This is a genomic window from Pseudomonas sp. A34-9 (genome assembly GCF_029543085.1).
In the GTDB taxonomy this organism is placed as follows: domain Bacteria; phylum Pseudomonadota; class Gammaproteobacteria; order Pseudomonadales; family Pseudomonadaceae; genus Aquipseudomonas.
The window spans coordinates 1,234,344-1,459,924 of record NZ_CP119967.1; the positions used below are offsets into that span (position 1 = coordinate 1,234,344).

Genomic DNA, 225,581 nt, shown 5'->3' on the forward strand with positions numbered 1-225,581 from the left:
AAGTACTGATACAACCAGGTCTCGCTCAACGTGCGGTCATTGGTGCGGATAAACAGCCGTAGCTCCACCGGCTCAACACTGTCACTGGTCGGGTACCAGTCAAACAGGATCCGGTACCCCTTGATGTCATCCAGCACCAGCACACTGAAATCCTGCACCTTGCCGTTCGAGCAGGTCACCACCGGTTCAATCCCGGTGCCCTGCGGCAGACGATCCAGACCGCCACCGGTGAAGTCCACCGCAAAGCGACGCGCCCAAACCGGCGGATAATGCTCGCCCGGTGCCCAGCCCTCAACGAAACCGCCCATGCCGGAACGAGTAGCTTGTACTCGGGCCAGCGGCGTGCTCACCGGCGGCAGTGCGCTCCAGTAGAGCTTGTAGCCGTAGTTCAGCGAGTCGCCAGCAGCCACCGGTTTTTTTGGGGTCCAGAACGCCACGATGTTATCGAGGGTTTCGCCAGTCGTAGGAATTTCCAGCAGATCAATTGAGCCCTCGCCCCACGCGGTAGTCGGTTCTACCCACAGGCTCGGGCGCTTGCTGTACCAGTCGACGGTGTCCTGATAATTGGCGAACTCATGGTCGGTCTGCACCAGACCAAAGCCCTTCGGATCGGTATCGGCAAACGCGTTGAACTGCAGGGTCGCCGGGTTGTTCAGCGGGCGGCAGATCCACTCGCCGTTGCCGCGCCACATCGCCAGGCGATCCGAATCGTGGATTTGCGGGTGAATGGTGTCGCACATACGGCGTTCGTGCGTGCCGCAGCTGAACATACTGGTCATCGGCGAGATGCCCAGTTGTTCGATGGCGGTGCGCGCATTGATGTGTGCGTCGACTTCCATCACCACGCGCTCGGCCTGGCAATCGATATCAAAGCGATACGCGCCGGTCGCACTCGGTGAGTCGAGCAAGGCGTATACCACAAAGCGCGTGGCGTTCTTGTCCGGTGTCTCGAACCAGAACTTGGTGAAGTCAGGGAATTCTTCGCGTTTCTTGGCGTAAGTGTCGATCGCCAGACCGCGCGCGGAGAGGCCATATTGGCCAGTCGCATCCACCGCACGGAAATAGCTGGCGCCGAGGAACGACAGCACGTCATGTCGATCCAGCTCCGGCGCCTTGAACAGCTTGAAGCCGGCAAAACCCAGGTCGCCTTTCAACTGTTGAGTGTCGACCGAGGTGTTTTCATAGTTGAACAACGCCGGGCGGAAATGCACCTCGCGGGCGGTACGGGTCTTGGCATCGACGCTATACATGCGCACCGGCTGACGGAAACCCATGCCTACGTGGAAGAACTGCACGTCCAGTTGGCCCTTGTTCTCCTTCCACAGCGAATGCTCGCCGTCGTAGCGGATCGCGTTGAAGTTTTGCGGGGTCATGGTCGCCAGTGTCGGCGGCAGTACCTGTTTGGTGTCCTGATACGCGCTGCCGGCCAATTGCTTGGCCTGACGCTTCAGCGCTTCGAAGTCGAAGGCCTGAGCCTCGCCATCAGCCGCGCCACCATTGGCAGCCCAGGCGCGGCTGGCGAGCAGGCCAGTGGCCGACAGACCGGTGTAAGCCGCAATGGCCATGGACGCTTTGAGCAAATTCCTGCGGTGCATAAATACAACCTGTCGTGTGCAATCCCGCGCCGTTCCTGGCACGTGCTGGATCAGAAATTACGGTTCGGACAAGCCTTCGGCCAAACGCAACGGACTATAAACAGATGCCGGCTAGCTTAAACGGTTCGATTGTCGAGCAGAAATGATTGATTACAAGGCTCGATCTGGCAATGAAACAAGACATGTCTGTATTTTTTCCGACAGGGCTTTCTGATTTACACGGCATATCTGCTTTTTTCGACTAATTACTCTAAATAACCCTTTTCAGCGCCGATTTAATTTCTATTCTATGGGCATGACCGGTCGTGAAACCTCTGACCGGCGGGGCACACGACGCTGCTGAAAGGGGCAGGGCGATGTGGTGGTTCAGCAGTTCTTTGACGTATTAGAGAAGGACATCGTCCATGGCAAAAATACAAGGCATCACCGACATGTTGGGCATCTTTCCTTGCCTGGGCAGCGGGCGCAGAAGGCGCCGGTTGAGCTCCGACGAGCTGAAACTGGTGGAACGTTATCGGGAGCTTTCGGAGAGTGATCGGATAGCCATGCGGTATCTGGTGGATGCGATGCGGAGTGTTTCGCGGTTTTGAGTGGAAATAAAAAGGGGCGGACTGAAAGGTCCGTCCCTTTTTTATTTGGATCAGCTACACGTTCCCAGTACTGGATACGGCCGCTGGCCGTGCATCAACTCCGGCACATCCCGCCATTTGACCCACGCCTGCTGTTGCCAGTGCAGCAACGGCACGGTAACGCCTGCCCAATGCATTGAGCTCAGGCTCGGGTGGTTTTCCACAGGGCTTGATTGGGTTTCGCGCAGCATCGGGATGACTTCATGGCTCAGCCATTGGCGCAGGTGCCGGTTTTCCGGGACGAAGTGATGGACGAGCAGGGCGAACAGGCCGGACTCGCTGACCATCGCGCAATCGACGATTTCGCCATCCCGACGCAGGAGGACATGGCGGCGCTGGTCAGGATCGAGTTTCAGGGTGAGGCGTTCGTTCAGCGGATAGCCCATCAGGCGACCGAGATCCTGTACGCAGAACCAGACTTCGTGGTCTTGCATGAACGCGTGGAGGAAGCGGTTGTGGCGGGTGAAGACGGTGGGGGTGAAGTGCGGGTGGGTTTCAGGTGGATTTGGCGTGTGCATTTCTGACTCCATGTTGAAATGAGAGTCGCCACGAATCCTTCGAAAGATCTGGGTGGCGAACCGTGCGGCGTTCGAAGTCGGAACATTCTCGATCAACATGTAAGCCGAGAGGCCCGCGCCACACGGCCCGCCATAAAGCGAAACTGACAGACAGAAATGCCTGGGTTTCAATGGGGGGCGCAGAGCGTCATGTTGATGATGTCCCGGCTTCGACCCCGGGTCGCTGAATGAACAGCGACGGGATAAAGCCTATCGGTCAGGCGCTTGCGGCGACAAGTCTACCCTTTCGCCGCACATCGTAGGAAATGGGGCTTTTTCAGGAAGGTTGTGTCTGTAGGAAATGACTGATTTTGCACTGAAGATGGTGAGCCCATCCCTGACCGGAATTTTTTCCGTTATTCATATGAATCTCGAGAAGTGCTGCAGATGATGTGAACTCAATGACAACTGTATTTATTGCCGGCTCTATCAACATCAAGAACCTTGATCCGAAGGTTAAAGAGCGCATCAATAATATCGTTGCGTCGGATTTTGAGGTGGTGGTGGGTGATGCTGGGGGCGCCGATACCTCTATTCAGGAGTACCTGTTGAGCCTCGAACGATCCAGAACCACTGTTTTTTGCAGTGGTTCAACGCCCCGGAATAACCTTGGGCAGTGGCCCGCCAGAACAGTCGACTCCAAGCATTCCAAAGGGTCGAGAGCCTTCTTCACTGAGAAAGACGTAGTCATGGCCGAAGCGGCTGACTACGGCTTGATGATCTGGGATGCAAAGAGCACCGGTACGCTCAGCAACGTCATAGAACTGTTATCGAGAAAGAAGAAGTCGCTTGTTTTCGTCAACAAGGAAAAGGAATTCAAAGTGGTCGGAGACGTCAGTCAGCTCGAAGAGTTGATTACTTTCATGTCCGATCACGCCAAGCAAAAAGCCAACGAAAAAATCAAACTGTTCGACCGTATTTCCTTGTTGAAGCACGATCAGGCAGAGCTTTCTTTTTGATGATGTTTCTCGGCTTTCCTGAACCCCGGCACCTTGTCGGTGCCGAGGTCAAAAACTCTTAGCGACTCACCTTCCAAGCATCCCCAGCCGGCGCCTTGCCATGGTCATACGGCTTGCCAATCCACATATAAACCAGGCCCAACCCAATCACGATCGCGGTGCTCAACACCATCGCATAGTTCACATACCAAGCCGCATCCGGCGTACGTGGCCAGGCCATGTTGATGATTGCGCCAACGCCATACACCAGCGCGCCGATATTCACTGGCCAGCCCCAGGCTCCGAGGGTGAATTTGCCGCTGGGTTTCCAGCCTTTCATCCGCGCATACAAAGCAGCCAGGACGATCATCTGGAACGCGAGGTAGATGCCGATCGCCGCGAAGCTGACGATGGTCGCCACGGCGTCTTGCAGGAAGAAGCCGAGGGCGATGATTAGCGCGGGCAGGACGCCGGACACGAACAGTGCGGCAACCGGAACCTGGGTGGTAGGAGAAATCTTTTTCAGCAGTCGGCTGCCGATGACCATTTCATCGCGAGCGTAGGAATACAGCAGACGACTTGCTGCGGCCTGTAGGCTGATGACGCAGGAGATGAAGGAAATCATTACCACGCCCATCACCACTTTCGAGCCGACCGGGCCGAAGGCGTTGTTGAGGATGGTGGTGACCGGGTCTTTGTCGGTGCCGTTGATCACCGCTTGCATTTCCGGCACGGCGAGGATCAGCGCCAGGCAGGCGAACATCGCCGCGATGCCACCGATGTAGATGGTCATGCGCATGGCCACTGGGATTTTCGCGCTCGGGTTCGGGGTTTCTTCGGCAACATCGCCGCAGGCCTCGAAGCCGTAGTAGAGGAACATCCCCGCCAGCGACGCGGTGAGGAACGCCGGCAGGTATGAGCCGTCGACGCTGATGTCGAAGGTGTTGAACAGCACGCTGAGCGGCTGGTGGCGTTCGAAGATCAGCAGGTAAACGCCGACGATGACCGCGCCGACCAGTTCGCAGAGGAAGCCGAACATGGCGATCCGTGCCAGCACTTTGGTACCGCTGAGGTTGACCAGTGTGGCGAACAGGGTCAGCACTAAAGCGATGACAATGTTGGTGTTGTTGCTTGGCTCAAAACCGAGCATCGCGGCCAGGTACGGTCCAGCACCGACGGCGACTGCAGCGATGGTGACGCAGAGGGCGATGGAGTAGATCCAGCCAACCATCCACGCCCATTTCTTGCCCACCAAACGACGCGCCCATGGGTACACGCCGCCGGAAATCGGGAACTGCGAAACCACTTCGCCGAAGATCAGGCACACCAGTAATTGGCCGCAACCGACCAGCAAATACGCCCAAAACATCGGTGGCCCGCCAGCGGCGAGGCACAGGCCGAAGAGGGTATAAACCCCTACAACCGGTGACAGATACGTGAAGCCTAAAGCGAAGTTTTCCCACAGGCTCATGCTGCGGTTGAAGTTCGAGGTGTAGCCCAGTTTGCGCAGTTGTTCGGCATCGCTGTCGGCAACGGCTGTGGCGAGATCGGGTGAGGAACTCATGTGTCTTTTGCTCCGTGAAATCGGCAGATTTCGGATGGCCGAGGCCGTGGCGGGGCTCAAGCGCGCCGCCCGATTCGGTGGTTATTGTTTTGGTTTTGGTGAAGCCTGGTGGTGAATCGCCGACATCATCCGTGTGTCGCGGAAAAGATCGCAGCCTTCGGCAGCTCCTACAGGGTAGCGGCGTCCATCCTGTAGGAGCTGCCGCAGGCTGCGATCTTTTCGCTGTTAATGCTTGAACATCACATGCCGAACGGTGGTGTAGTCCTCCAACCCATACATGGACATGTCTTTCCCGTAACCGGACAATTTCTGACCGCCATGGGGCATTTCACTGACGAGCATGAAGTGCGTGTTCACCCACGTGCAGCCGTACTGCAAACGCGCCGACATGCGATGTGCGCGTCCTACATCGGCGGTCCATACAGAGGACGCGAGGCCGTAGTCCGAATCGTTGGCCCACTCCAGCGCCTGCGCTTCATCGGTGAACTTTGTCACCGAAACCACCGGCCCGAACACTTCGCGGCGGACGATTTCGTCGTCCTGCTGCGCATCGGCCAGTACGGTCGGTTCAAAGAAGAACCCGTTGCCGTCGACAGCCTTGCCGCCAGTGATCAAGCGAATGTGTGGCTGTGCCACCGCTCGCTCGACAAACCCGGCAACACGGTCGCGATGTTGCGCAGTGATCAACGGCCCCAGTTCGGTCGACGGGTCATCCTGCAAGCCGTACTTGATTGTGCTCACCGCTGCGCCGAGCTTCTCGACAAACTTGTCGTAGATGCCCTGCTGCGCATAAATCCGGCACGCAGCGGTGCAGTCCTGCCCGGCGTTGTAGAAACCGAAGGTGCGAATGCCTTCAACCGCTGCGTCGATATCGGCGTCGTCGAAGATGATCACCGGTGCCTTGCCGCCCAGTTCCATGTGCATGCGTTTAACGCTGTCAGCGGTGCTGGAAATGATGTTGGCGCCCGTGGCGATAGAGCCAGTCAGCGAAACCATGCGCACTTTCGGGTGTGTAACCAACGGACTGCCGACGGTAGGACCACGGCCGAATACCAGATTGAGTACACCGGCCGGGAAGATGTCCGACGCCAGTTCGGCCAGACGCAACGCGGTCAGCGGGGTTTGTTCCGACGGCTTGAGCACCACGGTATTACCCGCGGCCAGCGCCGGGGCGATTTTCCAGGCGACCATCATCAGCGGGTAGTTCCACGGCGCGATGGAGGCGATCACGCCGACCGGGTCGCGGCGGATCATCGAGGTGTGGCCGGGCAGGTATTCACCGCCCGCCGAACCGCTCATGCAACGGCTGGCGCCGGCGAAGAAGCGGAACACGTCGGCAATCGCCGGGATCTCGTCGTTGAGCGCGGCGCTGTAGGGTTTGCCACAGTTGTCGGATTCGAGTTTGGCCAGTTCTTCACCGTGGGCTTCGATGGCGTCGGCGAGTTTGAGCAGCAGCAACGAGCGATCTTTCGGCGCGGTCTGCGACCAGTCGGCGAAGGCGTTGTCGGCGGCGCGCACGGCGGCGTCGACCTGGGCCTCGGTGGCTTCGTTGATCTCTACCAGTACTTCGCCCAGTGCCGGGTTCAGCACCGGTTGCGCGGGGCCTTCGCCATTGACCAGGTGGCCGTTGATCAAGAGTTTTGTTTGCATGGGTTTGTCCTCACTAACACTTTTATTGTTCTGCCGAAACCGAACTCTGGGTAGGAGCTGCCGAAGGCTGCGATCTTTTGATCTTGATCTTCAAAGCAACATCAAAGGATCGCAGCCTTCGGCAGCTCCTACAGGGGGTTCGGTTTCTTCAGTTATTCGGTTATTTCCCGCCGCTACCTGCCACGCTTTCGCCACCCCGGGTCAGGTAATACGCGCCCAGAATCGGCAACATGGTCACCATCATTACCAGCATCGCGACGACGTTGGTCACCGGCACATCCCGTGGCCGGCTCAACTGATTGAGCAGCCACAACGGCAACGTGCGTTCATGCCCGGCGGTAAACGTGGTGACGATGATTTCGTCGAACGACAGCGCAAACGCCAACATGCCGCCAGCCAACAACGCCGAGCCAAGGTTCGGCAGGATGATGTAGCGAAAGGTCTGCCAGCCGTCGGCGCCGAGGTCCATCGAGGCCTCGATCAAGCTGTGTGAAGTGCGGCGCAGGCGGGCGATGACGTTGTTGTAGACGATCACCACGCAGAAGGTCGCGTGGCCGACGATTATGGTGAACATCCCCGGTTCGATCCCCAGGGTCTTGAACGTCGCCAGCAACGCGATCCCGGTGATGATCCCCGGCAACGCAATCGGCAAGATCAGCATCAGCGAAATGCCCTGTTTGCCGAAGAAGTCGCGGCGATACAACGCGGCCGAAGCCAGCGTGCCGAGCACCATCGCAATCAACGTGGCAATGGCTGCGATCTGCAATGAAAGCTTGATCGCCTCCAGAACATCCGGCCGCGAAAACGCCACGCTGAACCAATGCAACGTGAAGCCCTTCGGCGGAAAGCTGAACGCCGCTTCCTCGGTGTTGAAGGCGTAAAGGAAGATGATCAGGATCGGGAAGTGCAGAAACACCAACCCGCCCCAGGCTGCAATGCGCAGACCCAGTGAAGCGCGCTCAGAGTGCATCGAAGGCCCCCAGACGTTTGACGATGGACAGGTAAACCGCGATCAACACAATCGGCACCAAGGTAAACGCTGCGGCCATTGGCATGTTGCCGATAGCGCCCTGCTGCGCATAAACCATGCTGCCGACGAAGTACCCCGGCGGCCCGACCAGTTGCGGCACGATGAAGTCGCCCAGGGTCAACGAAAACGTGAAGATCGAACCGGCCGCGATGCCCGGAATCGACAGCGGCAAAATCACCTGCATAAAGGTCTGACGCGGCTTGGCGCCAAGGTCAGCGGAGGCCTGCAACAGTGAGGGCGGCAGACGTTCCAGCGAGGCCTGAATCGGCAGGATCATGAACGGCAGCCAGATGTAGACAAACACCATGAACCGCCCCAGATGCGAGGTCGACAAGGTGCTGCCACCGACCCCGGGAATCCCCAAAATGAACTGCAACACCGGCTCCAGCCCCAAGTGCTGCACAAACCACTGCGCCACGCCGCCCTTGGCCAACAGCAACGTCCACGCATAGGCCTTGACGATGTAACTGGCCCACATCGGCATCATCACCGCGATGTAGAAAAATGCCTTGGTCTTGCCGGTGGTGTAGCGCGCCATGTAGTAGGCGATCGGGAACGCGACGATGGCGCTGGCGATCGACACGACGATGGCCATGCTAAGCGTGCGCAGGATGATGTCGAAGTTCGACGGCTGAAACAGCGCGGCAAAATTCGCCAGGGTCAGGTCAGGGGTGACCGCCATGGTGAAGTCGTCGAAGGTGTAGAAACCCTGCCACAACAGCACCAGCAGCGAGCCGAGGTAGATCGCGCCAAACCACAGCAGTGGCGGCACCAGCAGCATCGACAAATATAGATTCGGCTTGCGATAGAGCAGGTTGGAAAACCTGCGCAACGGCGGCGCTTGAGTCATCGCGAGCGTGCTCATGTCACACCCCGCTCGCTACGGTGTCGTGCAGCGGGATCATCGCTTCCCGCGCCCAACGCGCACTCAGGCGCTGGCCGGTGTGGTGCTGCGCGCTGCTGTCGATCCACTGATTGTTGGCGTGGCTGATGCTCAGGGTCTGGCCGTTTTCCAGTTTCAATTCATAGCGCGTGGCGCTGCCTTGGTACTGGATGTCGTGGAGCAATCCGCTGACTTCGATTTCGTGGCTGGCGAGTGGGCCTTCGGCAAAACGCACGTGTTCCGGGCGAATTGAAAACGGCTGCGGATGACCGCTGATTTGGCGGGCCAGATCGCCACGAATCACGTTCGAGGTGCCGACGAATTCAGCGACAAACGTGGTGGTCGGTTTCATGTACAGATTGCGCGGCGTGTCGACCTGTTCGATGCGGCCCTTGTTGAACACGGCGACGCGATCGGACATCGACAGCGCTTCGGTTTGATCGTGGGTGACGAAGATGAAAGTGATGCCGAGCTGGCGTTGCAGCTTCTTCAGTTCGCTTTGCATTTGTTCGCGCAGTTTCAGGTCGAGCGCGCCCAAAGGCTCATCGAGCAACAGCACGCGCGGACGATTGACCAAGGCGCGGGCGAGGGCGACACGCTGGCGCTGACCACCGGACAACTGCACCGGTTTGCGTGCGCCGTAACCGCCGAGGGCGACCATGTCCAAGGCTTCTTCGGCGCGTTTGTGCCGTTCGGTTTTGCCGACGCCTTTGACCTTCAAGCCGTAGGCGACGTTGTCGAGGACGTTCATGTGCGGGAACAGTGCGTAATCCTGAAACACCGTGTTGACGTCACGCTGGTACGGCGGCAGACCGGCCGCTTCGGCGCCATGAATGCGGATCGAGCCGGCGCTCGGTTGTTCGAAGCCGGCGATCAGGCGCAGGCAGGTGGTCTTGCCCGAGCCGGAAGGGCCGAGCATGGAAAAAAACTCACCGTCCTGAATATCGATGGAAACCCGGTCAACGGCCTTCACCTCGCCGAACTGCCGGGAAACGTTGGTGAACTGGACTGCAAGCGTCATGGTGCGGTGCTCCAAAAAGGCGTAGGCCGTCGCAGCGGCCCTGCCTGGACTTTTTTCGAGTGATCTTTCCTACGCTCTGCGTGGGAATGCAGCCTGTGACGTTCTGCGTCACCTCGTGCAAATGGACGCGGAGCGTCCGGTGATGCATTCCCACGCAGAGCGTGGGAACGATCGGCATCCAACGGTGAATGCGATCCGCTTTTAGCGCCCTCATTCGGCGGACGAGATGCGATCCGCTTTTAGCTCCCTCTCCCTCCGGGAGAGGGCGGGGGGTGAGGGTGGCTTTATTGGCCATTGCGCTGAAATCAAGAGCAAAGGCAAAAGCCACCCCCTCACCCCAGCCCTCTCCCCCAAGGGGGGCGAGGGGGAAAGGGAGCTGATCGAGTGAAGGCTAGCGGCCGCCCATGATCGCGATGTAGTCCTGGGTCCAGCGGCTATACGGCACAAACTTGCCACCCTCAGCCTGCGGGGTTTTCCAGAAGGCGATCTTGTCGAACTGATCGAAGCCGTTGGTTTTGCAGCCTTCGGCGCCAAGCAATTCGCTCTCCTTGCACGCCGCAGGAACGGCCGGCAACGAACCGAACCACGCCGCCACATCACCCTGGACTTTTGGTTTCAGCGACCAGTCCATCCACTTGTAAGCGCAATTGGGATGCTTGGCCTCGGCGTGCAACATGGTGGTATCCGCCCAACCCGTCGCGCCTTCTTTCGGAATGGTCGAAGCGATCGGCTGCTTCTCGTTCATCAAACCGTTGACCTGATACGGCCAGGCGCTCGACGCCACCACGCCTTCGTTTTTGAAGTCGCTCATCTGTACCGTGGTGTCGTGCCAGTAGCGATGGATCAGCGGCTGCTGCGCGCGCAGCAGATCGAGCACGGCTTTGTACTGGTCTTCGGTGAGTTGGTACGGATCCTTGATGCCCAGTTCAGGCTTGGTCGACTTCAGATACAGCGCCGCGTCGGCGATGTAGATCGGGCCGTCATAGGCCTGCACGCGGCCCTTGTTCGACTTGCCATCGGGCAGATCCTGCGCGGCGAACACCACGTTCCAGCTGGTCGGCGCGGTCTTGAATACGTTGGTGTTGTACATCAGCACGTTCGGGCCCCACTGATACGGGGTGCCGTAAGTCTGCTTGTTGACCACGTACCACGGCGCATCTTTCAGGCGCGGGTCGAGGGTGTTCCAGTTCGGGATCAACGCGGTGTTGATCGGTTGCACACGCTTGCCGACAATCAACCGCAGCGAGGCATCGCCCGACGCGGTGACCAGGTCGTAACCGCCCTTGGCCATCAGGCTGACCATTTCGTCCGAGGTCGCAGCCGTCTTCACATTGACCTTGCAGCCGGTTTCCTGCTCGAAACCGGTCACCCAGTCGTAGGCTTTATCGCTCTCGCCACGTTCGATGTAACCCGGCCACGCAACGATATCCAGCTGGCCTTCGCCAGCCCCGACCGCCTTCAACGGCTCGGCGGCTTGCAGGCTGGCGCTGGCTAACAGGGCCGTGGTGATTGCACTGAGCAGTGCGGTCTTGTGCACGAACATGGTTGAACCCTCTTCTTTAAATTATGGTCGGGGCAGTTGTGAACGCGGTGAAGCATGCCGTTGGCGGCTTGTTATTAGCGTAGTCAGAGATGCTGGCCGTGGCGGGCCATGATGTGCCGCACCACGCTGTAGTCCTGAAGCGAATCACTGGATAAGTCTTTGCCGTAACCGGAGCGTTTCAGCCCGCCATGGGGCATTTCGCTGACCAGCATGAAATGGCTGTTGATCCACGTGCAGCCATACTGCAAGCGCGCGGCGACCTGCATCGCCTTGTCCAGATTCTGCGTCCAGACCGACGAGGCGAGACCGTATTCGGAGTCGTTGGCCCAGTCGACCGCTTGTGTGAGTTCGTCGAAACGCGTCACCGTGACCACGGGGCCGAACACTTCGCGCTGGACGATTTCGTCACCCTGTTTGCAACCGGCGAGCAGGGTCGGTTGATAGAAGAAACCGGCGCCGGAGTGCACCGCCGCACCGGTCACGCGCTCAATGTGCGGCTGGCCGAGGGCGCGCTCGACGAAACTGGCGACGCGGTCGCGCTGGCGGGTGCTGATCAGCGGGCCGATCTCGTTGTCGGCGTCGCGTTTGCCGGCGAAGCGCAGGCTGCTGACGGCGGCGCCGAGTTCGGCGACCAGTTTGTCGTGAATCCCGGCCTGCGCGTAGATCCGGCACGCAGCGGTGCAGTCCTGCCCGGCGTTGTAGTAACCATAGGTGCGCACGCCTTCGACCACGGCCTGGATGTCGGCGTCGTTGCAGACGATCACCGGGGCTTTGCCACCGAGTTCGAGGTGCGTACGTTTCAGGGTTTTCGCGGCGGCCTGGAGGATTTTCTGCCCGGTGACGATATCGCCGGTCAGCGAGACCATGCGCACTTTGGCGTGGCCGACCAAATGGCTGCCGACGCCTTCGCCACCACCGCAGATGATGTTGATCACCCCGCGCGGGAGGATTTCGGCCAGCGCTGGCGCCAGGGCGAGGATCGACAGTGGTGTGTGCTCGGACGGTTTGAACACCAGCGTGTTGCCGGCGGCGAGGGCCGGGGCGATTTTCCACGCGGCCATCATGATCGGGTAATTCCACGGCGCGATCGAGGCGACCACGCCAATCGGATCACGACGGACCATGCTGGTGTAGCCCGGCAGGTATTCGCCGCTGAGCTGACCGGTCTGGCAACGCACGGCGCCCGCGAAGAAGCGGAACACATCAACGGTCGCGGTCAAATCGTCCTGACGCGCCAGGTGCAGCGGCTTGCCGCAGTTCTGCGATTCGAGGCGGGCGAGGTGATCGGCGTGTTTTTCGACGGCGTTGGCAATCTCGAGCAGCAGGTTCGAACGTTGCTGCGGCGTGGTGCGCGACCACTCGGCAAAGGCGCGGTGGGCGGCGAGGATCGCGGCTTCAACCTGCTCGGTGCTGGCCTCGGCGATGTGCGTGAGGATTTCACCGGAGGCCGGGTTGATAATCGGCTCGACAAAACCTTGCCCGGCGACCAGTTCGCCGTCGATCAACAACGCGGTACATATCGGGGTTTGCGCGCCAGCCATTTTCCGCGATCTCTTTTCTTGTGTGGCCATTGTTGCTCCCAGATACCGGGAGCCGACCGTCTTATAGATGCAGCAAGACTAGTGCGCGGCTCCGAGGTCGACAAATTCTAAATACTGAAGGCTGCGTTCGATTAAATAGATGGCTTGCGCCCGCCGTGGGGTTGCTCGCGGGCCACGGTCAGGAACGGATCGACCAGCGCTGGCCGCGCGGTGCCACGACGCCAGGCCAGCCCGACGTCGAGGGTCTGGTTGAGGTCGGCAATGGATCGCGCTTCGATGATGTCGCCCTCCAGGGACCATGGGCGATAGGTCATGTCTGGCTGGATCGACACACCCAAACCGGCGGCGACCAGGCTTCGCACGGCTTCGGTCGAGGCGGTTCTCAAGGTGATTTTTGGCTGCAACCCGGCGCCGCGCCACAATCGCTGGGCGTTGCGATCCATTTCATCGACGTTGAGTTGAATCAGCGGCTCGCGGGCGACGTCGGCGAGGTTGATGCTGTCGTGCTCCAGCAACGGATGCTGCGCCGGCAGCCACAAACGGTGCGGCGAGTGGGTCAGCACTTCGGTCTGCAAGGCGTGGCGGTCTTCGAGGTTGGACAGGATCAGTACGCCGACATCGATCTCGCCGCTGACCAGCAAATGCTCGATGTACGGGCGCTCGTCTTCCATTACCCGGATCTCGACATTGGGATAGGCACGCTGAAACCGGGTGAGCAGATCCGCCAGGTAATAACCGGCGACGAGGCTGGTAACGCCGACGATCAACTGCCCCGCGACCTGATCGGTGCTCTGTTGCAGGCTGCGCTTGGCGTTGTCCACGGTCGCCAGGATCAGGTGCGCCTGGCGCAGGAATTGATGACCTTGGTGGGTCAGCGTCATGCCCTTGGGGTGGCGGCTGAACAGGCTGACGCCGATTTCCTCTTCCAGTTGCTGGATTGCCAGAGTCAGGGTTGATTGGGAAATGAACGCGGTTTGCGCGGCAGCGGAGATCGAGCCGGTCTCGGCCACGGCGATGAAGTGACGGATCTGACGCAGGGTCATCATGACGGAATACCCGGAGGGCTGTTTTTGTCGATGAGCCCGAGTGTATATCGTTTTAATCGATGGGCAGATTGCAAAGAGGGCTCGCGAGAACAACCGTAGCCGTCCGTCGGGAAAGGCCGGCGACCTGTAATTTCTGACAGTTGTCAGGGTTGCCTTTTCGGCGCCCACTCTCCGGCAAGCGTTTCTGGCGTTCAATCCGCGAGCAGGAGATTCACATGGCCACAACCCCAACCGGACAGTCCAATAGTCCACAACCGGTCGCCCCCACCTGGCTCCCGGAAAACGAAGAGCCGATATCGGGTGTGATGGCGGCGGACAATACGGTGCTGACGCTGTATCCGCCTGATCTGCCCGAAGCGACCAGACTTGAGGCAGGTGCGCATTTTGGGGTTCCCTTGCGCATTTATGATTTCGCGCCTCAAGGCGCGGCAGTCAGGTTCGGTCCATATCTGGGCCAGCTTAAGGGCGATACGGTGCTTCTCGATCTTAACGGTCAACCCGGCATCGACAGTACGCAGACTCAAGCCGTAGACGATACGGTGACACTGCACATTCCCAAAAAGATGCTGCTTGCCGATGTTGTCAATCGGCTCACCTGTACCGTACGCCGGGGCAGTGGCAACATGGGCACCTCGGAGCCACCGCTGGAACTGTTGTACAACAAGATTCGTCCAGGCAAGGAAGACACCAGTCCGGGCGACGATGAACATTCCGAACTTGAGTTGCTGCTGTCCGATGCATTGCGCAACGGTGTAGGCGCGGACTTTCCTGCCGCCGGCGCACAGGTGTGCGTTTCCTACCCGTATTGCCGGGCATACGACCTCATCCGGTTGAACCTCAACGGCCATGATGTGTACCACCAGGTCACCGAGCAGGATGCGCCGGATCCTGGTTCCAGTGAGCCGGTCAAAGTCTGCTTCAACGTCACCCGGGCAGACTTTGAGAAAGCCAAGGATCATCCGAAATTCAACATCTCTTATACGGTCACCGATCAACTCGGTAACGGTGCCGATCCGGATTCACCCTGGTCTGCCGTGCAGACCATTGATGTGGATTTGGCGGGTGCGCGATTGCCGAAGGCGTTTTTGCGCGAAAGCCTCAGTGGTGCCGACGAATCGCCGGATATTGACCTGGAGAAACTCGGTGCCAATCCTTTGCTGGTCATCGTACTCACCAGCGATTCGCGCTTCCTCGTCGGGGATGACATTTATGTCACCTACACCGCCAAAGTCACAGGCAAGCCGGATGTGGTTGTAACAGCGTCGGGAAGTGTCACAAAGGACGAGTTTGATGAGAAACAGCGGTGTGTGCTGACGATCGCCAACGAGAAAGTCATTGCTGGCAGCGAGGTAACAGTGGTCTACACATTGCTCAGGGGTGGGGCCTCGGTCGGTAATTCGTTAGTGACCACTGCTGACGTATTAGGCGAGGGCTTGCCAAAACTGCAAGCGCCGCAACTGATCAAGTCGGCCAATCGCGTGCTCGACCCGCTGGACCCGGCCAATCTGCAAGGTGCCATTGGGCGGGTCGAGGTCTTGGGTTATCGCCAGGGCGACACGGTGCAACTGGTTGTCAGGGGGAAGCCGGGCGCGGGATCGCCAGAGTTCGAACCCAAAGCGCTGAATGCCAACAGCCGCGCCAACTTTGTTTTGAACAGCGCGTGCATCGCGGCCAATCTGGGTGAACCGGTAGACCTCCATTTCGTACAACTGCGCGGCGGCAAGCCGGTACAGACCTCACCGGACCTTGCTGCCTCGATAGGGAGGATCCCGGACTATCACGCGACATTGCCCACGCCAATCATTGGTGCTGAGAGCGGCGCTGATCTGGACGTCAACAAACAGGACGCCAAGACGCTGTTGAACGTCAGCGCCTGGCCTCACCAGGTGGCCGGTCAACGTATCTGGATCGACTACATTGGGGTTGACCGCGATGGCAACGAGACGGTTTTTGAGGATCTGAAAGGCGAGGCTCATTCCGCCACGCAAGGCTTGAGCCGGGTCATTCCGTTTGAATGGCTGTCTACGCGCAAGGACAGGAGTCTTGTGATCATACGCACCCGCGTGAACTACTACGGTGAGAATGATAAGAGCAAGGCGGTAAAGTTACCCGAGAGGACTTATACCGTTACGACAGTGTTGGTTGAGGATTTTGAAGATCAGCCTACGCAAAGAATTACCCGGGCTGGTGAGAGGCTTGTGACGCCGGCTCTCACCTTCGAGCTTTTGAGTACTGCAGTATCTCCGACGCATCCTACCGCTTATACCCAAGCAGCCATAGATACCAGTCCACCTGGCAAGCAGTTGCACTGGTATGTCGTGGCGCAAGAGAAAGCACAGATAACGTTCGTTCGTCCCTGTCAGAAGCTGAGTTTTTTGTCCACGGGCAACATGGCTGATCCTCATTTTGCTGACGTGCATTTTTACGGCACTGGCGGCTATCTGGGGCAAAAAAGGATCTCTCTGGCTAACCGTGGCAAGACCATTGAGTTTTCGGGACGGGACATCGTCAGGCTGGAGTTTTTAGCGAATGGCAACATTGCCTGGGTGTTTGACGATTTCGTGTTGACGCCTTAGTGACTAAAAAACCTGGAAGCACACGCCCGGCCTTCCCGGTGACACTGTTCAACTGATTGTAAAAGGCGCGCCCGGACCAGGTTCTCCGACCTTTGCCGCCAAAGCCCACAATGCCAATAGCTGGGCAAACTTCCCTCTGGACAGTGGGTGCATTGTCGCCAATTTCGGCAAACTCGTTGCGCTGTCCTATTGGCTGTTTCGCGATGGCAAGCCATTTCCTCTTTCTCCTGTGCTGAATGCAACGGTCGGCACTATTTCTGAGAGAGATTCGCGCCTGCCGACACCGTTGATTGACGCCCAGACAGGGCGAACCCTGGTGGGGAGATGACCGCACTGGCCAACTCGGGAATTCTGCTGGATGACTTCAGGTTGATATGAGCCGCATCGTTTGCGGTTTTGTGCGCACAAGCGTCGGCTGGGCGCAACATCCGGAAGCACTCTCTCGGACAGCGTGGCGGCACTTTCGGACTAGGCTGAGGGCCTTATTGATCCCGATAAGCTCAGTTTGGAGGTGGAACATGAACACCCGTGGATTGCTCGATCAACTGCTCAAGTCCGGTCAGGATCTATTGCAGAACAAGGCAGGTGGCTCGGGCAACAAACCGGCTGCCGGTGGTCTGGGCGGTCTGCTGGGCGGGTCGTCCGGCGCTGGTGGCCTCGGTGGTTTGCTGTCAGGCGCGGGCGGCGGCGCGTTGGCCGCCGGAGCCATGGGCCTTCTGCTGGGCAGCAAAAAGGCCCGCAAGGTCGGCGGCAAAGTCGCGATCTACGGCGGTCTGGCCGCGCTGGGTGTCCTGGCCTACAAGGCCTACGGCAACTACAACGCGCAAAAAGGCACCGCGCCACAAAGCGAGCCGCAAACTCTGGATCGCCTGCCACCCGCGCAAGCCGAGCAACACAGCCAGGCCATTCTCAAGGCGCTCATCGCCGCCGCAAAGGCTGACGGCCACATCGATGACCGCGAGCGCCAACTGATCGAAGGCGAGTTTACAAAGCTCGACAACGATCAGGAGCTGCAGCACTGGCTGCACGCCGAACTCAACAAACCCCTCGACCCCACCGACGTCGCCCGCGCCGCGAGTACGCCGGAGATGGCGGCAGAGATGTATATCGCCAGCGTGATGCTGGTGGATGAGGAAAGCTTCATGGAGAAGAGCTATCTGGATGAACTGGCGCGGCAGTTGAAGCTGGAGCCGGGGTTGAAGGTGGAGTTGGAAAAGCAAGTGCGACTGACTGCTTTATAGGCCGAGCCAGGCACCAGCGGTAGTTTGTTTTTTGTTGAACTTCGAACTACCGCTCGTCTGAAATCTGGCGGCACCTGTCAGATCTGACAGTAGTTCTTAAAATTTTTCTGAAGTTCAATGGATCTGTCAAAAACATTGGCAGGAGCCATGATCATGACCACTAATAAACCCTTATCTAAAAAAATCGCTGATTTGACCAACGCACTTCAGACTTCAACAATTCCGGTAAAGTCCAGACCCATATCTGTTGCATTCAGTAAGGATGAAAAACGGGCTTTTGTCTGCCACGACAATCGCGACAATAATGAGGGTTATGTTTCAGTAATCGATGTGGGATCTTCCGAGGTGGTGAAGATCATCACATTAGAAAGTCGTGTGAGAGCCATTGCCGTAAGTCCTGATGACAAGCGCATTGTGGTTTGTAATCAGGGTGAAGTATGGGTCATCGATGCTAAAACGTTAGAGCCTGCAAAAGTCGAGGAGGAGGACGTTGGTGCTGACGTGTCTGTGGCGTTTAGCCCTGATGGTAAATTCATCTACTTCGTCCGCTCGAGCGCACCGCAATTTATCGTCCTGAATGCGACGAGCCTGAGAAAAGTCCATTCGATATTCTCTGCAGGAAGCCCGAATGCTGTTGTGGTGAGTCCGGATAATTCGAAAGTTTACTTTTCGGCAGAAATGAACGCAGAAGTTAATGTTTTTGATGTTGCTGCTCAGGACGTTGTAAAAAGTATAAAGGTCGGGAAGACACCGAACGATCTTGCCATTACAGGTGATGGCCAGTTCCTTTGTGTGTGTAATTACGAAGATAATACTGTGTCATTTATTAATACCACGATAGAGACAGTGGTTAAGACAGTGTCTGTCGGCGAAGGGCCTGTTGCAGTCGCGTCTGGTTCTGATGGGCGTTACATGTATGTCGTCCGGAATTCGGACGAAAAAGTTTTAGTCATCGACGTGGGCACTTTTGCAGAAGTTCGTCAGTTCTCCGTCGGCTCTATGCCGTTCGACATTGCGGTCGCAGAATCTGTTATTTACACCGTAAACCTGAACTCGGCTTCGGTCACAGTAACCCGACTGGCTTAAGGCGGTGGGAGAGCGGAGCCTAACGTAGCCCTCTTCATATAATTGGCGCGGTCAGCAGACCGTGCTTGTGTTCTTTGCGAGCAGGCTCGTTCCCACGTTTTAGCCTGCTCGCAATGCTGTTTCCGCCGCGTCCCCCTCCGATGGCCGATCCATCGCCCCTTTTTGCCATTACCCCACTGGCACGTCAGCCCCGAATTGTCGGACAGTCCCACCCCAGAGCCTTCCCGCCAACCCCGCCGGACAGGCCTGAGGGTTAAAAAGCGTCTTATAAATGAAACACCGCCCTCGGCTATACTCCCCGCATTTCGACTGAGCCACGAGGAATCACTGTGAAGAACTGGACGTTGCGCCAACGCATTTTGGCGAGCTTTGCGGTGATTATCGCCATCATGTTGCTGATGGTCGTCGTTTCGTATTCACGGCTGTTGAAGATCGAGGCCAGTGAAAACAGCGTGCGCGATGACGCGATTCCCGGCGTCTATTACAGCTCGATGATTCGCGGCGCGTGGGTCGACAGTTACTTGCAGACCCAGGAACTGCTCGGCCTGAAAGAAGGGCAGGGCATCAGCAGCGAAGATGCGGCGGACTACAAGGCGTTTGAAAACCGCCTGCAAGAGCAGATGGCCAACTACCGCAGCACCATGGCCACTGAAGAGGACCGTACCGAGTTCGCGGCCTTCGAGAAGTTTCACGATGCCTACATGAAGATTCAGGATCAGGTGCTGGACCTGCACAAGCGCAATCTGGAAGCCGATGCGGTCAAGCTGTTCAATGAAAAGCTGACCCCGACCTGGTACAGCGGGCGGATGAAACTCAACGACATCATCGGCGAGAACAAGAAAGTCGCCGATCAGGCCATGGCCAACATCGACGACGCTGTCGCAGCGGCCAAAGTCAGCATGTTTATCTCGCTGCTGATCGCTGTTCTGGCGGCCGGTGCCTGCGGTCTGCTGCTGATGCGCGCAATCATGGCGCCGATGAACCGCATCGTGAAAATCCTCGAAATCATGCGCACCGGCGACCTCAGTTCGCGTCTGAACCTCGACCGCAAGGACGAGTTCGGTGCGGTGGAAACCGGCTTCAACGACATGATGACCGAGCTCACCGCGCTGGTGTCGCAAGCCCAGCGCTCCTCGGTGCAGGTGACCACGTCGGTGACCGAGATCGCCGCCACCTCCAAGCAACAGCAAGCCACCGCCACCGAAACCGCCGCCACCACTACTGAAATCGGCGCGACGTCGCGTGAGATCGCCGCCACCTCGCGCGATTTGGTGCGCACCATGACCGAAGTGTCCACGGCCGCCGATCAGGCCTCGGTGCTGGCCGGCTCCGGCCAGCAAGGTCTGGCGCGCATGGAAGACACCATGCACTCGGTGATGGGCGCGGCCGATCTGGTCAACGCCAAACTGGCGATCCTCAACGAGAAGGCCGGCAACATCAACCAGGTGGTGGTGACCATCGTCAAAGTCGCCGACCAGACCAACCTGTTGTCGCTCAACGCAGCGATTGAAGCCGAGAAGGCCGGTGAGTACGGTCGCGGTTTCGCCGTCGTCGCCACCGAAGTGCGGCGCCTGGCGGATCAGACCGCTGTCGCCACTTACGACATCGAACAAATGGTTCGCGAGATCCAGTCGGCGGTGTCCGCCGGGGTGATGGGCATGGACAAATTCTCCGAAGAAGTGCGTCGCGGCATGTCTGAAGTTCAGCAGGTCGGCGAACAACTGTCGCAGATCATCCACCAGGTTCAGGCGCTGGCGCCGCGGGTGTTGATGGTCAACGAGGGCATGCAGGCCCAGGCCACCGGCGCCGAGCAGATCAACCATGCGCTGGTGCAGTTGGGCGACGCCAGCAGCCAGACAGTCGAGTCGCTGCGTCAGGCCAGTTTCGCCATCGACGAACTGAGCCAGGTGGCCGTCGGGCTGCGCAGTGGCGTTTCGCGATTTAAAGTCTGATGAGCGAAATCATCGCCAAACGCAGCGCCGCGCAGGTGGCGAAGCCGGCGTTGTTCCTGCTGTTTCGCATCGGCAGCGAGCGTTACGCCTTGCGCGCCACCGAAGTCGCGGAAGTGTTGCCACGCCTGCCGTTGAAACCGATTGCCCGGGCGCCGCACTGGGTCGCCGGGGTGTTTGCCTATCGCGGTGCGGTGGTGCCGGTGATCGACCTGAGTGCGCTGACCTTTGGCCATCCCGCTGAGGCGCGCACCAGTACGCGCCTGGTGCTGGTTAATTACCAGCCGGATGAATCGCAGCCCGCGCAATGGCTGGGGCTGATTCTCGAACAGGCCACCGACACCCTGCGTTGCCATCCGCAGGAGTTTCAGCCTTATGGCCTCGACAATCGCGAGGCGCCTTACCTCGGCCCGGTGCGCGAAGATGCCCAAGGATTGGTGCAATGGGTGCGGGTCAAGGACTTGCTCGATGACGCCGTGCGCAGCTTGCTGTTCCCCGATCCGCCGCTGAGTCCGGCGCAGCTTGAGGCGCAGGCATGAGCAGCGATCAGCGTTTTTTCGACTTCCTCAAGGAGCGCATCGGTCTCGATGTGACGTCGGTGGGGCCGGCGATCATTGAGCGCGCCGTGCGTCAGCGCACCACGCTCTCGCAAGCGGCGCATGCCGATGAGTATTGGCTGTTGCTACAAGGCTCGCGGGATGAACAACAAGCGTTGATCGAAGCCGTGATCGTCCCGGAAACGTGGTTTTTCCGCTACCCGGAATCTTTCGCCACGCTGGGCAAACTCGCCCGCAAGCGCCTGGCCGAACTGAACAACATGCGCGCCTTGCGCATTCTCAGCCTGCCGTGTTCCACCGGCGAAGAACCGTATTCGATTGCCATGGCCTTGCTCGATGCCGGGCTTAAACCGCATCAGTTCAAGGTCGACGGCATGGACGTCAGCCCACTCTCGGTGGAGAAGGCGCGGCGTGCGCTGTACGGCAAGAATTCGTTTCGCGGCCAGGATCTGGACTTTCGCGAGCGGCACTTCACGTCTGAGCAGGACGGTCATCGGGTCAACGAAAACGTCCGTGAGCAAGTGCGTTTGCAGGTCGGTAACGTGCTTGATCCAGCATTGCTGGCCAGCGAGCCGGCGTTCGATTTCGTGTTCTGCCGTAACCTGTTGATCTATTTCGATCAGCCGACGCAGAAGCAGGTGTTCGAGGTGCTCAAACGCCTGACCCATTTTGATGGCGTGCTGTTTATCGGCCCGGCAGAAGGCAGTTTGCTCGGGCGTTTGGGCATGCGTTCGATCGGTATCCCGCAGTCCTTCGCGTTCAGCCGCCACAGCGATCCGCATCCCGAACCGCTACCGACGCCCAAGCCCATTGTGGTGCCAGTCAGCCAACCGCCACGCAGCACGCCGCCCGCGCCGGTGCGCAATCGACCGTTTGCCGCCGTGACGCCGCTACCAAACTCCAGCAAAAGTGCCAACCCGGACGCGGCGACCCTGCTGGCGAACATCGCTGCACTGGCCAACGAAGGCAAAAGTGCCGAGGCCCGCGCCGCCTGCGAACAGTATTTGCGCAGCCACGAACCGGTGGCTCAGGTGTTTTACTGGCTCGGGCTGCTCAGTGACGTCGCCGGCCTGAACCTCGAAGCCCAAGGCTTCTATCGCAAGGCGTTGTACCTCGAACCGCAACACCCCGAAGCGTTGATGCACCTGGCCGTGTTGTTGCAGGCCCAGGGCGATACGGCGGGTGCCAGACGATTGCAGGAGCGCGCCGCCCGCAGCGGCCGCACCGCCGACAGTGAGCGTAAACGATGATCCCGTCCGACACCTTGAACGTCACCCACGAAGACGCCCGGGCCATCGATGATTGCTGGAACCGCATCGGCATTCATGGCGACAAGTCCTGCCCGCTGCTGGAAGACCATATTCATTGCCGCAATTGCTCGGTGTATTCCGCCGCCGCCACCCGCCTGCTTGATCGTTATGCGCTGCAGCAGGATGAGCGCAGCCCGATGGCTACCACCGTTGAAACAGATGTCAAAACCCGTTCGCTGTTGATGTTCCGTCTCGGCGAAGAATGGCTGGGGCTGGCGACCCGCAGCCTCGTTGAAGTCGCACCCATGCAGGCGATTCACTCATTGCCACACCAGCGCTCGCGGGCCTTGCTCGGCGTGGCGAATGTGCGCGGTGCACTGGTGGCGTGCCTGTCGCTGGTCGAATTACTCGATCTGGATGGCAGCGCGGCGCCAGCTACTGGCGCGCGAATCATGCCGCGCATGCTGATCATCGCTGCGCACGGCGGACCGGTGGTGGTGCCGGTGGATGAGGTTGACGGTATTCATGCCATCGATGAGCGAATCCTAGAGGCAGCATCGCAATCCGGCGCGCAAGCCAGTGCCAAATACACCCGTGGTGTTCTGCAATATCGCGGTCGCAGCCTGCGTTGGCTGGATGAAGAACAGCTGTTGTCCGCCGTGACCCGGAGCCTCACATGACCCCCGAGCAAATGCGCGACGCTTCGCTGCTTGAGCTGTTCAGCCTCGAAGCCGAAGCCCAGACCCAGGTGCTCAGCGCCGGTCTGCTGGCGCTGGAGCGCAACCCGACCCAGACCGATCAACTGGAATCGTGCATGCGCGCGGCGCACTCGCTAAAAGGTGCGGCGCGGATTGTCGGCATCGACAGCGGCGTCAGTGTTGCGCATGTCATGGAGGATTGCCTGGTCAGCGCTCAGGAAGGGCGGTTGTTGCTGCGCCCGGAGCACATCGATGCGTTGTTGCAGGGCACCGACTTGCTGATGCGCATTGCGACGCCAGCGAATGCTCCACAACCGGCTGACATCGAAGCGTATGTGACGTTGATGGCGCAGTTGCTTGATCCGGCGTCCCCGCCTGCCGTCGCAGCGCCAGTCATGGCCGAATTGCAACTGCAAGCGCCGCGAGTCGAGCCGGCGCCGCCTGCGCCCGTCATCGACGTGGCGAGTGAGACGCCCGAGCCGGCGCCACGCAAAAACAAACGCAGCACCGAAGGTGGCGAACGCGTTTTGCGCGTTACCGCCGAGCGCCTGAACAGCCTGCTCGATCTGTCGAGCAAATCGCTCGTCGAAACCCAACGCCTGAAACCGCATCTGGCGACCATGCAACGCCTCAAGCGCATGCAGAACAACGGCCTGCGCGCGTTGGAAAACCTCAATGTGCACCTCAAGGAACACGCACTGAGCCTTGAGGCACTGGAAGCGTTGGAGGATGCGCGACGTCTGCTGGCCGAATCGCAGCAACTGCTGAGCGAAAAAAACGCCGAACTCGACGAATTCGCCTGGCAGGCCAGCCAGCGGGCACAAGTGCTCTACGACACCGCACTGGCCTGCCGCATGCGGCCCTTCGCCGATGTGCTGACCGGTCAGGTGCGCATGGTCCGTGATCTGGGCCGCAGCCTCGGCAAGCAGGTACGCCTGGAAATCGAAGGCGAGAAAACTCAGGTCGACCGTGACGTGCTGGAGAAGCTCGAAGCACCGCTGACCCATTTACTGCGCAACGCCGTCGATCACGGCATCGAAACCCCGGAACAGCGTCTGCGCAAGGGCAAGCCTGAAGAGGGCTTGATCCGCCTGCGCGCTTCGCATCAGGCCGGTCTGCTGGTGTTGGAACTGAGTGATGACGGCAACGGCGTTGATCTGGAAAAGGTCCGCCGCAGTATCGTCGAACGGCAGTTATCCCCAGCGGAAACGGCGGCGCAGTTGAGCGAGGAAGAACTGCTGACCTTCTTGTTCCTGCCCGGTTTCAGCCTGCGCGACACGGTCACCGAAGTGTCCGGGCGTGGCGTCGGTCTTGACGCGGTGCAGCACATGGTCCGGCAATTGCGCGGTGCGGTGGTGCTGGAGCAGACGGCGGGCGAGGGCAGTCGCTTCCATCTGGAAGTGCCGCTGACCTTGTCGGTGGTACGCAGTCTGGTGGTGGAGGTCGGTGAAGAAGCGTATGCCTTCCCGCTGGCGCACATCGAGCGCATGTGTGATCTGGCGCCGGAAGACATCGTGCAAGTCGAAGGTCGTCAGCATTTCTGGCACGAAGGCCAGCACGTCGGGCTGGTCGCGGCCAGCCAGTTGCTGAACCGTCCAGCCAGCCAGAACAGTGGCGAAACCCTTAAAGTCGTGGTGATCCGCGAGCGCGATGCGATTTATGGCGTTGCCGTGGAGCGCTTCATTGGCGAGCGCACATTGGTGGTCTTGCCACTCGATGAGCGTCTGGGCAAAGTGCAGGACATCTCTGCCGGCGCCTTGCTTGACGACGGTTCGGTGGTGCTGATCGTCGACGTTGAAGACATGCTGCGTTCGGTGGACAAATTGCTCAACACCGGTCGCCTCGAGCGCATCGCCCGTCACGGCAATCAAGCCGCCGAAGCGGCGCGCAAACGCGTGCTGGTGGTCGACGATTCGCTGACCGTGCGCGAGCTGCAACGCAAGCTGCTGCTCAACCGTGGCTACGACGTCGCGGTGGCGGTGGACGGCATGGACGGTTGGAACGCGCTGCGTTCGGAGGACTTCGATTTGCTGATCACCGACATCGACATGCCACGCATGGACGGCATCGAACTGGTCACGCTGTTGCGCCGCGACAACCGTCTGCAATCGCTGCCGGTGATGGTGGTGTCGTACAAGGATCGGGAAGAGGATCGCCGCCGTGGACTGGACGCCGGCGCCGACTATTATTTAGCCAAAGCCAGTTTTCATGACGACGCCCTGCTCGACGCAGTGGTCGAGCTCATCGGAGGAGCGCGGGCATGAAGATCGCAATCGTCAACGACATGCCCATGGCGGTGGAGGCTCTGCGCCGGGCGCTGGCCTTCGAGCCGGCGCATCAGGTGGTCTGGGTCGCCCGCAACGGCGCCGAGGCGGTGCAACTGTGCGCCGAAAACACCCCCGATCTGATCCTGATGGATCTGATCATGCCGGTGATGGACGGTGTCGAGGCCACCCGCCGAATCATGGCCGACACCCCGTGTGCCATTGTCATCGTCACCGTCGACCGCCAGCAGAACGTGCACCGGGTGTTTGAAGCCATGGGCCACGGCGCGCTGGATGTGGTCGATACTCCGGCACTCGGCGCCGGCGACGCGCGGGAAGCCGCCGCGCCGTTGCTGCGCAAGATCCTCAATATTGGCTGGCTGATCGGCGAGAAACCCACGCGTTCCCGGCCGGCGCCGCCGGCCCAGCGCAGTTCCGCTTCGTGCCAGCGGCTGGTGGCGATCGGCTCATCCGCAGGCGGGCCGGCGGCACTGGAAGTGCTGCTCAAAGGCTTGCCGAAGAATTTCTCGGCAGCCATTGTGCTGGTGCAGCATGTCGATCAGGTGTTTGCGGCTGGCATGGCCGAATGGCTGGCCAGCGCCAGCGGCCTCGATGTGCGTCTGGCCCGCGAAGGCGAACCGCCGCAGGCCGGCGCGGTGCTGCTGGCCGGCACCAATCACCATATTCGCTTGTTGAAAAACGGCACGCTGGCCTACACCGCCGAGCCGGTCAACGAGATCTACCGTCCTTCGATCGACGTGTTTTTCGAGAGTGTCGCAAGCTATTGGAATGGCGACGCCGTCGGGGTTTTATTGACCGGGATGGGACGCGACGGGGCGCAAGGGCTTAAGCTCATGCGCCAACAGGGTTATCTGACCATCGCGCAAGATCAGCAAAGCAGTGCGGTGTATGGCATGCCCAAGGCCGCTGCGGCCATTGATGCCGCCGTAGAAATCCGTCCACTGGAAAGAATAGCGCCACGATTGCAGGAGATTTTCCCCAAATGATCAGGTCAATCCGCAATCCTGGCCTCCGCAGTACTCAGGTGACCGCCCATGAATGACTTACAGATCGACGACATTAAAACCGACGAAAACGCCGCCATGGTGTTGTTGGTGGACGATCAGGCGATGATCGGCGAAGCCGTGCGCCGGGGGCTGTCGAACGAAGAGAACATCGACTTCCACTTCTGCTCCGACCCGCACCAGGCCATTGCGCAAGCGGTGCGGATCAAGCCGACGGTGATTTTGCAGGACCTGGTGATGCCCGGTCTCGATGGCCTGAGCCTGGTGCGCGAATACCGCAATCACCCGGCGACCAAGGACATTCCGATCATCGTCCTGTCGACCAAGGAAGACCCGCTGATCAAGAGCGCGGCGTTCTCGGCCGGGGCCAACGATTATCTGGTGAAACTGCCGGACACCATCGAGCTGGTGGCGCGCATCCGTTACCACTCGCGCTCGTACATGACGCTATTGCAGCGGGATGCGGCTTACCGCGCGCTGCGGGTCAGCCAGCAGCAATTGCTCGACACCAACCTGGTGCTGCAACGCCTGATGAACTCCGATGGCCTGACCGGGCTGTCTAATCGCCGGCACTTCGACGAATACCTGGAGCTGGAGTGGCGCCGTTCGCTGCGCGATCAGAGCCAGTTGTCGTTGCTGATGATCGATGTCGATTACTTCAAGTCCTACAACGACAGTTTTGGCCACGTAGAAGGCGACGAGGCGCTGCGCAAGGTCGCCACGGCGATCCGCGACGCCAGCGCACGACCTTCGGACTTGCCGGCACGTTATGGCGGTGAAGAGTTCGCGCTGGTGCTGCCGAACACCTCGCCGGGCGGTGCACGGCTGGTCGCGGAGAAACTGCGCCAGACCGTGGCTTCGCTGAAAATTCCGCACAACACCCCGGCGGACGGCGCGAGCCTGACGATCAGCATCGGTCTGGCGACCATGGTGCCGCAGGCGGGCAGTGATTGCCGGTTGCTGATTTCGGCGGCGGATCGCGGGTTGTATCTGGCCAAGAACAACGGGCGTAATCAGGTCGGAATCGAGTAACGCCCTTCCCCTCACCCCAGCCCTCTCCCAAGGGGAGAGGGGGCCGACCGAGGTGTCTGGCGCTGAACATCGACCTGATCGAACGAGTCGATTATGGATCTGCAAGCTTGGCAGGTCCGGATTCAGTAAAGCCGTTTCACGTCGGCGTATCTCTCAAATATCCCCCGATCGGTCCCCTCTCCCTCCGGGAGAGGGGGCCGACCGAGGTGTCTGGCGCTGTACATCGACCTGATCGACCAAGTCGATTATGGATCTGCAAGCTTGGCAATTATGGATTCGGCAAAGCCATTTCAGGTCGGCGTAGCGCTCAAATATCCCCCGATCGGTCCCCTCTCCCTCCGGGAGAGGGCTAGGGTGAGGGCTGGCAATCTCGACTCAGACGTTAACCTCCAGCCATTCACCCCCGGAGCCGCCAGACGGGCTGCCGTCACAGCCTGATTACGTTATACTCGCCGGCTTTCAAAAGTTCGCCAACGAGTGCTGCCCGTCATGGAAATCAACCCGATCCTGAACACCATCAAGGACCTGTCCGAGCGCTCCGAAACTATTCGGGGGTATCTTTGACTACGATCAAAAGCATGAGCGTCTGACTGAAGTCAATCGCGAGCTTGAAGATCCGAGTGTCTGGAACAAACCTGAATACGCCCAGGAGCTGGGCCGCGAGCGCTCGGCGCTGGCACAGATCGTCGATACCCTCGATGAACTGAACGCCGGCCTGGCCGATTGCCGCGATCTGCTGGACATGGCCGTCGAAGAAAACGACGAAGGCGCAGTGGGCGATGTCGTCGCCGAGCTGGCCCGTCTCGAGGAAAATCTGGCCAAGCTGGAATTCCGCCGCATGTTCAGCCATGAAATGGACCCGAACAACGCCTACCTGGACATCCAGGCCGGTTCCGGCGGCACCGAAGCCCAGGACTGGGCCAACATCCTCCTGCGCATGTACCTGCGCTGGGCGGATAAACGCGGTTTCGACGCGACCATCATGGAGTTGTCGGCCGGTGAAGTCGCCGGTATCAAAGGCGCGACCGTGCACATCAAGGGCGAATATGCCTTTGGCTGGCTGCGTACCGAGATCGGCGTGCACCGTCTGGTGCGCAAGAGCCCGTTCGACTCCGGCAACCGTCGTCACACCTCGTTCTCCGCGGTGTTCGTTTCGCCAGAGATCGACGACAAGGTCGAAATCGAAATCAACCCGGCAGACCTGCGGATCGACACCTATCGTTCCTCCGGTGCCGGTGGTCAGCACGTAAACACCACCGACTCGGCCGTACGTATCACTCACGTACCGACCAACACCGTGGTCAGCTGCCAGAACGAACGTTCCCAGCACGCCAACAAGGACACCGCCATGAAAATGCTGCGGGCCAAGTTGTACGAGCAGGAAATGCAGAAACGCAACGCCGCGTCGCAAGCGCTGGAAGACACCAAGTCCGACATCGGCTGGGGTCACCAGATTCGCTCGTACGTACTCGATGCGTCGCGGATCAAGGATCTGCGCACCAACATCGAACGCAGCGACTGCGACAAGGTACTCGACGGCGACATCGACGAATACTTGTATGCCAGCCTGAAATCGGGCCTGTAAAAGACGCAATACAGCATCGGCTGATTCAAGCCGATCCCTGTAGGAGCCAGCCCAGCTGGCGATCTCCGGGCCGCAAGGCCCGGGGGCAACGAACCTGATGGAATATCTAAAGACATGAGCGACCAACAACTCGACCCGCAAGCCCTGCAACAGGAAGAAAACTCCCTGATCGCCCTGCGCAAGGAAAAGCTGGCTGCCGAGCGCGCCAAGGGCAACGCCTTCCCGAACGACTTCCGCCGCGAAAACTACTGCGATGCTCTGCAGAAACAGTACGCGGACAAGACCAAGGAAGAGCTTGCAGAGGCTGCAATCCCGGTCAAGGTTGCCGGTCGCATCATGCTCAACCGTGGCTCGTTCATGGTGATCCAGGACATGACCGGTCGCATCCAGGTCTACGTCAACCGTAAAACCCTGTCGGAAGACACCCTGGCCGCGGTGAAAACCTGGGACATGGGCGACATCATTGCCGCCGAAGGCACCCTGGCGCGTTCCGGCAAGGGCGACCTGTACGTTGAAATGACCAGCGTGCGTCTGCTGACCAAATCGCTGCGCCCGCTGCCGGACAAGCACCACGGCCTGACCGACACCGAACAGCGCTACCGTCAGCGCTACGTTGACCTGATCGTCAACGAAGACGTGCGCCAGACCTTCCGCGTGCGTTCGCAAGTGATCGCGCACATCCGCAGCTTCCTGATGAAGCGCGACTTCCTCGAAGTCGAAACGCCGATGCTGCAGACCATTCCGGGCGGCGCTGCGGCCAAGCCGTTCGAAACCCACCACAACGCGCTGGACATGGAAATGTTCCTGCGTATCGCGCCAGAGCTGTACCTCAAGCGTCTGGTGGTCGGTGGTTTTGAAAAGGTTTTCGAGATCAACCGCAACTTCCGTAACGAAGGCGTTTCGACTCGTCACAACCCGGAATTCACCATGTTGGAGTTCTATCAGGCTTACGCCGACTACGAAGACAACATGGACCTGACCGAAGAACTGTTCCGCGAGCTGGCGCAGCTGGTGCTGGGCAGCACCGACGTGCCGTACGGCGACAAGGTGTTCCACTTCGGCGAGCCGTTCGTGCGCCTGTCGGTGTTCGACTCGATCCTCAAGTACAACCCTGAGCTGACTGCCGATGATCTGAACGACATCGACAAGGCGCGCGCCATCGCCAAGAAGGCCGGCGCCAAGGTGCTGGGCTTCGAAGGTCTGGGCAAGCTGCAAGTGATGATTTTCGAAGAGCTGGTCGAGCACAAACTCGAGCAGCCGCACTTCATTACCCAGTACCCGTTCGAAGTGTCGCCGCTGGCCCGTCGCAACGATGACAACCCGAACGTCACTGACCGTTTCGAGCTGTTCATCGGTGGTCGTGAAATCGCCAACGCCTACTCCGAGTTGAACGACGCTGAAGATCAGGCCGAACGCTTCATGGCGCAGGTGGCCGACAAGGACGCCGGTGACGACGAAGCCATGCACTACGACGCCGACTTCGTTCGCGCGCTGGAGTACGGCATGCCGCCAACGGCCGGTGAAGGCATCGGCATCGACCGTCTGGTGATGTTGCTGACCAACTCGCCGTCGATCCGCGATGTGATCCTGTTCCCGCACATGCGACCGCAAGCGTAAACGTTTCAGTTAAAAAGCCGCCTAAAACAGGCGGCTTTTTATTGCCTGTCTGGTACAAATGTATCAATTGGTTAATTTTGCAATAGCAGAGGAAGTTCTGTCGTGATGGGTGCAATAGCTCAAGAGGGTGCAGCGGGAATCGCCACTGCGGTCGCTGAAAGTGTTCAGTACCAGGGCCGCAAGGCCAGCCGACAGGGCAGTGAGCAGCGTCGCCAGGACATTCTCGACGCAGCGATGCGCATTGTCGTGCGTGACGGCGTGCGGGCGGTGCGCCACCGTGCCGTGGCTGCCGAGGCCGGTGTGCCGCTGTCGGCGACCACCTATTACTTCAAGGACATCGATGACCTGCTCACCGATACCTTCGCGCAATATGTCGAGCGCAGCGCGGCGTACATGGCCAAGTTGTGGGTCAACAATGAAGGTCTGCTGCGTGACATGGTCGTCAGTGGTGACGGTAGTCCCGAATCGCGCTCGCAACTGGCTGACGACATTGCGCGGCTGATGGCCGACTACGTGCATCGTCAGTTGGTTAACCGGCGTGAGCATTTGATGGCTGAGCAAGCGTTCCGCCAGGAAGCGCTGCTCAATCCGCGTCTGGCGATTCTGGTGCGCTCGCATCAGCAGATTCTGTTGCAGGGCACCTGCCAGTTGTTCCAGGTATTGGGCTCGCGTGAACCGCAGCAGGATGCCAAGGTGTTGACGGCGATTATCGGACGGATGGAATATCAGGGCCTGCTCAACGACGCCGAGCCTTTGGCCGAAGAGGACATGCTCGGCATTCTGACGCGCTACATGCATCTGGTCCTCGCGTCGGTGTAATCCGCTGTTGTTTCACCCTGTGGGAGCGAGCCTGCTCGCGAATGCGGTCTGACATTCAACATCTCTGTTGCCTGACACACCGCTTTCGCGAGCAGGCTCGCTCCCACAGGGTAATGTGGCAATGTTCAGGGCCGTGTGTTCATAGGGAGTTTTGAATGAAAGCCTGGCGTGGCGTGCTGATCGCCTTGTCGTTCCTGCTGCTCAGTGGCTGTCTGGTGACCTTCAAGGAGCCGCTGGCCGCCAGTGACCCGGCGCCCAAGGGCTTGCTCGGCAAATGGTCGAGCACCAATGCCTGGGGCGAGCCGATGAACCTTGAGCTGACACGCCTGGGCAATGACCGCTATCAGGCCGTCACGTACTTCAAGGCCAGGCCCCACGAGCGCGAAGCCTATCCGTTCACCGTCTCGCGCCACGGCAATCGCTGGTATCTGTCGGTGAAAGTCCCGGCACAGTACGGCGGCCACTACACCATCGCCGGTTTTGAACTCACCGATAAGCACGAACTGGTGGTTTACAACCTCGATCCTGAACAGATCAATCAAGCGATCAAACAGAAAGCCCTCGACGGTCAGGCCTTCCCGACCGACGATGGCGACGGCGTGTTGGTCGACAGCCGCCTCGACAAGGTCTTTGCTTACCTCGACGATCCGGCCAATTCCGATGTTTTCGTTGAAGCCGTGCGCTACCAGCGTCAGGCCCGCGTCCAATAATTAACACGTCAGGTTTTCTACAGGAGTTTCGGGTGGACGATTACCAGCAGACGATACGCATGTTGTCCGACCGCATTGTGCTGGCGCAGACGCCGATCCGTGTGCTCGACGCGGTCAAGTGGGACGAGAACATCCGCAAGGGTTTTCTCAAGGCCAAAGGCAAGGAAATGCCGGCGGTGGATCGCGACTATTACCTCAATCGGCCGCTGAGTTTCGATTCGAGCAAGGTCAAACTGGAGTTCCAGAACATCGAGCGCGACATCACCCGCCAGCTCGGTCAGTTCAACCCGGTCGGGCAGATCATGCGGCGCATGTGCAAGGAGTACCGCATGGTCGTGCGCATGCTCGAGGCGCGCGGCACCGAGGATTTCGGCCTGATCTCGCAGGAGCTGTATGGCGCCGCGTCCGATGCGTTCCACGCCGGTGACCCGACGCTGGCCGACCTCGGCCTGATGATGTCCGACTACCTGAACAACATTGATGGCCGTGGCGACCTCAAGGACGAGCCGAAAATCCTCACCGCCAAAGACGCGGTGCACTTGCTGCAGACCCGTCTGAACAAGGTGTTCGGCGAGGCCGAGGAAACCATTCGCGTGTTTGAGTCAGACGGCATTGTTGCTGATGCCGCAGCGGGCGCCGACTACATCAAGATCCGCACCGACGCGATGTTCAACGATCGCGATGTGCGCGCGCTGGAGGTCCACGAAGGGCTGGTGCATGTCGGCACCACGCTCAATGGACTGAACCAGCCGATCTGCACCTTCCTCTCCAAAGGCCCGCCGTCGTCGACGGTGACCCAGGAAGGCCTGGCGATCCTCATGGAAATCATCACCTTCGCCTCCTACCCGAGCCGTCTGCGCAAACTGACCAACCGCACCCGCGCCATTCACATGGTCGAGGAGGGCGCCGACTTCCTGCAGATCTTCGAGTTCTTCCGCGAGCAGGGTTTCGAAATGGCGGAAAGTTACGGCAACGCCAGTCGGGTTTTCCGTGGCTCGACGCCGACCGGTCTGCCATTCACCAAAGACTTGTCCTACCTCAAGGGCTTTATCATGGTTTACAACTACATTCAGTTGGCCGTGCGTAAGGGCAAGCTTGAGCAGATTCCGCTGTTGTTCTGCGGTAAGACCACGCTGGAAGACATGCGTACCCTGCGCCAGTTGGTGGATGAAGGGCTGGTGGTGCCACCGAAGTATTTGCCGGATCAGTTCCGCGATTTGAACGCGTTGTCGGCGTGGATGTGCTTCTCCAACTTCCTCAACCACTTGAGCCTGGACCGGATCGAAGCCGACTACTCCAATATCCTTTAATGCCACACCGATCGTTCCCATGCTCTGCGTGGGAATGCCGCCATGGACGCTCTGCGTCCACTGTGACGCAGAGCGTCACGGGATGCATTCCCACGCGGAGCGTGGGAACGATCTCACTGTATTCCAACCTGATTTCTGCGAGGTTTCACCGGATGAGAATCCTCGGCATCTTTTGCCTGCTCCTGACCCTCAGCGGTTGCAGTTCTTTGTTGTTCTACCCCGAGCCGGGTCAGATCTTCACCCCGGAAAAAGCCAAACTCCAATACCGTACCGTCACCCTGGTCACGGCTGATGGCCTGAAGCTCAACGCCTGGTGGTTACCGGCCAAACCCGGTGTCGAAGTCAAAGGCACCGTTCTCCATCTGCACGGCAACGGCGGCAATTTGCCGATGCATTTGGGTGGCAGTTGGTGGCTGCCGAAAAACGGCTATCAAGTGCTGCTGGTCGACTATCGCGGTTATGGCCTGTCCGAGGGCGAGCCGAGTTTGCCGGCGATCTATCAGGACATCGACGCCGCGTTTGCGTGGCTGGACAAGGCGCCGGAAGTCAAAGGCAAGCCGCTGATTCTGCTCGGTCAGAGCCTCGGTGGTTCGATGGCCGTGCATTGGCTGGTGCAGCATCCCGAGCGGCAGAAACAACTGAAAGCGCTGGTGCTCGACGGCGTACCCGCGAGCTATCGTAGCGTCGGCCAATACGCGCTCAGTACCTCGTGGCTGACCTGGCCATTTCAGGTGCCGCTGTCGTGGCTGGTACCGGATGGCGACAGCGCGATCAATTCGATGCCACACCTTAACGGCGTGCCGAAGCTGATTTTCCACAGCATCGATGATCCGCTGGTGCCGCTGTCCAACGGCATCCGTCTGTATCAGGCCGCACCGCCGCCGCGCGTGCTGCAGTTGACCCGTGGCGGCCATGTGCAAACGTTCGGCGACCCGGTCTGGCGTCAAGTGATGCTGCGCTACCTCGACGATCCCGAGCATTTCAACGGCCTGCGCCGCCTCGGCGAAATCCCCAATTATCCGCAACCCCCGAATTCTGAAGATGAGAGTCCGCAATGACTGAAGAACGCAACGCCATCCCGCTGATCATCACCGGTATCTGCAGCATCCTCGGCACCGTCGGGGCGCTGTGGTACTACGGCTACCTGCACTTCGCCAAACCCGAGGATGCGTTGCTGCTCAACGAATTCACCATGCTCAAGACGGTTGCGGGGGAGGATTACAAGGTCTCGCTGGACCCGGCACCGCAAGTGGCGCAATGCATCGATGGCGTGCTGGTGTTGTTCGATACCGAGCAGAAAGGTCTGACCGGTGTACTGATCAATGCGCAGAAAAAAGCCGTGCGTTGCATGGGTGAAGAGACCCCGAAGAAGCTGCAAGAGTGATTCTGCAGGTTCAGCCCTCACCCTAACCCTCTCCCAGAGGGAGAGGGGACTGACCGAGGTGTCTTTCGAGTTATGCCGACCTGAAAGATTGTGTCGATTATGGATTCGGCAAAGCACTTTCAGGTCGACGCAGCTATTGAGCATCCCCCAATCGGCTCCCTCTCCCTCGGGAGAGGGGACTGACCGAGGTGTCTTTCGAGTTACGCCGACCTGAAAGAGAGTTTCGACTATGGATTCGGCAAAGCACTTTCAGGTCGACACAGCTATTGAGCATCTCCCAATCGGCTCCCTCTCCCTCGGGAGAGGGCTGGGGTGAGGGGCCGCGGTTTCAGCAATCATGAAAAAGCCCCGCCTGACTGAGTCAGGCGGGGCTTTTGCGTTACAGCAGGGCGCTTAGTTCGAGCTGACTGCCGAACGTGGCATCACTGGCTGGTTGTCGTTGGAAATGGTCACTTCCACACGACGGTTCATCGCACGGCCCGAAGCGCTGCCATTCTCGGCAACCGGGTATTCCTTGCCGTAGCCTTGAGTGACGATACGCGCTGGATCAACACCCATTTTCACCAGTGCGGTGCGCACGGAGTTGGCGCGACGCTCAGACAGCGACTGGTTGTGGCTGGCGGTACCGGTGCTGTCGGTGTAGCCCTCGACGATCACTTTGCGATCCGGGTTTTCCTGGAGGAACTGCGCCAGTTTGTTGATGTTCACCAGACCGCTGGATTTCAGGTCGGCACGGTCGGTTGCGAACAGCACATCACCGAAGGTCACCAGCGTACCGCGATCGGTCTGCTTGGCGTTGAGGCTGTCCTGCAGCTGCTTGATCTGCTGATCGCGAGCATCCAGACGCGCCTGGGCACGTTGGGCGGCGGCGTTCTTCAGGTTGTTTTCAGCGGTGCGCAGAGCGATGGTCTGCTTGGCCACTTCTACGCGCTGGTTGGTCAGGTAGGCCAGTTGGTCAACCTTGGCTGCGTCTTGTTTGTCCAGGTAAGCCTTGTCGGCCTTATCCAGGTAATCACTGGCGTCTTTGGTTTCCAGTGCCGCGACTTTGCTCGCCTGCGGGTTGGCTTGCAGGCCCGAGTAGTTGGTGCGCGCCTGTTCCAGGTTCGGATTAGGCGGAGTCGAGCACGCAGCCAGAGCGACACTTGCGGCCAGAAGAGCTGGGATCATCAGTTGCTTGCGCATAATTTTTCGTCCTTTCTATCGATAAAGTTTCAGCGTTGCGATCGGGATGCGCGCTTACTGCTGCACTGGGCGCTGACTTTCCTGACGCAGTTCCTGAACACCTTTCTGGGAATCCTTTACAGCCAGTTCAGCCTTGGCTGCCTGAGCCTTGCGTTCGGCGACGCGAGCGTCCCACTCGGCCTGTTCGGACAGGCGACGGGCCTCGTCATACTTCTTGTCGTGCATGGCGATTTCGGCTTGTTTCAGTTTGTCCTGCGCTTGCTTCATCTCAACCGCGGCGAACTCTGTACCGCCAGCGCTGACCGCACTGTTCACGGCCGATTGGGTCACGGCGTACTGCTCGGTCGGTGGATTACCGGCGCAACCGGCCAGTACGAAGCTGGTGCCGATTGCCAGGGCGGCCAGTTTCAGACCGCGCAGGTGGGTAAACGTGGTTTGGTTTTTCATGGTCTTCAACTCCATTAGGCATCTCCTGAAAACATCTGAATCCATCCTGGTCGAGGAGCCGTAAGCGTCGTATGAAAGCGCGTTTTTGAAACGCTCGTTCCAGGCGTGGTTACTGGTTCCGACCGGTGGCATTTTTCAAAAGTTCAGAAAAGATGGCCTATCGCCAAAAAAACTTTGACCGAATGGACAAGGCTCTAAATCGGGAACTTTGGCGGGGGAGAGTGGTACGCGCGCGGTTTTAAGACGCCAAAAACACATCGATTTTCAGTTTGAAATACGATCCCTGTAGGAGTGAGCCTGCTCGCGATGGCGTCGTATCAGACAACAAAAATGTTGAATGAAAAACCGCTATCGCGAGCAGGCTCACTCCTACAGTTTGATCTAGGTTGTGTCAGTGTTTTTGCTTGCCTTCTGCGGCCGAGAGGTCATGTAAATGTCGGCGTGACAGCGCCAGAAACCGCGGCGTCGGCCCGACGTCTTCATACAGCGGATCGCCTTCCTCATCGGTCGCCACCACCGTCGAACCTTTCACATACGGCAGACTCGCTTCGAACTCTTCAAGCGCCGCGCCGATCAGTTCGCCGAGCAGTTCTTCGGCATGCCGTTTGGGGTACATCTCGGCAATCGCCGCCAAGCGCGCAGCGGCCTCGACGTCCAGATGAATCGTGTAGCCAGTGTCGGTCAGGCGACCTTTGGCGTTTTCTTCCCAATGCTGGGCGAGTTCACGAATTTTCATGATGACCTCATTTCGTGCCTGCTCATGGCAGGCCTGGGTGAGTGTCCGGCAGCGCCGGCGGCAAGCCGTTGTACGGCTTACTGTTGAGACTAGCTTTCGCCCGCAAGGTTTAAAGTCCCTTGGTCGGATGCTTGTAAGAAGCGTCGTAGAGCGGCACTCTCTAGGTCATGCACTCGTTTCTAAGCCGTCCGGATTACTGCTGGGGAATTGCTGATGACCGATATTGATGCACGCTTGCGCGAAGATGTTCACCTGCTCGGAGAGCTGTTGGGCAACACCATTCGAGACCAGTACGGCGAGGCTTTCCTCGACAAGATCGAGCAGATCCGCAAAGGCGCCAAGGCTGACCGGCGTGGCTCGATGGATGCTGAACTGAGTGCCAGCCTCAATCAATTGAGCGAAGACGAATTGCTCCCGGTAGCGCGGGCGTTCAACCAGTTTCTCAACCTGGCGAACATCGCCGAGCAGTATCAGTTGATCCATCGGCGCGAAGAGTCGCAGCCGGCACCGTTCGAATCCCGTGTGCTGCCGGAATTGCTCGCGCGTTTGCGCAGCGAAGGCCACAGCGCCGAATCGCTGGCCCGGCAACTGGCGCGGCTGGAAATTGAACTGGTGCTGACCGCGCACCCGACTGAAGTCGCGCGGCGCACGCTGATCCAGAAGTACGACGCGATCGCCGCGCAACTCGCCGCGCAGGACCATCGCGACCTGACCAGCGCCGAACGCGAACAGATTCAAAACACCCTGCAACGGCTGATCGCCGAAGCCTGGCATACCGAAGAAATCCGCCGCACGCGGCCGACGCCGGTTGATGAAGCCAAGTGGGGTTTCGCGGTGATCGAACACTCGCTGTGGCAAGCGATTCCCAACCATATGCGCAAGGCCGACAAGGCTTTGTATGACGCGACCGGCCTGCGTCTGCCACTGGAAGCGGCGCCGATCCGCTTCGCTTCTTGGATGGGCGGCGACCGAGACGGCAACCCCAACGTCACCGCCGCCGTGACCCGCGAAGTGCTACTGCTGGCGCGCTGGATGGCCGCCGATTTGTACCTGCGCGATGTCGACCATCTCGCGGCTGAACTGTCGATGCAGCAGGCCAGCGATGCCCTCAAAGCCAAGGCCGGCGACAGCGCCGAGCCGTATCGTGCGGTGCTCAAACAACTGCGCGAACGCCTGCGTGCAACGCGCAACTGGGCGCATGCCGCCCTGACCGCACCGACGCCTGCCCCCGCCGATGTGCTGCACAACAACCGCGATCTGCTCGATCCGCTGGAGCTGTGTTTCAACTCGCTGCACGAGTGCGGCATGGGCGTCATTGCTGACGGCCCGTTGCTCGATTGCTTGCGCCGGGCAGTGACCTTTGGCTTGTTCCTCGTGCGTCTGGATGTGCGCCAGGACTCGTCGCGGCACAGCTCGGCGATGACCGAAATCACCGACTACCTCGGTCTTGGTCGCTACGAAGATTGGGACGAAGAACAGCGCATCGCTTTCCTCACCCGCGAGCTGAGCAACCGTCGGCCACTGCTGCCGGCGCATTTCAAACCCTCGGCCGACACCGCCGAAGTGCTCAACACCTGCAAGGAAATCGCCGCCGCGCCGGGTGCGTCGCTCGGTTCCTACGTGATCTCCATGGCTGGTGCCGCTTCCGATGTGCTCGCCGTGCAACTGCTGCTCAAAGAGTCCGGCGTGTTGCGGCCGATGCGCGTCGTGCCGCTGTTCGAAACCCTCGCCGACCTCGACAACGCCGGGCCGGTGATGGAGCGGCTGTTGCTGCTGCCGGGCTATCGCGCACGGCTGCAAGGCCCACAGGAAGTCATGATCGGCTACTCCGACTCGGCCAAGGACGCCGGCACCACGGCGGCGGCCTGGGCGCAATATCGCGCACAGGAGCGGCTGGTGGAAATCTGCCGCGAACAGCAAGTCGAACTGCTGCTGTTCCACGGTCGTGGCGGTACCGTGGGCCGTGGCGGTGGCCCGGCGCACGCGGCAATTCTGTCGCAGCCACCGGGTTCGGTGGCGGGGCGGTTCCGCACCACCGAGCAGGGGGAAATGATTCGATTCAAATTCGGTCTGCCGGACATCGCCGAGCAAAATCTCAATCTGTATCTGGCGGCAGTGCTTGAAGCAACGTTGTTGCCGCCACCACCGCCGACGCCGGAATGGCGCCATCTGATGGATGAATTGGCGGCTGACGGTGTCAGTGCTTATCGCCAGGTGGTGCGGGAAAATCCGCAGTTCGTCGAGTACTTCCGTCAATCCACCCCAGAGCAGGAATTGGGGCGCTTGCCACTGGGCAGTCGTCCAGCCAAGCGTCGCGCAGGCGGTATCGAAAGTCTGCGGGCGATTCCGTGGATCTTTGGCTGGACGCAAACACGGCTGATGCTACCAGCGTGGCTCGGTTGGGAATCGGCGCTGAGCAAGGCGCTGGAACGCGGCGAAGGCGAGTTGCTCGGACAGATGCGCGAGCAATGGCCGTTCTTCCGCACCCGTATCGACATGCTGGAAATGGTCCTGGCCAAGGCTGACGCCGATATCGCGCGGTCCTACGACGAGCGTCTGGTCGAGCCGGATCTGCTGCCGTTGGGCGCGCAGTTACGCGACCTATTGTCGCAGGCGTGCGCGGTGGTGCTCGGCCTGACTGGCCAGTCGCAGTTGCTGGCACATAGCCCCGACACCCTCGAATTCATCCGTTTGCGCAACACCTACCTCGACCCGTTGCATCTATTGCAGGCCGAATTGCTGGCCCGTTCGCGACAGCAAGATGTCGAGCAGGGCAGCCCGGTGGAACAGGCGTTGCTGGTGTCTGTGGCGGGTATTGCCGCCGGTTTGCGAAATACCGGCTAACGTTTTTGTCGTGGCGCACGGCACTAGGCACCAATGCCGGGTGCCGCTTTGCCTGACGGATGAAAATGCCGCCAGGCGACAGTTATTGACGGGGTTGCGACTTGGGTTACCGCGTCGCAAGGTCGCGGGGGGCGTCGGTTTCTCCGACTTTTGGCGTCTTGTGTGGGCGCAGCCTGCTGTGTATCTTGATCAGCCTTTGGCCGTTTGTGCGGCCACGACCCGTATTTTCAGGATTCGTCCCAAGAGGCGAATCCTTTGTTTTGTAAAAGCTTTTTATAAAAAAATTGAGGAGCACATCTAATGCGCGTCATTCTGCTGGGAGCTCCCGGGGCCGGTAAAGGTACTCAGGCTAAGTTCATCACCGAAAAATTCGGCATTCCACAAATTTCCACTGGCGACATGCTGCGTGCAGCGGTCAAGGCCGGTACTCCGCTGGGCGTGCAAGCCAAGAGCATCATGGATGCCGGCGGCCTGGTGTCGGATGACCTGATCATCGCTCTGGTTCAGGATCGTATCGCTCAGCCAGACTGCGCCAATGGTTTCCTGTTCGACGGCTTCCCGCGCACCATTCCGCAGGCTGAAGCTCTGGTGACTGCCGGCGTTGAGCTGGATGCGGTCGTTGAAATCGCTGTTGAAGACGAAGAAATCGTGCAACGCATTGCCGGCCGTCGTGTTCACGAAGCCAGCGGTCGCGTTTACCACATCGTCTACAACCCGCCGAAAATCGCGGGTAAAGACGACATCACCGGCGAAGAGCTGGTACAGCGCAAGGACGACACCGAAGAAACCGTGCGTCATCGCCTGTCGGTCTATCACTCGCAGACCAAGCCGCTGGTGGATTTCTACCAGAAGCTGTCGGCTGCCAACGGCAAGCCGAAGTACAGCCACATCGAAGGTGTTGGTTCGGTTGATGCAATCACCACCAAGGTGCTGGCCGCGCTGAGCTGAAAAGTCTGATCGGCTGCATCATCCACGGCCCGCTTGCGGGCCGTAGTTGTTTATACTGACGCCCTTTTCCCCACCCCTGTTTTGGAAACATCGATGAGCACCTTGCTGGCCCTGGACACCGCGACTGAAGCTTGCTCCGTTGCCTTGCTGCATGACGGCAAGGTCACGAGCCATTACGAGGTGATTCCGCGCCTGCATGCACAGAAGCTGCTGCCGATGATCCAGCAACTGTTGGCCGACGCCGGCACCACGTTGCAGGCGGTCGATGCCATTGCCTTCGGTCGCGGCCCGGGTGCGTTTACCGGGGTGCGGATCGCCATTGGTGTGGTGCAAGGTTTGGCGTTCGCGCTGGATCGTCCGGTGTTGCCAGTGTCCAACCTGGCCGTGCTGGCGCAACGTGCGTTGCGTGAACATGGCGTGAGCCAGGTCGCGGCGGCCATCGATGCGCGGATGGATGAAGTGTATTGGGGCTGCTACCGCGAGACGGCGGGGGAGATGCGGCTTGTCGGTGCCGAAGCGGTGTTGCCGCCGGAAGTCGCCGCGCTGCCGGCCGATGCCAGTGGCGACTGGTTCGGTGCCGGCACCGGTTGGGGTTATGCCGAGCGCATCGCGGTCAACCTCACCGGTTCCGACGCCAGCATGCTGCCCCACGCCGAAGACTTGCTGACCCTGGCGCGTTTTGCCTGGGAGCGCGGCGAGTCGATCCCGGCGGATGACGCACAACCGGTTTATCTGCGCGATAAAGTCGCCACGCCCAAGGCTCGTTGAGCTTTTAAAAAGATCGCAGCCTGCGGCAGCTCCTGCAAGGATCGCCTTCCAACCGCAGGAGCTGCCGCAGGCTGCGATCTTTTGATCTTCCAAAGCCAATCGTCAGTTTCTAACCCCTCGCTTTAAACCTTTTGCGCGTTATGTGTTCTAGTTATCACTCGGCGGTTTGCTAAGTCGGTCAAGTGCCGCTAAATTGCCATCATCGATACCGAGCATGAAATTATGCGTATAGACGGCCTTTCCTCTCAGTCCTACCCCATCAAGCGCAAGCCTCGCAAAGGCCATGTGACTGTGGATGAGTCCGTCGACGATATCGACGGTGAGCTGGAATTCCCGACTGAAGAGCAACTGGCTGCCCGTGCTGCCGCCAAAGCTGCCGCGCAACGCCTGAGCAATCTGCCCGCCCGCCAACAAGACATGATCTACCACCGCGCCATGAGCAAAAGTGTAGCGATGGCCCTCGCCAGCTACCTGAGCACCGCCGGTTTTGTCGATTGGGACGCAGACGTGCTGGGCCTCGATCTGTACATCTGATGGATCTGCCTTACTACCTCGGTTGCCCGTCCTGGAGCGAGAATGCCTGGCGCGAGTATCTGTACCCGGTAGATGCAAAAACCGCCGATTTCCTCGGTCTCTATTCGCAAGTGTTCAACGCCGTTGAAGGCAACACGACCTTCTACGCCAGCCCGTCGCCTGCCACCGTGCAGCGTTGGGCTGAGGTTATGCCCGAACACTTTCGCTTCACCGCCAAATTCCCCGGCGACATCAGCCACAGCGGGGATCTGCGCGAGCAACTGACCGCCGCCGAAACCTTCCTGCAATTACTCAAGCCTCTCGGTCAGCGTGTGTCGCCGCTGTGGCTGCAACTGTCGAAAAGCTTCGCGCCGCATCGACTGCCGGAACTGGCGGGGTTCATCGATGCGCTGGATTGCCCGTTGGCGGTGGAAGTGCGCCATGAACAGTTCTTCGCCAAGGGTGAAAGCGAACGTCTGCTCAATCGCCTGCTGCTGGACCGTGGCGTGGAGCGCATTTGTCTCGATCCGCGTGCGCTGTTCAGTTGCCTGTCGACCGAGTCTTCGGTAATTCACGCGCAATCGAAAAAGCCGCGAGTGCCGACACGTCCGGCGGCGTTTACTCAGTTCCCGCAAGTGCGCTTCATTGGCCATCCCGAACTGGAAGCCAACGACAGCTTCCTCGTGCCGTGGGTGGCGAAAATCGCCGAGTGGATCGAAGAGGGCCGCACGCCGTACATGTTCCTGCACACCGCTGACAACCTGCTTGCGGCGAAACTGGCGCAACGTTTTCATGCACAACTGATGCAACGTTTGCCTGGCCTGCCATCGCTGCCTGAGCTATACAGAGAACCCGCCGCCGAGCAACTTGGCCTGCTCTGAGGCGTTTTTTTCCTGCTCAGGAGCCTGCCGATGGACGCCCAAACCCGTAAAGCGCACACCTTCAAAGCCCTGCATGAGCAACCGGGGATATTCGTCATTCCCAATCCGTGGGATGCCGGCTCGGCAAAAATGCTCGCCAGTCTCGGCTATCAGGCCTTGCCGACGACCAGCGCCGGTTATGCGTTTTCCCAAGGCAAGGCCGATGGTGCCTTGAGCCTGGATGAGACCTTGGCCAATGTCCGGGCAATCGTTGCCGCGACTGATTTACCCGTGGCGGTGGATCTGGAAAACGGTTTCGCCGACGATCCCGCTGAGAGCGCCAAGAGTTTGCTGCGCGCGGCTGACGCGGGCGCCGTCGGTGGTTCGATCGAAGACGCGACGGGCCGCGCGGATGCGCCGATCTATTGCTTCGAACATGCCGTGGCCCGAATCGAGGCGGCCGTCGCGGCGGTGCGCACGCTGCCATTTCCCTTCATCCTCACCGCGCGTGCGGAAAACTACCTGCACGGCAATCCCGACATCAACGACACCGTCCGCCGCTTGCAGGCCTTCGCCGAAGCGGGCGCCGACGTGTTGTACGCGCCGGGTTTGCGCAACGCCGAAGAGGTGCTGGCGGTGGTGCGCGCGGTAGCGCCGAAACCGGTCAATGTGTTGATGTCCGGCGGCTTGAAACTGACCGTGCAGCAATTGCAGGAAATGGGCGTGCGGCGGATCAGCACCGGTTCGGCCTTGGCGTTGGCGGCGTTCGGCGAGTTCTTGCGTGCGGCTGAAGAAATCCAGCAGTCCGGCACCTTCGGCTTCACCTCGCAGTCGATGCCGTACGCCAAGGCTAATCAATTCTTCAAAGGCTGAGCATGGGGCGATGGATTGCACTCACCGTGCTGCTGATCACCGGCGGCGCCTTGATCAGTGTCTGGCGCGGTTGGCTGGACGTGCCGGCGCAATGGAGTCCCTGGGCGCCGCTGGACGTGAAAGCCGCGCCCAACTGGCTGACCGGCTATAAGCTGATGCGCTTGCGCAGTGATCCTGAACTCTGCGCCCGGGCATTGAGCAGTTCCGATCTGCGCGTCACACGTCAATCCGACAGTCCTGATGCCAAGTGTCCGCTGATCGGTGCCCTTCGTGTGCAGGGCGGTGAGGTGGCGCTGAGCAGCAGTTTCCTCGCCAGTTGTCCGCTGGCGGTGGCCTACGCGATGTTTGAGCGCCACACCCTGCAACCCGCCGCGCAAGCCGTTTACGGGCAGAAGGTCGCGCGCGTCGATCACCTTGGCAGCTTCGCTTGTCGCAATGTTTACAACCGCGAGAGCGGGGCGCTCAGCCGCCATGCCAGCGCCGCTGCATTGGACATCGCCGGGTTTCGTCTGGCCGACGGCCGCAGCATCAGCGTACTCGAGGACTGGCCCAGGCAAAATCAGGACGCGCAGTTTCTGCGTCAGCTGCGCGACGGCGCCTGCGAGGCGTTCAGTGTGGTGTTGAGCCCGGATTACAACGCCGCCCATCGCAATCATTTTCATGTCGATGTCGGACGCTGGAGCGTGTGTCGCTGAGGCTTAAGCGGCGAGGCGCAGGTTCTGCAGAACGATCGGGCGCGCCCAGCCGTTATCGAAGTCCAGCGCCTTCTGCTGCTCGACGATCTCTTCTGGCGGGAACGGTGGATAAGGCTTTTGCAGCAAATCCAGATCGAATTCGGCAATCGGCAGGTACAGCGGTTTTTTCTGCGGTGCCGGGCCAGGCTCTGGAACGGGTTGACCATTGTTGATCACGACCGGGCGCACCCAACTGCTGTCGAAATCCTGCTGGGCCTGCTGAGCCTTGAGTTCTTCTGGCGGGAACGGCGGGAACGGCTTGTCCAGCAGTTCCATTTCGAACTCGGCGATCGGCAGGAACAGCGGCTCTGGCGGACGCACTTCGGTTTCCACCACATCGCATTCACGCTGGCTGACGATGTGCGCGTGCAGCTCGCTGCCGATGGTCGGTTCTTCCGGGCTGTTCAGGTCAACCGGCGGAAACGTGCCGCAGGCAGGCACCACTTCACTCGTCTGTTCGGCCATCGCCTGGGCAAAGAAATCCTGCCACAGGTGACTGACGCCGCTCAGTGCTTGAGTGTTGTGACGGCTAAAGTCGCCATGGGGCGAGATGTAGCCTATCGATGTGGGAAGAATGCCTGACATTTTTTTCGGTTGACGCTCAGCTCTGGCAAAATGCGCGTTGAATGAGTTATCGGCGGTTTTTGCCGATCCTTAAATTTTTGAGCGTGTTTTCCATGATTGAGCAACCCGCGGCCTGCCGCATCCATGTTCAGGCCCTCGGCCCGACGTTTGAAGCGCAAGCCGGGCAATGGGCCGAGCGCCTGGGCCTGCCGCTTGAAGTGGCGGACGGCGAGTTTGCCTTGCAGGTCGGCGAGCAGGGTTTGCAGCTGCAACAGCTCGGCCCGGATGCACCGGGACCGGTGCGCGTCGACTTCGTCGAGGGTGGCGCGGCACACCGTCGATTGTATGGCGGCGGCAGCGGGCAGATGATCGCCAAGGCTGTCGGCATTGCCCAAGGCGTGCGCCCGCGCGTGCTGGATGCCACGGCGGGGCTGGGCAAGGATGCGTTCGTGCTGGCCAGTCTTGGTTGCGAGATGAGCCTGATCGAGCGCCAGCCGTTGATTGGCGCCTTGCTGGAGGATGGTCTGGCGCGCGCTGCGGAAGATTTCGACGTGGCGCCGATCGTCGCGCGGATGACGTTGCTCAAGGGCAATTCCATCGAGGTCATGCAGCATTGGGAAGGCGAGCCGCCGCAGGTGATCTATCTCGACCCAATGTTTCCGCATCGCGAGAAAACCGCGCTGGTGAAGAAAGAAATGCGCCTGTTCCGGCCGTTGGTGGGCGATGACCCGGATGCGCCGGCGTTGCTCGAAGCCGCGTTGGCCTTGGCAACACACCGGGTGGTGGTCAAGCGTCCGCGCAAGGCTCCGTGCATTGCGGGGCCGAAGCCGAGTCATGCGCTGGATGGCAAATCTAGCCGGTATGACATTTACCCAAAGAAAGCGCTCAAACCTTAGACCGAGTTGTCCCTATTCGCGAGCAAGCTCGCTCCCACATTTGAATGCATTCCAATGTGGGAGCGAGCTTGCTCGCGAAGGCGTCCGCTCAGACACCTTAAAAGTCAGGGCCTGTACGCCCGCATAAACAACTCCACCACTTCCCGCACATGGCTCTCTGCAGCCTCTTCGCTCAACGGCTCCCCGCAGCCATACAACAAACGAAAATTCCCCGCGCCCTTGATCAGGCAGAAGAAATGCTCGGCGGCATTGCGCGGCAGATCGATGTTCAGCACGCCCGTCTCATGGATGCGCGTCAACAGCCGCTCCATCCCCAGCACCATGCGCTGCGGCCCTGCCTCGAAGAAGATCAGCGACAAGTTCGGATCCTGGCTGCCCAGCGCCATGATCAAACGGTGCAAATTCACCGACTCATCGCTGTTGATCAGCTGATGAAAGCCTCGCGCAATGTTCAGCAACACATTTTCCACGGCAATGCCTTCGGGCAATTCGAAGAACAGTGGCGGTAATTGCTCTTCGCATTTGGCCACTACGGCGGCGGAGAACAGCGTCTCCTTGTCGTTGAAGTGGCTATAGACCGTCAGCTTCGACACGCCAGCCTCGCTGGCGACCGCGTCCATGCTGGTGTTGGCATAACCATGACTCAGAAACAGAATTTTCGCCGCGTCGAGGATCGCCTGGCGCTTGGCCAGATCCTTGGGGCGGCCCGGACCGTTTGGAGCTGAAAGATTGTTCGACATTCTTCGCTTTTAATACTGGACTGGTGAGTTTGCTATTAATAACATACCCGCCAGTATAATTATTCCAGGCACCATTAGCGAAAGGTCCGTCACCATGTTCCGCCATGCTCTGCACCTCACCTGGCCACTTGCATTGCCAGTCAGTCTGGCGTTCCTTTTGTCCGCGTGTGGTCAGGAAGAGGCGACGCAAGTCACCGTGCGCCCGGCCATGGTGGTGCAGCCAGAGCCTTCGGCGCAGGCGATGGAAAGTTATCCGGGTGAGGTGCGCGCCCGCTACGAACCCGATCTGGCGTTCCGTATTGGCGGCAAAGTCAGCCGACGACTGGTCGATGAAGGCCAGCGTGTAAAGGCTGATCAACCGCTCGCCGAACTCGATCCGCAAGACGTGCGCCTGCAACTGGAAGCCACCCGCGCCCAAGTCAGCGCCGCCGAAGCCAATCTCAATCTGGTCCGCGCCGAGCGTGATCGCTACAAGACCCTGATGGATCGGCAGATGGTTAGCCGCTCGGCTTACGACAATGCCGAAAACCTTTACCGCTCCGGTGAGGCCCGCCTCAAACAAATCAAAGCTGAATTCAACGTTTCGACCAATCAGGCCAGTTACGCGGTGCTGCGTGCGCCGCAGGATGGCGTGGTGGCCAAGCGTTCGGTCGAGGTGGGGCAGGTCGTCGCCGCCGGGCAAACGGTGTTTACCCTCGCCACCGACGGCGAGCGCGAAGTGCTGATCAGCCTGCCGGAGCAGAGCTTCGGGCGCTTCAAGGTCGGTCAGCCAGTGACGGTCGAGCTGTGGACGCAACAGAATCAGCGCTTCGCCGGGCAGATCCGCGAATTGTCGCCCGCCGCCGATCCACGCTCGCGCACCTTTGCTGCACGCATTTCCTTCACCGGCGGCAAAGTCCCGGCCGAACTGGGCCAGAGCGCCCGGGTGTTTGTGCAATCGGCGGACAGCGTTTCCCTCTCGGTGCCGCTCTCGGCACTCACCGCTGAAAACGGCGCGACCTACGTCTGGGTCGTCAACGGCAACAACACCTTGAAGAAAACCCCGGTGCGCATCGGCCCGTTCGGCGAGAAAAGCGTGCCAGTGCTCGAAGGCTTGAACGCCAGTGACTGGGTGGTGGCCGCTGGCGTGCATGTGTTGCTCGAAGGGCAGCAGGTGCGTCCGGTAGATCGCTCCAATCGCGTGGTCAATCTGGCGAACAAGGAGTAAGCCCCGATGCGCTTCAACCTTTCCGAATGGGCGCTGCGTAATCGCCAGATCGTACTGTTCCTGATGCTTTTGCTGGCCATCGTTGGTGCGTTGTCCTACACCAAACTCGGCCAGAGTGAAGACCCGCCGTTTACCTTCAAGGCCATGGTGATTCAAACCCGTTGGCCGGGCGCGACCGCGCAGGAAGTCTCGCGGCAGGTGACCGAACGCATCGAAAAGAAACTGATGGAAACCGGTGAGTACGAACGCATCGTGTCGTTCTCGCGCCCCGGCGAATCGCAGGTCACCTTCATTGCCCGCGACTCGATGCATTCCAAGGAAATCCCCGATCTTTGGTATCAGGTGCGCAAGAAGGTCAGTGATATTCGCCAGACCTTGCCGCCGGATATTCAGGGGCCGTTTTTCAACGATGAATTCGGCACCACGTTCGGCAATATCTATGCGCTGACGGGGGATGGTTTCGATTACGCGGTGCTCAAGGATTACGCCGATCGCATCCAGATCCAGCTGCAACGGGTCAAGGATGTCGGCAAGGTCGACCTGCTTGGTTTGCAGGACGAGAAAATCTGGGTCGAACTGTCCAACGTCAAACTCGCGACCCTCGGCTTGCCGCTGGCGGCGGTGCAACAGGCGCTGCAAGAGCAGAACGCGGTCTCTACCGCCGGGTTTTTTGAAACCGCTAGCGAGCGATTGCAGCTACGGGTCTCGGGGAATTTTCAGACGGTCGAGGAGATAAAAAACTTTCCGATCCGCGTCGGCGATCGTACGTTCCGTATCTCCGATGTCGCCGATGTGCGTCGTGGTTTCAACGATCCACCGGCGCCGCGCATGCGTTTCATGGGCGAAGACGCAATCGGTCTGGCCGTGGCGATGAAGGATGGCGGCGACATTCTGGTGCTGGGTAAGGCGCTGGAAGTCGAGTTCTCGCGCATCCAGAAGAACCTTCCGGCCGGCATGCAATTGCGCAAGGTATCCGATCAGCCGGCGGCGGTGAAAACCGGGGTCGGCGAGTTCGTTCAGGTACTGGTCGAAGCGCTGGCGATTGTCTTGCTGGTGAGCTTCTTCTCCCTCGGCGTGCGCACCGGCATGGTCGTGGCGCTGACCATTCCGCTGGTGCTGGCGATGACTTTCGCCTGCATGTATTACCTGGGCATCGGCCTGCACAAGATTTCACTCGGCGCGCTGGTGTTGGCGTTGGGCTTGCTGGTAGACGACGCGATCATCGCCGTGGAAATGATGGCGATCAAAATGGAGCAGGGTTTCGACCGCATCCGCGCGGCGAGTTACGCCTGGACCAGCACCGCGTTCCCGATGCTCACCGGGACATTGATTACTGCCGCAGGTTTTCTGCCGATTGCCACGGCGCAGTCCGGCACCGGCGAATACACCCGTTCGATCTTTCAGGTGGTGACCATCGCGTTGCTTGCGTCCTGGGTCGCGGCGGTCATGTTCGTGCCGTACCTGGGGGAAAAACTCCTGCCGGATCTGGCGAAAATTCATGCGGCCAAACATGGCACTGGCGATGGCCAGCCTGATCCGTATGGCACGCCGTTTTATCAGCGGGTTCGGCGTTTGGTGGAGTGGTGCGTGGCGCACCGCAAGACCGTGATCGTGCTGACGGTGGGGTTGTTTATCGCCTCGGTGATGTTGTTCCGCTTCGTCCCGCAGCAGTTTTTTCCGGCTTCCAATCGACTGGAACTGATGGTCGATCTGAAGCTGGCGGAAGGCGCCTCGCTGGCCAATACCACCGGTGAGGTGAAACGGCTGGAGGCGATGCTCAAGGAGCATGCCGGCATTGATAATTACGTCGCCTATGTTGGTACGGGATCGCCGCGTTTCTATCTGCCGCTGGATCAGCAATTGCCGGCGGCGAGTTTCGCGCAGTTTGTGGTGTTGGCGAAAACCATCGAGGAGCGTGAAGCGCTGCGCACTTGGTTGATCGAGACGCTTAACGAGCAGTTCCCGGCATTGCGTTCGCGGGTCACTCGGCTGGAAAACGGTCCGCCGGTTGGCTATCCGGTGCAGTTCCGCGTCACCGGTGAACACATCGAAGAAGTTCGGGCGTTGGCGCGCAAGGTTGCAGCGAAGGTTCGCGAGAACCCGCATGTGGTCAATGTGCATCTGGATTGGGAAGAGCCGAGCAAGGCGGTGTACCTGAATATCGATCAGGAGCGCGCCCGGGCGCTGGGTGTGAGCACGGCCAATCTGGCGAAATTCCTGCAGAGTTCGTTGACCGGCTCGAGTGTCAGTCAGTATCGCGAAGACAATGAGTTGATCGAGATTCTGCTGCGCGGCACGGTGCATGAGCGTACTGAGTTGTCGTTGCTGTCGAGTCTGGCGGTGCCGACGGATAACGGCCGCAGTGTGGCGTTGTCGCAGATTGCCACGCTTGAATATGGGTTTGAGGAAGGGATTATCTGGCATCGTAATCGCCTGCCGAACGTGACTGTGCGGGCGGATATTTATGGCAAGGAGCAGCCGGCGACGCTGGTGAAGCAGATCATGCCGACGCTGGATTCGATTCGCGCCGAGCTGCCGGATGGCTATCTGTTGGATGTTGGCGGCACGGTGGAGGATTCCGAGCGTGGGCAGAAGTCGGTGAATGCCGGGGTACCGATGTTTATTGTCGTGGTGCTGACCCTGCTGATGGTGCAGTTGCGCAGTTTTTCGCGCACGGCGATGGTGTTTTTGACGGCACCGTTGGGCTTGATCGGGGTGACGTTGTTTTTGATGGTGTTCCGCCAGCCGTTCGGGTTTGTGGCGATGTTGGGGACGATCGCGCTGTCCGGGATGATCATGCGTAATTCGGTGATTCTGGTGGATCAGATCGAGCAGGATATCGCTTCGGGGCTTAAGCCTTGGCAGGCTATTATCGAGGCTACGGTTCGGCGTTTTCGGCCGATCGTTCTGACGGCGTTGGCGGCGGTTTTGGCGATGATTCCGTTGTCGAGGAGTGTGTTTTTTGGGCCGATGGCGGTGGCGATCATGGGTGGGTTGATTGTGGCTACGGCGCTGACGCTTTTGTTTTTGCCGGCGTTGTATGCGGCCTGGTTCCGGGTTCGTCGGGAGGTTTGATTCTTTTGTGACGTGGCGGCCTTCGGGCCGACCATGCTCTTGGGGTTTTGGGTGTATATCCGTTGCTTCGGGTGCTGCGGCTGGCGGTTTCGCCCTTACGGCGAGTCCCTTTGGCAAACGCCGGAGTGCCGGCCCAGCCCAAAGGAACCAAAGGTCTTTGCCCTGACGTTCGGCCCGCTCGCTGGGGCTCGGGGTTCCTTCGCTCCGGGATCGATCCGGGGGCATCGCCTACGGTTTGCTTCGCTGCACCTCCTCTCGATGTGTTCGACTTCGTCGAACGGTCGCTGCGCTCCCACCCCCGGATCAATCCCTCCACTCAGCCTGCCGACGGGCTCTAAGATCAAAAGCCGCAGCCGAGCTAACGCTCATCCTGTTGAGTGGTGAGGAGCAGAAGCGATCTGCTCTTGCTCTTTTGTGGTAGCGAGCCTGCTCGCGAAGGCGGCCTGACAGCCGACCTGTTGCTTGCAGATGTACGCAATCCAATTGTAGGAGTGAGCCTGCTCGCGAAGGCGGCCTGACAGTCGAGCTGTTGCTTGCAGATGTACGCAATCCAATTGTAGGAGCGAGCCTGCTCGCGAAGGCGGCCTGACAGCCGACCTGTTGCTTGCAGATGTACGCCATCCAATTGTAGGAGTGAGCCTGCTCGCGATGACGCCCTGACAGCCACCCAATCTCTGCTTGAATGCACGCGCCGAAACTGTGGGAGCTGGCTTGCCAGCGATGACGGCCTGACAGCCGACCAAGCCTTGAACTGAAAATGCTCGATTCAAATGTGGGAGCCAGCCTGCTGGCGAAGACGATCTGAAAGGCGAAGTTGTTTAACTGTGTTACGAAAATTCAGAACCTTCCCACATGTTTTTCAGGTTGTCCGTCGGACGTGCGATCTCTAGCCTTAGGTTGTCGCTGCAAAAATCAGCGACCGGGTTTCGCAGCCCGGTTAAACTTCAGACGCACAGCGTCCACTATCCGAAACGGGCGCTTTTTTATGCCTGTGTCATGGCGGTTGTGCGCGGGATACCTTCGGGTATGCCGGGTGCCTGAAGTCCCGGTCTGCGAACCTGCGTACAGCTGCCACCTAACATTCGTTTCGCAGCGAACGGTGGCGGCTCCATTACTTCAGGAGATTTCGCCATGTTCAAACCCACGCCAAACCCGCCCAAACCCGTCAATAATCCCAGCACAATCTTCACCGTCCTTCCCGAGGTCGATTCCGAAACATTACTCGCTCACGCCTGTGAAACGCTGGCCTCAGCCAACATCATGGCCACGGAACTGGCGTTCACCCTGAGTGGCCCGACGTGTAATCATCTTCTGGGGATTCAGCAGATGATCTCCCTCGCAGAGCTGTCGGTGAACCGCGTCCTTGATCAAGTCGATCCGCAAACCTGACGCCCAACAAAAAGCCCGCTGAACCCCAAGGGTTCAGCGGGCTTTTTGTCGTTCAGAATATTACAACGTCCCAAACACCTTCTTCGCCAGACTGGTCGCCGCAGCAGCCGGGTTCTGGCGGATGGTTTCTTCCTGTTTGCCGATCATTTCGAACAAGCCATTGAGCGCTTGCTCGGTCACGTAGTTTTCAACGTTGGCGCTCTTGGCATCAACGACGCCAAACGCTGCAGCCTGGCCGGCGAACGAGTTGTACTTCTGCGCTACGCCAACCTTGTCGGTCGCCTGTTTGACGATCGGCAGGAACTTGGCGCGGATCTGTTCGCGGCTGGATTTGTCGAGGTATTGCGTGGCCGAGTCCTTGCCGCCGCTGAGGATGCCTTTGGCGTCTGCCACGCTCATTTTCTTCACGGCGTCGACGAGGATTGGCTGGGCCTGAGTCACCGCGGATTCCGCTGCCTTGTTCATGGCGGTTTCCAGTTCTTCAACCTGAGCGCCCATGCCGAAGGCTTTCATCTTGCTCGCGGCTTTGCCGAGTTTGCCCGGCAGCTCGATCTTCACGTCCGGGTTGTTGCTGAAGCCGCCGGGGGTGCCCAGTTGCTTGACGGCGATTTGCGCGCCTTGGGTCAGGGCGTCCTTGAGGCCGCCGGTGGCGTCTTTTTGCGACAGGTCACTGAGCGACAGCGCCAGCGCGCTGGCGGAGATCATCAGGCCTGCGCACAGGCCGGCGAAGCGAAGGGTAGGGCGGAGCATGGCAGGTTCCTTGAAAGACAATTAGCGAACGGCGTCGACGCGGATTTTCAGCGGCTGCGGATCGTTGCCGTCGAGTTGCACGGCATGGTTTTCGGTGGTGATGAACATCAGCTCGCCGTTGACCTCGATGCGCGCGCTGACCGAGTAGCGATGGCCGGGTTTGACCTGGGCCGGATCGTAGCTAAAGTGGAACGGCAGCGGCACCTGGCCTTTGACCGGGCCTTTTTGCTCGTCGAGTACGACGGCTGGCGCATCGGCCAGCGAGACGTCTTGCAAGCTGACGCTGAGGGTCGCGCTCGGTGGCAGGGCGATGCGCTGCAGGTAGAACACTTCACCGTCGAGGCCGACCTTGCCGGCAGGTGTGGTCGATTGGCAGGCGCTGAGCAGTGTGGCGGCAGCGAGAATGGTCAGTTTTTTCATAGGTGGTTCTCCTTTCAGTGTGGGAGCGAGCCTGCTCGCGAAAGCGGTTTAGCATTCAACATTTCAGTTGTCTGACACTCCGTCTTCGCGAGCAGGCTCGCTCCTACCAGGTTTTCATCAGGCGTCGGGCTGTGTGGCGACCTGGTCGGCCGCATCTTCACTGCGATGCAGCGCCACCTGACGGATCGACAAACGAATCTCCGCCGGCAATACGCGTTTGGCCGCACCTTCGGCGAGTTCGCCGAGCAGCTCGTGGTAGCTCAGTTTGCCGGCCTCGTCGCGACGCAGCACGTCGAGGTCGAGCAGGGTCTGGATGAAGTGGCGGAACAGGCTCTTGTCGAAGAACTCCGGGGCGTTGAGGCCATGCAGGATCGACAGGCGCTGCGCCATGACCGTGCAGAGGTCTTCCAGCTCTTCGGCGCTGATGCTGTTCTGGCCGCTGTTGAGCAGCAAGGACACGGTCATGTAGAAACGCTGCAAGGTCTGGGCGATGCTCTTCGACAGCAGCGTCAGCAACACGAAATGCCGCGAACTCGGTGCCGGACGCAGGTAGACGTCCTTCTCGAAACGCAGCAAACCTTGCTCGACAAACGCCTCCAGCCACTGATCGACCACACCGTCCAGTTCGTCCAGCGTCCAGCGAATGAACAGCTCCGATTGCAGGTACGGGTACAGCGCGCGGGTGTAGCGCAGGATCTGTTCGCGGCTCATGCGTGAGGTGCTCTGGAAGAAACTCGCCAGCAGCGCAGGCAACGCGAAGATGTGCAGCACGTTGTTGCGGTAATAGGTCATCAGGACGGCGTTCTGCTCGTCCAGATAGAGGATCTTGCCCAGCGCATCGTTCTGCTCGGCGAGCAGGTCCATGTCCTTTACATGCTCGATCAACGCGCGGCCGTCGCCTTCCGGCAGCGTGGTGTGCGGTGAATAAGGGACTTTGCGCAGCAGCGCCAGGTACAGATCCAGCACCCGCGCCATCGCGCGATCGTCCAGTGCCAGACGGGTAGTCGACAGCAGCGCCAGTGCCACCAGATTGACCGGGTTGATCGCTGCGGCTTCGTTGAGATGCTGCGCGACTTTTTCGCCGAGGCGGTTGGTGGTCTCGTTGAGCCATGCCGGTTTGTACTGCGGACCGAGCTCCTGCTGGCGCCAGTCCGGTTGCTCGGCGTCGAGGAATTCCGCCAGTTTGATCGGCTCGCCGAAGTTCACCGCGACCTGACCGAAGCGCTGCTTGAGCGCGCCGATGACTTTGAAAATGTCGAAGATCGATTCTTTCTTCTTGCTCGCGCCGCGCAGTTCGCCGAGGTAGGTGCGACCCTCCAGCACACGCTCATAACCGATGTACACCGGCACAAACACGATGGGCATGCGCGACGAACGCAGGAAACTGCGCAGGGTGATCGCGAGCATCCCGGTTTTCGGTTGCAGCATGCGCCCGGTCCGCGACCGGCCGCCCTCGACGAAGTATTCGACCGGGAAGCCTTTGGTGAACAGGGTGTGCAGGTATTCGTTGAACACCGAGGTGTACAGCGGATTGCCCTTGAACGTGCGGCGCATGAAGAATGCCCCGCCGCGACGTAGCAGGCTGCCGATCACCGGCATGTTGAGGTTGATTCCGGCGGCGATGTGCGGCGGGGTCAGGCCGTTGCGGAACAGCAGATACGACAGCAGCAGGTAGTCGATGTGGCTGCGGTGGCACGGCACGTAGATCACTTCGTGACCCTGAGCGACTTTCTGCACGCCTTCGATGTGGTTGACCTTGATGCCGTCGTAGATCTTGTTCCAGAACCAGCTCAGCACCACTTCGAGGAAGCGGATCGCGGTGTAGGTGTAGTCCGAGGCGATTTCGTTGCCGTAACGCAGGGCTTGGGCCTTGGCTTTTTCCGCGGAGATGTTTTCGCGTTCGGCTTCGTCGAGGATTGCTTGTTTGACCAATGGCTGGTTGAGCAGGCCTTTGACCAGGTTTCGACGGTGGGAAATGTCCGGGCCGATGACCGCTGCTTTGAGGTTGCGGAAGTGTACGCGCAGGATCCGCTGGGCCATGCGCACGGTGCGTTCGTGACCCTTGTTGTGTTCGATCAATTCGCGCAGATGGATCGGCGCCGAGAATTGCACGCGGGTTTTACGCCCGAGGACGATGATGCTCAGCAAGCGACGCAGGCGCCCGGTGACGGCCCAACTGTCGGCAAACAGCAGTTTCCACGGACTGTTTTCGCTGTCCGGTGACTGGCCCCAGAACACGCTGACCGGGATGATCTGCGCGTCTTCAGCAGCATTCTGCGTGAGCGCGCTGACCAGGCGGGTCAGGGTCGGCGGCGCACCGCGTTTGTCTTGGCGCCCGAGCCAGTCGGGATCCGGCGTCAGGTAGAAAAACGCTGCCGGTTCGATCAGTGAACCCACAGATACCGGCAACACTGGACGCGGCAGGCCGGCCTTGGTGCACTCGGTGTCGAGCACCGCCAGATCGGTCAGCGAAGGGTTTTGCAGGACGTAGAACACCGGACGACTGCGGTCGAGGTTGAGGGTGAACGACGACTGGTTGATCGTCTCCGAGCGAACCCAGAGGTACAACAGTCGGCGCAAGGTGCCAAACACAAGACGGCGGAACGGGGAACGGGTCATACGGCTTCTGCGTGAGTGAATAAAACCGAGCGTTTGCTCGGGTGGGCGCTAGTGTGACGGATTCATCGAAAATCGGCAAAAAAGCGGCGAAGTAATCTCCTGTTGAGAGTTTTCGCGCCTGTCATATACTCGGCGGTCTGTCGCCGGGGCCCTTTTATGGACGTCGGACGCAGGCTGACGTTCCGCAAAGGCTTTCCTGCGAAAAGCCTGTTCAATAATAAAAAAGGAGTATGAACAGATGGCAACACGTGAAACCGGCAACGTGAAGTGGTTCAACGACGCCAAGGGCTACGGCTTTATACAGCGCGAAGACGGGGTGGACGTGTTCGTGCACTACCGCGCGATTCGCGGCGAAGGGCATCGGTCGCTGACCGAAGGCCAGCAGGTTGAATACGCATTGATTACTGGCGAGAAGGGTTTGCAGGCTGAGGATGTTGTAGGCTTGTAACAGCAGCTTCGAGCTGCAAGCCACAAGCTACAAGCAGTTCAGCTTGAGACTTGCAGCTTGCAGCTCATAACTTGCAGCTGCTTTTAGGCGGTTTTCCAGGTGATCTCTTCTTCACCGTCTTCGCTGATGCGAATCCAGCGATCCGCCGTCTCTTCACCTTCTTCCTCGACCCACGTCCCCGGCGCGCAACGCACTTCCACGTTCAGCGCAGCAAAGGCGGCGCGGGCGCAGGCGATGTCGTCGTCCCATGGGGTCTGGTCGCTTTCCAGGTACAGGCTGTTCCATTTGCCCACGGCTTTCGGCAGCCAGGTCACCGGCACATTGCCGGCCTTGCACTTGTAAGTCTGGCCTTTCTGTACCCACTCGCTGCACGGGCCCAACGCGGCGCCCAGCCAGGCAGAAATGGCCTTGTGGTCGACGTCGGCGTCTTTCAGGTAAATCTCGATATCCGGTTGGCGCATGGATGTCCTCACTGCGGGTCTGAAAAATCCATTCGCGGATTTAGCCGGCCCCGGGCGTTTGCCCGGAACCAAAAGTTATTGAAGAACGAAATAATCGTAGCGCATCGACACGGTGGTCTCGAACGGCTCGGCCTGTTCGATCACCGCCGCACGACGCTCGGCACTGGCGCGCCAGCCGTGGGGTGTCATCGCCAACAGGTTGGCGCGATCCTCGGGCTTGTCCAGCGTCAGCCTGAATTCCAGGGTTTCGCTGTGCGCCAGCGCCATGCCTTCAGGCACCAGGGCCAGATGCTTGTCGTCGGTGTACTCGCGAACTTCGTCGTACAGGCGTTCGCGCAGTTCCATCAGATGGCCGCTGGTCGGGCCGACTTTCATCAAACCGCCGCCAACACTGAGCAGGCGTTTGGCTTCTGCCCAGTCCAGAGGACTGAAAACACTGGCGAGAAACTGGCAACTGCCCGATGCCAACGGCACGCGGGCCATGCTGGCGATCAACCAGGTGATGGCCGGGTTGCGTTTGCAGGCGCGTTTGACCGCTTCACGGGAGATGTCCAGCGCGTAGCCATCCGCGTTCGGCAAGGCCTCGGCGATCTGCGCGGTGTAATAACCCTCGCCACAGCCGATGTCGACCCAGCGATCCGGCGCATAACTCGCCGCCAGTTCGGCCAGACGCTTGGCCACGGGTGCGTAATGCCCGGCGTTCAAGAAATCCCGGCGCGCCTCGACCATCGCCTGGTTGTCGCCAGGATCACGGCTGTTCTTGTGCTGCACCGGCAGCAGGTTCAGGTAACCCTGACGCGCACGGTCGAAGCGGTGGCCGGCGGGGCAAACCACGCCGTTATCCAGCGCATTCAGCGGTGCGCTGCAGATGGGGCAAGCAAGCATCAGGCGAGCAACTTTATCAGGGTCTGGTAGTAGATCTCGGTCAGCACGTCGAGATCGGCCGCCAATACGCGCTCATTGACCTGGTGGATAGTCGCGTTGACCGGGCCCAGTTCAACCACTTGCGTGCCCATGGTCGCGATGAAACGGCCATCGGAAGTGCCGCCGCTGGTGGAAGCCTTGGTCTCGCGGCCGGTGATGTCCTTGATGCTCGCCGACACCGCGTCGAGCAGCGCGCCCGGTTCGGTGAGGAACGGCAGGCCGGACAGCGCCCAGTCGATGTGCCAGTCCAGATCGTGCTTGTCGAGGATGTCGGCGACGCGTTTCTGCAGGCCTTCGACGGTCGATTCGGTGGAGAAGCGGAAGTTGAACACCGCCACCAGATCGCCCGGGATCACGTTGGTCGCGCCGGTGCCGGAGTTGACGTTGGAGATCTGGAAACTGGTCGGCGGGAAGAAATCGTTACCGTGATCCCAATGCTCGGCGGCCAGTTCGGCCAGCGCCGGGGCAGCAAGGTGGATCGGGTTCTTCGCCAGATGCGGGTAAGCAACGTGCCCCTGAATGCCACGAACGGTGAGCTTGGCGCCCAGCGAGCCGCGACGGCCGTTTTTCACCACGTCGCCGACCAGTGTGGTGCTCGACGGTTCGCCGACGATGCACCAGTCCAGACGTTCGTTACGTGCTGCCAGACGTTCGACCACAGCCTTGGTGCCATGGTGCGCCGGACCTTCTTCGTCGCTGGTGATAAGGAACGCGACCTTGCCTTTGTGGTTCGGGTAGTCAGCGACAAAGCGCTCGGCGGCAACGGTCATCGACGCCAGGCTGCCCTTCATGTCTGCCGCGCCACGGCCGCAGAGCATGCCGTGTTCATCGATCAGCGCGTTGAACGGGTCGATCTGCCACGCCGTCACCGGGCCGGTCGGCACCACGTCGGTGTGACCGGCGAAGCACAGCACCGGGCCGTCGTTGTTGCCGTGGGTCGCCCAGAAGTTATCCACATCTTCGATGCGCATCGGCTCGAGGGTGAAACCGGCATCGCCCAGGCGCTGCATCATCTGCTTCTGGCAATCGGCGTCGACCGGCGTCACGGACGGACGGCGGATCAGGTCGATGGCGAGTTGGAGGGTCGGCGAAAGGTCGGCGTGGGCCGTCATGTAATAACTCCGGATGCGCACGGTAAACTTGTAGGAGCTGCCGAAGGCTGCGATCTTTTGATTTTGTTTTTTAAAATCAACAGCAAGATCAAAAGATCGCAGCCTTCGGCAGCTCCTACCGAGTTTGTTGGCATTGAAAAAGGCATTCATTCTAAAGCAAAACGGCGGCCCGAAGGCCGCCGTTTGACGTTATCCGTTACCGATTATGCGGCAGCCGGCTCAGGCGCAGCCGCAGGTTTGGGCAGCGACGACAGGAACGCCATGATCAGCGCCGCCAGATACGGCAGCGACTGCACCAGCAACATCACCACCCAGAAACGCATGTCGTTGCTCGGCATGCCGTTGACCAGATAGATCCCCAGCGCCGCGCCCCACAACAGCAGCATGATGAACAGCTCTTCCCGAGCCTCGGAAATCGCCACCCAGAAGCCATGGTTGTCGGCGTTTTTCGGCGTGCGGAAGAACGGAATGCTGCTGGTGAAGAAGCCGTACAGCACCGCTTTGGCGATGGTGTGCGACAACGCCAGTCCGGCCAGCGCCGCGCAGAACGCATCTTTCAGGTTCACGCCGACGGCGCGACGGTAGAGGAAGATGATCTTGCCGACCTTGAACACGAACAATGCCAGCGGCGGGATTGCGAAGATCAGCAGTGGCGGATCAACCCGTTGCGGCACGATGATCATCGCCGCCGACCACAACAGCGCGCCGACGGTGAAGAAGATGTTCATGCCGTCCGCGACCCACGGCAGCCAGCCGGCAAGGAAGTGGTAACGCTGGCCGCGCGTCAGCTCGGTGTCCTTGCCGCGCAGCAGGCTGCCGGTGTGGCGCTTGATGATCTGGATCGCACCGTAGGCCCAGCGGAAACGCTGTTTCTTGAAGTCTATGAAGGTATCCGGCATCAGACCCTTGCCGTAGCTGTTGTGGTAATACGCCGCCGACAGGCCTTTCTCGAAAACACGCAGACCGAGTTCGGCGTCTTCACAGATGCACCAGTCGGCCCAGCCCAACTCTTCCAGCACCGAGCGCCGGGTCATGGTCATGGTGCCGTGCTGGATGATCGCGTCACGGTCGTTACGGGTGACCATGCCGATGTGGAAGAAGCCTTTGTATTCGGCGTAGCAAAGCTTCTTGAAGGTGCTTTCGTTCTGGTCGCGATAATCCTGCGGCGATTGCACCACAGCGATTTTCGGGTCGGCGAAGTGCGGCACCATGTGCTTGAGCCAGTTCGGGTGTACGCAGTAATCGGAGTCGATCACCGCGATCACTTCGGCATCCTTGGCGGTGTGCGGAATCAGGTAGTTCAGTGCGCCGCCCTTGAAACCGGCCAGGGGCGAGACGTGGAAGAACTTGAAGCGCGGGCCGAGGGTTTCGCAGTAGTCGCGCACCGGTTCCCACACCGCCGGATCCTTGGTGTTGTTGTCGATGATCAAGACTTCGTAGTCTGGATAATCGAGCGCCGCCAGTGCGTCGAGGGTCTGTTTGACCATCTCCGGCGGCTCGTTGTAGCACGGCACGTGGATCGAGACTTTCGGCCGGTAGCTGGAGTCGCCTTCGACGGGCAGGAATTCGCGCCGACGTTTGTGAATCCACACCGCCTCGGCCAATTCATGCGCTTCGGTGAGCAAAACGATAAACACCCCGAGCGCGCCGAGCGCCAAGAGGAATCCGACGGTCAAACTGAACCACGTGCTGTATTGCAGGCTGTAGTCGTAACCGATCCACACCAATACCGAACCGCAGAGAAACGCGATGAAGGTCAGGAAGATCCGCCCACGTTGACGCAGGGCCGAGCCGTCGATCATCAGCAGGGTCAGCGACAACAGCGCCAGCACCACCGAACCGATGGCCAGTACGCGCCACTGCGGGATCGCGACGACCGGGCCTTCGAAGTTGAATTTCTGCTGGCGCGCGGCGTTGAACACGCCCCAATACGCGCCGACCGAGCCTTCGTCGCTGGCCTTCCACGGCTGGTCAAACGCTTCGATCACGAAGTAGTTGAAGCCCTGGCGGTTAAGTTTGTTGACCAGGTTGCGCAGGTAGATCGCCTGATCCGCCGGCGACGCATCGGCGCCACCGCGCATGCGCCCGTTGCTCGGCCAGCCGACCTCGGAGAGCAGCAGCGGTTTTTTCGGGAACAGCTTTTTCAGGTCGCGAGCGCGGTCGAAAACAAATTGGCCAGCCTTGTCGACTGGAATGAACTCCCAGTACGGCAGAACGTGGGCGGCAATCAGGTCAACGTGTTTGGCCAGTTCCGGGTGTTCTTCCCAGACGTGCCATTGCTCGGACGTGGTCACCGGCACTTTCACCGCCGCGCGGACGCGATCGAGCAGCACGCTCAGTTCTTGGGCGGTGATTTCCTTACGGAAGATCGCTTCGTTACCGACCACCACGCGCACCACGCTGCGCGAAGTGTTGGCCAGTTCGATGGCGCGGGTGATTTCCCGCTCGTTGCGTTCCTGATCGGGGCTGATCCAGATCCCCAGCGTCACGCGCAGACCGAATTCCTCAGCCAGTTTCGGGATGTCTTGCAGTGAGCCGTCGACCGAGTAGATGCGGATGTTGTCCGTCAGCTTGCTCATGATCTCCAGGTCGCGGCGCATTTCGTCGTCAGTCGGATACTGATCCTTCTGCGGGAATTGTCCTTGCTGGAACGGCGAATAGGAGAAACCGGAGATCTGCTCCGGCCAGTTCGGCGCGGAAACCGGGCGGTTGATCAGCGCCCAGAAACCGGTGAACAGGGCGGCGATGGCCAGCACCACCACCAGGTTGAGTCCAAATTTACGCGATGACATAGCTATTTCGGGTTCCAAAGGCTGTGGAACGAAGGATCGGTCGGCTAGACGCCCGAGGGGCGCGCATCCTACACCGGCAGTTCGCAAGTCGTACATCAGACAGGGAAATGCCCGACATTGGGCAGCCGACTTTGACTTAAGTTCTTACACTTGTAGCTCGAAGCTTAAAACTTGTCGCTGTGTAGCCCTATAATGCGCGCCGGTTTTTGGGGTAATGGTCATGAGTACAGAAGATCCGCGGTTTGCAGGCATCGCCCGTTTGTATGGCATCGAAGGTCTGGCGCGTTTGCGCGCGGCCCATGTGGCGATCGTCGGCGTCGGTGGCGTCGGTTCCTGGGCGGCGGAAGCCATGGCCCGTTGTGGCGTCGGCGAGATTTCGCTGTTCGACCTCGATGACGTCTGCGTCAGCAACGCCAATCGGCAGTTGCACGCGCTGGACAGCACCGTCGGCAAACCCAAGGTCGAGGTCATGGCCGAGCGCCTGCGCGGGATCAACCCGGATTGCACCGTGCACGCGGTGGCGGACTTCGTCACCCGCGAGACCATGGCCGAATACATCACGCCGAACATCGACTGCGTGATCGACTGCATCGACGCGGTCAACGCCAAGGCTGCGCTGATCGCCTGGTGCAAGCGCCGCAAGATTCAGATCATCACCACCGGTGGTGCGGGCGGGCAGATCGATCCAACGCTGATTCAGGTGTGCGATCTCAACCGTACGTTCAACGACCCGTTGGCCTCGAAAGTGCGCTCGACGTTGCGTCGTGACTACGGCTTCTCGCGCACCGTGACCCGCCATTACAGCGTGCCCTGTGTGTTTTCCACGGAACAGCTGCGTTATCCGAAACCCGATGGCAGCATTTGTTTGCAGAAGAGTTTTGTCGGCGACGGCGTGAAGCTGGACTGCGCCGGCGGGTTTGGTGCGGTGATGATGGTCACGGCGACGTTCGGCATGGTCGCGGCGACTAAGGCTGTGGACAAGATTGTCGCGGGTGTTCGGCGCCCGGCGGATCGGGTCAAACCTCAGGCCTGACCAGTGACCGATCATTCCCGCGCTCCGCGTGGGAATGCAGCCCGGGACGCTCTGAGTTCCAAATCAAGAGCCGAACGCGGAGCGCCCGTTGAGGCATTCCCACGCAGAGCGTGGGAACGATCAGTCAGGGGCGAGTTCACGCATTCGCTGCAGCACGGCATTCAAGCCATTGCTGCGCGAGGGGGATAACTGGCGCGAAAGGCCGAGTTGATTGAACCAGTCCGGCAAATCCACTTGCTGCAATTCTTCCGCCGACAAGCCATTGACCCGCAACAGCAACAACGCCACCAACCCGCGAATCATCCGCGCATCGCTGCTCGCGTTGAATTGCCAGTGACCGTCACGCAACGCCCCAACCAGCCACACCTGGCTTTCACAGCCATGCACCCGGTTGGCTTCGCACTTGTCCGCGTCATCCAGCAGCGGCAGGCGATCGCCAATCTGCATCAGCAGCCGCGCCCGCTGTTCCCAGCCCGCTGCATTCTGAAAAGTCTGCAACGCTTCGGCTGCCTCGACCGGCAGGCTCATCGCAACAACTCCAGCGCCTGATCCAGCGCTTCAAAGAAACGCTCCAGATCCTCGGAGTCGTTGTACAGCGCCAGCGACACACGAATCGCTCCAGCCAGCTCAAGGCTTTTCAGCAGCGGCATCGCGCAATGATGCCCGGCGCGCACGGCGATCCCTTGTTCTGTCAGCAAGTGCGCCAAATCGGCGTTGTGCACGCCCTCGACGACAAAACTCGCCAGCGCCAGTTGCGGCTTGCCGAGCAGACGAATGCCGTTACGAGCGGCGAGGCCTCGCAGCAGATAGTCATGCAGCGCCGCTTCGTGGGCAGACACCGCGTCCTGATCCAGCCCGGCCAGATAATCGAGCGTCGCGCCAAGGCCGATCACACTGGCAATCGGCGGCGTACCCGCTTCAAAACCCAGTGGCGCAGGGCGGAAACGCGAGTCGTGATAGTTGGCTTCCAGGACCATTTCGCCGCCGAACTGCCAGGGCTTCAGCTGCTCAAGTGCTGCATTGCGCCCGAACAGCACGCCAAGGCCATCGGGGCCATAGAGCTTGTGGCTGGAAAACACATAAAAGTCGCAACCCAGCGCCTGCACGTCGTGGCGACCGTGCACCACACCTTGCGCGCCATCGACCACGGTCAGCGCGTTCTGCGCCTTGGCCATGCCCAGCAACGCTGGCAACGGTTGCCACGAACCGAGTACGTTGGAAAGCTGACTGACCGCCAGCAACCGCGTGCGCGGGCCGATCAAATGCACAGCGGCAGCGAGGTCGATCAAGCCGTCGGCGTCCAGCGGCAGGATCACCAGTTTGAGACTGCGCCGTTGCGCCAGTTGCTGCCACGGCAGCAGGTTGGCGTGATGCTCCAGGGCGCTGATGACAATCTCATCGCCCGGGTGGAAAAGATGTTCCAGGCCATAGGCCAGGAGGTTCAGCGCACTGGTGGCGCCGTGGGTGAAGATGATCCGCCCGCTGTCACCGGCATTCAGCCACTGCGCGACCTTGAGTCGACTGTCTTCGAACGCCTGCGTGGCATGGGCACCGGGCAGGTGTTGCGCACGATGCACATTGGCCGCGCCGTTGGCGTAGTAATGCGTCAGTGCGGCGAGCAGGGCTTGGGGTTTTTGCGTGGTGGCGGCGTTGTCCAGATAGGTCTGGTCTTGCCGTTGCAGCGCGGCGATGGCCGGGAAATCGGCGCGCCAGGGGGAGGGAATCATCATCTGTTCAGCCCTGTGAACTTGGGCGGGGTGTACACAAGACACTGTGGGAGCGAGCCTGCTCGCGAAGCTTTTTGCGTCCATATGGACGCCTTCGCGAGCAGGCTCGCTCCCACAAGTGCCTGCGGCACTTAGTTGTGAGCGTGCAGCGCTTCGTTCAGTTCGATCGCCGATTTGTGGGTTTTGCATTCCACAGCGCCGGTTTCCGAATTGCGACGGAACAGCAGGTCAGTCTGACCGGCCAGCTCACGCGCCTTCACAACCTTGACCAGGTTGTTGTTTTCGTCGAGCAGCGCGACCTTGGTGCCGGCGGTCACGTACAGGCCCGACTCAACGGTGTTGCGGTCGCCCAACGGAATACCGATACCGGCGTTGGCGCCGATCAAACAGCCTTCGCCGACCTTGATCACGATGTTGCCGCCGCCCGACAGGGTGCCCATGGTCGAGCAACCGCCGCCCAGGTCCGAACCCTTGCCGACGAATACGCCAGCGGATACACGGCCTTCGATCATGCCCGGGCCTTCGGTGCCGGCGTTGAAGTTGATGAAACCTTCGTGCATCACGGTGGTGCCTTCACCGACGTAAGCGCCCAGGCGCAGACGCGCGGCGTCAGCGATACGCACGCCGGCCGGAACCACGTAGTCGGTCATTTTCGGGAACTTGTCCACCGAGAACACTTCCAGCAGGTCGCCACGCAGGCGCGCTTCCAGTTGCATTTCGGCCAGTTCGCTCAGGTCGATGGCGCCCTGGCTGGTCCATGCGACGTTTGGCAGCAGCGGGAAGATCCCGGCCAGGCTCACGCCGTGTGGTTTGACCAGACGGTGCGACAGCAGGTGCAGCTTGAGGTAAGCCTCAGGTGTCGAAGTCAGCTGTGCGTCTTCGGCCAGCAGGGTGGCGACCAGCGGCTTGTGGCTCTCGGCCAGACGGGTCAGCAGCTTGCCTTGCACGGCATCGATGCCTTTCACGGCTTCAGCCAGCTGCGCTGCCTGGGCGGTGGTGAAAGTGATGGCCTGGTTGCCTTCGGTGTAACCGAGGATCGGCGCAACCGCGGCGACCAGTTCGGCCGAAGGATTGAGCAGTGGCTGTGCGTAGAACACTTCCAGCCACGCGCCTTGACGGTTCTGAGTGCCGACACCAAAGGCGATGCTGAACAGGGAATTGGACATGTAAATACACCTCTACAAAGAGTGACGGGCTGCTTACTTCAGAGCGGCCGCGTAGATATCTGGCTTGAAGCCAATCAGGGTTCGGTCACCGAGATCGAGCACCGGGCGCTTGATCATCGAGGGTTGAGCGAGCATCAGTTCGATGGCTTTCGACTGGTCGAGATCGGCTTTACGTTCGTCGTCGAGTTTGCGAAAGGTCGTGCCTGCACGGTTCAACACCGTTTGCCAGCCGTGTTCGTCACACCATTGGGTCAGGTGCTCACGGTCGATGCCGGCGGTTTTGTAATCATGAAAGTCGTAGCTGACAGCGTGTTCATCGAGCCAGGTGCGCGCCTTCTTCATGGTGTCGCAGGCTTTGATGCCGAAAAGGTGCAACGTTTTACTTGAAACGGTCAAGGAATCGCCCCCTTTACAGGTGCTGGAGAAAAATGGTGTCGGATTATGCCATGACCAAACGGTTTCGCGGCGCCTGAGGTCGATTTCCCACCGCAAAACCCTGTAGGAGTGAGCCTGCTCGCGATGGCGATTTACCTGCCACTACATTGTTGAATGTTAAACCGTTATCGCGAGCAGGCTCACTCCTACAAGGGGATTTGCGACAGGGCGTGCGACATAGGTGCAACGGTCAGACGCATCCTAAGCGGCTAATATGGCAGTTCAACGCTGTCGATTGTCTGAGATTTCCGCTTTATGCAAACTGCTTATACCGTCCTGATCCTGCTGATGCTGGTCAGCGTTTCGCGGTTGGTCGGACGGGTCATCCCGCTGCCACTGCCTCTGGTACAAATTGCCGCCGGTGCGTTGTTGGCCTGGCCGACCCTCGGCCTGCATGTGGCCCTTGATCCCGAACTGTTTCTGTTTCTGTTCCTGCCGCCGCTGTTGTTTTCCGACGGTTGGCGCATGCCCAAACGCGAGTTCTGGCGTCTGCGCGGGCCGATCCTGACGCTGGCCGTCGGGCTGGTGCTGTTCACGGTGGTCGGCGCTGGCTATTTCATTCATTGGTTGTTGCCGTCAATTCCGTTGCCGGTCGCCTTCGCCCTGGCGGCGGTGCTGTCGCCGACGGACGCCGTGGCGGTGTCGGCCATTTCGCAGAATCGCTTGCCCACGCCGCTGATGCATATGCTGCAGGGCGAAGCGCTGATGAACGATGCTTCGGGTCTGGTGACGTTTAAATTTGCCCTGGCGGCGGCAGTGACTGGCGTGTTTTCGCTGACCAATGCGAGTCTGACCTTCGTCGTGGTAGCGCTCGGCGGGCTGGCGGTCGGCGTGGCGCTGAGCTGGCTGGTCGGGCGCTTGCGGGCGTGGATGATCGCCCGTGGCTGGGATGATCCGGCAACTCACGTGGTGTTCATGTTGCTGCTGCCGTTCGCGGCTTACGTGTTGGCCGAACGTCTTGGCGTCTCGGGCATACTCTCGGCCGTCGCGGCGGGGATGATGCAGAGCTGGCTCGATCTGTTGCCACGGCAGACCAGCACCCGGCTGCTCAATCGCAGCGTCTGGTCGCTGCTGGAGTTCGCTTTCAACGGGCTGATTTTCCTTCTGCTCGGCCTGCAATTGCCGGACATCATCAAAGCCGTGGTCAGCCACGAGCCGACGTTGTGGCCGACCCTGTTATATCGCTGTCTGGATGTCGTGGCGATTTTCCTCGCCCTGGTATTGCTGCGGTTTATCTGGGTGCAGAGCATCTGGCGTTTGTCTGTGCTGCTGCGCCGTTTGCGTGGCAAGGGCGAGCTGACGCAGGTGCCGACCGCGCGCTCCTGCTGGCTGCTGACGGTCGGTGGTGTGCGCGGTGCGGTGACGCTGGCGGGTGTGATGTCGGTGCCGATGTTGATGGGGGCCGATGCTTTTCCCGAGCGTGACCTGTTGATCTTCATCGCTGCCGGGGTGATTTTGCTGTCGCTGGTGTCGGCGTGTATCGCACTGCCGCTGTTGCTGCGTGGCATAGAAAAGAGCCCCGATGACAAGCGTCGGCAGGAAGTGCGTGACGCCTGGCGCAAAACCGCAGAAGCGGCGATTCATGCGCTGGAGACACAGGAAACCACCCCGCAGGACGCTGCTCAGGCGGCTCTGTCAGCAGAACTGAAGGCGCGGATCATGTCCGAATATCGCCATCAGCTTGAGGTGTTCAATGACTCGGCAGAAGCTCAGGCGCTGGCGTTCCAGATGGATCTGCTGGAGCGCCGTTTGCGTCTGAAGGCGCTGCGAGCGCAACGCCTTGAACTCTATAACCTCAGTCGTCAACACCAGATCGGTGACGACGTATTGCGCGAGGTTTTGGGGGAGCTTGATTTGAGTGAGGCGAATCTGGGGCAGGTCAAGTAGGCAGTGCCCGGTAGTCGAGGGCAGGATAGATTGTTCTGGCGAAGTTTTTGTCGCCTTCGCTCAGCGTCCTGGTCTCTTCGATATTCAGTCTATTGAACGTCCAGGCGCCGGGTACCCCGTAATGCATGACTGAATGTTTATCGTAGGCACCGTAGACTGCGTGAGCCGGAAGGCGGTTGAAGTAGTTCTCATCGACATCTTCTTTATCCCAGCCTTCCTTTGCCATTACGGCATAGATGGTCGGTTTGTCCCATGGGATATTGGCGTCCGGGTGAAGGTGCGCATGATGAAATCCCAGTGCATGCCCGAATTCATGCAGCACTATCTTTTCGAATAGAGGAGAGTCAGTCTTTATTCCCAGAACCATGGTCGGCTCTTCCTGGGCAAGCAACAGCGCGTTTGTGCCGAGTTGTGAATGACTGGCTTCGCCTTCTACTGCAATTCGGATCTGGCCTTGGCCATCTTCCACGAGTTCAAGGGCCAGGCTGATATACGGTTCCCATTGCCGAATACAATACTCGATGCGTAGTCGCAGGTCGGCGGGGACATCTTCCTTGAAAGAAAAGGTGACAGTACTGGCATTTTCCCAGAGCCAATTCGGGTGTGTCACAGAACGTTTGTGGCGCACTGCTGTTGTGAGTTGGTTGGTAGAAGGGGATACCTTCAGCCCCGGTCGCATCATTTTTACAAAGTGATAGTTGTGCATATTCAATATCCTTATTGTTTATGGCGGAAGTGTCCTGTGTGGATGTTTGGTGATTCTCAGGCAGGAAGAAGATAATGCGTTTCACGCGTTTTGGTTGAGTGTTGTTGTAACGCAATGCTTAAAACGCCGCCTTGCACAATGCAAGATGGCAGGGGTATTTATTGGTGAGTTACAGTGCCTTGGTTCTTCTGTATTCAAGGGCGTTCGCAGGAGCCGCCGTCCGAGTGCTCAACCGGATATAAATGACTGACGATATGCTTGTCATGGTGGCTCAGTTCCGTGTTCATCGGTACTTCGAACCGGCCGTCGGTCAGCTCTTTCTCGACCGGATAGTGCATGATCGAGGTTTTGTCATAATCCGTAATGGTGCTTGCTTCACTGATCGGTGTGAACAGGTTCAGGTCTACAGCGTTTTTGTCCATGCCCCATTTTTTTGCGTACTCTTCATAGACCTTGGCCTTGTTCCAGGGAATATTGGCATCCGGATGCAGGTGTTCATGATGCAAACCCAGAGCATGGCCAAACTCATGCAAAACAACGGTTCTGAAATCAAAGTCCGTCGGCCGCGAAGAAATGAACAGGGTCGGTTCTTTTGCATCGATGGCGAGTGCATCGGTGCCAATCTGCGATGCATTCTGGTCCGTGGCGGTTTTGATCCTGATAATGCCTTGCTTTCCCTCAATAAAGACTAATGGCAGGCTGATATAGTCCGCCCATTCCCGGATCAATGCTTTAATGGCGTCTTTCAGGGCGGCGGGCGGATTGTCCATAAATGAAATGGTCAATGTTCGTGACGGGTTCCAGAACTTAGTATTGAGTGCGGTGGCGCGAGCCGATACTTTGCCTGTTTGTTTGTTGGCCATGTTTTTCGGGTTTTCGTTAATGGCAGAACGATAACTGGCTATTGGATCATTAACACCAAGTAGTAGGCAGGGTTTGAGTGTGTGCACCTTCAATTCCTTTTAAAGATCTTAAATTGCGTAAAGCGCCAAATCAGCTATTTGCTTGGTCGCACTTTTTAAATGTGTTGATGGGTCGGGTACGAAACTTTATGGATGTAAAGTCTCACTGCAATCAAGTTATAGCGCGGGAAAGGAAGGTTTAAAGCTTTTAGTTGTAAGGGGGTATTTTATATAGGAGTGGTCGCGCCAGTCTGCCTGGCGCGACCCATTAAGTTGTTACTTATGCCGACTGATAAAGTCGCGAATTCGTTCTGCGGCCTCCACGCATTCCGCCAATGGCGCAACCAGTGCCATGCGTACACGACCAGCGCCCGGGTTGACGCCTTCCACTTCCCTGGAGAGATAGGAGCCCGGCACTACGGTCACGTGTTCTTCAGCGAACAGGTCCCGGCAGAACGCCGCGTCATCACCTTGCACGTTCGGCCACAGATAAAAGCTGCCATCCGGGCGCTGTACGTCCATCACCGGGCTGAGGATCTCCAGCACCGCATCGAATTTCTCGCGATACAGCGCACGGTTGGCGCGCACATGAACTTCGTCATTCCACGCCGCCACGCTGGCCAGTTGCGTTTGTACCGGCATCGCGCAGCCGTGGTAGGTGCGATACAGCAGGAAGCCTTTGAGGATGTCGGCGTCACCGGCCACGAAACCGGAGCGCAGGCCCGGCAGGTTGGAACGCTTGGACAGGCTATGGAACACCACGCAACGCTTGAAGTCTTTGCGGCCCAGTTCGACGCAGGCCGTCAGCAGGCCCGGCGGTGGAGTCTGTTCGTCGAAGTACAGCTCGCTGTAGCACTCGTCGGCGGCGATCACGAAGTCGTATTCATCCGCCAGAGCGATGAGTTTTTTCAGGGTGTCGACCGGGATCAGTGCACCGGTGGGGTTGCCCGGCGAGCAGAGGAACAGGATCTGGCAGCGTTTCCAGATGTCCGGCGAAACCGCATCGAAATCCGGGTTGAAGCCGTTCTCGTCGAGGCACGGCAGGTAATGCGGCTTGGCGCCGGCGAGGAACGCCGCGCCTTCGTAGATCTGGTAGAACGGGTTCGGGCTGACCACCAGCGCGTCGTCGCCACGGTTGACCACGGTCTGGGTGAACGCGAACAACGCTTCACGGGTGCCGTTGACCGGCAGCACGTTGCGCGCCGGATCGATCCAGCCGCCAGGCACACCGAAACGCCGCTCGCACCAGCCGGCAATGGCTTCACGCAGCGCCGGGATACCGAGGGTCGTCGGATACACCGCCATCTGATCCAGACTGTTGGCCAGTGCTTCGGCGACAAAGCTTGGCGAACGGTGTTTCGGCTCGCCGATCGACAGGGCGATCGGGCGTTTATCCGGGTTCGGGGTCACGGTGCCGAGCAGGGCGCGGAGCTTTTCGAACGGGTACGGCTGGAGCTGGTTCAGAGCGTTGTTCATTGGGGCTGGGTCTCTCGCAAAGCCATTTGAATCCGGGGGCGCCATCAAATACTGAGGCGCGACAATTTGATATCGGGTTCCTGATTGACGCTCAGTTGCTCAACGATCGCATCCTGCAAGCGGCTACACAGCAACGGGTCGGACAGCGGCTGGTTGTGGGCGTCGGTGATAAAGAACACGTCTTCCACCCGCTCGCCGAGGGTCGCAATCTTGGCGTTCTGCAGCGACAGGTCGAACTCGAGGAAAATCCCGCCGATTCGCGCCAGCAGTCCCGGACGATCAGGCGCAGTCAATTCCAGCACCGTCACCGGACGCTGGGCATCGTTGTGAATCGTCACTTGTGGCGCAAAGGCGAAATGCTTGAGCTGGCGCGGCACGCGGCGCTGAATGATCGTCGGGTAGTCGTCCGGGTTGCGCAGGGCTTCGGTCAGGCCTTCGCGGATTTGCTTGACCCGCGCCGGGTTGTCGCCGATGGATTCGCCTTCGTTGTCGAGCACGATGTAGGTGTCGAGGGTGAACTGGCTGCTCGAAGTGATAACCCGGGCGTCATGAATGTTCAGATTGAGCTGATCCATGGCAGCCACGGTCACGGCGAAAAAGTCGTGCTGATCCGGTGCATAAATGAAGATCTGTGTGCCGCCCTCGAACTCGCGCTGGGTGGTTTCCTTGATCAGCACCAGCGGTCCGCCATCGACCGGTTGCTGCAGGATCGCGTCACTGTGCCAGGCCACGTCGCCGGCGGTGTGGCGCAGGAAGTAGTCATCGCCCAGTTGCGCCCACAACTGCTCGACATCATCCGGGTCAGTGCCGCCGCGCACCAGAATGTCCAGCGCGGCGCTCTGGGTCTGGCGGATCTGCTCTTCGCGATCCACGGGATTTTCCAGGCCGCGGCGCAAGGCGCGTTTGGTCTCGGTATAGAGCTGGCGCAACAGGCTGGCGCGCCATGAGTTCCACAGCGTCGGATTGGTCGCGTTGATGTCGGCGACGGTCAGCACATAGAGATAGTCGAGACGGGTTTCATCGCCGACGGCCAAGGCAAAGTCGTGGATCACCTGCGGGTCGGACAAGTCCTTGCGCTGCGCCGTGGTCGACATCACCAAATGGTTCTGCACCAGCCAGACGATCAGGCGGCTGTCCCACACCGGCAACTGGTGGCGCTGGCAGAACGCTTCGGCATCGACCGCACCGATCTCCGAGTGATCGCCATGCCGGCCCTTACCGATGTCGTGATACAGGCCCGCCATGTAGATGAGCTCTGGCTTGGGCAGTTTGGCCATGAGCTTGGCGGCCAGCGGAAACTTCTCCGAGACCTGGGTGTACTGCAATTTGCGCAGGTGCTTGATCAGGTTCAGCGTGTGGGCATCGACCGTATAAATATGGAACAGGTCATGCTGCATCTGGCCGACGATAAAACCGAACTCCGGCAGATAACGGCCAAGGATGCCGTAACGGTTCATCCGGCGCAGGTTGCGGTGGATGCCGATCTTGCACTTGAAGAGCTCGATGAACAGGCTGGTGTTGCGGATATCGTTGCGGAAGTTGTCGTCGATCAAGTGACGGTTCTCGCGCAGCAGACGAATGGTGTCGGCGCGCACGCCTTTGATTTCTGGCTGCTGGGCCATCAGCACGAAGATTTCGAGCATGGCGAACGGCGTGCGGCGGAACACGTTGTCGTTGCGTGCTTCGATGTAGCCGTCGTGGAGCTGGAAGCGCGAGTTGATCGGCTGCGGCGGCGCTTCGTCTTCCGGGGCGAGGATGACCTCTTCGAAGTGCTGGATGATCAGGTCGCTGAGCTGGGCGATGCTCATCACTACACGGAAATATTGCTGCATGAAGTTTTCGACGGCCTGTTTGGCGTCGTCGCCTTCAAAACCGAGTAGCCCGGCGATGGTCCTTTGATGGTCGAACAGCAAGCGGTCTTCAGAGCGACCGGCGAGCATGTGCAGGGCATAGCGCACTTTCCAGAGGAATTCCTGGGAAGAGGCGAGCAGGGCGTTTTCGCTTTCGACGAGGAAACCTTCGCCGGCGAGGGCGCGCAGGTTCAGGGTGCCGTATTGGCGACGCGCCACCCACAGAATCGTCTGAATATCCCGCAGTCCGCCGGGCGAGCCTTTGACGTTGGGTTCCAGGTTGTATTCGGTGTCGTTGTATTTGTGGTGGCGAGCCTTCTGTTCAGCACGCTTGGCGAGGAAAAACTCCTTGGCCGGCCACATGTGTGCGGTGCTGGTGACGTCGAGCATGCGCTGGCGCAGACGCTCGGGGCCGCAGATGGTGCGGCTCTCCATGAGGTTGGTGACCACCGTCAGGTCAGCGCGGGCTTCTTCGGCGCATTCATCGACCGAGCGTACGCTCTGACCGACTTCCAGGCCGATGTCCCACAGCAATGTCAGAAAACGCTCGATGGAGTCGCGGAAAACTTCGTGATCGGCGCTGTCCAGCAGGATCAGCAAATCAATGTCGGAATACGGGTGCAATTCACCGCGGCCGTAGCCGCCGACCGCGACCAGCGCGATATCGGCGTCTTCGCTCCAGTTGAACTGCTCCCAGGCCTTTTGCAGGATGTTGTCGACGAACCAGGCACGGTCTTCGATCAGGCGACGGATATCGCGGCCATTGCGAAAACGCGTGTCGAGTACTTCGCGAGCCTGGCGGATCGCCTTCTTGAACGCCGCGATAGGACTCGCTTTCAGGGCCAGTTCAGCCTGGAACTGGCCGCGGTCGAAGAGTTCGGGATCCACCTGCGGCATCGATTGGCTTTCCTTCTATAAGGCTGGGAGCGTTTGCTGGATCAGGCCGAGATGCGCGGGATGGTGTCGTCGGCGCGCAGGGTGAAGATCTCGTAGCCGGTGTCGGTGACCAGCAGGGTGTGTTCCCACTGAGCCGACAGCTTGCGGTCTTTGGTGATCGCGGTCCAACCGTCGCCCAATACTTTGGTGTCGGCCTTGCCCTGGTTGATCATCGGTTCGATGGTGAAGGTCATGCCGGCCTTCAGTTCCATGCCGGTGCCGGCACGGCCGTAGTGCAGAATCTGCGGCTCTTCGTGGAAGACCTTGCCAATACCGTGACCGCAGAACTCGCGAACCACCGAGAAACCGTTCTTCTCGGCGTGCTTCTGGATCACTTCGCCGATGTCGCCGAGGCGGCAGCCAGGTTTGACGATTTCGATCGCCTTGTACATGCATTCCTGAGTGATCTGCGACAGGCGCTCGGCCCACACCGGCACTTCGCCGACGTGGAACATGCGGCTGGTGTCGCCGTGGTAACCGTCTTTGATCACTGTGACGTCGATATTCAGGGTGTCACCGTTTTTCAGCGGCTTGTCGTTCGGTATGCCGTGGCAGACCACGTGGTTGATCGAGGTGCAGATCGACTTCGGGTAGCCCTTGTAGTTGAGCGGGGCAGGGATGGCTTGCTGCACATTGACGATGTAGTCGTGGCAGATCTGGTTCAGCTCATCGGTGGTGACGCCCGGTTTGACATGTTCGGCAATCATTTCCAGCACATCGGCGGCCAGTTTGCCGGCGACACGCATGCCAGCGATGTCCTCGGGGGTTTTGAGGTTGACGGTCATACAGGCTCTCTCTGCGCTCGGCGGCGCTTGCTGATACGAATAGGGTGGCAGGTGTGCGTTTTGCGACCCTGAAAAACGCGATTCTAACAGACGCACGGCGCAATTCAGCGCCCGCGTGCATCGCTTCTCTCTATACAATGGTGCGTTCGGGGCCGATTCCAAGGGGGCTGCGCCCATGTCCTTGGTGCGAATACAGATTCCGGGTTCCGTTTCTGCGCACCCTGTGGTATAAAATGCGCCGCTTTCCGGGGATACCCCGAAAAGCTTAAATCCACACACGTGTCGACACGATGACCTGGGTGCTTTTGGCTTTATGCCACTGGTTGGTCATTGGGATACGTGGAGGCCAAACCCGACTTATTAAGGAACTATCATGTCCCAAGTCAATATGCGCGATATGCTGAAGGCCGGTGTGCACTTCGGTCACCAAACCCGTTACTGGAATCCGAAAATGGGTAAGTACATTTTCGGCGCGCGTAACAAGATTCACATCATCAACCTTGAAAAAACCCTGCCAATGTTCAACGAAGCTCTGACTTTCGTAGAGCGTCTGGCCCAGGGCAAAAACAAGATTCTGTTCGTCGGCACCAAGCGTTCCGCTGGCAAGATCGTTGCTGAAGAAGCAGCACGTTGCGGTTCGCCGTACGTCGATCACCGCTGGTTGGGCGGCATGCTGACCAACTTCAAAACCATTCGTGCTTCCATCAAGCGTCTGCGTGACCTTGAAGTTCAAGCCGAAGACGGTACTTTCGCCAAGCTGACCAAGAAAGAAGCGCTGATGCGCTCCCGTGATCTTGAAAAGCTGGATCGTTCGCTGGGCGGTATCAAGGACATGGGCGGTCTGCCAGACGCACTGTTCGTGATCGACGTTGACCACGAGCGCATCGCGATCACCGAAGCCAACAAGCTGGGCATCCCGGTCATCGGCGTTGTCGACACCAACAGCAGCCCGGAAGGCGTTGACTACATCATCCCAGGCAACGATGACGCAATCCGCGCTATCCAGCTGTACATGGGTTCGATGGCTGACGCAGTAATCCGTGGTCGCAACAATGTTGCTGGCGGCACTGTAGAATTCGCAGCTGAAGAAACTCAGGCTGCAGCTGAGTAATTGACGCCCTGGCGTTGACTCAGTAAGCAAAAAGGGGGCTTGGCCCCCTTTTTGCCACCTCGAAAACCATTTGTCGGCAGCGCAGCTACAGCTTCTGTAACGTGCAGCAGCTACAACGTGGGGTTCGGGACGAATTGATCGCCCGTTCGATCGGGTGGAATGGTTGAAAACCTATCCAAGAGGAATTTGAAAATGGCAGCAATTACTGCAGCGTTGGTTAAAGAACTGCGCGAGCGTACCGGCGAAGGCATGATGGATTGCAAGAAAGCCCTGGAAAAGGCTGACGGCGACATCGAAAAAGCCATTGATGACATGCGTGCTTCGGGCGCAATCAAGGCTGCCAAAAAAGCTGGCAACGTTGCCGCTGAAGGCGCCATCGCTCTGAAAGAAGACGGCAAATCTGCTGTTCTGCTGGAAGTGAACTCGCAGACCGACTTCCTGGCTCTGCAGGACGACTTCAAGGCATTCGTTGCTGAAAGCATTGAAAAAGCCTTCGCTGACAAGCTGACTGATGTTGCTCCGCTGATCGAAGCTCAAGAAGCTGCTCGCCTGGTACTGGTCGGCAAGGTTGGCGAAAACGTCAACATCCGTCGTCTGGTTCGCGTAGAAGGCGACGTTGTTGGTGGCTACCTGCACGGCAATAAGATCGGTGTTGCAGTTGTTCTGAAAGGCGGCAACGTTGAACTGGCCAAAGACATCGCTATGCACGTAGCGGCCAGCAACCCTGAGTTCCTGCTGCCATCGGAAGTTTCGGCTGAAGCTATCGAACGCGAAAAAGCTGTGTTCCTGCAGTTGAACGAAGAAAAAATCAAAGGCAAGCCAGAAAACATTGTTGAAAATATGGTCAAGGGCCGTATCAGCAAGTTCCTGGCTGAAGCAAGCCTGGTTGAGCAGGCGTTCGTCAAGAACCCTGAAGTCAAGGTTGGCGAACTGGCCAAGAAGGCTGGCGCTGAAATCGTTTCCTTCACCTACTTCAAAGTAGGCGAAGGCATCGAGAAGCCGGTCGACAACTTCGCTGAAGAAGTTGCTGCCCAGCTGGCTGCCGCCAAGCAATAAGACGGTTTTTCAACTGTCGCCCGAAAGAGGCTGCCCGCTTACGCGCGCAGCCTCTTTTCAGATGGGGGAGCCAGTTTTTAATTGGTTTCCACTTGGAACTGACTTACAAAGCCATGTTCCGATGGCGCTGAAGCAGCGCCAAGCTAGAGTGAACGCCAGCTGTAAACAGCTCGCAAAGAATTTTAAATACGCCGCAGGAGAGATTCGCAATGGCTCAGCAGGGCAGTGGTTATCAGGCTCGCTATAAACGCATTCTACTCAAGCTTAGCGGCGAGGCCCTGATGGGCTCGGAAGAGTTCGGGATCGATCCAAAAGTATTGGATCGCATGGCGCTGGAGGTTGGCCAACTGGTCGGCATCGGCGTTCAGGTCGGTCTGGTGATCGGCGGCGGCAACCTGTTCCGTGGCGAAGCCCTGAGCAAAGCCGGTATGGACCGGGTGACAGGCGACCACATGGGCATGCTGGCCACTGTGATGAACGCCCTGGCCATGCGCGATGCGCTGGAACGTGCCAATATCTCGGCCATCGTCATGTCGGCCATTTCCATGGTTGGCGTGACGGATCACTACGATCGCCGCAAAGCCATGCGTCATCTGAACTCCAAAGACGTCGTGATTTTCGCAGCCGGTACCGGCAATCCGTTCTTCACCACGGATTCGGCAGCCTGCCTGCGTGCAATCGAAATCGATGCCGATGTCGTGCTCAAAGCGACCAAGGTCGATGGCGTTTACACCGCTGACCCGTTCAAAGACCCGCATGCCGAGAAGTTCGATCATCTGACTTATGATGAAGTGCTGGATCGCAAGCTGGGTGTAATGGATCTGACAGCTATCTGCCTGTGCCGCGACCACAAAATGCCGCTGCGCGTATTCAACATGAACAAACCTGGTGCCCTGCTGAACATCGTCCATGGCGGCGCTGAAGGCACCCTGATCGAGGAAGGTCAACAATGATCAACGAAATCAAAAAAGACGCTCAAGAGCGCATGCAAAAATCCCTGGACTCTCTGGGCCATGCATTCGGCCAGATTCGTACCGGCAAGGCTCACCCAAGCATCCTGGGCAGCGTGATGGTGCCGTACTACGGTGCAGACACCTCCATCACCCAAGTGGCCAACATCACTGTAAAAGACTCGCGCACCCTGCAAGTCGTAGCCTTCGAGCGCAACATGCTCGCAGCGGTCGACAAGGCAATCCAGAGCGCAGGCCTGAACCTCAATCCGACCAACCTGGGCGAGTTGTTGCTGATTTCCATGCCTGCCCTGACTGAAGAAACCCGCAAGGGCTTCACCAAGCAGGCGCGCAGTGCCGCCGAAGACGCGCGTGTTGCTGTGCGCAACATCCGTCGCGATGCCCTGGGCGAGCTGAAGAAGCTGGTCAAGGATAAAGAAATCAGCGAAGACGAAGAGCGTCGTGCAATCGCCGATATCGATAAGCTGACCAAGGATTCCGAAGCCCAGATCACCAAGGCTACGGAAGAGAAAGAAAAAGACCTGATGGCCGTATAAGGGTCGAGTTTTTAATGGACAAGACCAAGCAGACTGCGCCGTCCGCGGTGCCGCGCCATGTCGCGATCATCATGGATGGCAACAATCGCTGGGCTAAAAAACGCTTTATGCCGGGTGTTGCCGGGCATAAAGCGGGCGTGGATGCCGTGCGGGCCGTGATCGAGGTGTGTGCAGAGGCCAAGGTCGAAGTACTTACCCTGTTCGCGTTTTCCAGTGAGAACTGGCAGCGTCCGGCCGATGAAGTCAGTGCCTTGATGGATCTGTTCTTCAAGGCCTTGCGTCGTGAAGCCAAGCGCCTCAACGACAACAACATCAGCCTGCGCATCATCGGCGATCGTTCGCGCTTTCATCCGGAGCTTCAGGCAGCAATGCGTGAAGCCGAAGCGATGACGGCGGGTGCCAACCGGTTCATCCTGCAGATCGCTGCCAATTACGGCGGTCAGTGGGATATTGCTCAGGCTGCTCAGCGTCTGGCGCGTGAAGTCCAGGCCGGGCACCTGCGCCCGGAGGACATCACCCCGGATCTGCTGCAAACCTGTCTGGCGACCGGCGATCTGCCATTGCCGGACCTGTGCATCCGTACCGGTGGCGAACACCGCATCAGCAACTTCCTGCTGTGGCAACTGGCTTACGCCGAGTTGTACTTCTCCGACCTGTTCTGGCCGGACTTCAAACACGATGCCATGCGCAATGCGCTGGCCGATTTCGCTTCACGCCAGCGTCGTTTCGGTAAAACGAGCGAGCAGGTCGAAGCTGGAGCCCGGGTTTAATGCTTAAACAACGAATCATCACTGCACTGATCCTGCTGCCGATTGCCTTGTGCGGGTTTTTCCTGCTGGAAGGCTCCGGTTTTGCCTTGTTCATCGGTCTGGTCGTGACTCTGGGGGCGTGGGAATGGGCGCGTCTGGCAGGCTTCACCGGGCAAGCGTTCCGCGTGGGTTTTGCCGCCGTGGTCGCGTTCATGCTGTTTATCATGTACATCCTGCCCGGGCTTGCCCCCTGGGTGTTGGGGGCTTCTGTGCTGTGGTGGGCGGTGGCAACCTGGCTGGTGCTGACCTATCCACAATCCAGCGCGCATTGGTCTAGCGCCGCTACCAAGCTGGTCATCGGTCTGTTGATTCTGTTACCGGCCTGGCAAGGCCTGGTCCAGATCAAGCAGTACCCGCTGGGTAACTGGCTGATCATGGCGGTGATGGTGCTGGTCTGGGGGGCTGATATCGGGGCTTATTTCTCCGGTCGCAAATTCGGCAAGCGCAAGCTGGCCCCGCACGTCAGCCCAGGCAAAAGCTGGGAAGGCGTCTATGGTGGTCTTGCGCTGAGTCTGGTGATTACTGCCATTGTCGCGTTTGCCCGCGACTGGACCGTCGCCGAGTTGCTTAAAGGCTTGATTGGCGCTGCGCTGATCGTCTTCATCTCCGTGGTGGGCGACCTGACCGAAAGCATGTTCAAGCGTCAGTCCGGCATCAAGGACAGCAGTAACCTGCTGCCTGGCCATGGCGGCGTACTTGATCGTATCGACAGCCTGACAGCGGCCATCCCGGTGTTTGCCGTGCTGCTGTGGATGGCTGCACCGTGAGTCGCCCTCAACAGATCACCGTTCTGGGCGCGACCGGCTCGATCGGTCTGAGTACGCTGGATGTCATTGCCCGCCATCCTGAGCGTTATCAGGTGTTCGCGCTGAGTGGTTTCACGCGCCTGAGTGAGCTTTTCGCCTTGTGCGTGCGTCACGTGCCGCAATTTGCCGTGGTGCCGGAAGCTACCGTTGCGCGGGGTTTGCAGGATGATTTGCGTGCTGCCGGTTTACCGACCCGCGTGCTGGTGGGGGAGGAGGGCCTGTGCCAGGTCGCTGCTGCTCCGGAAGTCGATGCAGTGATGGCGGCGATCGTTGGTGCGGCAGGGCTGCGTCCTACCCTGGCGGCTGTCGAAGCGGGCAAGAAGATTCTTCTGGCCAATAAAGAGGCGCTGGTAATGTCCGGCGCCTTGTTCATGCAAGCGGTGCGCAAGAGCGGTTCGGTACTGCTGCCGATCGACAGCGAACACAACGCGATTTTCCAGTGCATGCCACAGGATTTTGCCCGTGGATTGGGCTCGGTCGGTGTCCGTCGGATTTTACTCACAGCCTCTGGTGGTCCGTTCCGACAGACGCCGATGAGCGAGCTGGCGCATGTTTCACCTGAGCAGGCGTGTGCTCACCCGAACTGGTCTATGGGGCGCAAGATTTCGGTCGATTCGGCCAGCATGATGAATAAAGGTCTCGAACTGATCGAGGCCTGTTGGTTGTTTGATGCAAAGCCGTCGCAAGTCGAGGTGGTGATTCACCCGCAGAGCGTCATTCACTCGCTGGTCGATTATGTCGATGGTTCGGTGCTGGCGCAGTTGGGTAATCCCGACATGCGCACGCCGATCGCCAATGCCCTGGCCTGGCCGGAGCGCATTGATTCCGGCGTGGCACCGCTGGATTTGTTTGCTGTGGCGCGCCTGGACTTCGAAGCGCCGGATGAACAGCGCTTCCCTTGCCTGCGTTTGGCACGGCAGGCGGCCGAGGCTGGCGACAGCGCTCCGGCGATGCTCAACGCGGCGAACGAAGTGGCGGTGGCAGCGTTTCTCGACGGACGGGTTCGTTACCTGGAAATCGCGAGTATCATCGAGGAAGTCTTGAGCCTCGAACCGGTCGTAGCGCTGGCAGATCTCGATGCCGTATTTACGGCAGACGCCAAGGCGCGAGTTCTGGCCGAGCAGTGGTTGAAGCGCCACGATCGATAGAATTTGCTACACAATGGCTACACGCGGCACTGAACAGGACTGCGGAGAAAATAGATGAGCGCGCTCTATATGATTGCCGGCACCCTGATCGCTTTGGGTGTGCTGGTCACCTTTCACGAATTCGGCCACTTCTGGGTCGCGCGTCGCTGTGGCGTCAAGGTTCTGCGTTTCTCCGTAGGCTTTGGCATGCCGTTGTTGCGCTGGCACGACAAGCAAGGCACCGAGTTTGTGGTTGCCGCGATTCCGCTGGGCGGCTACGTCAAAATGCTCGACGAACGTGAGGGTGAAGTCCCGGTCGATCAGCTTGATCAATCGTTCAACCGCAAATCCGTACGTCAGCGTATCGCCATTGTTGCGGCCGGCCCCATTGCCAATTTTCTCTTGGCGCTGGTGTTCTTCTGGGTGTTGGCGATGCTCGGCAGCGAGCAGGTGCGTCCGGTCATCGGTGCGGTTGAATCCGGCAGTATCGCCGCCAGTGCCGGTTTGAGCGCAGGTGAGGAAATCGTCGCTATCGATGGAGAGCCGACGACCGGTTGGGCGGCCGTCAATCTGCAGTTGGTGCGGCGCCTGGGCGAAAGCGGTTCTCTGCAGTTGCTGGTGCGTGAGCAGGGTTCGACAGCGGATTCGCCGCGTGAGCTGAAGCTGGATAACTGGCTTAAAGGTGCTGATGAGCCAGACCCGATCCGTTCTTTGGGTATTCGTCCGTGGCGCCCGGCGTTGCCACCGGTACTTGCCGAACTTGATCCGAAAGGCCCGGCTCAGGCTGCCGGTCTGAAAACAGGTGATCGCCTGTTGGCACTCGACGGCCAGGCGCTGAATGACTGGCAGCAGGTGGTCGATACGGTTCGTACGCGTCCTGATACCAAAATCATGCTGCGCATCGAGCGCGACAGTGCTCAAATCGACGTCCCTGTCACGCTGGCGGCGCGCGGTGAAAGCAAATCGCCAAGCGGATATCTGGGTGCAGGTGTAAAAGCTGTCGACTGGCCGCCGGAGATGATTCGCGAGGTCAGTTACGGGCCGCTGGCTGCTATTGGCGAGGGTGCCCGTCGCACTTGGACCATGAGCATCCTGACGCTCGATTCGCTAAAGAAAATGCTGTTCGGCGAGCTCTCGGTAAAAAACTTGAGTGGACCGATAACCATTGCTAAAGTGGCGGGCGCTTCTGCCCAGTCGGGTGTCGCTGATTTCCTGAATTTCCTTGCTTATCTGAGTATTAGCCTGGGCGTTCTGAATTTGCTGCCCATTCCTGTACTGGATGGGGGGCATTTGTTGTTTTATCTGATCGAGTGGGCGCGTGGTCGTCCCTTGTCGGATCGGGTGCAAGGTTGGGGGATACAGATCGGTATCAGTTTGGTGGTCGGGGTGATGTTGCTTGCTCTGGTCAACGATCTGGGTCGACTGTAACGCTTCGCTGAATTGCGAATCTGCCGCATTTTGCGGCAGTTTGTTTATTGCCAGTTGGAATAAGAAAGGACTTCATGAAACGTCTGCTGCTAACTGCGGTTCTCACCGTATTGATGATCGCCGAAGTTCACGCCGAGTCCTTCACTATCTCTGATATTCGCGTCAATGGCCTCCAGCGGGTCTCCGCGGGTAGCGTCTTTGGTGCCTTGCCGTTGAACGTCGGTGAGCAGGCGGATGATCGTCGCCTGGTGGAATCCACTCGTGCGTTGTTCAAAACCGGTTTCTTTCAAGATATCCAGCTGGGCCGCGAAGGCAACGTTCTGGTAATCACGGTCGTTGAACGCCCGTCGGTCGCCAGTATCGAGATCGAAGGCAACAAGGCGATCTCCACTGAAGACTTGATGAAAGGTCTCAAACAGTCCGGTCTGGCCGAAGGCGAGATCTTCCAGCGCGCCACCCTTGAGGGTGTGCGTAACGAGCTGCAACGCCAGTACGTCGCGCAAGGCCGCTACTCGGCTACCGTTGATACCGAAGTGGTGTCGCAGCCGCGCAACCGCGTTGGTCTGAAAGTGAAGATCAACGAAGGCACCGTTGCGGCCATTCAGCACATCAACGTGGTGGGTAACACGGTTTTCCCTGAAGAAGACCTGACCGATCTGTTCGAGCTGAAAACCACCAACTGGCTGTCGTTCTTCAAGAACGATGACAAGTACGCCCGTGAAAAGCTTTCCGGTGACCTGGAGCGTCTGCGCTCCTACTACCTGGACCGTGGCTATATCAACATGGATATCGCTTCGACCCAGGTATCCATCACCCCGGACAAGAAGCACGTCTACATCACTGTCAACGTCAACGAAGGCGAGAAGTACACCGTTCGTGACGTCAAGCTCAGCGGTGATCTGAAAGTCCCTGAGGATCAAGTCAAATCCCTGCTGCTGGTGCAGAAGGGGCAGGTGTTCTCGCGCAAGCTGATGACCACCACGTCCGAACTGATCACCCGTCGACTGGGTAACGAGGGTTACACCTTTGCCAACGTCAACGGCGTACCTCAGCCGCACGATGAAGATCACACTGTAGACATCCTGTTCGCCGTTGATCCGGGCAAGCGTGCCTACGTCAACCGCATCAACTTCCGTGGCAACACCAAGTCCGAGGACGAAGTGCTGCGTCGTGAAATGCGTCAGATGGAAGGCGGTTGGGCTTCGACTTACTTGATCGACCAATCCAAAACCCGTCTTGAGCGTCTGGGCTTCTTTAAGGAAGTCAACGTTGAAACCCCGGCCGTGCCAGGTGTCGACGACCAGGTTGACGTGAACTACGCCGTTGAAGAACAGGCTTCCGGTTCGATTACCGCCAGTGTCGGTTTCGCCCAGAGTGCCGGTCTGATCCTTGGTGGTTCGATCACCCAGAACAACTTCCTCGGTACCGGTAACCGCGTCAGCGTTGGCCTGACCCGCAGCGAATACCAGAGCCGCTACAACTTCGGCTACGTTGACCCGTACTGGACCGCCGATGGCGTGAGCCTGGGTTACAACGCGTTCTATCGCACCACCGACTACAAAGACCTCGACGTCGACGTAGCCAGCTATGCGGTAGACAGCCTGGGTGCCGGTGTGAACGTTGGTTACCCGATCAGCGAGACTTCGCGTCTGACCTTCGGCCTGTCCGCTCAACAAGACACGATCAAGACCGGTACCTACACCGTTGACGAGATTTTCGACTTCGTTAACAAAGAAGGCGACAAGTACCTGAACTTCAAGGCTTCGGCCGGCTGGTCTGAATCGACCCTGAACAAAGGCGTACTGCCGACCCGTGGCCGTTCCCAGAGCCTGACTCTGGAAACCACCATTCCAGGCAGCGACCTGTCGTTCTACAAACTGGATTACCGCGGTCAGCTGTTCCAGCCGATCAGCGAGAACTACACCCTGCGCCTGCATACCGAATTGGGTTATGGCGACGGTTATGGTTCGACCGACGGCTTGCCGTTCTATGAAAACTACTATGCTGGTGGTTTCAACTCGGTTCGTGGTTTCAAGGACAGTACTCTCGGCCCACGTAGTACGCCGAGTAAAGGTACCAACCCGGGCACGCTGGCTGACCCGGACCAGGATCCACTGCCGTTCGGTGGTAACGTCCTGATCCAGGGTGGTGTCGAGGTTCTGTTCCCGCTGCCGTTCGTGAAAGATCAACGCTCCCTGCGTACCTCGGTATTCTGGGATGTCGGTAACGTGTTTGACTCCAAGTGCTCGGACACTACAAACGCCAACGGCTCGAAGTCGAACACCCAGTGTAACGACATCAGCCTGAGCAACATGGCCAGTTCCGTCGGTGTGGGTGTGACCTGGGTCACCGCACTGGGTCCTCTGAGCTTTGCGTTGGCCATGCCGATCAAGAAACCGGATGACGCTGAAACTCAAGTGTTCCAATTCTCCCTCGGCCAGACGTTCTAAGCGTCTGACCCAAGATAACGACAATGGATTTTGTAGGAGTGCATCGTGCGTAAGTTGACTCAATTGGTTCTCCTGGCCTCCTTGATGGTGGCAGGCCCGGCATTTGCCGACATGAAAATCGCTGTTCTGAACTATCAGATGGCTCTGCTGGAATCCGATGCGGCCAAGAAGTACGCCGTGGACGCCGAGAAGAAGTTCGGTCCACAACTGACCAAACTGAAAACCCTGGAAAGCAGTGCCAAGGGTATCCAGGATCGTCTGATGGCCGGTGGCGACAAAATGCAGCAGGGTGAGCGTGAGCGTCTGGAGCTGGAATTCAAGCAAAAGGCCCGTGACTTCCAGTTCCAGTCCAAGGAACTGAACGAAGCCAAAGCCGTTGCTGACCGCGAAATGCTCAAGCAACTGAAGCCGAAGCTGGATAGCGCAGTGGAAGAAGTCATCAAGAAAGGTGGTTTTGATCTGGTGTTCGAGCGTGGTGCAGTGATCGATGTCAAACCTCAGTACGACATCACGCGCCAGGTTATCGAGCGCATGAATCAGCTGAAGTAACCCATGACCGTGAATATCAAGCTCGGCCAATTGGCCGAGTTCCTCGGCGCCACCCTGCGTGGCGACCCTGAGACGAAAATTACTGGGCTAGCCACTTTGCAAGAGGCTGGCCCAGCTCAGTTGAGCTTTCTGGCAAACCCTCAATATCGCAAATACCTCGCCGGCTCGCAGGCAGCAGCACTGTTGCTCAAAGAAGCCGATGCCGAAGGTTTTGCCGGTAATGCGTTGGTGGTGCCGGATCCTTACCTGGCTTACGCGCGAATCTCGCATCTGTTCGATCCCAAGCCAAAAGCCTCTGCGGGTATCCATCCGTCGGCGGTCATTGCGCCTGACGCAGTGGTTGATCCAACCGCCAGCATCGGTCCGTTCGTGGTGATCGAGGCCGGTGCGCGGATCGCGGCAAACGTGACACTGGGCGCGCATTGCTTCATCGGCGCGCGCAGTGAAATCGGCGAAGGCGGCTGGCTAGCGCCCCGCGTAACGCTGTATCACGACGTGCGCATCGGCAAGCGTGTGGTTATCCAGTCCGGTGCCGTGCTCGGCGGCGAAGGTTTCGGTTTCGCCAACGAAAAAGGCATCTGGCAGAAAATCGCCCAGATTGGTGGCGTGACCATCGGCGACGATGTCGAGATTGGCGTGAACACCGCTATCGACCGCGGTGCGTTGGCCGATACCGTGATCGGCAATGGCGTGAAGCTCGACAACCAGATTCAGATCGCCCACAACGTTCAGGTCGGTGATCACACCGCCATGGCGGCGTGTGTCGGCATTTCCGGCAGCACCAAGATCGGCAAGCACTGCATGCTCGCCGGCGGTGTTGGCCTGGTGGGCCACATTGATATTTGCGACAACGTTTTCCTCACCGGGATGACCATGGTGACTCACTCGATTACCGAGCCGGGTGCCTATTCTTCCGGTACAGCCATGCAACCGGCGGCCGAATGGCGCAAAAGCGCGGCCCGCATCCGTCAGCTCGATGACATCGCGCGACGTTTGAAACAGCTGGAAAAGCGCGTAGGGGAAGTGACCCCTGACGGCAATGCTTCATCAGATGGCTGATACCATTTCCATATCAAGTGTGCACAGCCTCTAGACTGCCTCCTTGATTTGCTAGAGGAGTGCGCGTCAGTCGCGCTCCCAATCTTTACATAGGCTTCCCCCCGAAATGATGGACATCAACGAGATTCGCGAATACCTGCCTCACCGTTACCCGTTCCTGCTGGTGGACCGGGTGGTGGAACTGGACACTGAAGGCAAGCGCATTCGCGCCTACAAGAATGTCAGCATCAATGAACCGTTCTTCAATGGTCACTTCCCTGCGCATCCAATCATGCCGGGCGTGCTGATCATCGAAGCGATGGCTCAGGCTGCCGGGATCCTCGGTTTCAAAATGCTTGACGTCAAACCGGCCGACGGCACTCTTTATTACTTCGTTGGCTCCGACAAGCTGCGTTTCCGTCAGCCGGTGCTGCCGGGCGATCAGTTGATCCTCGAAGCCAGGTTCATCAGCTGCAAGCGTCAGATCTGGAAGTTCGAGTGCCAGGCTTCGGTCGATGGCAAGCCAGTCTGCTCGGCTGAAATCATCTGTGCGGAACGCAAGCTATGAGTTTGATTGACCCTCGCGCAATCATCGATCCGTCGGCCGTTCTGGCTGATGGCGTCGAGGTCGGCCCGTGGTCGATCATCGGCGCAGGTGTGGAAATCGGCGAGGGTACCGTGATCGGGCCGCATGTAATCCTCAAAGGCCCGACCCGCATCGGTAAGCACAATCGCATCTACCAGTTTTCCTCGGTAGGCGAAGATACGCCCGATCTGAAGTACAAGGGTGAAGAAACCCGTCTGGTGATCGGTGACCACAACGTCATCCGCGAAGGCGTGACTATCCACCGTGGCACCGTTCAAGACCGTTCGGAAACCACGCTGGGCGATCACAACCTGATCATGGCCTATGCCCACATCGGTCACGACAGTGTCATCGGTAACCACTGCATTCTGGTCAACAACACTGCGTTGGCCGGCCATGTGCATGTGGATGACTGGGCGATTCTCTCCGGCTTCACCCTTGTTCACCAGTATTGCCACATTGGCGCGCACAGCTTTTCCGGCATGGGCACCGCCATCGGCAAGGACGTTCCCGCGTTCGTCACCGTGTTCGGCAACCCGGCAGAAGCGCGCAGCATGAACTTCGAAGGCATGCGCCGTCGCGGTTTCAGCGAGGACGCGATCCACACCCTGCGTCGCGCTTACAAAACCGTCTATCGTCAGGGCCTCACAGTCGAACAGGCGCTGGCTGAATTGGCCGAACCTGCGGCGCAGTTCCCGGAAGTCGCGATATTCCGCGACTCCATCCAGTCGTCGACTCGCGGCATCACTCGCTGATCATGGCCAATCTGCGTATTGCGCTGGTGGCGGGTGAAGCCTCCGGTGACATTCTGGGCGCCGGTCTCATGCGTGCGCTCAAGACACAGCACCCAGCGGTCGAGTTCATCGGCGTCGGTGGCCCGTTGATGCAGGCCGAAGGCCTGACGTCCTACTTTCCCATGGAGCGTTTGTCGGTCATGGGTCTGGTGGAAGTCCTTGGTCGGTTGCGCGAGTTGCTCAAGCGTCGCAAGGATCTGATCGCTACGTTGATCGCCGAGAAGCCGGACGTGTTCATCGGCATCGATGCACCGGACTTCAACCTCAATATCGAACTCAAGCTGCGTCAGGCCGGGATCAAGACCGTGCATTACGTCAGCCCGTCGGTGTGGGCATGGCGCCAGAAACGCGTGTTGAAGATCCGCGAAGGCTGCGATCTGATGCTGACGCTGCTGCCGTTCGAAGCCAGATTTTACGAAGAGAAAGGCGTACCGGTACGGTTCGTCGGCCACACCCTGGCCGATACCATTCCGCTGGAAGCTGATCGCGCTGCGGCGCGCGCCGAACTGGGCCTGCCCGACGGCCCGCTGGTGGCGTTGATGCCCGGCAGCCGAGGCGGTGAAGTTTCCCGCCTGGGTGCGCTTTTCCTCGATACCGCCGAGCGCCTGCGCGCCCTGCGCCCGGGCTTGCGCTTCGTCATTCCGTGCGCCAACCCTGAACGCCGAGCGCAGCTTGAAGAGCTGCTCGCGGGTCGCGATCTGCCGGTGACCCTGCTCGACGGCAAGTCGCACCTGGCCCTGGCCGCGTGCAACGCCGTGCTGATCGCCTCCGGCACCGCGACCCTCGAAGCGCTGCTGTACAAGCGGCCGATGGTGGTGGCCTACCGTTTGGCCCCGCTGACGTTCTGGATCCTAAAACGCATGGTCAAGAGCCCGTACGTGTCCTTGCCAAATCTGCTGGCCCAGCGTTTGCTGGTGCCAGAATTGTTGCAGGATGATGCGACGGTCGAAGCGTTGGCGCAGACCCTGTCGCCGCTGATCGAAGGTGGCGAAGAACAGACCCGCGGGTTCGACGAGATCCACCGCACACTGCGGCTGGATGCCTCTAATCAGGCGGCGGACGCCGTCCTCAACCTGATCGGTCAGACACGATGAGCAAGGCAAGCATGCAGATGGGCCTGGATTTCACCCTGGTCGCCGAAGTCGAAGAACTGGTGGCCGGTGTCGATGAAGTCGGGCGTGGCCCGTTGTGCGGCGCCGTGGTCACGGCGGCAGTGATCCTCGATCCGAATCGGCCGATTCTCGGTCTCAACGACTCGAAGAAGCTCACCGAAGCCAAGCGCGAAAAGCTCTACGACGAAATCATCGAGAAATCCCTGAGCTGGTGCATTGCCCGCGCCGAAGTCGAAGAAATCGACGAGCTGAATATTTTGCACGCGACCATGCTGGCCATGCAGCGCGCAGTCGCCGGCCTGCACATTCAGCCGAAATTGGCGATGATCGATGGCAACCGCTGCCCGCAGCTGCCGATGCGCGCCGAAGCGGTAGTGCAGGGCGACGGCAAGGTGCCGGCCATTGCGGCTGCGTCGATTCTGGCCAAGGTCAGCCGCGACCGCGAAATGGCTGCATTCGAATTGATCTATCCGGGTTACGGCATCGGTGGCCACAAAGGCTACCCGACGCCCGTTCATCTGGAAGCGTTGGTGCGTCTTGGCCCGACGCCGATTCACCGGCGCTCGTTCGCCCCGGTGCGTCAGGCTTATGAAGCGCTGGAAGGTCTGACGCAGGTTTAGTCGCAAGGCTGATGTTTTATTCGAGGCCCGGTACAATCCGGGCCTTGTTGTCTCTATGTAACTGGACAGGATCACTATGCCGGCTTCATTCGTTCATCTACGCCTGCACACTGAATACTCCCTGGTCGACGGGCTGGTGCGGATCAAGCCACTGGTTAAGGCGCTGACGGCCATGAACATGCCGGCGGTCGCGGTCACCGACCAGAACAACATGTGTTCTCTGGTCAAATTCTATAAAAACACCATGGGCGCCGGCATCAAGCCGATTTGCGGCGCCGACCTGTGGCTGTCGAACAAGGATCCGGACGCACCGCTGAGCCGGATCAGTCTGTTGGTGATGAATGCCAAGGGCTATCGCAACCTCACTGAATTGATCTCGCGCGGCTTCATCGAAGGCCAGCGCAACGGCATGATCATTGTCGAGCGCGAGTGGGTGGCCGAGGCCAACGAAGGTCTGATCATGCTGTCCGCCGCCAAAGAAGGCGAGATCGGCATGGCGATGATTGGCGGCAACCCGGGCGAAGCCGAAGCCCTGACGCGCGAATGGATGGCGGTGTTCCCGGATCGTTTCTATCTGGAAATCCAGCGCACCAATCGTCCTAACGATGAAGAGCAACTGCACGGGGCCGTAGCGCTTGCCGATAAACTGGGCGCGCCGCTGGTGGCGACCAACGATGTGCGCTTCATCAAGCAGGAAGACTTCGCCGCCCACGAAACCCGCGTGTGCATCGGTGAGGGCCGTGCCCTCGACGATCCGCGGCGTTCGAAGAATTACAGCGACCAGCAATACCTGAAAAGCGCCGAGGAAATGATCGAGCTGTTCAGTGACATTCCCGATGCCATCGAAAACACCGTCGAGATTGCCAAGCGCTGCAACATCGAAGTGAAGCTGGGCACGCACTTTTTGCCCAACTTCCCGATCCCCGATGGCATGACCATCGATGAGTATTTCCGCAAAGTGTCCTTCGACGGCCTCGAAGAACGCCTGGCGGTGCTGCTGCCCAAAGACACCACCGAAGATTACGAAGCCAAGCGCCAGGTCTACGTCGACCGCTTGAATTTCGAGCTGGATATCATCATCCAGATGGGCTTCCCCGGTTACTTCCTGATCGTTATGGACTTTATCCAGTGGGCCAAGAACAACGGCGTACCGGTAGGTCCGGGCCGTGGATCGGGTGCCGGGTCGCTGGTGGCTTATGTACAGAAGATCACCGATCTCGATCCGCTGGAATACGACCTGCTGTTCGAACGTTTCCTTAACCCGGAACGGGTCTCGATGCCCGACTTCGACGTCGACTTCTGCATGGACGGCCGTGACCGGGTGATCGACTACGTGGCCGAGAAATACGGCCGTAACGCGGTCAGCCAGATCATCACCTTCGGCTCCATGGCCGCCAAGGCTGTGGTGCGCGACGTGGCGCGGGTGCAGGGCAAGTCTTACGGTCTGGCGGATCGTCTGTCGAAGATGATCCCGTTCGAAGTCGGCATGACCCTGGAAAAAGCCTACGAGCAGGAAGAGATCCTGCGTGACTTCATCAAGGTCGATGAAGAAGCGGCAGAGATCTGGGAGATGGCGCGCAAGCTTGAAGGTGTTGTGCGTAACGTCGGTAAGCACGCCGGTGGTGTGGTTATTGCTCCGACCAAACTGACTGACTTCTCGCCGATCTATTGCGACGAGGCCGGTGACGGTCTGGTAACCCAGTTCGACAAGGACGACGTTGAAGCGGCCGGTCTGGTGAAGTTCGACTTCCTCGGTCTGCGGACCCTGACGATCATCGACTGGGCGCTGAAAACCATCAACCGCGACCGCGCCAAGGTCAACGAGCCGCCGCTGGATATCGCGTTTATCCCGCTGGACGACAAACCGACTTACACGCTGTTGCAAAAAGCTGAAACCACCGCGGTGTTCCAGCTCGAATCGCGCGGCATGAAAGAGCTGATCAAAAAGCTCAAGCCCGACTGCCTCGAAGACTTGATCGCACTGGTGGCCCTGTTCCGTCCGGGCCCGCTGCAGTCCGGCATGGTGGACGACTTCATTAACCGTAAGCACGGTCGCGCCGAACTGGCGTACCCGCACTCGGATTACCAGTACGAAGGTTTGAAGCCGGTTCTGGCGCCGACCTACGGCATCATCCTGTATCAGGAACAGGTGATGCAGATTGCCCAGGTCATGGCCGGTTACACCCTCGGCGGTGCGGACATGCTCCGTCGCGCGATGGGTAAGAAAAAACCCGAAGAAATGGCCAAGCAGCGCGGCGGTTTCATCGAAGGTTGCGCGACCAATAATATCGACGCCGACCTTGCCGGTAACATTTTCGACCTGGTAGAAAAATTCGCCGGTTACGGCTTCAACAAATCCCACTCCGCTGCCTACGGACTGGTCTCGTACCAAACTGCGTGGCTGAAAGCTCACTACCCGGCGCCGTTCATGGCCGCGGTACTGTCGGCGGATATGCACAACACCGACAAGGTCGTGACCTTGATCGAAGAAATTCGCACCATGAAGCTGCGTCTCGACGCGCCGGATGTGAATACTTCGGAGTTCAAGTTCACGGTGAACGACGACGGCCGCATCGTCTATGGCCTCGGCGCGATCAAAGGCGTCGGCGAAGGCCCGGTTGAGGCGATCACCGAGGCGCGTCAGGCAGGTCCGTTCAAGGATCTGTTCGACTTCTGCGCCCGTGTCGACCTCAAACGTATCAACAAACGTACCCTCGACGGCTTGATCCGCAGCGGTGCGCTGGATCGTCTGGGACCGTACTTTCACGACGAGCAAAAGGCTTACCAGGCCAATATCGACCGTAACCGTGCCGTGCTGCTGGCGGCGATGGAAGAGGCGATCAAGGCGGCCGAACAAACCGCGCGCACCCACGACAGCGGTCACGCCGATCTCTTTGGCGGGCTGTTTGTCGAGGAAGACGCCGACGTTTATGCGTCCCATCGCAAGGCCAAGGAGCTGACCCTCAAGGAACGCCTCAAAGGTGAGAAAGACACCCTCGGCCTGTACCTGACCGGTCACCCGATCGACGAATACGAAGGCGAGATTCGCCGTTTCGCCCGCCAGCGCATCATCGACCTGAAACCGGCGCGCGACACGCAGACCGTGGCAGGGATGATCATTGCCCTGCGGGTGATGAAGAACAAGAAGGGCGACAAGATGGGCTTCATCACCCTCGACGACCGCTCGGGGCGGATCGAGGCATCTTTGTTTGCCGATGCGTTCCATTCTGCGCAATCGTTGTTGCAGACCGACGCAATGGTGGTGGTCGAAGGCGAAGTCAGCAACGACGACTTCTCCGGCGGCCTGCGCCTGCGGGTCAAGCGGGTGATGAGCATGGAAGATGCCCGCACCAACCTCGCCGAGAGCTTGCGCCTGAAGCTGCAAACCCAGGATCTGAAAGGCGATCAGCTACGCTGGTTGGGGGATTTGCTCAAGCGCCATCGTGGCGCGTGCCCGATCACCATGGAGTACACCAGCCCGGATGCCAAGACCTTGCTGCAGTTTGGCGAGACGTGGCGGATCGACCCGGCGGATGCCTTGATTCAGGCTCTGCGTGACCAGTTCGGGCGAGACAACGTCTTCCTCCAATACCGTTGACCGGCAAGTGCCATCACTGCGCTTGCCCGCAACCTGAATTTTTAATCTCGACCTCAGCGCGCCTCTCCCTTAAGGTAGGGCGCGAATAGACAACCGGCCGGCCCAAGCTCATTTGGGACACGACCCAAGACGGACGCCTATGAACCCGAATTTTCTAGATTTCGAACAGCCGATCGCCGACCTGCAAGCCAAGATCGAAGAGTTGCGCTTGGTCGGTAATGACAATTCGCTGAATATCGGCGATGAGATCTCCCGCCTGCAGGACAAGAGCAAAACGCTGACCGAAGACATCTTCGGCAAGCTGACCAGCTGGCAGATCGCACGCCTGGCGCGTCACCCGAAACGCCCGTACACCCTCGACTACATCGAGCACATCTTCACCGAGTTCGACGAACTGCACGGCGACCGTCACTTCTCTGACGACGCAGCAATCGTTGGCGGCATCGCCCGTCTGGAAGACCAGCCGGTGATGATCATCGGTCACCAGAAAGGCCGTGAAGTGCGCGAGAAGGTCCGCCGTAACTTCGGCATGCCGCGTCCGGAAGGCTACCGCAAGGCTTGCCGTCTGATGGAGATGGCCGAGCGTTTCAAAATGCCGATCCTGACCTTCATCGACACCCCGGGTGCCTACCCAGGCATCGACGCTGAAGAGCGCAACCAGAGCGAAGCCATTGCCTGGAACCTGCGTGTGATGGCGCGCCTGAAAACGCCGATCATCGCTACCGTTATCGGTGAGGGCGGTTCCGGTGGTGCACTGGCGATCGGCGTCTGCGATCAGCTGAACATGCTGCAATACTCGACCTACGCGGTGATCTCGCCGGAAGGTTGCGCTTCGATTCTGTGGAAAACCGCAGAAAAGGCGCCGGATGCTGCTGAAGCGATGGGCATTACTGCCGAGCGCCTGAAAGGCCTGGGCATTGTCGACAAGGTGATCAGCGAGCCTCTGGGCGGTGCGCACCGTGATCCGGCCGCTGCGGCTGCGTCGATCCGTGCCGAGCTGAGCTCGCAACTGGCGATGCTGAAGAAGTTCGATAACGAAGCGCTGCTCAAGCGCCGTTATGATCGACTGATGAGCTACGGTCTCTAAGTCGAACGCAATACCCATGTAGGAGTGAGCCTGCTCGCGATGAGGGCGTAACATTCAACCAATGTGTTGGCTGTCACACCGCTATCGCGAGCAGGCTCACTCCTACATTCGTTTGGGGCAAAGAGTTAAATATGGGTCAGTCCATGATTGATTTGCCTTCCCGGCTTTTGCGCAACCTTGAGCCTTGGCGCAACGCCGCTCATTGGCGCATCGCGTTTTCCGGTGGTCTTGATTCCACTGTCCTGCTGCATCTGCTCGCCCATCTCGCAAAATCCGAATCCGTTCCTCCACTAAGCGCTATCCATGTCCATCACGGCCTTCAGGCTGCGGCTGACGCGTGGCCACAACATTGCCAGTCCGTCTGCGATGCGCTGGGTGTGCCGTTGCAAGTGGAGCGCGTGACGGTGCAACCGGGTGCAAGCCTGGAACGCGCGGCGCGGGATGCGCGTTACGCGGTGTTCAGTTCGCTGACGTCAGCCAATGACCTTTTGCTCACTGGCCAGCATCGCGATGATCAAGCGGAAACGCTGCTGTTCCGGTTGTTACGTGGCGCCGGTGTGCGCGGATTGTCCGGGATGCCGGCGCAGCGGCCAGTGGGGCAGGGCACGCTGGTTCGTCCGTTGCTGGGGATCTCTCGGGCCGAACTGCAAGCGTATGCGCAAGCTCATCAATTGCGTTGGATCGAAGATCCGTCCAATCAGGATCGGCAATTCTCGCGCAACTATCTGCGCCATCAGATCATGCCGTTGCTGACCGGTCGCTGGCCGCAAGCGCAGGCGAGCATGGCCCGCAGCGCCGCGCATCTGCGTGAGGCGCAGGGGCTGCTCGACGAACTGGCGCAGATCGACCTGGCGCAAGCCGCGACTGCTCATGATTTCGCATGGCTGGGTTTGCCGTCGCTGGAACTGGCTCCACTCGCCGCACTGTCCGCCGCCCGCCAACGAAACGCGATCAGCCATTGGCTCGAGCCCTTCACACAACTGCCCGATAGCGACCATTGGTCGGGATGGACGGATCTGTGCGAGGCCGCTCACGACGCTTCGCCCGTCTGGCGGCTGGCTGAGGGCGAGCTGCACCGTAGCGCCGGTCGTGTGTGGTGGCTGAGCGGCATCTGGTTGCGCACGCCAGTGATCGGTGCCGACTGGCAAGCGCCGTCGTCAGCGCTACGCTTGGCCGATAATGGCCGTGTCATGTTCAGCGGGCAGGCGCCTTCCGGGCCGTTGCGCATTGCCTGTCGGCAGGGCGGCGAAGTCATGCACCTGGCGGATCGCGGTCACCGCGATCTCAAGCGCCTGCTCAATGAGCGCGCGGTGCCGGGCTTCGTCCGTGGCAGATTGCCGCTGCTGTTTCGCGGCGAAGAATTGCTCGCGGTGGCGAACCTGCCGGGACTTGATGGGCCTGTGCAGGACGGCTGGAAATTGCATTGGCTGCCAACAGACGAAGATCAAGGTTTGAGCTGAAAGGAGCATTCCGGTAGACTACGCTCCCTTCTTGATACAACTTCTGTGGATTCGCCTGAATTGCAGGAGTTGCCGATTACCAAGCAGTCTTTGCTGGGCGATTCCAAAAAATGTGTAGCGAGCAACGTACCGGTGTTTCACCTGCCGGTCTGTCCCAACGCGGCGGTTTTTTTGAAAGGTGCACTGTGATTAATGCAGGTGATCGGGGGCTTCGGCCTTCCTTCGCTTTCCCCGGCGGCTCGTACCGCTTTAACGCAGACTTCTAGGGTTTTTCATGACGCGCTACATATTCGTCACGGGCGGTGTTGTTTCTTCATTGGGGAAAGGCATTGCATCGGCTTCATTGGCAGCCATCCTGGAGGCGCGGGGACTTAAGGTCACCATGCTGAAGCTGGATCCGTACATCAACGTCGACCCGGGCACCATGAGCCCGTTCCAGCACGGTGAAGTGTTCGTCACCCACGACGGCGCCGAGACCGACCTGGACCTGGGCCACTACGAGCGGTTCATCCGCACGACCATGACCCAGAACAACAACTTCACCACTGGCCGTGTCTACGAGCACGTGCTGCGCAAAGAGCGCCGTGGTGACTACCTGGGTGCAACCATCCAGGTAATCCCGCACATCACCGACGAAATCAAGCGCCGCATCATCAAGGGTGCTGGCGACGCTGACGTGGCAATGGTTGAAATCGGTGGCACCGTCGGTGACATCGAGTCGCAACCGTTCCTCGAAGCGATCCGCCAACTGCGTTTCGAAGTCGGCGCCAAGCGCGCGATGCTGATGCACCTGACGCTGGTGCCGTACATCGCCACTGCCGGCGAAACCAAAACCAAGCCAACCCAGCACTCGGTAAAAGAGCTGCGTTCGATCGGCCTGCAGCCAGACGTGCTGGTGTGCCGTTCCGATCACCCGATCGACATCTCGTCGCGTCGCAAGATCGCTCAGTTCACCAACGTTGAAGAACGTGCGGTGATCGCGCTGGAAGACGCCGACACCATCTACAAGATCCCGGGCATCCTGCACTCGCAGGGTCTGGACGATTTCGTTGTCGAGCGTTTCGGCCTGCAATGCGGCAGCGCTGATCTGTCCGAGTGGGACGCTGTGGTTGACGCCAAGCTGAACCCGGAACATGAAGTGACCATCGCCATGGTCGGCAAGTACATGGAACTGCTGGACGCTTACAAGTCGCTGATCGAAGCGATGAGTCATGCCGGTATCAGCAACCGCACCAAGGTCAACCTGCGTTACATCGACTCTGAAGACATCGAAAACCAGGGCACTGCGCTGCTCGAAGGTGTTGATGCGATCCTCGTACCGGGCGGCTTCGGTCTGCGCGGCGTGGAAGGCAAGATCACCGCCGTTCAGTACGCTCGCGAAAACAAGGTTCCGTACCTGGGTATCTGCCTGGGCATGCAAGTGGCGGTCATCGAATTCGCCCGTAACGTGATGGGCTGGAAAGACGCCAACTCCACTGAGTTCGATCGCGCCAGCGGCCATCCGGTGGTCGGCCTGATCACCGAGTGGGAAGACGCTACCGGTGCCGTTGAAGTGCGTACCGAGTCGTCCGACCTGGGCGGCACCATGCGTCTCGGCGCTCAGGACTGCCTGCTCGAAGCCGGCTCCAAGGTGCACGACTGCTACGGCAAGGACGTGATCGTCGAGCGTCACCGTCACCGTTACGAAGTGAACAACAACCTGCTGCCACAACTGATCGAAGCCGGCCTGAAAATCTCCGGCCGCTCCGCTGACGCGGCGCTGGTTGAAGTGGTTGAAGCGGCCGATCACCCATGGTTCGTCGCTTGCCAGTTCCACCCTGAGTTCACCTCGACACCTCGCGATGGCCACCCGCTGTTCAGCGGTTTTGTCAAAGCAGCGTTGGCTCAACACCAGAAGAAGGCGTAATCCCGATGGCACAGAAGATCATCCGCGTCGGCGACATCGAAATTGCCAACGACAAACCCATGGTGCTGTTCGGCGGCATGAACGTGCTGGAAAGCCGTGACATGGCCATGCAGGTTTGCGAAGAGTACGTGAAAGTCACCGAGAAACTCGGTATCCCTTACGTGTTCAAGGCCAGTTTCGACAAGGCCAACCGTTCTTCTGTGACCTCCTATCGCGGTCCCGGCCTGGAAGAGGGCATGCGCATCTTCCAGGACATCAAACAAGCCTTCGGCGTGCCGATCATCACCGACGTCCACGAGCCTGAGCAGGCCGCGGTCGTCGCTGAGGTCTGCGACATCATTCAACTGCCGGCCTTCCTGTCGCGCCAGACCGATCTGGTCGTCGCGATGGCCAAGACCAATGCAGTGATCAACATCAAGAAAGCCCAGTTCCTCGCGCCTCAGGAAATGAAACACATCCTGAACAAGTGCGTGGAAGCGGGTAACGATCAATTGATCCTCTGCGAGCGTGGTTCGAGCTTCGGCTACAACAACCTCGTGGTCGACATGCTCGGCTTCGGCATCATGAAGCAGTTCGAGTACCCGGTATTCTTCGACGTGACCCACGCGCTGCAAATGCCGGGTGGTCGTGCCGACTCCGCGGGCGGGCGCCGTGCACAGGTTCTGGATCTGGCCAAGGCCGGTATGAGCCAGTCGCTGGCAGGTCTGTTCCTCGAAGCGCATCCGGATCCGGACAACGCCAAATGCGACGGCCCTTGCGCCTTGCGTCTGGACAAACTGGAGCCATTCCTGGCCCAGCTCAAGGCTTTGGACGAACTGGTTAAGAGTTTTCCGACGGTAGAAACCGCGTAAACCTCAATTCTCCGGTAAAGTACCGCACGATTTGTCGCTCATGCCCTCGGGCATGAGCGTTATCGTCTGCAAGTCTGCCCGCTGCACACCCCTTGCCGACGGTAAAAAGATTTCCTCTAGCTGCGTCGTTTTCGTCAACTTTGGAGTGTTTACAACAATGGCAAAAATCGTCGACATCAAAGGTCGTGAAGTTCTCGACTCCCGTGGCAATCCCACCGTGGAAGCGGACGTGCTTCTCGACAACGGCATCATCGGCAGCGCTTGCGCGCCGTCCGGTGCATCCACTGGCTCGCGTGAAGCGCTCGAGCTGCGTGATGGCGACAAGAGCCGTTACCTGGGCAAGGGCGTGCTCAAAGCGGTAGCCAACATCAACGGTCCGATCCGCGATCTGCTGCTGGGCACTGACCCAAGCGACCAGAAAGCTCTGGATCACGCGATGATCAAGCTCGACGGTACCGAAAACAAGGCAACTCTTGGCGCCAACGCCATCCTCGCAGTGTCCCTGGCTGCGGCCAAGGCGGCTGCTCAGGATCAGGATCTGCCGCTGTACGCACACATCGCCAACCTCAACGGCACGCCGGGTGTTTACTCGATGCCGGTGCCGATGATGAACATCATCAACGGTGGCGAGCACGCCGATAACAACGTCGACATCCAGGAATTCATGGTGCAGCCGGTTGGCGCCAAGTCGTTCTCGGAAGGTCTGCGCATGGGCACCGAGATTTTCCATCACTTGAAAGCTGTGCTGAAGGCTCGTGGCCTGAGCACTGCCGTTGGCGACGAAGGCGGTTTCGCACCGAACCTGGCGTCCAACGAAGACGCGCTGAAAGTGATCTCCGAAGCTGTTGCCAACGCCGGTTACAAACTGGGCACTGACGTGACCCTGGCCCTGGACTGCGCGGCCAGCGAATTCTACGAAGACGGCAAGTACAACCTGTCCGGCGAAGGCCAGGTGTTCACTGCTGAAGGTTTCGCTGACTACCTGAAAGGCCTGACCGAACGTTACCCGATCATCTCGATCGAAGACGGTCTGGACGAGTCCGACTGGGCTGGCTGGAAAATCCTCACCGACAAGATCGGCGAGAAGACTCAACTGGTGGGCGACGACCTGTTCGTGACCAACACCAAGATCCTGAAAGAAGGCATCGACAAAAAGATCGCCAACTCGATCCTGATCAAGTTCAACCAGATCGGCACCCTGACCGAAACCCTGGAAGCCATCCAGATGGCCAAGGCTGCCGGTTACACAGCAGTGATCTCGCACCGTTCGGGCGAAACCGAAGATTCGACCATTGCCGACCTGGCTGTGGGTACTTCGGCTGGCCAGATCAAGACCGGTTCGCTGTGCCGTTCCGACCGCGTTTCCAAGTACAACCAACTGCTGCGTATCGAAGAGCAGTTGAATGGCAAGGCCAAGTACAACGGTCGCAGCGAGTTCCGCGGCTAAGTACAAATCGATGGAAGGACACCGGATTGTGTCGAAAAAGTCGTGACAGCGATGGATTTGCCACTAATCTGATGCCTTAACAGCACAAGCCTGGGTCTTCCAGGCTTCGTGCTATCAGATGCTCCAAAGTTTTGGCGTGGCTGTCTTTTTTCACTGGATACCTGATATTCGATGCGCAGTCCTTACTGGTTGTTTCTCGTTTTGCTCTTGCTACTGGCTGGTCTGCAGTACCGCCTGTGGGTGGGCAATGGCAGTCTGGCGCAAGTCGCCGAGCTGAATCAGCAGATTGCTGATCAACACGCCGAGAACGAAGGTTTGCTGGAGCGCAACCGGGTGATGGACGCTGAAGTCAGCGAGTTGAAAAAGGGCATGGAGACCGTTGAAGAGCGGGCTCGTCACGAGCTGGGCATGGTCAAGGACGGCGAAACCCTTTACCAGTTGGCCCAATGATCAATTCCCTGCCGGCCTTCTGGGCCGTGATTCCTGCCGCGGGCGTCGGTGCCCGAATGGCCGCGGACCGTCCCAAGCAATACTTGCAACTGGGCGGGCGCACAATTCTCGAACACAGCCTCGGCTGTTTCCTCGATCACCCAAGCCTCAAAGGGTTGGTGGTCAGTCTTGCGGTTGACGATCCTTACTGGCCGAACCTGGTCTGCGCCAACAATCCACGAATTCATCGGGTTGAGGGTGGGGCCGAGCGTTCTGGCTCGGTACTCAATGCCTTGCTGCACCTGCATGCGCAAGGTGCCGATGATGAGGATTGGGTACTCGTGCACGATGCGGCACGACCGAATCTGAGTCGCGAAGATCTCGACAAATTACTGGATGAACTGGCGGATGATCCGGTGGGCGGTTTGCTGGCGGTGCCTGCACGCGACACGTTGAAGCGGGTCGACAGGCACGGTCGGGTGGTTGAGACCGTGGATCGCAGCGTGATCTGGCAGGCGTATACGCCGCAGATGTTTCGCCTCGGGGCTTTGCATCGGGCATTGGCCGATAGTCTGGTGGCGGATGCCGTGATTACTGATGAAGCTTCGGCGATGGAGTGGGCAGGCCTGGCGCCGCGTCTGATTGAAGGGCGGGCGGATAACCTCAAGGTGACCCGACCGGAAGATCTCGAATGGTTGCGTCAGCGTTGGGCGAATCGCCGCTGATTGCTGTGGCGCTTTTCAGATTGCCTTCGCGAGCAGGCTCGCTCCCACCTTTGAATTACGCCGAACACGAATCTTGTATCCACTGAAGATCCCTGTGGGAGCGAGCCTGCTCGCGAAAGCGGTAGTTCAGGCAACCCATCATTCAGCTTCGATACTCCGGCCGTTCAGCCATCCCAACCTTCAAAAAGTCCACCAACTTGCGCACCTTCGGCGACAAATGCCGCTGCTGCGGATACAGCGCCCACACCGCCGTATTTGGCGGTTGATGCGCCTCCAGCAACGAAATCAACGCGCCACTGTGCAGGTGCTCCAGCACGTAATAATCCGGCAACTGACACAGCCCAACCCCCTGCAACGCCGCATCCAGCACCGCCTGCCCACTGTTGCAGCGCCAGTTTCCCTGCACGCGTTGAGAAAACTCCCGCCCGTTTTGCTCAAGCTGCCAAATGTCCGAGCTGCCGATCAGGCAGTTATGCCGGCTCAGTTCCGACAAACTGTGTGGGCGACCGTACCGCTCAATGTAGGACGGTGACGCGCAGAGATACATTCGCCTTGGCGCCAGGCGGGTCGCGACCAACCGCGAGTCCTGCAACCGACCGAGACGAATCGCCAGGTCCAGTCCTTCGTGCACCAGGTCGAGTTGGCGATTGCTCAGTTCGATATCGATGCGCAACTGCGGATACAGCCCCATGAACCGCGTTACCAACGGCACGATAAAGCGTTCGCCGTAAGCCACGGCACAGGTCATGCGCAGCATGCCTTTCGGCTCGCTGGTCAGGTCGCCAACCGCACGCAAGGCTTCTTCGCGACCATCCTGCAAGCGTTGGCAATGTTGCAGAAAGGTCTGCCCGGCCTCGGTCAGTGTCACGCGCCGGGTACTGCGATAGAGCAGGCGCGTCTGAAGCCGCTCTTCCAGTCGTACGATTTGTCGACTGATGTGGGAGGAAGAAACCCCAAGACGTTCGGCAGCGGCAGTGAACTGACTGCATTCAGCAACGGCGACGAACTCGTCGATGCCTTCCCAGCGGTTTTCGGACATCGGGATTATCCCTGTATGGCAATAATGTTTTGCTTTTGCCTCGATTATTCATCGTAAGGCCATGTATTACACTCCTTGTCTGGTTTTTTATTCATTGGATTCACTGGAGAGTCAGCATGATCAAGTCGCGCGCCGCCGTTGCCTTCGAGGCCAAGAAGCCGCTGGAAATCGTAGAAGTCGACGTCGCCATGCCCAAGGCTGGTGAAGTCCTGCTGCGCGTAGTCGCTTCCGGTGTCTGCCACACCGACGCCTACACCCTGTCCGGTGCTGATCCGGAAGGTATCTTCCCGTCGATCCTCGGCCACGAAGGTGGCGCGATCGTTGAAGCCATCGGCGAGGGTGTGACCTCGGTTGCCGTTGGCGATCATGTCATCCCGCTGTACACCCCGGAATGTGGCCAGTGCAAATTCTGTAAGTCGGGCAAGACCAACCTGTGTCAGGCGATTCGCGCCACTCAGGGTAAAGGTTTGATGCCGGACGGCACTTCGCGCTTTTCCTACAAGGGCGAAACGATTTTCCACTACATGGGCACTTCGACGTTCTCGGAATACACCGTGTTGCCGGAAATCTCCGTGGCCAAAATCTCCAAAGACGCGCCACTGGAAAAGGTTTGCCTGCTCGGTTGTGGCGTCACCACCGGTATCGGCGCAGTGCTCAACACCGCTAAGGTCAAACCGGGTGACACCGTGGCCATCTTCGGTCTGGGCGGCATCGGTCTGTCAGCGGTGATCGGCGCGGTGAAAGCCAAGGCTGCGCGCATCATCGCCATCGACATCAATCCGGCCAAGTTCGAGATCGCCAAACAACTGGGTGCAACCGACTGCGTGAACCCGAAAGACTTCGATCGTCCGATCCAGGAAGTGATCGTCGACATGACCGATGGCGGCGTCGACTTCTCCTTCGAATGCATCGGCAACGTGCAACTGATGCGCGCCGCCCTTGAGTGCTGCCACAAAGGTTGGGGTGAGTCGGTAATCATCGGTGTGGCCGGTGCCGGCCAGGAAATCGCGACCCGCCCGTTCCAGTTGGTGACCGGTCGCGTCTGGCGCGGTTCGGCGTTCGGCGGCGTGCGTGGTCGTACCGAGTTGCCAAGCTACGTCGACATGGCCCAGAGCGGCGAAATCCCGCTGGATACGTTCATCACCCATACCATGGGTCTGGAAGACATCAACAAGGCCTTCGACCTGATGCACGAAGGCAAGAGCATCCGTACCGTCATTCATTTTTGAAGCAGCCCCAAGCTTCAAACTTCAAGCTGCAAGTAAGTGCGTTCCTGCCTTTACTTGAAGCTCGAAGCTTGCCGCTTGCAGCTGGGAGAATCCCTATGAGTCTGGAAAATATCTCCTGTCAGAAGAGTTTCGGCGGCTGGCACAAACGCTATCGCCATCGCTCCGATGTGCTCGGTTGTGACATGGTGTTCGCCGTCTACCTGCCACCGCAGGCGGAGCAGGGCGGCAAGCTGCCGGTGCTGTATTGGTTGTCGGGCCTGACCTGCACCGATGAGAACTTCATGCAGAAGGCCGGCGCGATGCGCATGGCTGCCGAACTGGGGTTGATCATTGTTGCGCCGGACACCAGCCCGCGCGGCCCCGATGTCCCGGGTGATCCGGACAACGCTTGGGATTTCGGCCTTGGCGCCGGGTTCTATCTGAATGCCACCCAGGAACCCTGGTCGCGCCACTATCGGACGCATGACTATGTCGTGCAGGAATTGCCTTCGCTGGTTGAAGCGCATTTCCCGGCGTCGGACAAACGCAGCATCAGCGGCCACTCCATGGGCGGCCACGGTGCGTTGGTCTGCGCGTTGCGAAACCCGGGTCGCTATCAATCTGTGTCGGCGTTCTCGCCGATCAACAACCCGATGGATTGCCCATGGGGGCAAAAGGCATTCTCCCGTTACCTGGGCGAAGACCGTTCGAAGTGGAAAGAGTGGGATGCCTGTGCGCTGATCGCCGAAGCGGACGAAAAACTGCCGCTGCTGGTCGATCAGGGGGATCGCGATGACTTTCTCGCCACTCAGCTCAAACCCGAAGCCTTGCAACAAGCGGCAAAACAAGCGGGCCATCCGCTGACATTGCGCCTGCAACCGGGCTACGACCACAGCTATTTCTTCATCTCAAGCTTCATTGACGACCACTTGCAGCATCACGCACGCGCCCTTCGGGATTAATGCAGGTAGAATCACGCCCTGACAAAAATCGGGGCGTTTTTTTATGCGTATTGGCCACGGCTATGATGTGCACCGTTTCGCTGAAGGCGATTTCATTACTCTGGGCGGCGTGCGTATCGCACACAGCTTCGGGCTGCTCGCTCATTCCGACGGTGACGTTTTGCTGCACGCCTTGAGCGATGCCTTGCTCGGCGCTGCGGCGCTGGGTGATATCGGCAAACACTTCCCGGACACCGACCCGCAATTCAAGGGCGCCGACAGCCGCGCGCTGCTGCGTCATGTGGTCGCGCTGATCCATGCTAAAGGCTGGAAAGTCGGCAACGTCGACAACACCATCGTTGCCCAGGCACCAAAAATGGCCCCGCATATCGAATCGATGCGCGCGCTGATCGCGGCGGATCTTCAAGTTGAGTTGGATCAAGTGAACGTGAAAGCTACCACCACCGAAAAGCTTGGCTTTGTCGGTCGCGAAGAAGGCATCGCCGTGCACTCCGTTGCCTTGTTGCTGCGCGCATGAATGAACTGCAATTGCTCGGCCCGCGCGCCTATGGCGAAACCCTCGGCAGCGCGGTACTGAAAGCCATCGCTGAAGACTTTCAGGTCGATGAAGTGCTCGATATCCCGTTCAGCGGCGATGGCGAACACCTGTGGATCTGGGTCGAAAAGCGTGGCCTGAACACTGAAGAAGCGGCGCGGCGTATCGCCAAGGCTGCCGGCGTGCCATTGCGCACCGTCAGCTATGCCGGTCTCAAGGACCGTCAGGCACTGACCCGCCAATGGTTCAGCGTGCAGCTGCCGGGCAAAGCCGATCCGGATCTGTCTGCGGCGCAAAACGACACGCTGAAGATCCTCAAGACCACCCGGCACAAGCGCAAGCTGCAACGCGGCGCGCATTCGGCCAACGGGTTCACCTTGCGGTTGACTCAGTTCGAGGGTGACAAAGCGGCGATTGAACAGCGCTTGCAACGGATCACCCAACAAGGCATTCCCAATTATTTCGGCGCCCAGCGCTTCGGCCATGACGGCGGCAACGTCGTTGATGCGCGTGCATGGGCGGCGCGCAAGGCCTTGCCGGAGCAACGCAATGTGCGTTCGCGCCTGCTCTCGACCGCGCGCAGTTTTCTGTTCAACAAGGTGCTTGCCGCACGAGTAGCCGACGGCACCTGGCAAAAGGCACAAGTCGGCGATCTACTGGCCTTCACTGACAGCCGCAGTTTTTTTCCGGCCGGTGAGGCCGAGTGCAGTGATCCACGCCTGGCGATTCTTGACCTGCATCCGACCGGTCCACAGTGGGGCGAAGGTGACTCGCCGACTGCAGGCGCTGTCCATGATCTGGAGCAGGGGATTGCCGCCGATGAAGCAGAGCTGCGCGATTGGTTGGTTCATGCCGGCATGAGCCATGAACGTCGCATCCTGCGGCTGCCCATTGGCGGGTTGACGTGGCATTATCCCCAGCCTGACATTCTGCAACTGGAATTCGTCCTCCCGGCCGGATGCTTCGCCACCGTATTGGTGCGTGAACTCGTTGATCTGGTGCCGGTGGGGCAGACGGACAGCCCATGCGTATTCTGATTTCTAACGACGATGGGGTAACCGCACCCGGTCTCGCCGCGCTTTATGCCGCGCTGGCGGATTACACCGAATGCGTGGTTATCGCCCCGGAGCAGGACAAAAGCGGCGCCAGCAGTTCGCTGACGCTCGACCGTCCGCTGCACCCGCAATATCTGGCCAACGGTTTTATCAGCCTTAACGGCACACCGACCGATTGCGTGCACCTGGGCCTGAACGGCCTGCTGGAGCGTGAGGCGGACATGGTGGTTTCCGGCATCAACCTCGGCGCCAACCTTGGCGATGACGTGCTGTATTCCGGAACCGTGGCGGCCGCCCTTGAGGGACGTTTCCTCGAGCGCCCGTCGTTTGCTTTTTCGCTAGTCTCGCGCCAGGTGGATAATCTGCCGACGGCAGCGTACTTTGCGCGCAAACTGGTGGAAGCCCATGCCGGGCTCGATCTGCCGCCGCGCACGGTGCTCAACGTGAACATTCCCAATTTGCCCATCGATCACATTCGCGGCATCCAGCTGACCCGACTCGGCCATCGCGCCCGGGCGGCGGCACCGATGAAAGTGGTCGATCCGCGTGGCAAGGCCGGCTACTGGATTGCAGCAGCGGGCGATGCCGAAGATGGCGGCCCGGGTACCGACTTTCATGCGGTGATGCAGGGCTATGTATCCATCACGCCGTTGCAGCTCGATCGCACCTTCAATGATGCCTTCAGAAGTCTCGATGGCTGGCTGGAGGGACTGCGCTGATGGCCCGTGAGCACGAAGACCGGCTGCGCAGCGGTATCGGCATGACCTCGCAGCGCACCCGTGAGCGTCTGATTCAGCGCCTGTACGAAGAGGGTGTTTCCAACGCCAAGGTGCTGGAAGTGATTCGGCGCACGCCGCGTCACCTGTTCGTCGACGAAGCGCTGGCCCATCGCGCCTACGAAGACACGGCGCTGCCGATCGGCAATAACCAGACGATTTCCCAGCCTTATATGGTGGCGCGCATGAGCGAGCTGCTGTTGGAGGCGGGCCCACTGGATAAGGTGCTCGAGATCGGTACCGGTTCCGGTTACCAGACCGCGGTGTTGTCGCAACTGGTTGAGCGAGTGTTCTCGGTTGAGCGCATCAAAGTGCTGCAGGACCGCGCCAAGGAACGCCTGGTTGAACTGAACCTGCGCAACGTGGTGTTCCGCTGGGGCGATGGCTGGGAAGGCTGGCCGGCGCTGGCACCCTACAACGGCATTATTGTCACCGCGGTGGCCACCGATGTACCGCAAGCCCTGCTCGATCAACTGGCGCCTGGCGGGCGCATGGTGATTCCCGTGGGTTCAGGAGAAGTGCAGCAATTGTTGCTGATCGTGCGTGAGGAAAACGGCTTTTCCCGGCATGTTCTGGGGGCTGTTCGTTTCGTGCCGTTGCTCAATGGGCCGCTGGCCTGAGCATTTGTTCGCGTCTGCTGAATTCCTTTCGTTCGCCTGTGTCTTACTCCGGCAGCGATGGTTTAAACGCAGCAGATTGTCAGCTTGCAAACGTGTGCGCGAAGCGATTTCGCTTCATTAAAGGTAAAGCCGATACGGCCCGTTATACTTGCGACACCTCATGCCGACATCCGGCATTTCACATTTTTCAGCCACCACAAAGGGAGCGGCGGGTGAGTCTCACAGTCATTGCGCAGCGTATGGGTAACACGAGCTTTCAGCGCCTGGTGACTGGCCTTGTCTTGAGCACCTTGCTGGTCGGTTGCTCCAGCACCAAATCAAGCAATGTGCGGGTGGTTGATCGCAACAATGCGGTGGCCCAGCGTCCTACCGTGACGACCGGACAGTATGTAGTCCGTCCGGGCGATACGATGTTTTCGATCGCGTTTCGCTACGGCTGGGACTACAAAGCCCTCGCGGCCCGGAACAATATTCCTACGCCGTATACGATCCATCCGGGTCAGACGATTCGCTTCGATGGCCGCTCCGGTTCAACACCGACGGCGGCGGTGAGCAGCAGTTCTTCGCCTTCATCGTCGAGTAAAACCACGGTAATCCGGCGTCAGGCAAATGGCACGACGACCACCACAACCACCGGTTCTGCTGGCGGTTCTGCGGGCGTTGCACCGTCCGTCGCCAACAAGCAAGCGCCCGCTCCATTGCCTCCGGCAGGCCCGGCCCCGACCGGCTGGGGATGGCCATCTAATGGCATTCTGATTGGAAAATTCTCTTCAAACGGTAGTTTGAATAAAGGAATTGATATCGCCGGAGATTTGGGACAGCCTGTTTTAGCTGCGTCTGATGGGACGGTGGTATACGCCGGGAGTGGCTTAAGGGGCTACGGCGAATTAGTCATCATCAAACACAGCGAAACCTACGTCAGTGCCTACGGCCATAACCGCAGGCTGTTGGTTCGGGAGGGACAGCAGGTCAAGGTCGGACAGACAATTGCCGAAATGGGGTCAACGGGTACAGACCGGGTGAAACTGCATTTTGAGATTCGCCGCCAAGGTAAACCTGTGGATCCGTTGCAGTTCCTGCCAAGACGTTGATTTGTAAGCCAGCCTGTTCCGTCACGTAGAGGGGACAGGCTCCAGCGCTGCCAAGGATAAAGGCGTCGCTTGAGCTTGGGGTCGAACTCACCAAAGGACTATAACAATGGCTCTCAGTAAAGAAGTGCCGGAGTTTGACATCGACGATGAGGTTCTCCTTATGGAGACCGGCATCGATTCGGATTCGATGTCGAATGATGAAGGGGCTGCTCCACCTTCCGTTCGTTCCAAATCCAAACACTCCGCTTCACTTAAACAACATAAGTACATCGACTACACGCGTGCACTTGATGCCACGCAGTTGTATCTCAACGAAATCGGCTTTTCCCCATTGCTCTCTCCGGAAGAAGAAGTTCACTTTGCGCGCTTGTCGCAAAGTGGCGATCCGGCCGGGCGCAAGCGCATGATTGAAAGTAACCTGCGGCTGGTGGTCAAAATCGCCCGGCGTTACGTCAATCGGGGGCTGTCGCTGCTGGATCTGATCGAAGAGGGCAACCTTGGGCTGATCCGCGCGGTGGAAAAGTTCGATCCAGAGCGCGGCTTCCGCTTCTCGACCTATGCAACCTGGTGGATTCGTCAGACCATCGAGCGCGCGATCATGAATCAGACCCGGACCATCCGGTTGCCGATCCATGTGGTCAAGGAGCTCAACGTGTACCTGCGGGCTGCACGGGAGCTGACGCAAAAGCTCGATCACGAACCTTCACCCGAAGAAATCGCCAATCTGCTGGAAAAACCAGTAGGCGAGGTCAAGCGCATGCTGGGCCTGAACGAGCGGGTTTCTTCGGTCGACGTCTCGCTGGGTCCGGATTCGGATAAAACCCTGCTGGACACCCTCACCGATGATCGTCCGACCGATCCGTGCGAATTGCTGCAGGATGACGACCTGTCGCAGAGCATCGATCAATGGCTGTCGGAGCTGACCGACAAGCAGCGCGAGGTGGTTGTACGCCGCTTCGGCCTGCGCGGTCACGAAAGCAGCACGCTGGAAGACGTAGGCCTGGAGATCGGTCTGACCCGCGAACGGGTGCGGCAGATCCAGGTAGAAGGCCTCAAGCGCCTTCGTGAAATCCTTGAGAAGAATGGCCTGTCGAGCGAGTCGCTGTTTCAGTAAGCACCTCTCACGTCCGCCCGCAGAAAGCCCCGACTGGTTCGGGGTTTTTTGTTGGTCTGGATTTGTTGGCTATCCCTTACCTCTCTGTGCATTGCCGGACGTACGGTTGGCAATTCCATCATTTGTAGTCTCGCGGTGTAAGCCTTGGCTTACTCTTTCGTAAGTGTTCACTATTTTTACAAGACGGCAGACGTCGATTATCCTCGGTATGACTATTTAACTTATTGATTTATATATTTATTTTTTAATGTGAAGTGCTTATTACAGCCCTCCTGCGGTCTCAGGGCCGATTGCTCTCGCCGGGGAATTCTCTAGTATCTGGGTTGTGTCGACGGACAGACACGCCCTTCAAGGAAGAGGGGAATGGACATCGCAGGACGCGATTCATCAGGACGATGAAAAGGAATACAGGGAATAGGGAAAAAATGTGGGCGGGTCATACCGCCCCTTTTTTTGCCCGCAGAAAAGCAAAACCCAGAAAAGCAAAAAGGCCCGCGAGGGGCCTTTTCATTCGAGCGCGCGACAGATCAGCGTTCGAGATCTTTGATCTTGCCTTTGACGCCATCCCACTCTTCGGCGTCCGGCAGCGATTCTTTCTTCTCGGTGATGTTCGGCCAGATTTCGGCCAGTTCAACGTTCAGTTGAATGAACTCCTGCATCTCTTCCGGAACTTCGTCCTCGGAGAAGATTGCTACAGCCGGGCATTCCGGTTCGCACAGGGCGCAGTCGATGCACTCATCCGGGTGAATCACCAGGAAGTTCGGGCCTTCGTAAAAGCAGTCCACCGGACACACTTCTACGCAGTCGGTGTACTTGCACTTGATGCAGTTGTCGGTGACGACGAAGGTCATTTCTAATTCTCTCCTCAGGCGGCGGCAGCGTTGCCCCTTCACGGTTGGGGTCGCCAGGTTCGGGAGCGATACCTGCTGGCCAGGCTATTAGCCAGCAGCATCCCAAACCGCGCGAGATTCTAACAGCTTGAAGCGGTTTGCGTTATATCCGCTTCTTCAGTGCTTATATCCGGTTCTTCAGTGCATAGAGCATTTCGAGCGCACGACGCGGGGTCAAGTCATCCAGATCCAGTTTAGCCAGCTCATCCAGCACCGGATGCGGCAGACTGGCGAACATGTCGCTTTGTTGTGGCGTCGCGGGTTTGCCCTTGGCGGCCGGTTTCGGCGTTTCGTGGGGCAATGCAGTGTCTTCCAGTCGGCTCAAGTGCTCGCGGGCGCGCACGATCACTTCACTCGGCACACCGGCCAACTGCGCCACTGCCAAGCCATAACTCTGGCTGGCGGGGCCCGGCAGCACGTGGTGCAGGAACACGATGCGTTCGTTGTGCTCGGTGGCGTTGAGGTGGACGTTGGCCACCAATGGCTCGGCTTCCGGCAACACGGTCAGTTCGAAGTAGTGCGTAGCGAACAGTGTATAGGCGCGCAAATGAGCCAGGCGCTCGGCGGCGGCCCACGCCAGCGACAGACCATCGAAAGTGCTGGTGCCGCGACCGACTTCGTCCATCAGCACCAGACTGCGTTCGGTGGCATTGTGCAGGATGTTGGCGGTTTCGCTCATCTCGACCATGAAGGTCGAACGCCCTCCGGCCAGGTCATCGCTGGAGCCGATGCGGGTGAAGATGCGGTCGACCAGCGACAGTTCGCAACTGGCTGCCGGCACGAAGCTGCCGATATGCGCCAGCAACACGATCAATGCGGTTTGGCGCATGTAGGTGGATTTACCGCCCATGTTCGGGCCGGTGATCACCAGCATGCGCGTGTTGTCGTCCAGACTGAGGTCGTTGGCCACGAACGGCGTTGTCAGCACTTGCTCGACCACCGGGTGACGCCCCTGGGTGATACGCATGCACGGCTCGCTGACGAAACGCGGGCAGTTCAGGTCGAGGTTCAGCGCACGTTCGGCGAGGTTGCTCAACACGTCGAGTTCGGCCAGTGCGCCGGCGGTGTCCTGCAACGGTGGCAATTGGCTGATCAGGTCTTCCAGCAGTGCTTCGTAAAGCATCTTCTCGCGGGCGAGGGCGCGGCTCTTGGCCGACAGCGCCTTGTCTTCGAATTCTTTCAGCTCAGGCGTGATGAAGCGTTCGGCACCTTTCAGCGTCTGGCGACGGATGTAATCCGCGGGGGCGGATTCGGCCTGCTTGCTTGGCAATTCGATGAAGTAGCCGTGAATGCGGTTATAGCCAACTTTCAGGTGGCTAAGACCGGTGCGCGCTTTCTCGCGGGCTTCCAGATCGATGAGGAACTGGCCGGCGTTTTCGCTCAGCGATTGCAATTCATCGAGTTCGCTGTCGTAACCGGTTTTCAACACGCCGCCGTCACGGATGACCGCAGGCGGGTTGTCGATGATGGCTTTTTCCAGCAACGCCGCCAGTTCCGGGTAAGTGCTGGTGGTGGTCGCCAGACCTTGCAGGTGCGGCGCTTCCAGATCGGTCATTGCCACTTGCAGTTCAGGCAGTGCGCCAAGGGCGTCGCGCAGCCGTGCGAGGTCACGAGGGCGGGCATTACGCAGGCCGATCCGCGCGAGAATCCGCTCGATGTCGCCGATTTCCTTGAGCTGCGGTTGCAGCTTTTCAAAGCGGTAACCGTCGAGCAGGCAAGTGATCGAGGTCTGGCGCGCCAGCAGCACGGTCAGATCGCGCAGCGGACGATTCAGCCAACGGGTCAGCAAACGGCTGCCCATGGCGGTCTGGCAGCGATCGACCACCGATTGCAGGGTGTTGTCGCGGCCGCCGGCCAGGTTGGTGTCGAGTTCAAGGTTGCGGCGGCTCGCACCGTCCAGCACCACGGTGTCGTCGAGGCGTTCGTGGCGCAGGCTGCGCAGATGGGGCAGGGCGGTGCGCTGGGTTTCCTTGGCGTATGCCAACAGGCAACCGGCAGCGCCGATGGCCAGGGTCAGGTTCTCGCAACCAAAGCCCTTCAGGTCTTGGGTGGAGAACTGCTGGCAAAGGCTTTTCAGCGCCGAATCACGCTCGAAATCCCACGGTGCACGACGACTGACGCCACGGCGTTTTTCCGCCGGCAGGTCCCTTGGCCAGTCATCCGGGATTAGCAACTCAACCGGATTGATCCGCTCCAGTTCCGCGAGCAGGTTCTCCCAGCCTTTGATCTCCGACACGCTGAAACTGCCGCTGGTGATGTCCAGCACGGCCAGACCGAACAGGCGCTCGTCACCCAGCAGTGCAGCGATCAGGTTGTCGCGGCGCTCGTCGAGCAGCGCCTCGTCACTGACTGTCCCCGGCGTGAGGATGCGCACCACCTGACGCTCAACCGGGCCTTTGCTGGTCGCCGGGTCGCCGACCTGCTCGCAGATCACCACAGACTCGCCAAGCTTGACCAGTTTCGCCAGATAGCCTTCCGCCGCGTGATACGGAATCCCGCACATCGGAATAGCCTGCCCGGCCGACTGCCCGCGCGCGGTCAGGGTGATGTCGAGCAACTTGGCCGCCTTCTTCGCGTCTTCGTAGAAGATCTCGTAAAAGTCGCCCATGCGGTAGAACATCAGCTGATCCGGGTGCTGATTCTTCAGGCGCCAGTACTGCTGCATCATCGGGGTGTGGGAGGATAAATCTGAAAATTGCTTATTCATCAGTGGGTTAGGGTGTTACGTCAAAAAAAATGGGGCATATTTGGGGCATTTGTACCGACGCAAATCGTCGAGGCTACCCAAAAGGCGCGAGTCTGTTTTAAGGGTATCACGTAGACAGTTCGCTGCGCCTGTACCGCCGCCGGTCTGGTGTCACACAGCGCTGCATGATATTAATGTGCCATTGAAAGTATTTTTGGAGTTAGGCATGAAGGATGTTTTTTCCAGTCATTTTGCTGATGATGCTGAACGGCGCGAAAATTTATGGAAGAACTGTTTTTTTGTGTTTGATACCAACGTTCTTACATCCGTATATAAAAGATCCGATGACGCCCGCGATGCGCTTTATAAGGTGATCGGGTCACTTGGGGATCGCTTATGGATTCCCTATCAGGTAGTTCACGAGTTACTGGATAATCGAGCCTCAATTGCTCATGCTCAAGCGAAACTGTACTCGACCGCTATTGAAGATTTAACAGCTGTGCTTGAAGGGTTTGATAGCACCACTAAACATCCATTCTTGCCTGAGGCACTTCACAGAGAGTTTGTGGGGGTGTCAAGAAAGGTAATTGATGAGCTTGAGTCCAAGCGTGACTTTCATGATTCGCGCTTAACTAATGATGATGTGAAAACTGCACTCGCTGAAATGCTTAAAGGGAAAATTGGTGCGCGTTATCCTGATGATAAATTAAAAAGCATTATCGTTGAGGGGGAGAAGCGATACGCTAACAAAATTCCCCCTGGGTTTGAGGATATAAATAAGCATAAAGGCTCGACAGTTTTTAGCGAGGTTTGCAAACGATACGGCGATTTAATAATTTGGAAGCAGGTCATCGAAAGAGCGAAAGAAAAAGGTAAGCCAGTTATTTTGGTTACTGGTGAGCAGAAGGATGACTGGTGGGATAGGCATGGGGGTAAGACCATTGGCCCCTTGCCTAGGTTGATCGAAGAATTTGCGGAGGAGGTCGGTCAGGATTTTTTCCTTTATAGTCATCACCAGTTCTTGGATCTAGCGAACACCTATCTTGAGCAAAATACTTCGTCGGAAGTAATTGAAGAGGTGAGAGAGGCTGCTTTAAGTGAGGCGTTTTCTTTTAAATTCTACAATGATGATGATGGCTCACTAAGTCACATTTGGTCGCCTGAGAGTAATGAAGCTTTAGGTTATGATGAGACCCATGTTGATCCGAGTTTAGATGTTAGTGGTGCTTCGCTGTCGTCTACAGATGTACGGAGTCTAACAAGGCGCTTAATTGAGATTCAGCAATCGTTACACACAACAATGTCTGGTAGAAGTCCAAATGATCCGAGGGAAGTGCGCAGGAGGAAGCGTATGGCGGAAATGTTGGCGAAAGACGCTGACCTTCTTGCGGAGCAAAATCGTTTGCGAGGTTTGAACCCTCGCAATATTAAGGATGGTGAGCGCTAGCTATTATTAATTTGATGGTGCTTGATATTTTTCCAGATGAGATCTAGCTCGCGTGGTGATTCGTCATCCATCCATTTTGCATAGACTTCGACAAGCATGGTGAAATCCTTGTGGCCCATTTGTTTGGCGATGAACGCGAGGTTACCGCGAGCGGTCAGGCACCAGCAGGCGTAGGTATGGCGAGTCTGGTATGGCCGGCGTGCGCGAATGCCTGAGCGCTTTTGTATGGCTGCCCACTTTGTGTTCCAAGCTGTCGGGACAAACCAGTGGTTAATGACTTTCTTGCGTGCCTGTGTGGTTGGTGACAGCAGCGGAGTGACTGACTCAATGCGGCTTTCATGGCGATTCATATAGATCTCGATGGTCCGAGGCTCATGGTTGGCAACAAGACCAATAAGAGCTTTACACGCGTCGAGAGCTGGGGGCATCAGAAACAGTGTCCGGGGCTTTCCAGTCTTGGGCACTTTGAATGTTCCATCCGCAGTGATCGCTCTGGTTATGTGTATCTCCCCAGACATCAGGTCGACATCCTCCACTGCAAGCCCGCATAACTCCCCGGGCCTAAGTCCTGTGTAAACGGCGAGTGTGATCGCGGCTGAGTCTTGGACGTGTAAGCAGCCTTTATTTATCAGATGGTCGAACTCTGCTCTCGTCAGGGGATCTGGCTCACGTCCGATCATTGCGAAACGGACGCAAGCCGCCGCCAACCCCTCACGGCAATATTGGTTGCTTTCACACCACGCCAAGAAGCCGGCGAAAGTAGCCAGGTAATGGTTAGCCGTCGACGGCGCCCTGGTGGCGATCAGTTGAGTTCTCAGTCGCTGGATATCTTCGGGTAGCAGGATTCCCGCCAAGCGATCCGAGCCTAGCAGTTCGGCGCAGATGTCCAATGCGTAGCCGTATTTTTCTTCGGTCATCGGAGTTATGTCGACAGCCTTCAGCGGTTTGTAACGTTCCATCAATGCCCCGATCCGCTCGTCTTTTACTGCCGTGTAATTGGTCGCATTTTTTGAGTTTGGGAAGTGACGACCGTATTCAAAATGTCCCGTCTTGATCTCGTGAAGAATTGCCGCCCTGAGCAGGGCGGCGTGCTTGATGTTGGCCTTGGTTACAGGCAGGCCAAGGGTCTCGCGGCAGCGAATTCGCCGCCACATGAACACGACGCGAATACTTCCGCCGTGTATTTCAATCCCTTTGTGTTTAGCCAGCTCTGCTTCTAGGCCGCTTGCTGCGGTGCGCTCTCGGCCCACTTGTCATACTCCGTCATGTTGATTGCGATGCGGCCGTCAGGGGTCTTTCGCCAGACTCGGCCTTGTGCCCACGTACCGTTTTTCACCTTGTGGCGAATTGCGTCTTCGCTATATCCAGTGAGTTCGGATGCCCGGTTGATCATTACCCAGCGAGGCAGGCTCATGACTGCATCTCCTGCTGAGCCACGCTCAGAGCAATTGCCACCGGCTGCACCCAGATCGGTACGTTGCTGAGCATGAATGTCTCTCCAGCTTCGGAGAGCAGCAGAGTCATGCCGAACACGTCGGCCATGGCTTTTGCTGCAGCTCGAGGCACGGCGTTGCCGATCCTCTCGCGGTGGCTGCCATCGTTGATTCCGTCCAGCTGGAAGAACCTCGCATGTTCAAGCTTGCGAGCATGTTGCATCACTCGAATGTCACGGGCGGTCTGCGCATCTGTTGACCAGTGATCTTCTGGATCAAACAGCGACTGCAGCGCGGCCAGCTCCAGTGTGGTGAACGGGCGGTGCCAGGTGCCGTCGAGGCTGGTGATCATGCAGGTCAGCCGGTCGTTGGGTGCCGGCATACGCTGATCGGCGACCGACCACCGGCCGTTGTCGTGGCAGGCACTGGCGGACACGGCACCTGCCGGCGTGTTGTAGTCGACGACTCCGTAATGCCCGCCTGTAAGGTAGGCGTCGCCCTTGCTGCGAGACATTCCCGGGCGCGGATCTGCGATCGATAAAGCCCCACTGGCGACCTGTTGAGAGCCGGTCACGGTTTTGGCGCTCCCGCACCAGTGCGTGATCCGCAGCTTTTGCGTGCTGGCGTTCGGGTGCCAGTTTTTATAGGCCGGATCTGCCACAGCGAAAGCGCCTTGCCCGGTGGTGCTGCCGGCGATCACGGTGCCGGCCGGCTTGCTGTAGTCGGTGACCAGGTACTTGCCGAAGCCCGTTGACGGTTGTCGAGGGTCAGCCACGGCCTGCCCGCCGGAGCTGGGGCCGTGCCCTGCCTTGGCAGTGCCGGTGGCTTGGTCGTTGCGCACTACCCGGAAGACGTTGTTGCGCCGTTCGCCGCTCATGCGCGGGTCTGCAACACTGAACGTCCCTTGCCCTGGGCTGCGTTGGCCGGTGACTACGCCGCAATGACGGTTATAGGGCAGCACGCCGTATTGGGTGTATTCGAATTTGCTGGCCGGACGCGGATCCGCGACGGAAAATTTGCCGTTCATAGGCCGGCTCGCACCTGCAACCACACCGGCTGTATCGTCCCAATCGACAACACCGAGTACGCCGTTGTGATATTCCGGCACGATCACAAAGTCACGCAGGTGACCGTCCTCGATCGCAAACCGGCTCAGGCTGCGCCAATCCTTCCCAGCTTCAACTAATGCCAGGCGAACCCACGTTTTCCACTGCAGCGCAGGTACTCGGTGCATCGGGCCTGCCTGTTCGATGTCACCTGCCAGCGGCATGCGGCTCAGCACGTCGCCAACGGCGCGCAGGCTGCGTTTCTCGGGTTCGTAGAGAAACGCCGGCACTTTCTCGACATGTCTGGCCACCAACAGGAAACGCTTGCGGCTCTGTGCCAAGCCGCCGATCTCACCACAGTCGTGGGTGGTCTCGGCGACGGCATATCCATAGAAACTGAGCAGCTTGTTGATCTGGTCGAGCAGGTGACGGCCGCGAGTGGCCAAGCGTGGCACGTTCTCGAAGATGATCAGCGAGACGGGGTTGTGTTTCCATGCCTCGCACATCAGCCAGACACAGCGCAGCGTCAATTCGTTAAGGGCTTGGTACTTCGGTGTTTGACTCATCGTCTCGGACAGCAATCCCGAGGCACCTTTGCACGGACTGCTGATGAATACGGCGTCCGGATCTTCATTACAGGCGGCGCGGCGTAGATCTTCAGCGGTGGCTTCTTTCCAGCCTGCAGGCGGTTCCTTTCCATGGAATGCGGTGAACTGCTCGCGGGTGAATAGATCCATCAGCGTGCCTGGTACGCCGGTCATCATTTGAAAGTCGCGTAGCCCTGCGGGGTCAACGTCAACACCACCCAGGCATTGCCATTCGGCTTGCACCGAACCCAAGGCGGGCTTGGAATCACTAAAGCCTGCGGCACCGCTGCCCAGCCCGCAGCACATGTGGAAGTGTTTGAAAGTACGCTTGATCACAGGCGAACTCCTTTGGCTTGCTGGCCAACGAGTGCTGCGTGCTTCCACGCTCTGCGCTTCCATGCGGCGAAGCCGGCCCGGTACGCGTAATGCTCACGGGCGAACGAGTCGGATGTCTTCGCACCAGGTGCGGTGATGTACGTGCCTCGCTGGGCGCAGTACTGCAGGCCTTCGGGGACTGGGAACTCTTTCTCGTACTCGGCGCGCTCATCGATCTGGGTCTCGTCGACGGCCTCTTGTGACGGGTTTTCAGAGTTGCTGTCAGGGTGCATATACCCCACAGCAGGCTGCGCGGGCGGGCGATTTTGAGCGATTAGCGTTGCATTGGGTGTGGCTGCCTCGCGCAGCTTTTCGTGGGGTATAAGCTCCTCGGTAGTGCTGCTTGAAGAGGCAATAATGCCTGCTGCTTCGCAGCAGAGGCTGTTTGTTTCTAGCGTGTCGACGCTCACTTCTTCGCAGAGCAAAGCGGTCGCGGATTGGGTGTTGTGCTGATCCATTTGCATGCCGCTTTCCTCAGTGGTTCGATTGCGCGTTGGTTCGTCTGCCGCTGGTGAGGCGTATGCCGTGTCGCGGTGGGTGTTGGAGTGGGTAAGGATCTCGCTCATGCGGCGTCTCCCACATCAAAGGGAGCCAGTTGCTCTGCCATGTCGAGAGCTCGGTCGCGCAGTGCGCGAGTGTCGCGCTCCAGTTTTTTGCCTGTGCGGAATGCACTGAATGTCTCGGCGGCAATGCGAAGTTTCTCGGCGATTTCCAGCAGTGCCAATCGCTCGGGGCCTCCGAATGCCATCGCGATCTGCAGACGTTTGCAGTGATGTGACAAGCGGGTGTGGTCGGCCTTGATGAAGTCGAGAGATGCCCTTAATTCGCGAACCGTCTTGGCACTTTCGGCGTGCTGGATCTCGTCGCTTTCCTTCATGCCGGCGGATATGCCGTCGGTGTGTCCCATGAAGTAACCTGCCCAGACGAGTAGTCCGGCGAATACGATTAGGGCGATGAGCGCGCAGATCTGAATTGCGGTCATGTGGTGTGCTCCTGGTGTTGTCATTGGCTGGTGGTGGCAGCCGTTCGGTTTTGTTGGGGTTACTCGCTGGTGTCGTCCTGCTGACGCTGCATGTCTTCGTCGGCCTTGTAGGCGCGGATGTCGATCAGGGAAGCGACGTGGCGGATGTGTGCGTACTTCGGTGCCTTGCGGCTGGTGTCCAGCGTGGTGATTGGGAGCTGGATGCGGCCGCTGCTGATCTCGGCCACGAACGATTGCTCGTTGAGGTTGCGGAAGTACTGCTCGCGCACTTTGTCGAGCGGGATCAGGACGTCGCCGAAGATGCGGTAAAGCAGTTCGACGGTGGCTGACTCCGGTGCCGGGTGTAAGCGGAGCGGGTTTTGTGCTGTGTTACTCATGGCTTTGTTGGGCCTCCTTGCGTTGTTTTCTGGCTGGGTGGTTCCAAGCGTTCAAGCAGTGCGTTTTGGTCAGCTCGCGCAGATGTTCGGGCACTTCGAGGAGCGCGGCGTTGCGCTCCTCTCGTGTCCGCATGGCGATGATCTGGCGGGCGTATTCCCTAGGCCACGTCACGGCTGTCTGCCGGAATGGCGGGTAGGTCGATTCCCAACTGTTCAGCCAGCCAACGGATACCGGGCTGTTTGATCCGGGTCGATTGGCTGTACTGCATGCCGAGCTTGTCGTGGTACCACTGGCCGTCCTTTATTCGCAGATAGTCGCGATCACGGTTGGGATAGGCCGGTAGGTTGCGGTCGTTGAGGAGACCTTTTTCACGCATGCGTGCGATGAGCTTCGGACGAGTCAGGCCGAGGTGGGTTGCGGCTTGGGCGAGGGTGCGTTCCATGGTGTGCCCCTCATGCCGCGTGCGCAGCTGGAGTTGCCGCTGCAGCAAGGTGGTTGATGGACTCGCTGACCTTGCCGTAGATCTCGACATCGCTGCCGTACACGGTGAAGCAACGGGTGTGCGGGCTTTTGTTGCCGATGCTCAGGATGGTGGTGACACCTGATCGAGATTGAGTGCGGTGGAGCGCGATGATTAGTGGGTAGTCGAAGCCCATGTCGAGGTTCAGCACGCCGCCGGTGCGCACCAGTTCAAACACTCGTTGCTTATCCGATACCTCAAAGCGGCCGTATTCGCGGCTGGCGTGGGGGCGATGCAGCAGGTCGCTGGTATTGCTCTCGTCGAACGGGCCGTTGGCTATCTCTTCGATGAAGTCGGCTAGCTTGAGATGCATCTTCTTTTCGTTCGGCAGGGTCAGCGTGTGGCGTTCGCGTCCCAGCTCCACGACGAAGGTGCTTTCCGAGATGCCACGTTCAACCTTGAGGCGAAAAGCCAGACACTCACGCTTGGGAGCAGTCCGTAGGACGTGGTTGAAAGTCTCGGTCAGATTGACCTGAGCATTGAGCAACTGCAGGGTGCGGTTGTCGATTTTATACTTGATCATGCTGCATGCCCTCCGCCGTTTGGATTGACTGGGGCAGGAGTGCTGCGAGCTATCTGCTTCGGTTTGCTGATAGCGAACGCGCAGCCGTACTCGCGGGCTAGGCGCCGGATCTCAAAGATTTGGAAAGGGTTTGCAGCGGCCGGGTGGACATGCAGGGTTGCTGTGGTGTGCATGATGTTGCCTCGCTCTGTGGTGGAAGAGTGAGGCAAATATCACGCAATGTGCTTATTCCTGTCAACACGAAATGTGATTATCTGATCACTATTCGTGTAGAAAGCGAGATGATTTAAGAATTCCACCAACTAGGTGGATCTCTTTGACTTCAGACGCGGCGATATGAATGGGAGAGTGCTCAGCGTTCACGCTGTCGAAACGATACATGCCATCGCGAAGATAGATGAACTCCTTAATCATCGTTCTCCCAGATTCTGTTCGCACCACTACTTCATCTCCGCTGCAGTAGCTTTTGTTCGGCTCAATCAGAACGTATTCACCATTTTTGATTCGGGGAAGCATGCTGTCCCCAGTTACCTTAAGACCGTAGGCATCCGGATCATCGCTGTAGATGTTCAGATATCCGTCTCCATGACCTGGAGGGAAATCGAGTGCTTCAAAATATCCTTCATTACCAAGTTGCGCGGTTCCTACCACTGGGACGCTGCCGGCTTTTGGCATACCCGCCGAAAGTAGCCCTTGCGCCCGTTGAGACTTCAAAGACGGGGGGGTACTGATGTCGTAGATGTTTCCCGCCGCGTCGGTGTAAACAGTTGGGGTCGGACCCTCAACACCCTTAACCAATTCGGCAAGCGGAAGGCCTAACGATGCAGCGATCTTTCCCAGATCTTGCAGGTTGGGTTGGCGTGTTCCCTTTTCGTAGTTGCCGATTCGAGATTGTGATTCCCAGCCACAGGTGAGCGCCAGATCCTTCTGGCTCAGACCCTTGGCCTTCCTGAGTGTTTTGATGCGCGAGCCTAGTGTGTTCATTTGGCATTTTTACCACGCATTGAAATGTTTTTTTCGCACTTTACGTGTTGCAAAAATCACGTTTCGTGTTTATTGTTGCCTCCAGTTTAAGGAGGTGTTTCATGAATAGGATCGCTAGTTTTCGAGAGGGAGCAGGTATCAAGCAGCGAGACCTGGTTTCAGCGCTCGGATGGACACAAACTCGGGTGAGCAATTATGAGTCAGGACGGCGGGTCGCCGGTCTTGCTGAATCGCGGGCCATCACTGCCGCTCTCAACCAGCTTGGTGTCAAATGCTCGCTTGATGATGTTTTCCCACCAGAGATGAACATTAAAAAAGCAGCTTAGAAAAAAGGCGACCTAAAGGCCGCCCAGTTCCTCCCGGCACGCACCACCACAGCGCTGTCGGGTCGCGATAAAGATAGGCGGGCACACCACATGCAACCACCACTCTTTATCGCGCTTTTCCAAGGCTCGGAAGCCTTGGTGTTGCTGCCTTTTCCACCACAGATTGGGCAGCTGTTGCGCCAGGGGTGAGCAACGGATTGCTCGCCCCGGCACGGTGCCGGTATCGATCCCGAAGATCTAGCCGGCGTTTGGGCCCTTTCAAGCCACGCGGCAAATGTATCACCACTGCATGTCGCGCGGCACTGGCAACTTACAAGGATTAATGCCATGAGCCGTATCGCTCTGAGTTCTGTTGAGCGGGCGCAGCGGGAAGTTTTGCCGCTCGATCTCGCGCTTTACCATGCCGCACGGGACTATCCCGGCGGCGCCGCAGCCATCGCCGCCACCACCGGCCGGAATGCGACCACGTTGCAGCACAAGCTTTCCCCAACCCACCCCAGCCATACGGTGAACATTCAAGAGTTCGGCGAGATTCTGGAGCTGACCAAGGATCGCCGCATTCTGGATGCGGTGCATGCGTTGGTCGGTGACACCACTTGGCAGGAGCTGGCTGAGGCGTACACCAACGATATGCCCGAGACGCTGACCACCGGAATTGCCGAGTACTTCCGGCAAGTCGCGGATCTGGCGGATACCTGGGCCAAGAGCATTGGCGACGGGGTTGTTTCCGATGAGGAACTGGCTGCGATCCGCCTGCAGGTGTTTCGTGGGATTCAGGGGCTGTTGGGGTTGTTCAACCGCGCCACGTATGTCAACCAGACGACGCGGGGTGTTGATCGTGGCTGACATCGCTGACTTTGCAAATGATCTGGTGCAGGAGCGCGTTGATCAAGCGCTGGCTGCACGTCTTCTCGCCGCCAAGCCTGCTTTGGCGGCGCATTCGTTTCTCTTCTGCGAAACGTGCGATGAACCGATCCCGGAAGCTCGCCGTTTGGCGCAGCCCGGCTGCACGCAATGCGTGGGATGCCTTGCCATTGAGGAAATGATGGAGGCTCGTCATGCTCGATGAGGTGCTGGGGCAATTCGCTGATTACGGCCTTGAGCCTGCGCAGCCTTTGGTGTTTGGCAAGCTAACCCGCTGCAAGACGACGCAAGACAAGGGCAAGGAAAAGAATGGCTGGTATGTCGTTCATGAGCAGCGCACCGAGAAAGGCGAGACGCTGATCTTCGGTGCGTTCGGTGACTGGCGTTCGGGCGAGTCTCAGAAGATCAAGGTCAAGGCCGGGCGGATGTCGCCTGAAGAGCGTGAGGTTATGCGCGCTCGACAGGAAGAGGCAAAGCGCCGGGCGGCTGAGATCTCTGCAAACGCGGCACGCCGTGCGGCCAAGCGAGCGGCCGGTATGTTCAAGCGCATGCCGGAGAAGGGCCGTAGCGATTATCTGGATCGCAAGCAGATTGTTGGGTTCGGCGTTCGGTATGCGCCGCGCTCCGGTGCGTTTCTGGTGCCGATGAGCAATGTGCGTGACGAGATTGTCGGACTGCAGGTGGTGTTCCCGACCAAGCAAGAGGACACCGGTCGGGACAAGTCCTATTGGCCTTACGGCATGTCGAAGGAGGGCGCTTTCCATCTGATCGGGCCGCACCCGGATCCGGGCGAGCCGGTTCTGGTGTGTGAGGGCTACGCGACCGGCGCAAGTCTGCATATGGCCACGTCATTGACCGTGGCCGTTGCGTTTGATGCGGGTAATTTGCTGGTGGTTTGCAAGGCCATGCGCGAGCGTTTCGCCGGTTGTCCGCTGATCATCTGCCGAGACGATGACTGGATGACCACCAAGCCGAATGGTGATGCTTGGAACCCCGGTGAAGAGAAAGCAAACAACGCGGCGCTGATTGTCGGTGGCCAGGTGGTCGCGCCGATCTTTTCCGGTGAGCGTGAAGCCAAGTGGACCGACTTCAACGATCTGCATGTTGCGGAAGGTTTGGAGGCGGTGCGCCGTCAGGTATTGGCAGTGGTCAAGCCGCCGGCTGCTGGAGGTTGGAAAGATCTGCTGGCACGCAGCGAAAGCGGCGCGCTGATTGCGCACATGCAGAATGTCGAGTTGATCCTAGCCAACGATGAGCGTTGGGCCGGGGTGATCAGCTACAGCGCTTTCAGTTCGAAGATCGTGAAGCTGCGTGCGGCGCCTTATGGCGGCGGCACGGGCGATTGGGCGGACATTGATGATGTGCGGGTGATGAAGTGGCTCGCGCAGCAGTACAACTTGCGGGTCAAGGCCTCGCATGTGATCGAGGCGGTGAGTGTGGTTGCGCATGACCATGCGTTTCATCCAGTGCGCCAGTACCTGCGCAAGCTGCAGTGGGATCAGGTGCCTCGGCTTGAAAGTTGGCTTACCGATGTCATGGGTGTAAAGGCAACAGATTATTCGGCAAAGGTCGGCAAGCGCTGGATGTTATCGGCGGTGGCGCGGGTGATGAAGCCCGGCTGCAAGGCTGATTCGGTGATGATTCTCGAAGGTGCGCAGGGCGCTGGTAAGTCGACCGCGATGAGCATTCTTGGCGGCGAGTGGTTCATGGACACGCCGTTTGCGCTGGGCGACAAAGACGGGTTTCAGGCGATCCGGGGCAAGTGGATCGTTGAGCTTGGGGAACTGGATAGCTTCAACAAGGCTGAGAGCACGAAAGCCAAGCAATTCTTTTCGGCGTCCACCGACACCTATCGGGAGAGCTACGGCCGCAGAACGATGGACGTGCCACGCCAGTGTGTTTTTGTGGGTACCACTAACCAAGACGAGTATCTGAAGGATGCCACGGGCAACCGGCGTTATTGGCCAGTGGCGTGTACCAAGGTGGATCTGGAGTTGTTGCGCTCAATGCGCGATCAGCTCTGGGCCGAGGCTGTGTTCTGTTACGACGCGGGTGATCTCTGGTGGGTGACGTTGGATGAAGCTGCCATGTTCGGCGAGGAGCAGGACGAGCGGTTTGTGGTGGATGAGTGGGAAGGGCCGATTCTGACCTGGCTGGAAGAGTCGCAGATCGGTGAGACCGCCACCGGCAGTGATGTGCTGCTCAGTGCGCTGAAGTTGGACCTCGGGCATTGGGGTAAGCCGGAGCAGATGCGCGTCGGGGCGATTATGCATCGGTTGGGCTGGCGACGTGTGCGGTTGCCAGCGCTGGCGAAGAGCGGGCAACGGCCTTGGGCATACAAGAAACCGGCAGGGTGGGGCGGTGCTTCGGCGTTGCAGCGGGAAGCGTTCGAGGAGCCTTGTTTCGATGATTAAGGAGATCGATTCGTTGCTTAGGTTGTGGGCGCAGGAGCTGCACTCAGAGCATTCGAAAGGGGGGCTGGCTGGGGGGAATATGGTTGCCATGATGATGGAGAGTAATGGGCAACTGATCCGTGGGCGGCGGGCCTTTCGTGCGCCGCTGGAGAGTTCTCTCGATATCGAGCTGATCGTGACCAAGCATCTGGCGCCCGAGCTGGTGACGGTTGTGCGGGAGCATTACTGCACGCTCGACGTTGATATGCGCTTGCGTTACGCGCATTGCGGTTGTGGCCGTGACACCTACTATCAGCGTTTGCATGAGGCGCATCTGCAGATCTACTGGGTGCTGATGGGGGCGGCTGCGTGACCCCAGGCATCGCTCCGGTTGTGGTTGTCCCACTGGCCCGTCTTGTCCCGCTGCGTTTTGATGCAGTGGGACAGGTGCGGGCCTTGTCGTTGTTGGGTTGTCCCACCGTCCCTCCTAGTAGTGCCTCCCGCCCGTGTGAGCGTAGCGGGCGAGCACTACGCGCTTACGCGCGAACGCGTGTTCTTTAAAATTCTTCCTTTACACGAGAAAGAAGAAAGATAGGTAGGACAGTGGGGCGAAGCCCCGAATTTGGGCGCTCTCAGGCGTCCCACTACGATTCAAGGAAGTGGGACGAATGGGACACCGTTGAGACAGCAGAATGCCGTGGTGGTGTATTCACCGACATTCACTAGGCGTTCACCCTGCGTTACCCACTTATTCACCGGGTGGCATTAAAACAGGGTTGCTGCCACCGGAATCGACCTGTAAAAAGTAGTCATCTTCGATAGGTGCGACCGCAGAGAGCGGCACAACGAACCGGCCAAACGGCCGGTTTTTTCATTTGTCGCTCGTGGGAATTCGAAAGGCCGCCAGCTTTTCCTTCGTACCCTTGGGGCTAGACCAGTACGCAGCAAGGGCAACGCCAATCGCTAGATAAAATATTGTGTTCCACAGGTTAGCCAGGAGCCACAAGATATCCATGCGCGTCAAAGGCGCATCACTCCTACCGAACTTGATTGTTTCCCATATCCCGCTGCCCACCACCAACAGAACACTGGTAATCGTTGCGAGCTTGATTGCCCAAGTGCGCAGCTCTAATCGCTTCTGATCTGTTAGTTGAACCCATCCAATCATTAGCGAGCCAACCACACCCACTGTGGTTACGACATCGATCAATACACTCATTGCTCTGCTCCGATCCGTTGGATTACGTCGGATAGAGCTTCTTACATTCTGGTGTGACAGCCAAGTAACTTGGACGTGTTCCGAATCTATAAACCATGGGGAGCAGACATGACGAATGAGCAACAAGCACTGGCAGAAATGCCGATCTGGTTAGTAATCGTCCTGGCTCTGGTCGGTGGCGTATCGGGGGAAATGTGGCGGGCGGACAAGGATGGGGCGCGGGGCTGGGCGTTGTTGCGCAGGCTCGCGCTTCGGTCTGGTGCCTGCATTGTTTGCGGGGTGACGGCGATGATGTTGATGATCGCCGCCGGGATGTCGCTGTGGACGGCGGGCGCCTTGGGATGCCTGACAGCGATGGCGGGCGCGGATGTTGCCATCGGGTTGTACGAACGATGGGCCGCGAAACGGCTGGGCGTCTGCGAAGTGCCGCCAACCGGGGGCGAACAGGGGTGATGCACCGATCTGGTGCGCCGAAAACCGCCGGGGACCCTAGGGGTATCTGAAGGACACGGGGTCGGAAACCCGCGGGAAAGTGTTAGCGGGAGCGCCCCCAGCTTACTGAAATTCAATCCATTGAAATTGAAAGGTCTGCATTGAAAAGCCGTTGAAAGGAGGGCTTATGACAGAACCAACTTACCTGTCGAAAAGCGCCTTCGCGGCGCGGATCGGCCGGGCACCGAGCTACATCACCTGGTTGAAAAAAAACAACCGACTGGTGCTGTCGCCGGACGGAAAACTGGTGGACGTTCAGGCCAGCGAAGTGTTGATTCGCGACACCGCCGACCCGAGCAAAGCCGCCGTCGCTGATCGGCACCAACAAGACCGGATTCAGCGTGACGTTTACAGCCAACTGTCGACCCAGACCGAGCCGACTACCACGGCTGCGCCGCCGCAGGTGCTTACCGGCGACGGCAAGCTTCCCGACTTCCAGAAGGCCCGCGCTCTGCGTGAGCACAACATGGCCAAGCTGGCGGAGATCGAACTGGGCAAAGCCCAAGGCTCGCTGGTCTCTAAGGAGGCGGTCGAAACCGGTGCCTACAACGCCGGCCGATTGCTGCGCGATCAACTATTCGGGCCGTTGCCGCAACTGTCCCATGATCTTGCGGCCATGACCGATCCCTGGCTGATCGAAAAACACCTGACAGCCACCTTCCGTCGAACGCTGGAAGAAGCCGAGCGGCTCTCTTCGGCAGATCTTGAACACGCAATGACAACGGACTGAACCCATGCACACGGAATTTCCTGACGGTGCAGAGGTGTACCGTGAGGCTTATTTCCGTGGACTGCGCCCCGATCCAGACCTTTGGATCGACGAATGGGCCGATGAGTACATGCGAATCCCGCGTGACACTGGTGCCCCTGAACCCGGCCAGTACCGCACCTCACGGACACCTTATGCCCGCGAGCCAATGCGCTGCCTGTCGCCGGCTCACCCTTGCAGACGCGTGGTCACCATGGTGGCCTCGCAGTTGATGAAAACACAGATTGCCTTGAACTGGATGGGCGGCCTGATTCACATGGCGCCGTCGAACATCCTGGCGCTGCTTCCCAGCCTTGGCCTGTCCAAGCGGGTGTCGGGGCGGATCAGCAAGACCATCAAGGCCACCCCCGTTCTGCGCGAGCGGGTCGCGGCCACCCGCTCGCGGGACGCACGCAACACGATGGACACCAAGGAATTCGAGGGTGGCTCGCTGTATGTCACCACCGCCGGTTCTGCGGCCAACCTGTCGGAGCTTTCGGCCCGCTACATCTACGGCGACGAAGTCGACCGCTGGGAGAACGATGTCGGCCAGGAGGGTGACCCCATCAAGCTGGCAGAGACGCGGGCGACCAACTTCGGTCGCAACGCCAAGATTTACTTCTCCAGCTCGCCGACGATCAAAGGCGCCTCGCGGATCGCCGATCTGTTCGAATCTAGCGACCAGCGCTACTACTACGTGCCATGCCCTACCTGCGGTCATATGCAAGTGCTGGAATGGGAACGGCTGCACTACAGCAAGGACTTCAGCACTGTGCATTACGAGTGTGCAGCACCTGAGTGCGACGTGCTGATCGAGGAGCACCACAAGAGCGACATGCTTGCCCGAGGCGAGTGGCGTGCTCATGCCGGTGGCGACGGCAAAACCGTTGGTTTTCACCTCAATGCACTGTACTCGCCGACCGGCTGGATGGATTGGGCCGGCCTAGCCGTGGAGTTTGAAGACGCCAAAAAAGCTCAGGCCCAAGGCGACACGAGCCTGATGCAGGTGTTCTACAACACCCGTCTGGCCAAGGTCTGGGACAGCGCACTCGAACAGACCAAGGCGGAAGTGCTCATCGCCCGGGCGCGGATGGAGACCTACACCCTCGGCGCGATGCCGGCCGGCGTGCTGATGCTGACCGGCGCCGTCGACGTTCAGGCCAATCGCCTGGAGCTGATGGTGATGGGCTTTGGCGTCGGCATGGAACGCTGGGTGGTCGATCACCAGGTCATTTGGGGCGATCCAGCAGACGACCGCACCTGGGCTGTGCTGGACGAGAAACTCAAGGCGCGTTACCGGCATCCTTGCGGTGTCGGGCTGGCGATTCTCGCCGTCGGCGTCGACTCCGGCGGTCACCACACCGATGAGGTCTACCAGTACTGTCGCGTGCGCCGCTGGCGCAACATCTTCGCTATCAAGGGCGCAAGCAAGCCGGGCCGACCGGTGATTGCACAGCGCCCGTCCATGGTTGACGTGACGTGGAAGGGGCAGACCGAACGCAACGGCGCCGAGCTGTGGTTCGTCGGTACCGACACCGCCAAGGACTGGATCTACAACCGCTACCCGTTCCCGGACGGGCCGGGTTCGCTGCACTTTGCCAACGACCTGCCGGATGAATTCTTCGCTCAGTGCGTCGCCGAACGCAAAGTCGTGCGGTACGTGCGCGGTCACAAACGCATCGAATGGGTGAAGGGCAAGGCAGAGCGCAACGAAGCGCTCGACCTGATGGTGTATTGCCTCGCGATGGCGCATTACCTCGGCATCAACCGCTACCAGGAACACGATTGGGATCGGGTGCGTCAGGCGCTGGCCCAGTCCGGTCTGTTCGACGATGCCCTGGGCATCAAGCCGGTTCAGGGGGAGCGCGTCGATGAAGGCGAAACACCTGCGCCTGCGGCTGTGCGACAGGCTCAAGCCGCAACACCACCTGCTGCACCAGTCGCTCCAGCGCGACCCCCTGCTGCACCACATCAACGCCGCAGTTCCACCAGCGGTTACCTGAAGAGACGCTGATATGTCCTTTACTCAAAAACACCTCGACGCCATCGAGCGCGCCATTGCGCGTGGCGAAAAGACCGTGCGCTACAGCGACCGAACGGTGGAATACCGCGACGTCGACGAACTGCTCCGCGCCCGTGAAGAAATCCGTAGTTCGCTCACCAGCGCTACCGGCCCCCGCTCGCGGGTTGTCCGGCTCAGTCATGGAGGCAAGGGAATCTGATGGCTCGACAATTCCCGGCGCTCTCACGTAGCGGATTCTTGCTGCCATCGAACATCAAGGCCAGCTACGAAGGCGCCGGGGAGGGTCGCCGATCTGCCAGCTGGGACGCCACCGACGATGGCATCAACAGCATCAACACCCCGGCGCTGCGCAACCTGCGTGCCCGCTCACGGGCGGCGGTGCGCAATGACCCGTATGCGGCCAACGCCATCAACAAGCGGGTCAGCAACCTGATCGGCACCGGCATCACGCCACGCCCAAAGGTCAAAGACGAAGCACTGCGCAACCTGCTGCAGGAACTATGGGACGACTGGGCTGACGAGTCGGATGCCGACGGTCTGTGCGACTTCTACGGCCAGCAGGCGCTGGTGGCTCGCACCGTGGAAACGGCGGGCGAGTGTTTTGTCCGCTTGCGTCCGCGCAGTCTGGACGAAGGCTTGGTAGTGCCGCTGCAGTTGCAGACCCTGGCGCCGGAATTCGTACCGCACGACAAGTTCGAGATGACCAAGACCGGCAACATCATCCGTGCCGGAATCGAGTTCAACCCGGCCGGCAAGCGCGTGGCTTACTGGATGTACCGCTCGCACCCGCGTGATGCGTCGTCGCTCAACAGCGGCTACAACCAACTGGTGCGCGTACCGGCCAGCCAAGTACTGCACATCTTCGAACCGCTGGAACCGGGGCAGTTGCGCGGCGTGCCGCGCATGTCGCCGGTACTCAAGCGCCTGCGCAGTCTCGACAACTACGACGATGCGGTGCTGTTCCGGCAGGAAGTTTCCAACCTGTTCGCCGGCTTCATCAAGCGCCCGTCGCCTGACATGGGACAGGCGCCGCGTGATCCCGTCACTGGTCAACTGATTACTGCTGATCGCGACGGCTTCACACCGATGGTGGCACTCGAACCCGGCACGATGCAGGAGCTGGGCGCAGGTGAGGAGGTCGAGTTCTCCAAACCACCGGATGCCGGCAACAACTACCCGGACTTCATGCGGCAGCAACTGATGGCAGCTGCAGCGGGTTCCGACACGCCCTACGAGATCCTCACGGGCGACATGAAAGGGATCAACGACCGTGCGCTGCGCGTCGTGCTCAACGAGTTCCGGCGCCGCCTCGAACAACTGCAATTCAACGTCTACATCCACCAGATTTGCCGGCCGGTCCGCGCTGCTTGGCTGGACATGGCGGTATTGAGCGGCGTGATCGAGTTGCCGGACTACGCCAAGCGTCGTCGCGAATTTCTGCGCACCCGCTGGGTGCCTCAAGGCTGGGCCTACATCCAGCCGGTGCAGGACGTGCAGGCGCGAATGCTTGAGGTCAATGCCGGGTTCGGTTCGCGCAGTGAGATGTGTCTGCGAACCGGTTACGACTCCGAAACGGTCGACGCGGAAAACGCCGCCGACGCTCAACGTGCCCGCGACTTGCGCCTCAATTACCGAACGCTCGTCGAGATTGATACTGAACACGACGACCAGGAGAAACCATGAAACCGCCGTTCCATCTACGAATCTTCAACAAACTGGATGGGCAACTGCCCGTGCAAGACAAACACTGGTACAGCCTCCGGGCCAGCGGTGAAGCCGAACAGCGCACTATCGAGGTGTACGTCTACGGCGAGATCGGCACCTGGGGTATTACGGCCAATCAGTTCGTGCGTGACCTGGCCGCGCTGGATGACGGTACTTCACCGATTGTAGTTGCGTTCAACAGCATCGGCGGCGACCTGTTCGACGGCCTGGCCATTCATAACGCCCTGTCGCGTCTGGGAGAACGCTGCACCGGTCGTGTGGATGCCCTGGCTGCCAGTGCCGCGAGCGTTGCAGTCTGCGGCGCTCATCGAGTGGTAATCGCTGAAAACGCCGCACTGATGATCCACAACCCGTGGACTTATGCCTCGGGTGATGCCGAGGATATGCGCAAGGTAGCGACCGCGTTGGATCAAGCGCTGGAACTCATCATCACGGCCTACAAGGCCAAGGCGCCGGATATCGACGAGGTAGAGTTGCGGCGCCTGGTCAATGCAGAAACCTGGCTGACGGCTCGCGAAGCGGTGGCCCTTGGATTGGCCGATGAAGTCGGCGACGGAGTGCAAATCAAGGCGTGTCTGGGGCAGGGCACGGTCATGCAGAAATACCAGCGCACGCCCCAGGCGCTGCTGGATCTGCTCAACGAACTCACGAAACCGACCGAGCCGGTGGTCGACAAGCCTGAGCCATCGGCAACTGGTGCGAATGCAGCGGCGCTGGCTCTGCTGATCACCCAGTCATGCACTCAGGCCGGTATCAGTAACTTGATCGAACCGCTGATTGCAGCGACCAAGCTGGTTGACGAAGCGACTGTGCAGGCCGCGATCACCCAGGCCAAGTCGATCCGCGATCTTTGCGTTGCTGCCCGGCTGCCAGAGTTTGCGGTGGAGTTTGTACAGGCCGGACTGGACACCGGTGCCGTGCGTGCGCGGCTCTTCGATAAGGTCGTAGGGAAAGGCGGGGGCTTCGAGATCGACAACAGTCTGCCGCAGAACGAAGACCCGGCTCCCAAAATTCAAGCCAAGCAACCCGATCCGCCATCCATTTGGGCGGCGCGTCAGGCCGCTCAATCTCAAGCCTTTAAAGGAGTAAGACCATGACCATCAAACGCGAACCGATGCATGCAGGTGAGTTCCTGCTGTCCGAGGGCGCCGGGACCATCTCGCGAGAAGCAATCAACGTTGCCGCCGGTCACGCACTGGAGCCGGGTCAGATCCTCGGCCTGGTGACCGCGAGCAGTGAGTTCGCCCCGTACAACCCGACCGCCGAAGACGGCACGGAAAACGCCATCGCCATTCTCTACGGCCCGCTCGGTGAGTCGGATGTCGTTCGTCGCGGGCGCGCCGTGGTGCGTTTGGCCGAAGTCAGCGAAGCACACCTGACCGGTCTGGATCTGGCCGCCGAGAAAGCACTCGCCACTCATTTCGTGATCGTCCGCTAAGTCGATCCTTCTTTTATATGCATCCCGCCGCGTGCGGGATTTTTCGTTTCTGGAGAGTACCTATGGCCGATATCGCCATTTTTGACGACGAAGCATTCAGCGTCGATTCGCTGACCGCTGCACTCAACGATCAGCCTTACTTGCCCGGACGCATCAGCGCGTTGGGGCTGTTTCGCGAGGAAGGCATCACCACCCTGACTGTTCAGATTGAAAAGGACGGCGACACCCTGGCCCTGGTGCCGGCTGGTGAGCGTGGCACGTCCGGCTTGGTGGTTGCAGGCAGCAAGCGCACCCTGATCCCTTTCAACACCGTGCACCTGCCGGAGCGCTTCACGATCAAGGCCGACGAGATCCAAGGCATCCGTGCATTCGGTACTCGTACTGAGTTGCAGGCAGTGCAGGACGTGGTCAATGCACGTCTGGCCAAGGCGCGGCGCCAGTTGGACGCCACGCACGAATTCCAGCGCATGGGTGCATTGAATGGCCAGATCCTTGATGCCGATGGGAAGACCGTACTGCTGGACCTTTATGACCGCTTCGGTGTGGATCGCCAGAAACTGTCCATGGGGTTGGCAGATTCGAGCACTGAACTGCGGGTTAAGTGCGGTGAAGCCCTGGACATGCAGGAAGACGCGCTCGGCAGTGTGACCAGCACCGGATCTCGCGCCTTCTGCGGCAAGAACTTCTGGAACAAGCTGATCGTTCACAAGTCGGTCAAAGAGACCTACCTCAACAGCCAGCAGGCAGCAGCCCTGCGTGGTGATGCTCGTGAGAGCTTCGAGTTCGGCGGCATCATCTGGGAGCGCTACCGTGGCAAGGTAGCCGGTGTGTCGTTCGTGCACGACGACAAGGCGTTGCTGATTCCCGAAGGCGTGCCGGATCTGTACATCTCGGTGTTTGCACCTGCTGACTACATGGAAACGGTCAACACCCAGGGTATTCCTTACTACAGCATGATCGAACCATTGCCGTTCAAGAAAGGCATGGCCGGAGAAGCTCAGTCCAACCCGCTGCACCTGTGCACGCGACCTCGTGCGCAGATCCTGCTGGAACTCTGACCATGTCCTTTCGCGAATTGCTGGAAGACGTCGACGACACGGTGTTCGAAACCCTCGGCGACACGGCTCGGATTGAGGGCTACGACGAGCCGGTGCTGGGCATGTTCGCCGCACCGTGGTTGCAACCCAAGATGGGCAATACCAGGACGGCGTTGCGTGAACCAAAGTTCGAGATCCGCGTCCGCGATTCGCATGGCCTGAGAAAAGGGCTGCTTGTCAGTGTGGATCTGCCGGAGCTGGACGGTGGCGGTGACTATGACCTGCTGCAGCTGGAGCCGGGCGGTGATGGACTCGTCGCCTTGATACTGAGGAAACGACCATGAGTGTTGGCAGTCACTTCAAACCCTCGGCCGGCGGCGGGATGATCTCGTTGCAGACATCGGCGGCAGACCTGAAAGCCTTTCAGGACTTTGCCGCCGTAGTGCCAAAAGCAGCGGCCAACGCCCAGCGCCGAGCCATCAACAAAACCCTGCGCTGGCTTGCCACACAAATTGCCCGCGCCGTCGGCCGGCAGGAACGCATTGCTGTCGCTGCTGTGCGTCAGCGACTGCGTGCCTACCCGGTCAGCGGTGGATCGAACAGCGGCAAATTGTGGTTTGGCCTCAACGCCATGGAGGCCAGCCGCATCGGCCGGCCTCGGCAGAGTCGCTCCGGTGTCTCGGTGGCAGGCCGGCGCTTTCAGGGTGCATTCTTCAAGAAGGTCTACGGCAACAGCGCAGACGTCTGGATTCGTACCGGCAGCAAGCACTTCAGGGCGAGCGATTATCCCGACAGCGATGTCAGCGGTGCGGTCGGCGCGAGTTCGGGCTGGATCGCCGAGCACGACAATCGCTTCCCGCTGGCCAAGGCCAAGGTTTCGTTGGAGCAGGCCCGCCCGCACTTCGAGAGCTGGGTACGCAAGGCTGACGAACACCTGGTGCATGTCCTGCAGCAGGAACTCAATTTCGAAGTGCAGAAGCACTTGAAGGGGAAATGACGTGACGGATCAGGTCGACGAGCCGTTCAGTCTTGAACAGTTTTATCAAGTCATTGAGCGGCGCATTAAGGATCACTTTCCGGGCCTGCAGACGGTGTCCATGTGGCCGGATGATTTGGATCGCTTACCGCTGCCAGCGGTACTGATCGAACTGGCCGAGATGGAGCCGGGTCTCGATCCGGGAACCGGTGAAACCGGCTTGGCCTGCAAGTTCGAGGCGCGAGTGATCACCGATCCGATTCAGCCGGATCATCATCAACAGGCGGTGTTCCTAGCGGGCCACCTCGCCGCGTTGCTCCGCATGCAGTGCTGGGGTGTTGAGGTCGAACCGGCCGAGTTCGTGCAGGCCATGCAGGACTGGACCAAACCCGAACTGGACGGCTACACCGTCTGGATCGTGGAATGGACGCAGCAGATCTACCTGGGTGATGCCGAATGGCCTTGGCCGGATCAGCCGCCGGGCACCTTGGTGTTGAATATTGAGCCAGGCGACGGCCCGTTCCGTGCGGAGGACGTGCAATGAGTTCAGGTTACGTCGCGGCCCAGCACGACCGCATGCTCGCCGGCCTGGTCAAGGATTGCTACGTGGTGGCGGTGGATCTCGCTGCGTCACCCCCAATGTGCAGAGTCTCGGACGGTGAGTGGGTCAGCGGCTGGGTGCGCTGGCACAGCGTTGCAGCTGGCAAGGCGCGGCACTGGCGGGCGCCGAGTCTCGACGAGCAGGGCACCCTGATCAGTGCCAGCGGCGACGTGGCGCAAGGCACGTTCATTCCTGGTCTTTACGGCAATGGTGGCCCTCCACCAGACAACCGCGACCACGTCGAGGTCTGGCGTTTCGATGATGGAGGCTCACTGGTCTACGACTGGCAGGCCAATAGTTACACCATCACCTTGCCGAGCGGTACGGTCACGATCAAGGTCGGATCGACCCAGGCCGAATTCACCGACAACGCTGTCAGCGTGAAGTCCGGAACGATCAATCTGGAGGGCGCCGTGAACATCAAAGGGCCGGTCAACATCGACGGCCCTCTGCACGCGACACAGAGCATCACCAGTGATGCCGACATTCTGGCCACCGGCCAAAGTGACAACCACCACAAGCACTAACTCATCACTCATTCAGCCCGCCGCGTGCGGGCTTTTTCATGCCTGGAGAAATCATGGCCAAACATCAAGATGATTCGAATGCGCCTGAGTCCGTACCGATCAGCACCGTGCAGGCGAACTCGACCGTGACCTTTCGCGACACGCTCTACACATCGCGCACGGTCGTCCTGCCTGACGGCCGCACCCTGGCTATAGCGAAAGCCCAGGTATCGGTTGATGGCACCGACGATGTGGCGCTGAAGTGTCTCAAAGCCAACGCCGAGTTCGAGCAACTCAAGGAGTAAACCCGATGATCGGAATGGATCGCCACACCGGGCAACCCATCTCCGGCATCGAGCATTTACGCCAGTCCGTTGCGGACATTCTCGGCACGCCGTTGCTGAGCCGCCGCGAGCGTCCGGAGTACGGCAGCAAACTGCGGCGCATGGTCGACCTGCCCATCAACGAAGGCTGGAAGAGCGCCGCTCAAGCGGAAGCTGTCCGGGCATTGCGTCAATGGGAGCCGCGATTGAAGGTTGAGCGCATCGTAGTCACCTCGGTGCTAGGTGGGAAAATCAATTTCAGAATCAGCGGCGAGTATCTCGGTGAGCGCGGCACGTTGGAGGTGTGGGTATGAGTACGCTGGTGGATCTGACCGAACTGCCCCCACCGGATGTGCTAGAGCCTCTGGACTTCGAAGAAGTGTACGGCGAAGCGGTGAACGTGTTTCGCAGTTACATGGGCGACAACTGGACGGCGGCACTGGAGAGCGATCCGGTGACCAAGCTGCTGGAGGTCGGCAGTTACATCAAGGTCGGCAACCGAGCGCGGGTCAACGATGCGGCGAAGGCTCAATTTCTGGCCTATGCCATCGGGGCCGACCTTGATCAACTGGCCGCCAACGTTAATCTGAAGCGCCTGGTCATTCAGGCAGCGGATCCCTTGGCCGTTCCGCCGGTCGCGGCGGTGATGGAGTCGCACGATGCTTTGCGCGAGCGGGTGCAGATGGCGTACGAGGGATTGACCACAGCAGGGCCACGCAACAGCTACATCCTGCATGCCCGTAACGCCTCGGCACTGGTCGCCGATGCAACGGCTGAAAGCCCGGCGCCGGCCTGTGTCGACGTGACGGTGCTGGGCCTGGAAGGGGACGGCGCGGTTGGGTCGGAGCTGCTGGCCTTGGTCGCTATGGCTGTGAATGACGACGATGTGCGCCCGGTCGGTGACCGGGTCACGGTACGCGGCGCCGAGATCCTGCCGTACCGGATTGATGCGGTGCTGCACATGAAAGGCACCGGCCCAGAAAACGATGCCGCGCTGGCCGAAGCCATCAAGCGATTGGCGGCGTGGATCAACCCTCGCCGCCGTTTGGGCGTCGAAGTTGCGCGCTCCGGTGTCGACGCGCAGCTGCACGTAGCGGGTGTCGCGCGCGTCGAACTCAAAGACTGGAAAGATCTGAAACCGACCAAGGCGCAGGCGGCGTACTGCACCGATTGCACCGTCGTGTTGGGAGGTTGATATGCGCAGTCTTTTGCCGCTCAACAGCACCCCCTTGGAGCGAGCTATCGAGGCGACGTTTGCCGAGACCACGCTGATTCCGTTGCGCACGCTATACAACCCCGACACCTGTCCTGTGCACCTGCTGCCACATCTGGCCTGGGCCTGGTCAGTTGATCGCTGGGATCCTGCGTGGTCGGAAGCGGTCAAGCGTGCCGCGATCAAGGCCTCGTTCTACATCCACAAGCACAAGGGCACTATCGGCGCATTACGCCGAGTAGTCGAACCGCTGGGTTACCTGATCGAGGTGCTGGAGTGGTGGCAAGGCGTACCGGAAGGCGTGCCGGGTACCTTCGCGCTGAAGGTCGGTGTACTCGACACCGGCATCACCGAGGAGATGTACCTCGAACTGGAACGCCTGATTGATGACGCCAAACCGGTCAGCCGGCAACTGACCGGCCTCGCCATCAGCCTCGAAACCCAGGGCAACTTGAACATCAGTGTCGCTCTGTACGAGGGCGACGTAATCGACGTTTACCCGCCAGTGATGCGTGACATCGAAGTCACCGGCAGCTTTGGCGTGGTCGGGCGCGAACACTCCGTAGACACTCTGGACGTTTACCAATGATTGATGCGAACTCGCAGTTTTTCGCCATCCTGACCAAGGTCGGAGAGGCGAAGCAAGCGAATGCCGATGCACTCGGTGTTCCCTGGCTGATCAGCCAAATGGGCGTAGGTGATGCTAACGGCGCTGATCCCATTCCTGATCGGTTGCAAACCAAACTGATCAACGAATGGCGGCGCCGGCCGTTGAATCAACTCAAGGTCGACCCGAACAATCCGGCGATCATAATCGCCGAACAGGTCATCCCGGCAGACGAGGGTGGCAAGTGGATTCGTGAGATCGGTCTTTACGACGCGGACGGTGATCTAGTGGCGGTGGCCAACTGCGCGCCAAGCTTCAAGCCACTGCTGTCGCAAGGTTCAGGCCGCACGCAAATTGTGCGCATGAACTTCATCGTCACCAGCACTGGCAATATTCAGCTCAAGATCGATCCGGCAGTGGTGCTGGCTACACGCGAATATGTCGACGCGAAGATTCTGGAAGAGCTGTACAAGCTCGACAACAAGCAGTCGGTGCGGGTCGCGACGACGGCAAACATCGTGCTGTCCGGGCTTCAGTCCATCGACGGCGTGGCACTGGTTGTCGGTGATCGGGTACTGGTGAAAAACCAGACTGCCGCCAAGGACAACGGAATATGGGTCGCGGCAGCGGCGGGTTGGTCGCGTGCGGTGGACGCTGACTCGAATGCCGAGGTCACCTCGGCGTTGCTGGTATCGGTCGAGCAGGGCGCAATGTTGGCCGATACCCGCTGGCAGTTGATTACCGATGGCGTGATTGTCCTGGGCACCACGGCGCTGACGTTCCAGAACGTCACACAAGGTTTTGCGCCAATCAACGCTCCTGCGCTGATCAATCCAACAGCAAACACTCCCCCTCAATTTGATGTCAGCCAGAAGCTCGCTACGACTGAGTTTGTACAGCGCTCGGCTGGTAGTTTTGCCGGGTACGTCGCCTATGCGGCAAATACGGTTTTGACGGCGGCCGATGTCGGCAAGTACGTATATACAAGCGGGGCGACTGTCACTCTCACGCTGCCTGATGTCACGCTGTTGCCCCTTGGAAGTCGTATTTACATTCAGGCGGGAGCAATGACCGTCTGTACCGTAAGGTCAATTAACGGCGTAATTGCTGGGCCAAATGGCAATCAGGTGGGTTCGAACAGTGTGGTGCTGGGTAACGGCGTTGCGTCAGAATTTATCGCAACGGGTGTGAACTGGCTCGCGGTGGGCGGATCTGGAATCGCCGGGCTTTTTGCCAATGGCTATCAACGGTATCCGTCAGGTTTGATCGAGCAGTGGGGAACCGTAACGATCAATGACAACACTGAGTCGTACATTACACTGCCCATCGCATTCTCTGCTGCAATTCTCGGGGCGATGGCGTCAGTGTCCAACTCATTGGCGATCTCTGGTGGTGAGTTCGCGATTGCCGGTGCGAGAAAGAACGGTGCCAGCCTGAGCACCATTGCTATCAACGCAAACACGGGGCCTCAGACCTCGGTAAGTCAACTCGTAACCTGGCGCGCGTGGGGGTATTGATCATGATTTTTTTTAGTGCATCTGAGCGTGGCTTTTACGACGACGCCATTAACGGCAACATGCCAGATGATGGCGTTGAGGTTTCCGATCAGCGCCGTCGCGAAATTCTGGCTGGTCAATCTGCCGGGATGGTCGTCGCTGCTGACGAGTTCGGCGGCCCCATCCTTGTCGATCGGCCGCCGCCTAGCGCTGAGGCACTGGCCGCCGCTGAGCGTGTTTGGCGTGATCGGCAATTGGCGGCTACTGACCCTCTGGTTTCACGCCATCGCGACGAGGTCGAGGAAGGCAGGGCGACTTCGATCATGCCTGAGCAATACATCGAGCTTCAGGCTTACCGCCGGCAGTTGCGCGACTGGCCGCAAGGCGGCGGATTTCCGCTGTCGGATCACCGTCCTGTCGCGCCTCTTTGGCTGGCTGAGCAAGAGCAATAAACGCCCCGCACTGACGGGGCGTTTTCTTTTCCGTTACGCGTAACACGAACACTCTCACAGCCTCGCTTATGCGGGGCTTTTTCGTTTCTGGAGAACGAGCCTTATGAGTTTCTTTCACGGCGTCACGACCACCGCGGTCGATACTGGCGCACGCACTATCTCGCTTCCGTCCTCGTCGATCATCGGCCTGTGCGACACCTTCAGCCCCGGCTTGGTGGGTGGCGGTACGGCCAAGGCCGGCGAGCTGAAGCTGATCACCACCGAGCGTGAAGCCATTGCAGCGTTCGGCGCCGATTCAGCGATCACTAAGGCCTGCCAGGCGATTTATGCCAAGGCCAAGGCGGTGATCGTCGCCATCGGTGTGCCGAAGATGGACGACCCGGCGCTGCAGACCTCGGCCATTATCGGCGGTGTTTTGGAGTCTGGTCAGCGTACCGGCCTGCAGGCGCTGCTCGATGGCAAGAGCCTGTTCAATGCCCAGCCGCGATTGCTGATCGCCCCCGGCCATTCCGCAACCAAAGCGGTGGCCACGGCCATGGACGGCCTGGCCCAGAAGCTTCGCGCCATTGGCATCATCGACGGGCCATGCACCACCGACGAGGCCGCCATGGCGTACGCGAAAAACTTCGGAAGTCGCAACCTGTTCATGGTCGATCCTGGTGTGCAGTTCTGGGACACCGGCGAAAGCAAGACGGTGGACGCGCCTGGTTCTGCGTGGACGGCCGGCCTGTTTGCCTGGACGGATGCCACCTACGGTTTCTGGGCCTCGCCTTCGAACAAGGAACTCACCGGCATCACCGGGACCACCCGTGCCGTCGAGTATCTGGACGGCGATGAAACCTGTCGGGCCAACCTGCTGAACAACGCGAACATCACCACGATCATTCGCGACGATGGATACCGCCTCTGGGGTAACCGCACGCTATCCAGCGATCCGAAGTGGGCATTCGTCACCCGCGTGCGCACGCTGTTCATTCTGATGGACGCGGTGCAGGCCGGGCACAAATGGGCGGTCGACCGCTCGATCACCAAGACCTACGTCAAGGACGTCACCGACGGCTTGGAAGCATTCATGCGCGACCTGAAAAATCAGGGTGCGGTGATCAACTTCGAGGTGTACGCCGATCAGGAGCTGAACACGGCCAGCCAGATCGAGCAGGGCAAGGTGTATTGGCGGATCCGCTTCACCGACGTGCCGCCGGCCGAGAACCCGAATTTCCTTTTCGAAGTCACCAACGAGTGGATGACCGAAGTGCTTGAAGCCGCCTAAGGAGGCCACCTGATGATTCCTGAAGTTCTGTCCAACTGCGCCGGGTTTATCGACGGCGTGAGTTTTGCCGGCGAGATGCCGAGCCTGACCCTGCCCAAGGTCGTGCTGAAAACCGAAACCTACCGGGGCGGCGGCATGGCCGGCGAGATCGAGATCCCGACCGGTGTCGAGAAACTCGAAGCCGGATTCACCACTAATGGTGTGCGCCGCGAGGCGCTGAAATGGTTCGGCCTGTCCGACCGCACCGCGTGTACGGCGGTGTTTCGAGCCACGTTCAAAGGCCTCAAGGGCAAGGTCACTCCGGTCATCGTGACCATGCGCGGCGGCCTCAAAGAGGTCGACATGGGCGACTGGAAGGCCGGTGAAAAAGCCGAAAGCAAACACAACATGGCGTTGACCTACTACAAGCTCGAAGTCGGTGGCCGGTTGATCTACGAGATCGACATGGTCGGCATGGTGCTGGTGGTCGACGGCGTTGATCAACTGGCAGAAGAACGTTCGGCCCTGGGCCTTTAAGGACATACGCAATGACTCAAGCAGTTCAAGTTACACCCGAACCGTCGCTCCCTAAGTGGATGGAACTGACCGAGGAAGGGTTTCGTATAAGCCTCAAATATCCGACTGAACTCAATGGTGTGCAGGTCGACCGCCTGACTATGCGTGCACCTTGCGTGCGGGATGTGCGGGCCGCGCAAGCGGCCTCCAACGGTGATGCCGAGCAGCGGGAACTGTCGCTGTTTTCCTCGCTGACCCAAACCTCCGAGGCGGATCTGGTGGGGCTCAAGATGGTGGATTACATGCGCTTGCAGGCCGGCTACTTTCGTCTGGTCACGGACGACTAAGTGCGACGGTTCTACGTTGAAGATCCTGGCCAAGCGTATGGCCAAAGAAACCGGGTTCTCGGCAGCCGAGATCCTGGCCATGTCCTTCAACGAACTGGTGTGGTGGCTCTCCGATTGAGCCACCGCTTAACCAACCTTGCGCATAAGGTCCGCACATGGCGAAGAACCTCGCACTCGGCTTTGTCATTGGCGGCGCCGTCGATCCGACGGTAGGCAAAGCGTTCAAGGACGTCGAAAGCAAGATCAAACATTTGGACACCGTGGGCAGCAAGGCCCGCGTGTTGCAGAACACCATCGGCGACACCATGCGTCTGCGCGATGAATGGCGCAAGGCGCACACCACCGGCGCCGCCGGCGCGGACAAACTGCTGAGCAAGTACGAAAAGAACCTCGAACTGCTGAAGAAACAAGGCGTTGAGGTGGGCAGGTTGAGCAAGGCTTACGCCACGATGGGACGCGTGGCTGCCGGTGCCGAATTGAAGGCACTCGGTCATCGACAGATCGAGGAGGGCAGAGCAGGACTGAAAGGCACCCTTGGTCAAGCAGGGGCGCTGACCGCAGCAGCTGCCATCCCGACCAAGGTCAGTGCGGACTATGGCGCGATCATCCGGGACATTGCGATCAAGGCCAACATTGCCAACACGCCGGAAGAGGCGCAACTGTCCAAGACTGTGATCGACACGTCACGCGATACAGGCATGGCGCGTAATCAGGTGGCCGAAGTCGTCAACGCCCTGGTCGGCGCCGGTATGGAGTTGGACAAGGCGCTGTCCTATGCACCGACCGCAGCGAAATTTGCGGTGGGCCAAGGATCGGAAGGCACTGAAACGGCGAAGATGATCAACGCCTTGGGTCAGAACGCCAAGATCACTGACCCCAAAGTGATGCAGCAGGCGCTGGAGGCCATCGCCTACCAGGGCCAGGCGGGCAGTTTTGAAGCGGTCGACATGGCCAAGTGGTTTCCTGAGTTGCTGGCCGGCATGGGCAAACTGGGTATCACCGGCATGGATTCGGTGACGCAGCTGGGCGCGATGTTGCAGGTGCAAATGAAAACGGCCGGTGGTTCGGACGAAGCGGCCAACAACCTCAAAAACTGGATGGAGAAAATCGGCTCCGGAGAAACGGTCAAGGCCTACCAGAAGGCCGGGATCGACTATAAGGGGTCGATGCAGACCGGTTTGCAGAATGGCAAATCCACACTGGAATCCAGTTTTGCCCTGGCCCAGAAGTACATCGAAGCGACTGATCCGAAGCGTGCCGCCGAGATGGCCAAGGCCACAGCCGCGATCAGCAAAGAGGCTGATCCCGAGAAAGCCAAAGCCATGATGAAGTCTCTGGAAGAGGCTTTGCGTACCGGTGACCTGTTCGCTGATATGCAGGTCAAGGCAGCCTTGACCGCGTACATGCAGAACAAGGATCTGTACAACCAGCTGAAAAAGGATTCCGCCGGGGCGACCGGGATCCTCGACAAGAACCTGGCCGAGCGCCGGCAAACCTCGGCGCAAAAATGGTCCGAGATGGCCCAGTCAATGGACGATGCCATGCGCAGCATCGGCGATGCGATCCGGCCGGTCACCGATTCCGTAGCCGACGGCATCAACAACGTCAGTCGCAAACTGGCGGGCCTCTCCGACGAATTTCCCCGTGTGGTGGTCGGCATCGGAACGGCCGTGGCAGCGCTGGTCGCATTGGGTGGTGTGGTTCATACCTACAAGATCGGCAAGGGGCTGATGAATCTCGGGCGCGGCACCTTGATGGGTAACCCGAACATCCCGCAAAAAGTGATCGTCACCAATCTGCCAGGTACTGGCGGTGGGCTGAGTGGGGGTGATCTTGATGCCAGCGGCGAGGGCAAGAAAGGCAAAGGCGGTAAAGGCGGCGGGAGAGGAGGTGGTGGTCGTGGTGCCAAGATTGTTGGCGGCATGAAAGGTCCAGCGCTGCTGGCGGTGGTCGATGCTGGTTTTAAAGCCTACGACACCTATGAAAATGCCGAGACCCAGGATGAAAAGGCGGAAGGCTACGGACAAGCGGCCGGCGGTTTGGCAGGTACCCTGGCCGGCGCGGCTGCGGGAGCCGCCATCGGCTCGGCAGTGCCCATTATTGGCAACATCGTCGGCGGCCTGATTGGCGGCTATCTCGGTTACATGGGCGGCGATGCGCTCGGTGGAGTCATGGGTAAAAAGCTGTTCGGCGCTGATGAATCGCTGAAAAAAGTACCGGATGCCGGGCCGTTGATGATGGCCGATGCCGGGAAAAACCTGTCGCCAGTGATGGGCGACATTGCTCGGTCATTCGGACCGAAGCCTGCCTCTGGCCCTCTGGCACCTGCAGCAATGGGCGATGTGGCCAGGTCGTTGGCCGCACCTGCCAGTGCACCAGTTCCACCGGCTCTTCTGGCTGCACCCGTCCCGGTGGCAAAAGCCGAGTCGCCGAAAATCGAGCAGCAGGTCCAAATCTCGGCGCCACTGCACATCACCGTGCAGGGCGATGCCAAGGATCCGGCGCAAATGGCGCGTGAGCTGCAGCCCTTCATCGCTCAGCAGATGCAGCAGGCCACGCAGCAGTTGCAGAACCGCAAGCTGTATGACGAACCGCACGTGTAAGGAGGGCCAATGGCCTACATGGAACAGCTGCAGTCGGGTCTGAAAAATCTGGCTGCAGCGGGGGAGACTGGACGACGTAGCCTCGACGGCATGATGGGACCGGTCAACGGTGCCATCAGCGAGATCAGCGGCGCGGCCTCGGAGCTGGAAGGTATTCCAATCGTGGGGCCGGCGGTCGGGGCAAAGCTGCAGCGTGTCATGCGCAGCGTCAACGCCGCGCAGGTCAAGGTCGGCCAGGTGGTGGCCACCTACAACAAGGCCACCCGCGCCGTGTCGCAGATCGATGAGCGGATGGGCGAACTCAAGGAACAGGCAGCGCGGGCGTCCACCGCGATCAACAAGATCGCCGGCAAGGTCAGTCCATCACTAGGGAACATTCTGCCGACCGGATCACTGGCGGGTGACGCGACACCGATGCCGGAAGCGGTGAAGCCGTTTCCGCACCTGTTAATCGTACAGCCGCTGGATCCCAAGGCGGTCCCGTATTACTTCAACCTGGACACCGCCGCCTTCGACGAGCTGCGACGCTCGACGGAATACCGCTGGGCATCGCAGGAGCGCCTGACTCGCCGACCGGCGCAACAAGCGGTGGGCATCGGTGAGGAAAAAATCACCCTCAAGGGCGCGATTTTTCCAGGCTTCAAGGGTGGGATCAAACAGCTGGACACCCTGCGCAGTCTCGGTGCCCAGCTCCTGCCTCTGACCCTGACCACCGGCTATGGCGATGTGCTCGGCACCTGGTGCTTGAAGAACGTCGAAGAAGAACAGACCGCGCTGCTGCAGGGCGGCATCCCGCGCAAGCAGGCATTTACTTTGGAGTTCACTCGTTATGGCGATGACATGCAGAACGTCTGACGGGGATTTGCTGGATACCCTGTGCTATCACGCCTATGGGCATCTGGACGGCACCGTCGAGGCGGTACTGGATGCCAATCAGGGGCTGGCCGACGAGCCGCAACCTTACCGCGCCGGCATCGTGATCGAGCTGCCGGATCTGGCTGCACCGAGTAACGGCGACGTGATGCTGTGGGGCTGAAGCCTTCATAGGCGCAGTGATGTCAGTTTGCCGTAGATTCTGAGCGTCGATAGACTCGCCCTTTTTTGGAAGGTATGAGAGACCCCTTATGGAAAGATCGACAGAGTTAAGGAAAGTAAAGCGGAGCCTTTGGGGGGAACTCAATTACCGATTGAACTGGATAATATTCGGCACCATTGGCGCAATCCTCTTGTGTTTTATTCCGGTTCTAGGCTGGCTCTTGGCTTTGGGAGCGGTAGTCGCGATCCTTTGGAAAACCTTCGGGTTTCGGGAGACCTTTTTGGAGGGTAACTGCCCCGCCTGCACCAAAACGCTTCCGGTTGACCCGAAGATAGATGTGTTTGCCTGCCCGGTGTGCGGTAGCTGCATGGCCGTGAGGGGCGAGAATCTCGTCCTAATCAAAATCGACTGATCTGCAACGCTCTTTTGCTTGCAGAACATGCAATCAACTCAGCCCGCCTTGTGCGGGCTTTTTTATGGACAGCACAAATGACCCCAGCCTTTCGCGTATTGGCCGACGGCGCCGACATCACAGCGCTGATCAACGACCGGCTGTTGCAGCTGAAGACCACCGACAAGCCCGGCATGGAATCTGACGAGTTCGAATTGCGCATTGACGACCGTGACGGAGCGGTGCTGCTGCCCTCGCGTGGGGCCAGCATCGAGATCTTTCTCGGTTACATCGAAACGTCGCTGACCCGTATTGGCCGTTATGTCGTCGACGAGATCGAGCTGTCCGGTCCACCGGATACGTTGGTGATCACCGGTAAGGCCAGCGACATGCGCGGCAGCGGCAAAACCACCCGCAGCGGCAGTTGGGAGAACGTGCCACTGTCACGGATCGTCACCGATGTTGCCGCACGCAATGGCTGGCAGGCGGTCTGCCCGGTGCAGACCAAGGTGCCGCGTGCCGATCAACTCAACGAGTCGGACTTCAATTTCATCACGCGCTTAGCCAAGCAATACGACTGCACGGCCAAGGTGGCTGACGGCAAGCTGCTGGTGATGCCGCGCCAGGGTGGGGAAAGTGCTTCGGGCAAGTCTCTCGGTGTTGTGCTGATCCAACGGCGTGGCGTGAGTCGCTTCCAGTTTAGGCTCGGTGATCGCAACACGCACAAGGCGGTATCGACCAAGCACCAGGACAAGAAGACCGGAAAGCTCGCAGTGGTCACCCTGGATAACGACGAATCACCCGACGGATTGCCGCCAGTGCATACCGACCGCCACATCTACCCGAACAAGTCCGCCGCCGAAGCGGCAGCCCAGGCACGTCTCACTGCGTTCAACCGCTCCACTGCCGGCGTCCGGCTGGAAATGACAGGACGTACCGATCTGTTTGCCGAACGATCGATCAACGCTCAAGGCTTCAAGGTCGGCCTCGATGGCGAGTACCTGGTCGACTCTGTGGAGCAGGTGTTTACCCAGTCCGGCTGGAGCACAACGGTCGAGTGCAACGGCGGTAAGAAGGGTAAGGCGAAAGCCAAAGGCAAGAAGAAAAAAGCGCCGAAGGATCTGAAGGTCGTTCAGCTCAACTAATAGCGTCGCATCCCCACACATCAAGGAGCCATCGATGTCACTGACAGAACAGCAACTGCAACGCATCATGCCCAACGCCCGCCGCCAAGCGGGCGTTTTTGTATCTGCACTCAATGCTGCCATGGCGCACCGACAGATCAACACGCCGAAACGCCAAGCTGCGTTTCTGGCCCAAATCGGACACGAGTCCGGTCAGCTGCAGTACGTTCGGGAGCTGGGCGGCGATCAATACCTGAGCAAATACGACACCGGTGCCCTGGCCGCAAAACTGGGCAACACCCCGGCAGCGGACGGCGATGGCCAGCGTTATCGCGGTCGCGGGCTGATTCAAGTGACTGGCCACGACAACTATCTGCGCTGCAGCCTGGCACTGTTCGGTGACGAGCGCTTGCTGCGGACTCCTGAGCTGCTGGAATTGCCGCAATGGGCTGCTGAATCGGCGGCATGGTTCTGGTCGGTGAATGGGTTGAACGCGCTCGCGGATCAAAACGAATTCAATGCGATCACCCGCCGGATCAACGGTGGTCTCAATGGCCTGCAGGATCGTCTGGAGCTGTGGGGACGGGCGAAGGAGGTTTTATGCGTCTCGGCGACCTGATACCTGCGCCTTATCGGCTGCTTGGCAAGATGGCGCTGCTGGTTGCCTTGGTCGGCATATCCGCCGCTATTACCTGGCAGGTGCAGGACTGGCGCTACGGTAGTCGCCTCAGCGAGCAGTCCCGGCAGCACACCGAAACCCTCAATCAGTTGGCACAGGCCACGGCCGCGCAACAGCGTGCTGAGCAGGACAAGCGCCTAGCGCTCGAGCAGCGTCTGGCAGCCAGCGAACAAACCCATTACCGAGCCTTGAGCGATGTCCAACGTGATCAAGGTCGCCTTCGCGACCGCCTTGCCACTGCTGATCTGCGCCTGTCAGTCCTACTCGACGCCACCAGCGGCGCCGGCAACGGATCGGTGTCAGTCTCCACCGCCACCGGCGGCGTGGTTCATGGTCCCACAAGAGCCGAACTTGACCCAGCGCATGCTCAACGAATTATCGGCGTCACCGATGACGGCGACCGGGGGCTGATTGCCCTCGCGGCCTGTCAGGCATACGCCAAAGAAGTCTCAACACCGAAGTGAAAAAGAGCGGCCGGTCCGGATGCGTCAACATCCGGATCAGCCGCCGTCCCTGCAGATGGTCCCTGCAAGTCCAGCCAAGGCTCTTGCTCCGTGCACGAAGCGCGGCGAGCCTAGCATCTGTTTATCCATACAGTAAAGGTCTTGCTCTCAATGTCTACACCCATCATCCCTTGGATGGGCGGCAAACGCCGCCTTGCCGACCGCCTGATTCCGCTTTTTCCGCCACACGAATGCTACGTTGAAGTCTTTGCCGGCGGTGCCGCGCTTTACTTCATGAAGCCCCAGCCATCGCCCGTCGAAGTCCTCAACGACATCAACGGCGACCTGGTCACGCTTTACCGCGTCGTGCAGAACCACCTCGAAGAGTTCGTGCGCCAATTCAAATGGGCGCTCAGCTCACGGCAGGTGTTCGAATGGCAGAAAATGACCCGCCCCGAAACCCTCACCGACATCCAGCGCGCCGCCCGATTCTTCTACTTGCAGCACCACGCCTTCGCCGGCAAGGTCTCGGGCCAGACGTTCGGTACGGCGACGACTGCCCCGGCCATCAACCTGCTGCGCATCGAGGAAAACCTTTCAGCTGCGTGGCAGCGCCTGTCCGGCACCTACGTCGAAAACCTCCCCTGGCTTGAATGCGCTGAACGCTACGACCGCGCCCATACCTTCCATTACATGGATCCCCCTTACTGGCAGACCGCCGGGTATGGCGTGGACTTTCCGTTCGAGAACTACGAGCGGATGGCCGACTTCATGCGCCGCTGCAAAGGCAAAGTAATGGTCAGCATCAACGACCACCCGGACATCCGCCGTGTGTTCGAGGGCTTCCACTTTGAGACACTGGACATTCGCTACAGCAACACCAACCAGCGGCAAGGCAAGGCCGAGGTGAGTGGCGAGTTGGTGATCGTGAACTGGGAACCGTCCTCTTTTGGAGGGCTCTTTTAATTACTAACGCCGTCCACCCCACAGCCCGGTCAACCTTGAACCACTCGAACGCTTCGGTCGGCTCTCCCTAATGCAGTACTATTTGTTCGGCGCGTTCCTTTTGAATGGAAGCTACTTCACTGGAACGCACCTCAAGGTCTCCCCATGCACCTGACAGGGGGCACCCATGTAGGGATGCAGAGAGACCTTGCGCAAGATGCCAAAGCTACAGACGGCATTTGCAAGGATTGGGCAACCATTCGTCTGTGGTTGGGCGATTGCAACAGTGAGCTGATGGCAGATCACCTTGAGAAGATTGGCAAGGCATGGCGTGCGTATCTGGCCATCGGGCTTGCACCGTCAGTATGAGACCATACTCAGGTTCGTGGTCGGTTTCTACCAAGACGCTCATGCGCGTTGGCAAATTCGTCCGCTGCAAGGGCTGAAAGTGTTGACAGCTCCAAGGCTAGGCAGAAACCGGCGATGACTTCGGCAAAGGCCGCCGACTTTCCTGGACCTGCACACCCCATCAACTGTAGGCATTCATGTTGCTGCGGCAATCCAGTCCCCCCCCCAACGGTGCCTATGAGCAGGCTGGGCAGGATCAGCGCGGCATAGATAGAGTCATCTTCATTCAGTTCGACAAATAACTGACCTATAGATGATTCGTGAACACTGGCGATATCTTGACCGGTTGCCGTGAAGATCGCGGCCACCGCATTTGCCACGTTTATGTTCATACCCACCATTCCTGCCGATAAAGCGCCGGAAGCGAGGTGTCGATATCCACGGGCCAGCTGAGGTGACGTGACTTTGAGGAACCGGCGCACCATCGATGAAGGTAGCAGGCAGTCTGCAACTACACGACTACCACGACCTTGAATGTAAGACTGATAAGTTACCTTCTTGTCACTCGAAAAATTGGCTTCAATCACATACGCGGTTGGATGGATATCGTGTTTTTCGGCAATTTTTTTTTGTAACCATTGCACGGCGTTCCAGGTGCAAGTGGTAGTCATGTTCTGGCCGGCGGCATCGCCTGTTTCGTAGACAAACTGTACGTGTACAGTTCTCCCACTCACCTGTGGCTCAATGCTGCACAACACGGCATGTCGCGAAGAACTTTCCGCCAACGATTTCAACTCAACGAAACTCTCTTTGACGATGCGCGTGAACAGCAGCGCCTCTGTCATCGTCTTGAATTCGAACAGAGGTGCTCGAATCATTCGTTTTCCAAGGAAGGCCGCGTTGACACCACCGGCCATGGAGATAACCTTCGCACCTCTGGCAATCGAGGCGATCAGCGCGCCTTCGGACGTCGCCAGTGGTGCATAGTAAAGACCGCGTGCATTCTGGCCGTTAACTATCAACGGACCGGCCACGCCAAGTGGAATTTCGACCGATCCCACCAAAGACTCACAATTGTTACGGACCTGATCGGCACTGAACCCCATTCGCGCCACTTCAGTCAGTGTGATTCCTGTTCTCTCGAATAAATAGTCGATTCGCCGCTGCCTGGCTTCCTCCGTATAGAGACCGCCGCCGGGTACTCTCTCTGTAACTTTGATTATCGACTTGTTGGGTCTGGATTCCTCGAAGTACTCTTCCTCTGACATAATCAATCTCCATTGCTAACTAAACCCATATCAGAACACCAAATCGTTCAGCAATGCTCTAGCTCGGATTGCCAAGCAGGAGAGTCGATCTGAAGGCGTACTAAAGTATTGTTCAATCATTCAGAAAAAGAAGGATAGCTTCTGAAAATCGGTGAGCCAGGTTGGCCGTTGGGCTTTTTAGATTAATAAGCAATAAGCATTGTCTTGAATCGACGCTTAAGGGATGCCTCACTTCTTATTATTATTATTCGCGGAGGGAGTACTGGTTCGGGCGCGGTAGTAATTGACAGGCTATGCACCTCTTTGGATAGCGACGAAGGGTTGGGTGGACTTATGGCCGGCTGTAATCGGTCAGGAATGACCGTTCCGGGGTACACGAAAAATATCAAACAACAGCTTGCCCATGAGCGAAACTCCTTCTTAACTGCAAGCAGGCCCAGGCCGTTGTCTGAGATGCACGAAATCATGGCGGCGCCTGGACGTTGAGAAAAGCTTTCAGTATGGTGATCGAGAAAACCGTGCGGGAATTGGAGGGGGCGCATGACAACCACGGTCGTCGATGCTCTTGTCCGCGTGCTCAGTCCTAGCTTCAGTTCTCGCTTTTCTTCATCGTATCTATTTTTGGGCAGCACCACAGAAAATTGAAAATAAAGCACGTTAAGACAACTCGCTCACTCGCTATGAAAATTCAACAGTCGATGGGACTACATTGAACGTTTGGCAACAATTCATGAGCGAGTGAAAATAGTTTCCACGTCATTTCAAAATGAGAATGTGACATCGCTAATGTTCAAACAGGATATTCACATGAATCTTAAGTCTCTGATCGTACCGATGGCCGCATTGTGGATGGCAACAGCACAAGCCGCCGATTTCAAAGTCGTTAGCAAAAGCCAGGTTAATGGCAGTTTTCCATTGGCGCAGTATGCGAACGCGATGGGTTGCACTGGGGATAATCTGTCCCCTCATGTCGCTTGGCAAGATGCGCCAGAAGGTACGAAGAGCTTCGTCGTGACGATGTATGACCCTGACGCACTATGGTGGCACTGGGTAGTGGCCAATATTCCAGCCCGCGTCACGGAACTAAAAGAAGGTGCGGGTAGCGAGGGCGGAATAATGCCTCAAGGCGCTTTGGCAGTGCGTGGTGACAACGGTATGCCTGGCTATGCTGGCCTCTGTCCGCCAGCGGGTCAAACGCACAACTACGTTATCACCGTGCATGCCCTGAAGGTGGAGAAGCTCGATCTGCCCCCGCACGTTACGCCCGCCATGCTTGGCTTCATGACTTTGGATACTGGTCTGGGCAAGGCAACCCTCACTATCAAAGGCGGCCCCCAACCGACGGCCGGTTTAACCAAGCAGCAAGCGACTGGTGCGATGCTCAGTACCGAGAGAAAACAAGTTCCCGGCAGTACGCGCCAATATACCCAAGTGGAGATCGACAACTCCTACGCCGCGCCTGACTGGTTTCCCGATGAACATCCATCGATGCCAAAACTGGTGAGCCACGGTGATGGTGGCAAGGTTCAGGCTTGCGCCTCTTGCCATTTGACTTCGGGCTTGGGGCACCCCGAATCGGGCAATCTGGCCGGCTTGCCACAGAGTTATCTGGTGCGGCAATTGGCTGAGTACAAGAGCCGTACCCGCTTCGAGCCCAGTCCTATGCACGTGATGGCCTCCGCCATGAGCGAGCAGCACATGCAGGAAGTGAGCGCCTATTTTTCATCGCTCAAGCCCGTGCGTTCCTCCCGCGTGGAAGAAGCTGACACGGTGCCGAAAACGGCCATCCATCCGAGCCTTCGTATGCGCCAGGTAGTACCTAACGGAGGGGTGGAACCGATCAACGGTAGGTTGATTGAAGTACCTGAATTTCCAGAGCGGGTCGAGATGCGCGACCCCAATGCAGGTTTTGTAGCTTATGTGCCGCGTGGCAGCATCGCCTTGGGGAAGACGCTGGTGAGCGAAGGCAGTGGGCGCACTATTCCCTGCATGGCATGTCATGGCGCGCAACTCAATGGCACTGCTGAGGTGCCAAGGCTGGCTGGTCTTTCACCAGACTATGTATTGCGGCAGTTGCAGGCATACAAGAGTGGCGACCGGCACGGTGCACAAGCACCGCAAATGAAGCCTGCGGTCGAAAATCTCACCGACGCCGACATGATCGGCATCTCGGCCTATCTTGGCACGTTGGACCCTAACCTCAAGTAATTGGAAGAATCGTCAATGGAGCCACGCATCGCCATTCGCCAAGGCGTGGGCATCACTGCCCGAATCGTCCAGCAGCAAGAATTGGAGTTCAAACGGCTGTTCGTCGAGCAACCCGTGTTGATCGTAGTTGAGCAGGGCATTAAGGCACTACGTTGGTCGAGCGGAGAATGCCTTATCCGCTCTGGCGAGGCGATTGCCATCGCTGGTGGTCAGTCTGTCGATATCAGCAACCGGCTGCCCGAAGATGGAAGCTACTGCGCCCGCTGGCTTGTCTGGGACAGTACGTTGATCGCTGCGTATTCTCAAATGCATCCGCAGCAAACCGTGATCCGCCATGCGATGCCGATAACATACAGTTCGGCAGAGTTTTCGACGGCGTACCAGCGGGCGTTGCAGGCGGTCGAGGACGCCACCATTCCACTGGACATCGCTCGCCACCGAATTTGCGAGTTGCTGCTGTGGATTGGCATGAGCGGTGGGCGGTTCGAGCAAACTCGAACACTGACTCTCTCCGTCAAGATCCGGCGTCTTGTCGGCCAGGACTTGGCACGCGAGTGGAGCGCGCCAGATATCGCATCGGAGTTTGCAATGAGCGAAGCCACACTGCGCCGGAAACTGGCCGATGAAGGCACAACTTTGACCGAAATTCTGGTCGATGCGCGCATGTCGTTCGCTTTGAAGCTATTGCAATCAACTGCTCTGCCAGTGAGTCAAGTTGCGCTAGATGTAGGCTATCAGACGCCTTCTCAGTTTGCCGTGCGCTTTCGGCACCGCTTCGGTTTCACGCCCACCGCTGTTCGGCGAAGGGTCTTGAATGCTTCTAGTTGAGCTCAACCCTTGTTTCACGCCAACACCGAGTTGACTCACGTGTCAGCGTAAAACTGACCCACCTCTAATTCAACACAAACGGCCATAAGCGGATGCAGTGAAACGTCAGCTTCGGCCGTTGTCAGATCCAACAGCGGGAGCAGAGTGTTCACAATGATATTTAGGGCAAATTTAGGGCAGTTCTAGAGCCGCAATAGACCGCAGGACGTCGAGAGGTCGAGCGGAAGGGCTTATTTTTGATGGCCTTAAGCGGCCTATAGCGACGACAGAAGGGTTCGAATCCCTATACAAACAAGCAGTAGCGGCAATTGCTCCAATAGGCAGGTCTTGGCGGGCCATCCTTGAAGGGATCTCCGTTGACGCATTTAAGGCCCAAGACCAGGTCAATACGCCCGACGCGATTGAACGTAATCGGCGTCCTATCTATCGAGGCGCACTAAACTGCCTAAGTCGCATGATCGCGTCACTGATCGCTTGCGCATTTCGATCAAGCGTTTCCAAGGCCGCAACGGCGTTATCGGCAACAGTGTCTGCGCCAGTCCCTGAGATCCAATGGGTGATTTCTTCGATTGCCGCACCGAGAGCATGCTGGTTATGCAGGAGCAACGTCAGAGCATCTGCTGTGACGATATTGAAATCCGAGAGATCTGGCATGGTGTTCGTCCTTGAAGTCGATGCGTGGCTGAATCTGCCCATCATTCTGCATGATCCTAATCCAAGGCGAGCGACACCGGTTCGCACATTGCACATTTGCCACTTCGAAAGGTCCGGCCATAGGCCTTTTGGGATGGGGCAAAAATGGGGCAAACCGTACGCCATTTCATGCCATTCAATGCCAAGCATGCGTTTGCGCATGTAATGGTGAAATGCGCTAATCCTTAACAAACACTCGGGGTTGGGGCATAACGACCAAAGTACTCCAGCACAATCGGGGTGTGGGAGGACAGGTCGGAGACGGCTTTATTCATCGGATTGTCAGGCAACTCGTTAAAAGATGTAGGGCAAAAGCGGGGCATCAGCCGGGCTTTTCCGCGATGGGCGCAAGGTTACCATGGGCAGTCTGCCGGACGCAGGCATCGCAGCCGGGTGACGGGTTTCTTCATCGAAAAGTGTGTTTATGCATGATTTATGCAAATCAGCATTTGTCTTCGCGAATAACTTCAAGCACTATGCGCGTTATGCAAAAACGCAACGTAGCCTCCGTCTTAAGAGCACTGCTCGACCAGCACGGGATCTCCCCCACGGAGCTCCACCGTCGCACCGGCGTGCCTCAATCCACTCTCTCGCGGATTCTCAGCGGGAAGATCGTCGATCCTTCGGATAAACACATCTCGAAGATCGCCGAGTACTTCGCCGTGAGCACCGATCAATTGCGCGGGCGCGCGGATGTCGCACCGTCGGCCGGTGCCGTGCGTGATGATGTACACGCGGAACTCAAGGACATAATGCTGTGGGACGACGATACGCCTGTCGATGATGACGAAGTGTCGGTGCCGTTCCTTCGCGAGGTTGAATTGGCAGCAGGATCAGGAAGATTCGTCATCGAAGAGAGCGAACGCTCTAGCCTGCGCTTCGGCAAGCGTAGCCTGCGCCATAACGGTGTGCAGTTCGACCAGGCCAAATGTGTCACTGTACGTGGCAACAGCATGTTGCCGGTGCTGCGTGATGGCGCCACCGTCGGCGTCAACGCCGGCAAGTGTGGTATCGGCGACATCATTGATGGCGACCTGTACGCGATCAATCACAATGGCCAATTGCGCGTGAAGCAGCTCTATCGCTTGCCTACCGGCATTCGTCTACGCAGCTTCAATCGCGATGAGCATCCGGACGAGGACTACAGCTTCCAGGAAATCCAGGAAGAACAGATTGTCATCCTCGGTCATGTCTTCTGGTGGGGCATGTACGCCCGCTAATCCGACCCTCTTCAGAAAAACCCGTCCATTGGCGGGTTTTTTTTCGCCTTGATGAAACCGCCAAACCCTTGAACTGCGGGCCTTCCATGCATTCGCGCATTTCTCGCGCATAAATAAATGCATTTACGCATTGACTGGATATGCATACATGCATATTCTTGCCACCAAGCCGCTCGACAAAGCGGCTGGCAAGAAAGCTCTTTAGTTCCACAAGAACAGGCAGCGATGAACCGGCCTCAACGGTTCAGAGGGTTGGCAACTGACCCGGGTGTGCAGCGTAAAGCACCAGAAGCAGTTATCCGGCGGGCAGGGACCGCGGTCGGAAAAACAATTTGAATGGACTCGTACCGCGCCAGTAGCGCCGAACAGTCAGCTTCCTTCTTGAACACAGGATTTGAAGGAAGGCGAAGGAGCGCATTACTGAAAAGCCCGGGGTGCAAGCGCCGGGCTTTTTGGAATGCCTGCCTTGTTCGCAATAAGCCCTGAGGCATTACCCATCAATCCTTTCACGGAAGAGAAACCCGAATATGTTTAAGAAATATCTTGCTCCGTTCCTGGCCAGCGCAATGTTGCTCGGTGCAGGCACGAATGTGCTGGCGGCCAACCTGTTGGTCAACGGCAGTTTTGAACAGTCGACCTGCGGTGGTGGCTGCATTCTGGACACCCCCGCCAAAACCAATGCAATCACCGGTTGGACGACCTTTCTGTCCGGTGCCGAGTACTTCAACATGCCAAATGCAATTGGTGGCTCCGTCGCAGCCGACGGCGTGATGATCGTGGATCTGGCCAATTATGTTTATGGCAATGGCGGCGGGATTCAACAGAACTTCGCCACGACCATCGGTGCGAAGTACCGACTTACCTTCAGCGCAGGCAATTCGCGGTTTGCCAGCCGCTCCGGTGACGGTGTCATCCAGGTCAAAGTGGCCGGGCAAACGTCGACGTTCAATACGCCGACGGCTAAAGGTGTTGCCGTGGAGTGGAGCACGATCACTTACGAATTCACCGCAATCACAGCGCAGACAACGCTCGCGTTTCTCAACGAGCAAAACCCGAACGCCAACTTTGCCTTTATCGATAACGTCATTGTTGAACGCCTGTAGCGCCCAAAACCGGGGAGCTGCGTTGGTTGGCTTCTCACACTTCTTTTATTCATCCGCACTCCCAGGAGGCGTGACATGACAAGCGAGCAACAAGCGTTGGCGGACATGCCGATCTGGCTGGTCATCCTCCTCGCCGTAGTGGGCGGGGTGTCCGGCGAAATGTGGCGCGCCGACAAGGAGGGCGCACGCGGCTGGTCATTGCTGCGACGCCTGGCCCTGCGCTCCGGCGCCTGCATGATCTGCGGCGTGTCGGCAATCATGCTGCTGTATGCCGCAGGACTTTCGATCTGGGCGGCCGGCGCATTCGGTTGCCTGACAGCGATGGCAGGTGCTGACGTAGCTATCGGCCTCTATGAACGTTGGGCTGCCAAGCGCATTGGTGTCTGCGAAGTACCGTCGCGCGATTCCCCCACCGATAAATGATCCTCTCGAAGAGAACTATTGACGATGAATGACGAAGATCTGGCCGCAATCAACAGGCTGGTCGCGGCGCTGCAAGTTCAGACTGACGGCCAGGCAGCGCTGAATGCTTCTATCCGATTATTGGCGCAGAGCAATCAGGCTCTGGTGGATCTGATCAAGAGTCGGGAGCCAGATCCGAATGCGCCTCCCTACCTTGATGGTACGCCTGCGCCCTGATCCACCTCGTGTCTTTCAGGTCGTCCCCAAACCAAGCAACACAACCCACCCCGCCTTTGCGGGTTTTTTATGTTCATTGGAGAACGTTATATGTCGATCCTCACCCAAGGTACGCAAATTTTCGCCTTGGTGCCGCCAACTACCGGTACCGGTCCTCACACTGTTCTGGAAATTGAACACGCCACGTCTTTTGATCCGGGTGGTGCTCCAGCGGAACAGATTGAGGACACCAGTCTCGATGCTGAGGCGCGCACCTATAAAAAAGGTCTGCGTACCCCTGGTACCGCCAGTCTGGGCCTCAACGCCGATCCTACCAATGCCAGTCACATTCGCCTGCATAAACTCTCCGAAACCGATGGCGACACCGGTATCAAATGGGTGGTGGGTTGGTCTGATGGCAAGGGTGTAGTGCCCACCGTGAATACTCAAGGCAATGACTTTGAGCTACCAACGACCCGTACCTGGTTTTCGTTCGACGGTTATGTGTCGGACTTCCCATTCAATTTCGCGCTGAATGCTGTGGTCACGACCACTGTCACGATTCAACGCACCGGCGGTTCCGCCTGGATCAAGAAAGCCTGAGAGACGTCATGAACCTCAAACAACTTAAAGCCAAGGGCGGCATCGTCGATGCTCAGCTCGTCCGCAAAGATGTGAGCTGGACGCATCTGGACAGCAAATCGGGCAAGGAAGTAACGGATACCTTCACTTTGCATATTCGCCGACAGTCGTTTGGCGTCATCGAGCGGCTGTTTGCTCAAGGCGAAAACGAGCAGAGCCGAAATGCGAGCTACATCGCCGCTTCGGTGTCTTTGGGGGCCGAGGGCACGGAAGCGCTCTCCTACGACGATGCCTACAGTCTTGAGCCCGCCCTGGGCTTTCTGATGCTAAATGCAGTCAATGAGGTGAATGGCACGGGTGGTCACGCAGCAAAAAACTGACTGCCGCCGATGAGTTCTGGCACGAGTTGGTGCTTAACGGAATCGGCGGCCGGACGATTGTCGAAGCCAAGGAGCGCATGACCTACCATGAAGCCCTGGCGTGGGGTCGCTATATCGATCGATATGGTTCGCTTCATACCGGTAGGCGGCTGGAGGCGGGTAGTGCGATGGTCGCGCTACAGACTCACCGGCTGGGCGGTGGCCTCGCAGAACTGCTGGACTTCATGCCCCATGAGCAGCGTCGGGGGCTCTCCCTTGAACGCGCGATTGAGCAATGGCGATAGGCAGACAACTACATGACCCGTTTCGGCGGGTTTTTTTATAGCCCGGAGAAATGCACATGGCAGTTACTTCCTCAGCGGGTTTGACGCCGAACCTGGACGGCCTTGAACAAGCCTGGACTCAGGCGTCACGTATCACTGAACAAAAGCTGCGCCAGATGCAAAAGCAGATCGAGGACGCAGCAAAGAAAATCGGCGTGACGTTGCATACGTCAGCCAGCTCGATTGCCCAAGCCAATATCGCTACTTATGTCGATGTTCAGGAGCAAGCCAGTAAGCAAGTCAACTATTCAAACGACTTCGACAAGTTGCGGCGCGATGGCTCATTGGCTGCCGCACTCGTTGGAATGGGCTCACGGGAAGGTGAGCGTGCGAAAGCGTTGAGTGAAATCGACCAGAAATATGCAGTCTCGCGAAAAGCGCTGGATACTCCTGTGTCTGGAGGTGTTGCGCCTCAAGACAGTGCCGACTACGGCACTCGACTGGCGGCGTTGAAGTCCGATCACGACTCAATGACTCTTCAGGTTCAAAGCAACTATGAGTCGATGACCGAAGCTCAGGGCAATTGGATCAATGGGGCCACTTCGGCCTGGGATGATTACCTGACCAGCTCCAACAATGTTGCAGCCAAATCCAAGGCAGTGTTTACCAACGCGTTCAACACCATGGGCGATGCGGTGTCGACATTTGCGCTGACAGGCAAGTTTTCGTTTTCCGATTTTGCCAAATCGGTGCTTGGAGACATGGCCAAGCTGGCCGCTCAAACAGCGATGTCCAAAGGTCTGAGTTCGTTGTTCGGTCTGGTCGGAACGGCGGCGACGTCGCTGTTTGGTGGTGGTAGCGCACCTGGGGTGACGACCGCCAGAGTAGGGGCGGACACCACCATCTTCAACCCGGCTTTATCGCTTGGTTCGGATTTCAGATACACCGGATTCGCCAAGGGGGGGGCCTTTACAAACGGCGTTGCCACGGGGCCGATCCTGGCGCCGATGGCCATGTTCGGCGAAGCCGGAGCAGAAGCAATCATGCCGCTCAGTCGAGGTTCCGATGGCTCCCTCGGCGTGCAGGTGCAGGGTGGCGCATTGGGCGGTCACAGCAACCATCAGGTAGTCATCCAGCAAACAATCAATGTGGGTGACAGTACGGGGGGGAGCGTAGCAGGCGACATGAACTCGCAAACCGTCGCCAAGGCCTACGCTGGTGCCGCCAAACTGGGTGCCGCCGAACAGATTGCTCGTGACCTTAAACCGGGTGGGCAGATCTGGTCCGCCATCAACGGCCGCTGAAGATCAGCGGCTGCAACCACTCACGCCCGGAGAAAACATGAGCACGGAAACGTTCAGCTGGCTTCCAAAAGTAGAGCCTGTAGGCAATGTCGAGTTTCGCCTCAAGTCGGCGAAGTTTGGCGATGGCTACCAACAAGTGGCCGAAGACGGCATCAACAACAAAACACAATCCTGGCCGCTGACCTTCGTCGGTGACGAGGTGCGGATCAAATCCATTGTGCAGTTTCTTGATCGTCACGCCGGAGCCGCGCCTTTTTACTGGACGGCACCGTTGAGCGAGCCGGCCCTCTATCGCTGCAAAGGTTATCAACCGACTCCGATGGGAGCAGGTCTCTATACCTTGGTAGCCACCTTCGAGCAGGCATTTCACCCGTAAATCGGGATACGCCTGACGCCAAAAAACCACCCTGCCTTGCGCGGGGTTTTCTTTGCCCGGAGATTTAAATGTCCATTACTGCAGATATCCAGGCGCTGGAACCGGGTGCCTGGGTCGAGCTGTTTGAGCTCGATGCCACCAGCCTCGGAGCCGAGTTATATCGCTTCCACGGCTATCCACAGCAAGCCTCGATTTTCTGGCAAGGCCTCGAGTATTCACCCTGGCCCATTCAGGCCGAAGGCTTTGAAATGACCGGGCAGGGCACACAACCGACTCCATCGCTTTCGGTTGGTAACGTCGGTGGTTTCATCACTGCTCTGATGTTGTATTTCGATGATCTGGTCGGGGCGCGGTTGATCCGTCATCGCACGTTGGGCAAGTACCTCGATGGTCAGCCTGAAGCCGATCCCGAAGAAGAACTGCCGCCAGATGTCTGGTACATCGAACGCAAAGTCAGTGAAGACAACGAAGTGGTGAAGTTCGAACTCGCCAGTGCACTGGACTTCAACGGCGTACAACTGCCGCGTCGGCAAATCGTTGCCAATGTCTGCTGGTGGCTCAGTTGTGGCGGATATCGCGGTCCGTACTGCGGCTACAACGGCGGCCCTGTGGCGGATGCCAATGATGTGATCGTCAGCGACGCGGCCAAGGACAAGTGCGGTGGACGCCTGAGCAGCTGCAAGCTGCGTTTTGGCGAAAACAATCCACTGCCATACGGCTCGTTTCCGGCGGCGGGTCTGATTCGGAGCTGATCATGAACAAGACCACGCTGGCGGCCATCGAGCGTCATGCCATCGCGCAGTATCCCGACGAATGCTGCGGTTTGCTGATTCGCGAGGGGCGCAGACAACGTTATGTGCCCTGCCGCAATACTGCGACGACGCCCAGTGAACACTTTCGTCTGGCACCACAAGACTTCGCCGCGGCCGAGGAGTGCGGCGAGATCATCGCCGTCGTTCACAGCCATCCGGATTATCCGGCGACGGCCAGTGAGGCAGACCGGGTCTCTTGTGAAGCCTCTGGGTTACCGTGGCACATTCTCGAAGTACGCAAGGATGATGAAGGGCAAGTTCACAAGGGTGAACTGGTCACCATCACACCCAGTGGATATCTGGCGCCCTTGATTGGGCGCGCATTCGTCCACGGTGTACATGATTGCCTGAGCATCATTCTTGACTATTACCGAAGGGAAATGGGTATCGAACTCGGTGACTATGACCGCGAGGACGGCTGGTGGGACAAGGGCGAAAATCTTTATCTGGAGAACCTGCCCGCCGCTGGTTTTGAACAGGTCAGCCAATTGCAGCAGGGCGACATCGTGCTGATGCAGATTCGTTCGCCGGTGCCCAATCATGCCGCCATTTATCTTGAAGATGGCGTACTCAAGACTGATCCCGATCGCTTCCCCGCGCCCGGTTCAATCTTGCATCACCTTTATGGCCGAGACAGCCGGCGCGATACCTATGGCGGATACTGGACAGAAGTGACGGTGAGCTGTTGGCGGCATCAATCGAAAATTTCTCATCACCAGCCCCCTGACTCACTGACTGAAACCTGACTGGAGGTCTTCTCCTGGAGCTGTGAAATGCATCAGCAAAAACTTAGGACTATTCGCCTTTATGGCACCTTGGGTGCCAGCTTTGGTCGCGTGCACCGGCTGGCTGTGAACAACGCCGCGGAAGCCATTCATGCCTTGTGCATTCTCGTTCCGGGATTTGAGCGCTTTCTGATGGAGTCCAGGGACCGCGGGCTTACGTACTCTGTTTTCCTGGGGCGCGACAACATCGGTCATGACCGGCTCAAAGCGCCAAGTGGCACGATGGATATTCGTATTGCGCCAGTGGTTATTGGCAGCAAGCGAGCGGGCTCATTGCAGACGGTTGTCGGAGTCGTATTGATCGCTGCAGCAACATTTTTCACCAGTGGTTTTGCAGGCATTGCCGCTGGCGGTACCTGGGGTGCAGTGGGGTCTGTAGGGATATCCATGGTGATTGGTGGCGTCATGCAAATGCTTTCTCCACAAGCCAAAGGGCTGGGGGCCCAGGACGGCCCTGCCAATCGAGCCAGCTACAGTTTCAATGGCCCCGCCAATACCAGTGCTCAAGGTAACCCTGTAGGTCTGCTTTACGGCCAGGCCATTGTCGGCAGCGCAGTGATCAGTGCCGGGATCTACGCGCAGGATCAACTGTAGCGAGCGGATTTTTTACTGCCGGAGAAATCTATGGCAATGCAACCAGATCAACAAAAAATTCAGACCGTCCTGCTATCCGGATCTCTGGCGCGATTGTTTGGGCGTGAGCATCGCGTGACGACTTCCGGCGGGTTTCGGGATGTCATGGGCTACTTCAAGCAGTTCCAGGGTTTCGAAAGGTACATGAACGAAAGCGCTGGCAAAGGGCTTCGGTTTGCACTGTTCAATGGTCGAGAAAATATTTCGCAAGATGAACTGGCTAAGCCGACCGGCAAAGAGGTGCTGCGAATTGTGCCCGTCATCGCAGGATCCAAGCGCGCGGGATCACTTCAAACCATTGTTGGCAGTGTGATGATTGCTGCCGCATTCGTGCTGTCGTTTACGCCGTTCGCCGGTGCATCGCCATTTCTGTACCAGATGGGAACCGCAATGGTGATCGGTGGCGTTTTACAAATGCTGTCCCCCCAAGCCAAGGGGCTGGGGGCTCAGGACAGCCCCGCCAATCGGGCCAGTTACAGCTTCAACGGCCCGGTCAACACCAGCGCACAAGGTAATCCGGTAGGTCTGCTGTATGGCCAGTTGGTCGTCGGCAGTTCCGTGATCAGCGCTGGTATTTACGCGCAGGATCAACTCTAGCGTTCGATCTTTTATTGACGTCCACCCAACCCGCCCTGTGCGGGTTTTATTTCGCCTGAAGGAAAGCCATGACTGACCTCACTCTCGCTGGCAGCAAAGGTGGCGGCGCCAAGCCGCGCCCCTCCGTGGAGGCGCCAGACAGCCTGCAAAGCACTGCTTACGCTCGTATCCTCGATCTCGTCAGCGAGGGCGAGATTGTCGGTCTGAAAAATGATGCCCGCTCGGTGTTTCTGGACGAAACACCGCTGGCCAACGACGACGGTAGCCTGAACTTCAACGGCGTCACGCTGGATGTTCGTACCGGTAGCCAGGATCAGGGACATATCCCCGGTTTTCCCGCAGTGGAAAACGAGACGGTGGCAGCGGTCGAGTTGCGTAGTGATCAACCGTGGACCAAGGCCTTTTCCAACCTGCAACTGTCAGCTGTGCGGATTCGTCTGGCGGTGGCGCGACTGGCGCAGACCAATACCAGCAACGGCGACACTAACGGTTATACAGTCAAATACGCGATCGATCTGGCCACCGATGGCGGTGCCTTCGTCGAGGTACTGGCGTCTGCGTTCAGTGGCAAAACCACCACCAAGTACGAGCGATCGCACCGCATCGATCTGCCTTCGGCCAAAAGCGGTTGGACGGTGCGAGTACGCCGTTTGACCCCTAACTCCACCAGCGGCGCCATTGCCGACACCACCAGTGTCGAATCGAGTACGGAGGTGATCGACGCCAAGCTGCGCTATCCCGGCTCGGCGATCATCGGTTTGCAATTTGATGCCTCGCAGTTCCAGTCGATTCCGTCGCGTTCGTTCGAATTGCTGGGGCGGATCATTCGAGTGCCGAGCAACTACGACCCGCTGAGCCGTACGTACAGCGGTATTTGGGACGGCACGTTCAAATCGGCCTGGACCGACAACCCGGCGTGGATTTACTACGATCTGCTGCTGCATCCGCGTTATGGCCTGGGCCATTTGCTCAATGCCGGTCAGGTCGATAAATGGGAGCTGTACCGCATCGGTCAGTATTGCGACCAGCCTGTCTCCGACGGCAAGGGCGGGACTGAACCGCGCTTCACCTGCAACCTGTATTTGTCGGTGCGCGCGGATGCACTGAAGGTTTTGCAGGATCTGGCTACCACTTTTCGTGGCATGTCTTATTGGGGGGCGGGCTCGGTCATGGCGGTGGCCGACATGCCGGAAGATCCGGTGTACACCTACTCCAACGGCAACGTCATTGACGGCAAGTTCGTGTATGGCGGGTCGGCGAAAAAGACCCGTTTTACCGTGGCACTGGTCAGTTGGAATGATCCGACGGACTTCTACCGGCAGAAGGTTCAGTACGTCGATGATGCTGACGGTATCGCCCGCTATGGTGTACAGCAGACGGAGATCACTGCTACCGGTTGCACGTCTCATGCCCAGGCCCAGCGCATTGGTAAATGGGCACTGCTGACCAATCGCCTGGAAACTGAAAGTGTCACTTTCTCGGTCGGTCTGGACGGGACGCTCGCGCGTCCTGGACAAATTATCCGCGTGGCTGACAACGACCGCGCCGGGCGACGGATTGGTGGTCGCCTGCGTGGTGCAACACTCGATACGCTGACCCTGGATGCACACGTGACCGCCGAAGCAGGCGATACGCTCACCCTGGTGATGCCGACCGGCAAAGCCGTTTCACGCGTGATCAAGTCAGTGAGCATCAGCGACGAGGCTCAGCGAGTGATCCTGGCTCAGCCATTGAGCGAGTTGCCGCCGGCGCAGTCGATGTGGGCCATTGATTCCGCTTCCCTAGCCGCACAGCAATTTCGAGTGTTGTCGATTGCCGAAGACTTCACCGACACTGAAATCAAGTACAGCATCAGCGCAGTCAAACATGTGCCGAGCAAGTACGGCGCGATCGACAACGGCTCCCGTATCGAGCGCCCCCCTGTCACGGTCATACCGCCAGGCGTTCAGACGCCGCCGACTTCAGTCACGATCAGTAATAACCACTTCGTCGATCAAGGCAGTGCAGTCGGTGTGATGACCATCGAGTGGGCGCGTCCGGCCAACGCTATCGCTTATGAGGTGTACTGGCGCAAGAACGACAGCGAATGGGTGTTCGCAGGCCGTACCGGCGGAGCGTCGATGGAGGTGCGTGGTATTTATGCTGGCCGTTACGTGGCCAAGGTTCGGGCGATCAACGCGCTGGACATCGGCTCGGTCTATGCGACTTCAATTGAAACGCAACTTTCCGGGAAAACCACGCCACCGCCTTCAGTGACTTTCCTCAAGGCTGACAGCCTGCTGTTCGGTATCGGCCTGAAGTGGGAGTTTCCCGCGGGCGCTGAAGACACGCAGCGAACCGAAATCTGGTACGGGCCAACGGCAAATCTTGAAGCCGCTACCAAGCTGGCCGACCTGGCGTATCCGCAAAGTGATTACACGATGCAGAGCCTGTTGGCCGGTTCGTCGTTCTTCTTCTGGGCGAGGCTGGTTGACCGCACGGGCAATATCGGACCGTGGTATCCGACCGGTAATGGCGTGCTGGGGCAGGCCAGTTCCGAAGCCGGGCCGATTCTTGACCTGCTCGCTGGAAAAGTTTCGCAGACGGAATTGGGCAAAGACCTGCTTACCGAGATCGAGAAAATTCCGGGATTGCAGAATCAGATTGATTCGCTGGATGAAGCTTACGACTCGGCCAAGACCTATGCGAAATACGCAATTGTTCGTCTTGGCGATCGTCTGTATCAGGCCAAAGGGCCAGTGCCGATCGACCTGCCGCCACCGAATGCCACTTACTGGGTGGATGTCGGGCAATCGGTCGAGACCGTCAATGGACTTATTCAACAGGTCGGAACAAACACCGCCGATATAAGCAAGATCGACGGCGAAGTAACGGCTCAAGCCGCGGCATTCCAGGCGTTACGAGCATCCTCCCGGGACGACAGTGGTGAAGGTGAACTGGCAGATGCCCTCAAAGGGTGGACCAGTACGGCAGCCATCGCTACGGAAAGCAGTGTCCGGGCTTCCCAGAACGAAGCCACTGCCCAACGCGTTTCTACACTGGAAACAAGCATTGTAGATAACGCGGCAAGTATCCAGTCGCTCGAGAAAGTTGTAACAACCAATAGCTCGGCCACGGCGACGAAGCTTGAACAGTTGAATGTGTCCGTGGGACAAAACACTGCCGCCGTTCAGCAAGCCTCAAGTGCCATTGCCGATACCGATGGCAAGTTATCGACGATTTGGTCGGTGAAGATGGATACGACGGCGGGTGGCCAAAAATATGCTGCGTCGTTTGGTTTGGGGCTGCAGGTCGATCCTTCTGGCGTTTCGTCACAATTCGTCGTGCGCGCCGATACGTTTATGTTATTGAATCTGGCCAACGGAAATCCGGTATCGCCTTTTACCGTGACCGGCGGTCAAACCTTTATTAATGATGCCTTTATCAAAAATGGCTCGATTAATATGTTGAAAATTGGCGATAGCTTGCAGTCGGATAATTATTATCCGGGGACATCTGGATGGAGGCTGACCAAATCCGGTGGCTTTGAAATAAACAGCAGCGTAGCCGGGCAGGGACGAGTCATCATGACTAACAGGTCGCTACGGGTGTTTGATGCCAATAATGTCAAGCGCGTACAACTTGGAGATCTGAGTGAATGAGCTTCGGGATGACGGTATTTGATGCCAATGGTGTACAAACGTTGGGTATGGAAGATTTTACGATTGAAAAACTGGCGCAGATGAACTTGCCCGCCGCGCGCAAGATGGGAAATGGCATCAGGTCTGATTATATTGTGATGGACGTTCCAGGGTATAACCCGGCTACTTGTTTTGTTGTGATTACACCGCGGGTTTATGCTGGGTATAGTCAACCAGGCTATCCGGATTTGTGGGGATACGTACCTACCTATAAGGACCTTGGTGGGACACAGATCGGTATTTTTACATACGTGAACAGGCGGCGACCTACCGGCTATCACAATAACTACGTTGACGAATGGACCGAGCATACAGTCGAGTGCGTAGTCGAAGTCGTGAGGGTATTGTAATGGCGGATTACGGACTTTCAGTGACGAATACGTATGGGGCTGTGGTTATCTCCAGCACCTATAAAGTGATGGTGTTTTCCGAGCGCGGCAGTTTCAGAATACAGTCCAGGTATACCGATCGCGAAGGCAGCGGCGCTGTTACGTTCGTGAGACCGATCCTGACACAGGAAGCTCCACAAGTTTTTTTCAGACATGTAAATGGGTTCCATACATCTCTGGGTGTTTACATCACCATGTTGGGAGGACCTGGGAACTGGACGGGTTTTCTGGTGACATCAGCAGTGCGTAATGGGAGTGATTTACAGAACTATTTGATGGAATATGTCATCTGTAAATTTTCCGATCAGCCCAGTCCACAACGGTATGGCATGAATATCTTTGACGCCCAAGGCCGCATCGTATTTTCTTCCGAAGACAGAGTTGTTCGCTATCACAAATTTGCCAAGTCATGGTCGCTAGTAGTAGGTGACTATGTAGATACATACAAAAGCAACCTTGTCATCGAAGCGGATGATTTCGTGTGTGTTTCGAGTATTGATCGTGGTGTCACGTGGTTTGCTGATGGTTTTGGTTTTGTAGGTATGAGCTTGCTGGATAACAATGTTCCTGTACTGAATATTACTGCACAAAGGGCGGGCGGCGGATACTGGTATTACCAAGGCACAAATGGAACTTGTTTCGGAATCCCGGTGTGTAAGTTTCCATCGTCTAGATATTACAACTAGCTAACTTGAGGAGATCGGTATGCCATGGAGCAAGACCGGAACAGTAAGCGTCACAAATAATTCCAATTCAGTCATCGGCGTCGGGACATCCTTTATCGTTAATGGACGTGTAGGGGATGCGTTCAGAGGCCCTGATGGCAGTTGGTATGAAGTCACCAACATTGCCAGCGATACGGCCATGTCGATTTCGCCGAACTATCAGGGCGTGACTGACGGAGCAGGCGGTTATGCATTGGCGCCGCTGCAAGGCTACGTAAAAGAGTCAGCTGATACGTTGCGGGCTTTGGTCAACACCTACGGTACCAAGCTTGCGGCATTGGGGGCCACCGCTAACTTCGACGTGCTGCCTGTCTCGAAAGGCGGGACTGGCGGCGTGTCACCGGCCGCAGCTCGCGCTGCTCTGGAGCTGGGCAGTGCCGCTTCAGCCACCCTTCAAACCACTTACAGCGACGCCACGGCAGGCCGCGTGATGCAAGTCGGAGCATTTGGGATCGGCGGTGACGCCCCGGTCTACAACGGCAACATCGACGACACCGCAACTGTTCCGGCGGGGCGCTGTTTTGTCATTAACACCGCCACGGGCGTGAAACCGACGGGATCGTCCTACGGTTTGATGGACACCATCAAATACGTCGGTCAGCCGGTTCATCAGGCCTGGCACGAGGTCAACGGCATTGCCGGCGGTGGCACTCTACGGACCTGGGAGCGAGATCAGTACGGTACGGGCGTTTTCGGCCCATGGCGCATGGTTTACCGACAGAACAACATTATCGGCGTCGTTTCGGGTGCCGGTGCACCTACCGGAGCCATTATCGAGCGGGGGGCCAACGCCAACGGTGAGTACACCAAATTCGCCGATGGCACGCTTGTCTGCTGGAAGGTGATTGCTACCAACTCGACGGGTACCTACGCAGTGGGCGCATTGTTCGGTAGTGATGCGTATTCGCCGGGTGCCTATCCTTCAGCATTCGCGTCGATACCTACCGTGACATCGGCAGCGATTGGCAAGGTCTACGCCGACTGTGTAATGGCCAGTGCCTGGATTCCCCCATCGATCGCCAACTGGGGCGCCTGGCGCGCTATGGCAACAACGAACGCAGCCTCGGCTGCGCAAATCAATTTGATCGCAATAGGCAGGTGGTATTGATGAACATTGTTCTGTCTCCGCAACGCAGAGAGGATGCTCTGACGCTGCACAAGTCGGGTGCGCTGATCACGGTAAACGGCGAAACGTTCGATTTTTCGCGGTTGTCCGACGGCGACACGCTACCGCGAACCGCGATCGATTCCGAATGGTTCACGGGTGACGTTTTCCACGAGAACGGCCATTTGACCCTTCACCTGTTGCTGCCGATTCCGGCCGATTACAGTCAGGCTCAAGCGTTTCCTGCCGACCTGATCGATATTCCTGACGGTGACGTGGCATTGCCACAGCCTTTGCCGGAAAAGGAGGTTGAAGTATGAACATCGACTGGTCGCAATTGATCACCAAAGCCATGAAAGATGCGGTGGCTGCCGCAGCACGATTGACCGAAGCTCAAGCACTGCTCAAGAGCAAAAACGAGGGGGCTGCAGCACAGGTCGCTCGCATTCAGGATCGGATCGACACCCTCGGTTACGGCATCGATCTGGGGGAGGCGACGACTGAAGATGAGGCGGAACAGCAAGCACTGCTTGGCAACCTGAAACAGTGGAAAGCCTACAAGTTCAGCTTGGGCAAAGTGAGCACACAAGCTGCCTGGCCCGTGACGCCAGAGTGGCCTGTCCAGCCCGAGGTTCCGGTGATAGTGGTTGACCCGGTCTTGCCGCCGGGCTGACTGGCTTTCTTACAGCTACCTGATCGAGATCGTATTAACCCCCCATACCGCCGATTGCGGTTTTTTTTCGCTTAAAAAAGGACTGCACCATGCCATGGCTTAGAACAGGTACGGTCAATGTCACCAACAATTCGCCCGCGGTCATTGGCCTCAACGTTGATTTCGTGACTAACGTCCGGGTGGGCGACGCCTTCGTCGGACCTGATGGACGACAGTATGAAGTGAGCAATATCGCCAGTCCGGCGATGTTGTCGATCACCCCGGTTTACCAGGGAACGACGGCCAACGCTGCGGCCTATTCGATCATGCCCGTGCAGGGCTATCCCAAGGCACTGGCCGATGCATTCAACAACCTTAACGTTCAGTACGGCCCGAAGCTGGCAGCACTGGGTGACGCGAGTGGTTTCGATGTCCTACCGGTGCGAAATGGCGGCACCGGAGGAGCGGATCTTGTTTCTGCTCGCCAGGGCCTTGGCCTGGGTGCAGTCGCAACCGACACTATTGTGCCCATCGTACGTGGCGGAACCGGCGCGACGGATGCCGCCTCGGCGCGCCAGGCGCTTGGACTCGGTGCTGTGGCCACGGACGCTGTTGTACCGGTGTCACGAGGTGGCACGGGTGGCAACTCCCCGGCCACCGCTCGGTCGGTCCTCGGACTAGGCAGTGCTGCCGTTGCCGCGTTGGTCGGAACGGTCAGCCAGGACAAAGGCGTTCCAACCGGAGCCGTCATTGAGCGCGGCGCCAATGCCAACGGTGAATACGTCAAGTTTGCCGACGGCATGTTGATTTGCACCCTCTACAACAAGGGCGGCGTAGTGTTTAACAACCCGTCCAACATGGGCTTCAACTGGTCTTATCCGATGCCCTTCGTGACGCTGGGATTTGTCATTGGGAATCTGGTTGGAGTATTGGGTGTGACTAGGCCGGTGAGCAGCGTCAGCGCCTACAGCAGAGGGCTCGGTTTTGCCAGCATCTGCGCTTTCAGCCTTGGTCAGTTCGTGCAAGGAGACGAGCTAATAGTCTCCTTTGACTGCTTCGCCATCGGCCGGTGGTTCTAAGCAAAACCCAGACTGATAACTATGGGCTGGGGCACCTCGTTAATCCGGGTTGTGTACAGGCGCTGACCTGCGACCGCCCCCACTCGGTACTTCTCATGAAAATGACCCCTCTGGTCACGCAATTGCGTGCTCAGTGCCCAACGCTGGGCAATCGAATCACCGTGGGCAGTGACGTCGCTGCATTGCAAGCCGATGCGGCGCTGCAAACCCCGTGCGCCAGCATCACGCCCCTAGCCGATCTGGCCAGCAACAGCACCGCACAAAACCTCACCACCCAAGCAATCCGCGACCGCTTCGAAATCGTCCTCGTGCTTGACGCCACCGACGCCACAAAAGCGCTGGATCTGTTGCACGACCTGCGCGCCGAACTGTGGCGCGCACTGGTGGGGTTCAAACCCGATTCCGACTACAGCGCCATCGCCTATGACGGTGGTGAGCTGGTGTCGATCAACAGCAGCCGCGCCTTCTACCGGCTGCGCTTTTTTGCCGAGTTCCAGCTCGGCCGCAATCTGCCGAGTCAGCCTGCGGAGAGTTGGCACGAACGCGAACTGGACGGTTTGTCGTCCTTTACCGGGGCCACCGTGCGGGTCGATGCGATCGACCCGGCCGACCCCAACCTGAAACGCCCGGGCCCCGATGGGCGCGTGGAAATGACTTTCTCTGGAGACGTAACCCCATGAGCAATCGCATCACCGTACTGCCGGCCGCCGGCCGCGTCGTACCTGACCCGGAGGCGGGCGATCTGCTGCCGCTGGAAGGCCGTGAAGTGCTGGACAGCGCCTGGTGGCGCCGACGTCTGGCCGACGGCGATATCACCCTCAAAACCGCACCAGCCAAACAAAAGGGAGCCAAATAATGGCGATCGGATTCAGCAACATCCCCGCGGACATTCGTGTACCGCTGTTCTATGCCGAAATGGACAACTCGGCGGCCAATAGCGCGAGCTCGACCCTGCGTCGTTTGATCGTCGCTCAGGTCAACGACAACATCGCGCCTACTGAAGTCGGCAAACTGGTGTTGGTCTCCAGCGTAGCGCTGGCCAAAAGTATTGGCGGCCAAGGCTCGATGCTTGCCTCGATGTACGAGACCTTCCGCAAGGCCGACCCGATCGGCGAGATCTGGTGCCTGCCGCTGCACAACACCGAAGGCGCCATCGCCAAAGGCGTGCTGACCTTGACTGGCACCGCCACTCAGGCCGGCGTGCTCAATCTGTATGTCGGCGGCGTACGTGTGCAAGCCACCGTGGTCAACGGCGCTACCGCCGCACAAGCAGCCACCGCACTGGCACAGAAAATCAACGCCACTTCCGATCTGCCGGTCAGCGCTGCGGCGGCTGAAGGTGTGGTCACCCTGAACGCCAAATGGACGGGCGACAGCGGTAACGACATCAGCCTGCAATTCAATCGCCTGGGCAAGAGCAATGGCGAAGACACTCCGGCCGGCCTGACCACTGCGGTCACCGCCATGACCGGCGGCGCCGGTGTGCCGGACCAAGTGGCGGCGATTGCCGCACTGGGTGACGAGCCGTTCGAATTCATCGCATTGCCATGGTCCGATCTTTCGACCCTCAACACCTGGCAAGCGGTCATGGATGACAGCACCGGTCGCTGGTCCTGGGCCAAGCAACTGTTCGGTCACGTCTACAGCGCCAAACGCGGCACGGTCGGTACGCTGGTCGCTGCAGGCCAGGCGCGTAACGATCAGCACATGACCATTCAGGCGCTGGAGCCGGGCGTTCCGCAACCGTTCTGGGTACAAGCGGCGGCACTGGCTGCGCGCACCGCGGTGTTCATCTCCGCCGACGCCAGCCGTCCAACGCAAAGCGGCAGCCTGCCGGGTGTCGATCCGGCGCCGGCCAGCGAGCGTTTCACCCTGACCGAGCGTCAGTCGCTGCTCAACTACGGCATCGCCACCGCGTACTACGAAGGCGGTTACGTGCGCATCCAGCGTTCGATCACCACCTATCAGAAGAACGCCTACGGCCAAGCCGACAACTCCTACCTGGACAGCGAAACCATGCACCAGTCGGCGTTCATCGTGCGCCGTCTGCAAAGCGTGATCACCAGCAAGTACGGTCGGCACAAACTGGTCTCCGACGGCACCCGTTTCGGCGCCGGCCAGCCAATCGTGACGCCAGCGACCATCCGCGGCGAGCTGATTGCGCAATACGCCAAGCTCGAACTGGAAGGGCACGTCGAGAACGCCGAGCTGTTCGCCGAGCACCTGATCGTCGAGCGCGACGTGCAGGACCCGAGCCGCGTGAACGTGCTGTTCCCGCCGGATTACATCAACGGTCTGCGCGTGTTCGCACTGCTCAACCAATTCCGTCTGCAGTACGACGACGCGGCTTGATCAGCGCGTTTGACGGCAAGTTTTCAGCCCACCTCGCGTGGGCTTTTTTATTCAAGGGAGTAACACCATGGGTCAACTGATTGCAGGCACCTGCTACGTCAAGGTCGACGGCGCACAACTGACCATCAATGGCGGCTGCGAAGCCCCGCTGATGGCGGTCAAACGCGAAACCGTCGTGCCCGGTTTCTACAAGGAAACCGACATCGCGCCGTCGTTCAAAGTGACCGCGCTGCACACCGCCGACTTCCCGCTGAAGAAGCTGATCGAAGGCACCGACATCACCGTCACCTGCGAATTCAGCAACGGCAAAGTCTACGTGCTGGCCGGTGCGTACCTGGTCGAAGAGCCAGTCTCCAAAGGCGATGACGCCACCATCGAACTGAAATTCGAAGGCATCAAGGGGACCTGGCAATGAGCGGCGCCGTGAAGCTTCAAGTTGCGATCGAAGCTCACGGCGAGCCCCTGACCGAACTCGTCCTGCGCCGTCCGACGGTGCAGGAGGTGCGAGCGATCAAGGCGCTGCCGTACAAGATCGACAAGAGCGAAGAAGTCAGCCTCGACATGGACGTGGCGGCCAAATACATCGCCGTGTGCGCCGGCATTCCGCCGTCGTCGGTCAACCAGTTGGATCTGGCCGACCTCAATGCGCTGAGCTGGGCCGTTGCGAGTTTTTTCATGAGTGCGGCGTCGGCGCCATCACCGACCTGATCGCCGTCGCCTATGACCTGGCCTGGTTCTGGAGGGTTGACCCCGAACAGATGATGGCCAGGCCACTGGATGTGCTCCGCGAATCGCTGGAGCACGCGCAACGGATCAATGCGATGCAGCAGGTGCAGTGATGGCAGACGAAGAGAAAAAAGTGAAAACGCCGGTGCTGATCACGGGCATCGATGAACTGTCGCCCAAACTCGGCGCCCTTCAAGCCAGGGTCGAGGGTTTCAAGAAAAATCTCGAACAGGCTGGCCTCGGCAAACTGGACATCAGCGGTCTGTTCAAGGGCGGCAGCGTGGTCACGCCGTTTGTGGAAGGGATCAAATCGGCGGCGGCGTTTCAGGGCAAATTGACCGAAGTCAGCGACACGGCAAAAGCCGTCGACCTGCCCGCTGCACCGAACGCCGCCGCGCAAAACATGAACGTGTTCAGTGCGTCGATGGAAAAGGTGTCGGCCGCCGTCGATGCCGCACTGGTGCCGGCGGTCGGCGCACTCGTGGTCGGACTGGAACCGATGCTGACCCAGTTCGGCAGCCTGCTCGCCGATAACCCGAAACTGGTCGAAGGCCTGGCGGCGGGGGCAATTGCTTTCTCCGCCATGCAAACCGCCGTCACCGGCATGACCCAAGTGATGGACGTGATGAGCATGGTGCTCAAGACCAATCCGATCATGCTGATCGCGATGGGCATCGCGGTGGCGGCCGGTTTGATTTATGCCAACTGGACGCCGATCAGCGCTTTCTTCAAGGGGCTGTGGGAGGGCGTGAAAAACATGGGGGCGAGTGCGATGGCGACGTTGCGCTCGATCCTCGATTGGCGCCCGCTGGATGCACTGGCGGCCCTGTGGTCACCGATCGCGGGATTTTTCTCCGGGATCTGGGACAAGGTCAAAGCGGTTACCGCTCCGGTGATCGACTTTTTCAAAACGGTTTTCTCATGGACGCCTTACGGCATGATCCTGGAAAACTGGGGGCCGCTGACGGGACTGTTTTCGGCGATCTGGGAATTGCTCAAGGCCTTGAGTGTGCCGGTGATGGCGTTTCTCAGAAACCTGTTTGATTTCTCGCCGATGCAGATGATCAGCAGTGCGTGGGGCGGTGTTGTCACGTACTTCGAACCGATGTTCGCCGGCCTGCGAAAAGTGGCGCAGTCGACTAAAGAGTTCTTCGTTTCGTTGTTCGACTTCTCGCCGATGCAGATGATCACCAGCGCTTGGGGCAGTGTCGTTGCGTACTTCCAGCCGTTGTGGGCGGCACTGCAATCGGCTGTGCAAAGCACCCGAGAGGCTTTGCGGACGTTGTTCGATTTTTTCCCGATGGAAATGATCACCAGCGCCTGGGGCGGTGTCGTTGGATTTTTCGAACCGATCTGGATGGCACTGCAAACGTCAGTGCAACAGGTCAAAGGCTTTTTCACCAGCCTGTTCGAGTGGTCGCCGCTGGAGCAGATTGCGCAGTACTGGCAGCCGATCGGTGAAGTATTTTCGGCGCTGTGGGATGTACTGCTGGCGTTGTCCGCGCCGGTCGTGGATTTTCTGCACACCCTGTTCGAATGGAAACCGCTGGATCAGATCATCGAGAGCTGGGGGCCGATCACCGAGTGGTTCGGCGAGTTGTGGCAAAAACTGCAAACCGTCATCGCGCCGATCAAGGAACTGTTCGACGGTGGTTTCGCCGGACTGATCGCCAAGGTCACCGGCAAGGTCGAAACCCTGACCGAAGCGCAGCGCCAGACCAATGCCGAAGGCAAAGGTGAGTTGGCGCCTGCGTTTTTTGGCGCGACCCCTCAAACGTCGTCCACCGGGGCGTTGCAGGGCGGCTCCTTGCCGCAATCCTCTAGCGCGCTGATCCAGCAAAGCGCCGCCAACAACCGGACACAACTCGAAGGCGGCCTGACGGTGCGCTTCGAAAACGCGCCGGCCGGACTGCGCACCGATCAACCGCAAAGCAATCAACCAGGGCTGGCGCTGTCGTCGCGCATCGGCTATCGCTCGCTATCGGCAGGAGGTTCCAATGAACTGGCGTGACCGTTTGTTGCCGGCATCCTTTCGCGGTGTCGGCTTCTGGATCGATCAGGCGAAAACCCCGGTCGGTCGCAAAGGCCAGTTGCACGAGTATCCGCAACGTGACCTGCCGTACTTCGAAGACCTCGGCCAACAGGCCAGGATTCACGATGTCACGGCATTCATCATCGGTGCCGATTGCCTGGAGCAGCGCGACAAGCTGCTCAAAGCACTTGAAGCAGGCAGCGGTGAACTGGTGCATCCATGGCTCGGACGCCTGCAAGTCAAGGTCGGCGAATGCGACATGACCCACACCCGCCAGGACGGCGGGTTGGTGACCTTTGCGCTGAAGTTCTATCCCGATAAGCCGTTGCCGTTTCCGACCGCCACTGTCAGCACCCAGAAAGTCTTGCTGGCCAAGGCCGACACGTTGCTGGGTTCGGCGGTGGCGCGCTTCGAGCAGGCGATGACGCTGATCAAGGCTGCGCGGATCGGCATTGCCAATCTGCGCAACAGCCTCACCGGGGTTTACGAGGTGATCAAGGAACAGCTCAAACCGTTGATCGAGCAGTACCGGCAGATCACCGAGCTGGTCAAAGCGGTCAAGGAGTTGCCCAAGGAAGTGGCGGCGGAATTCAAGGGTTTGCTCGGCGATATCAAGGAGCTCAAGGAATTCGCGAAGGAGGGCTACCGTGGCGTGATTGCCGACGTCTCCCAACAACTCGAAGCCATCCGCAAGGCTGATGCGCCGAAGATCACCACCGGCAAGGACACCAACGCAGCAGCGCAGGCGATGGCCGATCTGGTGCAGGACACGATGCTGGTCAAAGTGGCGCAGTGGGTTGCGTCGATGCCGGTGGCGAGCCCTGCGGTGAAACTGTCGTCGACCCCTTCGGTGGCTCATCAGGCGGATCAACCGGTGACCCGTCAGGAAGTGCCGGTGACTGATGAGATGAAAGCTCTGCAGAAAGCTGTCGGGGTGGCAATTGATCCGATGCTGGACAAGGCCGACCCCAAGCACCACCAGGCAATCAACGATGTGAAGGAAGCGCTGATTGCGCACCTCAAGGCCGTGGCGTCATCCGGTGTGCGACAGGTCAGTAAATCGTTCCAGGAAAGCCTGCCGGCGCTGGTCGTGGCTTACAAGCAATTTGCCGATGCCACACGGGTGACTGAAGTGACTCAGAGCAACGCGATGAACCATCCGGGCTTTTCACCCAACGACGTGAAAGTGTCCAGGGAGTAGACCATGAGCGAGATGGATAACCGCGTCACGCTGACGGTCAACAACCTGGAATACGGCGGCTGGAAAAGTGTGGAAATCACTGCTGATCTGGAGCGTCAGTTTCGTACCTTCAAACTCGACATCACCTGGCAGTGGCCGGGACAGACTGTCGATCAGCGAATCAAACCCGGCGATCCGTGCGAAGTGAAGATCGGCAACGATCTGGTCCTCACCGGTTACGTGTTCAAGGCGCCGATTCGTTACGACGGCCGGCAGATCAGCCTGAGTATCGAGGGCAGTTCCAGGACTCAGGATCTGGTCGATTGCGCCGCCACCAACCGGCCCAATCAGTGGCAGGAACAACCGTTGCTGAGCATCGTTCAGGCATTGGCGATGGAGTATTCGCTGATGGTGGTCAACCAGATTCCCGAGACCGCGCGACTGGCCAAGCACACGATCGTGCCGGGTGAAACGGTGTTCCAGTCGATCGACCGCTTGCTCTCGCTGTTTCGGGTGTTTTCCACCGATGACGAGCAGGGCCGGCTGGTGCTGGCCAAGCCTGGCAGCGGTGGCCGCGCGAGCGATGCGCTGGAGCTGGGCAAGAACATCTTGTCGGCCAACGCACCGATGGATCAAAGCCAGGTGTTCTCCGAATATCGGGTGATCGGCCAGCAGAAAGGCTCGGACAAGAAGAGCGGGGCGGCGGTCAGTGAGGTTGAATCAACGGCCGCCGATCTGTCTTTCAAACGTCGGCGTACCACGATTATCAACGAGGGCACGGCGCTGACCTTTGAGTTGGCCCAACAACGTGCGCAGTGGGAAAGCGCGACCCGCATGGGCCGGGCGCAGACCACCACCTATCAGGTGCAGGGCTGGCGCCAGTCCAACGGTGACTTGTGGCGCCACAACACGCTGGTGAAGGTCACGGATCCGGTACTCGGATTTGATGGCGACATGCTGATTTCCAAAGTGACGTATTCGCTGTCGGCGCAAGGTTCGGTGACCACGCTGCAAGTGGCGCCGCCGCACACTTTCGATCCCGATCCCACTCCACCGAAAAAAACCTCTTAGGCCCTGAAAAGATCGCAGCCTTCGGCAGCTCCTACAGGTGTACGCCGATCTTATGTAGGAGCTGCCGAAGGCTGCGATCTTTTGACGTCGGCCCGTTTCTTACAGGAACCAAGCATGAGCCTACTGACACGCCTGCTGGCGCGCGGCACTGTCGTGCTCGCCAATTCGGCATCCAAGCTGCAATCGCTACAGATGCGCCTCACCGCCGGCGAAGTGAACGACGACATGGAGCACTTCGAACCTTACGGTTTCACCAGCCACCCGCTGGCCGGCGCCGAAGGTGTCGTCACGTTCATCGGCGGCGACCGTTCCCACGCCATCGCCCTGGTCATTGCCGACCGCCGCTATCGCCTGCAATCGCTCGCTTCAGGTGAAGTGGCGATCTACACCGACGAGGGCGACAGGATTCACTTCAAGCGCGGGCGGATCATCGACATTGAAACCGCCACGCTGAACATTCGCGCCAGCAGTGCGGTGAACTTCGATACACCGGTGATTAACCAGACCGGAAAAATCGTCTCCACCGGCGACCAGATCGCCGGCGGTATCAGCCAGATCAAACACGTGCATGTCGGCGTACAGGCCGGCAACGGCCAGACAGGCGCGCCGGCAGGAGGCCAGTGATGCTGATCAGCCCCAACCTCCATACCGCGCTGACCCGCGCCGTACTCATCAGCCTGTTCACCTGGCGCCGCGCCGCCGATGACGACGCCCTCGACGACGACGAACGCTACGGCTGGTGGGGCGACAGCTTTCCCACCGTCGCCGACGACCGCATCGGCTCGCGGCTGTGGCTGCTGCGCCGGGTCAAGCTGACCCGACAAACGCAGATGGACGCCGAGTTCTATGCCCGCGAAGCCTTGCAGTGGCTGATCGACGACGGCCACTGCAGCGCCATCGACATCATCAGCGAACGCCTCGACGCTCAGCGCCTGAACCTGCGCACGGTCCTGACCCTGGCCGACGGCGAACGTCTGGACATCAACCCCGATAACAGTTGGCAGGTGATCTATGCCGTTTGAAACCCCTTCGCTGCCGGTGCTGATCAAGCGCACCCAAAGCGACCTGGCCGGCGATTCGCTGCGCCAGTCCGATGCGCAAGTGCTGGCCCGTACCCTCGGTGGCGCCGCTTATGGTCTGTACGGTTATCTCGACTGGATTGCCGAGCAGATCCTGCCTGACAAGGCCGATGAATCGACCCTGGAGCGCATCGCCGCACTGCGTTTGAATCAACCGCGCAAACCCGCGCAAGTGGCCAGCGGCAGCGTCGGTTTTACCGCGACCGCCGGTGCGGTGCTGGACGTCGACACGTTGCTGCAATCGAGCGACGGTCGCACCTACAAAGTCACTGCCGCGCGCACCACGGTCAACGGCAGCAACAGCACCACCATTGCGGCGCTTGATGCCGGCAACCTGGGCAATGCCGACGCCGGGCTGGCGCTGACACTGGTGCAGCCGATTGCCGGCGTGATCGGCAACAGTTTTGTCGTGCTGGCGCCGGGGCTCAGCGGCGGCGTGGCGCGGGAAAGTCTGGAGTCACTGCGCTCGCGGGTGATTCGTTCCTACCGCGTCATTCCCCATGGCGGCTCGGCCAGCGACTACGAGACGTGGGCGCTGGAGGTCCCGGGCGTGACCCGCGCGTGGTGCCGTGGCGGCTTGCTCGGTCCGGGCACCGTCGGCGTGTACATCATGCGTGACGACGACCCGCAACCGGTGCCGAACGACGAGCAGTTAGCCGAAGTGCAGGCCTACATCGAGCCATTGCGGCCGGTGACGGCTGAAGTGCATGTGCGTGCGCCGATTCAGGTACCCGTTACCTATCGCCTGAAGTTGACACCCGACACTAGCGCCGTGCGCGCTGCGGTCGAAACCCAACTGCGCGACTTGCACAACCGCGAAGCCGACCTCGGCGAGGATCTGCTGATCAGCCATATTCGCGAAGCCATCAGCAGCGCCGCCGGTGAAACCGACCACGTGCTGACAGCCCCCGTGGCCAACGTCACGGCCAACGACAGCGAACTGTTGACCTTCGGAGGTTGCGTATGGGGGGCATAAGAACCGCCGCGCAATATCAGGCGCAACTGCGTGCCTTGCTGCCCGCGGGTCCCGCTTGGGATCCGGAGCGCGTGCCGGAACTGGAAGAAGTGCTGCAAGGCGTTGCCGTCGAACTGGCACGCCTCGATGCCCGCGCTGCCGACCTGCTCAACGAGATGGATCCGGCCGGCGTCAGCGAACTGGTGCCGGACTGGGAACGGGTGATGAACCTGCCCGACCCGTGCCTGGGGGCCACGCCGCTGTTCGACGACCGCCGCCTCGCCGTACGTCGGCGTTTGCTCGCGGTCGGCAGCCAGGCCGTCGGCTACTACCTCGACATCGCCAAAAGCCAGGGCTACCCCAACGCCAGCATCACCGAACTCGAAGCCCCACGCATGGGCCGCTCGCGTTTCGGCTCGGCGCATTGGGGCACCTGGGAAGCGCAGTTCATGTGGACGCTCAACACCGGCGGCCGCCTGTTGCTCGGCCGGCGTTACGGCGCGAGCTACTGGGGCGAGCGTTTCGGCGTCAATCCGGGCTCGGCGTTGGAGTGCCTGATCCACCGCAGTGCGCCGGCGCATACCAAGGTGCACATCAATTATGACTAGGGGGGAATGACGGGATGGATTATCCGAAAAGTGTGCCCAGTTCCGGGTTGGTGAATGGCAAGTTTGTTGATGAGAACCCGTTGACTGGCACGCCGGGATCGCTGATTCCGGCGACTTGGGGCAATGCCGTAACCGAAGAGTTGCTGAATGTGATTCGCGCGGCAGGGCTGGTGCCCTCTGAGAGTCAGTCCGATCAGTTGCTCAAGGCGCTCAAGAACGTGATGTCTCAGGATGCCTTGCCTTTGGCGGCACTGGCATTCCCGACGGTGGCCACAGCAGACGGACGTATACCGGTGACTGCGGCAACCGGAGCGACGGGTGGAACTGTGTCGGTGCCTGGCGGTGTGCTGGTCAGCCTGTGTGAAGAAGTGTCTGCTGGCATGACCGCCCGCCCGCGTGCGCTGTTCACACCGGTATGGGCATCGTCGGCACTGGATATCAACAGCACGTATTTCCTGCGCATGCAGGTTCGTGATGGAGTGCTGTTTTGCTATACGCAAAAAGGCGTCGATACCGACATTATTCCAGCCGCGATGAAGGGCGGTACCGGGAGCAGCGGCGGTGGTTTTGACTCCACCTGTATCGACATGCTGGTGGCCAAAATCCTCACCACTGGTGCGGGTACGCTGCCCAAACTGACGTTGTTGGCAAACAAGGCGCGGCTTGAGGCTGTCGGGGTCTGGTCGGGTGCCAATGGAAACTACTCGGTGACCTTGAACTGGGCTCGCAAGCCTCGTGCCTACATTGCCGGGATTTTTGACTTTGATGACAACGTCAAAACAGATTACGGCGTGATCAGTGAGGATACCGGTGTCAATTTCGTAGGCACGCAGTTCATGCCGGCGGGTGGGTTTACTGATCGATACACGGGGCGCGTGGCTATTGCGGCGTGGGCACAGAACCTGACGACTTCGGGCCTGATGAACGCACGAGTGCGATGGGAGGTTTGACGATGAAAGCAGTGATTGAAAATGGATTGGTGACCGCGCTTGTGACGGGTGATGTCGATTGCGGCGTTGTGGTACCGGCTGGCACGCCGGTGTCCGCCGGCTGGGTCTACAAGGACGACACCTTCAGTGCGCCAGCCGAGCCTCCAGTGACGCAAGACACTGCAATCCGTTCGGAGCGTCTGTGGCGGACTGCGAGACTGAGTGAATCGGACTGGTTGGTGAGCCGCCACCGCGATGAACTGGATGCTGGATCTGACACCTCTCTGAGCAGCAAGCAATTTTCCAGATTGTTGGCCTACCGCCAGTCACTGCGTGATTGGCCAGGAGCCAACGAAACCGCTGACACAGAGTCTCGCCCGCAACCGCCAAAATGGCTGGCGCGGATATCACTACGGCCACTTTGACGCTTTTTTTGTCGAAGATTCGCAGTCTCCCTTATGTAGCACCCAAGCCCACGTCACCGTGGGCTTTTTATTTTCAGAAACAGACCGCCGCAGGCTCGCACCAGCGATCGCTCCGACGCGGTTCATTTGTTATTTCAGAGGAACAAACGATCTATGGATTATCCCAAAAGCGTCCCCAGCGTCGGCCTGGTCGATGGCCGCTTCGTCGATGAAAACCCGGTGGCGGGTACGCCGGGATCGTTGATTCCAGCGGTGTGGGGCAACAGTGTGACTCAGGAGATTCTGAGTGTGATTACTGGTGGTGGGTTGGTGGCTTCCGAGGCGGATACCAGCCAATTGTTCAAAGCCATTCAATCGATTATTGGCAAATCCAGCCCCATGCGCTCGCAAATCACCCGTATTTCGGCTTCCAAACTACTTGCGGCGCAGGAGCTGGGCTTGATTCTGGTTGATGGCAGCCCGGGCGCGATGACCCTCACGCTTCCCGCTGCGGATGCCAGTCTTGGTGTGTGCGACGTTATTGTTCGCCGTGTGGATAACACGGTTAACCGGTTGGTAGTCCAGGCATCCGGCGGCGACCGGATTAGGTTTCATACACATCTGTCAGCGAACGGCTATCCGTTTCTGGTGCTGATGGGCGGTGGTGACTGGTGGCAGTTGCGCAGTGACGGCGCCGGCAGTTGGTGGCCGGTTGGACGCTTCGACAATACCCCGTTGGGCAGGCCGTCGTTTGAAACCACAATGGCGCTCAATCCCGGCGGTTATGGCCTGCTCAACGGTAACTTTTTCAAGCGTGCGGAATGGCCTTGGCTGTGGGACTTCGCCCAGGCTTCGGGAATCTTGACGACAGAAGCGGCACGATTTACCCGAGAAGGTGCCTGGACCACTGGCGACGGTGCGTCGACCTTTCGAATTCCCGAGGTTCGCGGTGAGTTTCTGCGAGTCCTCGATGAAGCCCGAGGCATAGATATCGGGCGAGTCCCCGGTACCCTGCAGAACCATTCGCTGCAAAGCCATAACCACTTTCTCCCGACCGGAACCGGTTCGTCCTTCCGTCCGGCACCGGCTATTCCTGACACTGTCTGGAGCGTGGGCACTGACGTCAACTTTTCACCGACCAACACGACGGTGGCGACGACCTATCCCAACCCGGCATTCGACTCCGACTCGTACATCGGCAACATCGGCATCTTTTCCGCCGAAACCCGTCCGCGAAACATCGCCCTTCCTGCGCGAATCAAACTGATCTGAGGTGCCCATGTTCAATTATCTGATAGATGACAGCGGTGCCTTGGTCGGCCCTGTCGAGTTCCCGCTCGTGCCGGGAATCGGTCTGCAACTGCCCAGCAATGCGGTGACCCTGAGCATCGAACTCTCGCCGGCGCCCGAGGGGTTTGCCTGGGCCTATGACAACGGCTCGCTGCAACAGCAGATCGATTGCCGCGGCGATGTCTATCGAACTGACACAGGCATCCGGGAAACCTGGAACGCGCTGGGCAAGTTGCCGGAAGGCTTCACCCGGTTGCCCTGGCCGGGTGGCTTTCACGTCTGGCTGGATAACGCCTGGCGGGTTGATGAAGTTGCGCAACTGGCGGATTGCAAACGCATCGTTCTTGCTAAACGTGATGCCTTACTGCGCGACGCCGTCCTGCGCATCGCGCCCCTGCAATACGCCGAAGACATTGGCGATGCCAGCCATGACGAACAACTGCTGCTGATCGAATGGAAGCTCTACAGCGTCGAGCTGAACCGCATTGAAAAGCAGAGCGGTTTTCCTGATGAAGTCACCTGGCCGGTCGTTCCCGGTGCTGTCGTGACCGACTGATAACTGCACAAGGAGAGGTGTTGTGGACTATCCAAAAACGATCCCCGGTGTGGGCCTGGTCAACGGCGGTTTCGTCCATGTCCCCCCCCGATAGCGCCGCAATGGTTTTTAACCAATGCGGGCTGATGCCCGCTCGCATGTATTTTCAAATAAGGAGATGAGTCTCATGGATTATCCAAAGAGTGTTCCCAGCGCCGGGTTGGTGGATGGCAAGTTCGTTGATGAAGATTTATTGACGGGCAAGCCGGGGTCGCTGATTCCGGCCAGTTGGGGTAATGGTGTTACCCAAGAGTTGTTGACGGTCATCCAAGCCGCGGGGCTAACCCCGACGGAGGCCTCCAATAATCAGCTGCTCAGTGCGCTGCGCAGTAACAATCTGTTTGTGACTGCGCCGCAGTTTGATAAAAGCAGAACGGCCGCTACTACCGAGTTCGTGGCCCGCACGGGGTTGCAGTTTTCCGGATTCATTTCTTACGCGACGAGCACTGCCCTGACCATGGCCAATGTAGGGGGCGTGGCGAGTTTTGCCAGTGCAACGCCGATCACTGCAACGCTGCCCTCCATTAATGGAATAACCCATGCCAGCACACTTCACGTGATCAATGCGGGCAACGGTGTGCTAACCATCAATCCCGCCGCAAACGAACAAATTGAAACCTGCAACGGTACGATTGGTTCGTTGAAGCTCGGTCTCGGTGATTCCGCGTGTCTGATCAAACTGGCCAACCAATGGCGCCTGTACGGAGGGTCGGTCAGCGATCGGTACGCCACCGCGCATTCCGGCATTAACGGCAACGTCGGCTATCAACGGTTTGCCAGCGGCAACATCGACCAATGGGGCGTCGGCACAACGGATGCCAAGGGCGAAGTCGACATCACATTTCCAATTTCCTTCCCTACAGCGTTTTCTTCACTAGTGGCCACTCACGCGGGCGGCGACGGGGCAATGGTCATCCTGATCGCAGGCTCTGGAAAGCAACAAGGCTGCAAGCTCAAGGTGCGTGATTTCGGCGGTAGCGTTGCTGCGGGCTGGGGCATCAACTATTTCGCGAAGGGCTATTGAATGAATCTGCATAACGTTTTGTTCAGCGCCAGCACCCGGGGCGTTTATGTACCGGGTATCAACTCCACCGACATTCCCGCTGACGTCATCGAGATTCCTCAGACTTATTGGATTTCGCTGCTGCAGCAACTGGCCGTCACTGCAAAAGTGATTGGAGTGCGTGCGGATAACGGCTATCCGATTCTGGTCGATCCTGCGCCTCTTTCGGCCGATGAGGCAGCCGACGCCGAGCGCCGTTGGCGCACCGCGCAACTGGCCGTCACCGACGGGTTGGTGGCGCGCGATCGCGATGAGCTGGAAGACGGCGGCGGCACGACGTTGACCACCGAGCAATATGCCCAATTGCAGACTTATCGCCGCGAATTGCGCGACTGGCCGCAGGGTTCTTTTTTCCCGTTTAGCGAGCATCGGCCACTGGCGCCGAACTGGTTGGCGGCTGCGCTCTGAATCTTATGAGAGATTGAAATGGATTACCCAAAAAGCGTTCCCAGCGTCGGGCTGGTGAATGGCAAATTCGTCAATGAGGACGTCGTCGCAGGATTGCCCGGATCGTTGATCCCGGCGACCTGGGGCAACAGCGTCACCGATGAATTGTTGAATGTCGTCAAATCTGCAGGTCTTGAACCAAACGAAACCGACGCGACGCAGCTGTTGCAGGCGCTGAAAAAAATCAGTCAGGCCGGTGAAGACAAGCATGCGACTGATATCGGCGCCGCCAATCTGTACATGGCCAACTATGTGCCGGCGATCACTACGTTGGAGGACGGTTTGACGCTGCGCTTTACCGCTGGGAATGCCAACACTGGAGCCAGCACGTTCGCACCGAATGGCTTGCTGCCCAAGCCGTTATTGAGCCTTGGGCTGAGTGCATTACGGCCAGCGGAGATTGTCGGCAGCAGCGTGTGTTCGGTGGTGTACAGCGCGGCGCTGGACAGTTGGGTGCTGGTTTATGCCAGTGGGGGCAATGCCTCAAGTGGTCGGTTGTTGGGGGTAAAGACCTTCACCTCGTCTGGTACCTATGTGCCGACGCTGGGGATGAAGAATGTGCTGGTCAAGGTCGTCGGTGGCGGCGGCGGGAGTGCGGGAATTGCCGCAACCAACGGCAGTGAGATCGGAGTATCGGGAGGTGGTGCTTCCGGCAGTTATGCCGAAGCCTGGATTCCGTCTTCAAGCATTGGTAGCAGCCAGATTGTGACAGTGGGTGCCGCAGGCCTCGCGGGTGCTATCGGGGGGAGTGCCGGCCCCGGGGGAACCAGTTCAATTGGATCTCTTGTCTCTGCGCCTGGCGGTGGCGGCGCGACGAACGTCGGGGTAGTTGGAGTTTCACAGTTTGGCTTGTTTGTCGGTGGCGCGCCTGGCATTGCTGCCACTGGCGCAAACATTGTCAGTAGCGCAGGGGCAGCCGGCAGTCCTGGAATTTGCGTCAACGGTTCGATTCTTCCTGGACATGGTGCGTCTTCAATCTTGGGGGCGGGGGGCGCTGGTACCAGTGTCGGCGGAGCTATAGCTGCACCCGGCTCGGGTTATGGTTCCGGCGCGGGCGGCATCGCCAATGCAATGAATCAACCGGGCAGACCCGGCGCCGCGGGTGCCCGTGGTGTCGTGATCATCTACGAGTACGCCTGATGAAAATCTACGCACGCGTCACCCAGAACACTGTGGTCGAACTCTTCTCCACCGACGGCAATATGGCCGAGATGTTTCATCCGGATCTGCTGTGGATCGACATCACCGAAATCGCTCCGGCACCGCAAATCGACTGGACCGCCAACTTCGGCACCCTCGGTTGGGTATTCGACGTGCCCCAAGAACTTGCACCGGACAGCACCCTGAAAACTCTGGCAAAAAAATGGCTGACGGGCATTGGCCGTCAATCATGATTCAATCGGCGGCAATATCCAGGGAGGATCAAGCATTATGCAAATAACTGAAAACAACCTTATCGACATCATGCCCAACGCCCGCTCCCAAGCGGGCGTTTTTGTTTCGCCGCTCAATAGTGCCATGGCGCGCCGCCATATCGACTCGCCCAAACGCGTCGCGGCGTTCCTCGCGCAAGTCGGACACGAGTCGGGGCAATTGCGTTATGTGCGCGAGCTAGGCAACAACCAATACCTGAGCAAGTACGACACCGGCACGTTGGCCTTGCGTCTGGGCAACACGCCTGAGGCCGACGGCGACGGGCAAAAATACCGAGGGCGCGGGTTGATCCAGATTACCGGCCGTTCGAATTACCGCCAGTGCAGTGTTGGTCTGTTCGGCGATGAGCGACTGCTGTCTTTGCCCGAGTTGCTGGAACAGCCGCAATGGGCCGCCGAGTCCGCGGCATGGTTCTGGGAGCAGAAAGGTTTGAACGCACTGGCCGACCGCGATGAGTTCAACACCATTACCCGGCGCATCAACGGCGGGTTGAACGGCTTGCAGGATCGCCTGGAAATCTGGGCGCGGGCGAGGGCGGTGCTATGCCAATCCCCTGGCGAATGATCGGCATCCTGTTGCTGGCCGCTGGCGCGTTTGCAGCGGCCTGGCAGGTTCAGGAGTGGCGTTACGGTCGGCAACTGGCCGAGCAGGCCCGGTTAAATGCCGAAGTCCTCAATCAACAGAATTCTGCCGCCGCCACCGCACAACAGGCCGAGCAGGATAAACGTCTGGCGCTGGAGCAGCGGCTCGCGACCAGTGAACAAACCCACTACCGAGTGCTGAGCGATGCCCAACGTGATCAGGATCGCCTGCGCGATCGTCTTGCCACTGCTGATGTGCGCCTGTCAGTCCTTCTCGACGCCAGCGACGCTGCCACAGGCTGCAACGTGCCAGCCACCGCCGGCGCCAGCGGCGTGGATCATGCAACCGTACGCGCCCGACTTGACCCGGCGCATGCTCAACGAATTATCGCCATCACCGATACCGGCGACCGCAGACTGATTGCCTTGCAGGCATGTCAGGCCTATGTCAGAGCGCTGGCGCCTGCACATTTTGAATGAGTCTGTGTATTGAAAGCGCAACCGGCTCGTGTACGGTGGAGGCATTCCACACGATCCGGAGCACGCCGTGAAAGAGATCACTCAACTGGCCGCCGACCTTGGCCGACGCCTGCAACTGCTCAATGCCCATGTGACCACCGCCGAGTCGTGTACCGGTGGCGGGATAGCCGAAGCTATCACACGGATTCCCGGCAGTTCGGCGTGGTTCGAGGCGGGCTACGTCACGTATTCCAATCGACAGAAAACCCAGCAATTGAATGTCCCGGCCGAGTTGTTCGAATCGGTGGGCGCGGTCAGTCGTGAAGTTGTAGAAGCCATGGTGCGTGGCGCGCAGGACAAAAGCCTGGCACGGTTTGCCGTCGCGGTCAGTGGTGTCGCAGGGCCGGACGGTGGTTCACCGAACAAACCGGTGGGCACCGTCTGGCTCGCTTGGGGTGTCGGTGAGGTGGTGACCAGCGAGGTTCAGCACTTCCCCGGCAATCGCGATGACGTCCGCCGACAAACGGTGAAGGCCGCGCTAGAGGGGCTCCTGCGACTAGCGGCACGAGAAATCGAAAATCAGGGGTAGGCGATCCGCGAGCGCTGTGGAATAATACTGGCTACTTATACAGGTGTTGGCCGTCAGGCCTTATTGATTACGTGAGGACTTTAATGGACGACAACAAGAAGAAAGCCTTGGCTGCGGCCCTGGGTCAGATCGAACGTCAATTCGGCAAGGGTGCCGTGATGCGTATGGGCGATCAGGACCGTCAGGCGATCCCGGCTATCTCCACTGGCTCTCTGGGTCTGGACATCGCACTCGGCATTGGCGGTCTGCCAAAAGGCCGTATCGTTGAAATCTACGGTCCGGAATCCTCCGGTAAAACCACACTGACCTTGTCCGTGATCGCCCAGGCTCAAAAAGCCGGCGCGACCTGCGCATTCGTCGACGCCGAACACGCCCTCGACCCTGAGTACGCCGGCAAGCTGGGCGTCAACGTCGACGACCTGCTGGTGTCCCAGCCGGACACCGGCGAACAGGCCCTGGAAATCACCGACATGCTGGTGCGTTCCAACGCGGTTGACGTCATCATCGTCGACTCCGTGGCTGCACTGGTACCGAAAGCTGAAATCGAAGGCGAAATGGGTGACATGCATGTGGGCCTGCAAGCCCGTCTGATGTCCCAGGCGCTGCGTAAAATCACCGGTAACATCAAGAACGCGAACTGCCTGGTGATCTTCATCAACCAGATCCGTATGAAGATCGGCGTGATGTTCGGTAGCCCGGAAACCACCACCGGTGGTAACGCGCTGAAGTTCTACGCCTCGGTTCGTCTCGACATCCGCCGTACCGGCGCGGTGAAAGAAGGCGACGAAGTGGTCGGTAGCGAAACCCGCGTCAAGGTTGTGAAGAACAAGGTCGCTTCGCCGTTCCGTCAGGCCGAGTTCCAGATTCTTTACGGCAAAGGCATCTACCTCAACGGCGAGATGATCGACCTCGGCGTGCTGCACGGTTTCGTTGAAAAATCCGGCGCCTGGTATGCCTACGAAGGCACCAAGATCGGTCAGGGCAAGGCCAACTCGGCCAAGTTCCTGGCAGACAACCCGGAAATCGCCGCGAAGCTTGAGAAGCAACTGCGTGACAAGTTGCTCACTCCAGCAGTGATCGACTCCAAGGCCTCTGCAGTCAAAGAGACTGAAGACGACCTGGCCGACGCTGATATCTGATTGCAGCGATGACCACCGCCGTACTCGATACCCTCGTCGCGGTGCGGCGAACCGCCATGGACCTGCTCGCACGCCGCGAGCACGGTCGAGTCGAGCTGACGCGTAAACTGCGTCAGCGCGGCGCTGAAGCGGAGATGATCGAAACAGCCCTCGACCGTTTGACGGAAGAGGGGCTGCTTTCCGAAGCCCGCTACCTTGAAAGCTTTGTTTCCTACCGTGCCCGTTCCGGCTATGGCCCTCTGCGGATTCGCGAAGAGCTGAGCCAGCGCGGCTTGCAACGTGCCGATATCGAACTCGCCCTGCGCGAAAGCGGTATCAGTTGGCAGGAGCAACTGCAGGAAACGTGGCAACGCAAGTTCTCCGGGCATCTACCGATTGATGCGAAAGAGCGGGCCAAGCAAGGCCGTTTCCTGGCGTATCGAGGCTTTTCGATGGAGATGATCAACCGCTTGTTCAGCGGTCGAGGGATGGACGATTAAACCGATTCAATAAAAACGGCCCGCTATGAAAATAGCGGGCCGTTTTTTTTTGCCTTCAAATTACCTTTGACGGTTCGCGCGAGCGTTCCACTGTTTGCGGCCGTGAATCGGCCCAGTTTTCCGGCAGGTTGATGTAGTCAATCAACTCCCTCAGGCGCCCGTGAGTGCGCGCATTGAAGGCGAAGGCCAGTCGGGCCAAATGACTGAATTGCGCTTCATCGTGTTCCTCGCCGGCGTAGGCGTGTTGATGAAACTGGTCACTCAGGCACAAATCGGCAAAAGCTTCCTGCATGTGCTCCAGCGCCTGATCGCTGAGCTGGTGATGCATGCGGATCACAAATTGCCGCTTGAGCCAGCGACTGGAGTGGAAGTTGCTGTAGAACTGATTTATCTGCTCCACCGCTTCTTCAACGCTGTAAACCAGTCGCATCAGCTTCATGTCGGTCGGCAGGATGTAGCGGTTAGCCTCCAGTTGTTGGCGGATAAAGTCCATCGCGCCTTGCCAGAAGGTGCCGCCCGGTGCATCCAGCAACACCACCGGCACCAAGGGACTTTTACCGGTCTGGATCAGCGTGAGCACTTCCAGCGCTTCATCCAGCGTGCCGAACCCGCCGGGGCATAAAACCAGTGCGTCAGCCTCCTTGACGAAGAACAGTTTGCGCGTGAAGAAGAAGTGGAACGGCAACAGATTGCCGGTGCCGTCGACGGTCGGGTTGGCATGCTGTTCGAAGGGCAGGGTAATGTTGAACCCGAGGCTGTGATCGCGGCCGGCGCCCTCATGCGCAGCGGCCATGATGCCGCCCCCGGCGCCAGTGATGACCATCATGTTCGAACGCGTCAGTGCCGCGCCGAGTTCACGGGCCATGGCATACAGCGGGTGCTCGACCGGCGTGCGCGCCGAGCCGAACACTGTGACTTTGCGTCGGCCCTTGAACTGCTCCAGCACGCGGAATGCCTGCTCCAGTTCGCGCAGGGCTTGCAGGGTGATCTTGGCGTTCCAGCGATTGTGGTCTTCCTGGGCCATGCGCAGCACGGTCAGGATCATGTCGCGGTAGATGGGAATATTCGGGCTGTTGGGGGAAACACGGTTGAGTTGTGCTTCGACCTGGCTGATGAGGTCGGGACCGCTTTCCTGAAAATGACGGCTCAAGAGGTCATTCGGTTGGTAAGGCATTCAACGTCTCCTTCTGCACAGAGCGGTTGGCCCTGACGAGCGGCGTCAGTGCCGCGCTGCAAAAAACACACGATCGGCAGTTCCTTTCCTGCCGTTGAAAAGTGATCGGGAATACTCTGAATCTAGACCCTTGCGCGCATTTGCGCTGACTTGATCATTGCGCCGCAAGGTTTTGGCTGGCAACCGTTTATTGTTTTTTACCAATGCCGTCACCGCTCGTCCGAACGTGCGGCGGGCGGCAATCCCTCTGATTAACTAACTTACAGGCGCCGTACGACAGCTTTGCGTCAACGACCGTACGCCAGGCGCACGCTATTCAAGGATTTGCGGGTAGCAAGGAGGCGGGACATATGGCCAGAGTGATTCTGGAAATCGATACGCAGCTGTATCGAATGTTGCAGGCATCAGCCGAGACCAATCAACTCAGTCTCGAAGAGGAGTGCTGCCGGCGGTTGGCGGGCGGCGAGCGCCGCTCACACTATCTACAGGCCTTGTTGGCCGAACTGCGCGCCGAGGATGAACAGCGGCGCGCCAATTCGCGATGATTACTTCTTCTTCGCCGGGCCGGCTTTCGGGCAATCCGATTCCTGGTAACTGGCGGAGCCGATCGCTTTGTTGGTTTTCACTTCCGTGAAGTCGTAACGCATGATCGCGCCCTTGGCCATCAGCTTGCGAAACGACGGGTTGTTGCACACTGAAGCGCCCAACTGGAAATACACGGCTTTAGGGTCAGCGCGCATCTTGTCGGCGTGGCTCTTTTGCACGCTCAGGTGGTTGATCAACTGCGTGCCTTCAACGGTGTAGCCCTGATCAAGAATGTCTTCATTGATGGCGCGTGGCGTGCCGACGCTGCTTTGGGCGGCGACGTTGCGCAGCTCTCGGTTCAGATTCTGCTCACTCAGGGAGGCAGCCTGAGCGGTGAAGGACGACGCCAGCAGAATGGCAGCGGTGGGAACGATAAGGCGCAGCATGAAACTCTCCTGGTTCAGTGACTGGTGGTTCGACCAGCCACGTGACTGTGCGTTCAGTGGCGGCGAATTATAGGGGAGCCGGTCGGGAGGGTACAGGCTTGTGCCCGTCGCTCTGGTAAACTGCCGGCCTTTATTGCCCTGCCGAGTGTTGTTCGTGTCGAGTTTCCCTGTCTGCCGGCGCTGCCCGCGATGAATCATGCCCCCAACGCCGTCGCCCGTTTGCGTGATCAACGCGAAGATGAAGGCATCAAGCCGATTCAGGCCCGTGGCTTTCGCTCCGAACGTTGCCGCGACTGCCGGGTGATCATCAGCCATTGCCTGTGCGCCTGGCGGCCGAGTGTCGACACCCGTTCGGGCGTGTGCCTGATCATGACCGGCAAGGAAGTGTTCAAACCGAGCAATACCGGATGGCTGATCGCCGATGTGGTGCGCGATAACCATGCGTTCATCTGGTCACGCACCGAGCCCGATCCGCAGATGCTCGAACTGCTCAACGACCCGCAATGGCAGCCGTATCTGGTGTTTCCCGGCGAATACGTTGAACGGTCGCGTGTAACCAACACCGTTGCGATCGATAGCAGCAAGCGCCCGCTGTTCATTCTGCTCGACGCCACCTGGACCGAGGCGCGGAAAATCTTCCGCAAGAGTCCGTATTTCGATCGTTTGCCGATATTGAGCCTGTTGCCCGATAAACTCTCGCGCTACCGCTTGCGCCGCTCGACCCGCAGTGAGCACTTGTGCACCGCCGAAGTCGCGGCACTGTGCCTGGAACTGGCCGGTGACAGTGACGCCGCCTCTGCGCTGGACGCCTATTTCGATGTGTTCAGCCAGCATTACCTTGGCGCCAAGCAGCAGTTGGACATGAATGAATCGACGCCGGCCCACGCTGAGTTGTTGCCCTATATACGAAAGCCGCAGCCGGAGTTGGCCCAATAGTGGCCCATACTATACACACCGGCGGCCGTGCTGCTTGACCACCCCGTCTTCGCTGGGCATGCTTGGCGCCGATTGGGGGGCGGCCAAGGTTTGAAACGCCGTGTTTGCTGTTGATTGGCGTTGAACGTGCCCCTGTGGATATCGCTTCAGAAGCGGCATCTTGAGTTGCTTTGGCCAGACCGGAATGCACCGGGTCTGCCATCAAAAACAGGATCATTTGAAAAATGGCCACATACGACATCCTGATTGCCGATGATCACCCTCTGTTTCGTAGCGCCCTGCATCAAGCGGTGACGCTGGGCCTTGGTCCGGATGTCCGGCTGGTAGAAGTGGCGAGCATCGCCGAGCTGGAAACGCGCCTGACCGAAAAGGCTGACTGGGATCTGGTCCTGCTGGACCTGAACATGCCCGGCGCTTTCGGGTTTTCCGGATTGGTCATGCTACGCGGACAGTACCCGCAGATTCCGGTGGTGATGGTTTCGGCGCAGGAAGAAGCTTCGGTGATGGTCAAATCCCGTGAGTTCGGTGCCAGTGGTTTCATTCCCAAGTCCAGCGACCTCAGCGTGATTCAGGAGGCCGTGCGCAAAGTACTCGATGGCGATGTGTTCTGGCCGCCGCAGGCATTCGAGGCAGTCGCCGTTTCCGACGAAGCCAAAGCCGCCAGCGATGGCCTCGCCAGCCTGACGCCGCAGCAGTTCCGTGTGTTGACCATGGTCTGCGAAGGTCTGCTGAACAAGCAGATTGCCTATGAGCTGAGTGTCTCGGAAGCGACGATCAAAGCCCACGTCACGGCGATCTTTCGCAAGCTGAATGTGCGCACTCGCACGCAAGCGGCTTTACTGCTGCAACAACTTGAGTCAATTCCGAGCCAATAAAGGCTGGCGTCTTCACGCTTTTTTGACTTTTGTTGCTCTAGCTTTCCCACTCCTTTTTGGTTGGTTTCTACTTTATGTCACCTTTCAAGGGCCAGACCGGCCTGAAACGTATTCTCAACGCCTCCGGTTATTCGCTGGACGGCTTGCGTGCAGCCTTCACCGGTGAAGCAGCTTTCCGCCAATTGGTATTGCTCAATGTGGTGCTGATTCCGCTGACGTTCTTCCTCAATGTCAGCCGCGTTGAGCAGGCACTGTTGATTGCCGTGTGCCTGCTGGCGCTGATCGTCGAGTTGTTGAACTCGGCAGTCGAAGCGGCCATCGACCGCATTTCGCTGGAACTGCACCCGCTGTCGAAGAACGCCAAGGACATGGGCAGCGCCGCGCAATTCGTGGCACTGAGCATGATCGCGCTGGTGTGGGCGGTGATTCTGCTTTAAGCGATTGTCGGCAAGACGATCTCGTCGCTGCGCTGCACCCCGGCGGTGAAAGCGCGGCACAGATCGAGAAACTCGCGCATGGCGGAGGTCTGGTACTTCTGCTTGTGCCAGATGAAGTAGAACTGCCGCGCCAGATCCAAGTCCGGCGTCTCCACCGGCACCAGACTGCCGCGCCGGAACGCATCACGCAGCGCCAGGCGTGAGATGCAGCCAATCCCCAGCCCCGATTCCACCGCGCGTTTGATCGCTTCGGTGTGTTCCAGCTCCAGACGGATATTCAGCGCACTGCGATGGTGACGCATGGCCTGATCGAAGGTCAGCCGTGTGCCGGAACCCTGTTCGCGAAGAATCCATGCCTCGTGCGTCAGCTCCTCCATGGTCGCCGTGCCGCGTTTGGCCAGTGGATGCTGCGGCGCGCAGAACACCACCAGCTCATCCTCGACCCAACTCTGCACTTCGATGTCCGGGTGGCTGCAATCGCCTTCGATCAGACCCAGATCAATTTCGTAATGGGCGACTTGCTGCACGATATTGGCAGTGTTCTGCACGTGCAGTTTCACCTGGCTTTCCGGGTGGCGCTGCATGAAGCTACCGATCAGCAGGGTCGCCAGGTAATTGCCGATGGTCAGCGTCGCGCCGACCGACAGGGAGCCGAAACCGGATTTGCCGTTGAGCAGGTCTTCGATTTCCTTGGCCTGATCGAGCAGGGCCACCGCCTGTGGCAACAGCTGTTTGCCGAGGGCGTTGAGGCTCAGCCGTTTACCGGCGCGGTCGAACAGCTGGCAGCTGGATTGGCGCTCCAGTTCAGTAATCGATGTGCTGGCGGCCGACTGCGAGAGGTTGAGCAGACCCGCAGCACGGGATACGCTTTCCTGCTGGGCGACGGCGACGAAGACTTGCAGTTGACGGAGAGTAAATCGCATATCGATATAACCGATAACCCTTATCTTAATAATCCAGTTAACAGATATTGTCGTCGCTATTAGAATGCGATGCAATTGCGCACCGTCGCCTTCAAAAGCCAGCGCAGACCCAATCTCCAGGAGTCAAACGTACATGAGCAACATGAACCACGAGCGTGTCCTCAGTGTTCATCACTGGAACGACACTCTGTTCAGCTTCAAGTGCACCCGCGATCCGGGCCTGCGCTTCGAGAACGGTCAGTTCGTGATGATCGGCCTGCAACAGCCCAACGGCCGCCCGCTTATGCGCGCTTACTCGATCGCCAGCCCGAACTGGGAAGAACATCTGGAGTTCTTCAGCATCAAGGTGCAGGACGGTCCGCTGACCTCGCAACTGCAGCACTTGAAGGAAGGCGACGAGATCATCATCTCGAAAAAGCCTACCGGCACCCTGGTGCTGGACGACCTGAACCCGGGCAAGCATTTGTACCTGCTGAGCACCGGCACTGGCCTGGCGCCGTTCATGAGCGTCATTCAGGACCCGGAAACCTACGAGCGCTTTGAAAAAGTGATCCTGGTCCACGGTGTGCGTTACGTCAACGAAGTCGCCTACCGCGAATTCATCACCGAGCACCTGCCGCAGAACGAGTTCTTCGGCGAAGCGCTGCGTGACAAGCTGATCTACTACCCGACCGTGACCCGCGAGCCTTTCGAGAATCAGGGTCGTCTGACCGACCTGATGCGCAGCGGCAAGCTGTTCAGCGACATCGGCCTGCCGCCGATCAACCCGCAGGACGACCGCGCGATGATCTGCGGCAGCCCGAGCATGCTCGACGAGACCAGCGAAGTGCTCGACAGCTTCGGCCTGAAGATCTCGGCGCGGATGCGCGAGCCGGGTGATTACCTGATCGAGCGTGCGTTCGTAGAAAAGTAAGCTGTTGAGGTGACGCAGAGCGTCAACGGATGTATTCCCACGCAGAGCGTGGGAACGATCAGCCCCCATTGCCTGAATTGGCAATGGGGGCTTTTTTATGCCCGACACATTTCCCTGTAGAAGCTGCCGCAGGCTGCGATCTTTTGATCTTGCTTTTTAAGATCAAGATCAAAAGATCGCAGCCTGCGGCAGCTCCTACATTGAGCGAGGTCTCAGGCGTCGGCAGGGATGACTTCGAGGACGCGGATCTGCTCGGGCGTCGGGTAATGCCAGCGCACATCCAGGTCCCAGAATTGCGCACCGTACTCGCGCTCTGGCGCGGGGGTTTGATACGCCGGGCGCGGATCCTGCGCCAGACACTGTTCAATCAGCTCCACCAGCGGCTCGCCAAGGCGCTGAGCGTGTGTGTGCGCTTGTTTCAGCGCTGAATCCGTCCACTGCACGTCAATCAGCTGCGGCGCGGCGCTGGCGATGCTATTGGCGGCTTCGGGGATGTTGTCGGCGTAAGGCACGTAGGGTTTGATGTCGAGAATCGGCGTGCCGTCGAGCAAGTCGATGCCGGAGATGAACAGGCGATTGGCTTCGACTTTGTCCAGTTTCACCACCGATTGGCCGATGCCGTTGGGACGGTGAGTCGCGCGCGTGGCGAACACGCCCATGGACTTGTTGCCGCCCAGTCGCGGTGGGCGGACTTTCAGCCGTGGTTTATCTTCTAGCGCTTGATGAAACAGAAACAGCAGCCAGACATGGCTGACCTGCTCCAGGCCTTGCACGGCGTCGCCCTGATCGAACGGCGCCACCAATTCCAGCACGCCACGGGCGGCGGGGGCCAGTTGTGGCTGGCGGGGGATGGCGAATTTCTCCTTGAAGCAGGAGCGCACGAAGCCGATGGGGGAGACGCTGTAAGTCATGGTTTACATTCGAAGCGGGGCAGGGGTGGGCATGATAACCCGTCCCGTCTCAAGTCTGGTGTCAGCAGGGCTGGCCTCTTCGCGAGCAAGCTCGCTCCCACATTAAATCTATGGCGTGCACAAGATCCCTGTGGGAGCGAGCTTGCTCGCGAAGGCCGCGCCGCCGACCTAGAGGCTGAATCCGCCATCAAGAGGAATAATATTCCCGGTCATATAAGCCCCAGCCGTGCTCGCCAGACTGATCGCCAACGCCGCCATTTCCTCCTCCCGCCCCCAGCGCTTCATCGGAATCAATGCCGTGTCCTCGGCCAACGCCTGCTGATCATTACCAATATGCTGGGTCATTTTGCTCGGAAACCGTCCCGGCGCGATCACATTGACGTTGATGTGCTGGCTCACCAGTTCCCGCGCAAGAATCCGCGACAATTGATGCAGGGCGGCCTTGCTCGGCCCGTAGGCATACGCCTGCTCACCAAACGAAGAAATCCCCGCCACCGAACCAATGTTGATAATCCGCGCCGGATTCGCCGCTGAGCCACCCTTGCGCAACAGCGGCAGAAACTGCTGGATGCAACTGAACACCGACGTCACGTTGAGCTGCATGACTTTCTCCCAGCCCTTCACCGGATAACTCTCCAGCGGCGCCCCCCAAGTGGTGCCGGCATTGTTCACCAGAATGTCCAGATGAGTGATCTGCTCGCCCAGGCGCGCGGCCAGTTCCTGTACGCCTTCTTCTGTCGCCAGATTCGCCGCCACGCCGTGGCACTTGCCCAAGGCACTGAGTTCTGCAGCGGTTTGATGGCAGGCCTCGACATCGCGCGAGCAGACATAGACGCGCGCGCCAGCCTCGACAAAGGCTTTGGCGATCATTTTGCCGATACCACGGGTGCCGCCGGTCACCAGAGCGGTGCGGCCTTGCAGGGAGAAATACGGGTGCATGGCGAGTCCTGAGGATTAGGGATCAGTACACCCTAGTCGTCAGCCGCGAAAAGCGGAGCCACTATTTTCGGAGGGAATGAGCGGTCATGCGCTGCGGTGGCGACCATCAGGCGCCACCGCAGACGGGATCAGGCGGCGCGAACGCGCAGGGTCAGACCCTTGAGGAAGTTGCGCAGCAACTGGTCGCCACACGGACGGTAGTTGGTGTGGCCAACCTTGCGGAACAGTGCGCTCAGCTCAGGCTTGGACACCGGGAACTCGGCAGCCTTGAGGATCGCGTGCATGTCGTCTTCTTTCAGTTCGAAGGCCACGCGCAGCTTTTTCAGAATGATGTTGTTGGTCACTGGCACTTCGATTGGTTGCGGCGGACGGCTTTCGTCCTTGCCACGCTTGAAGATCACCAGGCCGTCGAGGAAGTGCGCGATGACTTCGTCCGGGCAGCGCACGAAACCTTCTTCGTCTTCTTCTTTTTTGTCGAGCCAGGTCACCACGTCGGCGAGTGCGACTTCCATGCCGCCAAGCTTGATGATCTCGACAACCTTTTTGTCGCTGATGTCGAGCATGTAGCGCACGCTGCGCAATACGTCGTTATGAATCATGTGAGTAATCCTGATAAGCGTTGTGGGCAGCGCGCAGGCGCACTGCCGGAATGTGTGGCGGCAGCAGAAGCCTTAAAACTTCTCTTTGCCGGACAGGTAGCGCCATTGGCCGACCGGGACCTTGCCGATCGAGACGCCGCCGATACGGATACGGCGGATGCCGATGACCTTGAGGCCGACCGCTTCGCAGAACTGGGCGATGATGCCGGGCTGCGGATTTTTCATGGCGAAGCGCAGGCGGTTTTCGTTCTGCCAGCTGGCCTTGACCGGCGGCAGCTCTTTGCCCTTGTGCGTCAGGCCGTGCTGCAAACGGTTGAGGCCGTGGGCGACCATGTCACCTTCGACTTCGACCACGTATTCCTGCTCGATCTTCGCGGCGTCAGCGGTGAGCTTGCGCAGGATTTTCCAGTCCTGGGTGAACACCAGCAGGCCGCTGGCCTTGGCTTGCAGGTCGGCACTGGCGGTCAGGCGCAGGAAGTGCCCACGCAGCGGACGCTTGCTGAAACGGTGCTCTTCGCTGAGGGTTTCGGCGCTGAGCGACTGCATGGCAGTCTCGACGTCCATGCCGGCCGGCGCGTTGAACAGGATGGTCACCGGCTCCGGTGCGGTGGCCTTGGCGTCCTTGTCGAGCTCGACCTTCTGGTCGCCGACCTTGAATTGCGGCTCGTCAATGACTTCGCCGTCCACGGTGACCCAGCCGCCCTCGATGAACAGCTCGGCCTCGCGGCGGGAGCAACCCACCAGTTCGATGAGGCGTTTGGAGAGGCGAATCGGGTCAGTCATGACAGGGCCGTAACAAAAAAGGGGTGGGCATTGTACCTGTGTGGCGCCGGTTAAGTCCGGTTCCATTTACAGGCGCTGCCGAAGGCTGCGATCTTTTGATTTTTAAAAGCCAAGATCGCAGCCTTCGGCAGCTCCTACACAGGGCTTTGTGTTATGTCAGCCATTGCTGGAGCGTTGCTGGTTTTGACGCAAACGCATGTGCAGTAGCGGATACGGCTGGCCCATGCCATCCACCTCCGAGCGGCCGATCACTTCAAAACCCTGCTTGAAGTAGAAGCCCAAGGCCTGCGGGTTCTGTTCGTTGACGTCCAGCTCATCGGCATTCAAATGCTGCAGCGCGTAATTCAACAGTTTCTTGCCCAGCCCCTGTCCGCGATGGTCAGGATCGATGAACAGCATTTCAATCTTGCCCGCCGCAACCCCGGCAAACCCGGTGATGCGCTGCTCGCGATCCTTGGTGCAAATCAACATCACTGCATCCAGATAACGCGTGAGCACCAGATTGCGCAACAGCTCGATATAGCTGTCCGGCAGAAAATCATGGGTCGCGCGGACCGAGGCCTCCCAGACCCGGGTCAATTCCTGGTAATCGCTGAGTTTCGGCGTGTGGATGACCGAATGGTGACGCATGCCCGGTAGCCTCTTTGTCAGGTGTAATGGGAGTCCTTCCCCCCACAAACGATAGCCGTAAAAAAGCCCCGCATCTTGTAAAAAGAGCGGGGCTTTTTGTATTTGTTGCGGTGTTCGGCTAGCTATTTCCGTTGTCAGGAAGAGCTTTCCCCCTCACCCCAACCCTCTCCCCCAGAGGGGGCGAGGGGGAAGGGAGCTGATCTTCGTGCTGTTCAGAACCTGAGGTCGACTCGATATTTCAGGTCGATGCCATTCGAAAGAACACCACGGTCAGTCCCCTCTCCCTCTGGGAGAGGGCTAGGGTGAGGGGCTTTTGACGTTCAGATCAGATCAGATCAGATCAGATCAGATCAGATCAGATCAGATCTGCTCAGCCCACAGATCATATTCGTCAGCATCAGTCACTTTGCACCAGACCTTGTCGCCCGGCTTCAGATTGCTGCCATTATCAATAAACACGTTGCCATCGATTTCCGGGGCGTCGAAGAAGCAGCGGCCCACCGCGCCTTGCTCGTCGACTTCGTCCACCAGCACTTCGATTTCACGGCCGATGCGCATTTGCAGGCGTGCCGAGCTGATCGCTTGCTGGTGCGCCATGAAGCGATCCCAGCGGTCCTGCTTGACGTCGTCCGGAACGATTTCCAGGTCGAGATCATTGGCTGGAGCGCCTTCAACCGGCGAGTACTGGAAGCAGCCGACGCGGTCGAGCTGAGCTTCGGTCAGCCAGTTGAGCAGGTACTGGAAGTCTTCTTCGGTTTCGCCCGGGAAGCCGACGATGAAAGTCGAACGGATGATCAGATCCGGGCAGATTTCCCGCCAGTTCTTGATGCGTGCCAGGGTCTTGTCTTCGAACGCCGGGCGTTTCATCGACTTCAACACTTTCGGGCTGGCGTGCTGGAACGGGATGTCCAGGTACGGCAGGATCTTGCCGGCGGCCATCAACGGGATCAGCTCGTCAACGTGCGGGTACGGGTAAACGTAGTGCAGACGGACCCAGACGCCGAGGGTGCTCAGCGCTTCACACAGCTCGGTCATGCGGGTTTTCACCGGCGCGCCGTTCCAGAAACCGGTGCGGTATTTCACGTCAACGCCGTAGGCGCTGGTGTCTTGCGAGATCACCAACAGCTCTTTGACGCCCGACTTGACCAGACGTTGGGCCTCATCAAGTACGTCGCCGACCGGACGGCTGACCAGTTTGCCGCGCATCGACGGGATGATGCAGAAGGAGCAGCTGTGGTTGCAGCCTTCGGAAATCTTCAGGTACGCGTAGTGGCGCGGGGTCAGCTTGATGCCTTGTGGCGGCACCAGGTCGATCAGCGGGTTGTGATCCTGACGCGGTGGCACCACTTCGTGCACGGCGTTGACCACTTGCTCGTACTGCTGCGGACCGGTCACGGCCAGCACGCTCGGGTGCACGTTGCGGATGTTGCCTTCTTCCACGCCCATGCAACCGGTGACGATGACCTTGCCGTTTTCCTTGATCGCTTCGCCGATCACTTCCAGCGACTCAGCCTTGGCCGAATCGATGAAACCGCAGGTGTTGACGACTACAACGTCGGCGTCCTGATAGGTGGACACCACGTCATAGCCTTCCATGCGCAGCTGGGTCAGGATGCGCTCGGAGTCGACCAGTGCTTTCGGGCAACCCAGAGATACAAAGCCAACCTTTGGATTGGCCGGCGCAGGAGTGGTGGACATGTCTAACCTCGGTATTTTGTGACATCGCTTTCAGGGTGCGAAAGCCGACGGATGGGCGCTTAGGGCGCGCCTCTGATCAAAAAGTGCGCAATTCTAGCGGCGAGGAGCGCACTTGACCAGCTTTATGCCGGGAAATACGACGAGTGCTGCGCTATGCTTCGCGCCGTTGAGCTTTACCAATTTTTTACAGTCAACAAAACGTCTGTAACAACAGGTAAAACAGCGCATGCTGCACCACAAAGCATAGTGCTTCATTCAAAGAAGCCGGTTCTGAGAAGTAGGAGTGTTGGATGGGTCAGGCAAGTAGTCATGCGGCAGGCGCCGAGGGTTCGGCCACCAAGCCGCTGAGCATGCTGGTCGCGGCAGTCGGGGTAGTTTACGGCGACATCGGCACGAGCCCGTTGTACACCCTCAAAGAAGTGTTTTCCGGCGGTTACGGCGTACCGGTCAACCACGACGGCGTGCTAGGCATTCTGTCGTTGATCTTCTGGTCGCTGATCTGGGTCGTGTCGATCAAATACATGATGTTCGTCCTGCGTGCCGACAACCAGGGCGAGGGCGGCATCATGGCGCTCACTGCGCTGGCGCGGCGGGCGGCGGGGCATCGCAAGAAGCTGCGGTCGTTGCTGGTGGTGTGCGGACTGATCGGCGCGGCGCTGTTTTATGGCGACAGCATGATCACTCCGGCGATTTCCGTGTTATCGGCGATTGAAGGTCTGGGGCTGGCGTTTGAGGGTATCGACCACTGGGTTGTGCCGTTGTCGTTGGTGGTGCTGGTCGCTCTGTTTTTGATCCAGAGCCACGGCACGGCGCGAATCGGCATTCTGTTCGGGCCGATCATGGTCACCTGGTTCCTCGTCCTCGGTGCCCTTGGCGTGTATGGCATCAGCCACACCCCGGAAGTGCTGCATGCGCTGAACCCGGTCTGGGCCGTGCGTTTCTTCATGGTGCACACCGGCATGGGCGTGGCGATCCTCGGCGCCGTGGTGCTGGCGCTGACCGGTGCTGAAGCGCTTTACGCCGACATGGGCCACTTCGGCCGCAAGCCGATCGCCCGGGCGTGGTTCATCTTGGTATTGCCGGCGCTGGTGCTCAATTACTTCGGTCAGGGCGCCTTGCTGCTGGACAACCCGGATGCGGCGCGTAACCCGTTCTATCTGCTGGCGCCGAGCTGGGCGTTGATTCCACTGGTCGGCCTGTCGACGCTGGCCACGGTGATCGCCTCGCAAGCGGTGATTTCCGGCGCGTTCTCCTTGACTCGTCAGGCTATTCAGCTCGGCTACATTCCGCGCATGTACATCCAGCACACCTCCAGCGATGAGCAGGGCCAGATCTACATCGGCGCGGTGAACTGGGCGCTGATGGTTGGCGTTGTGCTGCTGGTGCTTGGCTTCGAATCCTCCGGCGCCCTGGCCTCGGCCTACGGTGTGGCGGTGACTGGCACCATGCTGATGACTACCATTCTGGTGTCGGCGGTGATGCTGCTGCTGTGGAAATGGCCGCCGATCCTTGCGGTGCCGGTGTTGATCGGTTTCCTGCTGGTGGACGGTCTGTACTTCGCCGCCAACGTGCCGAAGATCGTGCAGGGCGGCGCCTTCCCGGTGATCGCCGGTATTGCACTGTTCGTGCTGATGACTACGTGGAAGCGCGGCAAGCAATTGCTGGTCGAACGCCTCGACGAAGGCGCGCTGCCGCTGCCGATCTTCATCAGCAGCATCCGCGTGCAGCCACCGCACCGCGTGCAGGGTACCGCCGTGTTCCTCACCGCACGCTCCGACGCCGTGCCGCACGCGTTGTTGCATAACCTGCTGCATAACCAGGTGTTGCATGAGCAAGTGGTGTTGCTGACGGTGGTCTACGAAGACATCCCGCGGGTACCGCCATCGCGACGCTTTGAGGTCGAAGCGCACGGGGAGGGCTTCTTCCGGGTGATCCTGCACTTCGGCTTCACCGACGAGCCAGACGTGCCGCAGGCGTTGAAGTTGTGTCATCTGGATGATCTGGACTTCAGCCCGATGCGCACTACCTACTTCCTCAGCCGCGAAACGGTGATTGCCTCGAAACTTGAGGGCATGGCGCGTTGGCGTGAAGCGTTGTTTGCGTTCATGTTGAAGAATGCTAATGGCAATTTGCGCTTCTTTAATTTGCCGTTGAACCGTGTGATTGAGTTGGGGACGCAGGTGGAGATGTAACTTCGCGTTATAGAAAAAGCCCCCGTCAGCCTTGTGGCTGGCGGGGGCTTTTTTGTTTCTGGCTTTATCCACAAATCCAGATCAAAAGATCGCAGCCTTCGGCAGTTCCTACAGGTTTCGCATTCCATGTAGGAGCTGCCGAAGGCTGCGATCTTTTGATCTTCAAACCTCTACAGGCTTTCAGGCATCTCTGCTTCAGACTCGGTCTTCGTGCGCGCAGGTCGCGGCATCAACGCCTGAATCACATCATCAATCAAGGCTTTGCCCATCACCGTCAGGTAATGCGCGGCCCAGGCATGGCGGTCGGTGTCTCTGATGAAGGCAGCGTCTTCTGCGAAGGATTTTGCGAGATATAGCAGGTCGGAGGATTGCGACAAGGCATCGAGGATCGGGATGCCGGCGCGGACATTGAAGAACGCTTGATCCGAGTTGTAGAGGAAAGGGGTGAAGCCGATGGTTTTAAGGTGTGCGAGTCCGTGCTGATCAGTTTCGGTCATCGTGTTACTCCTTGGTTCGAAGTGCCGCGACTTTCGTTACCACGCGAAAGGGAGGCAGCTGTACGCAGGGTGGTAAACCGGGAACCAAGGAAACCGGCACGCCCGAAAGCGTCCCACGCACAGCCGCCAAAACTCGATGAGCTTGCTGTCGTGTTGGTTTCTCCGGGTTACCACACCCGATCGCTGAATGAGTCAGCGACGTCCGGAGAGTATCCCGTCAAAAAACAGCGCAACAGGGCAGCAAGCCGATCAAATATGAGATTCGGAGTTTGCCTACAAGGTCTGTGGGCGTCATCCGATATTGAGAGACGGGAAGTAAACAAAACTACACGTCGGACACGCAATTCCCTGTAGGAGTGAGCCTGCTCGCGATAGCGGAGTGTCAGCTTGCAAATCAGTGACTGACACTCCGCTATCGCGAGCAGGCTCACTCCCACAGGGGAATGGGTTCATCGTCCGAGATGTAAAAAGCCCCCGCAACCGTGAAGTTGCGGGGGCTTTTTGTGGGGCGCTTCAGATCACTCTTCGGCGACCGAGTCCTTGCTCTGACGCTTCTCGATCAAATCCACCAGCCGCTTGGCAAGCGCCGGGTAGTTCTCATCGAAGTGGTGGCCGCCAGGCAGTTTCACCGCCTCGCCGACTGCCGTCTTGTCGGTGCAGCCACTTTCATCCGTCTCTTCTTCCCCATAGATGCACACGACCTTGGCCGGTGGCAGCTTGGCCATTTCCGGGCCGGTGGCGGCTTCTTTGCCGGCGTTGCCGAGCCAGCCTTCGACTTCGATTTCGAAGCTGCCGGTGCGGGCGAAGGCTAGCAGGATGATTGCGTCTACACGTTGCTGCTCGGTGTCTGGCAGGCGGTTGTAGATCGCCGGCAGCACGTCAGCGCCGAACGAGTAGCCGGTGAGGATGAAGCGCTTGGTGCCCCATTTCTGCCGGTAGTGCTGCATCAGCTCGGTCAAGTCCAGCGCGCTCTGCTCGGGGCTTTTGTGCTGCCAGTAGTAGCGCAGTGTGTCGATGCCGACGACCGGATAGCCGATCTTGGCCATTTCGCCGGCCACGTCGCGGTCGAGGTCGCGCCAGCCGCCGTCTCCGGAAAGGAACAGGGTCACGGTGTCCTTGGCCTGACCGGCCGGGACTTCAACCACCGGGATCGCCAGACCGCCGTTGGCCTTGTCGCCGCCGACGAGGATCTTGCGCAGTTCGTTGTTCAGCACTTGCGGCAGGTTGATGTCGTAGTCGCTGATGCTGGTTTCGGCGTTCGGTTGATCGCGCACGAAACCTGCGCTGGCGTCGTCCGGGTTGTCGTTCCATGCGACCAGCCAATGGCCGTGGGCGGCAGATTTTGGCAGCAGGTGCGTGCAGCCACCTTTTTCCAGGGCGAGGTCGACGGAGACGGCTTGGGCCTTGTCGTCTTTCTGCTCGGACAACCAGCGCCAGGCCAGCACAGCGCCCGGGCCAATGCCGCTGACCAAAGTGGCCGGGCCATTCAGTTCACGCAGGCCGGTTTGCAGGGCGCGGCTTTGCAGCAGGCAGTCCTTGGGCAGAATCACCTGGACGATCTGCGCCGAAGCGCTGCGGCTCAGGGTGCTCAGTTGTTTGTCGCTGAGTTTCTGTTCGTCATTGACTGCCACCAGCACCTGAGCCTTGGGCTTGGTGCCGGGGATCACACGGGTCATGGCCGGGCCATCGGCCGGTGTGAGCTGTTCCAGGGTCGGTTCCGGTGCCGGACGTTTGAGGTACCAGTAACCGCCGCCGGCAATCACGGCCAGCACGATCAGTGCAGCCAGGATGTACTTCAGGGAGCGTTGAATCATCAGCGTTTCACCAATCCAGTCAAGCCGCCCGCGATCAGGGCAGCAGTGTCGGCCAGCGCCACCAGCGGATCGAGTCCGGCGGGCACGGCCATATAACGGGGTTCCCAGTCAGGCTGGAACTTGTCTTTGAAGCGGCGCAAGCCTTGGAAGTTGTACAGCTGCTCACCACGGCGGAAAACCATCGAACCCAGACGCTGGGTCAGCGGTGCACCACGTCGGGGTTGCAACCCCGACAACGGCACCATGCCCAGGCTGAAGCGCGCGTATCCGTGACTCTTATAGTGTTGAATCAGGCCGACCATCATGAATTCCATGGTCAGCTTGGGGGCGTCCGGGTGCGCGCGCATCAGGTCGAGGCTGGCCAGGTCATGGCTGTAAGTCTCGAGCAGGTTGGCGAACGCCACCGGGCGGCCTTCGAAGCGAATCACCGCAATGCGGAAATGCTTCAGGTAATCGTCGCTGAAGCGGCCGAGGGAGAAGCCTTTCTCACGCACGTTCTTGCCGGTCAGCCACGCATCGGAAATCACTTTCAGCTCATCCATCGGCGCCTGACCCGGCTCATGGATCTCCAGCGACAGACCGTCGCGGGTACCACGGTTCCAGGTGTAACGCAGGTCCTTCATTTCTTTGCCCTTGGCTTCCAGGTCAAAGCGATGCAGATCGACCCGGGCCTCTTCGCCAAGTTTGATCGCGGTCAGGCCGATGTCCATGTAGTACGGCAGATTCTCCGCGCGCACCTGATAGAAAACCGGGCGGGCGTGGTGAATGTCACAGAGGTCGCGGAACTGCCAGATCATTTCGGCGCGTTGCTGGCCAGGGCCGATCGGGTCGTACAGCGCAACAAGGCTGCGGCCCCGACGCGCGTACATCAGGAACGCTTCGTCGTTCTGGTGAAACAGCAACGCCTTGTCACCGGTCAGCGCGAGGCCACCGTCGGGTTGCGACGATGCCATCAGGATCTTCGCCGCGCGATCCAGTTCGTCAGGCGTCGGCAAGTGAATGACCGGGCGTGCGGTGCGCAGCAGCCAGGTCAACGCGATCACCAGCAACAGCACAGCGGCGCCGAGCAGCGAGCGCAGGCCACGGGGCGCGTCAGCATCAAGGGTGAACTGCCACCACAGCTGATGGCTGTACGGCACGTCTTGATAGGCGAACAGCAGCAGCCACGTCGATGCACCGAGGACGCACAGGCTGGCCACCAGATACAGCGGCGAGAAGGGCAGTTCGGTCAGACGACTCGGGCGATAGAACGAGCGACGAAATACACCGAGCAATGCCGCGGTGAGGGTCATCAGCGTGGCTTCTTCCCAGTCGAAGCCTTTAAGCAGCGAGAGCAGGGCGCCAACCAGCAGCAGAATGGTGGTAAGCATCCAGGCTGCCGACAGGCGACGACGCAGGCCCTGAGCGAGCATCAGGCAGAGCACGCCGATCAGGCTGGCGCCGAAGTGCGAAGCGTCGACCAGACGATGCGGGATCAGAAAGCCGATGTGCTCCAGACGTGTGTCGATCTCGGGCGTGGCGCCGGAAAACAGCAGCACCACACCGGACAAGAACACCAGCACCGCCAGAATTGGTGCCGCCAGACCAGACGCTGCGCGCATGGTCTGAGTCTGAAACAGGCGCTGACCTTCGTTGATCAGCAGGAATACGCACGCGACCAGCAGCGGCAGTACCACATAGATCAAGCGATACAGCAGCAACGCTGCGGCCAGTGGGGCGGCACCCAGCTTGTCGGCGAAAGCGGCCAGCAGGATCGCTTCGAACACACCGACGCCGCCGGGTACATGGCTGAGTACGCCGGCAGCCAATGCCAGCAGGTACACCAGCAGGAATGCACCAAACGGCGGCGCTTCCGGCAGCAGCAGATAAAGGACAGTGGCGGCAGCCGCAACGTCGAGGGCGGTAATGATCAGTTGCAGGAACGTCAGGCGCCGGCCCGGCAAACGCAGCGTACGGCGGCCCACCCTGACCAGCAGGTTGTCGCGCAACGGTTGTTCCGGCAGGCGCCGACGGTAGATGCCGATAGCCAGTACTGCGCCAAGCAACAGCACGACAGCGGCGACTGTGCCGAGCAGGCCTTCGGATAAACCCAGCGCCTGCGAGGCAGCGGGCAGGTCGCTCAGCGTTGCCAGTGCGGCCAGGGGCGGCAAGGCGCAGCCCAGCGACAGACTGGCGAACAAGGTCATGTGCGCGACTTCCGACGCCCCCAGACCCAATCGTGCATATAAACGGTAGCGCACCGAACCGCCGGACAGCAGCGACAGACCGATCGCATTGCCGATCGCAAACGCGGTGAAACCGCCCAGCGCCAACGTGCGCGGCGGTAATGTCACGCCGGCATAACGGCTGGCCGACCATTCATAGCCGAGCAGAATAATGAAGCCGACCACGGTCGCAGCGAACGCGCCGAGCAGGGCGGGTTTCGGCACGTCGAGAATCGAGTCGTGCAAGGCATCGAGATCGAGTTCGGCGAGCAGATGTCGACAGGCAATCAGCGCAATCGCGAACAACAGCAAAGTGACCGCCAGACCAATCGGTTGCCGGTATTTGCTTAACCGATCCAGCAAGCGCAAACGCTCGGGTTTGATCGGATGTTCCGCTGTGACGGTGTCTTGTGGATCAGACGAGTTGGCGCGCATCAATCACCTCTTGGATTGTGCGCGACAGGATGGAGGTATCCAGCCAAGTTACCAATCCCTGTAGAAAAAAATAATCACAAAATACTACGCCTCTCACCGGGTATCGGCGAGGGCAGTTCCTGGATTGCAGACGTCTTGCCTGCGACTCAAGCATAGTCGCAAGTGAGCACTTCTGAAGATCCCAAGCGGTTCACTGCACAGTGACAGATCATTGTTGCGAAAGGACTTTTTCAACAGATACAAAAAAGGCCACTCTTTCGAGTAGCCTTTTTTGATGTTTGGTTGCGGGAGCCGGATTTGAACCGACGACCTTCGGGTTATGAGCCCGACGAGCTACCAGACTGCTCCATCCCGCGTCTGTGTGGCGGCATTCTACAGGCGAACGGCGAGGTGTCAACCGCTAATCCCATAAAGGGTCAAATAAGTGTGCATTCGCGTCAAACGGTCGCAGGTGTCGCGTTAAGTTTCGGAAATGCAAAGAATTCCTGTTTGGGGCTCGCTTCTCTATAAGAGTAGGAAATCCACAAAGCAGACGCGCACAAAAAAGGCCACTCTTTCGAGTAGCCTTTTTTGATGTTTGGTTGCGGGAGCCGGATTTGAACCGACGACCTTCGGGTTATGAGCCCGACGAGCTACCAGACTGCTCCATCCCGCGTCTGTGTGTCGGCATTCTACAGAGGAACGCCGGGGTGTCAACCTTAAATCTGGATAAAATCTGTTGAGGTTCAATCGGTTAGCGTTTTTTCACAGGTGTTTTTCAGGCTGCAGGGCAGGCGGAGCAAGGCTTTCAGCTCTATTGAAGGTCGTCCGTCGATTGAGAAAATAAATTCAAAGCTGATTTCCTACACGCGGAAAAGAACATTCATACCACTGGTGCTATATACAGGTGTCAGTGAGATACTGCCGATCCGGCTCGCCACGTTTCCTTTTCTGACATGACTCAGCGAAAAATCATCCACATCGACTGTGATTGCTTCTACGCCGCCATCGAGATGCGCGATGACCCGCGTCTGGCCGGCAAGCCGTTGGCGGTGGGTGGTTCGGTGGATCGGCGCGGGGTGATCGCGACCTGCAACTATGAGGCGCGTGCCTATGGCGTACGTTCGGCAATGGCGTCGGGGCATGCACTGAAGCTGTGCCCGGACCTGACCATCGTCAAGCCGCGCATGGACGCCTATCGCGAAGCGTCGAAAGAAATACATACGATCTTCAGTGATTACACCGACCTGATCGAACCGCTGTCGCTGGATGAAGCCTATCTGGATGTCTCGGATAGCGCGCATTTCGGCGGCAGTGCCACGCGGATTGCCCAAGACATCCGTCGGCGAGTCTCCAATCAATTGCACATCACCGTGTCTGCGGGTGTGGCGCCGAACAAGTTTCTGGCCAAAATCGCCAGCGACTGGAAAAAGCCCAATGGCTTGTTCGTGATTACGCCAGATCAGGTCGAAGACTTTGTCAGCGGCTTGCCGGTGAACAAGTTGCACGGCGTCGGCAAAGTCACTGCCGACAAACTCGCTAAACTCGGCATCGTCGACTGCTTGCAACTGCGCGAGTGGGACAAGCTGGCGCTGGTGCGCGAATTCGGCAGCTTCGGCGAGCGCTTGTGGAGCCTGGCCCGTGGGATCGATGATCGCTTGGTGCACAACGACAGTCGGCGTCAGTCGATCAGTGTGGAAAATACCTACGACGTTGATCTGCCGGATCTGCGCAGTTGCCTGGATAGGCTGCCGGAGCTGCTGGAAACCCTGAAAACCCGCATGGCACGGATCGACAGCAGTTATCGGCCGGGCAAGCCGTTCGTTAAAGTGAAGTTTCATGACTTTACCCAGACGACCTTGGAGCAGGCCGGGGCAGGGCGGGATCTGGGCAGTTATCAGTTGATGCTGACGCAGGCGTTCAATCGCGGCGGGAAACCGGTGCGGTTGTTGGGGGTGGGGGTCAGGCTTGAGGATTTGCGTGGCGGGTTTGAGCAGATGGAGTTGTTTGAACGTTAAAAGGCAAAAGATCGCAGCCTGCGGCAGCTCCTACAGGGAAACGCGATCCTCTGTAGGAGCTGCCGAAGGCTGCGATCTTTTATGGGGCCTTAATTCGGTCCTGGATCTGCCACCAGACGCCCGGCATCCTTGGTCAGCGACTTGAGAAACTCAGTCTGCAACTCAGGATCGTTACGCGTCAGTTCGATCAGGCTTTGTTCCAGTTCGCTGGCTTCTTCCTCCAGACCCAGTTCCGACAGACGTTTGACCCGGTGTACCCACTGGCTCACTTCGTCGTCTTCCAGATCGTCGTAAATCAGCCCGTGCGCCTCCAGCAACTTGCCACGCAGATGACTGCTGATCATCAGCGACGAATCAGAGTGCACGTCATCCTTGCTGTCTTCGACGCTGATCTGCAATTTGCCGACATGATTGAGGTCATTTTCGGCAAACGGACTGTCGAGCAGATTCAGGCGCAGCACACCGTTGCGATCGGTGGTCATGTCGAACGTCTGTTTGCCTGCCTTGACCTGCACCGGACGTTCGCTCCACGGCAGGCTCGAATACTCCGTGCGCTTGTCGCGCTGGACTTCATCGATACCCGCCAGGTTCTGCTGCGCGCGACCATTGGACTGCACGTTCATGAACGGATTGAGCCCGGCAAAACCGTAGCTCAGCCAGTCCTTGGTGACGCTGTCCGGCAGGTTGCCGAGGGCGAAAACGTTGACCACGTTCGCGCCCACACCGCCGACCACGGCCACCACGCCCAGCGGGATCTCGTAGACCTCCCGCCAAGGCTGGTAAGGCGTGTAGCGATCGTAACGACGGGTGACTTCGAACTCGGTGACTTCGAAAGTCTTCTGCTCGTTGATCTTCACGCGTCGCTGCGGCAGCTCAAGCGCCTTAGGCTCACCGACATCAATCTGCAGGCTATGGTCGAGCAACTTGCGCTCGACCCGCTCTTCGTGCTCGCTGCGTTGTGACATGTGATTGGCACAGCCGCTGACCAGCAGGGCACCGCACAGGGCGGTACCACCGAGGCCTAAGGTGTTTCGCTTGAACATGACGTCTCTATCTGGTTTCAGCGGCGGATACGGGCCTGCAGGAAGGACAATACGTCGGCCACCGGCAATGCTTGCGCTTCGCCTTCGGTCCGGCTCTTGTATTCCAGGTTGCCTTCGGCGAGGCCGCGGTCGCTGACCACGATCCGGTGAGGAATGCCGATCAGCTCCATGTCCGCGAACTTGATGCCCGGGCTGGTTTTCTTGTCGCGATCGTCCAGCAGCACTTCGAAGCCAGCGGCCGTCAGTTCGGCGTACAGCTTGTCGGTGGCTTCGCGCACCTGCTCGGTTTCATAACGCAGCGGTACCAGAGCGATCTGGAACGGCGCCAGGGTGTCGCTCCAGATGATGCCGTTGGCATCGTTGTTCTGTTCGATGGCCGCCGCCACCACGCGGGAAACGCCGATGCCGTAGCAACCCATTTCCAGGGTCACCGGCTTGCCGTTCTCGCCCAGCACTTCGCACTTCATCGCCTTGCTGTACTTGTTGCCCAGCTGGAAGATGTGCCCGACTTCGATACCGCGTTTGATTTCCAGCGTGCCTTTGCCGTCCGGGCTTGGGTCACCGGCGACGACGTTACGCAGGTCAGCTACGGTCGGAACCGGCAGATCGCGCTCCCAGTTCACGCCAAAGTAGTGCTTGTCGTCGATGTTCGCGCCGATGCCGAAGTCGCTCATCAGCTCGACCGAGCGGTCGATGATGATTGGCAGCGGCAGGTTCAGCGGGCCGAGCGAACCGGCGCCGGCGCCAATGGCGTCACGCAGTTCGGCATCGGTGGCCATGACCAGCGGGCTGGCCACGCCAGGTTGCTGGGCAGCCTTGATTTCGTTGAGTTCGTGGTCGCCACGGATGACCAGCGCGATCAGCTTGCCTTCTTCTTCGGCGCGCACGATCAGGGTCTTGATGGTCTTTTCAATCGGCAGATTGAATTTTTCCACCAGCGCCGCGATGGTCTTGGTGTCTGGTGTATCGACCAGGCGCAGTTCTTCGGTCGCAGCAGCACGCGAAGTTTCGCGTGGCACCGCTTCGGCCTTCTCGATGTTCGCCGCGTAGTCGGAACCGTTGCTGAAGACGATGTCGTCTTCGCCGGACTCGGCCAGTACGTGGAATTCGTGCGAACCGGCACCACCGATCGAACCGTTGTCGGCTTCAACCGGGCGGAACTTCAGGCCCAGACGGGTGAACACGTTGCAGTACGCCTGGTGCATGCGGTCATAGGTGACCTGCAGCGACGCCTGATCAGCGTGGAACGAATACGCATCCTTCATGATGAATTCGCGGCCGCGCATCAAGCCGAAGCGTGGACGGATTTCGTCACGGAATTTGGTCTGGATCTGGTACAGGTTGATTGGCAGCTGTTTGTAGCTGCTCAACTCGTTGCGCATCAGATCGGTGATCACTTCTTCGTGGGTCGGGCCCGCGCAGAAGTCGCGACCGTGGCGGTCTTTGATGCGCAGCAGCTCAGGGCCGTATTCTTCCCAGCGCCCCGATTCCTGCCACAGCTCGGCCGGTTGGGTGCTCGGCATCAACACTTCCAGAGAGCCGGCAGCGTTCATCTCTTCGCGAACGATGGCTTCAACCTTGCGCATAACCCGCAGGCCCATGGGCAGCCAGGTGTACAGGCCGGAGGCGAGCTTGCGGATCATGCCGGCGCGCAGCATCAGCTGATGGCTGATCACGACCGCGTCGGAAGGCGTTTCTTTCTGTGTGGCGAGCAAAAATTGACTGGTGCGCATGGTTGGCCGTTGTCGGTTGCTATGACTGGAAATGACTCCGCAGTGTACCGGCGAGTTTTGCCGACGTACAGGCGTGAGGTCAGTGGAGAGGCACGACGGCGGGATTCCTCCCGCCGTTGCCGAAACGTCTTACGATTCTTCCGCGACCGGTGTCGGCACAGGCTCGGGCGTTGGCGTCGGGCCTTCGCGGCGGCTTTCCTGGAACCAGTGCAGGGCGATCAACACAAGCGTCGGCACACCGAGCAGGGCGGTGATCAGGAAGAAGCTGTGGTAACCGAACTTCTCGACCAGTACCCCGGAATATCCGCCCATCAGGCGCGGCAGCAGCAACATGATCGAGCTGAGCAGGGCGTATTGCGTGGCGGAGAACTTCAGGTTGGTCAGACTCGACAGATAGGCAACGAACGCCGACGTCGCCAGGCCCGAGCTGAAGTTGTCGAGGGAAATGGTCACCACCAGCATCTGCAGGTTCGGGCCCATGTCGGCGAGCATCACGAACAGCAGGTTGGTGGCGGCCGAGGCCGCGCCGCCGATGAACAGAATCGGCAGAATGCCGAAGCGCACGATCAACAGACCGCCCATGCCGGCGCCAACCAGCGTCATGATCAGGCCAAAAATCTTGCTGACACTGGCAATCTGATCCTTGGTGAAGCCCTGATCGATATAGAACACGTTGGCCATGACGCCCATTACCGTGTCCGACATCCGATAGGTGGCGATCAGACCCAGTAACAGAAACGCCTGCCAGCGATAACGCAAAATGAAGTCGTTGACCGGTGTCAGCACCGGCGCGAGGCCGCGACGACCCATGGTCGACAGGCACAGGCCGGTGAGCAGCGTATAGAGAATGGCGCGCAGGAACGCGCGGTCTTCGAGCAGCAGATCGAGTGGGCTCATGCCGCCGAACAGCACGCTGGCGAAATCGGTGTTGTAGAGCTGGGTGAACATCGCCGGTACGGAGACCAGTAGAACGATCAGCACAAACACCGACATTAACTGATGCATGAAGGTGTAGCGTCCGGCCTGCAACTGCGTGCGCAGTGGCACCGGCGGCTCACGCATGAACAACGTAGTCAGCAGCGCGGGAATCATCAGTGCACCGAACAGTGCGTAAGTGCCGGCCCAGGCCGAATGCTGATAGTTGAAGCCCGTGGAGCCGAAGCCCTCGGCGAAGAACAACGCACCGGCAGTCGCCAGCAGCGCGGCCACGCGATAACCCGACATATAACTGGCGGCGAGGGCGGCCTGGCGGTTGTCTTCGGCGATTTCCAGGCGATAGGCGTCTACCGCAATGTCTTGAGTGGCGGAGGCGAAGGCGACGACCACGGCTATCGCGATCAACCAGGACAGGTGTTTTTGAGGGTCGCAGAAGCCCATGCCGATCAGGCCCAGAATCACCAGTGCCTGCGAAAGCACCAGCCACGAACGGCGTCGGCCAAGCTTGCCCAGCAGTGGCAGGCGCCATTGGTCGAGCAGGGGCGACCAGACCCATTTGAACGCATAGGCAAGGCCGATCAGGCTGGCATAGCCGATGGTTTCACGGGCTACGCCCGCTTCACGTAGCCAGACGGAAAGCGTTGAAAACACCAGCATGTACGGCAGGCCGGCGGCGAAACCCAGCAACAACAGCACGAGCGTCGAAGGACTGGCATAAGCGGCTAGCGCGGCGCGCCAGGTTTTACGGGGCATGGGCTGAAGTCTGCCTCAAGATTGCGAAAACAAAGCGCGCACTCTAACCGCTGTGCTCTACCGGGCGCCAGCCATGGCGCTGAATATCCACACGATTGTTCAGGACGGTGATGCCTTCCAGGCGCAATCGGGCCCGTTGTTCATCGCCCGACGGGCTGCCCACCGGCAGGCTGATCCGACCGCCGGCGCCCAGTACGCGGTGCCAGGGCAGTCTGGTATCGCCGGGCAACTGACTCAGGGTGCGGCCGACCCAGCGGGCGGCGCGCCCCAACCCGGCCAGTTCAGCTAACTGACCATAGCTGACGACTTTGCCTTCTGGCACTTGGGCGAGCGTCGAGTAGAGCGCCGTGCGTCGGATTTGCGCATCGTTTTCAACGCTGTCGAGCGGGTCTTTCACGTACGCGATTCCTGAACATAAACAGTTTGATGGCTTTCAGAGTAATCCGTGATCGCGCAGTTGAGAAATGAACTCATCAGAAATAGTCCGGTCAGTCCTTGTCAGGGTCTTATTCCTACGGATAATGCCGACCTTTTTCCGCAAACTTGAGCCTTCGATTCGCTTATGTTGTCCAGATCCTTGCTGTGCCTTGCTGTTTTCAGTGCGTCCACGCCCCTGCTTGCCGACACCGTCTGGTTGAAGAACGGTGACAAGTTGAGCGGCACCATCACCGTATTCGATGGCGGCAAGCTGTTGATCCAGACCAAATATGCCGGTGCGGTCAGCATTGACTGGAAAGAGGTCAAGACGCTGGACAGCGATCAGCACCTGCTGGTCAAGCAGGATGCCTACGCCGGTGAAGTGTCCAAGTCGCTGACGGCTGCCGAAGATGGCAAGGTCACCCTGGCCAACGGTGAGGCGCCGAAGACCGTCGAGCTGGCGAGCATTCAGCAGATTCTCAAACCGAAACCGGTGGTCGAGGATCTGGTGTGGAAGGGTAATGTCGACCTGGCGCTGGACTATCAGCGCGCCGAAAAGGACACCGATGACTACGATGTCGGCTTCAAGACTTCGGCACGTCATGGGAGCTGGCGCCACACCGCCGAAGGTGAATACAACCGCGAAGTGCAGGACGACGAAACCACCACCGACAACTGGCGCGCCGAATACTCACTCGACCGCTTCCTCACCGATAAGTGGTTCTGGCAGGGGCGTCTGAATTACAAACGCGATCACATCGAAGAGCTGGCACGCCAACGCGTGGTCGGTACCGGTCCCGGCTACCAGTTCTGGGATGACGAGTTGGGCGCGTTCTCGCTGGGTTCGCTGTTCAACCGCACCGATTACGAGTATCGCGATGGCAGCAAGGACAACTTCTATTCCGTCGCCATGAAGTGGGATTACAACCGCTATCTGATTGGCAAAAAAGTCGAGTTCTTCACCAATGGTGAAATCGGCAAGCCGCTGTCGGATGTGGCCAACTACGCGCTGGATGCGGAAATGGGGTTGCGTTACAAGGTCACCGACTGGGCTTCGCTCAACCTCAAGGCCGAGCGCGACATCATCAGCGGCACCAACGATGCGGATTTGAACAAGACCCGTTACACCGCCGGGTTTGGCGTGGCCTGGTAAGGCGCAAGCAAAAGATCGCAGCCTTCGGCAGCTCCTGCAGGATGTACATCAATCCTCTGTAGGAGCTGCCGAAGGCTGCGATCTTTTTTTACGCCCAGAAAACAAGCGCCCACAAAAAAGCCCCGCTTTTAAGGGCGGGGCTCTTTTCTAAAGAAGCTACAAGTTAGATAACTTGTACTTCTTCAGCTTGCATGCCTTTCTGACCGCGGGTAGCGATGAAAGAAACCTGTTGGCCTTCTTTCAGGCTTTTGAAGCCGTCGGATTGGATAGCTTTGAAGTGAACGAACAGGTCGTCACCGGATTGTGGAGTGATGAAGCCGAAGCCTTTTTCATCGTTGAACCACTTAACGGTACCGGTTTGGCGATTAGACATGGTGTAACTCCTTGAACAAAGATAACTGCGACACAGGAAGAACCCTGGCCGAGACTGAGTGCAAAGAGCAGGAAAAATTCTTGTAGATGGTTGGATCGAAATTCAACATATCGTGTAGAGATTCTCAGTGACACAAGCAACACAGTGACGCCACCTTAACCCAGTTTCAGAGAAGTGCCAATGCTTCTTGCGAAGGTTTCTCTGTTTTCGGGATCGACGGTGTGACGGTTCGTCGCCAGACCTAGTAAATCATGGGGGATCGGCGAGAATTGCAGCCCGCACTTTGAACCCGGCGGCGCGCCCGGTAAGATGCCGGACAGAATTTTTCCACCTCGCTATTCAGGACACCCCGCCATGAGCATCAAATCGGACAAGTGGATTCGCCGCATGGCGCAGGAACAGGGCATGATCGAGCCGTTCGTCGAGCGCCAGGTGCGCGGCAGCGATGACAGCCGAGTGATCTCCTACGGTGTGTCGAGCTACGGCTATGACGTGCGTTGCACCAATCACTTCAAGGTGTTCACCAACATCAACTCGTCCATCGTCGACCCGAAAAACTTCGACCCGGGCAGTTTCGTCGACGTCCACAGCGACGTCTGCATCATTCCGCCGAACTCCTTCGCGCTGGCCAGCACCGTCGAATACTTCCGCATTCCGCGCAATGTATTGACCATCTGCCTGGGTAAAAGCACCTACGCGCGCTGCGGCATCATCGTTAACGTCACGCCGCTCGAGCCGGAGTGGGAAGGCCACGTCACCCTGGAATTCTCCAACACCACCAACCTGCCGGCGAAAATTTACGCCAACGAAGGCGTGGCGCAGATGCTCTTCCTTGAATCCGACGAGGAATGCGAAGTTTCATACAAGGATCGCGGTGGCAAGTACCAGGGCCAGCGTGGCGTGACCTTGCCACGCACCTGATCGGTCCATCCGACAGATCGCGGGAATTCTTTGGCGGGCAGACACTCTATGGGGTGTACTGCCCGTTTTGTTTTCGGCAAAACGGGCCTTCGCCGAGGAGTGCCCTATGAAGATCGATCCGCAAATCACTGCCGAACTGGCAAGGCTCGAGCCCAATCAGATTGGCGTATTGGCCTGGTCCTTGTTGGCGCATCCGCCGCTGAACATGGCCGGTGGAATTCCCGGTCAACCCGATCCCGATACCCCCAACGAACAACCGACCGAGCCGGGCGAACCGACGCTACCGGACGAGCCGCCACCGGCACCGGTTGCCTGATCTGCATTGAAAATGAATGGCCAGTCAGATGCGGTCTGCGAAGACTTCAACTGACTGGCCATATTTCGTTATCGCCGATGACGAAGAGCCTGCTGCTGTCATCCTTCCCGACCGGATAGCCGCCGGTAAACGCGCCAAAGGCCGGCAGCAGGCTGAGGCGTTCGCCAAGCCTGAAGCATGCCAGGCGCAAGCTCTGCCGACCCTTGCCATGTAACCGATAGACCGGATGTATATGGCCTGCCAGGACATGTCGTTCAGGATGCGGGTCCGGTTCATGTTGCAAGGCGAATGGCCCGAGCAGCAGTGGTTCCGGCACCACCCGGATATTCAGCGATTCAGGCGGATCACCGGCGCGTTTGTCGTGATTGCCGCGGATCAGCGTCATCGGCAGATCAACATGACGCGCACGCCATTCGGCCAGTGCACGCAACGTTCCCACGGCATGTGAGCCGGGTCCGTGCAGGAAATCGCCAAGAAATATCAGTTGCCGACAAGGCAGTTTCGCCAGCAATCGGTCAATCACTGCAATATTGCTCGACGTGGTGCCTTGCGGGACCGGCTGGCCAAGGCTGCGGTAAGCGGCGGCCTTGCCGAAATGCACATCGGCAATCAGCAATGCCTGTTGCGCCGGCCAGTACAACGCTTTTTCCGGCAGCAGCCAGAGGTCCTCACCGGCGAGACGAACAGGGTAGGGCGCGCTCATCGGTATTTGCTCTTGTCGGCAGATTTCTCCAGATCATCGACCATCCGCCTGATGCGATCAGCGAGTTTCTCCGAACTCATGCTTTCACGCATGCGCTCCACCAGCAGCGGGAAGCCCAGCGGTGTAGGACGTTTAACCTGATGCACGTCCAGTTTCATCTGATTGATCCGCTCCAATGTCTGCTCCAGGCGCTGAATATCCAGTTCTTCTCGTAGGACTTCTTCCCCGGCCTGGGCCAGCAACAGGTTGTCGGCGTCATATTGTTTGAACACTTCGAAGAATAAACCACTGGAAGCCTGGACCTGCCGGGTGCTTTTCGGTGCGCCGGGGTAACCGGAGAAGACCAGCCCGGCAATCCGGGCAATCTCACGGAAACGGCGCAGGGCCAGTTCGCCGGCATTCAGACTGGCCAGAACGTCCTCCAATAAATCATCGGCATTGAACAGCTCGGCATTCAAATACTCGGCCCAGTCGATCGGCGTGGCGCTGAGTAATTCGAGACCGTAATCGTTTACCGCGATGGAAAACGTCACCGGTTGCCGTTGACTGACGCGCCAGGCCAGCAGACTTGCCAGCCCCAGATGCACCTGCCGCCCGGCAAACGGATAGAGGAAAAGGTGCCAGCCCTCGCGGGACTTCAGCACTTCGGCTAACAGGTTTTCTGTCGTGGGCAACCCAGACCAGCGCATCTGGGTTTCCAGCAACGGTCGCAACGCCTGCATTTCCGGGCCGACAAACTCGCCTTGCGCGGCGGCACTGAAGCGCCTGACCACGGCCTCGGCCAATTCGTTGGAAAGTGGCATGCGCCCGCCATTCCAGCGCGGTACGGCGGCTTTCTTAGCGGTGCTGCGTTTGACGTAAGCGGTCATGTTTTCCACCCGCACCAGTTCCAGCAACCGTCCGGCAAAAAGAAAGCCGTCGCCTGGTTTAAGCCGCGCGATGAAGCCTTCCTCGACACTGCCCAACTGTTTGCCGCCGCCGCCTTTGCTCCAGAATTTCAGCTGGATGCTCGCATCGCTGACGATGGTGCCGATGCTCATGCGATGGCGCCGCGCCAATCGCGCATCCGGTACGCGCCAGACGCCGTGCTCGTCCGGTTCGACTCGGCGATAATCCGGATAGGCTGTCAGCGACATCCCACCATGGCGTACGAAAGCCAGCGCCCAGGCCCAATCGGCGGGAGTCAACTCACGGTAAGCCCAGGCGCCACGGACTTCTTCGTACAACTCTTGAGGAATAAACCCGCCGCCGAGGGCCATGCTGACCAAATGCTGCACGAGCACGTCCAGCGGTTTGTGCGGTGACAGACGGGGTTCGATGCGCCGTTGCTCGACGGCATCGCGGGCGGCAGCGGCTTCGATCAGCTCAAGGCTGTGCGTCGGCACCAGTGTCACCCGCGATGTGCGTCCCGGTGCATGGCCGGAGCGTCCAGCCCGTTGCATCAAGCGCGCGACACCTTTGGCCGAGCCGATTTGCAGCACGCGTTCGACCGGCAGGAAGTCCACGCCCAGATCCAGGCTCGAAGTGCAGACCACGGCTTTCAGTTGCCCATTCTTCAGGGCTTGCTCCACCCAGTCGCGGGTTTCGCGAGACAGTGAACTGTGATGCAAAGCGATCAGTCCTGCCCAGTCCGGCCGCGCCTCCAGTAGCGCCTGATACCAGATTTCCGACTGCGCCCGGGTATTGGTGAACACCAGAGTGCTGGCGCAAGCATCCAGTTCAGCAACAACCTGCGGCAACATCTTCAGACCGATGTGCCCTGCCCAGGGGAAACGCTCGATGGCAGGAGGGAGGAGGGTGTCCACCTTCAGCGCTTTTTCGCTTTGCCCCTGAATGCTGACGCCGCCACCCTGTGGGATCAGCACCTGTTCGGCGTGGGATTGATTACCGAGGGTGGCGGACACGCCCCACACGATCAGATCGGGTTGCCAGTGGCGTAGACGGGCCAGGGCCAATTGCAGTTGCACGCCGCGCTTGTTGCCCAGCAGCTCGTGCCATTCATCGACGACGATCATGCGCAGACTCGACAGCGCTACGTGTGCATCGGCGCGGGCGAGCAGCAGTGTCAGGCTTTCCGGCGTGGTGATCAGGGTGGTCGGCAGGCGCCGGCTCTGCCGGGCGCGTTCGCTGCTGCTGGTGTCGCCGGTGCGCAGGCCGATGCTCCACGGGATCTGCAGGTCATCCATCGGTGTTTGCAACGCGCGCGCTGTATCGGCGGCGAGTGCGCGCATGGGGGTGATCCACAGGACGGTCAGCGGTGCGGCGGGTTGTTTGCGTTTGCGCGGTGTTTCGGGGGGAGGCAACAAGCGCGCGAAGCGATTGAGTGCGGCGAACCATACCGCATAGGTTTTACCGGCGCCGGTGCTGGCGTGGAGCAAGCCGGATTCGCCGTTTTTCACCGCCGCCCACACCTGTTTCTGAAAGGCGAACGGCTTCCAGTCGCGGGCGCTGAACCAGATTTTTGCCAGGTCGGGAGATTTCGCCATGCGGCTGCGCGCGCTCTGGAGGTGTTCTTCCAGTGACCGCGCCAACACAGAAAAGGTTTAAAAACACCGCACATCACCTGTAGGAGCTGCCGCAGGCTGCGATCTTTTGATCTTGTTTTTTAAAATCACAATCAAAAGATCGCAGCCTTCGGCAGCTCCTACATAGGCGGCGTTGACAGGCCGTATGGATCGCAGGGCAATACGTGGGTCATTTCAGGTTGCCGCTGAGGAACTGCTTCAGGCGTTCGCTTTTCGGGTTGCCGAGCACATCCTCGGGCGCCCCTTCTTCTTCCACCAGACCCTGATGCAGGAACAACACCTGGCTGGAGACTTTTCGCGCGAAGCTCATCTCGTGGGTCACCATGATCATGGTCCGGCCTTCCTCGGCCAGCCCTTGAATGACCTTCAACACTTCCCCCACCAGCTCCGGGTCGAGCGCCGAGGTCGGTTCATCGAACAGCATCACTTCCGGCTCCATCGCCAACGCCCGGGCAATCGCCACGCGCTGTTGCTGACCGCCCGACAAAAACGCCGGGTACTGATCCGCCACCCGCGCCGGCAGCCCGACCTTGTCCAGATAACGCCGGGCGCGATCGTCAGCCTCCTGTTTGCTGCAACCCAGCACCCGGCGCGGGGCCATGGTGATGTTTTCCAGCACGGTCATGTGGCTCCACAGGTTGAAATGCTGGAACACCATCGCCAGACGCGTGCGCAATCGTTGCAGTTCATCGGCGTCGGCGACGTGCATGCCGTGGCGGTCGGTGACCATGCGGATCGCCTGGCCATCGAGGCTCATGGCGCCGTCGTTGGGTTGTTCGAGAAAGTTGATGCAGCGCAAAAAGGTACTTTTGCCCGAGCCACTGGCGCCGATCAGGCTGATCACGTCGCCGGTCCTGGCCTTGAGCGAAACGCCTTTGAGCACCTGATGGTCGCCATAGCTTTTATGCAGGCCTTCAACGGTCAGTTTGTACATGGGACAGACATCCTCAAGGCGAAAGTAGGTAGCCGCTGCGGTACGCTTCGGCGCCCGCGACGTGGGCAATGACCATGCCGGCAGTGGCCATGCGTCGCAGCGAGCGGGCGTACATCAGGCCGGCGCTGGTGCAATGAATGGGGGTGATCCGGTCGTTGATCGGGTCGATGATTTCGGCGATCTGCTGTCCCGCTTCCAGGACTTGCCCCGGTGTGGCGGTGTAGACCAGCAAGCCGCCGACCGGCGTGGTCACCGGTTCGACGCCCGCCAGAGGCGTGGCCGGGAACGGCAACGGCGGCTGCGGTTTGGTCTCGCCGACAATCGCGTCGGACTGGATCAGATAGTCGATCAGCGCCTGGCAATCACGGCTGGCCATCGGGTGATTGACGTCACCCTGGCCGCGCAATTCGACGGTTACCGAGAAACTGCCGAGCGGAATCTCGAAGTGTTCAGCGAAGCGTTCCTTCAATTGCCACCACAGCAGGGTGAAGCATTCGTCGAATGACTGACCGCCGGAATCGGTGGCCAACAGGCTCGCCTGAGCTTCGATGTAGCGCGCCAGCGGTTCGACCTGCGGCCACGCTTCGGGCGTGGTGTAGAGGTGAACCACCGATTCGAAGTCGCAGTGCAAGTCCAGCACCATATCGGCATCACAGGCCAGCCGTTGCAGGGTCAGGCGCTGGGATTGCAGTTGGGTGCTGGCGGTCTGGCGGGCGAGGGCGTCGCGCAGATGGCGGCGGATCAGTTCGAGGTTGTGCTGCGGATCGTCATTCAGCTTGCCCTCGATGGCATTGCCGATTTCTTCGCTGAGGTCGACAAACCAGCGGTTGAAGTTTTGGCCGCTCTCCAGTTCGTACCGGCCCAGCGGCACGTCCATCAGCACTTGTTCGAGGCCGACCGGGTTGGCCACCGGCACCAGCACGATTTCGCTGCGCAGGCGGCCGGCGGCTTCCAGCTCGGCCAGACGCTGCTTGAGGTGCCAGGCCACGAGCATGCCGGGCAGTTCATCGGCGTGCAGCGAGGACTGAATGTAAACCTTGCCCTTGGCCTGTTCCGGGCCGAAGTGGAAGCTGTGGATCTGTCGTGCGGTCCCCGGCAGCGGGGCCAGCAGGTCATGTATCTGGTGGCGCATTGCAAAGGTGTCCTAGTGAGTCGGCCCGAGGAAGGCCAGCCATCGGCGTTCAGCAAGGCGGAACAAGCCGACCAGCGCAAAGGTAATGGTCAGGTAGATCAGCGCGGCGATGCCGAACGACTGAAAAGTCAGGAAGGTCGCCGAGTTGGCGTCCCGGGCGACTTTCAGGATGTCGGGGATGGTCGCGGTGAAGGCCACGGTGGTCGAGTGCAGCATCAGGATCACTTCGTTGCTGTAATACGGCAACGAACGGCGCAGCGCCGACGGCATGATCACGTAGGCATACAGCTTCCAGCCGGTCAGCCCGTAGGCCTTGGCCGCTTCGACTTCGCCGTGGTTCATGCTACGGATCGCCCCGGCGAAAATCTCCGTGGTATAGGCGCAAGTGTTGAGGGCGAAGGCGAGGATCGTGCAGTTCATCGCATCGCGAAAGAAACTGTCGAGCAACGGCTGCGCACGCACGGCGGCCAGGCTGTAGATCCCGGTGTAGCAGATCAGCAACTGGATATACAACGGCGTGCCACGGAACAGATAGGTGTAAAACTGCACCGGCCAGCGAATGTAGAAGTGCGGCGAGACGCGCGCAATCGACAGCGGAATCGACACCAGGAACCCGATGAAGATCGAGGCGCTGAGCAACCACATCGTCATCGCCAGCCCGGTAATGTTCTGGCCGTCGGTATAAAGGAAGGCGCGCCAGTATTCCTGCAAGAGTTCGATCATCGTACGGCCTCCCGCGAACCAGCAGCGTAGCGACGTTCAAGCCAACGCAGAATGAAGTTGGAAGCACTGGTAATCAGCAGATAGATCAAGGCAGCGAGGACCAGGAA

The 225,581-nt window shown here is 59.0% G+C and carries 224 protein-coding genes, 2 tRNA genes and 1 pseudogene (2 of these 227 cut by a window edge); 155 read left to right on the forward strand and 72 right to left on the reverse strand.

Annotated features, from left to right (window positions below; translation table 11 throughout):
- Window positions 1–1,595 carry the 5' portion of a glucan biosynthesis protein D gene (locus P3G59_RS05300; RefSeq protein ID WP_277760731.1) on the reverse strand. The gene continues 34 nt to the left of window position 1, outside the view, so 1,595 of the gene's 1,629 nt are visible here — the first part of the coding sequence; it begins with the start codon at window positions 1,593–1,595; its stop codon lies beyond the left edge, outside the window.
- A gap of 404 nt (window positions 1,596–1,999) precedes the next feature.
- On the opposite strand from P3G59_RS05300, the gene P3G59_RS05305 reads away from it, so the two are divergent.
- Window positions 2,000–2,185 carry a hypothetical protein gene (locus P3G59_RS05305; RefSeq protein WP_102357616.1) on the forward strand — a complete coding sequence of 62 codons (186 nt, stop codon included), beginning with the start codon at window positions 2,000–2,002 and terminating at the stop codon, window positions 2,183–2,185.
- 50 nt (window positions 2,186–2,235) lie between these two features.
- Here the strand turns inward: P3G59_RS05305 and P3G59_RS05310 are convergent, their stop codons facing one another.
- Window positions 2,236–2,742 carry a Bro-N domain-containing protein gene (locus P3G59_RS05310; RefSeq protein WP_277760732.1) on the reverse strand — a complete coding sequence of 169 codons (507 nt, stop codon included), beginning with the start codon at window positions 2,740–2,742 and terminating at the stop codon, window positions 2,236–2,238.
- Between the two features lie 440 nt (window positions 2,743–3,182).
- Between P3G59_RS05310 and P3G59_RS05315 the strand changes: the two genes are divergently transcribed.
- Window positions 3,183–3,740 (forward strand): hypothetical protein, encoded by a 558-nt coding sequence (locus P3G59_RS05315; RefSeq protein WP_277760733.1) that lies wholly within the window; start codon window positions 3,183–3,185, stop codon window positions 3,738–3,740.
- 58 nt (window positions 3,741–3,798) lie between these two features.
- Here the strand turns inward: P3G59_RS05315 and P3G59_RS05320 are convergent, their stop codons facing one another.
- The 8 genes from P3G59_RS05320 to P3G59_RS05355 all read right to left on the reverse strand — a co-directional run bounded on the left by P3G59_RS05320 (window position 3,799) and on the right by P3G59_RS05355 (window position 13,997).
- Window positions 3,799–5,283 carry an amino acid permease gene (locus P3G59_RS05320; RefSeq protein ID WP_277760734.1) on the reverse strand — a complete coding sequence of 495 codons (1,485 nt, stop codon included), beginning with the start codon at window positions 5,281–5,283 and terminating at the stop codon, window positions 3,799–3,801.
- 225 nt (window positions 5,284–5,508) lie between these two features.
- The gene (locus P3G59_RS05325; protein WP_277760735.1) at window positions 5,509–6,933 is read right to left on the reverse strand and encodes a gamma-aminobutyraldehyde dehydrogenase; all 1,425 of its coding nucleotides are present in this window, start codon (window positions 6,931–6,933) and stop codon (window positions 5,509–5,511) included.
- Window positions 6,934–7,093: 160 nt separating this feature from the next.
- Window positions 7,094–7,903, reverse strand: coding sequence for an ABC transporter permease (locus P3G59_RS05330; protein ID WP_003222021.1), 810 nt, complete (start codon window positions 7,901–7,903; stop codon window positions 7,094–7,096).
- On the reverse strand, window positions 7,893–8,828 hold the full coding sequence (locus tag P3G59_RS05335; protein ID WP_252143728.1) for an ABC transporter permease: 936 nt from the start codon (window positions 8,826–8,828) through the stop codon (window positions 7,893–7,895). The genes P3G59_RS05330 and P3G59_RS05335 overlap by 11 nt, the downstream gene beginning before the upstream one ends.
- Before the next feature lies 1 nt (window position 8,829).
- Window positions 8,830–9,867, reverse strand: a complete 1,038-nt coding sequence (locus P3G59_RS05340) for an ABC transporter ATP-binding protein (RefSeq protein ID WP_277760736.1) — start codon at window positions 9,865–9,867, stop codon at window positions 8,830–8,832.
- A 391-nt stretch (window positions 9,868–10,258) separates the two neighbouring features.
- Window positions 10,259–11,410 (reverse strand): putative ABC transporter substrate-binding protein YdcS, encoded by a 1,152-nt coding sequence (gene ydcS, locus P3G59_RS05345; RefSeq protein ID WP_277760737.1) that lies wholly within the window; start codon window positions 11,408–11,410, stop codon window positions 10,259–10,261.
- Between the two features lie 83 nt (window positions 11,411–11,493).
- Window positions 11,494–12,951: a gamma-aminobutyraldehyde dehydrogenase gene (locus tag P3G59_RS05350; protein WP_277760738.1), complete on the reverse strand. Its 1,458-nt coding sequence runs from the start codon at window positions 12,949–12,951 to the stop codon at window positions 11,494–11,496.
- A 131-nt stretch (window positions 12,952–13,082) separates the two neighbouring features.
- Window positions 13,083–13,997 carry a LysR family transcriptional regulator gene (locus P3G59_RS05355; RefSeq protein WP_277760739.1) on the reverse strand — a complete coding sequence of 305 codons (915 nt, stop codon included), beginning with the start codon at window positions 13,995–13,997 and terminating at the stop codon, window positions 13,083–13,085.
- A gap of 215 nt (window positions 13,998–14,212) precedes the next feature.
- Between P3G59_RS05355 and P3G59_RS05360 the strand changes: the two genes are divergently transcribed.
- The 17 genes from P3G59_RS05360 to P3G59_RS05440 all read left to right on the forward strand — a co-directional run bounded on the left by P3G59_RS05360 (window position 14,213) and on the right by P3G59_RS05440 (window position 35,100).
- The gene (locus P3G59_RS05360) at window positions 14,213–16,573 is read left to right on the forward strand and encodes a hypothetical protein (RefSeq protein WP_277760740.1); all 2,361 of its coding nucleotides are present in this window, start codon (window positions 14,213–14,215) and stop codon (window positions 16,571–16,573) included.
- Between the two features lie 518 nt (window positions 16,574–17,091).
- Complete coding sequence (locus P3G59_RS05365; RefSeq protein WP_277760741.1) at window positions 17,092–17,814, forward strand: tellurite resistance TerB family protein; 723 nt, start codon at window positions 17,092–17,094, stop codon at window positions 17,812–17,814.
- Window positions 17,815–17,967: 153 nt separating this feature from the next.
- Window positions 17,968–18,900: a YncE family protein gene (locus P3G59_RS05370; protein WP_277760743.1), complete on the forward strand. Its 933-nt coding sequence runs from the start codon at window positions 17,968–17,970 to the stop codon at window positions 18,898–18,900.
- A gap of 329 nt (window positions 18,901–19,229) precedes the next feature.
- The gene (locus tag P3G59_RS05375; protein ID WP_277760744.1) at window positions 19,230–20,852 is read left to right on the forward strand and encodes a methyl-accepting chemotaxis protein; all 1,623 of its coding nucleotides are present in this window, start codon (window positions 19,230–19,232) and stop codon (window positions 20,850–20,852) included.
- Complete coding sequence (locus P3G59_RS05380; protein ID WP_277760745.1) at window positions 20,852–21,388, forward strand: chemotaxis protein CheW; 537 nt, start codon at window positions 20,852–20,854, stop codon at window positions 21,386–21,388. The genes P3G59_RS05375 and P3G59_RS05380 overlap by 1 nt, the downstream gene beginning before the upstream one ends.
- The gene (locus tag P3G59_RS05385; RefSeq protein ID WP_277760746.1) at window positions 21,385–22,656 is read left to right on the forward strand and encodes a CheR family methyltransferase; all 1,272 of its coding nucleotides are present in this window, start codon (window positions 21,385–21,387) and stop codon (window positions 22,654–22,656) included. Before P3G59_RS05380 ends, P3G59_RS05385 begins: the two co-directional genes overlap by 4 nt.
- Window positions 22,653–23,336, forward strand: coding sequence for a chemotaxis protein CheW (locus P3G59_RS05390; RefSeq protein WP_277760747.1), 684 nt, complete (start codon window positions 22,653–22,655; stop codon window positions 23,334–23,336). Before P3G59_RS05385 ends, P3G59_RS05390 begins: the two co-directional genes overlap by 4 nt.
- Window positions 23,333–25,618, forward strand: coding sequence for a hybrid sensor histidine kinase/response regulator (locus tag P3G59_RS05395; protein ID WP_277760748.1), 2,286 nt, complete (start codon window positions 23,333–23,335; stop codon window positions 25,616–25,618). Before P3G59_RS05390 ends, P3G59_RS05395 begins: the two co-directional genes overlap by 4 nt.
- Window positions 25,615–26,625 (forward strand): chemotaxis response regulator protein-glutamate methylesterase, encoded by a 1,011-nt coding sequence (locus P3G59_RS05400; protein WP_277760749.1) that lies wholly within the window; start codon window positions 25,615–25,617, stop codon window positions 26,623–26,625. The genes P3G59_RS05395 and P3G59_RS05400 overlap by 4 nt, the downstream gene beginning before the upstream one ends.
- 48 nt (window positions 26,626–26,673) lie before the next feature.
- A complete protein-coding gene (locus P3G59_RS05405) occupies window positions 26,674–27,675 on the forward strand; it encodes a PleD family two-component system response regulator (RefSeq protein WP_201227802.1) in 1,002 nt (333 codons plus the stop codon).
- Window positions 27,676–28,164: 489 nt separating this feature from the next.
- Window positions 28,165–29,260 (forward strand): peptide chain release factor 2 gene (prfB, locus tag P3G59_RS05410; RefSeq protein ID WP_102358477.1). Its coding sequence is split into 2 segments (ribosomal slippage): window positions 28,165–28,236 and window positions 28,238–29,260, totalling 1,095 coding nucleotides; the frame shifts between segments, so codons are not numbered across the junction.
- 114 nt (window positions 29,261–29,374) lie between these two features.
- The gene (lysS, locus tag P3G59_RS05415; RefSeq protein ID WP_038357812.1) at window positions 29,375–30,877 is read left to right on the forward strand and encodes a lysine--tRNA ligase; all 1,503 of its coding nucleotides are present in this window, start codon (window positions 29,375–29,377) and stop codon (window positions 30,875–30,877) included.
- Between the two features lie 105 nt (window positions 30,878–30,982).
- Window positions 30,983–31,696, forward strand: a complete 714-nt coding sequence (locus P3G59_RS05420; RefSeq protein WP_095050372.1) for a TetR family transcriptional regulator — start codon at window positions 30,983–30,985, stop codon at window positions 31,694–31,696.
- Between the two features lie 155 nt (window positions 31,697–31,851).
- The gene (locus P3G59_RS05425; protein ID WP_277760750.1) at window positions 31,852–32,406 is read left to right on the forward strand and encodes a hypothetical protein; all 555 of its coding nucleotides are present in this window, start codon (window positions 31,852–31,854) and stop codon (window positions 32,404–32,406) included.
- 59 nt (window positions 32,407–32,465) lie between these two features.
- Entirely contained in the window at window positions 32,466–33,716 is a 1,251-nt protein-coding gene (locus P3G59_RS05430; protein ID WP_176091693.1) for a flavohemoglobin expression-modulating QEGLA motif protein, read from the forward strand.
- Between the two features lie 152 nt (window positions 33,717–33,868).
- Entirely contained in the window at window positions 33,869–34,774 is a 906-nt protein-coding gene (locus P3G59_RS05435) for an alpha/beta hydrolase (protein WP_277760751.1), read from the forward strand.
- Window positions 34,771–35,100, forward strand: a complete 330-nt coding sequence (locus P3G59_RS05440; protein ID WP_277760752.1) for a hypothetical protein — start codon at window positions 34,771–34,773, stop codon at window positions 35,098–35,100. The genes P3G59_RS05435 and P3G59_RS05440 overlap by 4 nt, the downstream gene beginning before the upstream one ends.
- Before the next feature lie 393 nt (window positions 35,101–35,493).
- On the opposite strand, the gene P3G59_RS05445 is transcribed toward P3G59_RS05440, so the two are convergent.
- The 3 genes from P3G59_RS05445 to P3G59_RS05455 all read right to left on the reverse strand — a co-directional run bounded on the left by P3G59_RS05445 (window position 35,494) and on the right by P3G59_RS05455 (window position 37,465).
- A complete protein-coding gene (locus tag P3G59_RS05445; RefSeq protein WP_277760753.1) occupies window positions 35,494–36,282 on the reverse strand; it encodes an OmpA family protein in 789 nt (262 codons plus the stop codon).
- 54 nt (window positions 36,283–36,336) lie between these two features.
- A complete protein-coding gene (locus tag P3G59_RS05450) occupies window positions 36,337–36,744 on the reverse strand; it encodes a DUF4398 domain-containing protein (RefSeq protein WP_277760754.1) in 408 nt (135 codons plus the stop codon).
- A 376-nt stretch (window positions 36,745–37,120) separates the two neighbouring features.
- A complete protein-coding gene (locus tag P3G59_RS05455; protein WP_122843232.1) occupies window positions 37,121–37,465 on the reverse strand; it encodes a pilin assembly protein in 345 nt (114 codons plus the stop codon).
- Window positions 37,466–37,678: 213 nt separating this feature from the next.
- Here P3G59_RS05455 and ppc point away from each other — a divergent pair, with 213 nt between their 5' ends.
- The 7 genes from ppc to P3G59_RS05490 all read left to right on the forward strand — a co-directional run bounded on the left by ppc (window position 37,679) and on the right by P3G59_RS05490 (window position 44,966).
- Window positions 37,679–40,309, forward strand: coding sequence for a phosphoenolpyruvate carboxylase (ppc, locus tag P3G59_RS05460; protein WP_277760755.1), 2,631 nt, complete (start codon window positions 37,679–37,681; stop codon window positions 40,307–40,309).
- 300 nt (window positions 40,310–40,609) lie between these two features.
- A complete protein-coding gene (gene adk, locus P3G59_RS05465; RefSeq protein ID WP_134176932.1) occupies window positions 40,610–41,257 on the forward strand; it encodes an adenylate kinase in 648 nt (215 codons plus the stop codon).
- A gap of 93 nt (window positions 41,258–41,350) precedes the next feature.
- The gene (gene tsaB, locus P3G59_RS05470; RefSeq protein ID WP_277760756.1) at window positions 41,351–42,025 is read left to right on the forward strand and encodes a tRNA (adenosine(37)-N6)-threonylcarbamoyltransferase complex dimerization subunit type 1 TsaB; all 675 of its coding nucleotides are present in this window, start codon (window positions 41,351–41,353) and stop codon (window positions 42,023–42,025) included.
- A gap of 222 nt (window positions 42,026–42,247) precedes the next feature.
- On the forward strand, window positions 42,248–42,559 hold the full coding sequence (locus tag P3G59_RS05475) for a hypothetical protein (RefSeq protein ID WP_093436677.1): 312 nt from the start codon (window positions 42,248–42,250) through the stop codon (window positions 42,557–42,559).
- On the forward strand, window positions 42,559–43,419 hold the full coding sequence (locus tag P3G59_RS05480) for a DUF72 domain-containing protein (RefSeq protein ID WP_277760757.1): 861 nt from the start codon (window positions 42,559–42,561) through the stop codon (window positions 43,417–43,419). The genes P3G59_RS05475 and P3G59_RS05480 overlap by 1 nt, the downstream gene beginning before the upstream one ends.
- Window positions 43,420–43,449: 30 nt before the next feature.
- A complete protein-coding gene (locus P3G59_RS05485) occupies window positions 43,450–44,271 on the forward strand; it encodes an isocitrate lyase/phosphoenolpyruvate mutase family protein (protein ID WP_277760758.1) in 822 nt (273 codons plus the stop codon).
- A gap of 2 nt (window positions 44,272–44,273) precedes the next feature.
- Window positions 44,274–44,966 carry an extensin family protein gene (locus P3G59_RS05490; protein WP_277760759.1) on the forward strand — a complete coding sequence of 231 codons (693 nt, stop codon included), beginning with the start codon at window positions 44,274–44,276 and terminating at the stop codon, window positions 44,964–44,966.
- Between the two features lie 3 nt (window positions 44,967–44,969).
- Here P3G59_RS05490 and P3G59_RS05495 read toward each other — a convergent pair whose 3' ends face one another.
- Entirely contained in the window at window positions 44,970–45,590 is a 621-nt protein-coding gene (locus tag P3G59_RS05495; protein ID WP_277760760.1) for an energy transducer TonB, read from the reverse strand.
- 95 nt (window positions 45,591–45,685) lie between these two features.
- Between P3G59_RS05495 and P3G59_RS05500 the strand changes: the two genes are divergently transcribed.
- Entirely contained in the window at window positions 45,686–46,465 is a 780-nt protein-coding gene (locus tag P3G59_RS05500; RefSeq protein WP_277762115.1) for a class I SAM-dependent methyltransferase, read from the forward strand.
- Window positions 46,466–46,569: 104 nt separating this feature from the next.
- Here the strand turns inward: P3G59_RS05500 and P3G59_RS05505 are convergent, their stop codons facing one another.
- On the reverse strand, window positions 46,570–47,205 hold the full coding sequence (locus P3G59_RS05505) for a TetR/AcrR family transcriptional regulator (protein ID WP_277760761.1): 636 nt from the start codon (window positions 47,203–47,205) through the stop codon (window positions 46,570–46,572).
- Window positions 47,206–47,299: 94 nt separating this feature from the next.
- Here P3G59_RS05505 and P3G59_RS05510 point away from each other — a divergent pair, with 94 nt between their 5' ends.
- The 3 genes from P3G59_RS05510 (at window position 47,300) to P3G59_RS05520 (ending at window position 52,876) form a co-directional block, all read left to right on the forward strand.
- Window positions 47,300–48,412: an efflux RND transporter periplasmic adaptor subunit gene (locus tag P3G59_RS05510; RefSeq protein WP_277760762.1), complete on the forward strand. Its 1,113-nt coding sequence runs from the start codon at window positions 47,300–47,302 to the stop codon at window positions 48,410–48,412.
- Window positions 48,413–48,418: 6 nt separating this feature from the next.
- Complete coding sequence (locus P3G59_RS05515) at window positions 48,419–51,487, forward strand: efflux RND transporter permease subunit (RefSeq protein ID WP_277760763.1); 3,069 nt, start codon at window positions 48,419–48,421, stop codon at window positions 51,485–51,487.
- Window positions 51,488–52,618: 1,131 nt separating this feature from the next.
- Window positions 52,619–52,876, forward strand: coding sequence for a DUF6124 family protein (locus P3G59_RS05520; protein WP_277760764.1), 258 nt, complete (start codon window positions 52,619–52,621; stop codon window positions 52,874–52,876).
- 60 nt (window positions 52,877–52,936) lie between these two features.
- On the opposite strand, the gene P3G59_RS05525 is transcribed toward P3G59_RS05520, so the two are convergent.
- From P3G59_RS05525 to plsB, 3 genes are all read right to left on the reverse strand, one after another.
- The gene (locus P3G59_RS05525) at window positions 52,937–53,626 is read right to left on the reverse strand and encodes a DUF4197 domain-containing protein (RefSeq protein WP_007908873.1); all 690 of its coding nucleotides are present in this window, start codon (window positions 53,624–53,626) and stop codon (window positions 52,937–52,939) included.
- 21 nt (window positions 53,627–53,647) lie between these two features.
- Window positions 53,648–54,046, reverse strand: a complete 399-nt coding sequence (locus tag P3G59_RS05530; RefSeq protein WP_277760765.1) for a YbaY family lipoprotein — start codon at window positions 54,044–54,046, stop codon at window positions 53,648–53,650.
- A 117-nt stretch (window positions 54,047–54,163) separates the two neighbouring features.
- Entirely contained in the window at window positions 54,164–56,665 is a 2,502-nt protein-coding gene (plsB, locus tag P3G59_RS05535) for a glycerol-3-phosphate 1-O-acyltransferase PlsB (protein ID WP_277760766.1), read from the reverse strand.
- A gap of 238 nt (window positions 56,666–56,903) precedes the next feature.
- On the opposite strand from plsB, the gene P3G59_RS05540 reads away from it, so the two are divergent.
- Window positions 56,904–57,113, forward strand: a complete 210-nt coding sequence (locus P3G59_RS05540; protein WP_277760767.1) for a cold-shock protein — start codon at window positions 56,904–56,906, stop codon at window positions 57,111–57,113.
- Between the two features lie 83 nt (window positions 57,114–57,196).
- Here the strand turns inward: P3G59_RS05540 and P3G59_RS05545 are convergent, their stop codons facing one another.
- From P3G59_RS05545 to P3G59_RS05560, 4 genes are all read right to left on the reverse strand, one after another.
- The gene (locus tag P3G59_RS05545; protein ID WP_277760768.1) at window positions 57,197–57,574 is read right to left on the reverse strand and encodes a hypothetical protein; all 378 of its coding nucleotides are present in this window, start codon (window positions 57,572–57,574) and stop codon (window positions 57,197–57,199) included.
- A 75-nt stretch (window positions 57,575–57,649) separates the two neighbouring features.
- On the reverse strand, window positions 57,650–58,459 hold the full coding sequence (locus P3G59_RS05550; protein ID WP_277760769.1) for a putative RNA methyltransferase: 810 nt from the start codon (window positions 58,457–58,459) through the stop codon (window positions 57,650–57,652).
- On the reverse strand, window positions 58,459–59,610 hold the full coding sequence (gene dapE, locus P3G59_RS05555; RefSeq protein WP_277760770.1) for a succinyl-diaminopimelate desuccinylase: 1,152 nt from the start codon (window positions 59,608–59,610) through the stop codon (window positions 58,459–58,461). Before dapE ends, P3G59_RS05550 begins: the two co-directional genes overlap by 1 nt.
- Before the next feature lie 203 nt (window positions 59,611–59,813).
- The gene (locus P3G59_RS05560; RefSeq protein ID WP_277760771.1) at window positions 59,814–62,402 is read right to left on the reverse strand and encodes a glycosyltransferase; all 2,589 of its coding nucleotides are present in this window, start codon (window positions 62,400–62,402) and stop codon (window positions 59,814–59,816) included.
- A gap of 214 nt (window positions 62,403–62,616) precedes the next feature.
- Here P3G59_RS05560 and tcdA point away from each other — a divergent pair, with 214 nt between their 5' ends.
- Window positions 62,617–63,435: a tRNA cyclic N6-threonylcarbamoyladenosine(37) synthase TcdA gene (gene tcdA, locus P3G59_RS05565; RefSeq protein ID WP_007908865.1), complete on the forward strand. Its 819-nt coding sequence runs from the start codon at window positions 62,617–62,619 to the stop codon at window positions 63,433–63,435.
- 120 nt (window positions 63,436–63,555) lie between these two features.
- Here tcdA and P3G59_RS05570 read toward each other — a convergent pair whose 3' ends face one another.
- The 4 genes from P3G59_RS05570 to P3G59_RS05585 all read right to left on the reverse strand — a co-directional run bounded on the left by P3G59_RS05570 (window position 63,556) and on the right by P3G59_RS05585 (window position 66,724).
- A complete protein-coding gene (locus tag P3G59_RS05570; RefSeq protein ID WP_277760772.1) occupies window positions 63,556–63,963 on the reverse strand; it encodes a SufE family protein in 408 nt (135 codons plus the stop codon).
- Window positions 63,960–65,165: a cysteine desulfurase gene (locus P3G59_RS05575; RefSeq protein ID WP_277760773.1), complete on the reverse strand. Its 1,206-nt coding sequence runs from the start codon at window positions 65,163–65,165 to the stop codon at window positions 63,960–63,962. Before P3G59_RS05575 ends, P3G59_RS05570 begins: the two co-directional genes overlap by 4 nt.
- Before the next feature lie 128 nt (window positions 65,166–65,293).
- Entirely contained in the window at window positions 65,294–66,328 is a 1,035-nt protein-coding gene (dapD, locus tag P3G59_RS05580) for a 2,3,4,5-tetrahydropyridine-2,6-dicarboxylate N-succinyltransferase (protein ID WP_122591337.1), read from the reverse strand.
- Window positions 66,329–66,361: 33 nt separating this feature from the next.
- Window positions 66,362–66,724 carry an ArsC family reductase gene (locus P3G59_RS05585; RefSeq protein ID WP_003222107.1) on the reverse strand — a complete coding sequence of 121 codons (363 nt, stop codon included), beginning with the start codon at window positions 66,722–66,724 and terminating at the stop codon, window positions 66,362–66,364.
- 294 nt (window positions 66,725–67,018) lie between these two features.
- On the opposite strand from P3G59_RS05585, the gene P3G59_RS05590 reads away from it, so the two are divergent.
- Window positions 67,019–68,650, forward strand: coding sequence for a Na+/H+ antiporter (locus tag P3G59_RS05590; RefSeq protein WP_277760774.1), 1,632 nt, complete (start codon window positions 67,019–67,021; stop codon window positions 68,648–68,650).
- Here P3G59_RS05590 and P3G59_RS05595 read toward each other — a convergent pair.
- The 5 genes from P3G59_RS05595 to map form a co-directional block, all read right to left on the reverse strand.
- The gene (locus P3G59_RS05595; protein ID WP_277760775.1) at window positions 68,643–69,356 is read right to left on the reverse strand and encodes a M12 family metallopeptidase; all 714 of its coding nucleotides are present in this window, start codon (window positions 69,354–69,356) and stop codon (window positions 68,643–68,645) included. The genes P3G59_RS05590 and P3G59_RS05595 overlap by 8 nt on opposite strands.
- 194 nt (window positions 69,357–69,550) lie before the next feature.
- Window positions 69,551–70,306 (reverse strand): M12 family metallopeptidase, encoded by a 756-nt coding sequence (locus P3G59_RS05600; protein ID WP_277760776.1) that lies wholly within the window; start codon window positions 70,304–70,306, stop codon window positions 69,551–69,553.
- A gap of 228 nt (window positions 70,307–70,534) precedes the next feature.
- The gene (dapC, locus tag P3G59_RS05605) at window positions 70,535–71,734 is read right to left on the reverse strand and encodes a succinyldiaminopimelate transaminase (RefSeq protein WP_277760777.1); all 1,200 of its coding nucleotides are present in this window, start codon (window positions 71,732–71,734) and stop codon (window positions 70,535–70,537) included.
- 44 nt (window positions 71,735–71,778) lie between these two features.
- Complete coding sequence (locus tag P3G59_RS05610) at window positions 71,779–74,481, reverse strand: [protein-PII] uridylyltransferase (RefSeq protein ID WP_277760778.1); 2,703 nt, start codon at window positions 74,479–74,481, stop codon at window positions 71,779–71,781.
- 41 nt (window positions 74,482–74,522) lie between these two features.
- Window positions 74,523–75,305, reverse strand: a complete 783-nt coding sequence (gene map, locus P3G59_RS05615) for a type I methionyl aminopeptidase (protein WP_016985097.1) — start codon at window positions 75,303–75,305, stop codon at window positions 74,523–74,525.
- Window positions 75,306–75,678: 373 nt separating this feature from the next.
- On the opposite strand from map, the gene rpsB reads away from it, so the two are divergent.
- The 23 genes from rpsB to ispD all read left to right on the forward strand — a co-directional run bounded on the left by rpsB (window position 75,679) and on the right by ispD (window position 101,801).
- Complete coding sequence (gene rpsB / locus P3G59_RS05620) at window positions 75,679–76,416, forward strand: 30S ribosomal protein S2 (RefSeq protein ID WP_003222119.1); 738 nt, start codon at window positions 75,679–75,681, stop codon at window positions 76,414–76,416.
- A 192-nt stretch (window positions 76,417–76,608) separates the two neighbouring features.
- Complete coding sequence (gene tsf, locus P3G59_RS05625) at window positions 76,609–77,472, forward strand: translation elongation factor Ts (protein ID WP_064120740.1); 864 nt, start codon at window positions 76,609–76,611, stop codon at window positions 77,470–77,472.
- A 209-nt stretch (window positions 77,473–77,681) separates the two neighbouring features.
- On the forward strand, window positions 77,682–78,425 hold the full coding sequence (gene pyrH, locus P3G59_RS05630) for a UMP kinase (protein WP_003222124.1): 744 nt from the start codon (window positions 77,682–77,684) through the stop codon (window positions 78,423–78,425).
- Window positions 78,422–78,979: a ribosome recycling factor gene (gene frr / locus P3G59_RS05635; protein ID WP_277760779.1), complete on the forward strand. Its 558-nt coding sequence runs from the start codon at window positions 78,422–78,424 to the stop codon at window positions 78,977–78,979. Before pyrH ends, frr begins: the two co-directional genes overlap by 4 nt.
- Before the next feature lie 14 nt (window positions 78,980–78,993).
- The gene (gene uppS, locus P3G59_RS05640; protein WP_007908854.1) at window positions 78,994–79,749 is read left to right on the forward strand and encodes a polyprenyl diphosphate synthase; all 756 of its coding nucleotides are present in this window, start codon (window positions 78,994–78,996) and stop codon (window positions 79,747–79,749) included.
- Complete coding sequence (locus P3G59_RS05645; RefSeq protein ID WP_277760780.1) at window positions 79,749–80,555, forward strand: phosphatidate cytidylyltransferase; 807 nt, start codon at window positions 79,749–79,751, stop codon at window positions 80,553–80,555. Before uppS ends, P3G59_RS05645 begins: the two co-directional genes overlap by 1 nt.
- Complete coding sequence (gene ispC, locus P3G59_RS05650) at window positions 80,552–81,742, forward strand: 1-deoxy-D-xylulose-5-phosphate reductoisomerase (RefSeq protein WP_277760781.1); 1,191 nt, start codon at window positions 80,552–80,554, stop codon at window positions 81,740–81,742. Before P3G59_RS05645 ends, ispC begins: the two co-directional genes overlap by 4 nt.
- Before the next feature lie 54 nt (window positions 81,743–81,796).
- Window positions 81,797–83,149: a sigma E protease regulator RseP gene (gene rseP, locus P3G59_RS05655; RefSeq protein ID WP_277760782.1), complete on the forward strand. Its 1,353-nt coding sequence runs from the start codon at window positions 81,797–81,799 to the stop codon at window positions 83,147–83,149.
- A 74-nt stretch (window positions 83,150–83,223) separates the two neighbouring features.
- On the forward strand, window positions 83,224–85,599 hold the full coding sequence (gene bamA, locus P3G59_RS05660) for an outer membrane protein assembly factor BamA (RefSeq protein WP_277760783.1): 2,376 nt from the start codon (window positions 83,224–83,226) through the stop codon (window positions 85,597–85,599).
- Window positions 85,600–85,644: 45 nt separating this feature from the next.
- Window positions 85,645–86,148, forward strand: coding sequence for an OmpH family outer membrane protein (locus P3G59_RS05665; protein WP_007908849.1), 504 nt, complete (start codon window positions 85,645–85,647; stop codon window positions 86,146–86,148).
- Between the two features lie 3 nt (window positions 86,149–86,151).
- Window positions 86,152–87,207: a UDP-3-O-(3-hydroxymyristoyl)glucosamine N-acyltransferase gene (gene lpxD / locus P3G59_RS05670; protein WP_277760784.1), complete on the forward strand. Its 1,056-nt coding sequence runs from the start codon at window positions 86,152–86,154 to the stop codon at window positions 87,205–87,207.
- A gap of 106 nt (window positions 87,208–87,313) precedes the next feature.
- Window positions 87,314–87,754, forward strand: a complete 441-nt coding sequence (gene fabZ / locus P3G59_RS05675; protein ID WP_025110881.1) for a 3-hydroxyacyl-ACP dehydratase FabZ — start codon at window positions 87,314–87,316, stop codon at window positions 87,752–87,754.
- On the forward strand, window positions 87,751–88,527 hold the full coding sequence (gene lpxA / locus P3G59_RS05680) for an acyl-ACP--UDP-N-acetylglucosamine O-acyltransferase (protein ID WP_007908847.1): 777 nt from the start codon (window positions 87,751–87,753) through the stop codon (window positions 88,525–88,527). Before fabZ ends, lpxA begins: the two co-directional genes overlap by 4 nt.
- A 2-nt stretch (window positions 88,528–88,529) precedes the next feature.
- Window positions 88,530–89,660 carry a lipid-A-disaccharide synthase gene (gene lpxB / locus P3G59_RS05685; protein WP_277760785.1) on the forward strand — a complete coding sequence of 377 codons (1,131 nt, stop codon included), beginning with the start codon at window positions 88,530–88,532 and terminating at the stop codon, window positions 89,658–89,660.
- Window positions 89,661–89,671: 11 nt separating this feature from the next.
- Window positions 89,672–90,298, forward strand: coding sequence for a ribonuclease HII (gene rnhB, locus P3G59_RS05690; protein ID WP_007908845.1), 627 nt, complete (start codon window positions 89,672–89,674; stop codon window positions 90,296–90,298).
- Between the two features lie 76 nt (window positions 90,299–90,374).
- The gene (gene dnaE, locus P3G59_RS05695; protein ID WP_277760786.1) at window positions 90,375–93,896 is read left to right on the forward strand and encodes a DNA polymerase III subunit alpha; all 3,522 of its coding nucleotides are present in this window, start codon (window positions 90,375–90,377) and stop codon (window positions 93,894–93,896) included.
- Window positions 93,897–94,035: 139 nt separating this feature from the next.
- Window positions 94,036–94,983: an acetyl-CoA carboxylase carboxyltransferase subunit alpha gene (locus P3G59_RS05700; protein WP_277760787.1), complete on the forward strand. Its 948-nt coding sequence runs from the start codon at window positions 94,036–94,038 to the stop codon at window positions 94,981–94,983.
- 131 nt (window positions 94,984–95,114) lie between these two features.
- On the forward strand, window positions 95,115–96,443 hold the full coding sequence (tilS, locus tag P3G59_RS05705) for a tRNA lysidine(34) synthetase TilS (protein WP_277760788.1): 1,329 nt from the start codon (window positions 95,115–95,117) through the stop codon (window positions 96,441–96,443).
- A gap of 274 nt (window positions 96,444–96,717) precedes the next feature.
- On the forward strand, window positions 96,718–98,349 hold the full coding sequence (locus tag P3G59_RS05710; RefSeq protein ID WP_093436570.1) for a CTP synthase: 1,632 nt from the start codon (window positions 96,718–96,720) through the stop codon (window positions 98,347–98,349).
- A gap of 5 nt (window positions 98,350–98,354) precedes the next feature.
- A complete protein-coding gene (kdsA, locus tag P3G59_RS05715; RefSeq protein ID WP_007908840.1) occupies window positions 98,355–99,200 on the forward strand; it encodes a 3-deoxy-8-phosphooctulonate synthase in 846 nt (281 codons plus the stop codon).
- A 157-nt stretch (window positions 99,201–99,357) separates the two neighbouring features.
- Complete coding sequence (gene eno, locus P3G59_RS05720) at window positions 99,358–100,647, forward strand: phosphopyruvate hydratase (protein ID WP_093436567.1); 1,290 nt, start codon at window positions 99,358–99,360, stop codon at window positions 100,645–100,647.
- A 171-nt stretch (window positions 100,648–100,818) separates the two neighbouring features.
- Window positions 100,819–101,097 (forward strand): cell division protein FtsB, encoded by a 279-nt coding sequence (ftsB, locus tag P3G59_RS05725; RefSeq protein WP_007908838.1) that lies wholly within the window; start codon window positions 100,819–100,821, stop codon window positions 101,095–101,097.
- Window positions 101,094–101,801 carry a 2-C-methyl-D-erythritol 4-phosphate cytidylyltransferase gene (gene ispD / locus P3G59_RS05730; protein WP_277760790.1) on the forward strand — a complete coding sequence of 236 codons (708 nt, stop codon included), beginning with the start codon at window positions 101,094–101,096 and terminating at the stop codon, window positions 101,799–101,801. The genes ftsB and ispD overlap by 4 nt, the downstream gene beginning before the upstream one ends.
- A gap of 142 nt (window positions 101,802–101,943) precedes the next feature.
- On the opposite strand, the gene P3G59_RS05735 is transcribed toward ispD, so the two are convergent.
- Window positions 101,944–102,840 carry a LysR substrate-binding domain-containing protein gene (locus P3G59_RS05735; RefSeq protein ID WP_277760791.1) on the reverse strand — a complete coding sequence of 299 codons (897 nt, stop codon included), beginning with the start codon at window positions 102,838–102,840 and terminating at the stop codon, window positions 101,944–101,946.
- A 116-nt stretch (window positions 102,841–102,956) separates the two neighbouring features.
- On the opposite strand from P3G59_RS05735, the gene P3G59_RS05740 reads away from it, so the two are divergent.
- From P3G59_RS05740 to rpoS, 8 genes are all read left to right on the forward strand, one after another.
- Complete coding sequence (locus P3G59_RS05740) at window positions 102,957–104,069, forward strand: S-(hydroxymethyl)glutathione dehydrogenase/class III alcohol dehydrogenase (RefSeq protein ID WP_007908835.1); 1,113 nt, start codon at window positions 102,957–102,959, stop codon at window positions 104,067–104,069.
- Between the two features lie 89 nt (window positions 104,070–104,158).
- A complete protein-coding gene (fghA, locus tag P3G59_RS05745) occupies window positions 104,159–105,010 on the forward strand; it encodes an S-formylglutathione hydrolase (RefSeq protein ID WP_277762116.1) in 852 nt (283 codons plus the stop codon).
- 43 nt (window positions 105,011–105,053) lie between these two features.
- Window positions 105,054–105,527, forward strand: coding sequence for a 2-C-methyl-D-erythritol 2,4-cyclodiphosphate synthase (gene ispF, locus P3G59_RS05750; protein ID WP_034149878.1), 474 nt, complete (start codon window positions 105,054–105,056; stop codon window positions 105,525–105,527).
- A complete protein-coding gene (truD, locus tag P3G59_RS05755; protein ID WP_277760792.1) occupies window positions 105,524–106,582 on the forward strand; it encodes a tRNA pseudouridine(13) synthase TruD in 1,059 nt (352 codons plus the stop codon). Before ispF ends, truD begins: the two co-directional genes overlap by 4 nt.
- Complete coding sequence (gene surE, locus P3G59_RS05760) at window positions 106,570–107,319, forward strand: 5'/3'-nucleotidase SurE (protein ID WP_007908831.1); 750 nt, start codon at window positions 106,570–106,572, stop codon at window positions 107,317–107,319. Before truD ends, surE begins: the two co-directional genes overlap by 13 nt.
- Window positions 107,320–107,360: 41 nt before the next feature.
- Window positions 107,361–107,996, forward strand: a complete 636-nt coding sequence (locus tag P3G59_RS05765; RefSeq protein ID WP_171057346.1) for a protein-L-isoaspartate(D-aspartate) O-methyltransferase — start codon at window positions 107,361–107,363, stop codon at window positions 107,994–107,996.
- A 212-nt stretch (window positions 107,997–108,208) separates the two neighbouring features.
- Window positions 108,209–109,087, forward strand: coding sequence for a peptidoglycan DD-metalloendopeptidase family protein (locus P3G59_RS05770; RefSeq protein ID WP_277760793.1), 879 nt, complete (start codon window positions 108,209–108,211; stop codon window positions 109,085–109,087).
- A gap of 106 nt (window positions 109,088–109,193) precedes the next feature.
- Complete coding sequence (rpoS, locus tag P3G59_RS05775; RefSeq protein ID WP_007908828.1) at window positions 109,194–110,201, forward strand: RNA polymerase sigma factor RpoS; 1,008 nt, start codon at window positions 109,194–109,196, stop codon at window positions 110,199–110,201.
- A gap of 527 nt (window positions 110,202–110,728) precedes the next feature.
- Here rpoS and fdxA read toward each other — a convergent pair.
- Together fdxA and mutS are read right to left on the reverse strand one after the other, a co-directional pair.
- Complete coding sequence (gene fdxA, locus P3G59_RS05780) at window positions 110,729–111,052, reverse strand: ferredoxin FdxA (RefSeq protein ID WP_007908827.1); 324 nt, start codon at window positions 111,050–111,052, stop codon at window positions 110,729–110,731.
- A 163-nt stretch (window positions 111,053–111,215) separates the two neighbouring features.
- Window positions 111,216–113,798 (reverse strand): DNA mismatch repair protein MutS, encoded by a 2,583-nt coding sequence (mutS, locus tag P3G59_RS05785; RefSeq protein WP_277760794.1) that lies wholly within the window; start codon window positions 113,796–113,798, stop codon window positions 111,216–111,218.
- A gap of 205 nt (window positions 113,799–114,003) precedes the next feature.
- Here mutS and P3G59_RS05790 point away from each other — a divergent pair, with 205 nt between their 5' ends.
- On the forward strand, window positions 114,004–115,224 hold the full coding sequence (locus tag P3G59_RS05790; protein ID WP_277760795.1) for a PIN domain-containing protein: 1,221 nt from the start codon (window positions 114,004–114,006) through the stop codon (window positions 115,222–115,224).
- Here the strand turns inward: P3G59_RS05790 and P3G59_RS05795 are convergent.
- The 9 genes from P3G59_RS05795 to P3G59_RS05835 form a co-directional block, all read right to left on the reverse strand.
- Window positions 115,221–116,474 carry a site-specific integrase gene (locus P3G59_RS05795; RefSeq protein WP_277760796.1) on the reverse strand — a complete coding sequence of 418 codons (1,254 nt, stop codon included), beginning with the start codon at window positions 116,472–116,474 and terminating at the stop codon, window positions 115,221–115,223. The two genes, P3G59_RS05790 and P3G59_RS05795, sit on opposite strands and share 4 nt — an antisense overlap.
- Window positions 116,441–116,638 carry a hypothetical protein gene (locus P3G59_RS05800; protein WP_034156309.1) on the reverse strand — a complete coding sequence of 66 codons (198 nt, stop codon included), beginning with the start codon at window positions 116,636–116,638 and terminating at the stop codon, window positions 116,441–116,443. The genes P3G59_RS05795 and P3G59_RS05800 overlap by 34 nt, the downstream gene beginning before the upstream one ends.
- Window positions 116,635–118,626 carry a DNA cytosine methyltransferase gene (locus P3G59_RS05805; RefSeq protein WP_277760797.1) on the reverse strand — a complete coding sequence of 664 codons (1,992 nt, stop codon included), beginning with the start codon at window positions 118,624–118,626 and terminating at the stop codon, window positions 116,635–116,637. The genes P3G59_RS05800 and P3G59_RS05805 overlap by 4 nt, the downstream gene beginning before the upstream one ends.
- The gene (locus P3G59_RS05810; protein WP_277760798.1) at window positions 118,623–119,231 is read right to left on the reverse strand and encodes a hypothetical protein; all 609 of its coding nucleotides are present in this window, start codon (window positions 119,229–119,231) and stop codon (window positions 118,623–118,625) included. Before P3G59_RS05810 ends, P3G59_RS05805 begins: the two co-directional genes overlap by 4 nt.
- Window positions 119,228–119,647, reverse strand: a complete 420-nt coding sequence (locus P3G59_RS05815; protein ID WP_277760799.1) for a hypothetical protein — start codon at window positions 119,645–119,647, stop codon at window positions 119,228–119,230. The genes P3G59_RS05810 and P3G59_RS05815 overlap by 4 nt, the downstream gene beginning before the upstream one ends.
- A gap of 59 nt (window positions 119,648–119,706) precedes the next feature.
- Window positions 119,707–120,024 (reverse strand): pyocin activator PrtN family protein, encoded by a 318-nt coding sequence (locus P3G59_RS05820; protein WP_263469715.1) that lies wholly within the window; start codon window positions 120,022–120,024, stop codon window positions 119,707–119,709.
- A 158-nt stretch (window positions 120,025–120,182) separates the two neighbouring features.
- Complete coding sequence (locus P3G59_RS05825; protein WP_277760800.1) at window positions 120,183–120,467, reverse strand: phage antirepressor KilAC domain-containing protein; 285 nt, start codon at window positions 120,465–120,467, stop codon at window positions 120,183–120,185.
- Window positions 120,468–120,477: 10 nt separating this feature from the next.
- Complete coding sequence (locus P3G59_RS05830) at window positions 120,478–121,068, reverse strand: hypothetical protein (protein ID WP_277760801.1); 591 nt, start codon at window positions 121,066–121,068, stop codon at window positions 120,478–120,480.
- Window positions 121,069–121,329: 261 nt separating this feature from the next.
- Complete coding sequence (locus P3G59_RS05835; protein ID WP_277760802.1) at window positions 121,330–122,052, reverse strand: S24 family peptidase; 723 nt, start codon at window positions 122,050–122,052, stop codon at window positions 121,330–121,332.
- A 101-nt stretch (window positions 122,053–122,153) separates the two neighbouring features.
- On the opposite strand from P3G59_RS05835, the gene P3G59_RS05840 reads away from it, so the two are divergent.
- The 5 genes from P3G59_RS05840 (at window position 122,154) to P3G59_RS05860 (ending at window position 126,008) form a co-directional block, all read left to right on the forward strand.
- The gene (locus tag P3G59_RS05840) at window positions 122,154–122,378 is read left to right on the forward strand and encodes a helix-turn-helix transcriptional regulator (RefSeq protein ID WP_277760803.1); all 225 of its coding nucleotides are present in this window, start codon (window positions 122,154–122,156) and stop codon (window positions 122,376–122,378) included.
- Between the two features lie 327 nt (window positions 122,379–122,705).
- Window positions 122,706–123,224, forward strand: a complete 519-nt coding sequence (locus P3G59_RS05845) for a phage regulatory CII family protein (RefSeq protein ID WP_083366735.1) — start codon at window positions 122,706–122,708, stop codon at window positions 123,222–123,224.
- Entirely contained in the window at window positions 123,217–123,447 is a 231-nt protein-coding gene (locus P3G59_RS05850) for a TraR/DksA C4-type zinc finger protein (RefSeq protein ID WP_277760804.1), read from the forward strand. The genes P3G59_RS05845 and P3G59_RS05850 overlap by 8 nt, the downstream gene beginning before the upstream one ends.
- A complete protein-coding gene (locus tag P3G59_RS05855) occupies window positions 123,437–125,656 on the forward strand; it encodes a VapE domain-containing protein (protein WP_277760805.1) in 2,220 nt (739 codons plus the stop codon). The genes P3G59_RS05850 and P3G59_RS05855 overlap by 11 nt, the downstream gene beginning before the upstream one ends.
- Complete coding sequence (locus P3G59_RS05860) at window positions 125,649–126,008, forward strand: hypothetical protein (protein ID WP_103368800.1); 360 nt, start codon at window positions 125,649–125,651, stop codon at window positions 126,006–126,008. Before P3G59_RS05855 ends, P3G59_RS05860 begins: the two co-directional genes overlap by 8 nt.
- Window positions 126,009–126,506: 498 nt before the next feature.
- Here P3G59_RS05860 and P3G59_RS05865 read toward each other — a convergent pair whose 3' ends face one another.
- Entirely contained in the window at window positions 126,507–126,854 is a 348-nt protein-coding gene (locus tag P3G59_RS05865; protein ID WP_277760806.1) for a hypothetical protein, read from the reverse strand.
- Window positions 126,855–126,962: 108 nt separating this feature from the next.
- Here P3G59_RS05865 and P3G59_RS05870 point away from each other — a divergent pair, with 108 nt between their 5' ends.
- The 28 genes from P3G59_RS05870 (at window position 126,963) to P3G59_RS06005 (ending at window position 149,845) form a co-directional block, all read left to right on the forward strand.
- On the forward strand, window positions 126,963–127,307 hold the full coding sequence (locus P3G59_RS05870) for a phage holin family protein (protein WP_277760807.1): 345 nt from the start codon (window positions 126,963–126,965) through the stop codon (window positions 127,305–127,307).
- A 166-nt stretch (window positions 127,308–127,473) separates the two neighbouring features.
- A complete protein-coding gene (locus P3G59_RS05875; RefSeq protein WP_277760808.1) occupies window positions 127,474–128,076 on the forward strand; it encodes a terminase small subunit in 603 nt (200 codons plus the stop codon).
- Between the two features lie 4 nt (window positions 128,077–128,080).
- Entirely contained in the window at window positions 128,081–130,108 is a 2,028-nt protein-coding gene (locus P3G59_RS05880) for a phage terminase large subunit family protein (protein WP_277760809.1), read from the forward strand.
- 1 nt (window position 130,109) lies between these two features.
- Window positions 130,110–130,316: a hypothetical protein gene (locus P3G59_RS05885; protein WP_277760810.1), complete on the forward strand. Its 207-nt coding sequence runs from the start codon at window positions 130,110–130,112 to the stop codon at window positions 130,314–130,316.
- Window positions 130,316–131,800: a phage portal protein gene (locus P3G59_RS05890; protein ID WP_277760811.1), complete on the forward strand. Its 1,485-nt coding sequence runs from the start codon at window positions 130,316–130,318 to the stop codon at window positions 131,798–131,800. Before P3G59_RS05885 ends, P3G59_RS05890 begins: the two co-directional genes overlap by 1 nt.
- On the forward strand, window positions 131,797–132,939 hold the full coding sequence (locus P3G59_RS05895; RefSeq protein WP_277760812.1) for a head maturation protease, ClpP-related: 1,143 nt from the start codon (window positions 131,797–131,799) through the stop codon (window positions 132,937–132,939). Before P3G59_RS05890 ends, P3G59_RS05895 begins: the two co-directional genes overlap by 4 nt.
- Window positions 132,936–133,280: a head decoration protein gene (locus P3G59_RS05900; protein WP_103520674.1), complete on the forward strand. Its 345-nt coding sequence runs from the start codon at window positions 132,936–132,938 to the stop codon at window positions 133,278–133,280. The genes P3G59_RS05895 and P3G59_RS05900 overlap by 4 nt, the downstream gene beginning before the upstream one ends.
- A 62-nt stretch (window positions 133,281–133,342) precedes the next feature.
- Window positions 133,343–134,338, forward strand: coding sequence for a major capsid protein (locus P3G59_RS05905; RefSeq protein WP_098964724.1), 996 nt, complete (start codon window positions 133,343–133,345; stop codon window positions 134,336–134,338).
- Between the two features lie 2 nt (window positions 134,339–134,340).
- A complete protein-coding gene (locus tag P3G59_RS05910; RefSeq protein ID WP_277760813.1) occupies window positions 134,341–134,661 on the forward strand; it encodes a hypothetical protein in 321 nt (106 codons plus the stop codon).
- Entirely contained in the window at window positions 134,658–135,314 is a 657-nt protein-coding gene (locus P3G59_RS05915) for a hypothetical protein (RefSeq protein WP_277760814.1), read from the forward strand. Before P3G59_RS05910 ends, P3G59_RS05915 begins: the two co-directional genes overlap by 4 nt.
- Before the next feature lies 1 nt (window position 135,315).
- Window positions 135,316–135,837, forward strand: coding sequence for a hypothetical protein (locus P3G59_RS05920; RefSeq protein ID WP_277760815.1), 522 nt, complete (start codon window positions 135,316–135,318; stop codon window positions 135,835–135,837).
- Entirely contained in the window at window positions 135,834–136,421 is a 588-nt protein-coding gene (locus tag P3G59_RS05925) for a phage baseplate assembly protein V (RefSeq protein ID WP_277760816.1), read from the forward strand. Before P3G59_RS05920 ends, P3G59_RS05925 begins: the two co-directional genes overlap by 4 nt.
- A 53-nt stretch (window positions 136,422–136,474) precedes the next feature.
- Window positions 136,475–136,705: a hypothetical protein gene (locus tag P3G59_RS05930; RefSeq protein WP_277760817.1), complete on the forward strand. Its 231-nt coding sequence runs from the start codon at window positions 136,475–136,477 to the stop codon at window positions 136,703–136,705.
- A 5-nt stretch (window positions 136,706–136,710) separates the two neighbouring features.
- The gene (locus P3G59_RS05935; protein ID WP_277760818.1) at window positions 136,711–137,037 is read left to right on the forward strand and encodes a GPW/gp25 family protein; all 327 of its coding nucleotides are present in this window, start codon (window positions 136,711–136,713) and stop codon (window positions 137,035–137,037) included.
- Window positions 137,034–137,918: a baseplate J/gp47 family protein gene (locus P3G59_RS05940; RefSeq protein WP_277760819.1), complete on the forward strand. Its 885-nt coding sequence runs from the start codon at window positions 137,034–137,036 to the stop codon at window positions 137,916–137,918. Before P3G59_RS05935 ends, P3G59_RS05940 begins: the two co-directional genes overlap by 4 nt.
- A gap of 1 nt (window position 137,919) precedes the next feature.
- Window positions 137,920–138,525, forward strand: coding sequence for a phage tail protein I (locus tag P3G59_RS05945; protein WP_277760820.1), 606 nt, complete (start codon window positions 137,920–137,922; stop codon window positions 138,523–138,525).
- Window positions 138,522–140,060, forward strand: a complete 1,539-nt coding sequence (locus tag P3G59_RS05950) for a phage tail protein (RefSeq protein WP_277760821.1) — start codon at window positions 138,522–138,524, stop codon at window positions 140,058–140,060. The genes P3G59_RS05945 and P3G59_RS05950 overlap by 4 nt, the downstream gene beginning before the upstream one ends.
- Window positions 140,061–140,062: 2 nt before the next feature.
- The gene (locus P3G59_RS05955) at window positions 140,063–140,491 is read left to right on the forward strand and encodes a phage tail assembly chaperone (RefSeq protein ID WP_277762117.1); all 429 of its coding nucleotides are present in this window, start codon (window positions 140,063–140,065) and stop codon (window positions 140,489–140,491) included.
- 103 nt (window positions 140,492–140,594) lie between these two features.
- Complete coding sequence (locus P3G59_RS05960) at window positions 140,595–141,761, forward strand: phage tail sheath family protein (RefSeq protein ID WP_277760822.1); 1,167 nt, start codon at window positions 140,595–140,597, stop codon at window positions 141,759–141,761.
- A gap of 12 nt (window positions 141,762–141,773) precedes the next feature.
- A complete protein-coding gene (locus P3G59_RS05965) occupies window positions 141,774–142,277 on the forward strand; it encodes a phage major tail tube protein (protein WP_103368783.1) in 504 nt (167 codons plus the stop codon).
- A gap of 11 nt (window positions 142,278–142,288) precedes the next feature.
- Window positions 142,289–142,603 carry a phage tail assembly protein gene (locus P3G59_RS05970; RefSeq protein WP_277760823.1) on the forward strand — a complete coding sequence of 105 codons (315 nt, stop codon included), beginning with the start codon at window positions 142,289–142,291 and terminating at the stop codon, window positions 142,601–142,603.
- A 155-nt stretch (window positions 142,604–142,758) separates the two neighbouring features.
- Window positions 142,759–145,206, forward strand: coding sequence for a phage tail tape measure protein (locus tag P3G59_RS05975; protein WP_277760824.1), 2,448 nt, complete (start codon window positions 142,759–142,761; stop codon window positions 145,204–145,206).
- A 9-nt stretch (window positions 145,207–145,215) separates the two neighbouring features.
- Complete coding sequence (locus P3G59_RS05980; protein WP_277760825.1) at window positions 145,216–146,061, forward strand: phage tail protein; 846 nt, start codon at window positions 145,216–145,218, stop codon at window positions 146,059–146,061.
- Window positions 146,036–146,242: a tail protein X gene (locus P3G59_RS05985; RefSeq protein WP_277760826.1), complete on the forward strand. Its 207-nt coding sequence runs from the start codon at window positions 146,036–146,038 to the stop codon at window positions 146,240–146,242. The genes P3G59_RS05980 and P3G59_RS05985 overlap by 26 nt, the downstream gene beginning before the upstream one ends.
- Before the next feature lie 489 nt (window positions 146,243–146,731).
- Entirely contained in the window at window positions 146,732–147,778 is a 1,047-nt protein-coding gene (locus P3G59_RS05990) for a contractile injection system protein, VgrG/Pvc8 family (RefSeq protein WP_277760827.1), read from the forward strand.
- Window positions 147,779–147,812: 34 nt separating this feature from the next.
- On the forward strand, window positions 147,813–148,376 hold the full coding sequence (locus P3G59_RS05995; RefSeq protein ID WP_277760828.1) for a glycoside hydrolase family 19 protein: 564 nt from the start codon (window positions 147,813–147,815) through the stop codon (window positions 148,374–148,376).
- Complete coding sequence (locus P3G59_RS06000; RefSeq protein ID WP_277760829.1) at window positions 148,358–148,900, forward strand: lysis system i-spanin subunit Rz; 543 nt, start codon at window positions 148,358–148,360, stop codon at window positions 148,898–148,900. The genes P3G59_RS05995 and P3G59_RS06000 overlap by 19 nt, the downstream gene beginning before the upstream one ends.
- Window positions 148,901–149,050: 150 nt before the next feature.
- The gene (locus P3G59_RS06005) at window positions 149,051–149,845 is read left to right on the forward strand and encodes a DNA adenine methylase (protein ID WP_277760830.1); all 795 of its coding nucleotides are present in this window, start codon (window positions 149,051–149,053) and stop codon (window positions 149,843–149,845) included.
- Window positions 149,846–149,861: 16 nt separating this feature from the next.
- On the opposite strand, the pseudogene P3G59_RS29450 reads toward P3G59_RS06005, so the two are convergent.
- Both P3G59_RS29450 and P3G59_RS06010 read right to left on the reverse strand, forming a co-directional pair.
- Window positions 149,862–149,945 (reverse strand): annotated as a pseudogene (locus P3G59_RS29450) (DUF159 family protein); the annotation flags it as partial.
- 256 nt (window positions 149,946–150,201) lie between these two features.
- Window positions 150,202–151,440: a hydroxymethylglutaryl-CoA reductase gene (locus P3G59_RS06010; RefSeq protein ID WP_277760831.1), complete on the reverse strand. Its 1,239-nt coding sequence runs from the start codon at window positions 151,438–151,440 to the stop codon at window positions 150,202–150,204.
- Window positions 151,441–152,247: 807 nt separating this feature from the next.
- Between P3G59_RS06010 and P3G59_RS06015 the strand changes: the two genes are divergently transcribed.
- Entirely contained in the window at window positions 152,248–153,648 is a 1,401-nt protein-coding gene (locus P3G59_RS06015) for a YbhB/YbcL family Raf kinase inhibitor-like protein (RefSeq protein ID WP_277760832.1), read from the forward strand.
- A 15-nt stretch (window positions 153,649–153,663) separates the two neighbouring features.
- Window positions 153,664–154,476 (forward strand): AraC family transcriptional regulator, encoded by an 813-nt coding sequence (locus P3G59_RS06020; RefSeq protein WP_277760833.1) that lies wholly within the window; start codon window positions 153,664–153,666, stop codon window positions 154,474–154,476.
- Window positions 154,477–154,899: 423 nt separating this feature from the next.
- Here the strand turns inward: P3G59_RS06020 and P3G59_RS06025 are convergent, their stop codons facing one another.
- Window positions 154,900–155,130, reverse strand: a complete 231-nt coding sequence (locus P3G59_RS06025; protein ID WP_277760834.1) for a hypothetical protein — start codon at window positions 155,128–155,130, stop codon at window positions 154,900–154,902.
- 524 nt (window positions 155,131–155,654) lie between these two features.
- Here P3G59_RS06025 and P3G59_RS06030 point away from each other — a divergent pair.
- From P3G59_RS06030 to recX, 45 genes are all read left to right on the forward strand, one after another.
- Entirely contained in the window at window positions 155,655–156,389 is a 735-nt protein-coding gene (locus tag P3G59_RS06030) for an XRE family transcriptional regulator (RefSeq protein WP_123374600.1), read from the forward strand.
- Window positions 156,390–156,916: 527 nt separating this feature from the next.
- On the forward strand, window positions 156,917–157,492 hold the full coding sequence (locus tag P3G59_RS06035) for a DUF642 domain-containing protein (protein WP_277760835.1): 576 nt from the start codon (window positions 156,917–156,919) through the stop codon (window positions 157,490–157,492).
- A gap of 75 nt (window positions 157,493–157,567) precedes the next feature.
- Window positions 157,568–157,915 (forward strand): phage holin family protein, encoded by a 348-nt coding sequence (locus tag P3G59_RS06040; RefSeq protein WP_277760836.1) that lies wholly within the window; start codon window positions 157,568–157,570, stop codon window positions 157,913–157,915.
- Window positions 157,916–157,939: 24 nt separating this feature from the next.
- Entirely contained in the window at window positions 157,940–158,131 is a 192-nt protein-coding gene (locus tag P3G59_RS06045) for a hypothetical protein (protein ID WP_277760837.1), read from the forward strand.
- Window positions 158,132–158,221: 90 nt separating this feature from the next.
- Window positions 158,222–158,713 carry a phage tail tube protein gene (locus tag P3G59_RS06050; RefSeq protein ID WP_277760838.1) on the forward strand — a complete coding sequence of 164 codons (492 nt, stop codon included), beginning with the start codon at window positions 158,222–158,224 and terminating at the stop codon, window positions 158,711–158,713.
- 8 nt (window positions 158,714–158,721) lie between these two features.
- The gene (locus tag P3G59_RS06055) at window positions 158,722–159,072 is read left to right on the forward strand and encodes a phage tail assembly chaperone family protein, TAC (protein ID WP_186622071.1); all 351 of its coding nucleotides are present in this window, start codon (window positions 158,722–158,724) and stop codon (window positions 159,070–159,072) included.
- A gap of 29 nt (window positions 159,073–159,101) precedes the next feature.
- The gene (locus tag P3G59_RS06060) at window positions 159,102–159,356 is read left to right on the forward strand and encodes a hypothetical protein (protein WP_277760840.1); all 255 of its coding nucleotides are present in this window, start codon (window positions 159,102–159,104) and stop codon (window positions 159,354–159,356) included.
- A 56-nt stretch (window positions 159,357–159,412) separates the two neighbouring features.
- Window positions 159,413–160,639 (forward strand): phage tail tape measure protein, encoded by a 1,227-nt coding sequence (locus P3G59_RS06065; RefSeq protein ID WP_277760841.1) that lies wholly within the window; start codon window positions 159,413–159,415, stop codon window positions 160,637–160,639.
- Window positions 160,640–160,676: 37 nt separating this feature from the next.
- Window positions 160,677–161,015: a phage tail protein gene (locus tag P3G59_RS06070; RefSeq protein WP_277760842.1), complete on the forward strand. Its 339-nt coding sequence runs from the start codon at window positions 160,677–160,679 to the stop codon at window positions 161,013–161,015.
- Window positions 161,016–161,083: 68 nt separating this feature from the next.
- Window positions 161,084–161,767: a phage minor tail protein L gene (locus tag P3G59_RS06075; RefSeq protein WP_277760843.1), complete on the forward strand. Its 684-nt coding sequence runs from the start codon at window positions 161,084–161,086 to the stop codon at window positions 161,765–161,767.
- Between the two features lie 2 nt (window positions 161,768–161,769).
- Window positions 161,770–162,573, forward strand: coding sequence for a Mov34/MPN/PAD-1 family protein (locus tag P3G59_RS06080; RefSeq protein WP_277760844.1), 804 nt, complete (start codon window positions 161,770–161,772; stop codon window positions 162,571–162,573).
- Window positions 162,574–162,600: 27 nt separating this feature from the next.
- The gene (locus tag P3G59_RS06085; protein ID WP_277760845.1) at window positions 162,601–163,206 is read left to right on the forward strand and encodes a tail assembly protein; all 606 of its coding nucleotides are present in this window, start codon (window positions 162,601–162,603) and stop codon (window positions 163,204–163,206) included.
- A gap of 30 nt (window positions 163,207–163,236) precedes the next feature.
- A complete protein-coding gene (locus P3G59_RS06090) occupies window positions 163,237–163,842 on the forward strand; it encodes a tail assembly protein (RefSeq protein WP_277760846.1) in 606 nt (201 codons plus the stop codon).
- Window positions 163,843–163,910: 68 nt separating this feature from the next.
- A complete protein-coding gene (locus P3G59_RS06095) occupies window positions 163,911–167,483 on the forward strand; it encodes a phage tail protein (protein WP_277760847.1) in 3,573 nt (1,190 codons plus the stop codon).
- 8 nt (window positions 167,484–167,491) lie between these two features.
- Window positions 167,492–167,872, forward strand: coding sequence for a hypothetical protein (locus P3G59_RS06100; RefSeq protein ID WP_277760848.1), 381 nt, complete (start codon window positions 167,492–167,494; stop codon window positions 167,870–167,872).
- Window positions 167,872–168,597, forward strand: a complete 726-nt coding sequence (locus P3G59_RS06105) for a hypothetical protein (protein WP_277760849.1) — start codon at window positions 167,872–167,874, stop codon at window positions 168,595–168,597. The genes P3G59_RS06100 and P3G59_RS06105 overlap by 1 nt, the downstream gene beginning before the upstream one ends.
- 19 nt (window positions 168,598–168,616) lie before the next feature.
- Window positions 168,617–169,744, forward strand: a complete 1,128-nt coding sequence (locus P3G59_RS06110) for a phage tail protein (RefSeq protein WP_277760851.1) — start codon at window positions 168,617–168,619, stop codon at window positions 169,742–169,744.
- A complete protein-coding gene (locus P3G59_RS06115) occupies window positions 169,744–170,061 on the forward strand; it encodes a hypothetical protein (RefSeq protein WP_277760852.1) in 318 nt (105 codons plus the stop codon). The genes P3G59_RS06110 and P3G59_RS06115 overlap by 1 nt, the downstream gene beginning before the upstream one ends.
- A complete protein-coding gene (locus P3G59_RS06120; protein ID WP_277760853.1) occupies window positions 170,058–170,414 on the forward strand; it encodes a phage tail protein in 357 nt (118 codons plus the stop codon). Before P3G59_RS06115 ends, P3G59_RS06120 begins: the two co-directional genes overlap by 4 nt.
- A gap of 89 nt (window positions 170,415–170,503) precedes the next feature.
- The gene (locus P3G59_RS06125) at window positions 170,504–171,472 is read left to right on the forward strand and encodes a hypothetical protein (protein ID WP_277760854.1); all 969 of its coding nucleotides are present in this window, start codon (window positions 170,504–170,506) and stop codon (window positions 171,470–171,472) included.
- A gap of 95 nt (window positions 171,473–171,567) precedes the next feature.
- A complete protein-coding gene (locus P3G59_RS06130; RefSeq protein ID WP_277760855.1) occupies window positions 171,568–172,152 on the forward strand; it encodes a hypothetical protein in 585 nt (194 codons plus the stop codon).
- Window positions 172,149–172,328 (forward strand): DUF2635 domain-containing protein, encoded by a 180-nt coding sequence (locus P3G59_RS06135; protein WP_034154909.1) that lies wholly within the window; start codon window positions 172,149–172,151, stop codon window positions 172,326–172,328. Before P3G59_RS06130 ends, P3G59_RS06135 begins: the two co-directional genes overlap by 4 nt.
- Complete coding sequence (locus P3G59_RS06140) at window positions 172,328–173,824, forward strand: phage tail sheath subtilisin-like domain-containing protein (RefSeq protein ID WP_277760856.1); 1,497 nt, start codon at window positions 172,328–172,330, stop codon at window positions 173,822–173,824. Before P3G59_RS06135 ends, P3G59_RS06140 begins: the two co-directional genes overlap by 1 nt.
- A 67-nt stretch (window positions 173,825–173,891) precedes the next feature.
- Window positions 173,892–174,239 carry a phage tail tube protein gene (locus P3G59_RS06145; RefSeq protein WP_007908779.1) on the forward strand — a complete coding sequence of 116 codons (348 nt, stop codon included), beginning with the start codon at window positions 173,892–173,894 and terminating at the stop codon, window positions 174,237–174,239.
- Window positions 174,236–174,532: a phage tail assembly protein gene (locus P3G59_RS06150; protein ID WP_007908778.1), complete on the forward strand. Its 297-nt coding sequence runs from the start codon at window positions 174,236–174,238 to the stop codon at window positions 174,530–174,532. Before P3G59_RS06145 ends, P3G59_RS06150 begins: the two co-directional genes overlap by 4 nt.
- Before the next feature lie 130 nt (window positions 174,533–174,662).
- On the forward strand, window positions 174,663–176,561 hold the full coding sequence (locus tag P3G59_RS06155; protein WP_277760857.1) for a phage tail protein: 1,899 nt from the start codon (window positions 174,663–174,665) through the stop codon (window positions 176,559–176,561).
- Window positions 176,548–177,783, forward strand: coding sequence for a DNA circularization N-terminal domain-containing protein (locus P3G59_RS06160; protein WP_277760858.1), 1,236 nt, complete (start codon window positions 176,548–176,550; stop codon window positions 177,781–177,783). Before P3G59_RS06155 ends, P3G59_RS06160 begins: the two co-directional genes overlap by 14 nt.
- Window positions 177,784–177,786: 3 nt before the next feature.
- On the forward strand, window positions 177,787–178,833 hold the full coding sequence (locus P3G59_RS06165; protein WP_277760859.1) for a phage baseplate assembly protein: 1,047 nt from the start codon (window positions 177,787–177,789) through the stop codon (window positions 178,831–178,833).
- Between the two features lie 114 nt (window positions 178,834–178,947).
- Window positions 178,948–179,457, forward strand: coding sequence for a phage baseplate assembly protein (locus P3G59_RS06170; protein WP_277760860.1), 510 nt, complete (start codon window positions 178,948–178,950; stop codon window positions 179,455–179,457).
- Entirely contained in the window at window positions 179,457–179,855 is a 399-nt protein-coding gene (locus P3G59_RS06175) for a phage GP46 family protein (RefSeq protein WP_277760861.1), read from the forward strand. Before P3G59_RS06170 ends, P3G59_RS06175 begins: the two co-directional genes overlap by 1 nt.
- Window positions 179,845–180,888 carry a baseplate J/gp47 family protein gene (locus tag P3G59_RS06180; protein ID WP_277760862.1) on the forward strand — a complete coding sequence of 348 codons (1,044 nt, stop codon included), beginning with the start codon at window positions 179,845–179,847 and terminating at the stop codon, window positions 180,886–180,888. Before P3G59_RS06175 ends, P3G59_RS06180 begins: the two co-directional genes overlap by 11 nt.
- A complete protein-coding gene (locus P3G59_RS06185) occupies window positions 180,876–181,475 on the forward strand; it encodes a putative phage tail protein (protein ID WP_277760863.1) in 600 nt (199 codons plus the stop codon). The genes P3G59_RS06180 and P3G59_RS06185 overlap by 13 nt, the downstream gene beginning before the upstream one ends.
- Window positions 181,476–181,489: 14 nt before the next feature.
- Window positions 181,490–182,425 (forward strand): hypothetical protein, encoded by a 936-nt coding sequence (locus P3G59_RS06190; protein WP_277760864.1) that lies wholly within the window; start codon window positions 181,490–181,492, stop codon window positions 182,423–182,425.
- Between the two features lie 2 nt (window positions 182,426–182,427).
- The gene (locus tag P3G59_RS06195) at window positions 182,428–182,829 is read left to right on the forward strand and encodes a phage tail assembly chaperone (RefSeq protein ID WP_277760865.1); all 402 of its coding nucleotides are present in this window, start codon (window positions 182,428–182,430) and stop codon (window positions 182,827–182,829) included.
- Window positions 182,830–182,982: 153 nt separating this feature from the next.
- A complete protein-coding gene (locus P3G59_RS06200; protein WP_277760866.1) occupies window positions 182,983–184,080 on the forward strand; it encodes a phage tail protein in 1,098 nt (365 codons plus the stop codon).
- A gap of 7 nt (window positions 184,081–184,087) precedes the next feature.
- Window positions 184,088–184,654, forward strand: a complete 567-nt coding sequence (locus tag P3G59_RS06205; RefSeq protein ID WP_277760868.1) for a tail fiber assembly protein — start codon at window positions 184,088–184,090, stop codon at window positions 184,652–184,654.
- 166 nt (window positions 184,655–184,820) lie between these two features.
- Entirely contained in the window at window positions 184,821–185,717 is an 897-nt protein-coding gene (locus tag P3G59_RS06210) for a phage tail protein (protein WP_277760869.1), read from the forward strand.
- A complete protein-coding gene (locus P3G59_RS06215; protein WP_277760870.1) occupies window positions 185,718–186,164 on the forward strand; it encodes a hypothetical protein in 447 nt (148 codons plus the stop codon). It begins immediately after the preceding gene.
- Window positions 186,165–186,182: 18 nt separating this feature from the next.
- Entirely contained in the window at window positions 186,183–187,343 is a 1,161-nt protein-coding gene (locus P3G59_RS06220; protein ID WP_277760871.1) for a hypothetical protein, read from the forward strand.
- Window positions 187,343–187,597 (forward strand): hypothetical protein, encoded by a 255-nt coding sequence (locus P3G59_RS06225; protein WP_277760872.1) that lies wholly within the window; start codon window positions 187,343–187,345, stop codon window positions 187,595–187,597. Before P3G59_RS06220 ends, P3G59_RS06225 begins: the two co-directional genes overlap by 1 nt.
- 37 nt (window positions 187,598–187,634) lie before the next feature.
- Window positions 187,635–188,201: a glycoside hydrolase family 19 protein gene (locus P3G59_RS06230; RefSeq protein WP_277760873.1), complete on the forward strand. Its 567-nt coding sequence runs from the start codon at window positions 187,635–187,637 to the stop codon at window positions 188,199–188,201.
- Complete coding sequence (locus P3G59_RS06235; protein ID WP_277760874.1) at window positions 188,180–188,698, forward strand: lysis system i-spanin subunit Rz; 519 nt, start codon at window positions 188,180–188,182, stop codon at window positions 188,696–188,698. The genes P3G59_RS06230 and P3G59_RS06235 overlap by 22 nt, the downstream gene beginning before the upstream one ends.
- 67 nt (window positions 188,699–188,765) lie before the next feature.
- Window positions 188,766–189,266: a CinA family protein gene (locus P3G59_RS06240; protein ID WP_277760875.1), complete on the forward strand. Its 501-nt coding sequence runs from the start codon at window positions 188,766–188,768 to the stop codon at window positions 189,264–189,266.
- A gap of 83 nt (window positions 189,267–189,349) precedes the next feature.
- Window positions 189,350–190,405 (forward strand): recombinase RecA, encoded by a 1,056-nt coding sequence (recA, locus tag P3G59_RS06245; RefSeq protein WP_007908746.1) that lies wholly within the window; start codon window positions 189,350–189,352, stop codon window positions 190,403–190,405.
- An 8-nt stretch (window positions 190,406–190,413) separates the two neighbouring features.
- Window positions 190,414–190,884: a recombination regulator RecX gene (gene recX / locus P3G59_RS06250; protein ID WP_007908744.1), complete on the forward strand. Its 471-nt coding sequence runs from the start codon at window positions 190,414–190,416 to the stop codon at window positions 190,882–190,884.
- 55 nt (window positions 190,885–190,939) lie between these two features.
- On the opposite strand, the gene P3G59_RS06255 is transcribed toward recX, so the two are convergent.
- Window positions 190,940–192,058 carry a TIGR00730 family Rossman fold protein gene (locus tag P3G59_RS06255; RefSeq protein WP_277760876.1) on the reverse strand — a complete coding sequence of 373 codons (1,119 nt, stop codon included), beginning with the start codon at window positions 192,056–192,058 and terminating at the stop codon, window positions 190,940–190,942.
- A gap of 350 nt (window positions 192,059–192,408) precedes the next feature.
- On the opposite strand from P3G59_RS06255, the gene P3G59_RS06260 reads away from it, so the two are divergent.
- Entirely contained in the window at window positions 192,409–192,603 is a 195-nt protein-coding gene (locus P3G59_RS06260; RefSeq protein ID WP_277760877.1) for a hypothetical protein, read from the forward strand.
- Here the strand turns inward: P3G59_RS06260 and P3G59_RS06265 are convergent, their stop codons facing one another.
- Window positions 192,604–193,029 carry a PA3611 family quorum-sensing-regulated virulence factor gene (locus P3G59_RS06265; RefSeq protein ID WP_034154935.1) on the reverse strand — a complete coding sequence of 142 codons (426 nt, stop codon included), beginning with the start codon at window positions 193,027–193,029 and terminating at the stop codon, window positions 192,604–192,606.
- A 189-nt stretch (window positions 193,030–193,218) separates the two neighbouring features.
- On the opposite strand from P3G59_RS06265, the gene P3G59_RS06270 reads away from it, so the two are divergent.
- From P3G59_RS06270 to P3G59_RS06280, 3 genes are all read left to right on the forward strand, one after another.
- Entirely contained in the window at window positions 193,219–193,965 is a 747-nt protein-coding gene (locus P3G59_RS06270; protein ID WP_277760878.1) for a tRNA-uridine aminocarboxypropyltransferase, read from the forward strand.
- A 224-nt stretch (window positions 193,966–194,189) separates the two neighbouring features.
- A complete protein-coding gene (erdR, locus tag P3G59_RS06275; protein ID WP_008077176.1) occupies window positions 194,190–194,840 on the forward strand; it encodes a response regulator transcription factor ErdR in 651 nt (216 codons plus the stop codon).
- A 74-nt stretch (window positions 194,841–194,914) separates the two neighbouring features.
- Entirely contained in the window at window positions 194,915–195,277 is a 363-nt protein-coding gene (locus P3G59_RS06280) for a diacylglycerol kinase (RefSeq protein WP_003222276.1), read from the forward strand.
- On the opposite strand, the gene P3G59_RS06285 is transcribed toward P3G59_RS06280, so the two are convergent.
- On the reverse strand, window positions 195,274–196,200 hold the full coding sequence (locus tag P3G59_RS06285; protein ID WP_277760879.1) for a LysR family transcriptional regulator: 927 nt from the start codon (window positions 196,198–196,200) through the stop codon (window positions 195,274–195,276). The two genes, P3G59_RS06280 and P3G59_RS06285, sit on opposite strands and share 4 nt — an antisense overlap.
- A gap of 133 nt (window positions 196,201–196,333) precedes the next feature.
- On the opposite strand from P3G59_RS06285, the gene fpr reads away from it, so the two are divergent.
- The gene (gene fpr, locus P3G59_RS06290; RefSeq protein ID WP_007908723.1) at window positions 196,334–197,113 is read left to right on the forward strand and encodes a ferredoxin-NADP reductase; all 780 of its coding nucleotides are present in this window, start codon (window positions 196,334–196,336) and stop codon (window positions 197,111–197,113) included.
- A gap of 212 nt (window positions 197,114–197,325) precedes the next feature.
- Here the strand turns inward: fpr and tsaA are convergent, their stop codons facing one another.
- From tsaA to rimO, 6 genes are all read right to left on the reverse strand, one after another.
- A complete protein-coding gene (tsaA, locus tag P3G59_RS06295) occupies window positions 197,326–198,024 on the reverse strand; it encodes a tRNA (N6-threonylcarbamoyladenosine(37)-N6)-methyltransferase TrmO (protein WP_277760880.1) in 699 nt (232 codons plus the stop codon).
- Window positions 198,025–198,192: 168 nt separating this feature from the next.
- A complete protein-coding gene (locus P3G59_RS06300) occupies window positions 198,193–198,963 on the reverse strand; it encodes an SDR family oxidoreductase (protein WP_277760881.1) in 771 nt (256 codons plus the stop codon).
- Between the two features lie 128 nt (window positions 198,964–199,091).
- Window positions 199,092–199,562, reverse strand: coding sequence for a DUF1456 family protein (locus tag P3G59_RS06305; protein ID WP_277760882.1), 471 nt, complete (start codon window positions 199,560–199,562; stop codon window positions 199,092–199,094).
- A gap of 72 nt (window positions 199,563–199,634) precedes the next feature.
- Window positions 199,635–200,345, reverse strand: coding sequence for an rRNA pseudouridine synthase (locus P3G59_RS06310; protein ID WP_277760883.1), 711 nt, complete (start codon window positions 200,343–200,345; stop codon window positions 199,635–199,637).
- A 156-nt stretch (window positions 200,346–200,501) separates the two neighbouring features.
- Window positions 200,502–200,975, reverse strand: a complete 474-nt coding sequence (locus P3G59_RS06315; protein WP_277760884.1) for a GNAT family N-acetyltransferase — start codon at window positions 200,973–200,975, stop codon at window positions 200,502–200,504.
- 360 nt (window positions 200,976–201,335) lie between these two features.
- Entirely contained in the window at window positions 201,336–202,673 is a 1,338-nt protein-coding gene (gene rimO / locus P3G59_RS06320; protein ID WP_158957198.1) for a 30S ribosomal protein S12 methylthiotransferase RimO, read from the reverse strand.
- A 290-nt stretch (window positions 202,674–202,963) separates the two neighbouring features.
- Here rimO and P3G59_RS06325 point away from each other — a divergent pair, with 290 nt between their 5' ends.
- A complete protein-coding gene (locus P3G59_RS06325) occupies window positions 202,964–204,865 on the forward strand; it encodes a potassium transporter Kup (protein ID WP_277760885.1) in 1,902 nt (633 codons plus the stop codon).
- Between the two features lie 170 nt (window positions 204,866–205,035).
- Here the strand turns inward: P3G59_RS06325 and P3G59_RS06330 are convergent, their stop codons facing one another.
- From P3G59_RS06330 to P3G59_RS06350, 5 genes are all read right to left on the reverse strand, one after another.
- Entirely contained in the window at window positions 205,036–205,362 is a 327-nt protein-coding gene (locus P3G59_RS06330; RefSeq protein WP_277760887.1) for a DUF3077 domain-containing protein, read from the reverse strand.
- A gap of 518 nt (window positions 205,363–205,880) precedes the next feature.
- Window positions 205,881–207,176, reverse strand: coding sequence for an AcvB/VirJ family lysyl-phosphatidylglycerol hydrolase (locus tag P3G59_RS06335; protein ID WP_277760888.1), 1,296 nt, complete (start codon window positions 207,174–207,176; stop codon window positions 205,881–205,883).
- Window positions 207,176–209,815, reverse strand: coding sequence for a bifunctional lysylphosphatidylglycerol flippase/synthetase MprF (gene mprF / locus P3G59_RS06340; RefSeq protein WP_277760889.1), 2,640 nt, complete (start codon window positions 209,813–209,815; stop codon window positions 207,176–207,178). The genes P3G59_RS06335 and mprF overlap by 1 nt, the downstream gene beginning before the upstream one ends.
- 279 nt (window positions 209,816–210,094) lie before the next feature.
- Window positions 210,095–210,171: transfer RNA gene (locus P3G59_RS06345), tRNA-Met, on the reverse strand.
- A 222-nt stretch (window positions 210,172–210,393) separates the two neighbouring features.
- Window positions 210,394–210,470: transfer RNA gene (locus P3G59_RS06350), tRNA-Met, on the reverse strand.
- 280 nt (window positions 210,471–210,750) lie between these two features.
- Between P3G59_RS06350 and dinB the strand changes: the two genes are divergently transcribed.
- Window positions 210,751–211,812 (forward strand): DNA polymerase IV, encoded by a 1,062-nt coding sequence (dinB, locus tag P3G59_RS06355; protein ID WP_277760890.1) that lies wholly within the window; start codon window positions 210,751–210,753, stop codon window positions 211,810–211,812.
- An 89-nt stretch (window positions 211,813–211,901) separates the two neighbouring features.
- On the opposite strand, the gene P3G59_RS06360 is transcribed toward dinB, so the two are convergent.
- The 4 genes from P3G59_RS06360 to P3G59_RS06375 all read right to left on the reverse strand — a co-directional run bounded on the left by P3G59_RS06360 (window position 211,902) and on the right by P3G59_RS06375 (window position 216,674).
- Window positions 211,902–212,855: a hypothetical protein gene (locus tag P3G59_RS06360; RefSeq protein ID WP_007918633.1), complete on the reverse strand. Its 954-nt coding sequence runs from the start codon at window positions 212,853–212,855 to the stop codon at window positions 211,902–211,904.
- A 17-nt stretch (window positions 212,856–212,872) separates the two neighbouring features.
- Window positions 212,873–214,588: a proline--tRNA ligase gene (locus P3G59_RS06365; RefSeq protein ID WP_277760891.1), complete on the reverse strand. Its 1,716-nt coding sequence runs from the start codon at window positions 214,586–214,588 to the stop codon at window positions 212,873–212,875.
- Between the two features lie 129 nt (window positions 214,589–214,717).
- Window positions 214,718–216,277, reverse strand: coding sequence for an AmpG family muropeptide MFS transporter (locus tag P3G59_RS06370; protein ID WP_034154952.1), 1,560 nt, complete (start codon window positions 216,275–216,277; stop codon window positions 214,718–214,720).
- Window positions 216,278–216,320: 43 nt separating this feature from the next.
- Window positions 216,321–216,674 (reverse strand): MGMT family protein, encoded by a 354-nt coding sequence (locus tag P3G59_RS06375; protein ID WP_277760892.1) that lies wholly within the window; start codon window positions 216,672–216,674, stop codon window positions 216,321–216,323.
- A gap of 165 nt (window positions 216,675–216,839) precedes the next feature.
- On the opposite strand from P3G59_RS06375, the gene P3G59_RS06380 reads away from it, so the two are divergent.
- A complete protein-coding gene (locus tag P3G59_RS06380; protein ID WP_277760893.1) occupies window positions 216,840–217,847 on the forward strand; it encodes a DUF481 domain-containing protein in 1,008 nt (335 codons plus the stop codon).
- Between the two features lie 163 nt (window positions 217,848–218,010).
- On the opposite strand, the gene P3G59_RS06385 is transcribed toward P3G59_RS06380, so the two are convergent.
- Complete coding sequence (locus P3G59_RS06385) at window positions 218,011–218,220, reverse strand: cold-shock protein (protein WP_002554837.1); 210 nt, start codon at window positions 218,218–218,220, stop codon at window positions 218,011–218,013.
- Window positions 218,221–218,574: 354 nt separating this feature from the next.
- Between P3G59_RS06385 and dcd the strand changes: the two genes are divergently transcribed.
- Window positions 218,575–219,141, forward strand: a complete 567-nt coding sequence (gene dcd / locus P3G59_RS06390; protein ID WP_008083888.1) for a dCTP deaminase — start codon at window positions 218,575–218,577, stop codon at window positions 219,139–219,141.
- A gap of 106 nt (window positions 219,142–219,247) precedes the next feature.
- Window positions 219,248–219,457 (forward strand): hypothetical protein, encoded by a 210-nt coding sequence (locus P3G59_RS06395; protein ID WP_016986417.1) that lies wholly within the window; start codon window positions 219,248–219,250, stop codon window positions 219,455–219,457.
- A 46-nt stretch (window positions 219,458–219,503) separates the two neighbouring features.
- Here P3G59_RS06395 and pdeM read toward each other — a convergent pair whose 3' ends face one another.
- From pdeM to P3G59_RS06425, 6 genes are all read right to left on the reverse strand, one after another.
- Complete coding sequence (gene pdeM / locus P3G59_RS06400; protein WP_277760894.1) at window positions 219,504–220,160, reverse strand: ligase-associated DNA damage response endonuclease PdeM; 657 nt, start codon at window positions 220,158–220,160, stop codon at window positions 219,504–219,506.
- Window positions 220,157–222,646 carry a ligase-associated DNA damage response DEXH box helicase gene (locus tag P3G59_RS06405; protein ID WP_277760895.1) on the reverse strand — a complete coding sequence of 830 codons (2,490 nt, stop codon included), beginning with the start codon at window positions 222,644–222,646 and terminating at the stop codon, window positions 220,157–220,159. The genes pdeM and P3G59_RS06405 overlap by 4 nt, the downstream gene beginning before the upstream one ends.
- 208 nt (window positions 222,647–222,854) lie before the next feature.
- Window positions 222,855–223,619, reverse strand: a complete 765-nt coding sequence (locus P3G59_RS06410) for an ATP-binding cassette domain-containing protein (RefSeq protein ID WP_166220914.1) — start codon at window positions 223,617–223,619, stop codon at window positions 222,855–222,857.
- A 13-nt stretch (window positions 223,620–223,632) separates the two neighbouring features.
- Window positions 223,633–224,751, reverse strand: a complete 1,119-nt coding sequence (locus P3G59_RS06415; protein WP_277760896.1) for a succinylglutamate desuccinylase/aspartoacylase family protein — start codon at window positions 224,749–224,751, stop codon at window positions 223,633–223,635.
- Window positions 224,752–224,763: 12 nt separating this feature from the next.
- The gene (locus P3G59_RS06420; RefSeq protein ID WP_034154960.1) at window positions 224,764–225,474 is read right to left on the reverse strand and encodes an ABC transporter permease; all 711 of its coding nucleotides are present in this window, start codon (window positions 225,472–225,474) and stop codon (window positions 224,764–224,766) included.
- On the reverse strand, window positions 225,471–225,581 hold the 3' end of the coding sequence (locus P3G59_RS06425; RefSeq protein WP_277760898.1) for an ABC transporter permease. The gene runs 618 nt beyond the window's last position; 111 of the gene's 729 nt are visible here — the last part of the coding sequence; the start codon falls outside the window, past its right edge; it ends in the stop codon at window positions 225,471–225,473. Before P3G59_RS06425 ends, P3G59_RS06420 begins: the two co-directional genes overlap by 4 nt.

What these genes read in the sequence shown, in the direction of transcription:
- P3G59_RS05825 (WP_277760800.1), bottom strand. Translation starts at nt 120,467, where the DNA reads ATGGAACGCACCCTCGCCCAAGCCGCAACCCACCTCGGCCTGACTCGT.
- P3G59_RS05445 (WP_277760753.1), bottom strand. Translation starts at nt 36,282, where the DNA reads ATGCGCAAGCAACTGATGATCCCAGCTCTTCTGGCCGCAAGTGTCGCT.
- P3G59_RS05475 (WP_093436677.1), top strand. Translation starts at nt 42,248, where the DNA reads ATGCGTATAGACGGCCTTTCCTCTCAGTCCTACCCCATCAAGCGCAAG.
- P3G59_RS06130 (WP_277760855.1), top strand. Translation starts at nt 171,568, where the DNA reads ATGAAAATGACCCCTCTGGTCACGCAATTGCGTGCTCAGTGCCCAACG.
- P3G59_RS05595 (WP_277760775.1), bottom strand. Translation starts at nt 69,356, where the DNA reads ATGCACAACTATCACTTTGTAAAAATGATGCGACCGGGGCTGAAGGTA.
- P3G59_RS05370 (WP_277760743.1), top strand. Translation starts at nt 17,968, where the DNA reads ATGACCACTAATAAACCCTTATCTAAAAAAATCGCTGATTTGACCAAC.
- mprF (WP_277760889.1), bottom strand. Translation starts at nt 209,815, where the DNA reads ATGCGCGCCAACTCGTCTGATCCACAAGACACCGTCACAGCGGAACAT.
- rpoS (WP_007908828.1), top strand. Translation starts at nt 109,194, where the DNA reads ATGGCTCTCAGTAAAGAAGTGCCGGAGTTTGACATCGACGATGAGGTT.
- P3G59_RS06235 (WP_277760874.1), top strand. Translation starts at nt 188,180, where the DNA reads ATGCCAATCCCCTGGCGAATGATCGGCATCCTGTTGCTGGCCGCTGGC.
- P3G59_RS05450 (WP_277760754.1), bottom strand. Translation starts at nt 36,744, where the DNA reads ATGGAGTTGAAGACCATGAAAAACCAAACCACGTTTACCCACCTGCGC.
- P3G59_RS05485 (WP_277760758.1), top strand. Translation starts at nt 43,450, where the DNA reads ATGGACGCCCAAACCCGTAAAGCGCACACCTTCAAAGCCCTGCATGAG.
- P3G59_RS06220 (WP_277760871.1), top strand. Translation starts at nt 186,183, where the DNA reads ATGGATTACCCAAAAAGCGTTCCCAGCGTCGGGCTGGTGAATGGCAAA.
- P3G59_RS06115 (WP_277760852.1), top strand. Translation starts at nt 169,744, where the DNA reads ATGAACATTGTTCTGTCTCCGCAACGCAGAGAGGATGCTCTGACGCTG.
- P3G59_RS06385 (WP_002554837.1), bottom strand. Translation starts at nt 218,220, where the DNA reads ATGTCTAATCGCCAAACCGGTACCGTTAAGTGGTTCAACGATGAAAAA.
- P3G59_RS05440 (WP_277760752.1), top strand. Translation starts at nt 34,771, where the DNA reads ATGACTGAAGAACGCAACGCCATCCCGCTGATCATCACCGGTATCTGC.
- P3G59_RS06370 (WP_034154952.1), bottom strand. Translation starts at nt 216,277, where the DNA reads ATGCCCCGTAAAACCTGGCGCGCCGCGCTAGCCGCTTATGCCAGTCCT.
- P3G59_RS06325 (WP_277760885.1), top strand. Translation starts at nt 202,964, where the DNA reads ATGGGTCAGGCAAGTAGTCATGCGGCAGGCGCCGAGGGTTCGGCCACC.
- P3G59_RS05530 (WP_277760765.1), bottom strand. Translation starts at nt 54,046, where the DNA reads ATGAAAAAACTGACCATTCTCGCTGCCGCCACACTGCTCAGCGCCTGC.
- P3G59_RS05970 (WP_277760823.1), top strand. Translation starts at nt 142,289, where the DNA reads ATGACTCAAGCAGTTCAAGTTACACCCGAACCGTCGCTCCCTAAGTGG.
- P3G59_RS05910 (WP_277760813.1), top strand. Translation starts at nt 134,341, where the DNA reads ATGTCCTTTCGCGAATTGCTGGAAGACGTCGACGACACGGTGTTCGAA.
- P3G59_RS05305 (WP_102357616.1), top strand. Translation starts at nt 2,000, where the DNA reads ATGGCAAAAATACAAGGCATCACCGACATGTTGGGCATCTTTCCTTGC.
- erdR (WP_008077176.1), top strand. Translation starts at nt 194,190, where the DNA reads ATGGCCACATACGACATCCTGATTGCCGATGATCACCCTCTGTTTCGT.
- P3G59_RS05890 (WP_277760811.1), top strand. Translation starts at nt 130,316, where the DNA reads ATGGCTCGACAATTCCCGGCGCTCTCACGTAGCGGATTCTTGCTGCCA.
- P3G59_RS05960 (WP_277760822.1), top strand. Translation starts at nt 140,595, where the DNA reads ATGAGTTTCTTTCACGGCGTCACGACCACCGCGGTCGATACTGGCGCA.
- P3G59_RS05490 (WP_277760759.1), top strand. Translation starts at nt 44,274, where the DNA reads ATGGGGCGATGGATTGCACTCACCGTGCTGCTGATCACCGGCGGCGCC.
- pyrH (WP_003222124.1), top strand. Translation starts at nt 77,682, where the DNA reads ATGGCTCAGCAGGGCAGTGGTTATCAGGCTCGCTATAAACGCATTCTA.
- P3G59_RS05840 (WP_277760803.1), top strand. Translation starts at nt 122,154, where the DNA reads ATGAATAGGATCGCTAGTTTTCGAGAGGGAGCAGGTATCAAGCAGCGA.
- P3G59_RS06415 (WP_277760896.1), bottom strand. Translation starts at nt 224,751, where the DNA reads ATGCGCCACCAGATACATGACCTGCTGGCCCCGCTGCCGGGGACCGCA.
- P3G59_RS06335 (WP_277760888.1), bottom strand. Translation starts at nt 207,176, where the DNA reads ATGATTCAACGCTCCCTGAAGTACATCCTGGCTGCACTGATCGTGCTG.
- P3G59_RS05710 (WP_093436570.1), top strand. Translation starts at nt 96,718, where the DNA reads ATGACGCGCTACATATTCGTCACGGGCGGTGTTGTTTCTTCATTGGGG.
- P3G59_RS06190 (WP_277760864.1), top strand. Translation starts at nt 181,490, where the DNA reads ATGGATTATCCGAAAAGTGTGCCCAGTTCCGGGTTGGTGAATGGCAAG.
- P3G59_RS06395 (WP_016986417.1), top strand. Translation starts at nt 219,248, where the DNA reads ATGAAGATCGATCCGCAAATCACTGCCGAACTGGCAAGGCTCGAGCCC.
- P3G59_RS06305 (WP_277760882.1), bottom strand. Translation starts at nt 199,562, where the DNA reads ATGATTCATAACGACGTATTGCGCAGCGTGCGCTACATGCTCGACATC.
- P3G59_RS05940 (WP_277760819.1), top strand. Translation starts at nt 137,034, where the DNA reads ATGAGTACGCTGGTGGATCTGACCGAACTGCCCCCACCGGATGTGCTA.
- P3G59_RS06140 (WP_277760856.1), top strand. Translation starts at nt 172,328, where the DNA reads ATGGCGATCGGATTCAGCAACATCCCCGCGGACATTCGTGTACCGCTG.
- kdsA (WP_007908840.1), top strand. Translation starts at nt 98,355, where the DNA reads ATGGCACAGAAGATCATCCGCGTCGGCGACATCGAAATTGCCAACGAC.
- map (WP_016985097.1), bottom strand. Translation starts at nt 75,305, where the DNA reads ATGACCGTCAACCTCAAAACCCCCGAGGACATCGCTGGCATGCGTGTC.
- P3G59_RS05360 (WP_277760740.1), top strand. Translation starts at nt 14,213, where the DNA reads ATGGCCACAACCCCAACCGGACAGTCCAATAGTCCACAACCGGTCGCC.
- P3G59_RS05400 (WP_277760749.1), top strand. Translation starts at nt 25,615, where the DNA reads ATGAAGATCGCAATCGTCAACGACATGCCCATGGCGGTGGAGGCTCTG.
- P3G59_RS05510 (WP_277760762.1), top strand. Translation starts at nt 47,300, where the DNA reads ATGTTCCGCCATGCTCTGCACCTCACCTGGCCACTTGCATTGCCAGTC.
- P3G59_RS05645 (WP_277760780.1), top strand. Translation starts at nt 79,749, where the DNA reads ATGCTTAAACAACGAATCATCACTGCACTGATCCTGCTGCCGATTGCC.
- lpxB (WP_277760785.1), top strand. Translation starts at nt 88,530, where the DNA reads ATGGCCAATCTGCGTATTGCGCTGGTGGCGGGTGAAGCCTCCGGTGAC.
- P3G59_RS05575 (WP_277760773.1), bottom strand. Translation starts at nt 65,165, where the DNA reads ATGATGATTCCCTCCCCCTGGCGCGCCGATTTCCCGGCCATCGCCGCG.
- rpsB (WP_003222119.1), top strand. Translation starts at nt 75,679, where the DNA reads ATGTCCCAAGTCAATATGCGCGATATGCTGAAGGCCGGTGTGCACTTC.
- P3G59_RS05315 (WP_277760733.1), top strand. Translation starts at nt 3,183, where the DNA reads ATGACAACTGTATTTATTGCCGGCTCTATCAACATCAAGAACCTTGAT.
- P3G59_RS06170 (WP_277760860.1), top strand. Translation starts at nt 178,948, where the DNA reads ATGAGCCTACTGACACGCCTGCTGGCGCGCGGCACTGTCGTGCTCGCC.
- P3G59_RS05855 (WP_277760805.1), top strand. Translation starts at nt 123,437, where the DNA reads ATGCTCGATGAGGTGCTGGGGCAATTCGCTGATTACGGCCTTGAGCCT.
- P3G59_RS06155 (WP_277760857.1), top strand. Translation starts at nt 174,663, where the DNA reads ATGGCAGACGAAGAGAAAAAAGTGAAAACGCCGGTGCTGATCACGGGC.
- P3G59_RS05925 (WP_277760816.1), top strand. Translation starts at nt 135,834, where the DNA reads ATGAGTTCAGGTTACGTCGCGGCCCAGCACGACCGCATGCTCGCCGGC.
- P3G59_RS05810 (WP_277760798.1), bottom strand. Translation starts at nt 119,231, where the DNA reads ATGAGCGAGATCCTTACCCACTCCAACACCCACCGCGACACGGCATAC.
- P3G59_RS05330 (WP_003222021.1), bottom strand. Translation starts at nt 7,903, where the DNA reads ATGCACTCTGAGCGCGCTTCACTGGGTCTGCGCATTGCAGCCTGGGGC.
- P3G59_RS05420 (WP_095050372.1), top strand. Translation starts at nt 30,983, where the DNA reads ATGGGTGCAATAGCTCAAGAGGGTGCAGCGGGAATCGCCACTGCGGTC.
- P3G59_RS05540 (WP_277760767.1), top strand. Translation starts at nt 56,904, where the DNA reads ATGGCAACACGTGAAACCGGCAACGTGAAGTGGTTCAACGACGCCAAG.
- P3G59_RS06005 (WP_277760830.1), top strand. Translation starts at nt 149,051, where the DNA reads ATGTCTACACCCATCATCCCTTGGATGGGCGGCAAACGCCGCCTTGCC.
- P3G59_RS05320 (WP_277760734.1), bottom strand. Translation starts at nt 5,283, where the DNA reads ATGAGTTCCTCACCCGATCTCGCCACAGCCGTTGCCGACAGCGATGCC.
- fdxA (WP_007908827.1), bottom strand. Translation starts at nt 111,052, where the DNA reads ATGACCTTCGTCGTCACCGACAACTGCATCAAGTGCAAGTACACCGAC.
- P3G59_RS06025 (WP_277760834.1), bottom strand. Translation starts at nt 155,130, where the DNA reads ATGCCAGATCTCTCGGATTTCAATATCGTCACAGCAGATGCTCTGACG.
- P3G59_RS06065 (WP_277760841.1), top strand. Translation starts at nt 159,413, where the DNA reads ATGGCAGTTACTTCCTCAGCGGGTTTGACGCCGAACCTGGACGGCCTT.
- P3G59_RS05390 (WP_277760747.1), top strand. Translation starts at nt 22,653, where the DNA reads ATGATCCCGTCCGACACCTTGAACGTCACCCACGAAGACGCCCGGGCC.
- P3G59_RS05835 (WP_277760802.1), bottom strand. Translation starts at nt 122,052, where the DNA reads ATGAACACACTAGGCTCGCGCATCAAAACACTCAGGAAGGCCAAGGGT.
- P3G59_RS05985 (WP_277760826.1), top strand. Translation starts at nt 146,036, where the DNA reads ATGGCGATGACATGCAGAACGTCTGACGGGGATTTGCTGGATACCCTG.
- P3G59_RS05550 (WP_277760769.1), bottom strand. Translation starts at nt 58,459, where the DNA reads ATGCTTGCTTGCCCCATCTGCAGCGCACCGCTGAATGCGCTGGATAAC.
- ispD (WP_277760790.1), top strand. Translation starts at nt 101,094, where the DNA reads ATGATCAATTCCCTGCCGGCCTTCTGGGCCGTGATTCCTGCCGCGGGC.
- recA (WP_007908746.1), top strand. Translation starts at nt 189,350, where the DNA reads ATGGACGACAACAAGAAGAAAGCCTTGGCTGCGGCCCTGGGTCAGATC.
- P3G59_RS05505 (WP_277760761.1), bottom strand. Translation starts at nt 47,205, where the DNA reads ATGTCGAACAATCTTTCAGCTCCAAACGGTCCGGGCCGCCCCAAGGAT.
- P3G59_RS06280 (WP_003222276.1), top strand. Translation starts at nt 194,915, where the DNA reads ATGTCACCTTTCAAGGGCCAGACCGGCCTGAAACGTATTCTCAACGCC.
- P3G59_RS06285 (WP_277760879.1), bottom strand. Translation starts at nt 196,200, where the DNA reads ATGCGATTTACTCTCCGTCAACTGCAAGTCTTCGTCGCCGTCGCCCAG.
- P3G59_RS06255 (WP_277760876.1), bottom strand. Translation starts at nt 192,058, where the DNA reads ATGCCTTACCAACCGAATGACCTCTTGAGCCGTCATTTTCAGGAAAGC.
- P3G59_RS06000 (WP_277760829.1), top strand. Translation starts at nt 148,358, where the DNA reads ATGCGTCTCGGCGACCTGATACCTGCGCCTTATCGGCTGCTTGGCAAG.
- P3G59_RS05435 (WP_277760751.1), top strand. Translation starts at nt 33,869, where the DNA reads ATGAGAATCCTCGGCATCTTTTGCCTGCTCCTGACCCTCAGCGGTTGC.
- lpxA (WP_007908847.1), top strand. Translation starts at nt 87,751, where the DNA reads ATGAGTTTGATTGACCCTCGCGCAATCATCGATCCGTCGGCCGTTCTG.
- surE (WP_007908831.1), top strand. Translation starts at nt 106,570, where the DNA reads ATGCGTATTCTGATTTCTAACGACGATGGGGTAACCGCACCCGGTCTC.
- P3G59_RS05950 (WP_277760821.1), top strand. Translation starts at nt 138,522, where the DNA reads ATGATTGATGCGAACTCGCAGTTTTTCGCCATCCTGACCAAGGTCGGA.
- rseP (WP_277760782.1), top strand. Translation starts at nt 81,797, where the DNA reads ATGAGCGCGCTCTATATGATTGCCGGCACCCTGATCGCTTTGGGTGTG.
- P3G59_RS05590 (WP_277760774.1), top strand. Translation starts at nt 67,019, where the DNA reads ATGCAAACTGCTTATACCGTCCTGATCCTGCTGATGCTGGTCAGCGTT.
- P3G59_RS05610 (WP_277760778.1), bottom strand. Translation starts at nt 74,481, where the DNA reads ATGCCGCAGGTGGATCCCGAACTCTTCGACCGCGGCCAGTTCCAGGCT.
- P3G59_RS05700 (WP_277760787.1), top strand. Translation starts at nt 94,036, where the DNA reads ATGAACCCGAATTTTCTAGATTTCGAACAGCCGATCGCCGACCTGCAA.
- P3G59_RS05900 (WP_103520674.1), top strand. Translation starts at nt 132,936, where the DNA reads ATGACCATCAAACGCGAACCGATGCATGCAGGTGAGTTCCTGCTGTCC.
- P3G59_RS05915 (WP_277760814.1), top strand. Translation starts at nt 134,658, where the DNA reads ATGAGTGTTGGCAGTCACTTCAAACCCTCGGCCGGCGGCGGGATGATC.
- P3G59_RS06185 (WP_277760863.1), top strand. Translation starts at nt 180,876, where the DNA reads ATGGGGGGCATAAGAACCGCCGCGCAATATCAGGCGCAACTGCGTGCC.
- P3G59_RS05350 (WP_277760738.1), bottom strand. Translation starts at nt 12,951, where the DNA reads ATGGCTGGCGCGCAAACCCCGATATGTACCGCGTTGTTGATCGACGGC.
- P3G59_RS05995 (WP_277760828.1), top strand. Translation starts at nt 147,813, where the DNA reads ATGTCACTGACAGAACAGCAACTGCAACGCATCATGCCCAACGCCCGC.
- mutS (WP_277760794.1), bottom strand. Translation starts at nt 113,798, where the DNA reads ATGAATAAGCAATTTTCAGATTTATCCTCCCACACCCCGATGATGCAG.
- P3G59_RS06260 (WP_277760877.1), top strand. Translation starts at nt 192,409, where the DNA reads ATGGCCAGAGTGATTCTGGAAATCGATACGCAGCTGTATCGAATGTTG.
- P3G59_RS06165 (WP_277760859.1), top strand. Translation starts at nt 177,787, where the DNA reads ATGAGCGAGATGGATAACCGCGTCACGCTGACGGTCAACAACCTGGAA.
- P3G59_RS05880 (WP_277760809.1), top strand. Translation starts at nt 128,081, where the DNA reads ATGCACACGGAATTTCCTGACGGTGCAGAGGTGTACCGTGAGGCTTAT.
- P3G59_RS05885 (WP_277760810.1), top strand. Translation starts at nt 130,110, where the DNA reads ATGTCCTTTACTCAAAAACACCTCGACGCCATCGAGCGCGCCATTGCG.
- P3G59_RS05340 (WP_277760736.1), bottom strand. Translation starts at nt 9,867, where the DNA reads ATGACGCTTGCAGTCCAGTTCACCAACGTTTCCCGGCAGTTCGGCGAG.
- P3G59_RS06040 (WP_277760836.1), top strand. Translation starts at nt 157,568, where the DNA reads ATGACAAGCGAGCAACAAGCGTTGGCGGACATGCCGATCTGGCTGGTC.
- P3G59_RS05520 (WP_277760764.1), top strand. Translation starts at nt 52,619, where the DNA reads ATGTTCAAACCCACGCCAAACCCGCCCAAACCCGTCAATAATCCCAGC.
- P3G59_RS06195 (WP_277760865.1), top strand. Translation starts at nt 182,428, where the DNA reads ATGAAAGCAGTGATTGAAAATGGATTGGTGACCGCGCTTGTGACGGGT.
- P3G59_RS06205 (WP_277760868.1), top strand. Translation starts at nt 184,088, where the DNA reads ATGTTCAATTATCTGATAGATGACAGCGGTGCCTTGGTCGGCCCTGTC.
- dinB (WP_277760890.1), top strand. Translation starts at nt 210,751, where the DNA reads ATGACTCAGCGAAAAATCATCCACATCGACTGTGATTGCTTCTACGCC.
- dcd (WP_008083888.1), top strand. Translation starts at nt 218,575, where the DNA reads ATGAGCATCAAATCGGACAAGTGGATTCGCCGCATGGCGCAGGAACAG.
- P3G59_RS06365 (WP_277760891.1), bottom strand. Translation starts at nt 214,588, where the DNA reads ATGCGCACCAGTCAATTTTTGCTCGCCACACAGAAAGAAACGCCTTCC.
- P3G59_RS06405 (WP_277760895.1), bottom strand. Translation starts at nt 222,646, where the DNA reads ATGGCGAAATCTCCCGACCTGGCAAAAATCTGGTTCAGCGCCCGCGAC.
- P3G59_RS06410 (WP_166220914.1), bottom strand. Translation starts at nt 223,619, where the DNA reads ATGTACAAACTGACCGTTGAAGGCCTGCATAAAAGCTATGGCGACCAT.
- dapD (WP_122591337.1), bottom strand. Translation starts at nt 66,328, where the DNA reads ATGTCCAATTCCCTGTTCAGCATCGCCTTTGGTGTCGGCACTCAGAAC.
- ispF (WP_034149878.1), top strand. Translation starts at nt 105,054, where the DNA reads ATGCGTATTGGCCACGGCTATGATGTGCACCGTTTCGCTGAAGGCGAT.
- P3G59_RS05425 (WP_277760750.1), top strand. Translation starts at nt 31,852, where the DNA reads ATGAAAGCCTGGCGTGGCGTGCTGATCGCCTTGTCGTTCCTGCTGCTC.
- recX (WP_007908744.1), top strand. Translation starts at nt 190,414, where the DNA reads ATGACCACCGCCGTACTCGATACCCTCGTCGCGGTGCGGCGAACCGCC.
- P3G59_RS06055 (WP_186622071.1), top strand. Translation starts at nt 158,722, where the DNA reads ATGAACCTCAAACAACTTAAAGCCAAGGGCGGCATCGTCGATGCTCAG.
- P3G59_RS05935 (WP_277760818.1), top strand. Translation starts at nt 136,711, where the DNA reads ATGATCGGAATGGATCGCCACACCGGGCAACCCATCTCCGGCATCGAG.
- P3G59_RS05335 (WP_252143728.1), bottom strand. Translation starts at nt 8,828, where the DNA reads ATGAGCACGCTCGCGATGACTCAAGCGCCGCCGTTGCGCAGGTTTTCC.
- P3G59_RS05405 (WP_201227802.1), top strand. Translation starts at nt 26,674, where the DNA reads ATGAATGACTTACAGATCGACGACATTAAAACCGACGAAAACGCCGCC.
- P3G59_RS06010 (WP_277760831.1), bottom strand. Translation starts at nt 151,440, where the DNA reads ATGTCAGAGGAAGAGTACTTCGAGGAATCCAGACCCAACAAGTCGATA.
- P3G59_RS05560 (WP_277760771.1), bottom strand. Translation starts at nt 62,402, where the DNA reads ATGTCATCGCGTAAATTTGGACTCAACCTGGTGGTGGTGCTGGCCATC.
- P3G59_RS06315 (WP_277760884.1), bottom strand. Translation starts at nt 200,975, where the DNA reads ATGCGTCACCATTCGGTCATCCACACGCCGAAACTCAGCGATTACCAG.
- P3G59_RS05790 (WP_277760795.1), top strand. Translation starts at nt 114,004, where the DNA reads ATGAAGGATGTTTTTTCCAGTCATTTTGCTGATGATGCTGAACGGCGC.
- rnhB (WP_007908845.1), top strand. Translation starts at nt 89,672, where the DNA reads ATGCAGATGGGCCTGGATTTCACCCTGGTCGCCGAAGTCGAAGAACTG.
- plsB (WP_277760766.1), bottom strand. Translation starts at nt 56,665, where the DNA reads ATGACCCGTTCCCCGTTCCGCCGTCTTGTGTTTGGCACCTTGCGCCGA.
- P3G59_RS06210 (WP_277760869.1), top strand. Translation starts at nt 184,821, where the DNA reads ATGGATTATCCAAAGAGTGTTCCCAGCGCCGGGTTGGTGGATGGCAAG.
- tcdA (WP_007908865.1), top strand. Translation starts at nt 62,617, where the DNA reads ATGGTCATGAGTACAGAAGATCCGCGGTTTGCAGGCATCGCCCGTTTG.
- P3G59_RS05525 (WP_007908873.1), bottom strand. Translation starts at nt 53,626, where the DNA reads ATGCTCCGCCCTACCCTTCGCTTCGCCGGCCTGTGCGCAGGCCTGATG.
- P3G59_RS05930 (WP_277760817.1), top strand. Translation starts at nt 136,475, where the DNA reads ATGGCCAAACATCAAGATGATTCGAATGCGCCTGAGTCCGTACCGATC.
- P3G59_RS06300 (WP_277760881.1), bottom strand. Translation starts at nt 198,963, where the DNA reads ATGCACCCGTATTTCTCCCTGCAAGGCCGCACCGCTCTGGTGACCGGC.
- P3G59_RS05860 (WP_103368800.1), top strand. Translation starts at nt 125,649, where the DNA reads ATGATTAAGGAGATCGATTCGTTGCTTAGGTTGTGGGCGCAGGAGCTG.
- P3G59_RS05430 (WP_176091693.1), top strand. Translation starts at nt 32,466, where the DNA reads ATGTTGTCCGACCGCATTGTGCTGGCGCAGACGCCGATCCGTGTGCTC.
- lpxD (WP_277760784.1), top strand. Translation starts at nt 86,152, where the DNA reads ATGACCGTGAATATCAAGCTCGGCCAATTGGCCGAGTTCCTCGGCGCC.
- tsf (WP_064120740.1), top strand. Translation starts at nt 76,609, where the DNA reads ATGGCAGCAATTACTGCAGCGTTGGTTAAAGAACTGCGCGAGCGTACC.
- tsaB (WP_277760756.1), top strand. Translation starts at nt 41,351, where the DNA reads ATGAGCACCTTGCTGGCCCTGGACACCGCGACTGAAGCTTGCTCCGTT.
- P3G59_RS05395 (WP_277760748.1), top strand. Translation starts at nt 23,333, where the DNA reads ATGACCCCCGAGCAAATGCGCGACGCTTCGCTGCTTGAGCTGTTCAGC.
- dnaE (WP_277760786.1), top strand. Translation starts at nt 90,375, where the DNA reads ATGCCGGCTTCATTCGTTCATCTACGCCTGCACACTGAATACTCCCTG.
- ftsB (WP_007908838.1), top strand. Translation starts at nt 100,819, where the DNA reads ATGCGCAGTCCTTACTGGTTGTTTCTCGTTTTGCTCTTGCTACTGGCT.
- P3G59_RS06015 (WP_277760832.1), top strand. Translation starts at nt 152,248, where the DNA reads ATGAATCTTAAGTCTCTGATCGTACCGATGGCCGCATTGTGGATGGCA.
- P3G59_RS05975 (WP_277760824.1), top strand. Translation starts at nt 142,759, where the DNA reads ATGGCGAAGAACCTCGCACTCGGCTTTGTCATTGGCGGCGCCGTCGAT.
- P3G59_RS05865 (WP_277760806.1), bottom strand. Translation starts at nt 126,854, where the DNA reads ATGAGTGTATTGATCGATGTCGTAACCACAGTGGGTGTGGTTGGCTCG.
- fabZ (WP_025110881.1), top strand. Translation starts at nt 87,314, where the DNA reads ATGATGGACATCAACGAGATTCGCGAATACCTGCCTCACCGTTACCCG.
- P3G59_RS06085 (WP_277760845.1), top strand. Translation starts at nt 162,601, where the DNA reads ATGCATCAGCAAAAACTTAGGACTATTCGCCTTTATGGCACCTTGGGT.
- tilS (WP_277760788.1), top strand. Translation starts at nt 95,115, where the DNA reads ATGGGTCAGTCCATGATTGATTTGCCTTCCCGGCTTTTGCGCAACCTT.
- P3G59_RS06135 (WP_034154909.1), top strand. Translation starts at nt 172,149, where the DNA reads ATGAGCAATCGCATCACCGTACTGCCGGCCGCCGGCCGCGTCGTACCT.
- dapE (WP_277760770.1), bottom strand. Translation starts at nt 59,610, where the DNA reads ATGACGGCCCACGCCGACCTTTCGCCGACCCTCCAACTCGCCATCGAC.
- tsaA (WP_277760880.1), bottom strand. Translation starts at nt 198,024, where the DNA reads ATGACTTACAGCGTCTCCCCCATCGGCTTCGTGCGCTCCTGCTTCAAG.
- P3G59_RS06080 (WP_277760844.1), top strand. Translation starts at nt 161,770, where the DNA reads ATGAACAAGACCACGCTGGCGGCCATCGAGCGTCATGCCATCGCGCAG.
- P3G59_RS06420 (WP_034154960.1), bottom strand. Translation starts at nt 225,474, where the DNA reads ATGATCGAACTCTTGCAGGAATACTGGCGCGCCTTCCTTTATACCGAC.
- P3G59_RS05820 (WP_263469715.1), bottom strand. Translation starts at nt 120,024, where the DNA reads ATGAGTAACACAGCACAAAACCCGCTCCGCTTACACCCGGCACCGGAG.
- P3G59_RS05815 (WP_277760799.1), bottom strand. Translation starts at nt 119,647, where the DNA reads ATGACCGCAATTCAGATCTGCGCGCTCATCGCCCTAATCGTATTCGCC.
- P3G59_RS06050 (WP_277760838.1), top strand. Translation starts at nt 158,222, where the DNA reads ATGTCGATCCTCACCCAAGGTACGCAAATTTTCGCCTTGGTGCCGCCA.
- P3G59_RS05905 (WP_098964724.1), top strand. Translation starts at nt 133,343, where the DNA reads ATGGCCGATATCGCCATTTTTGACGACGAAGCATTCAGCGTCGATTCG.
- P3G59_RS06200 (WP_277760866.1), top strand. Translation starts at nt 182,983, where the DNA reads ATGGATTATCCCAAAAGCGTCCCCAGCGTCGGCCTGGTCGATGGCCGC.
- P3G59_RS06215 (WP_277760870.1), top strand. Translation starts at nt 185,718, where the DNA reads ATGAATCTGCATAACGTTTTGTTCAGCGCCAGCACCCGGGGCGTTTAT.
- P3G59_RS06175 (WP_277760861.1), top strand. Translation starts at nt 179,457, where the DNA reads ATGCTGATCAGCCCCAACCTCCATACCGCGCTGACCCGCGCCGTACTC.
- P3G59_RS06110 (WP_277760851.1), top strand. Translation starts at nt 168,617, where the DNA reads ATGCCATGGAGCAAGACCGGAACAGTAAGCGTCACAAATAATTCCAAT.
- P3G59_RS05740 (WP_007908835.1), top strand. Translation starts at nt 102,957, where the DNA reads ATGATCAAGTCGCGCGCCGCCGTTGCCTTCGAGGCCAAGAAGCCGCTG.
- P3G59_RS06100 (WP_277760848.1), top strand. Translation starts at nt 167,492, where the DNA reads ATGACGGTATTTGATGCCAATGGTGTACAAACGTTGGGTATGGAAGAT.
- frr (WP_277760779.1), top strand. Translation starts at nt 78,422, where the DNA reads ATGATCAACGAAATCAAAAAAGACGCTCAAGAGCGCATGCAAAAATCC.
- fpr (WP_007908723.1), top strand. Translation starts at nt 196,334, where the DNA reads ATGAGCAACATGAACCACGAGCGTGTCCTCAGTGTTCATCACTGGAAC.
- P3G59_RS06125 (WP_277760854.1), top strand. Translation starts at nt 170,504, where the DNA reads ATGCCATGGCTTAGAACAGGTACGGTCAATGTCACCAACAATTCGCCC.
- ppc (WP_277760755.1), top strand. Translation starts at nt 37,679, where the DNA reads ATGACCGATATTGATGCACGCTTGCGCGAAGATGTTCACCTGCTCGGA.
- P3G59_RS06095 (WP_277760847.1), top strand. Translation starts at nt 163,911, where the DNA reads ATGACTGACCTCACTCTCGCTGGCAGCAAAGGTGGCGGCGCCAAGCCG.
- P3G59_RS06160 (WP_277760858.1), top strand. Translation starts at nt 176,548, where the DNA reads ATGAACTGGCGTGACCGTTTGTTGCCGGCATCCTTTCGCGGTGTCGGC.
- P3G59_RS06265 (WP_034154935.1), bottom strand. Translation starts at nt 193,029, where the DNA reads ATGCTGCGCCTTATCGTTCCCACCGCTGCCATTCTGCTGGCGTCGTCC.
- P3G59_RS06360 (WP_007918633.1), bottom strand. Translation starts at nt 212,855, where the DNA reads ATGTTCAAGCGAAACACCTTAGGCCTCGGTGGTACCGCCCTGTGCGGT.
- P3G59_RS05990 (WP_277760827.1), top strand. Translation starts at nt 146,732, where the DNA reads ATGACCCCAGCCTTTCGCGTATTGGCCGACGGCGCCGACATCACAGCG.
- P3G59_RS05480 (WP_277760757.1), top strand. Translation starts at nt 42,559, where the DNA reads ATGGATCTGCCTTACTACCTCGGTTGCCCGTCCTGGAGCGAGAATGCC.
- eno (WP_093436567.1), top strand. Translation starts at nt 99,358, where the DNA reads ATGGCAAAAATCGTCGACATCAAAGGTCGTGAAGTTCTCGACTCCCGT.
- rimO (WP_158957198.1), bottom strand. Translation starts at nt 202,673, where the DNA reads ATGTCCACCACTCCTGCGCCGGCCAATCCAAAGGTTGGCTTTGTATCT.
- dapC (WP_277760777.1), bottom strand. Translation starts at nt 71,734, where the DNA reads ATGAACAACGCTCTGAACCAGCTCCAGCCGTACCCGTTCGAAAAGCTC.
- P3G59_RS05895 (WP_277760812.1), top strand. Translation starts at nt 131,797, where the DNA reads ATGAAACCGCCGTTCCATCTACGAATCTTCAACAAACTGGATGGGCAA.
- P3G59_RS05385 (WP_277760746.1), top strand. Translation starts at nt 21,385, where the DNA reads ATGAGCAGCGATCAGCGTTTTTTCGACTTCCTCAAGGAGCGCATCGGT.
- P3G59_RS06270 (WP_277760878.1), top strand. Translation starts at nt 193,219, where the DNA reads ATGAATCATGCCCCCAACGCCGTCGCCCGTTTGCGTGATCAACGCGAA.
- P3G59_RS05355 (WP_277760739.1), bottom strand. Translation starts at nt 13,997, where the DNA reads ATGATGACCCTGCGTCAGATCCGTCACTTCATCGCCGTGGCCGAGACC.
- P3G59_RS05325 (WP_277760735.1), bottom strand. Translation starts at nt 6,933, where the DNA reads ATGCAAACAAAACTCTTGATCAACGGCCACCTGGTCAATGGCGAAGGC.
- P3G59_RS05735 (WP_277760791.1), bottom strand. Translation starts at nt 102,840, where the DNA reads ATGTCCGAAAACCGCTGGGAAGGCATCGACGAGTTCGTCGCCGTTGCT.
- P3G59_RS06150 (WP_007908778.1), top strand. Translation starts at nt 174,236, where the DNA reads ATGAGCGGCGCCGTGAAGCTTCAAGTTGCGATCGAAGCTCACGGCGAG.
- uppS (WP_007908854.1), top strand. Translation starts at nt 78,994, where the DNA reads ATGGACAAGACCAAGCAGACTGCGCCGTCCGCGGTGCCGCGCCATGTC.
- truD (WP_277760792.1), top strand. Translation starts at nt 105,524, where the DNA reads ATGAATGAACTGCAATTGCTCGGCCCGCGCGCCTATGGCGAAACCCTC.
- P3G59_RS06230 (WP_277760873.1), top strand. Translation starts at nt 187,635, where the DNA reads ATGCAAATAACTGAAAACAACCTTATCGACATCATGCCCAACGCCCGC.
- P3G59_RS06310 (WP_277760883.1), bottom strand. Translation starts at nt 200,345, where the DNA reads ATGACTGACCCGATTCGCCTCTCCAAACGCCTCATCGAACTGGTGGGT.
- lysS (WP_038357812.1), top strand. Translation starts at nt 29,375, where the DNA reads ATGAGCGACCAACAACTCGACCCGCAAGCCCTGCAACAGGAAGAAAAC.
- P3G59_RS06035 (WP_277760835.1), top strand. Translation starts at nt 156,917, where the DNA reads ATGTTTAAGAAATATCTTGCTCCGTTCCTGGCCAGCGCAATGTTGCTC.
- ydcS (WP_277760737.1), bottom strand. Translation starts at nt 11,410, where the DNA reads ATGTTCGTGCACAAGACCGCACTGCTCAGTGCAATCACCACGGCCCTG.
- P3G59_RS06105 (WP_277760849.1), top strand. Translation starts at nt 167,872, where the DNA reads ATGGCGGATTACGGACTTTCAGTGACGAATACGTATGGGGCTGTGGTT.
- P3G59_RS05380 (WP_277760745.1), top strand. Translation starts at nt 20,852, where the DNA reads ATGAGCGAAATCATCGCCAAACGCAGCGCCGCGCAGGTGGCGAAGCCG.
- P3G59_RS05800 (WP_034156309.1), bottom strand. Translation starts at nt 116,638, where the DNA reads ATGAGCCTGCCTCGCTGGGTAATGATCAACCGGGCATCCGAACTCACT.
- P3G59_RS05965 (WP_103368783.1), top strand. Translation starts at nt 141,774, where the DNA reads ATGATTCCTGAAGTTCTGTCCAACTGCGCCGGGTTTATCGACGGCGTG.
- P3G59_RS05980 (WP_277760825.1), top strand. Translation starts at nt 145,216, where the DNA reads ATGGCCTACATGGAACAGCTGCAGTCGGGTCTGAAAAATCTGGCTGCA.
- P3G59_RS06225 (WP_277760872.1), top strand. Translation starts at nt 187,343, where the DNA reads ATGAAAATCTACGCACGCGTCACCCAGAACACTGTGGTCGAACTCTTC.
- P3G59_RS06030 (WP_123374600.1), top strand. Translation starts at nt 155,655, where the DNA reads ATGCAAAAACGCAACGTAGCCTCCGTCTTAAGAGCACTGCTCGACCAG.
- P3G59_RS05875 (WP_277760808.1), top strand. Translation starts at nt 127,474, where the DNA reads ATGACAGAACCAACTTACCTGTCGAAAAGCGCCTTCGCGGCGCGGATC.
- P3G59_RS06145 (WP_007908779.1), top strand. Translation starts at nt 173,892, where the DNA reads ATGGGTCAACTGATTGCAGGCACCTGCTACGTCAAGGTCGACGGCGCA.
- P3G59_RS05870 (WP_277760807.1), top strand. Translation starts at nt 126,963, where the DNA reads ATGACGAATGAGCAACAAGCACTGGCAGAAATGCCGATCTGGTTAGTA.
- P3G59_RS06120 (WP_277760853.1), top strand. Translation starts at nt 170,058, where the DNA reads ATGAACATCGACTGGTCGCAATTGATCACCAAAGCCATGAAAGATGCG.
- P3G59_RS05955 (WP_277762117.1), top strand. Translation starts at nt 140,063, where the DNA reads ATGATTTTTTTTAGTGCATCTGAGCGTGGCTTTTACGACGACGCCATT.
- P3G59_RS06070 (WP_277760842.1), top strand. Translation starts at nt 160,677, where the DNA reads ATGAGCACGGAAACGTTCAGCTGGCTTCCAAAAGTAGAGCCTGTAGGC.
- P3G59_RS05765 (WP_171057346.1), top strand. Translation starts at nt 107,361, where the DNA reads ATGACCTCGCAGCGCACCCGTGAGCGTCTGATTCAGCGCCTGTACGAA.
- P3G59_RS05455 (WP_122843232.1), bottom strand. Translation starts at nt 37,465, where the DNA reads ATGAAAATTCGTGAACTCGCCCAGCATTGGGAAGAAAACGCCAAAGGT.
- P3G59_RS05545 (WP_277760768.1), bottom strand. Translation starts at nt 57,574, where the DNA reads ATGCGCCAACCGGATATCGAGATTTACCTGAAAGACGCCGACGTCGAC.
- P3G59_RS06090 (WP_277760846.1), top strand. Translation starts at nt 163,237, where the DNA reads ATGGCAATGCAACCAGATCAACAAAAAATTCAGACCGTCCTGCTATCC.
- P3G59_RS05495 (WP_277760760.1), bottom strand. Translation starts at nt 45,590, where the DNA reads ATGTCAGGCATTCTTCCCACATCGATAGGCTACATCTCGCCCCATGGC.
- P3G59_RS06380 (WP_277760893.1), top strand. Translation starts at nt 216,840, where the DNA reads ATGTTGTCCAGATCCTTGCTGTGCCTTGCTGTTTTCAGTGCGTCCACG.
- P3G59_RS05310 (WP_277760732.1), bottom strand. Translation starts at nt 2,742, where the DNA reads ATGCACACGCCAAATCCACCTGAAACCCACCCGCACTTCACCCCCACC.
- P3G59_RS05945 (WP_277760820.1), top strand. Translation starts at nt 137,920, where the DNA reads ATGCGCAGTCTTTTGCCGCTCAACAGCACCCCCTTGGAGCGAGCTATC.
- P3G59_RS05365 (WP_277760741.1), top strand. Translation starts at nt 17,092, where the DNA reads ATGAACACCCGTGGATTGCTCGATCAACTGCTCAAGTCCGGTCAGGAT.
- P3G59_RS06045 (WP_277760837.1), top strand. Translation starts at nt 157,940, where the DNA reads ATGAATGACGAAGATCTGGCCGCAATCAACAGGCTGGTCGCGGCGCTG.
- P3G59_RS06020 (WP_277760833.1), top strand. Translation starts at nt 153,664, where the DNA reads ATGGAGCCACGCATCGCCATTCGCCAAGGCGTGGGCATCACTGCCCGA.
- P3G59_RS05515 (WP_277760763.1), top strand. Translation starts at nt 48,419, where the DNA reads ATGCGCTTCAACCTTTCCGAATGGGCGCTGCGTAATCGCCAGATCGTA.
- P3G59_RS06180 (WP_277760862.1), top strand. Translation starts at nt 179,845, where the DNA reads ATGCCGTTTGAAACCCCTTCGCTGCCGGTGCTGATCAAGCGCACCCAA.
- P3G59_RS05845 (WP_083366735.1), top strand. Translation starts at nt 122,706, where the DNA reads ATGAGCCGTATCGCTCTGAGTTCTGTTGAGCGGGCGCAGCGGGAAGTT.
- pdeM (WP_277760894.1), bottom strand. Translation starts at nt 220,160, where the DNA reads ATGAGCGCGCCCTACCCTGTTCGTCTCGCCGGTGAGGACCTCTGGCTG.
- adk (WP_134176932.1), top strand. Translation starts at nt 40,610, where the DNA reads ATGCGCGTCATTCTGCTGGGAGCTCCCGGGGCCGGTAAAGGTACTCAG.
- P3G59_RS06075 (WP_277760843.1), top strand. Translation starts at nt 161,084, where the DNA reads ATGTCCATTACTGCAGATATCCAGGCGCTGGAACCGGGTGCCTGGGTC.
- P3G59_RS06330 (WP_277760887.1), bottom strand. Translation starts at nt 205,362, where the DNA reads ATGACCGAAACTGATCAGCACGGACTCGCACACCTTAAAACCATCGGC.
- bamA (WP_277760783.1), top strand. Translation starts at nt 83,224, where the DNA reads ATGAAACGTCTGCTGCTAACTGCGGTTCTCACCGTATTGATGATCGCC.
- P3G59_RS05830 (WP_277760801.1), bottom strand. Translation starts at nt 121,068, where the DNA reads ATGATCAAGTATAAAATCGACAACCGCACCCTGCAGTTGCTCAATGCT.
- P3G59_RS05570 (WP_277760772.1), bottom strand. Translation starts at nt 63,963, where the DNA reads ATGAGCCTGCCGGTCGAGGCAGCCGAAGCGTTGCAGACTTTTCAGAAT.